Genomic DNA, 180724 nt, shown 5'->3' on the forward strand with positions numbered 1-180724 from the left:
CTGATGCCTGCGTTCAGGCTTTTGCCGAGCGCTGCAACCTGAATCTGCTCATAGACCGCAAACAGCCGTCCGAGCAGATAGCCCTTATTTTTGTTAGCCGGGTCGAACGCCACCGGTACCTCCCTGTTGAAATTACGGATAAGCAAACCCCTGAGCATGGATGCGCGCAGCGCATCGATCCGCCCGTCGGCACGGATACGTGTCAGCACCGCCGAAAGCAGCGTCAGCGGAAAACGGATGCCGGAGAGGATCGAGCGCATCCACTCGCCCGCCAGATTGGGCGGCACGTTCTCGCGCTTGCCCAGAACTGCCGTTTCCTGAAGGTAGCGCCAGACTGGCGGAAATCCGTCTCGCGGCGGCGGCTCTATGCGCATGGCCTCGACAAAGCTCTGGTAATTCTTCACCAGCACCCCGAAACTGTCCGCAAAGAAGAAGCGCACGGAAATGCGCGCCGCATTGGGCGCCAGCCCCAAGATGTAAAAGCGGACGTCTTCGCTCAGCGTCGGCTCGATCTCCGCCAAAGGCAGGCCCTGGCGGATGCGGGCCAGATACACGCCAAGACTTTCCCGGGCGGCTTTCTCCTCGGCCTGTTCCGCAGTTGCATCATCACCGCCGAAGAAGCTGAAAAACAGCGCTTCGGATAGCCGGGCTTTGGAAAGATCGGATGCGTCCGCCCAGAAAACGGTGGAGGCATCGCCGATCTGCAGGCGATGCCCACTGTCCTTTTCCAGAAAGCGGTTGAGGGCGGTGGTGTAGGCAAAGGCCGCCGCGGTCGAGACCGGCGCATTGTCGCCCTGTTCGTGCCCGTAGGAGGTGAAGGCGTCGAGATTGAAGGAGACCAGCGCGGCGCCGGAAGATTGTGCGCCCCACACCCCCTTGATCGAAGGGTGCAGGCGCGCAATTGCACCCTCATCGCCGCTGACGAGGCAAATCTGCCCGTCATCGTCGCTTCCAGCGTCGGCAAGGCGCGCCCACAGCGCCCGCGCGGCCGGGCGGTGGTGCAGGAAGGTGTCGCCACGACGTTCGCTTTCCAGCACGAAGACGACGTTCTGGTCCTTCATTTCGTCGGGCCAGAGAGGCGGCCCGAAGCTGTCCGGCTGCCAGTTTTCCAGAAATGCGCGAAGAGCGCGCAATCCCGCATCCCCGGTGTTGCCGATCGCTTCCAGATGCCGCTCTACGAAGGCGCGGTGTTCTTCGGCGGTGCGCTTGCCCTCGCCCGCGGTCACGCCCAGCACATAGGAGGTCTTGTCCCACATAAAGTTGGGTGAAATTCCCGCTGTGCGCTTCACCGCCTGCGGCACCGCCATCAACCGGGGCCGCGCCTTCCTGCCCTCGCCCTCGCGCCAGTCGATGACATGGGCGACGGAACCATCTTCGTTGAGGGAGATGACGAAACCGATCTTTTCCGAAGAATAGCCGAAGGGCGGCGCATCGGGCAGGCGCTCATAGGCGTTGACCAGCGAAGACAGGATGGTCATCGGCGCACCTCCGCCGAGGCTGGATGCGGCACCTTGACAACACCGTTCTCCATCATCGCCCTGAAGAACATGGAGGGCCGGCCAGGCGCCTGATGATCAATGTCAAACAACATGAAGCCGAGGTCGCGGCTCTCCGCAACGGCGGTGGGCGGAGGCAATGTGGGGTCGATGAGCTCGAAGCGGGCTGCGAATTCCCGGGCGCCGAGGCAGGGCTGGTGAAAACACTGCCCGCGTGCGGCACGCCGGTTGAAAATGTCGAGATGCTTGCCCTCTTTGTCGTCCGGACCGGCCCGGTCGGTCATCTCGAAATGCGCTTCTATGACATAGGCGGGCTTGACCAAAACGGTCGCGGCGCGCTGCTGGCGATCCTCATCGACCAGTTGCCCGAGGCCGCCCAGATCCCCGCGCTTCATGGCCGACCTGATCTTGCCCGCCGGCGCCTTGTGGCCAACCTCGTTGCGGCGGATCGACTGGTAACGGATCGGTTCCAGCACATGGATGGCGTCGATTACCCAGCGAATCGCAGGTTTCCAGTGGATCGCTTCCAGGATGCCCCGCGCAGCCGAGGGCGTCATCACGTCATAGGTGACACGCTCCACCTTCATTTCCGGCCGCGTGAACAGGCCGTAGTCACCAGAAACCTTCAGACGAATTCCGTAACTCAATGTATTTGCCCCCTCAGCCGCATCTCGACCCGCCCGACCTCGACATAGCCCGTCACCAGACAGACCCCTCAAGCGTCAGATACTCCGCGTTCTCCCAGATCAGCCCTGTATCGTGCCGGTAGAGGCTGTCATTCATCAGAACGGCGAACTGATCGCCGCGCAATTGCGGCTCTGCGAAGGCGACATGCCCGTTGCGCAAAAGCAGCTCGCGCGCCTTTGGCGGCGCCAGAACCACATAGGGTTGCAGTTCACGCGCCAGTCTGCCTGTCGAAATATCCTCGACGCCCAGTCTTCGGACGGACGCCTTCGCCTCTTCATCGATGGCGACGATCACCGGCTCGAGCCCACTCTCGATCATGCGGAAATCGCGGGCCACGCTGCGATAGCGGAAATCCGTTCCGGCGGGGCTGAGACCAAACCGCTCCAATATTCCTTTCCCGTCCAACCCTCTGGCGCCCACACGCCAGTAAACCTCGCCGAAATAGTCTTCGATCGCCGCCGGCGCGGTCAGGTCGTCATGCTTGCCGATAATGCGCTTCATGTCGCCGATCAGACTGGCGATCTCGCGCGGCGGCTCGTAATCGGCCGAATGGAACACGGTGACGACACTGTCGTCACGCGCACGCCTGCCCTCGCGGTTGACGCGGCCCGCCGCCTGAATGATCTGATCGAGTCCCGCCTCGGCGCGGAAGCCGACCGGGAAATCCACATCGACGCCGGCCTCGATCAGACTGGTGGCGATGAGACGGCACGGCTGCCCGCCGCTCAGCCGCGTCCGCACATCAGCCAGAATGCGCCGGCGATGCGCCGCATATTGCCGCGTCGTCAGGTGAACCAGCCCGTCGAGGCCGGCGGCCTGGGCCTGCGTAAACAGATCGAGCGCATGGCGGCGGCTGTTGACGATGACCAGCGCCTGTTCGTAGCGGCCCAGCGCCTCCACCAGCGCCTCATTGTCCATCTCCCCGCCATGGCGGATACGGGTCCGCGACAGGCGCGCCGCAAGACCCACGGGGTCAGGCGCCAGTTCACGCCCCTCCAGCGCGAGCCCGTCCGCGAACCCGGCGCGTTTGCCGAGCGCTGGCTGTGTCGCCGTGCACAACACGATCGTACAGCCATAGTTGCGCGCCAACTCGTCCAGAACCCGCATCACCGGCCGGAGATAGTGCCGCGGCAGAGTCTGCGCCTCATCCAGAATGAGGATCGAATTGGCAATGTTGTGCAGCTTGCGGGCGCGCGATGGCCGCGCGGCAAACAGGCTTTCGAAGAGTTGCACATTGGTGGTCACGACGACGGGCGCGGCCCAGTCTTCCATCGCGAGCTTGAGCTTGTCGCGCTGCTCCCGTCGCCCGTCCAGACGCTCCTCGTCGATCGAGGAATGGTGCTCCAACACATGCTCCGCACCCAGTACGTCTCGCAGCACCTGAGCCGTCTGTTCGATGATCGATGTGAAGGGGATCGCCATGATAATGCGGCGATGGCCGTAGCGCCTGGCGTGGTCGAGCGCGAAGCCGAGAGAGGCGAGCGTCTTGCCGCCGCCGGTCGGCACCGTCAGTGTGAACAGCCCCGGCTCCCGCTGCGCGCCATGCCGAACATGGGCAAGCACGCGCGCCCGCACTTGCCCGAGTTCGCCCGACGGTGCACCAAATCCGGCGATGTGGGCATCGAAGCCGGCCGCAAATTCATCGAGCAGGCCCCCCAGAGCTGGCCACTGCCGGTCCGCCTGCCGCTCTCCAAGCGACGCATAGAACTGTTCCGTGTCGCGAAAATCAGCATCCACCAGACACGAAAAGATCATGCGCCCCATGAAGGCGATGGCGAAAGCGCGCTCGACCGGATCGCGGGGCAGGCTGCGCATCATCTGCGGCACGAGGTCCGGCAACTCGCCGGGGATTTCACGCCGCCATGCGTCGTCAATCGCCAACGGTGCGCTCATGCGCAGATTGAAAGTTCCCTCGCCTTCTCCCTGGCGGTCCGGCAAACCCGCATGATGGCCGAGTATCGCATATCCGATGATCTCGGCCATCGCCGCATTGTCGCCGCGTGCCATGTCCTTCAGAATTTGGGCGCCCGCGGTCGAATGCTCGACCGTGGCAGCCGCCCCCTCCAGCCGCTGCTGGAAAGCCGGGGAATACTTCCCGAGATCGTGAAAAAGCCCGGCGACGAAGGCCGCGCGCCCCAGCCCGAACGACTGCGCCTTCCTCTCCGCAAGCGCCGCCACACCTTCAAGATGCGATTTCAGGCCCTGCCAGTCGCCCTTGCCCGGCTGGCTGCCACTATGCGCGTACCAGTCCATTCCATTCCCGCCCCCCTGCAAATATAAGTAGATCGGCCGAGGGAATGCAACCATTGACGCCACCTCCGGCGGTTCGAGGCCTGCCGATATGCCTTTCCGGGTGTTTGATGGTGGCAACCGCAATGGCTGTCCGCCCCGTGCTCGCGACTGGACCGAGGGCGGTGGGGTTGGCGCGAGGTCGGTTCAAACTCTAACGTATGGCGCACAGTCCTCTCTTGGCGCGGGACGGGACGCTTCAAACGATCAGGAGATCACCCGTCAGCGCGCAGCGCCGGCAACTGGTGGCGCGCGCTACACTTCTTGTGCGGCGGCTTGACTGGGTTCGCGATGAATCGAGCCGATCAGGGATATGAGAGCCCCAGTGAGGACTTCGTTCTAGGAAGTGTGGACTCTTGGGATTCCCCAGAGTGAGCAAATCAGATTCAAGGCTGTCTTTTGGAGGCAGTCATGGGAGCCTTGGATCGTCTGATCCTTCGGGATGATCAGTGGGAGCGGATGTCGCAGCACATCATCGGTGACGATCGTACGCGTGGCTCGTCCGGTCGCGACAACCGCATGTTCGTGGAAGCGGTCTTGTGGATCGTGCGAACCGGCTCGCCCTGGCGCGACCTGCCAGAGGTGTTCGGCGGTTGGAACAGTGTCTTCCGCCGCTTCAGCCGCTGGAGCCACAAAGGCATCTGGTGGCGCATCTTCGCGGCGATGTCCGACGATCCGGACTTTGAATACTTGATCATCGATTCGACTATCATCCGCGCCCACCAGCACGCCTCGGGCGCAAAAAGGGGGCTGAAGATCAGGCCCTTGGCCGTTCTCGAGGCGGCCTGAGCACCAAGATCCATATGGCCGTGCGCGGGCTGGGATGCCCGGTCCGCTTCACCCTTACGGCTGGCCAGAAAGGCGACGCTCCGCAGGCCGATGCTCTGATCGAAGGCTTGCCAGCCGAAATCGTGCCGGCCGATACAGCCTACGACAGCGACCGTCTGCGCAAGGCCATCGCTGACAAGGGCGCTGTCGCGGTCATCCCAAACAATCCTTCACGGGCTCGAAAACATCCCCTCGACAAGCATCTCTACGCACAGCGCCATCTGGTCGAGTGCTGTTTCTCAAAGCTCAAGCAGTTCCGCCGCGTCGCAACACGCTTCGAAAAAACGGCAAGCCACTATCTCGCCGTCGTAACCCTCGCCGCAACAATCCTATGGCTCAGATAACTGTCCACACTTCCTAATCCGCCTCGGCCATGAGCTGCCGCCCGCCCACCCAGTTGCGCCACTGCGCTTCGGTGCCGTTGAAGACGTTGAGGTCGATATTGCCCTTTACCCCGTGCGACAGGCCCGACCCCGAATATTGCCAGAATACCCATTTGCGGCCGGGATAGACCTTGGAGGGGTGCTGGGCCACGGCACGCAGCCAGAACGGATAGTCCGTGAAAGCGCCCTTGAGGTTATCGGCATAGAAATCGGGGGCGGTGTAGATGATGGGCCGCTGGCCATAATGGCGTTCCAGCCTGTCCATGAAGACCTGCATCTTCTCGCGCACCTGCGCCGGTGACGGACGCTTGCGGCAGCGCGACTCGCCGTTCCACTCCACATCGATGACGGGTGGCAACGCGCCGGCCACTTTCGGCACGTTGCGGATGAACCAGTCGGCCTGCTGGCTGGCCGGACGGCACCAGTAGAAGAAATGATAGGCGCCGCGCCTGATCCCTGCGGCGGCGGCTCCCGTCCAGTTCTTCATGAACATCGGATCGAGGTGGTCGCCGCCGTCCGTCGCCTTGATGAAGGCGAAATTGGCGCCCTGGCTGCGCAGCCTGGCCCAGTCGATCTCACCCTGCCAGCGCGACACGTCGACACCGTGAACCGCGTAGTGACGCGGCGTGACCTTGCCGAAATTGATGGGCTTGGCGTCTCGGAAGCGTTGCGGATGAATGACCGCATCGATCGCCTTTTGCGATCTGGTTGCGGGGCGCGGCGTCGGAACGAGGGCTGCTGTCTCCAGCGTCGGCATGGAGAATCCGGAATCGCTCTCGCCTCCGGTCAGCGCCGCGATCTGATCCTCCGGCTTTCCGGCAGGAGCCGCCGCGAGCGCCGGGGCGCCCCCGCCAACCTTGACGGAGGGCGTTACCGGCCGCTCGATCGAACTGGTCGTCTCCTGCGATGGGCGCGGGACGATGTCCTCGATGCCGACGCGTGAGCAGCCGGACGCACCGAGACCGAGAATGACAAGCGCTAGAAAAGCTGAAGAACGCATCCGGGACCTGTACGCAAGAACACATCGGCCGGCCGGCAGACACATGCCACTCCGGAACCCGGGGCAATTATGAAGGATGAATTACCAAGAAAGATTGAATCAATTTTTTAACGTCTGGCGCGAATCGCCCCCCGCTCCGGTTGCACCGGACAGGAGGCGCGGATCGATCATTCAGGAGCAAATCCCCTGCTCGCGGCATTCGCGCGCCACCATATAGGCGGGTGGCAACGATGGGTCATCGACACGGGCGCGGGCGCGCTCGAGCATCCAGCGTAACCCTTTCGGGTTTACGCGGTCGCGTTGCATGACGAGCTGAACCATCGGATCAGCCAGCAATTCGTCAAGCCTGCTCTTTTCCTCGCTCATGTCGCGCCTCTTTGTTCAGCCCCGCACCGATGCGGCATAGATAGGTACTGAATCTTGACGCGCCAATGGCACTGAGGCGACTAAGCTATGGCAAATGCGTGAATTTTTGCGACCAGTGTTCCGGTTCTGCCGGCCGCCTCCCGAGAGATCAATGTTTGCGGGCCTGCACGAGATAAGCGTCGATCATCTGCTCGCCCAGCCATTTCACGGCCTCCAGCCTGTGCAACCCTTCAACAAGCACGTAGCGCTTGCCGTCGTGGCGCACCTGTATCGGCGTCTTCATCCCGTTGTCGACGATATCCTCGGCAAGATGGCGCACCGTTTCTGGATGAAGCGTCTTGCGGCGCGCCGATGGCACGTAAATCTCGTCTATCGCGACTTTCTGCACTCTGAGCATGCGCGCCCCACCTGTTTCGCTGACCGCCAACCGGCCTGCCCTCGTCATATATAGCGTGTTTTTGCGAATGATCCCGGTTGTCGCGCCGGGTGCGGATGTCAGCGCCTGTTTTTGGCTCCGGCCGCTTCATCGATCAGCATGTTGGCGATCTGCATCCGGATCATGGCGCGCTGGCGCAGATGGGGCGGCACCCGGTCGGGATGATTGGTGAGGGCGAAGCGACGGCGCACGGCCCGCAGATCGACGCCCGGTCGCCCGAGGCCAAGCTCGGCGGCGATCGATTCGGCATCGACGGGCGCAAGTTCGGGCAGGATCGGCTGTCGGGCGCTCTCCGCATCTCCCAGCGCGGCCTTCGCCTGATCCAGCAAGGCGGCGAATTCAGAGCCAAGATCGACACCGCTATCGCGATATTGCGCGACCAGAGCCTCTTCAGACACCTTTATGCGCCCGGAATGCAACTCATCCACCACGGCGAGATAATCGAACGGCATGGTCGCCGTCGCCGGCATCGGCTGATCTTCGCCGGCCGAAACGAAAAGATCGTCCAGCAGGGACGCGAAATCCATTTTTGCGCCTCTGGCTATGTCCGCCTCCCCGCATTGAAACGCAAACAGCTTAAGCGCGGCCAGTTAAGATTGAGTGGCGTCGACAATTTAAATTCTCCGAAATGGTCGCTGCCCAAATTCATAACAGCCATGCCTATGTTGCAGCGCACAATCGTCACAAATGGGGTATAAGAAGCCAATGGGAGGACAATCAGGAGCCCGATCATGGGTTTTGTCACCGAACTGTTCGCTCGCCCCCGCCCCCAGGAAGAAGTGCGCTATCGTACGGCATTGGCTCTGCTCAACGCCATGAGCAATTCCGATCGCGCGGACATTGGCATCAAGCCGGCGGATTTTCCGCGCATCGCCCGTGAAATGTCGATGCGCTGACCGCCAGGTCCGATGTTCCGCATGTGGCGAATCACCGTCGCCTTACATAGTCTTCTCCTCCACTGTGCCGCATTCACGCGTTATGGCGCGGACATGGCAGGAGACGGACATATGAACAGAGCCTTGGCGCGGACCGTTGCGACGGTGGTTTCCGGCTGTCTTGTTGTCGCGGCTTCCACCTTTGCATACGCGGACACGGACGCCGTCTATATCGACGACAGGTCTGATCCGGCGGCGCTGGTCCGGTCGCTTTACAGCGCCATAAACCGCCACGAATATGCACGGGCCTGGGATTATTTCGGCGAGACGAAGCCGGCGGCGGACTTCGAAAGCTTCGCCAAAGGCTATGAAGGCACGACCTCGGTAGAAGTCGCAACCGGGGGCGTTTCGGAGGAGGGAGCCGCTGGCAGCATCTACTACACCATCCCCGTGGCGATCCGGGCCGGACAGCAGGATGGCGGCGAGAAGGTTTTTTCAGGCTGCTACACCCTTCGTCAGCTCAGCGCCCAGACACAGGAACCACCCTTCAAGCCGCTGCACATCGAAAAAGGCGAACTGAAGCCGGATACATCGGCCTTCGAGAACGCCTTGCCGGCAAGCTGCGGCGACGGCTCCATGCCGCCCCAGCGCGATACCACTCGGGAAAAAGCCAAGGCGGTTTTCGCCGCCAGCTATGGCGAGCGCTGCGACGCTTCCCTCTCCGAAGACGATGAGACGGCGGGCGTGGCCGACTACACGATCCGCCACCACACCAGAAACGACGACGCCGAAAAGGAAGCGCGGCTGTTCCGTTTCCCGTGCCGGCGTGGCGCCTATAATGAGACTTTCGTCTTCTTCCTGACGGATGACGACGGAGGTGTGCGCCAGCTTCAGTTCGCAGAACCGGAACTCGATATTCACTATGCGAATGACGACATCGAGGGCAAACTCGAGGCTGTCAATGTCGTCGGATACAAGGCCGCCGACGAACTGATGAACGCCGATTACGACGAGGCCACCTACTCGATTGTCGCGCATTCCAGATGGCGCGGTGTAGGAGATGCGTCCTCGACGGGCACCTGGCTTTTCCGCGATGGCCGGTTCTCGCTGGTGCAGTACGAGGTCGACGCCTCCTATGATGGCGAGATCAACCCCCAGACCGTGCTGGACTACAATACGGCGCCCTGACCTGCACGCTGGAGCATCGGACCGAAAAGTGGAATCCGGTTTTCGGAAAATCCGATGCCCAATCAAAATGTTAGAGCGCCCTTTAAGCGTCCGATTGGACGCATGAAGGGCGCTCTACCTGGCGACGGAAAGCATCCAGTTGAGCGTCTCGCGCCAGTCCGTCATGCGGATCGGCGTGCCGTGCGTGCCGGTTTCGAAGCGCACGAAGCGGGCCGGATAATTTTTGGATTTCGCCAGAATTGCGCGAAAGAAGGCTTCCTGCTTGTCCACAGCGAACACGGGATCCCTGCTGCCCTGCCCGAAGAAAACAGGAATCCGGCGTTTGAAGGCAGGGCTGGCCAGAAACCCGTCGTCCCACAGGGAGCCGAGCAGCAGAAGCCCATCGACCTGCGCAGCCGCATCCTTGCCGGCCGCCAGTTTCCAGCAGAGCGCGCCGCCCATGGACCCGCAGGCGACGAACACTTTCGCGCCCGGCGAGCGCTTTGCATAGTGGCTTATCAGAGCCGCGATCTCGGATGCGCCACGCTGGCCGAAATCGGAAAAATCCGGCGACAGATAAAGCCCGCCGTTCTGCGCCATCAGGTTCTTGATGCGGTTGAAGTTGCCGCCGAAGGTGAAATCGTCCACGCCCTGGCGGCGGCTGCCGCCCTGCCCGTGCAGGTAGAGCACGATGACGCTGGCGCCTTCCGTTCGCCCCACGGCAAAATGCCGTATGGCGCCGGCATCCGTCTTCAACGCCAGATCCTTCTGCGCCTTGCGCACGCCAGTCGACACGTAAGCGCCCTTCACCCGGCGCTCCGGAATCTGGTCGCGCTCGTTGATGTCGCGCATCTCGCGATAGTCCACCACCCGGTAGATGTCGCCGGGTTCAGCCGAGAGGACCCCGGGATAGGCGAACAGCTCGTCCTTGTAAGGCTTGAGTGCGGGCGATTGTGCGCTGGCCGGAGCGGCCAGCAACAGCATCGACATGAAAGCAATGAAACCGCGCATCCTGCGCGATTGCCCCGGGGCCGCCGCGCTTGTCAACAGTGGCCCCTGGCCAAAATGGCCTCCGCACTTTCCAGCGGCTCGCGGGGCTGGCTCATGTGGCAAGCGCTCTCACGCCTTTCGGTCAGAGATTCTCATAGCGGCGGTCATGGTACATCAGCGGCCGCTGGTCCGCGCCGACGCGAAGCCCTGTTACACGTCCAAAGAGCACGCGATGCGTGGCGATATCCTTGGTGTCGACGATCTCGCAATCGAATACCGCAACCGCATCGACAAGCGTCGGAGCACCTGTTTCGATCGTGTCCCATTCACCGGCGCTGAAGCGTTCCGCCATGGTCGGCAGGCCGGTCTGGCCGGAAATGGCCGCCGCCAGCGGTTGATGCCGCTCTCCCAACGTATTGAGCGCGAAATTGCCGTTGACGAGAAAGGCGTCGTTCTTGAGATTTTCACGGTTGAGGCACACCAGAATGATGGGCGGCGTGTCCGAAACGGAACAACTTGCGGTCACGGTCGCGCCGCGCAGGCCACCGGGTCCGTTGGTTGTCACGATATGGACGTGGCCGGCGAATTTGGCCATCGCATCGCGATAGGCCTGAGGTCCGATATCGTTTTTCTTGAGCACCGGCAGCGATCCATCTGCAATTTTACCGTTATATAAGACGGGCTTGCACGGGCCACAAGCAACACTTGCGGCAAAGGCAAGGCAGCTTCGGCGACGCCATCTGCCGTGTTGCGCAAGGCGTCGCCAGCCTCTACAGCAGGACGAACCGGCAATGAAGCCGAAGGATGAATTCACGCACCGATGCGCATCGCACAGGCCATAGCAGCAGCCCTCGTCGGCCACTTGCTCGCCTTCGGCGCCCACGCCGACCCGCTTGCAATCGGCGTCGCCGCGCCTCTTTCAGGCCCTGCGGAGTTGCTCGGACGCCAGATCGAGACCGGCGCTAAACTCGCCGCCAGCGCCGGGGAATCCGAACTTACCATTGCCGACGACGGCTGCACGGCTGCCGGCGGTGAAGCGGCGGCCACCCGTTTCGCGCAAGCCGGCGTACAGGCCGTCATCGGCTTTCTCTGCACAGAATCGCTGGAGGCGGCGGCGCCGATCCTGAAAGAGGCCGGCATTCCCGTCATCGCCGTTGGCGTGCGCACCGAGAGCCTGACCGACCGGCGCGACCGCACCGGCTGGCCGGTGTTCCGGCTCGGCCCGCGCGGCGATGACGAGCGCAATGCGGTGGCTTCCATCCTGACCCGGCTCTGGAAGGACGCGCATTTCGCGATCACCGACGATGGCACTATCTATGGACGCGAACTGGCGGAAACCTTCAGGGCGCAGGCTGGGCAGGCGGCGCTCAAACCGGTTTTCGTGGATACGTTCCGGCCCGGGCTCGACAACCAGATCGCATTGGCCGGACGTTTGAGGAGAGCTGGCGCGACGCATGTTTTCGTGGGCGGAGAGGCCGAGGACATCGCCGTCATGGGCCGCGATGCCGCGCAACTGGAATCCGGCATCACATTCGCAGGAGCTGAAGCGCTTCGTGCCGCCTCCGGCGATGTGGCGCTCGCGCCCGGCACGCTGATGATCGCCCTGCCGGAATGGGCCGAAGTGGCGGATCCGAAGGTGCTGGAGACGTTTCAGGCAAATGGCGCGCTCGCCGAAGGCTACGCCCTGCCCGCCTATGCAGCGGTTCAGGTGGTCGGGGCCGCGATGGAAAGCAACCAGCCATTGATGGAAGCGCTTTCCGGCCAGGACTTCGCCACCGCCATCGGGCCGATCCATTTCGACGCCAAGGGCGATCTCACGCAAAACCCCTATCGCCTGTTCCGTTTCGACGGGCAGCGCTTCATGCCGATTGAGGTGCAATGATGTTCCGGACAGGCCCGCGCAACCTCATCACCGATGTTTCCGGCCTCAGAGTCGGCAACGCGGCCGACGCCCGCATAAAATCCGGCGTCACCGCCGTGCTGTGCGACGAGCCGGCCGTCGCGGCGGTGCAGGTGCTGGGGGGCGCGCCCGGCACCCGCGAAACCGATCTTCTTGAACCGCACAACACGGTCGAGACTGTCAATGCCCTGGTGCTCGCCGGAGGTTCGGCCTTCGGGCTCGACGCCGCCGCCGGCGCGCAAGCCTGGCTGCGCGAACAGGGCATCGGCTTCGCCGTTCAGGACCAGATCGTGCCCATCGTGCCGGCCGCCATCCTGTTCGACCTCGCCAATGGCGGCGACAAGAACTGGGGACGGTACCCGCCTTATCGCGAACTCGGATATGAAGCCGCCGGCGTCGCAGCCGCGGATTTCGAAATCGGAACGCAAGGGGCCGGCTCTGGCGCACTGACCGCCGGCTTGAAAGGCGGCCTCGGTTCGGCCTCGACCGCGCTGGACAACGGCGTCACCGTGGGGGCTCTGGTCGCCGTCAATCCGCTGGGATCGGTCACGGTCGGCCGCAGCCGCCATTTCTGGGCTGCCCCCTTCGAGATTGGCGACGAATTCGGCGGACTTGGCCTGCCTGTCCCGATGCCCCACGACGCCCGCGAGATCAGGCTGAAATTCAGCGAGAAACCACAGGGGGCCAGCACCACCATCGCGGTTATCGCCACCGATGCGGTGCTGACCAAGGCTTCCGCCAAGCGGCTGGCCATCGCCGCCCATGACGGCTTCACCCGCGCCATATGGCCAAGCCACACGCCCTTTGACGGCGATCTCGTATTTGCGCTGGCAACCGGAGCAAGCGGCATCGAAGTCTCCCCCGAGCAGGCGATCACCCTTGGCGCCGCCGCCGGCGCGACAATGGCGCGCGCCATCGCACGCGGCGTCTTTGCGGCGACCGGGGCGCAGAACGATCCTTTTCCGAACTGGCGCATGACCACCGGCGGCTGACCACCTCAAAATTGCCGCCAATGGCTCTGATTGAAGAAAGCCGTCAAAGACAGGGGATTTCCTTGCGATTCGTCACACCCATCACCCTCGCATTTCTTTCCGGCCTCGCCGCCACGACCGCCAGCGCCGGCGATGTGGCCGAACTGAACATTCTGGGCTTCAGCCAGAACGGAGGCGTCTTCGCCTTCGAGGAATATGGCGTGCAGGACGGCTCCGGCTTCCCCTACGCCAACCGCTACTACGTCGATACGGCGAGCGACAGCTATGTGAAGGGAACGCCGGTCCGCGTGCGCATCGATGACGAGAGCGCCAGTTTGCAGGCCGCGCGCGACAAGGCGCGGGAACAGGGCGAGGCCTTCGTCAGCCAAGCCGAACTTGCCGCCAACCGCGGCTACACCGCAGGCCAGAACGCGGTCACCGAGCTTTCGGCCGATCCGTTGCGTATGGCGGTCAATCCGCGCCCCGTCTTCCCGGCCATCGACAAGCCGCTGGAGTTTCGCCTGGAAACCATCGCCCTTGGCGAGCTTGAGCAATGCCACGGCATGGGCGAGGCGGAAGGATTCCGTCTGCTGCGCATCGACGCCACCGATGGTGGCAAGACGCAGATCGTGCACGAGGACAAGTCCGTGCCGCAAAGCCGCGGCTGCCCGACGGGCTATTCGATCGGCGCGATCCAGACCTTCGCCGGCGGAGGCGGCGTCAGCCACTATGCGGTGCTGATCGCCGTTCGGAAGATCGGATTCGAGGGGCCGGATTATCGCTGGATGGCGGTGACCGGAAAGTTCTGACGCCGGCAGGCACGTCGATTTTGCGCAAGGCCGGGCATCTGCCCGGCCTTTTCCTTGAGTTAGCGGGCCATCCTGCGTTGAGCATCGGCGCTCACTCTGTTAGGAGGCGGGCGACTTCCCCCGAAAAACTGAGGGCCTCAAGATGATCCCGCGTTACTCCCGGCCGGAAATGGTCGCCATCTGGTCGCCTGAGACCCGCTTCCGCATCTGGTTCGAGATCGAGGCCCATGCCTGCGACGCGCTGGCCGAGCTCGGCGTCATCCCGAAGGACGCAGCAAAGACGATCTGGGAAAAGGGCGGAGCGGCCAAGTTCGATGTCGAGCGCATCGACGAGATCGAGCGCGTCACCAAGCATGACGTCATCGCCTTCCTTACCCATCTGGCGGAATTCGTCGGCCCCGATTCTCGTTTCATCCATCAGGGCATGACCTCGTCGGATGTGCTGGACACCTGCCTTGCCGTACAGCTCACCCGCGCCGCCGATCTGTTGCTGGCCGACATCGACGCGCTGCTTGCGGCTCTCAAGCGCCGCGCCTTGGAGCACAAGGACACCATAACCATCGGCCGCAGCCACGGCATCCATGCCGAGCCGACCACCTTCGGCGTGAAGCTGGCCGAAGCCTACGCCGAGTTCAGCCGTTGCCGCGAGCGTCTCGTCCATGCCCGCGAGGACATCGCCACCTGCGCCATTTCCGGCGCCGTCGGCACCTTCGCCAATATCGATCCCTATGTGGAAGAGCATGTGGCGAAGAAACTCGGCCTCAAGCCCGAGCCGGTGTCCACGCAGGTCATCCCGCGCGACCGTCACGCCATGTTCTTCGCGACGCTGGGTGTCATCGCCTCCTCCATCGAGCGGCTCGCCATCGAGATCCGGCATTTGCAGCGCACCGAGGTGCTTGAGGCGGAAGAATATTTCTCGCCCGGCCAGAAGGGTTCGTCGGCCATGCCGCACAAGCGCAACCCGGTGCTGACCGAGAACCTGACCGGCCTCGCCCGCATGGTGCGCTCCTACGCTTTCCCGGCCATGGAGAACGTGGCGTTGTGGCATGAGCGTGACATTTCGCACTCCTCGGTGGAGCGCATGATCGGCCCGGACGCCACCGTCACGCTGGACTTCGCGCTGGCCCGCCTCACCGGCGTTATCGACAAGCTGCTCATCTATCCCGAGAACATGGAGCGCAACCTCAACCGGTTCCGCGGCCTCGTGCATTCGCAGCGCGTGCTGCTGGCGCTGACGCAGGCCGGCGTCTCGCGCGAGGATTCCTACCGCCTCGTGCAGCGCAACGCCATGAAGGTGTGGGAACAAGGCAAGGATTTCCTTGAAGAACTGCTGGCCGACGCGGAAGTGACTGCGGCGCTTTCCGAGACCGAGATCCGCGAGAAATTCGACCTCGGCTACCACACCCGGCATGTCGACACGATCTTCAGGCGGGTGTTCGGGAAGAGCTGAGACAGCCCCATCTGCCCTTTTTGACGGGGCAGATGGGCATTGGCTCCTTCAGGCCGCAAACGGGTCCATCAGAATGACCGTCCCTTCACTGCGCCGATGCCGGTTTATCTGTGGCACAAGGCGCGTGAAGTGCTCGGCCCTGCAATGAGCATCCAGCGCGGCATGATCCGGCCACTGCTCGATGAAAACGAAATGGCCGGCATCCCTCTGGTCCACAAACAGATCGTAGGCGATGCAGAGCGGCTCAAGCCGTGTCTTTTCGACCAGTTCGGCATAAAGCGGAAGCACGATGCCGATGTGATCCGGGTTGATGAAGTCTTCGGCGATAACCTTGAGCATGCGCGTTCCTGTCATGACAGATGGAGACGGAGCGCTTTGTTCCGTCTCCATCTTGTTAGCAGGCGCCGACGCCGAAACCTGTCAGCAGGATGGCGTTCAGCCAGCCTTGCCGGGAACGGTGCGGATGACCGTGCCCCAAGGGTCTTCGCGGCTGGTGCTGGCGGAGGCGTCGGCGGAGCGCATCTCCACCCAGGACAAGCCACTGCGGCCGGGGTCGCGACGTTCCGCGCCGGGGCTCTGCCAGATATTGCCGGCGATGTGATGGTGGTAGCCGCCTGACGACATGAACACCGCCTTGTCGCCATATCGCGCCACAGTGTCGAAGCCGAACTCCTTGCGCCACCAGCTTTCCGCCTGTGCAGGGTCGCCCACGCGCAGATGAACATGGCCGACCACCGTGTTCTCCGGCGCGCCCGTCCAGCCGGCGTCACCGGCAGGAACTGAGCCGATGACGCTTTCCACATCCATGCGCGCCGTCGCCATCTCCACCTGCCCGTCATGCCACTTCCAGCTTTCGTGGGGACGGTCGATATAGATTTCGATGCCGTTGCCTTCGGGATCGGTGAGATAGGCCGCTTCCGAAACGATGTGGTCGGAAGCGCCATCGATCCTGATCTTGTCGGTGATCGCGTGGCCGATCCAGCGGCCGAGATCGGCGCGGGCCGGGAGCAGGAAAGCGGTGTGGAACAAGCCGGCCGACCGCGGGTCGTCGGGCTTCGCCGCCTTGTCCGATTCGATCACCAGCAAGGGCCTGCCACCAGCGCCCAGCGTGATGGTTTCGCCATCTCGCGACAATTCCTGCAAGCCTACTACGGTGCGGTAATATCCGGCCAAAGCCTCCGCATCACGAGCACGCAAGCCAACGCGCGAAACGCTGACCGGCGTCGTGGCGGCAAAGGGAAGTTCACTCATATTCATCTCCGTTCCGACTGGCTGCGCGCCCGCTTTCGCCATCACGAGAGGTAGCGCGCAGACTGCACCGGCAAAGCTCCGTCGCGTCAAATTCAAGGGTAGCCTCCGGCCATTCTTCTCCGCCAATATCGTCTTGCGCTCTCGTTCACACAATGCGCAAAATCAACAACATATCGTTCACTGAAATGAAACAATTCGCCATCCGTTGCAGGAGCGGCCTGTGATCGCTACATGCGGACCCATGAAGGTCAAAGACGCAGATATTCTCATCGTTCCCGGCTACACCAATTCGGGCCCCGACCACTGGCAGACGCGGTGGGAGACGAAGCTTTCCACCGCAAGGCGGGTCGAGCAGGCAGAATGGTCGAAGCCGGTGCGCGAAGACTGGACGAAAACGCTCGCCAAAGCGGTGAACGAGGCGCAAAAGCCGGTGGTTATCGTCGCCCACTCTCTCGGCGTGCCGACCGTCATCCAGGCTCTGCCGCAGTTCGGACGACCGGTGGCCGGCGCGTTCTTCGTCGCGGCTCCGGATGTCGCCAACCCCGACATCAAGCCGAAGCATTTGATGACGTTCGGGCCTTATCCGCGCGATCCCCTGCCGTTCCCGTCAGTGACCATCGCCAGCCGCAACGACCCTTACTGCGCCTTCGAGGTCGCCGAGGATTTCGCATCGGCATGGGGTTCGCTTTTCATCGACGCTGGCCAGTCGGGGCACATCAACGCGGCTTCCGGCCATGGACCGTGGCCGGAAGGGTCGATGACTTTCGCCCATTTCATGAGCCGTCTCTGAAGACGGCAGGCGGGCTATCTTTCGCCGACCGAGCTTTTCAGGCTTGAAAGAAGCCCCGCCGCTCCCTGCGCGATGAGCTGCTGCTCCGAGCCCGTGGCGAGCAGCCGATAGCCCATCTCCACAAAACGACCGGCAATGGCCGGGTCGGTAACATAGATGCCGGCATATTTGCCGGCCGTCCTCGCCCGCCCGGCAACGGAAGCGACCGTTTCCATCATATCCTCAAGCGTGGAATTGACCTTGCGGCCGTCGGTCCACGCGATCGACAGATCGCCCGGTCCAAGAAAGACGGCGTCGATGCCCGGTATCGCCAGAATATCGTCCAACACCGCCACCGCCTCGCGCGTCTCGATCATGGCGAACGACAATGTGCGCCCGTTGCTGGTGCGCAGCCATTCCTGATAGTCGCCATGGCCATGGCGGGGGAACGCGTAGGTCGGGCCCCATGAGCGCTGGCCAACGGGAGGATATTTCGTCGCCGCGGCGAAGGCCTGCGCGTCGGCGAGCGAATTGATCATCGGCGCGATGACCGCTTCCGCCCCGAAATCCAGCGCACGGCTCGCCATGTCGAACCGACCGACCGGCACGCGAACAAGCGCCGGTTTGCCAGTCGCAAGCACCGGCGTGAGACAGCGCAGAACGCTGTCCTCATTGTGGCCGCCGTGCTGCATGTCGAGCGTGACGGCATCAAACCCTTGCGCGGCGAGAACCTCCACCGTCAGCGCATCCGGCACGCAGGACCAGCTTGTCAGCACCACCTCATCGGCTTCAAGACGTTTCTTGAGCGACATGAGACCTCCTCAGACCTTGATTCCGGAAAATGTCCAAAACTCTTGTTTTGAAAAGGAAAAGCCGCCCGGTCGAGACGAGCGGCCTTTCAACGGTCAAAATATGCCTTGCGGCCAGCGTCAAGCGTTCTTGACCTGTTCGGCGGCGGTCGCCAGCAGCTCTTCCATGGTGCGGCGGATCTGATGATCGGACTGCTCCACCCCGGCCGTATCGAAATCCTTGCGGACCTTGCGGAACACGTCCTCGTCGCCCACTTCCTCGAAGTCGGCCTTGACCACTTCGGCGGCGTAGGCTTCGGCCTCGACGCCGCTCTTGCCGAGCTTCTCGGCGGCCCACAGGCCAAGCAGCTTGTTGCGGCGGACAATCGCCCGGAATTTCTGTTCTTCATCCAGCGCGAACTTGCGCTCGAAGCTCTCCTGCCGGTCCTTCATGTTGGTCATGGCGTTACCCTCCGGGTGCAAGCGATTCGAATTAACCTTGAATATGGAATGCGAATGCACAAACCAAAAGGCCGGCTTGCGGTCAATATGTGTTGTTGCCTGGCGCAATGCGGCGTCAACCTGCGGCATCGGGCATCTAAAGCAGTGCATGACCGCGATTCCAATTGAGGAAATGGTTCGTTTGCGCTAGAGACCCGGCTGAGCCCATGGTTGCCGCGACGAGCGGCCTGAAAGGGACGGTCACCGCGCCCCGTCCTTCGAGCCAGAGAAACACCGAGATGAAGTCACGCCGCCGAATCTATGAAGGCAAGGCCAAGATCCTCTATGAAGGACCGGAGCCTGGCACGCTGATCCAGTTTTTCAAGGACGACGCCACCGCCTTCAACGCCAAGAAGCACGAAGTGGTGGACGGCAAGGGCGTGCTCAACAACCGCATTTCCGAGCACATCTTCACCCATCTCAACCGCATGGGCATTCCCACCCATTTCATCCGCCGACTGAACATGCGCGAGCAGCTCATCAAGGAGGTGGAGATCATTCCGCTTGAGGTCGTGGTGCGCAACGTCGCCGCCGGATCGCTCGCCAAGCGCCTCGGCATCGAGGAAGGCACCGTGCTGCCGCGCTCGATCATCGAGTTCTACTACAAGGCCGACGCGCTGGACGACCCGATGGTGTCCGAAGAGCACATCACCGCCTTCGGCTGGGCGAGCCCGCAGGAAATCGACGACATCATGGCGCTGGCCATCCGCGTCAACGACTTCCTTTCCGGCCTGTTCCTCGGCGTCGGCATCCAGCTGGTCGACTTCAAGATGGAGTGCGGCCGCCTGTTCGAGGGCGACATGATGCGTATTGTCGTGGCCGACGAGATTTCGCCGGACTCCTGCCGCCTGTGGGACGTCGCCACCCAGGACAAGCTCGACAAGGATCGTTTCCGCCGCGACATGGGCGGCCTGGTCGAGGCCTATCAGGAAGTGGCGCGCCGGCTCGGCATCATGAACGAGAACGAGCCGCCGCGCCCGACCGGCCCGGTGCTCGTCGCCTCCGGCCTGCCCAAAGGCTCCAAGCCGCATTGACCTTTTCCGACAGGAGCAACCCAGCGTGATCAAGGCCCGCGTTATCGTAACCCTCAAGAACGGCGTGCTCGACCCGCAGGGCAAGGCCATCGAACATGCGCTTGGCGGGCTTGGCTTCGACGGCGTCGGCCAGGTGCGTCAGGGCAAGGTGTTCGATGTCGAACTCGGCCATGGCGACAAGGCGAAGGCCGAAGCCGATCTCAAGGCCATGTGCGACAAGCTGCTCGCCAACACGGTGATCGAGAACTACGCGGTGGAGATCGTCTGAGGTGAAATCAGCCGTCGTCCTCCTCCCCGGCCTCAATCGCGACCGCGACATGATCGCGGCGCTGACCAAAATTTCCGGCAAGCCGCCAGTGACCGTCTGGGAAACCGACACGACCATCCCCGATGTCGACCTCATCGTCATTCCCGGCGGCTTCTCTTATGGCGACTATCTGCGCTGCGGGGCCATCGCGGCCCGCATGCCGGCTCTTCGGGCCGTGGCGGAGAAGGCCGCGCAGGGGGTTATGGTCATCGGTGTGTGCAACGGCTTCCAGATTCTCGTGGAGGCCGGGCTGCTGCCGGGCGCGCTGATGCGCAACACCTCGTTGAAATTCGTTTGCCGCGAGGTGAAGCTTCAGGTGGCCAACGCCAATACATCCTTCACCCGCAACTATCTGCCCGGCCAGATCATCCGCTGCCCGGTCGCCCATCACGACGGCAACTATTTCGCCGACGCAGAAACGCTGGCGCGACTGGAAGGCCAGGGGCAGGTGGTGTTCCGCTATGCGGAAGGCGCCAATCCCAACGGCTCGATCAACGACATAGCCGGTATCGTCAACGAAACGGGCAATGTGCTCGGCATGATGCCCCATCCGGAAAACCTCATCGAAGCGGCGCATGGCGGCAGCGACGGGCGCGCGCTGTTCGAGAGCGCGCTGGGCATAGCGGCATGAAGCCGGATTGCCCCCATGTTCCCGGCGGGGCAAACACCAGAGCGCCATGCCTCTTTCCGGATATACAAAGGACGCTCTAACACTTTGATTGAGCATCGGAATAACCCGAAAACCAATTCTGCTTTCCGGTCCGATGCTCTCACATGGTTTGCAGCTTCGATACGGGCAGGCGAATGACAGCTACCTCCACGATCGTCAGATTTGCGGTCCTCGCGGCAGCTTCGCTCGCCCTCGTCTCCTGCCAGTCCAGCTCAAAAGCTCCATCCCAGCCCACCGGAAAAAGCGCCGCGTTGCGAACCATGGAACAAGTGGCCATGGCCGCGCATAAATGCTGGATCGCCAGCAAGGACCCTGCTTTCCGGTCTTATCAGATGGCCAATGAGCTCAACAATTTCGGCGGCACCCCGCGCTTTCTGCTGGTTCCGGCGAAACATTACGGCGGCAAGCCGCTGCTGGTGGTGCAGGCGACGGGCAATTCGAGCCGCGTCGACGTGTTCGGGCCATTGATGAGCGAGACCCTTGGCTCCCGCATCAGCGCCGACATCACGCGCTGGCAAGGCGGCAATCCATCCTGCTCCACAGCAGCGTAGCGCCGATCAGGCATTTTTTCGCAACGGCCCGGCAAACTTGGCGGCCTCCGGATACCGACAGGAACTACAGTGCAGCAGAGCGTCCGCTATCCTGACCCGGCAACATGGATCGTCTGGGGCGTCCTCCTGTCTCTCCTTGCGGTCGCGGCAGGATACTGGGCGGAATTCCATACCGATCTGGACGGCTTCCTGTTCATCGAAAACGGCCCGGTGGAGGGCAGCCAGACCGTGATCCTGTGCCTCACGGCTTTGGTGTTCGCCGCGCGGGCGTGGCGCAGCCGGGGTCCGGTGGCTTTCATCTGCATACCGGTGGCCTATATCCTCCTGCATGCCGCGATGCGCGAGACGCCGCGCTGCGACAGCGCCTTCTATCCCGGCGGCGCCTGCATGACCGCCCCCGCCAAGTACACGCTTTCCGCCATCATGACCGCGATCATGGCGGTGCTGCTCTTCCTCCGGCGCAAGGACTTCATGGAAGCGCTCAAACCGCGCTGGAGCTTCGTATTCTGGCCGCTCGGCGTGGCCTTCGTCATCATACTGGTGGGCGAGTTCGCCGAGCACCGGCGTTATGAAGGCGTTGAGGAAATGCTGGAAATGCTGGCCTATTGCTACTCGCTTGCCTGTTCGATCTGGATTTACCGCCGCACCTGACCTAATCCAGTGCCAAAGTTCAACTGAATGCCCGGATCGCCACCGCGCAGGCGATCCCGGCCCCGAAGCCGAGCCCAGAAACCGATGACCATTCCCAACACCGTGCAGATCACATCCGAGCTTATCGCCGCCCATGGCCTCAAACCGGACGAGTATCAGCGCATTCTCGACCTCATCGGACGCGAGCCCAGCTTTACCGAACTCGGCATCTTCTCGGCCATGTGGAACGAGCACTGCTCCTACAAATCGTCGAAGAAGTGGCTGCGCACGCTTCCAACCAAGGGCGATGTCGTCATCCAGGGCCCCGGCGAGAATGCAGGCGTGGTCGATATCGGCGACGGCGATTGCGTCGTCTTCAAGATGGAGAGCCATAACCACCCCTCCTATATCGAGCCCTATCAGGGCGCTGCGACCGGCGTCGGCGGGATATTGCGGGACGTATTCACCATGGGCGCGCGGCCCATCGCGGCCATGAACGCGCTGCGCTTCGGCGAACCCGACCATCCCAAGACCCGGCATCTGGTGGCCGGCGTTGTCTCCGGCGTCGGCGGTTACGGCAATTCCTTCGGCGTGCCGACCGTTGGCGGCGAAGTGAATTTCGACGCCCGCTACAATGGCAATATCCTGGTCAACGCCTTCGCAGCCGGCCTCGCCAGAACTGACGCGATCTTCTATTCGAAGGCGGAAGGTGTTGGCCTGCCGGTCGTCTATCTCGGAGCCAAGACCGGCCGCGACGGGGTTGGCGGCGCGACCATGGCCTCGGCCGAGTTCGACGATTCCATCGAGGAAAAGCGCCCTACCGTTCAGGTGGGCGACCCCTTCACCGAAAAGTGCCTGCTGGAAGCCTGCCTTGAACTGATGGCGTCCGGGGCGGTCATCGCCATTCAGGACATGGGGGCTGCCGGTCTCACCTGCTCCGCCGTCGAAATGGGAGCCAAGGGCGACCTCGGCATCGAACTCGACCTCGACAAGGTGCCGGTGCGCGAGGAGCGCATGTCGGCCTACGAGATGATGCTGTCCGAAAGTCAGGAGCGCATGCTCATGGTTCTTCGGCCCGAGAAGGAGAAGGAAGCCGAGGCGATCTTCACAAAATGGGGCCTCGACTTCGCCATCGTCGGCAGAACCACGGACGACCTGCGCTTCCGCATCCTCCATCAGGGTGAGGAAGTCGCCAACCTGCCGATCAAGGAACTGGGCGACGAGGCCCCGGAATATGACCGCCCGTGGGTCGAGCCGGTGAAGCCCGCGCCGCTCGCCGCCAGCGACGTGCCGCAGTCCGACGTCGCGGAGGCGCTTCTGAAGATGCTGGACGGTCCGGATCTCTCATCGCGGCGCTGGGTGTGGGAGCAATACGACACCATGATCCAGGGCAACTCGCTGCAACGGCCGGGCGGCGACGCCGGCGTCGTACGCGTCGAGGGTCACGAAACCAAGGCTCTCGCCTTCTCCTCGGACGTGACGCCGCGCTACTGCGAGGCCGACCCCTATGAGGGCGGCAAGCAGGCCGTGGCCGAATGCTGGCGCAACCTGACGGCGACCGGCGCATTGCCGCTGGCGGCCACCGACAATCTCAATTTCGGCAATCCGGAACGTCCCGAGATCATGGGCCAGCTCGTGCACGCCATCAAGGGCATCGGGGAAGCCTGCCGCGAACTGAACTTCCCCATCGTGTCCGGCAATGTCTCGCTTTATAACGAGACCAACGGTCAGGGCATCCTGCCCACACCGACCATTGGCGGTGTCGGTCTGCTTGGCGACTGGCGGAAAATGGCCCGCATCGGATTCGCGACCGAAGGTCAGCCGATCCTGCTGATAGGCGCACCGCAGAACTGGGGCGCGCATCTCGGGCAATCGATCTACCTGCGCGACGTGCATGGCCGCGCCGACGGACTGCCGCCGCCGGTCGACCTCGCTCATGAAAAGCGCGTCGGCGAGCATGTGCGCGATTTGATCGCATCCGGAATCGTCACCGCTTGCCATGACCTTTCCGATGGTGGCCTCGCCGTGGGTCTGGCCGAAATGGCGATGGTTTCCGGTATCGGCGCGAGCGTCGATGCACCTTCCGGCGATCCGGTCGCGGCCTTCTTCGGCGAAGATCAAGGCCGCTATCTGCTGACCTTGTCGATCCAGCCGGACAGCGCCGAATGGCAGGCGCTCCGTGCCCGGCAGGAAAAGCTTGGCGTCGCCGCTCACCTCATCGGCGTCACGGGCGGGGCCGAATTGAAACTTGGGCAGGCGCGTGCCATATCGGTTGATGAACTGGTGACCGCGCACGAATCGTGGTTCCCGCGCTTCATGGGTACCTGACAGGGAAAATGACATGGCAATGGATGCACGCGAGATCGAGAGGCTGATCAAGGAAGGAATTCCTGACGCTCAGGTCACGATCCGCGACCTTGCCGGCGATGGCGACCATTACGCAGCCGAAGTGGTGGCCGAGAGCTTCCGCGGCAAGAGCCGCGTCCAGCAGCATCAGATGGTCTACGACGCCCTCAAGGGCAACATGGGCGGCGCGCTGCACGCGCTTGCCCTGCAGACCAGCGCGCCGGATTGATATCTGACAGACAACCCCGGACTACCTTTTCTCGAAGACGGCCACGATAGGGCCGGCCGGGTGTTTGCCACCGACGATGATCTTGCCGGCGCTGGTCATCGTCGATATGGCCCCGTCCAGAAAAAGCGCATTGCGGCAACCCAGCTCGTCGCGGAAAAGCCGGGCGAAGCTGCCAAGGCTTACGGGTTTGCGTGAAACGGCGAGCACGATCCGGCCCTGGCCATCGATACCGACGCCGTTGCGGACGTGGCGCGATGCGCCGTCCGGCTCGAAACGCGGGTGGATGTTTCCATCAATGACGAGCATGGGGCCGGATTGCGTGGCGTAGAACGCATCCGGCGCTTGCTGCGCATAATCCGAGGCCTCCATCACCGCCCCGCGTCCATCACGGCCGATCATGAAGACGCCATTCTGCTTCATGAAGAAATTGCCTTCGCCATCATCGAGATTGAGCCGCGCCTTTTCGCGCCCCTCCTCCACAAGCAGCCCGACAGGCGACAAATCCTTGTGATACATGCCGGCGTTCATGGACAGCAGGGGCATCCGCCCCTGCCCGGCCATTTCAGCATCGAGCGCCGGGACCGAACCGAATGGAGCGCCGTTCACGCTTTCGTGCGCGATGCGGATATCGTAGGCGCCGGAATCGAGCACGCACACGATATGCCCGGCTCCTTCAAAGGACACATCACCGCAGGCGTCAGGCAGAGGCGCGGCGACCGATGACGGCGGGGGTGGCGCGACGGGGCGCATTCGCCAGACCACAACGAGGCCGATGACGATCAGCAAGGCGGAAAACAGGAAAAGCGACAATATTCTCATGCGTTCATGACGAAATTTGACAGTAGCCGTGCGCTGCGCCAGACCCCTTGCCTATACCGGACTTGTTTCGAAGCGCACTCGGGGCTATTTGAGTGGTGGATTTGCGGCCTGATTTCCTGCAGGCCTGAAAGGATTGGCCATGAGCGGAATCAGCGATTACATCGACAGCGAAGTCAAGAACAGCGACGTTGTCCTGTTCATGAAGGGCACCCCGGGTTTTCCTCAGTGCGGCTTCTCCGGGCAGGTCGTGCAAATTCTCGACTATGTCGGCGTGGACTACAAGGGCATCAACGTGCTCGACTCCAGCGAATTGCGTCAGGGCATCAAGGAATATTCCAACTGGCCCACCATTCCCCAGCTCTATGTAAAGGGCGAGTTCGTGGGAGGCTGCGACATTGTGCGCGAGATGTTCCAGGCTGGCGAGTTGCAGTCCTTCTTCGATGAAAAGGGCATCAAGGTCAAAGGCGCGGCCTGATCTGATTTTTGCGCTGCCACGGTAGCGCCGCATATTTCGGACAAAGGCGCTGGTGCCCCCGGCGCCTTTGCTGTTCTTTGGAATCCTGCGTTTCCCGGTGAGCTTTCACTCGCCTTCAAACCCGGAAGCGCCTGACAGATTTGAAGGTTATTTTATGGACGCGACCGCAAAAACGGCACCGCCCCGGCTGCTCGGTATGGGCAAAATGGAATTCATCGCCATGATGGCGATGCTTATGGCGCTCAATGCGCTGGCCATCGACATCATGCTTCCGGGGCTTCAGGAAATCGGCGCAACCCTCGGCGTCGAAAGCGAAAACCACCGGCAGTACGTCATATCGGCCTATTTGCTCGGCTTCGCGGTCGCGCAACTCGCCTATGGCCCGCTCGCAGATCGGTTCGGCAGACGCACGCCGATGCTGGTGGGGCTTGGCATCTACGTCGTCGCAGCCTTCGCCGGCGCGATTGCGCCAACTTTCGCCAGCCTGCTCCTGATGCGCTTTCTGCATGGCGTCGGCTCGGCCGCGACGCGCGTCATCACCATCTCCATCATCCGCGACGTGTTCGGCGGCCGCCAGATGGCCGAGGTCATGTCGCTGGTGATGATGGTGTTCATGATCGTGCCGGTCATTGCGCCGGGCACCGGCCAGATCATCATGCTGTTTGCCGAATGGCACATGATCTTCGTGTTCATGGGTCTGGCGGGCATTGCCGTCACGATATGGATGGCCATGCGCCTGCCCGAAACGCTCGATCCCGCCGACCAACGCCCCTTCAACCTGCGTTCGATATTCCAGGCTTTCCGCGTGGTGCTCACCAACCGCACCGCCCTGTGCTACACGCTCGCCAGCACGTTCATCTTCGGGTCGCTGTTTGGTTTCATCAACTCGGCCCAGCAGGTCTATGTCGGCATCTATGATCTCGGCACGATGTTCCCGGTCGTGTTCGCCGCCGTGGCGGCCTTCATGGCCCTGTCGTCCTATCTGAACTCGCGGCTTGTGGGGCGCTTTGGCATGCGTCGCCTGTCCCATGCGGCTCTGATCGGCTTCATGACCGTCAGCGCCATCTGGTTCGCGCTTTCATTGTTCGGCACGATCGCCTTCCCGCTCTTCCTTACGCTGTTTGCGCTGGCCATGTTCCAGTTCGGCCTCATCGGTTCGAACTTCAATTCGCTGGCCATGGAGCCGCTCGGTCATGTGGCCGGCACGGCTTCCTCCGTTCTGGGCTTCATGGGAACGGCCGGCGGCGGCGCAATCGGCGCGTTGATCGGACAGGCGTTCGACGGGACCACGACACCGCTGGCGCTGGGGTTCGTCAGCGTTTCGGTGGTCGGACTGGCGTTCGTTCTGATCGCGGAGCGCGGCAAGCTGTTTCAGCCTCACAACAAACCGGTCTGAGGCCGGTCAATGCGGGGTTTTGGCGTCGAGGCTGAGCCCCGCAAAGTCAAACAGGTTCCGGTCGAGCAAATGCGAGGGGCGCACGTTGGCGAGCGCCCGGATCATCGTATCCTTGCGCCCCGGCATCTTCTTTTCGATGTCGTCGAGCATCGCCTTCATCAGATTGCGCTGCAAACCATCCTGACTGCCGCACAGGTCGCACGGGATGATGGGAAAGCGCATTGCAGCGGCAAACTTCGTCAGATCCGCTTCCGCGCAGAAGCTCAGCGGCCGCAGGACCATCACATCGCCTTCATCATTGAGCAGCCTGGGCGGCATGGCCGCAAGGCGTCCCCCATGGAACAGGTTCATGAAGAAGGTTTCGAGGATATCCTCGCGATGATGGCCAAGAACCAGCGCCGAACAGCCCTCTTCTCGCGCCACGCGATAAAGATGACCGCGGCGCAGACGTGAACACAGCGAGCAATAGGTGCTCGATTCCGGCAGTTTGTCGGTGACGATCGAATAGGTGTCCTGATATTCGATACGGTGCGCGACGCCGTTGGCGTTGAGGTAGTCCGGCAGTATATGCTTGGGAAAATTCGGCTGGCCCTGGTCCAGATTGCAGGCGAGCAGTTCCACAGGCAGAAGCCCGCGCCATTTCAGATCGAGCAACAAGGCCAGCAGCCCGTAGGAATCCTTGCCGCCGGAAAGGGCCACCAGCCAGCGCTCGCCGGGCTTCGCCATAGCGAAATCCTCGATCGCCTGCCGCGCCTGCCGCAGCAGGCGCTTGCGCAGCTTGTTGAACTCCACGGAAGACGGAACGGACACGAACATGGGATGACAGCCGCTATCGGCGTCCGGTGCAGTGTCTTCGGTGAGCAGCGGCATTTGCATGACGAGCGTGCCTTCAATCTTTTTTTTGCAGACGCCCGCAATAGAGCATTTTGAAGTCAAGTGAAATCACCTGACGTCGCACAAATGAAGCGCCGCTCCGGAACATCGCGGCGAAGAATGAAATCAGGATTTTCCTGTTACCATTCAAAAATTCCAGCAAAAAGAAAGGCCGCCTCGAAGGCGGCCTTTCCAATCCAAAAATCGCAGTCTGATCAGCGCGAGTAGAACTCGACCACCAGGTTCGGCTCCATCTGGACAGCGTATGGCACGTCCGACAGGTTCGGAACGCGAGCGTAGGTGGCGACCATCTTGTTGTGGTCGGCTTCGATGTAATCCGGAACGTCGCGCTCGGCGAGACCGACAGCTTCCAGAACTATGGTGAGCTGCTTCGACTTCTCACGCACTTCGATCACATCGCCCGCCTTGCAACGATAGGAACCGATGTTCACGCGGCGGCCATTGACGTTGACATGGCCGTGGTTGACGAACTGACGAGCGGCGAAGATCGTCGGGACGAACTTGGCGCGGTAGACGATGGCGTCGAGGCGCGACTCCAGCAGGCCAATGAGGTTTTCCGGCGTATCGCCACGGCGGCGGGCTGCTTCCTCATAGGTCTTGCGGAACTGCTTCTCGGAAATGTCGCCGTAGTGACCCTTCAGCTTCTGCTTGGCGCGGAGCTGCAGGCCGAAGTCGGACAGCTTGCCCTTGCGGCGCTGGCCGTGCTGGCCCGGTCCGTATTCACGACGGTTGACCGGGGACTTCGGACGGCCCCAGATATTCTCGCCAAGACGGCGGTCAATTTTGTACTTTGCGGATTCGCGCTTGCTCATCGCATTCCCTTTCAGACAAAACACCCGCGGCCCCATGGCCATGGGCAAGGAAACGCGCCCTCCTCTGGCCTCCATTTTAGAGACCTGACAGGATCGTCCGCGCCAAGCGACGGACCATCCACGGGACACGTCAAACGAAACAACCGGGCTTGCGGCCCGGTGCTTCGCGGTTTCCACTAGAGGGATCGGCCAATCCTGTCAAGCGCCTGCGCCATTTGCGGCTATATCAAAAGCCGCGCGCGCGTCCCGCAACCGGCTGCGATTGTCCGCCGCCCAATCGCCCAGCGCGCCGATGGGCACGGCGATGGAGCGGCCAAGCGTGGTGAGCGCGTATTCCACTTCCGGTGGCGTCGTCGGCTTCACAGTGCGGCTCACCAGTCCGTCTCGCTCGAGAGACCGCAGCGTCACCGTCAACATGCGCTGCGAAATCCCCTCGATTGACCGGCGCAAAGCATTGAAACGCAGCGGGCGCGGCTGAAGGTTCATGATGACAAGCAGGCTCCATGTGTCGCCGACACGGTCGAGAACATCGCGAATCGGGCAGCCGCCGACCTCATCCCCAACAAACCCCGGCGAGGACCGGAGCAACGGCGCAGGCGCTTCCCGATCCACGTCGCCGGGAACGCGTTTCTCGACGATCACGCTCATGGTGGTTCCTTCCGTGTAACCTGGGCACGAAATCATGCGTTCTTACAAAGTCCGGCAGACCTCTCTAAGTTACCAATGGTAACCAGATTATGCAATGTGCCCTCATAAGATGGCATGCAGGAGAGACCATGACCCAAACCGCAGACCTTCTCGTCACCGGCGCTTCCGGACACCTTGGGAAAGCCGTGCTCGCCCACCTCATCGAAACGCTGAAGGTACCCGCCGCACGCATCGTCGCCACCAGCCGCAAACCCGGAGACCTCGGCGACTGGGCCGCACGCGGCGTCACCGTCCGCAAGGCGGACTATGACCATCCGTCGGAGCTTGCCGCCGCATTTACCGGCATCAAGCGCCTGTTACTCATCAGCACCGATGCGCTCGACGAGCCGGGCAAGCGTCTGCGCCAGCACAAGGCGGCCATCGAAGCCGCAGACAAGGCGGGCGTGGCGCATGTCGTCTACACCTCGCTTCCCGACGCACAAAACTCACTGGTGTCGTTCGCGCCGGACCATGCAGGCACCGAAGCAGCGATCAAGGCCAGCGGCATTGCCGGGCATACCCTGCTGCGCAATAGCTGGTATTCGGAAAACGTGCTGCATGCGCTTCCCCATGCGCTGGAGACGGGCAAGTGGTTCACAGCGGCCGGCAAGGGCGGCGTCTCATACATCGCCCGTGACGATCTGGGCCTCGCCGCAGCAGCCGCTCTGACTTCCAACTTTTCCGGCAAGCGCACGCTCAGCCTCTACGGCGAAAAAGCCTGGACTGTCGACGAGGTGGCGGAACTTGCCCGCAACGCGACCGGCAAGCCGCTTGCAGTCGTGCAGGTCTCTGTCGAGGATCTGGTGCAGGGCATGACAGGCGCCGGGACGCCTGAACCGGTGGCCCGTGTGTTCGCCTCCTTCGATGCGGCGACCGCCGCCGGCAACCTCGCCGGGTCGCCGGAAGATTTCGAGGCGCTGACCGGCCGTGTCCCACAGCCGTTCGCAGAATGGTTTGCAAACAACGCGGTCCCCGTCCTGACGGAAACGGCGTGACTTTCCAAGCGAGGGCGCGGTAGCCCCTCACTCACTCTTCTTATGCGCAGGCAGCCCCTTGCGTTTGGTTTCGGCGAATTCCTCGAGCTGTTTTTCGCTCATGGATTCGTACATTTCCTTTGAAGCGCCCCGGAGCTCGCTCTTGGGCGTTTCGCCGCGCTTGGCGGAAAGAGCCGCTCCGGCGGCTTGCTGCTGGGCCTTGGATTTTGCGGGCATGGCTTTCTCCTTGTGAGAAGAAAACGGCCATCAGCTCCGCATGTTCCCTTAATTCAATACAGTCAGCCCGAACCCCTGCATCAGCCGTCCTGTGGCGAAATCCGGCCTGCCTGAAGTGAATACGGCAATGTCCGGCTCTGCGCTGGCCGGGCTTTCCAGCGGGCGCGCGCTGCCGTCCAACAGCGAAAGTGCGCGCCGGGCGATGGCCTCGGCCGGATCGAGCCAGTCCACCGGCCATGGCGCGGTCTTGCGCATGCGGTTGGCCAGAAAGGGATAGTGCGTGCAGGCGAGCACGACGATGTCGGTGCGCAGGCCCTCCTGCTCCACGAAGCAAGGGGTGATTTCGGCCCTGACCTGCTCCTCATCGACAAAACCGTCGCGCATGTAGATTTCAGCCAGCGAAGCCAGACGCTCCGACCCCACAAGGCGGACATGGCATTTGCTTGCCCACTGGCGGATGAGGTCGCGCGTATACTGACGTTTCACCGTTCCCGGCGTCGCAAGAACCGACACCAGACCGGAACGGGTGCGTTCGGCGGCGGGCTTGATCGCAGGGACGGTGCCCACGAAAGGATGGCCGGGAAAGCGCCGGCGCAGATCGTCGATCACCAGCGTGGAGGCGGTGTTGCAGGCGATGACCGAGATTTCCGGGCGATAGCGTTCCAGCAGCGTGGCGAACAGGTCCAGCATATGGGTCCGAAGCGCAGGCTCCTCCCAAGCGCCATAGGGAAACGCGGCATCGTCGGCGACATAGACGAAACGACGGTCCGGCATCAATACCCGCGCTTCGCGCAGCACGGTAAGCCCGCCCACGCCGGAATCGAACATCAGGATCGGCCGTTCAGCCATTTTCCGGCGGCTCCCGGTCCGATCCGCGTCCGGCGCGCGCATCCGCGCTTCTGAGGGCGGCCCCACGGGGAGATTTGGGCGAATAGCGGTCCAGCGAAGTGATCACTCCCCGCAACACGCGCAGTTCCGGTCCGGCGAACCCCGCACGCGTCAGAACCGAGCGCAGATTGTCCACCATCTTCGCCTTTTTCTCGGGCGGACGGAAATAGCCGCGAACCTCAAGCGCCGCCTCAAGATGCGAAAACAGGCCAAGCAGTTCATCTCTGGTTGCCGGCGGCATGTCGGGGCCGCGAAAATTGGTCCGGGTCTCATCCTCGAAGCCGGATTTCATCCACTCATAGGACATCAGCAGCACTGCCTGCGCGATGTTGAGCGAGGCGAAGCCCGGGTCGACCGGAAAGGTCACGATCTCGTCCGCCAGGCCAACCTCGTCATTGTTGAGGCCGAAGCGCTCGCGCCCGAAGAAAATGCCGGTGCGCTGCCCCGCTTCACAACGGGCTCTCAGTGTCCTGCCCGCCTCCACCGGCCCTCGCACGGGTTTGAAGCCGTCACGCGCGCGCGCCGTGGTCGCGAAGATGAAATTCAGATCCGCAATCGCCGACGGCAGATCGTCGAACACGCGCACGGCATCGATGACATGATCGGCCTTGCTGGCCGCCGCCCTTGCCTTTTCGCTCGGCCAGCCATCGCGCGGATTGACCAGCCGCAGCTCCGTCAGCCCGAAATTGGCCATGGCGCGCGCCACCATGCCGATGTTCTCACCGAGCTGCGGCTCGACGAGAATGATGACCGGACCGGCCGGAGACGTCGCTTTGTCTGGGGTGTTCGCTGGGGGCATCGAGATCCGGCAATTGAATTCGTGGAAGGCAATAGCCGTCCCTGCCATATCCGCCCGGCAAAATGAAGGCATTTTGCGGTCGCAAGCACGACCAAAAAGGCAGGCTGGCGCACTGCTGAATTGAGCCCTGCATGATTTGCGCGCCACCACTTGCTTTGGTATAGGGGCGCATCCTTAACGCCCAGCCGTTCCGGCGAGGCCCTTTTCCAAGACGAGGCAGTTTTCATGGCGAAGATCAAGGTGGCGAACCCGGTCGTCGAGCTCGACGGCGACGAGATGACCCGCATCATCTGGCAGTTTATCAAAGACAAGCTGATTCACCCCTATCTCGACATCGATCTCGAATATTACGACCTGAGCGTCGAGCACCGCGACGCCACCGATGATCAGGTGACGATCGACGCCGCAAACGCCATCAGGAAGCACGGCGTCGGCGTGAAATGCGCCACCATCACGCCGGACGAGGCGCGCGTCGAGGAATTCAAGCTCAAGAAGATGTGGAAGTCGCCGAACGGCACCATCCGCAACATCCTCGGCGGCACCATCTTCCGCGAGCCGATCATCATGAAGAACGTGCCGCGTCTGGTGCCCGGCTGGACCCAGCCGATCATCGTCGGCCGCCACGCCTTCGGCGACCAATACCGCGCCACCGACTTCCGCTTCCCCGGCAAGGGCAAGCTGACCATCAAGTTCGTGGGCGAAGACGGCCAGACAATCGAACATGAAGTGTTCGACGCACCCGGCTCCGGCGTGGCCATGGCCATGTACAATCTCGACGAATCGATCCGCGAATTCGCCCGCGCCTCTTTGAACTACGGCCTGCTGCGCAACTATCCGGTCTACCTGTCGACCAAGAACACCATCCTCAAGGCCTATGACGGCCGCTTCAAGGATATCTTCCAGGAAGTTTACGAGAAGGAGTTCGAGGCGCAGTTCAAGGAGCGCAAGATCTGGTACGAACATCGCCTGATCGATGACATGGTGGCTTCCTCACTGAAGTGGTCGGGCGGCTATGTGTGGGCGTGCAAGAATTACGACGGCGACGTCCAGTCCGACACGGTGGCCCAGGGCTTCGGCTCGCTCGGCCTGATGACCTCGGTGCTGATGACGCCGGACGGCAAGACCGTCGAGGCGGAAGCCGCGCACGGCACCGTGACCCGACACTATCGCCAGCACCAGAAGGGCGAGCAGACCTCGACCAACTCCATCGCGTCCATCTTCGCCTGGACGCGCGGCCTCGCCCATCGCGCCAAGCTGGACGACAATGCCGCACTCAAGAGCTTCGCCGAGACGCTCGAGCGCGTCTGCATCCAGACGGTCGAGAGCGGCTTCATGACCAAGGACCTGTCGCTGCTGATCGGCCCCGACCAGCCCTGGCTGTCGACCACCGGCTTCCTCGACAAGGTGGACGAGAACCTGCAGAAGGCGATGGCCTGACACAACTGACAAGCAGGCTTGTCGCCTCCGGCAAGCCAGCAAACGGACAGGAAGGGCGGTTTCCGGAAACGGGAACCGCCCTTTTCCTTTGCCCGATCCTCTGCCGGGACAGGTGACTGCGCCCCTACAATCTTGCGATGTCCGCCTGCCGGAATGCCTTGCCTTAGGCGACGTTCGCCTCGCACGCCTTTCTCCCCGGCACGACTCACGGTAGTTTACTGCACGGTCGGGTTGTATCGTGGGGACGACGCATACAGCTTTGCCTTTTCAGTGTTCGTTCGAGCGTCGGCGCAGAACCGGAAATTTCGTCCGGCCGATGCTCTCAACCCCGAAAGAGAGGGACAATGCCTCAGAAACTCGCGGCCGAATTCTTCGGCACATTCTGGCTGGTTTTTTGCGGATGCGGCTCTGCCGTTCTTGCCGCTGCGTTTCCTGAAGTTGGCATTGGCCTGCTGGGAGTCGCGCTCGCCTTCGGCCTCACCGTCGTCACCATGGCCTATGCGGTCGGCAGGTTTTCAGGCGGCCATTTCAATCCGGCGGTTTCCGTCGGCATGGTCGTCGGCGGGCGTATGCCGGCGAGCGATCTTCCAGGCTACATCATCGCGCAGGTGGTCGGCGGCATCGTCGCGGGCGCGGTGCTCTATGTGATCGCCTCCGGGCAGCCGGGCTTCTCCGCCGGCGGCTTCGCCTCCAACGGCTATGGCGAGCTGTCGCCCGGCAAATACTCCCTGTTGTCCGGCCTGCTGATCGAGGCGGTGCTCACCGCATTCTTCATCTTCATCATCCTGGCGACGACCACAGCCAAGGCGTCGGCCGGCTTCGCGCCGCTGGCCATCGGTCTGACGCTGACGCTGATCCATCTGGTGTCGATCCCCGTCACCAACACTTCGGTCAATCCGGCCCGCTCCACCGGTGTCGCCCTCTTCGCGGAAACCGGCGCTCTAGGTCAGCTCTGGCTGTTCTGGCTCGCCCCAATCGCGGGCGCTGCGATCGGCGCGGTGATCTGGAAAGCAATCTACGCGGACGAATGAAATCTTCCGCGGCATATATGAAAAGGCGGCCTGCGGCCGCCTTTTTTCCCTTGAACGTAACCAGCAATCAAACAGATCAACTTTGCCCAAACACCGGGTTTCCGGCTCTGGTGCCCCGGCTGGCCCGCATCCGGCCGGCGGGGTACAGCACCGCAGGCTGCTCAGATAAGCGCATCGTTGCGGCCTTCTGCCTCGCCGACAACGGCCGGGCCCTGCATACCCGCACCCTCCGCGACCACCGAGCGTGGGACCTAACGCAAACATCCACGACACCACTGCAACGCGCTGACCGAGCCGGGATCGCCCTTCAAAACGGCAATACCCCGCACCTGACAGGCCGGGGCACTGACTCGTTTGGTAAAGGCGACCCTGGCGGGAGGGAGGAATCAGCCGATCAGGGACGCCTCGACCGCTGCAAGCGCCTGCCCGGCCCGGGTCCCGTCGGGACCACCGGCTTGCGCCATGTCGGGTCGGCCCCCACCGCCCTGCCCGCCAAGCGCGGCCGAAGCCTTGCGCACCAGATCAACCGCAGAAAAGCGTGCCGTGAGATCGTCGGTGACAGCCACCACGACGCTCGCCTTGCCGTCTTCGGCGACGCCAACAAAGACGACAACGCCCGAGCCGACGGACTTCTTGCCTTCATCGGCCAGCGACTTCAGATCGCGCGGAGAAACACCCTCGACCACCCTGCCGAGAAATTTCGTGCCGGCAACGTCCTTCACTTCGGAAGTGGCGTCGCCACCTGCCCCGCCGCCCAGCGCCAGCTTGCGCCGCGCCTCGGCAAGTTCACGTTCCAGCTTGCGGCGCTCCTCCATCAGAGCCTCGACGCGCGCCGGCGCCTCGGCGGGCGATACTTTCAGCATCGTCGCGACCGACTTGAGCCTCCGCTCCTGCTCATCCAGATACTGGCGCGCGGCATCTCCCGTCAGCGCCTCGATGCGGCGAACGCCGGCGGCAACCGGGCTATCGGATATGATGCGCACCAAGCCGATGTCGCCAGTGGCGCTGACATGGGTGCCGCCGCACAGTTCGATCGAATAAGGCCGGTTGGCTTTTTCGCCGTGCAGGGCCGTTCCCATCGAGACGACGCGCACCTCGTCGCCATATTTCTCGCCGAACAACGCCATGGCGCCTTCGGCGCGCGCATCGTCGACCGACATCAGCCGTGTCGTGACCGGGCCGTTCTGGACCACGATCTCGTTGGCCATGCGTTCCACCTGCTCAAGCTCCTCGGGGGCGATCGCCTTGTTGTGGGAGATGTCGAAGCGCAGGCGATCCGGAGCGACCAGAGAGCCCTTCTGGGCGACATGGGCGCCAAGCACCTCGCGCAGCGCCTCATGGATGAGGTGGGTGGCCGAGTGATTGGAGCGCAGTCTGCTGCGGCGTGCGTGGTCGACCTTCAGCTCGACCGCGGCGCCAAGCTTCACCGTGCCCGTCACAACCTGGCCGAGATGCACGAATACGCCATCGCCCTTCTTCTGCGTATCCTCGACTTCGATGGAGAGGCCCTCACCGGATATGACGCCGGTGTCGCCCATCTGACCACCGGATTCCCCGTAAAATGGCGTCTGGTTGACGACGAGCGCCACTTTCTGGCCGGCGGAGGCGCTTTCCACTTCCTTGCCCTCCTGCACCAGAGCCTGAACAATGCCTTCGGCCTGCTCCGTGTCATAGCCGAGGAACTCGGTAGCGCCGGTTTTCTCGCGCACGCCGAACCAGACCGTCTCGGTCGCCGCTTCACCCGATCCGGCCCAGTTGGCGCGGGCCTCGGCCTTCTGGCGTTCCATCGCCGCGTTGAATCCATCGAGATCGACGGCGATATTGCGCTGACGTAGCGCGTCCTGCGTCAGGTCGAGCGGGAAGCCGTAAGTGTCGTAGAGCCTGAAAGCGGTTTCCCCGTCGAGCCGGCCGCCACCACCCAGATTCTCGGTCGCCTCGTTGAGAAGGGTCAAGCCGCGCGCCAGCGTCTTGCGGAAGCGGCTTTCCTCCAGCCTCAGCGTTTCGGAAATCAGGTTCTCGGCCCTTACCAGTTCGGGATAGGCCTGCCCCATCTCGCGCACCAGCGCCGGGACCAGACGCCACATCAACGGGTCCCTTGCGCCCAGAAGCTGGGCATGGCGCATGGCGCGGCGCATGATGCGGCGCAGCACATAGCCGCGTCCCTCGTTGGAGGGCAGAACGCCATCGGCGATGAGGAAGGACGAGGCGCGCAAATGGTCGGCGATGACCCGATGGCTGGCACGGTTCGCCCCGATCGCGGGAACGCCGGTCGCTTCCTCGGAAGCGCGGATCAGCGCCTTGAAGAGGTCGATGTCATAGTTGTCATGCACGCCCTGCAGCACGGCGGCGACGCGCTCCAGCCCCATCCCGGTATCGATGGACGGGCGCGGCAGTTCGATGCGCTCCTCCTTCGCCACCTGCTCGTATTGCATGAAGACGAGGTTCCAGATTTCGATGAAGCGGTCACCATCTTCGTCGGGGCTGCCGGGGGGGCCACCGGGAATATGATCGCCGTGATCATAGAAAATTTCCGAGCAAGGACCGCAGGGACCAGTATCGCCCATCGCCCAGAAATTGTCACTGGTCGCAATGCGGATGATCTTCTCGTCTGGCAGGCCGGCTATCCGCTTCCACAGGTCGGCGGCCACCTCGTCGGTGTGATAGACGGTCACCAGCAACCTGTCCTTGGCCAGCCCGAACTCGCGGGTGATCAGGTTCCAGGCAAGCTCGATGGCCCGCTCCTTGAAATAGTCGCCGAAGGAGAAATTGCCCAGCATCTCGAAGAAGGTGTGGTGACGCGCAGTGTAGCCGACATTGTCGAGGTCGTTGTGCTTGCCCCCGGCGCGAACGCATTTCTGGGAGGTGGTTGCGCGGCTGTAGGCGCGCGTTTCGAGACCGGTAAACACGTTCTTGAACTGCACCATACCGGCATTGGTGAACATCAATGTCGGGTCGTTGCGCGGCACAAGCGGGCTGGAGGCCACAACCTCGTGACCTTCCTTGCGGAAGTAGTCGAGGAAGGTCGACCTGATCTCGTTCACACCACTCATGGAAGATGCCTTTTGGACAATAATTCGAAAAAGCGCCTCAACCAACCATGTGAGCGCCCGTGCAGAAACACAGCCTTTTAGCGGCCTGCCCGCACCCTGTCCAGAATGCCGCGCGCCGCTCCGGACTGTCGGAGATGCGATAGCGAACACCGGCGTTACACAACAAGCTGCAAAACCTTTTTTACCGTTCCGGAAAACCACAACGCCGGCCTGAAAAGACCGGCGTTTTGGTTACGATACACAGCGCGTGTCGCAGCGCCCGGATATCGAGGATTAACCCTCTCCCGCTTCCGCCTCGAAACCACCGTCTTCAAGGAACTTCTCCGCTATCAGGCCCGCACTCTGGCGAAGCGCCATTTCGATCTCGCGCGCCGTATCGGGATTGTCGCGCAGGAACTGCTTGGCGTTCTCGCGCCCCTGACCGAGACGCTGCGAATTGTAGGAGAACCACGCCCCGGACTTCTCCACCACTCCGGCCTTGACGCCGAGGTCGATGAGCTCGCCGGTCTTCGACACGCCTTCGCCATACATGATGTCGAACTCGACCACCTTGAAGGGCGGGGCAAGCTTGTTCTTGACCACCTTGACGCGGGTCTGGTTGCCGACCACCTCGTCACGATCCTTGACCGAGCCGATACGGCGAATATCGAGACGCACCGAGGCGTAGAACTTGAGCGCGTTGCCGCCGGTGGTCGTCTCCGGGGAGCCGAACATGACGCCGATCTTCATGCGGATCTGGTTGATGAAGATGACCATGGTGTTGGAGCGCGAGATCGACGCCGTCAGCTTGCGCAGCGCCTGGCTCATGAGGCGGGCCTGCAGGCCGGGCAGAGAATCGCCCATTTCGCCCTCGATTTCGGCGCGCGGGGTCAGCGCAGCCACCGAATCCACCACCAGAACATCGATCGCGCCGGAGCGCACCAGCGTGTCGCAAATCTCCAGCGCCTGCTCACCGGTGTCCGGCTGCGAGATCAGGAGGTTTTCGAGATCAACGCCAAGCTTGCGGGCATAGACGGGGTCAAGCGCATGTTCGGCGTCGACGAACGCGCAAATGCCGCCCTTCTTCTGGGCCTCGGCCACTGTATGAAGAGCCAGCGTCGTCTTGCCCGAGCTTTCGGGACCGTAAACCTCGATAATACGCCCGCGCGGCAGGCCGCCCACGCCCAGCGCAATGTCGAGGCCGAGCGATCCGGTCGAGACCGTCTCTATCTCCACCACCTGCTCGTTTGCGCCCAGACGCATAATCGAGCCTTTGCCGAAAGCCCGCTCGATCTGCGACAGGGCCGCGTCCAGAGCCTTTGATTTGTCCACCGAATTGTCCTCTACAAGCCGTAATGAATTCTGAGCCATGATACAGCACCCTTTGGTCGTCAATGATAGACGGACAATCGTTGACCGCTCACATTTTTGTACCTCTTTTGTTCCAATCTGGCAAGAGTTATTAACTATTTGTTTTTATTTGAAAAACCTAATATGTTCTCATTTTGTTTAAAGACCGGATGCGCCTTTGTGGAGATGTGAATATTGCAGGCGGGAACACACGGCCCCGAATCGAAGCCCCGCCTGACCCCATGCTAGGCGGCTCAGCGCGCCAGCCTCTCTTCCTGCGCCGCTGCCCGCAATCCGGCGTCATAAGCCTTGCGGGCCCACATCGTCATTTCATCGGGATCATCGAATGCGGCCTCGGGCACGGTCCAATAGGGCATGGCCACCTTCCTGCCTTTTCCGCGATAGGTCCATTGCCGGGAGCCGGCGGCCGCGAAGTCGGGACCGCTTTCGGCATCCGCCTTGAGCATCAGTTCGTCCTGCAGAACAATGGCTATGATGACGCCTCGATGGTAGACGCCCTTGCCGCCGAACAGACGGCGTATGGTAACCGCGCCGAGGCCTTCGAAAAGGTCGTCGATACGCGCATTGTCCATGGCGGGCAGTTCAGGCGTCGGCTGCGGCGCGAGCCTCGGCCAGAGCCTTCAGATCGGCGGGCTTGAGTTCCACGGATTCGCCGCAACCACACGCGGAAGACTGGTTGGGATTGCGGAATACGAAGCCGGTGCGCAACGTTCCAACCTCGAAATCCATTTCGGTGCCGAGCAGGAAAAGCGCGGCTTCCGGCGCGACGTAGACATGTGCGCCCCGATGCTCGACATGGTCGTCTTTCGGGTTCGGCTGAGTGACCAGATCGATGGTGTACTCCATGCCGGCGCAACCGCCTTTTTTCACTCCGATGCGAATGCCATGCGCGCCCTCGCGCGAGGAGGCGATCTCCTGCACGCGTTCGGCTGCCTTCTCGGTCAGCGTCATGACGGAAAAACGTGCCATGCCAGTCTTCTCCATGCCACGCGGGTTAAAGGCCCGCCGGAATGACCTTCTTTATCTCCCCCCAAGATGGGGGAATTCGGAACTCGCCGCAAGGGCGCGACCGGCGTTCAATACCAGCCGACGGCGATCTGCGCCTCTTCCGACATGCGATCCGGAGTCCATGGCGGATCGAAGGTCATGTTGACCTCGACGCCGGAAACCCCTTCCACCGCGCCCACCGCGTTCTGAACCCAGCCGGGCATCTCGCCGGCGACCGGACAGCCGGGCGCGGTCAGCGTCATGTCGATCATGACGGTGCGGTCGTCCTCGATATCGATGCGGTAAATCAGGCCAAGCTCATAGATATCGGCCGGGATTTCCGGGTCATAGACGGTCTTGAGCGCGGAAATGATATCGTCGGTCAGCCGCGCCAGTTCGTCCTCGGAAATGTTCGAAACCGGCGCGGTTGCGATGGCCTGTTCAGGCTGTCCGTCGGCTTCGGCGTTCGTGGTGGTCTCATCCATATCCGTCATCCGAAAAATTTCCGCGCCTTTTCCAGCGCCTCCGCCAGGGCGTCGATCTCGGCTTTGGTGTTGTACATGCCGAAGGATGCCCTGCATGTGGAGGTGACGCCGAAGCGTTTCAACAGCGGCTGGGCGCAATGGGTGCCGGCGCGCACTGCAACGCCCTGACGGTCGATCACCATCGAGACGTCATGCGCATGAATGCCCTGAAGCTCAAAGGAAACGATGGCTCCCTTGTCCGCAGCTTCTCCAAAAATGCGCAGCGAATTGATGGCGCGTAGCCGTTCATGCGCATAATCGGTCAGTTCGGCCTCATGCGCGGCGATGCGCTGGCGGCCGATGCTGTCCATGTAGTCCAGAGCTGCGCCCAGCCCTATCGCCTGAACGATGGGTGGTGTGCCGGCCTCGAAGCGGTGGGGCGGAGCGTTATAGGTGACCGTGTCCTCGGTCACCTCCTCGATCATCTCGCCGCCCCCCATGAAGGGCCGCATCGCCTCCAGCCGCTCCGTCTTGCCGTACAGAACGCCGATGCCAGAGGGGCCGTAAACCTTGTGGCCCGTAAAGACGAAGAAATCGCAATCGAGGTCCTGCACGTCGACCGGCATATGAACGGCGCTCTGGCTCCCATCGACCAGAACCGGAATGCCGCGCGCATGGGCGATACGGCAGATTTCCCGGATCGGCGTCACGGTGCCAAGCGCATTGGACATATGAGTGATGGCGACCAGCTTCGTGCGATCGGTCAGGCTCTTCTCGAAATCCTCGAGATGCAGCGCGCCAAGATCGTCCACCGGCACCCAGACCAGCTTCGCGCCCTGCCGTTCGCGGATAAAATGCCAGGGCACGATGTTGGAATGGTGCTCCAGGATCGACAGCACGATCTCGTCGCCCTCGCCGATGTTCGGCATGCCGAACCCGTAAGCCACGGTGTTGATCGCGGCGGTCGAGTTCGAGGTGAAGATGATGTTGTCGGTGGACGGCGCATTGAGGAAGCGGCGCACGCTCTCACGCGCCTTTTCATAGGCGTCGGTGGCGGCGTTGGAAAGGAAATGCAGGCCGCGATGGACGTTTGCGTATTCCAGGGAATAGGCATGCTGGATCACGTCCAGCACCACCTGAGGCTTTTGCGCCGACGCGCCGTTGTCGAGATAGACCAGCGGCTTGCCATGCACCTGCCGGGCAAGGATCGGGAAGTCGCGGCGAATAGCCTCGACATCATAAGGGGTCGTCTCGATCTTCTGGTCCATTGCTCGTTCTCTACACCGCGTTCCCGAATCCCCCACCCATACGGGAGGGGGACGCCGATCAGGCCCAAATGCTCAGCCGTGCGTGGCGAACCACTGGTCGAGCCGGATTTCGAGGGCCTCGACGATCTCCTCGTCTTCCAGTTCCTCGATCACCTCAGCGACGAAGGCCTTCACCAGGAGACCGCGCGCCGTCTTCTCGGTAACGCCGCGCGACATCAGGTAGAAAAGATGGTCGCCGTGGATTTCCGTCACCGTCGCGCCATGGCCGCAGGCCACGTCGTCAGCGAAGATCTCCAGCTCCGGCTTGGCCGAAAATTCGGCGTCGTCGGACAACAGAAGCGTGTTGCAGGCCATGCGCGCATCGGTCTTCTGCGCAACCTGATGGACATTGATGCGCCCCTGGAACACGCCATGGGCCTTGCCGGTCACCACATTGCGCACGATCTCCGTGGAGCCGGTATGCGGAACCGTATGGTCAAGCACCATAGTCAAGTCGGTGTGGCTGTCGCCCGCAAGCAGGTTGACGCCGCGCAACTGGAAATCCGAGCCCTCGCCCGCGACCTTGACCAGCACTTCCTGACGCACCAGCTTGCCGCCGGCGTTCATGACGAACAGCGTCAGCTTGGCGTCCTTTCCGATCACAGCCTTGAACTGCGCCAGATATTGCGCGGTTTCGGGCTGCTCCTGCACGATCAGCCAGGTCACCTCGGCGCCATCGCCAACCTGAAGCTGGCTGACGGACGTGGCAAGCCCCGCGCCTTCGCCTGTCTGACGCTCCACGATGACAGCACGGGAACCCGCGCCGACATTGACCGCCAGACGCACATGGCTCTGGCCGCCGGCCTGCAGGTTCTGAAGTTCGACCGGCTTTTCAAGTTTGACGCCTTCGGCGATGTCGAGCGCGACTCCATCCGCCACGAAGGCGGCATTGATCGCGCCGATCGCGTCGTCGGAACCATAAGTCTCCAGCGAAGCGGCAAAAGCGCCATCGGCCAGCCGCTCGGCAAGCGGAGCGAACGAAACGCCATTGTCGAGCACCGGCTTGCCGGAAACAGCGCCATTCACCAGCGTGACCAGTCCCGAACCTTCCAGAAGCGGGTCGAGCGCCTTGACGGATGCCGTGGTGTCGAACTCCGGCACCTTGTTCAGGAGCCGGCGCAGATCGGTATAGTGCCAGGTCTCGACGCGGCGCGTGGGCAGGCCCGCCTTGATCGCCTCGATGGCGCCGTCGCGCCTGACCGTCACCGCGCTGTCGCCCGGCAGTGCGCCCAGCCGCTCGCCGAAGGCCTCGATGAGGGCCGTCTCGGCGGGCGTAAGCTGCGGGGTTGCGTGTATGTTCATTGCATTCACCTCACGTTCCGCCGCCTCAGGCGGCTTCACCGATCACGCCGGCATAGCCATTGGCTTCAAGTTCGAGCGCCAGCGACTTGTCGCCGGACTTGATGACCTGTCCCTTGTAGAGGACATGCACGGAGTCGGGCACGATATGCTCCAGCAGGCGCTGGTAGTGGGTGATGACGAGGAAGGCGCGGTCGGGCGCACGCTGCGAATTCACACCCTCGGCCACGACCTTCAACGCATCGATGTCGAGGCCGGAATCGGTTTCGTCCAGCACGCACAGCTTCGGCTGCAGGAGCTTCATCTGCAGAATTTCGGCGCGCTTCTTCTCGCCGCCCGAGAAGCCGACATTGAGCGGGCGCTTGAGCATGGACATGTCCATGTTGAGCGTGCCGGCGACTTCCTTCACGCGGGCGATGAATTCGGAAATCTTCAGCGGCTCCTCACCGCGCGCCTTGCGCTGCTCGTTCATGGCCACCTTGAGGAATTCCATGGTGGCGACGCCCGGTATCTCCATCGGATATTGGAAGGCGAGGAAAATTCCGGTCGCGGCGCGCTCGGCAGGGTCCATCTCGAGGATGGACTCGCCATTGTAGAGGATGTCGCCTTCGGTCACTTCATAATCGTCGCGCCCGGCGAGGATATAGGACAGCGTGGACTTGCCGGAGCCGTTAGGGCCCATGATGGCGGCGACTTCGCCGGCCTTCACCGTAAGGTTCAGCCCGCGGATGATCTCGGCGCCGTCCTCGGCGATACGGGCGTGGAGGTTTCTGATCTCAAGCATTTGTTCTTCCTGAATATCTGTAAACGGTCAGCCGACCGAACCTTCGAGCGAGATACCGATGAGCTTCTGCGCCTCGACGGCGAATTCCATCGGCAGTTCCTGAATGACCTCCTTGACGAAGCCGTTGACGATGAGCGCGATGGCTTCCTCTTCGGGGATGCCGCGCTGCATGACGTAAAACTTCTGGTCATCGGAAATCTTCGAGGTGGTGGCTTCGTGCTCGAACTGGGCGGTGGAGTTCTTGGCCTCCATGTAAGGCACGGTGTGCGCGCCGCACTGGTCGCCGATCAGCAGCGAGTCGCAGTTGGTGAAGTTGCGCGCATTCGTGGCCTTGCGGTGGGCGGACACCTGACCGCGATAGGTGTTCTGCGAAAAGCCGGCGGCGATGCCCTTGGAGATGATGCGGCTCCTGGTGTTCTTGCCGAGATGAATCATCTTGGTGCCACTGTCGATCTGCTGATGGCCGTTGGAGACGGCGATCGAGTAGAATTCGCCCTGGCTGTCGTCGCCGCGCAGGATGCAGCTCGGATATTTCCAGGTGATGGCTGAACCCGTCTCCACCTGCGTCCAGGAAATTTTCGAGCGCGCACCGCGACAATCGCCACGTTTGGTGACGAAATTGTAGATGCCGCCCTTGCCTTCCTTGTCGCCCGGATACCAGTTCTGGACGGTCGAATATTTGATCTCGGCGTCATCGAGCGCGATCAGCTCGACAACGGCGGCGTGCAACTGGTTCTCGTCACGCTGCGGAGCGGTGCAGCCCTCCAGATAGGACACATACGAGCCTTCTTCGGCGATGATGAGGGTGCGCTCGAACTGGCCGGTGTCCTTTTCGTTGATGCGGAAGTAGGTCGACAGCTCCATCGGGCAACGCACGCCCTTCGGCACGTAGACGAACGACCCGTCGGTAAACACGGCCGAGTTGAGCGTCGCGTAGTAATTGTCGCTCACCGGCACGACGGAAGCGAGATATTTGCGCACGAGATCCGGGTGCTCTTGGATCGCCTCGGAGATCGAGCAGAAGATCACGCCGGCCTTGGCCAGCTCTTCCTTGAAGGTGGTGACGACGGAAATGGAATCGAACACCGCATCGACCGCGACACGGCCGGAAGCATAGACATTGTCGCTGGCCTCTCCATCTTCCGCCGCAGACTTCTGCACGCCGGCGAGGATTTCCTGCTCGCGAAGCGGAATGCCGAGCTTTTCATAGGTGCGCAGCAGTTCGGGATCGACCTCGTCGAGCGACCTCGGCCCGCTCTGGTTCTTCGGCGCGGCGTAATAGTGGATATCCTGAAAATCGATCTTCGGATACGAAACGCGCGCCCAAGACGGCTCCTCCATAGTCAGCCAGCGCCTATAGGCCTCCAGCCGCCACTCGAGCATCCACTCGGGTTCCTGTTTCTTGTTCGAGATGAAGCGAATAATGTCTTCGCTAAGACCCTTGGGGGCCTTTTCGGTCTCGATCTCAGTCTCGAAACCATATTTGTACTGATCGACGTCGATCTCGCGAACGGCATCAATCGTTTCCTGCACAGCAGCCACAGGCGTTCTCCATCCTTATCGGGGGCAAGGCCCGACAGTTTTCAAACTATGGCGCCCCCCCTTCCGGGCGGCGTAAGTTCCATATAGTGCGTCCATACCGGGATTTCACCCGGCCATAACCGCACAGCTTGACCGGGCCAGGCCCGTGCGGCCGCCCTCAGGCAGCCCTGTTCCCACCGGAGCGGCGGGACGCGATGCCCGCCAGCGCCGAACGGAACAGTTCAAGGTCCTGCGTATCCGTCGCCTGCCCGACGGACACACGCAGCGCACCCTGGAATTCATCGAAGCCCATCGCCGTCAGCACATGGCTCGCGCCAACCTTGCCCGACGAGCATGCGGAGCCGGCAGACAGCGCCACTCCGGCAAGGTCGAAGGCGATCTGGGCCGTCTCGGCCTTGAGGCCGGGAATGGCGAAGAAAATCGTATTGGCCAGACGCGGCGCAGCGCGTCCGAAGATGACGGCGTCGGGAACTAGCTCCAGAAGCGTCGCTTCGAAGCGGTCGCGCAACTCCCGTATATTTTCGATCGTCTGAAGCCCTTCAAGCGCGGCGAAGGCGGCCGCACCGAACCCGGCGATCCCGACGAGGTTTTCAGTTCCGCCGCGATGGCCCTTTTCCTGCCCGCCACCCGTAACCAGCGGCGTCGGCATCATGAGGTCGGCAGCGGCGATGATCGCGCCGATACCCTTGGGGCCGCCGATCTTGTGAGCGGAAAGAATCAGATAATCCGCGCAAGGCTTTGACATATCGAGTGGAACGCGCCCTGCGGCCTGGACCGCATCCAGCACAAGAACCCCGCCGGCGGCCTTGACGACAGCGGCGATTTGTTCGAGCGACTGCACAACGCCGGTTTCATTATTGGCGGCATGAACGGCGACAAGCGCCAGCCCCTGCTCCTTGTCGTGGGCGGCCAGCGCGGCGGCCAGTTCGTCCAGCTTTAACAGGCCGTCACGATCGACGCCGATCCGCGTAACCTGATCAGCCGGGAAGCGCCCGCCGCCGCGCAGACAGGGATGGTCGGCCGTGCAGACATAAAGATGACTGAAGCTCAGCGCCGCCTTGCCCATCCGCCACTGCGGCGTGAGCAGAGTCGTGGCGGCCTCGGTCGCCCCTGACGTGAACACGACGTGCTGCGGCTGGGCATGCGCCAGAGCGGCGACCTGGCGGCGCGCATCCTCGATCAGACGTCGCGCAGCACGACCTTCGCCATGGACGGATGACGGGTTGGCGGCCACGTCCAGCGCCGCGACCACAGCCTCGCGCGCCTGCCAAAGAAGCGGCGCGCTGGCGTTGTAGTCGAGATAGGCGCGAACGGCTGCCATTTTCCTGTCCGATTCTCCCTGCATGAAGCCTGACGCCAAGCTTCGGCGTTATTTCCTTGAAATCTTAAGGCCAGCCGTCCTATCTACGCATCAGCGGCGTGGGTGGGCCAACCACTCAGTTTTGAACAGTTCTAATCTAGCTTCTAAGAAGACCTTCGCCTCACGTCAAGGTCGAATCTTGTGGGTAGCGTTCAAGAATTGTTCTGACGCCGCCAGTCAGTCTGCAGTCGGAGTTATTGATGCCAGAGGTCATTTTCACGGGTCCGGCCGGTCGGCTGGAAGGTCGCTATCAACCTTCCAGGGAGAAGAACGCGCCTATTGCGATCGTGCTTCATCCGCATCCGCAGTTCGGCGGAACGATGAACAACAAGATCGTTTACGACCTCTTTTACATGTTCCAGAAGCGCGATTTCACCACGCTGCGCTTCAACTTCCGCGGTATCGGCCGCAGCCAGGGCGCGTTCGACCATGGCGTCGGCGAATTGTCGGACGCCGCCGCGGCGCTCGACTGGGTGCAATCCCTGCACCCCGATTCGAAGAGCTGTTGGGTCGCCGGGTATTCGTTCGGCGCCTGGATCGGGATGCAGTTGCTGATGCGCCGGCCGGAGATCGAGGGCTTCATGTCGATCGCTCCGCAGCCGAACACCTACGATTTCTCGTTCCTGGCGCCCTGCCCGTCGTCCGGCCTCATCATCCATGGCGATGCCGACAAGGTGGCTCCGCCGAAGGATGTTCAGGGTCTGGTCGACAAGCTGCACACGCAAAAGGGCATTACGATCACCCAGAAGACGTTGCCCGGAGCCAACCACTTCTTCACCAGCGATGCAGATCTTCTGCTTGAGGAGTGCGCCGACTATCTGGACCGCCGCCTTGCCGGCGAACTGGCCGATCCGCGCCCCAAGCGCCTAAGGTAACGGTTTCACCAGAACGCCGCCGCTCACCGGCTTTCCGCACCCCGTCGTGGTCGGAAAGGTGAGCGGCAGGCTTTTCAGCGACCGCGCCGCCAGATAGGCCCAGGCTTCCGCCTCGGTCGCGTCGCCGTCGAGATCGGCTTGCTCGGCGGAAATCACCTCTGCGCCCAGGGCTTCCGCTCCTGCCCTCAGCTCGTGCATGATGTGCGGGTTCTTGCGGCCCCCACCACAGACGATCCATAATGCCGGCGCTTGCGGCAGATGTTCAACGGCTTTCAGAATTGCGGCGGCCGTTACTGCCGCCAGCGTGCGCGCGCCGTCAGCCAGTTCCAGCCCATCGACTTCGGCCAGCGTGAAATCGCCTCGATCGAGCGATTTCGGACCCGGCTCGGCGAAAAACGGCTTGCCGAGATAGCGGCCGACAATCTGTTCGTTCACCACTCCTTTCGCGGCTATCGCACCATCGGCATCGAAGGAAACGCCGGCTTCCCGCGCCACCCATTGGTCGATCAGCCCGTTGCCGGGGCCCGTATCGAAGGCGACCGGATCGCCTTCCAGCGGCACATATGTAATGTTCGAGATGCCGCCTACATTGACAAAAACAACCGGGAATTTTCCCGTCAATCGTGGCAGCGAGCGTGCAAGCGCAGCATGATAGGCGGGAACCAGCGGGGCCCCCTGCCCGCCATGGCGCATATCCTCGGCCCGCATGTCGAACACCACAGGCAGGCCGGTGAGATCGGCCAGCAACCGCCCATCGCCAAGCTGCACGGTCAGTGCCTGCTGCGGCCGGTGCAGCACCGTCTGGCCATGGAAACCGATCAGTTCGGGTTTTCCCCATGCCCGCGCCTGTCCATTGAGGAAAGCTTTCACTGCCCCGGCGTGCCGGCGGGTGATTTCCCTTTCGAGCGCGGCAAGATCGCCGGGGCGATCGGTGCGGGTTTCAATCCGCTTCGCCACCTCCAGCCCTGCCGCGATGCGATCGCGAAAAGCGGCTTCATAAGGCACGGACAGACCTGGCCCACGCTCGACGATATCGACGCCGTCCGTACGCAGCATGGCGAGGTCGATGCCGTCCATTGAAGTGCCGCTCATCAGGCCGATTGCGCAGATTGTCGCCATTGGGCTCGCTGTCCTTGTGATTCCCCGCCCGCAGATGCTAAACGCGCGCGGTCACACTTGCCACGCCGGCATCTTTTCGCCGGCGCTTTCGGGAATAGAAAAATGACCGCCTTCAAGTCCGATTTTCTGCGCATCATGAGCGAGCGTGGTTTCATCCACCAAATTTCGGACGAAACCGGCCTCGACCAACTCTTCGCGACAGAGACGGTGACGGCCTATATCGGCTTCGACCCGACTGCGCCCAGTCTCCATGCAGGCGGGCTGATCCAGATCATGATGCTTCACTGGATGCAGCAGACCGGCCATCGGCCGATCGCGCTGATGGGTGGCGGCACCGGCATGGTCGGCGATCCTTCCTTCAAGGACGAGGCGCGCAAGCTGATGACGCCCGAAACGATCCAGTCCAACATGGACGGCATCAGGAAGGTGTTTTCCAACTACCTCACTTTCGGGGAAGGTCCGCGCGATGCGGTGATGGTCAACAACGCCGACTGGCTGCTGTCTCTGAACTACCTCGAATTCCTGCGCGACGTCGGCCGCCACTTCTCGGTCAACCGTATGCTGTCGTTCGATTCGGTGAAGCTCAGACTCGACCGCGACCAGTCGCTGTCGTTCCTCGAATTCAACTACATGATCCTGCAGGCCTACGACTATGTCGAATTGAACAGGCGCTATGGCGTACGCCTCCAGATGGGCGGCTCGGACCAGTGGGGCAACATCATCAATGGCATCGACCTGGGCCACCGCATGGGCACGCCGCAGCTCTATGCGCTGACCACGCCGCTGCTGACCACCGCTTCGGGCGCCAAGATGGGCAAATCGCTGGGCGGTGCGATCTGGCTCAATCCGGATATGCTCGGCCCTTATGATTTCTGGCAATACTGGCGCAACACCGAAGACGCCGACGTCGCGCGCTTCCTGAAGCTCTACACCACGCTGCCGCTCGACGAGGTGGCGCGCCTGGCGGCGCTCGGCGGCGCGGAGATCAACGAGGCCAAGAAAGTTCTGGCGACTGAAATCACCGCCCAGCTGCATGGCCGCGAGGCGGCGGATCAGGCGGCCGAGACGGCGCGCAAGACCTTCGAGGAAGGCGCGCTGGCCCAATCCCTGCCCACCGTCAAGGTGGCGCGCGCCACGCTGGAAAGCGGCGTCGGCATCCTGTCGCTGCTGGTGAGCGCCGGCCTCGCCTCCTCCAATGGCGAGGCCCGCCGGCATGTGCAGGGTGGGGCGGTGCGCCTTAACGACCAGCCGGTATCGGATGAGAAGCACCTCGTGACAGTTCAGGATCTGAATCCGGAAAATGTCGCAAAGCTTTCTCTCGGCAAGAAAAAACACATTCTCGTGCGGCCTGACTAAGAATTGCCGGCCGCCACCAGAGCGCCATGCGTCCGGATTCCACTTTTCGGTCCGATGCTCTGGCGGCCGACATTCATCTGTACTCGAAAATCGAACGGAAGATGCCGGGGGCGATCACCGATAGCGGGTTGATCTCCAGTTCCGGTTTCCTGAGGTTGCCGCGCAGACGATAGGTCACACCGATCAGGCCCCGGTCGCGGCCATTGCCCAGAATCGCGCCGACCAGTGGCAGTTCACCAAAAATGCGGTTCAGGCCATAGGCCGGCATGAAGGTGCCGGTCATGTCCATATTGTCGTTCTGGTCATAGAGAATGCCCTGAAAGGTGGTGCCGATCAGCGGTCCGCGCAAAACGCCGTTGGCCAGCCTTACATAGCCTACCCCCTTCTCCACCTCGGTGGAGCCGCGCTCGAACTGGACGCGCGACGTATCGATGTTGCCGCGCACGGCCTGATTGAGGCTGCGGCTGTCGCCGGCGGGCGCGGTCGAAACGATCGAAGCTAGCTTCGGCTCGTCCACGACAACGAAGTCACGCGCATCGATTTTCCCGCGCAAGGGGCCGTCGCCGGAACCCTGCATGGCGATCGATATGCCCCCGCCCCTCACATTTCGATAGATATCGAGAAAACGAAGGATCGCACCGGCGTCGGCCGATCGCATCGACAGGTTCCGCTGGGCGCCGCTCGTGCCGCCCTTGGCTGTGACCGATGCCCCCTCGCCTGCCGTGGCGCTGGCCTCAAGGCTGTCTATCCGCGACCCTGCCCCGTTGTAGCTGAGCTTGAGGCCCGTCAACATCTCGCTGTGGAAGCCGGTCAGCCTGCCGATATCGGCCGTCAGCGACACAGTGTCCGCCTTGCTGCTCGCCTTGCCCGCACCGCCCGGATCGGCGGTAAACTGTTTGATGATGGCGCGCGCGTCGAGCGCCGCTCCGGATACGTCGACCTTGTAGCCCGAACCCGTACGGCGAACCGAGACGGCCACGTCGTCATCCCGATTGAGCCGTACCTTGCCGAAGGTCGCCGAAGACAGAACCCCGCCTGAAAGAACCACATCGCCTTCCGCGGAGAAGCTTTTGCCATCCAGGCTGAAACCGGACAGCCGCGTGACGCCGCCGCCTTCGGTCTTCATCGTGAAAGCCGCCTGGGCGGGAACTCCCGCTCCCTTGCTCCAGCCCACCCATGGCAGGACCAGCTTCGCAGCCGTGAGATCCGTGGCGACCGAACGCGCGCCGTCGGCCCTGTTTTCCAACGCCACCTTTATCGTGCCCTCCAGCATGCTGGAGAGGCCCGGCATCATCCTGTCGCGCAGCTTGTCGTCGAGGATCAGCGTGACCTGGCGGCTGCGCGCGACATCCGATGCCTTCAAGGGTTCGACCAGACTCACTTCAGCTGGAATATCATTGAGCTTTGCGGTTGCGATGATTGTCGCCTTGCGAGGATCGACGATTATGGAGCCATCGGCGTCTGTCACCTTTTGGCCGTCGAACTCGTTCTCAAGCGCCAGCCCCTTGTAGTCGAGAGCGACCAGCCAGTTCAGCCTGCTCGTGTCGATACCGGAATGGAGGGGAATGTCCGCCTTCACATTGCCCGTCACCCGGCCTGAAAACTCTTCCGGCTTGAGGCCCACATAGCGCATGGCGTTGATCGGCTCGTAAGACGCGAGTTCCACAATGGCGTCCGCATCGCCTTCGACATCGATGTCCAGCTTGCCGATGACGGGGCGCTGATTTGCATCATCGACCGTCAGCGTGCCGTTGCTGGCCGCGGCGATACGGCCGCTCGGCATGTAGACCGTGCCGGAATCCAGCGAGATGCGGACCTGTGTTCCCTCGAACTCGACCCGGCCTATGGCGTCCCGCACGGGCGGAATATGGCCGGCCGTATCGAAGCGCGCGCCCTCTACATCGAACCGCCCCGAAACCTCCTGCGCGCTCAGCGGCACGCCGCTGCCCAGACGCCCCGGCTGCACGTCATAACGAAGGCTGGCTTGCGGAACCCGTCCGCCGAACAGGTTCTTCAGCACCCATTGCCGGGCGCTGCCGGCGGCCATCCATGGCCAGAGCTGCTTGACGTGGGAGACCGGCATGTCGTGGACGTTCAGCGCCAGGAAAAGGCCGGGCGTCCTGTCCTCGGCGAATTGCAGCGTCGCCATGCCCACGGCTTCCCCGCCCGCACCGGAGCGCACGGCGATGGTGTCGGCAATCAGCCTGCGGCTCTCCACATCATAGACGCCGGCGATACGGCTGAGGAAACGCAGCGCCGGTTCCGAAGAATCGTCCGGGGCAAGCGTCGAGCCGTCGCTTACGAAATCGTAACGATACGCCGGGCGCTCGTCCGACGAAACCTGGGGCGGGCGTGGTCCGATCGATCCCTGAAAGGCGAAATTCGAACGCCCCGTCTTGACCAGAAGACGCCCGACATCAACCTTGTTGACGCCCGACTCGAGCGTCGCCTGCATCGAGATTTCGGCCGCCAGCAGGCCACGCGGGCCGAAATCGAGCGCCGCGCCCTCCGCTTCCAGCGAAGCCTGCAGTTTCGAAGCCGTTTCGCCCACGCCTTCGCTTCCCGTCAGGCGCAGGGTTCCGGCGCCAAGCTCATGGCCGCCGCCCGGCCAGAAGGTTTCCAGCCTTGGGCCTGCAACCTCGACGGTTGCGTCGAGATCGACGATGCGTCGCGTCTGCGGATCGCGCGCAGCAACACCGGCAAGGGTGACGGCGCGCCCGTCGACCATGGCTTTCGTGGACAATTCCATGCGGTCGGAGCCAGCCTGCCGCACAACCGCATCGGCGATCTTCACGGAACGGATGCCGATATCGGCCGGCAAGGCCAATTCGACGTTGACCAGCCTTATGTCGCGCACCGACTCCATCTTGACGGCATCGAGAACCTCACGAACGGAATCGAAAACGGCGGCGAGCACCTTGTCCGGGTCGATCAGGCCCTGGGTGTCGCGCAGGGAAGCCACCCAGTCGCCCTTGCCGGACGGGAAAGCAGCCAGATCGATACGCGCATCTGAAAGTCTTGCGCTGGTCAGGCGGACCTCGCCGGTGACCAGCGGCAGCGCCCGCATACCGAAACGCACCGCGCCGGCCTCAAGCATCTTGCCGCCATCGGCTGTGGTCAGGCTTAGATCCCGGATCTGCAGTGCGAGGAAGCTTGATCCATCGAGCGTGACGCCAGCCGAGCCGCCGCTCACTTTCACATCGGTTTCCGCAAGCCTGCGGATGGCGCTTTCCGCTTCCTGACGCAGGCGATCCGTGCCCAATCCCGAAGCGCCGATGGCGTAGACAGCAGCAACAATCACAACCGCAAGCAGAGCCAAGCCCAGACCGGCACGCTTCAACCACCTGAATCTGCGCCTGAACACGGCACGCCCGAGAGGCGGAGCGCAGCCAGCGGAAGGCAGGGCACTCAGATCGGTGATCTCAGAACGCCGAAACCTGATCTTTTCGTGCTGTGGAAGTTCCTGACCCACACCAAATCCCAATGCCGCGCCAATGGCATGCGGCTGGCAGCTCCCCCATCGCTCGCCGCATTTCATGCGCCTCATGCGTCTCAGGGACGCACTCTGGAGCGAATCCCGATAGAACCATATATCGGGTGAAACTCCACGCGTAACCTCAAACAAGGCATAGCTATGACCGCTACCATGGAAATCGGGCTCAACATCGGTGACACGGCTCCATACTTCGAGCTGCCCGGCGACGGCGGCGGCAGTGTGCGGCTTTCGGATTTCGCCGACCAGGCGGTGGTGGTGTATTTTTACCCCAAGGACGACACGGCCGGATGCACCAGCGAGGCCATCGATTTTTCACGCCTGAAACCCGAGTTCGAAAAGGTCGGCGCCGTTGTGATCGGCATCTCGCCCGACAGCGCGAAGAAACACGACAAGTTCAAGGCCAAACACGAGTTGACCGTCGCACTTGCAGCGGACGAGGAACGCAAGGTGATCGAGGCCTACGGCGTGTGGGTGGAAAAGCAGATGTATGGACGCAGCTACATGGGTGTCGAGCGCGCGACCTTCCTCATCGGCCGCGACGGGCGTATTGCCGAAATCTGGCGCAAGGTGCGCGTCAAGGGTCATGCAGACGCGGTTCTTGAAGCGGTTCGCTCGCTCTGAGCGGAACCTTTCCTCTCCTGCATGCGTTGAAACGACGACCAGCGAAGGAGGACATAAATGCGCAGCATACTGCTATGGGTCATAGGCGTTCCGATCCCGATCATCATCCTGTGGTGGATATTTGGATGACCTGACCAACTTCCCCGCATTTTAGCCCAACCCCGCCCGCTGCCTTCCCTCCCCGGCAGCGGGTTTTTCATGTCCATCTCCATCGATATGTCTGCGGCACAAAGCTTTGTTAACCCTAACGCCGCATAAATCGAGGGACGGCATGGTTAACGGGGCGTATCGTGACAGCAGTCCAGCCAGCGGTGTTCGGCAAGCGCAGGGAACCCCATACGGTCATCATCGCGCATGGCGACGAAATCCGCCATTTCACCATTCGTCCGTGGGTGGCCGCCATCGTCGGCTCCGCCGTCATGGCGCTCTCCCTTGGATACCTCGGCGCGACCTCTTATCTCGTGCTGCGCGACAACATCATCAGCGCCTCGACAGCACGACAGGCACGCATCCAGCAAGCCTATGAAGACCGTATCTCGGCGCTGCGCGCGCAGGTGGACCGTATCACCAGCCGGCAACTGCTCGACCAGCAGCTCATGGAAACCAGGGTTACCGAGCTGATCGAACGCCAGAGTCGGCTGACCGATCGCCACGGCCGGCTCGGGCCTGTTCTCGACCGGGCAGGACGCGAGATCGGCGGCAATCTGCCATTGACCGCGCCTCTCCCGGCGGAGCGGCAGGCCATCACGCCCGAAATCACCGGATCAATCGAGCGCGTCGAAAAGCCAGTCAAGGCGGCGGCGGTGGACGGTTCCCCCTTCGCGAACTGGACGACCCGCACGGGAGATACGCCAGCGCCGGTCGCCATGGCCCATGCGCGTGCCGAACCATCTGGCTCCGAGGCCGACCGGGCCGACAAAGTTTTCGTGGCCATCAACCGATCGCTCAAGGCCATAGAAGACGACCAGCTTGCGCATATATCGCAGCTGGCCGATGCGGCTTCGGAAAGCGCGGATGCGATTTCCAACACGCTTGAAGCCGCCGGATTACCCGTCGATCTGGATTTCGCGCAGGACGGCGCGACCAGAAGCAACGTCGGCGGCCCGCTCATTCTCATGGACAACGCCACCATCTTCGACACCAGGCTCAAGGAACTGGACGAAGCGCTGCAGGCGCTGAGCCATGTCAAGCATGAGGCGCGGCGCCTGCCGCTGGCCAATCCCGCTCCCGGCCATGCGGTGACCAGCACCTTCGGGGTGCGCCGCGATCCGCTGATCGGCTCGGCCGCATTTCACTCAGGCATGGATTTCCGCGCTCCCGTCGGCATGGACGCAAAGGCCACCGCCCCCGGCACGGTGGTGAAGGCAGGCTGGAACGGCGGTTACGGGCGTATGGTGGAAGTCGACCATGGCCAGGGCTTCTCCACCCGCTATGCGCATCTCAGCCGCATCTCGGTGGCGGTCGGCCAGAAGGTCGAATCGGGCGACGTCATCGGGCGCTCCGGAAATACCGGCCGCTCGACCGGCCCCCATCTCCACTACGAAGTTCGCCATAATGGAACGGCCCTCAACCCGCTTCGCTTCCTGAAAGCAGGCAAGGCAATACAGCAGTATCTGTAAGGCTGCCCCGGCGGTCTGCTCCTGGCGCTTGCCGGCGAGCGCTCCATGTGATTTCCTTGCCACCCGGTGGGGGTCGCGCCAATATCTTGCGGGAGCTTTCCATGGCGAACCCAGGCGACACTTCGGGGCCAAAGCTCCTTTCCGGCGGCAATCCACAGATCGCCAAGGGCTATGGAGACGAGCCCGTGCAGGCATACATATCCGCCATGCCCGGATGGAAAAGCGAGATCGGCCGGCGCATCGACGAAATCGTCATGCAGACCGTTCCCGGCGTCCGAAAAGCGGTCAAGTGGAATTCACCCTTCTATGGAAACGAGGACGATTTGTGGTTCCTCAGCCTTCACTGCTTCACGAAATACGTGAAGGTGACGTTCTTCCGTGGCGACTCGCTTGATCCGGTGCCGCCGAGCAAGTCCAAACATCCCGAAGTGCGCTATCTCGATATCTGGGAAGGTCAGTTCGATGAAGCGCAATTCAGCGACTGGGTGAGGCAGGCGAGCAAGTTGCCAGGCGAAAAGCTGTAAGCCATTCAGGAATTTGGGCTCAAGGACGGGCATCGTTTCACCCCGCAATTGGTCCCGTCACAGTGGCCGTGCGCATCTCCTGCTGCGTCGCTCCGGACCCGAATAACACCCTGACGACGCATGGGGCAGAATCCGGCATGAAATTTCTGGGGCAGGTTTCCGCCGCCCTGCGGAAACAGTAGATATGGTGGAGGTGAGTGGAGCATCCGCGAACCGGAACAAGGCCGCGACCTCGGCCCGGGCTTTCGCCCGCCCCATCGGAGGCGTGCGCGAAGCAAACTGCCGTGAGATATGGAAAATGGTGGGCGATGACGGACTCGAACCGCCGACATCTTCGGTGTAAACGAAGCGCTCTACCAACTGAGCTAATCGCCCCCAGCGGGCCGGACCATTAAGCAGTTCCGGTCCAGTTCGCAAGCCCCAAGGCGCAATTCCACGGTTTGGCCTGTGGTGAAAGAGAGCCGGAACGAGGCTTTGGAGAAAAACATCCGAACTTTTCACACAACCGTCGTTGCGGCGCTTGACACCTGCATGGGAACCCCTTATCCACCCGCCAACGACGCACACATCAACGGTGTTCGTCAAAGCGCGGGTGTAGCTCAGTCGGTTAGAGTGCCGGCCTGTCACGCCGGAGGTCGCGGGTTCGAGCCCCGTCACTCGCGCCATTTTTCAACAAGTTAGCAATAACAGCTTGAAGAAGACTCTGAACACGAACGGCAGGTTTGTGTTTCAGATTCAATATCCCATTTTCCTTCGGAAAGATCCTGGCAGGCATGTGCGTTCGCCTGAATCCTGAAGCGGCGCAGCCCCCTTTCCCGGACAGACGATCCAATCGGTGAGTTGCAGCCGCAGTTGTGCAACGTCTGGTAATTTTTCTTGTGATTCCACCGGGCGGGAAATGCTCTAACCTGCGCTCATGACAGCCACGGACGAGATCCTGCGGCCGCTTACCCTGACAGTGCGGCTCTTGCGACGATTCTGGCCGCAACTATTGCTGATCGGCGCGCTCGGTTACATCGCCCGCGATCTTCTTCTCGACGCCGCTGTGACGACAGGATTGCGCTATCCACTCGGCGGGATGGTCGTGCTGTCGCTGGTGGTTCTGGCGAAGCTTCTCGTGGTGGTGGCGATGTTCACTCTGCTCCTGCCGGGGCTGCCCGCCCTTTCCCGTTTGCGTGAAGCGAATGCGTCGCCCGACGCCCGCTCAGGAGGAAAACAGGCCAACGGCAGGATGCTGGCGCTGACCGCGGCCGTGCTTCTGCCCTTCTTCGCCTATTATGCGGCATGGGGCTTTCTGGGAGACACAGTCCGGGAGTATTCGCGCCTGGCCTACGAGCGCCTGCTGCCGGGGGAGCGTATGCAGATATTCGAACTGCTTCGCTCCGGTGGTCTGATCGCATCGATCGTGCTGTGCTGGCTGGCCCGCTGGGCCGCCAAGCACATGGCGGCGCGCTCACAAGCCATTGGCTGGCGGATGCTTATGATTGCAGCCGATGCGAGCTGGATATTCATCGGTCTCTACGCTCTCGACCGATGGAAAAACGATTTCATAAGCTGGCTTGGGGCCGGTAGCCTTCTGGAGGAAGCTGCTGCGCTTATCGTGACGGCGGCGCAGGCGGCGGAAACTTTCGTGCCGGTGGAGTTTCGCCCGGCCCCACCGGCCGATCAGATGCAGGGCCTTTTCTTCTATGCTCTGCTGCCCTTCATATGGCTGGTGCTCGCTGCAATCGTCTACGGCTACGACCTCTCCGCCGCGCCCGCCGCCGGCGCACCTTCACCTTCGCGCTCGGGAAGCTGGCGCGGCTGGCTGCGTGATTTTCTCGCCCATTTCTTCGGAAGCTATCGTTCCCGCTACCGCCCCGTATGGACCTGCCTGAAACTGCTGCTCGGCGCTGGTCTGTGCACTCTGCTCACCTTCATCGTGGCTTACAGGGCAATCGGCTGGATCGGCGCGTGGGCCTGGTATGGCGCGACCCACTGGCTGCCGCCTTTCGAACCGGATACGTGGCAGGTCGTTTCACCAATGCTGGACATTTTCGTGGGAAGCCCCAGCGAACTGAACGGCGGAATCCTGCTTGACGCCGTTCGTATATCGCTTCTGGCTGGAGTTCTGGAATATGCGGTGGCCGACGCCCACCGTGAGACGCCGGTCACGGAAGCCCATGCTACCTGAAGCGCATCTCCTGATCCGCAACAGAGGATAGGCGCACCGTGAGCGTGGGATTTTCCACCGTATCCGGGACCAGAAAAACCTCCGCCATGGCAAGGTTCCGCCCCACAGCCATCGTTTCCAATGAGCCGCATCTGGGCTTCTCAGCCGCCGTCGCCAGAGCTTGACGCACTTTCCATTCCGGCAGGAACAGAGGGAACCAGCGACGGCCCGAACTGTCGCCAAGGTGAATCATACAATTCCCCTTTGCCGCCAGAAGTTCGGGGTTCTCCACCCGCGCCTCGAACTCCGCGACGACCAGAACGGTGCCGGGAAATTCGCCTTTCAGTCTGCTCAGGCCGGTCAGCCGCCATTGCGCACCATGAAACTGATGCGTTTCGCCGCGCTCGATCACCGTCGGGCTCAGCATTCTTCGTGCAACCCACGCAGGGATGCCGTCGCCCGAATGCAGCAGGATCGCCACAGGCAACGCGATTGCCAGCCCCGCAAGACCGAGCCATCGGGATCGCCGTTCCCCACCACCGGCCCCGGAGGCGGCCATCACTGCGCCTCCAGTCGCCACGGCAGCAGGCGGCTGCCCCGCCTGATGATGATGCGGCCATGCACGGGCTCCGGAATTTCGGTCAATGCGACATGCACCTCCTGAACCAGCGCCGTCGTGCGGATGGGCGATATGATGACGGTCGCACCCGCCAATTGCCTTTCAGGCACCTCGAACACCATCAGCAGCGGGCGCGGTATGCCTGGTTGCAATTGTTCGGTTCCCGGCTCCCCGCCAAGCGCGCCGGTGCGCGAGCTCATTGCATATCGTATGCCGTCGCGCGAAAGCCAGGTCGCAGAGGCAAGGGCGAGGCTTTGCTGCAAGGCCTCGGCAGCACCTTCGACAACCACCCAGATACCGGAGGACGAAGTGAGGGTCCTGTCCTCGGGAAAGCCGGGAATGACAAGCTCCCTCGCCAGTCGCACCCGCGCTATTGCGGCCGCGAAACTGTCCGCCTCCACTCTTTTGCCTTGCACCCCACGCACCGAAACCGGCGAGGTGATATCGCTGAAATAGGGAGTGGTCCGTTGCATGCCGTAGAGCAAGGCTGCGGCGATGGTGACGGCGAGGACGGCCCGCATGGCTGCTGGCGTCACCGGACCTGCCCGCTGCCGAGAACCGGCAAGTTCGCCACAGCGATAGGGTCACGATCAAGCCAGTTGGAGGCTCCATAGAAATTGTCACGGCGCTTGTAGATCTGGCTGCCGATCAGCAAGCGGACGGTTGCGGGCGGGGGTTGCGCCGCGGACAACTCCCATACGGCCATTATCCTTTCCGGCATGTCCGGATGCAGCCCGGCGATCATCCGTCGGTCCCTGGCGCTATAGAACTCCGGGCCGGCGGCTCCCTGGATCACAGAATCCAGCATGAGAAGGTTTGAAAAGGCGGCGCTGGTGGCGGCGGAGCGATTGTTGAGATCGAACCCAACGCTCAGGAATTTTTTCGGTTCTGCCGGCGTCCGGCCGTTCGGCGCGACATCATCGATCCGGGCTTCAAGAAGGGTGACGATCCACTGGCCGGTATCGACGGGTTCGTTTGCGCCGACCTCGCGCAACGGTTGCGGATGCGCCGCTTCATAAACGCTTAGCGCAAAAGAGACGGTAGCGGCCGCAGCCGCGCCAACACTGGCGACGACGACTGCCAGCAACCGCTGTCGCAACGATGCGCGCCGGTCAATGGCCAAAGGCTCCTCCTCAGCCTCGCCATCCGCCCGGCCCGCAAGATAACCCAAAACCGCCGCGACGAACCGCATCGGCAATCAAATTCAGTCACGCGGTGAAACAAAGAAAAACCCCGCCGGCATGCGGCGGGGTTTTGGAGATCGCGAACGAGGCAGGTGCTGCCTCTCTGCGGTGGCTTCGCCTAGTTGACGGCGTCCTTGAGGCCCTTGCCTGCCGTGAACTTCGGCACCGTACGGGCCGGGATCTTCACTTCGGCGCCGGTCTGCGGGTTGCGGCCGGTCGACTCGGCCCGCTGCGACACCGAGAAATTACCGAAACCGACAAGCCGGACGTCCCCACCCTTCTTCAGTTCGCCGGTGATGACGGAGAACACCGCATCGACCGCCGACTGCGCATCACCCTTGGAGAGTTTCGCGGCTTCGGCGACAGCGGACACCAGTTCGTTCTTGTTCATAAAATTTCCCTTCCATGAGAAAACCGGCACGAAAGACTCATCCGGCAGGAGCCGAACTTTAGAAAGAAGCGCAGCCGCAACCAAGCGAAAATCCAGATTGAAGCCCTTAAAATCCCCCGTTTTCCGGGCTTTTCGAGCAAAAAGGCCGGGTGGAGGCCCGGCCTTTTCAATTGGTGCGCTGCAATGTGAGCGAGCGCTAATGCGCGAGCGACTTTGCGGCGTCGTCAGAAGCGTCCACGGCGGCCGGCGTGTTCACCGGCTCCACCCACTCGATCGGCTCCGGCATGCGAACCAGCGCATGCCGCAGCACCTCGCCGGCACGGCTCACCGGAACAATCTCCAGACCGTTCTTCACGTTGTCCGGTATCTCGGCCAGATCCTTGGCGTTCTCTTCCGGGATCAGAACCTTCTTGATACCGCCGCGAAGCGCGGCCAGCAGCTTCTCCTTCAACCCGCCGATCGGCAGCACCCTGCCGCGCAGCGTGATCTCACCGGTCATCGCCACATCGGCCCGCACCGGAATGCCGCTAAGCACCGAAACGATAGCCGTGACCATGGCCACGCCGGCCGAAGGGCCGTCCTTGGGCGTCGCGCCTTCAGGAACGTGGACGTGAATGTCACGTTTGTCGAACAGCGGAGGTTCCACGCCGAAATCGATGGCCCGCGAACGGACATAGGACGCCGCCGCAGAGATGGACTCCTTCATGACATCCTTCAGGTTGCCGGTAACGGTCATGCGACCCTTGCCGGGCATCATGACGCCCTCGATCGTCAGCAGTTCGCCGCCGACCTCGGTCCATGCCAGACCGGTGACGACGCCCACCTGATCGTCGGTCTCGGCCATGCCGAAGCGGTAGCGCTCCACACCAAGATAGTCCGCAAGGTTGTCCTTGGTGATCTTAACCGACTTCTTCTTGGTCTTCAGGATCTCGGTCACGACCTTGCGGCCGAGCTTCATCAGCTCCCGCTCCAGAGAGCGTACGCCCGCCTCGCGGGTATAGGTCTGGATGATGGCGCGGATGGCGTCATCGGAAACCGAGAATTCCTTCGGCTGCAACGCGTGGTCGCGCACAACCTTGGCCAGAAGATGCCGCTTGGCGATCTCGACTTTCTCGTCCTCCGTGTAGCCGGCGATACGGATGATCTCCATGCGGTCCATGAGAGGCGCAGGGATGTTCAGCGTGTTCGCCGTCGTCACGAACATCACGCTCGACAGGTCGTATTCGACCTCGAGGTAATGGTCCATGAAGGAGGCGTTCTGCTCGGGATCAAGAACCTCCAGCAGAGCCGAGGACGGATCGCCGCGGAAGTCCTGGCCCATCTTGTCGATCTCGTCGAGCAGGAAGAGCGGATTGGACTTCTTCGCCTTCTTCATCGACTGGATGACCTTGCCGGGCATCGACCCGATATAGGTGCGCCGGTGGCCACGGATTTCGGCCTCGTCACGCACGCCGCCGAGCGCCATGCGCACGAATTCGCGCCCAGTCGCCTTGGCGATGGACTTGCCGAGCGAGGTCTTGCCGACGCCGGGAGGGCCGACGAGGCACAGGATCGGGCCTTTCAGCTTCTTCTGGCGGCTCTGCACAGCAAGATACTCGACGATGCGCTCCTTGACCTTGTCGAGGCCATAGTGATCGGAATCGAGCACGTCCTGCGCGAAGTTGAGGTCCTGCTTGACCTTAGAGTTGCGGCCCCACGGAATCGACAGCAGCCAGTCCAGATAGTTTCGGACCACGGTGGCCTCAGCCGACATGGGCGACATGGTGCGCAGCTTCTTCAGCTCCGCTTCCGCCTTCTCGCGCGCCTCCTTGGAAAGCCGGGTCTTCTTGATGCGCGCTTCCAGCTCGGCCGCCTCGTCGCGGCCGTCCTCGCCTTCGCCGAGCTCCTTCTGGATCGCCTTCATCTGTTCGTTCAGGTAGTATTCGCGCTGCGTCTTCTCCATCTGGCGCTTGACGCGCGAGCGGATGCGCTTTTCCACCTGAAGGACGGAAATCTCCGCCTCCATGAAGCCCATGGCGCGCTCCAGACGCTCCTTCACGGAAAGCGTGGAGAGCATTTCCTGCTTCTCGGGAATCTTGATGGCGAGATGCGAGGCAACCGTATCGGCGAGCTTGGAATAATCGTCGATCTGGCTGGCGGCGCCTACCACCTCGGGCGATATCTTCTTGTTCAGCTTCACATAGTTCTCGAAGTCCGCGATCACGGAACGGGCGAGCGCTTCGACCTCGACCTCATCCTCTTCCGGCTCCTCCAGCGCAGAAGCGTGCGCCTCATGGAAGTCCGTGCGATCGGTGAAACTGTCGACGCGCGCACGCGCGGTGCCCTCGACAAGCACCTTGACGGTGCCGTCGGGCAACTTCAGAAGCTGCAACACATTGGCGAGCGTGCCCACCTCGTAGATGGCGTCGGCTTCGGGATCGTCGTCAGCGGCGTTCATCTGGGTGGCGAGCAGGATCTGCTTTTCCTGACCCATCACCTCTTCCAGCGCCTTGATCGACTTTTCGCGGCCGACAAAGAGAGGCACGATCATATGCGGGAAGACCACGATGTCGCGCAGCGGGAGGACTGCGAACACACCGTTGCTTGCGGACCGGGCTGTTTTGGCCATTGTCAAACCTTTCCTTCGCGCACGCCTTAAGCCGAACGCGACTCCTATATTAACGACCGGGGATCGTTCCGCCTACCACCGATCGCGACGGAGGCTTACGCAGCGCGGACTTCAGCCCCGAACTCACCCGTTAGGTGGATGCCGGCAAAGCAAAGATCAAGTGGCGATATGCGCCATGAACCGGATGGAGGTGTGAAAGCGGCTTCTGGCGCGCCCCACTCAAGCCCGATGCCGCCGGGCCTGATCCTGAACTTGTCCGGTCTTTCTGCCTTGCGGATGAGCCCGTCATGACGCCTGCGACAAAGGAAGCCCGGAAACCGGTTGACGGTTTCCGGGCCCGATAGCGTCAGGCGCTGACGTTACCCTTCTTTTCCTTGGCGTCGGAGTAGATGTAGAGCGGACGCGCATTGCCCAACACCACCTCTTCCGAGATCACGACTTCGCGAACGCCTTCCAGCGCCGGCAGCTCGAACATGGAGTCCAGCAGGATCGCTTCCATGATGGAGCGCAGGCCGCGAGCGCCGGTCTTGCGCTCGATGGCGCGACGAGCGATGGCGGAGAGCGCGTTCTCGTGGAAGGTCAGCTCGACATTCTCCATCTCGAACAGGCGCTGATACTGCTTCACCAGCGCATTCTTCGGCTCGGTCAGGATCTGCACCAGCGCGGTCTCGTCGAGATCCTCAAGCGTGGCCAGAACCGGCAGGCGGCCGACGAACTCGGGGATCAGGCCGAACTTGAGCAGGTCTTCCGGCTCCACCATGCGGAACAGTTCGCCGGTGCGACGCTCCTCCGGCGAAGCCACGGAGGCGCCGAAGCCGATGGAGGTTTTGCGGCCGCGATCGGAGATGATCCTGTCGAGCCCGGCGAAGGCGCCGCCGCAGATGAACAGGATGTTGGCCGTGTCGACCTGCAGAAATTCCTGCTGCGGGTGCTTGCGGCCGCCCTGCGGCGGCACGGAGGCGACCGTGCCTTCCATGATCTTCAAGAGCGCCTGCTGCACGCCCTCGCCCGACACGTCGCGGGTGATCGAGGGGTTGTCCGACTTGCGGCTGATCTTGTCGATCTCATCGATATAGACGATGCCGCGCTGGGCGCGCTCGACATTGTAATCAGCGGACTGGAGCAGCTTCAGGATGATGTTCTCGACATCCTCGCCGACATAGCCCGCCTCGGTGAGCGTCGTGGCGTCGGCCATGGTGAAGGGCACGTCGATGATGCGGGCAAGCGTCTGCGCGAGCAGCGTCTTGCCGCAGCCGGTCGGGCCGATCAGCAGGATGTTGGACTTCGAAAGCTCGACGTCATTGCTCTTGCCGGCATGGGCGAGGCGCTTGTAGTGGTTATGCACCGCGACAGACAGCACGCGCTTCGCATAGGGCTGACCGATCACGTAATCATCGAGAACATTGATGATTTCCTGTGGTGTGGGCACGCCTTCGCGCGACTTCACCATCGAGGTCTTGTTCTCCTCGCGGATGATGTCCATGCAAAGTTCGACGCACTCGTCACAGATGAAGACGGTGGGACCGGCGATCAGCTTGCGCACTTCGTGCTGGCTCTTGCCGCAGAACGAGCAATAGAGCGTGTTCTTGGAATCTCCGCCGCCGCCGTTGCTGACCTTGCTCATCTTCCAGTCCTTTCATGACCGTCCGCCGGTGGTCTGGCCGGCAGACGCATTCCCGTGCGCCCGGGTTCCGCCGCCATCGGCTTCCCTTGGCACCCGCAACACATTCTGTACGAAACACCAACCAGAAAACGTGGCAATGATTCCCGCAGCTCTTGGTGAAGCTAAGCCGTCGAAAATCAACATTGCCTTAACGTAGGCAATCGCGTGGGCTGTGGGAACAGCAAATTGTGGCCGAAATGCCGCAAAGGGTCTCAAAAGCGCGACATTTCAGCCACCGCCGCCCGTCAGGCCGAAGCGGTGTCCGCCTCGGACGCCTCACGCGTGGAATGCACCTTGTCGATGAGCCCGAACGCCAGCGCTTCATCCGCAGTCATGAAATGGTCGCGGTCGAGCGTGTTTTCAATGGTTTCGTAGTCCTTGCCCGTGTGCTTGACGTAAACTTCGTTTAGGCGGCGCTTCAGCTTGATGATGTCCTGCGCATGGCGCTCGATGTCCGAAGCCTGGCCCTGGAAGCCGCCGGAGGGCTGGTGAACCATGATACGCGCATTGGGCGTGGCGAAGCGCATGCCCTTCTCGCCCGCGCACAGCAGCAGCGAACCCATGGAGGCGGCCTGGCCGATGCACAGCGTCGAAACGGCCGGCCTGATGAACTGCATGGTGTCGTAAATGGCCATGCCGCTCGTGACCACGCCGCCGGGCGAATTGATGTAGAGCGAGATTTCCTTCTTCGGATTCTCGGCCTCAAGGAACAGAAGCTGGGCGCAGACCAGCGTCGCCATGCCGTCCTCGACCGGCCCGGTGATGAAAATGATGCGTTCTTTCAGAAGACGCGAAAAGATATCATAGGCCCGCTCGCCGCGGTTGGTCTGCTCGACCACCATCGGAACGAGGTTCATGTAGGTTTCGATCGGGTCTTTCATGAAGTGTCCTTGTCGAGATGGACCGGCACGGAAGCGTGGCAAGGCCGGGATTGAATCATTCTGACTTCTCATCCCGTAAATAGGATGGCCGCTCACCCTTGCGCAAGGGTGAGACTGCGGCTGGTTACCGTTAAGGTCGCCACCGAAGCAATGAAGCCCGAATGAAGCGCGCCGGCCCGCATATGCGAGCCGGCGCCTGATTATCGACAAGGATACGGCGTCAGATCGCGAGCGTGCGGTTCTCCTCGCGGCCGACGCCGCGAACCTCGAGGCGATCGGCATAGACATCGACCACCGCGTAGGCCGTGGTGTCGGGCGTATCGACCATGCCCTTGAAGTTGAGGAAATGCTTGCCGTCGATCTCGCCATAATTGCCGGCATGGTTGTGGCCGTTGAAATAGGCGATGAAATTGTCGTAGCCGGTGAGCATCTTCACGATCCGCTCGGAATCCCACAGATTATGCTCATTGGCCGGATAGACCGGGTAGTGATTGAGGACGATCACCTTCTCGCCGGCGGCCTGCGCCTTCTTCATGGTTTCCTCGGCCCACGCGAATTGTTCGTCGCTCAGCGAGCCGTTCCAGCTCTGAGCGTTTTCCGCGCCCCCGGCCTTCAGCTCCTCCAGCCGCGCGGCTGCGATTTCACGGCGCGGATCGCCTTGCGGCGGCGCGAACGTGCTGACGTCGTTGCCGTCCAGCACGATGAAGCGGTAGCCGCCGCCGGTGAAATCGTAATAGGTCTTTTCCATGCCGACGGTGCGGGTCACCGAATCCAGATATTCCCCGGCGATGTCATAGTCATGGTTGCCCAGCACGAAGAAATGCTCGTGCTTCAGCTTCGAATAAAGCGGCAGGACATGGGAAAAGCTTTCCCAATGACGGTCGATAATATCGCCGAGCGTCGCCACGAACTGAAGGTCTTCCTTGTTGAAAGCCTCGATCGCCTCGGAGAGCTTCCACAGGCTGTTGGAGTAGTAGCGGTTGGATTTCAGGTTCGGCGCCACGGGCGCATATTGCGGATCGGCGACGATGCCGAAGCGGAACAGCGGGCCGCCCTGGGCGGCCGCGCTGGTGACGGCGAAACCGGCAAAAGGTGCGAAGAACACAGCCGCAGCTCCGGACTTTACGATTGTACGACGAGTGACCACGAAGGCCTCCTTGGCTTGTTGGAAGGACAAGCCGCAGCTACTCCGCGCCCATGACACAGAGGTGACGGAAAACGTCGTTTCGTCAGAGACGGATCACATATTCCTTGCGAGTCGTTTCAAGGACTTCCCAGCTTCCTTTGAAGCCGGGCCTCAGGACAAAGGAATCGCCGGCGCGCACTGTCCTTGCTGCACCGTCCTCCTGCGTGATCACCGAAACGCCGGACAGGATGTGACAGAACTCCCATTCGTCGTATTCGATGCGCCATTTGCCGGGCGTCGATTCCCATACGCCTGCGTAGAGGCTCCCGTCGCGCTCCTCGGCGTTCCATGTCCGGAATTGCGGATTTCCAGAAACGATACGCTCCGGCGCCGGTGCCCCGGCTTCCGGCACGATGCCGGAAATGTCGAGGGTGAGGAACTTCGGTTCGGACATGGCAAGGGCTCCGGTTTGATCCGGAGCCCTGCGTGCCATGAAGATCAGGCCTTGGCCAGAGCCTGTTCCAGATCGGCGATGATATCCTTCGCGTCCTCGATGCCGACGGACAGGCGAACCGTGTCCGGGCCGGCTCCGGCCAGCGTCTTCTGCTCGTCCGAGAGCTGGCGATGCGTGGTGGAAGCCGGGTGGATGACCAGCGACTTGGTGTCGCCGACATTGGCGAGATGCGAGAACAGTTCGAGACCCTCGACGAACTTCACGCCGGCGTCGTAACCGCCCTTAAGGCCAAAGGTGAACACAGCGCCTGCCCCCTGCGGAGAATACTTCTTCTGCAGCGCATTGTTCGGGTCGGAAGCGAGGCCCGGATAGGAAACCCACGACACCTTGGGATGCTTCGACAGCCATTCGGCCACAGCCAGCGCGTTGTCACAATGACGCTGCATGCGCAGCGGCAGGGTTTCAAGGCCGGTGAGGATCATGAAGGCGTTGAAGGGCGAGATAGCCGGACCGAAATCGCGCAGTCCCAGCACGCGCGTTGCAATGGCGAAAGCGAAGTTGCCGAAGGTCTCGTGCAGGACGACGCCGCCATATTCCGGACGCGGCTCCGACAGCATCGGATACTTGCCGGACTTCGACCAGTCGAAGGTGCCGCCGTCGACAATAATGCCGCCGATGGAATTGCCGTGACCGCCGATGAACTTGGTCAGCGAGTGGACGACGACGTCTGCGCCATGCTCGATCGGGCGCACCAGATAGGGCGAGGCCAGCGTGTTGTCGACGACCAGCGGCAGACCATGTCTGTGCGCCACATCGGCCAAGGCGGCGATATCCACGAACTCGCCGTTCGGGTTGGCAAGGCTTTCGACGAAGATGAACTTGGTCTTTTCGTCGATCTGGGCTTCGAAGGTCGAAACGTCCTGCGGGTCGCCCCAGCGTACTTCCCAGCCAAAATTCTTGAAGGCATGGCCGAACTGGTTGATCGTGCCGCCATAGAGACGGCGGGCGGCCACGAAGTTTTCACCCGGCCTGAGCAGCGTGTGCGCCACCAGAAGCTGCGCCGCATGGCCGGAGGCCACGGCAAGCGCGGCGGTGCCGCCTTCCAGCGCGGCCACGCGCTCTTCCAGAGCGGCCTGGGTCGGGTTCATGATGCGGGTGTAGATGTTGCCGAATGCCTGCAACCCGAACAGCGACGCGGCATGATCGGCATCGTTGAAGACGTAGGATGTGGTCTGATAAATTGGGACCGCACGCGCGCCGGTGGTCGGGTCCGGCTTGGCGCCTGCATGAACGGCGAGCGTGTTGAAGCCGGGGGCGTTCTGCGACATTTCATTCCTCCAGAAAGGGAAAATCGGAAACTCCTTGCTATCATTGAGATCAGCAAAGCAAGTTGCAAAGGGCAAAACACCACACTCGCGACTTCTTTGGAACAAAAATCCCGTCTGGCGGCGAAAGGTCGGAATATTATTTCAGCATTCGCTTCGGGGCCGCAGGCGGCCACCATCCATTGATGTGGGGGCGTCAATCTGCCCGCCCTTGTTGAAAATCACTGCGCGAATGTGCTTCTCATAGGCTCCATTCGACCGGAGCCAAGCCATGCCAGCCCAGACCACCCATCAGCCGACCCTTACCACCGAAGAAGTCAACGACCTGATGGGCTACGTCTATCCGCAACTGAACGAAGGCGGGCGCGCCTATGAGGCGATCGACGTCTTTCCCGGCGGCTGCACGGTGCGGCTGAACGCCGACGAGCGGCATTTGCGGCCGGGCGGAACGGTTTCCGGCCCCAATCTGTTCACGCTTGCCGATATCGGCGGCTATGTGCTGGTGCTGACCCATGCCGGAGCGGATGCACTTTCGGTGACGACCAATCTCAACATCAACTTCATGCGCAAGGCCGAAGCCGGCCCCGTCGACGCCCATTGCCGCATCCTCAAGCTTGGCAGGAGCCTCATGGTGTTCGACGCCGATATCGTGGCGGGCCCGGACAGGCACAGCGTCGCCCATGCAACCGGCACCTACTCGATTCCGCCCGCACACCGTGCGGAAAAATCGTGAGGTAAAATAACACCACACACGCAACATATTGTTTTCACTTTATATTTTTAATAATGGAGCCGCTCCGACCGCTTGACGCTGGCGGCCTCCTCCCCTATAAGCCGCGATGCAGACAGCGGCCTTCGGGCTGCGGTTTGTCATTGGCGACGAAAGCCGCCAATCCAAGCAACAAGAAACGCCATGTCGGCCGCAAGGCGGGCAGGTCTCAACCGGAAACAGAACCATGACAACCTTTTCGCAGAAGCCTGCGGACGTGGTGAAGAAGTGGGTGCTGATCGACGCCGAAGGTCTCGTCGTCGGCCGCCTCGCCTCTCTCGTCGCCAACCGTCTGCGCGGCAAGCACAAGCCCACCTTCACCCCCCATGTCGACGATGGCGACAATGTCATCATCATCAACGCCGACAAGGTGCTGTTCACGGGCAACAAGTATACCGACAAGAAATACTACTGGCATACCGGCCATCCCGGCGGGATCAAGGAGCGCACTGCGCGCCAGATCATAGAGGGCCGCTTCCCGGAGCGCGTTCTTGAGAAAGCCGTCGAGCGCATGATTCCGCGCGGCCCGCTCGGCCGCCGCCAGATGAAGAACCTGCGCGTCTATGCGGGCGCCGAACACCCCCACACGGCCCAGCAGCCCGAGACGCTCGACGTCGGCGCGCTGAACGCCAAGAACAAGAAGGTCAAGTAATGGCTGAGCAGCTCTCCTCGCTCGCGGAACTGGGCTCCGTCGCCCAGACCTCGCAGCCGGCCGCGCCGGTCCATGTCCAGAAGCTCGACAAGTCGGGCCGCGCCTACGCCACCGGCAAGCGCAAGGACGCCATCGCCCGCGTATGGGTCAAGCCCGGCTCCGGCAAGATCGTCATCAACGGCAAGGAACAGGACAAGTATTTCGCGCGTCCGGTCCTGCAGATGATCCTGAACCAGCCGATCGTCGCAGCCAACCGCGTCGGCCAGTACGACATCGTCGCCACCGTCGCCGGCGGCGGCCTTTCGGGTCAGGCCGGCGCCGTGCGCCACGGCATTTCCAAGGCTCTCACCTACTACGAGCCGGAACTGCGCGGCGTCCTCAAGAAGGGTGGTTTCCTCACCCGCGACAGCCGCGTGGTCGAGCGCAAGAAGTACGGCCGCGCCAAGGCCCGCCGTTCGTTCCAGTTCTCGAAGCGCTAAGCAAAACGCTTTTCCGTTTCATCGAAAAGGCCGCCTTTCGGGCGGCCTTTTTGCATTCGGGCAAGCCAGCCGGCGCAATCAGTTGATATTTGCGGCGTGTCCCGCCAGTTCAACGGCGTCGGCCTCGTAAGGAAGACGATAGCCGTTTGCGGCCAGCCATTCGATGGCCGCAAACGGCTCATCGGTCTGGATTATGGTCGCTCCGCGCTCGGCCCAGAATCCCCAGCTTTCCGCCGGCAGGCTGGCCAGCGTCGCCAGTTCGTCGCCACGTCCGCCTGACAGGAACCCGCCCGGCTTGTTCACGATGGCATAGGTGTTGGCCCAGATGTGCCAGTCGCCGCGCACCGCCAGCGCGCGCATCCTGCTGGAAAACAGCGGGCCGCCATTCGCGGTCAGGAGATCACTCCCCGCACGCCAGTTGATCAGTTCCATGGCATGGGACGCGAGAGCGACCTGCACGGTTTCGGCGAACTCCACCTCGCGAACCGCATCGTCCGCGATGATCGGCATGAAGTGAATGTCATCGCCGGTACGCCGCATCATTTCCTGCGCCCCGGAAAGGCGCTGCGCGTTCCACAGGTTCTCCTTGATCACCACCTGTCGCGCCATGCCGAGATCGCGGGCAACCGCGGCCATTGCCGGAAACTCGTTCCTGTCCAGCTTGTTGTCGATGTTGACGAGGATGCGTCCCCTGGCGGCCGACAGAAATTCGGCCAGCGTCGGCACGACCTCGTTCGTGACCTCGCCGGTCGCTTCCACGATCAGGTTGCATTCGCGCAATTGCGCCAGAGTGCGCGGAGCCACCTCGCCCTTGCAGGTGGTGGTGCGGTCGAGCCAACTGTCATGCATGACCACAAACGCGCCATCGGCGGAACGGCGCACATCGACCTCCACCATTTCCGCGCCATCCGCGATCGAGGCTTCCAGCGCCGCCAGAGAATTTTCAGGATAGAGCGCCTTGCCTTCGCGCAGGCCGCCTGCCCGGTGCGCCACGATCATGACATGGTCCCGCCAGCGGTTGGCCTGCCCGAACCGCTCCAGTATCTCGTCCACCCGGCTTTCGCCGGATATCGCGCTGGCGGGCGGCAGGCAGACGATGGCCAGCGCCAGGCGCATCCAGAACATTCGCATCAGAATCACTCCGTCGAACGTGTCGGGTGTGATCTATGCGGACGTCATGACGGACGCATGAATGAAGCCGGCTTGCATGGATATGAAAAAGGCCCCGCCGAGCGGGGCCTTTTTATAGAATTTCTGGAACCGACCGGGATCAGTTGCCCGAGGCCTTGGCCTTTTCCTGTTCTTCCTTGAGCTTCTTGGCGAAGTCCTCGTTGTTCTTGGAGACGAACTCCTGAAGCTTCTTCTGGCGCTCCTCCAGATCGGAGGCCTGCATCGCCGGTCCTTCGAAGGCGCCGGTGAAGCCCTCAAGCGAAATCTTGATCGGGTTCGGCTGGTTCTGGAAGTTGATCGAGGTCAGAACGATCTCGGAACCCTTCTTGAACGAGGCGACGAGCGGATCGGTCATCGGAACCTCGGCCACGCAGCGATCCGGGAAGCAGATGACATAATCGAGCTTCTGGGCCTTGCCGCCATCGACCTGGAGCGCGATGCCCGGAGGCACGAGACGGCCGCTGGGCACGGTCACCTGGAAGACCTTGCGGTTCACCTTCCCGCGCAGGTCGATCATGCTGACGCCGGTGACGAGCTGCCCGTTGCCGGCAGTGACGATGTTCTGCACATTGCAGATATCGACGTCTTCCTGCTTCGAACAGGCCTTGAACCAGCCTTGCGGAATCTGCTGGGCCGAAGCCTGCGGCAACCCGGCTGCGAGGAATCCGGCCACGCCAGCGGCCATGACCGACAGACGGTACGCTTTGGATTTCAGGCTGGACATCAGGTGCGCTTCCTCTCGACTTTTGTCCGCGGCGCTAGCCCGACGCCGCACCGCAACGCTACCTGTTGCGTAAATGAGGCAACAGGATGGCTCGCGCGGCGTGTTACACTGCCAGCGTCGCCGAATCCAGTCCGCGCCGTGCATTTCTTGAGTGTGACCAACGGATTTGCACGTCGCGTGGTAACTTGGCCACCGAATCACCATGCCGCGCCATCGAGACCGAGTAATGAGCCGAACCGCCCTATGGCTGACCGCCGCCCTTTCGCTGCTGTCGATCCTGCCCCATAACGCCGGAGCGGAGCCACGCCACGCCATCTCCATGCAGGGCGACCCGGCCCTGCCGAAGGATTTCACGCATTTCGGCTACGCCAATCCGGATGCGCCGAAGGGCGGCGAGATCACCTATTGCGTGGTCGGCACCTTCGACAATCTCAATCCCTTCATCCTGAAAAGCCTGCGCACCACCGCGCGGGGCGTCATCGACACCATCTTCGGCAACCTCGTCTTCGAGCCGCTGATGCAGCGCAACATGGACGAGGCCTTCAGTCTGTACGGGCTGCTGGCCGAAAGCGTGGAGATGGATGACGAGCGCAAATGGATCGAATTCCATCTCGACCCGGATGCAAAATGGTCCGACGGCCAGCCTGTGACGCCGGAAGACGTGCTGTTCACCTATGATGTGTTCACCGAAAAAGGCCGGCCGCCCTATTCCGACCGGATGAAGCGGGTGGAAAAGCTGGAGAAGACCGGCGATCATAGCGTGCGCTTCACCTTCAACGAACACGCCGACCGTGAATTTCCGCTGATCATTGCCGCCACCCCCATCGTGCCGAAGCATTTCTTCGACAAGGACAGCTTCGATCGGGGCACGCTGAAGCCGGTGATCGGCTCCGGACCCTACGTCATAGAGCAGGTGGTTCCGGGCCAGCGCATCGTGTTCCAGCGCAATCGGGAGTATTGGGGCAAAGATATTCCCACCAAGCGCGGCTTCGACAATTTCGACAAGATCACCATCGAATATTTCCTCAACGCCACCGCCCAGTTCGAGGCGTTCAAGAAGGGCATCTGCACCGCCTATGCCGGCCCGCTCTATACGGGCATGGGGCCGCTGCAGGTGGAACGCGAATTCGACTTTCCCGCCGCGAAAGACGGTCGCGTGGCCATCAAGTCCTACGATCTCGGCATTCCGCCGGTGGTGACAGGTTTCCTGTTCAATACGCGACTCTACAAATTCGCCGACCCGACCATACGGCGCGCGCTCGGCATGCTCTACGACTTCGAATGGGCCAACAAGAACATGTTTGGCGGCAAGCTGGCCCGCACCATCAGCTACTGGCAGGGCTCCGAGCTTTCCGCGCTGGGCCATCCCGCCAGCGAGAAGGAGAAGGCGCTGCTCGCCCCGTTCCCCGACCGTGTGGCGCCGGATGTCATGGACGGCACGTGGCGCCCTCCGGTGAATGACGGATCGGGGCAGGACCGCGCAGCGCTCAAGGCAGCCCTCGACCTGCTCAAAGGCGCCGGGTTCGGGATCGAGAACGGGGTCATGCTCGACCCTGACGGCCAGCCCTTCGGCTTCGAAATCCTCACCGCCTCACAGGAAGAGGAGCGGCTGGCCGCCCTCTACCAGCGCACACTGGCCAAGCTCGGCATTGCGGTGACGATCCGCGCCCTCGATGGCGACCAGATCCAGTCGCGCAAGCAGCGTTTCGATTTTGAGGTGCTGATCGGCTCCAGCGGCTTCAACAATTCGCTGTCGCCCGGCATAGAGCAGATCGGGCGCTGGGGCTCGGAGGCCGCCGACCGCGAGGGATCGTTCAATCTGTCCGGTGCTGCAGATCCCGCCATCGATGCGGCGATAGAGGCCATGCTCAACGCGCGCGAGAAGGACGATTTCGTCGCGGCGGTGCGCATGCTCGACCGGCTGCTGATCTCCGGCAATTACATGGTGCCGATGCAGCACAATCCGCAACAGCTGATCGCCTACTGGAATAAGCTGGAGCACCCCCAAAAGGACCCGCTTTTCGGCTTCCAGTTGCCGACATGGTGGGTGAAACCGAACTGACAGCCCGCAAAAGGAGCAGGCCATGACGGTATCCGCTTCAGTCACCATCGACGTCGTGTCCGATGTCGTATGCCCGTGGTGCTTCATCGGCTCCAGACGGCTCGACAAGGCGATCGCCGCTGCCGGTGATGTCGAGGTTCACGTCACCTGGCGTCCGTTCCAGCTCGATCCGACCATTCCGGCGCAGGGCGTCGACCGCCGCGACTACATGCTCGGCAAGTTTGGCGACGAGGGGCGAATCCGGGAAATCCACGCTCGCATCGAACCGCTGGGCGTTGCCGAGGGAATCGCCTTCGACTTCGACGCCATAACGGTTTCTCCCAACACGCTCGACGCCCATCGCGTTATCCGCTGGGCTGCGGCGAATGGCGAGGAGGTGCAAGGCAGGCTGATGCGCCGCCTGTTCAGCCTCTATTTCGAGCAGGGCCGAAATATCGGCGATCATGCCGTGCTGATCGCCGCGGCGCGGGAAGCCGGTATGGATGAAGCGGTGGTGGAGGCCCTGTTGCCCACGGACGCGGATGCGGAAGCCGTTCGCAACGAGATCGCCACCGCTTCGAAAATGGGCGTGACCGGTGTTCCCTGCTTCCTGCTGGAACGCCGCTACGCGGTGATGGGCGCGCAGGAGACCGATACGCTGGCCGACGCCATCAGGCAAGTGGCGGCCGCAAAGGCGAAAGGGGAGCTGGACAGCGCTGACTGAGCTTTCAGGAGGCTGGACAGAGCGTGGCGCGCCCGGATCAGGAACGATGACCGGAGCCGGGCGTGTCGTCGAGGCCGCCCGCACCCATGCCGCCACCCATGCCCATGCCGCCACCCATGCCGCCGCCGCCGCCGCCACGTCCGCCGCCGCCCTGCCCTTGCCTGCCTTCGCCCTTGCCGCGCCCACCCGAACCGGATGGCCGTGTCGGACCCTGCATGGGGATGGAGAGATCTGCGGGGATCGGCCCGATATCGAGCGCCGCACGGATGAAATCGCGCAACGAAACGACAAGTTCATGCGTATGGACCGGATGACTGGCGACCAGTTCGCGCGCGGCGCGCTCGGCCAGCCGCACCTGTTGTTCGGTACCGAGCAGGATGATGTCGGACAGCGCCGCCTCCACCGCATCGCGGATGCGCCGGGGCCGGTCCGATCCTGACTCCGCGTTCGGGACCACGACGCCGACAGTTTCGGCCTCTTCCGGATCGCCACCGTCCAGCGGATCGGCGACAGACGGGTCGTGCCGGCGCAGTTCGCGCATATGACGTGGATCGACCGCCAGATCGCCGGTGAACGAACCGCCCAGCACCTTGTAGGCGGCGATCAGCGTGCGCAGGCGCTCGTTGATCTGCCTGTTCATCCGCTCCCGGCGCTGCTGGATGGTGAACATCATGATCAGCCTGATACCCATGCTGATGAGCGTGAACAGCGCCAAGCCGATCACTGTGAACACGATGCTTTGCCAGGAGCTGAAATCGAAATTGCGCAGCACTTGGCCCTCCGCTCCCGAATTGCGCCACGTCCGGTGGCGTCAATTTCAAGACCTAGGACAATTGCGGCCGCCGATCCAGCGCCGCCTTACGCAGCGGCCAGTTTGGCCAGTTGCGTCATCACCACGGCGGAGCCAGCCAGTCGCTTGTCGGCATTCGGCCAGTCGCGGATGAAGACGACGCTCTGGTCCGGTCGGATCTTGGCCAGAATCCCCTGTTCGCCGATGAATTTGACCAATCCGGCCGGGTTGGCGAAGGTCTTGTTGCGAAACTGGATGACCACGCCCTTTGGCCCCGCATCCAGCTTCTCCACATTGGCCTTGCGGCACACCGCCTTGATGAAGACGATCTTGAGCAGATGTTTCACCTCGTCCGGCAGGGAGCCGAAACGGTCGATGAGCTCGGCCCCGAAGGCGTCGATTTCCTCCGGAGTCTCCAGATCGCCAAGGCGGCGATAGAGCGCCAGCCGCAATTGCAGGTCCGGCACATAGCTTTCGGGAATCATCACCGCCGTGCCCATGGCGATCTGCGGCGACCAGCCCGTGTCCGTCGCCTCGCCCGAATCCTTCACTTCGGCGACCGCTTCCTCAAGCATCTGCTGGTAAAGCTCGAAGCCCACTTCCTTGATATGGCCGGACTGCTCTTCGCCCAGAAGGTTGCCCGCGCCGCGAATATCGAGATCGTGGCTGGCGAGCTGGAAGCCGGCGCCCAGCGAATCCAGCGATTGCAGCACCTTGAGACGACGGTCGGCCGTATCGGTCAGCTTCTTCTTGGCCGGCAGCGTGAAAAGCGCATAGGCGCGCACCTTGGACCGTCCGACGCGACCGCGTAGCTGGTAGAGCTGCGCCAGACCAAACATGTCGGCGCGGTGCACGATCATGGTGTTGGCGGTCGGGATATCGAGCCCCGATTCCACGATGGTGGTGGACAAGAGCACATCGTACTGGCCTTCGTAGAAGGCGTTCATGATGTCGTCGAGCCGGCCCGGCGGCATCTGTCCGTGCGCCACGGCCACCTTGAGCTCGGGCACTTCCGCCTTCAGGAACTCCTCGGTTTCGGTGAGATCGCTGATGCGCGGCACGACGTAAAAACTCTGGCCGCCGCGATAGCGCTCGCGCAGCAGCGTCTCGCGGATGACCAGCGGATCGAAAGGCGAGATGAAGGTGCGCACCGCCATGCGGTCCACGGGCGGCGTGGCGATCAGCGACAGTTCGCGCACGCCGGTCAGCGCCAGTTGCAGCGTGCGCGGGATCGGCGTCGCCGAGAGCGTCAGCACATGCACGTCGCTCTTCAGCTCCTTCAGCCGCTCCTTGTGCTTGACGCCGAAATGCTGCTCCTCGTCCACGATCAGCAGGCCGAGGTTCCTGAACTTTACGGAAGAGCCGAGCAGCGCATGGGTGCCGACGACGATGTCGATGACGCCATCCTCCAGCCCCTTCTTGGTCTCGGCCAGCTCCTTCGCGCCGACCAGCCGCGAAGCCTGCCGCACCTTGACCGGAAGCCCGGCGAAACGCTGCGAGAAGGTCTTGAAATGCTGGCGCGACAGAAGCGTGGTCGGCACCACCACGGCGACCTGAAAGCCTTCCATGGCGGCGATGAAGGCCCCGCGCAACGCCACCTCGGTCTTGCCGAACCCGACATCGCCGCACACCAGACGGTCCATCGGCCGGCCGGCGGAAAGGTCTTCCATCACGGCGTCGATGGCCGTCTGCTGGTCGTCGGTCTCATCGTAGGGGAAGCGAGCGGCGAATTCACCATAGATGCCTTCAGCCGGGATCATGGTGGGGGCGGCGCGCATCTGGCGTTCGGCCGCGATGCGGATCAGGTCGCCCGCCATGTCGAGCAGACGCTTCTTCAGCCGCGCCTTGCGCGCCTGCCAGGCTCCGCCGCCGAGCTTGTCCAGCGTGGCTTCGGCCGAATCCGAACCGTAGCGCGACAGAAGCTCGATGTTCTCGACGGGAAGGAACAGCCGGTCATCGCCCGCGTAGCGGATTTCGAGGCAGTCATGCGGCGCGCCGGCTGCCTGAATGGTCTTCAGGCCCACAAAGCGGCCAATGCCGTGATCGGCATGGACGACGATGTCGCCAGCCGACAGCGAGGCGGCCTCGGAGATGAAATCGGCGGCGCGTTTGCGCTTTTTCGAACGGCGCACCAGCCGGTCGCCCAGAATGTCCTGCTCGGCGACGACGACCATGCCGTCGGTTTCGAAACCGGTTTCGAGTTGCAGAACGGCCAGCGCCGCCTGCCCCTTTTCCAGCTTTTCGACTTCGGAGAGCGTCGCGACACGCTTGAGGTTGCCGAGATGATGCTCGGCTAAAATCTGTCCCAGCCGGTCGAGCGATCCTTCGGTCCAGCCGGCTATGACAACCCGGCGGCCAGCGGCGCGCTGGTCGGAAATGTGCTTCACCGCCTCGGTGAAGAGGTTCGCGTTGGGGTCGGCGCGCACGTCGGCAAAGCTGTGCCCGGCACGCGCGCCGGCATGAAAGACCTTCCTGCCGCCCGCATCCGGCGCATCGAAAGGCGTGAATTCGATCGCCTCGCGCTCTGCCGTCGCGGCGTTCACCTCATCCGGCGAAAGATACATGAACTGCGGTGCAACCGGCTTGTAGGGCACGGCATCCTTCAGCGCGCCGTCTGCCTGCTGCTTGCGCGCCTCGTAATGGTCCAGGATCAGCACGTGCCGCTCGGAAAGCGCCTCATGCGCCAGATGGTCGAACACTATCGGCACATCCGGCAGGTAGTCGAAGATCGTCTCCAGCCGCTCATAGAAGAAGGGCAGCCAATGCTCCATGCCGGCGAAGCGGCGGCCTTCGCTCACCGCCGCATAGAGCGCATCGTCGCGCGAAGGCGCGCCGAAAGCCTCGATATAGGAGCGGCGGAAGCGGCTGATGGCGTCAGCCGTGAGCGCCACCTCGCTCATCGCCTGCATTGTCAGTTCGGTGCGCTGGCCGGTGGTGCGCTGGCTGGCGACATCGAAGGCGCGGATCGATTCCAGCGTGTCGCCGAAGAAATCGAGGCGCAACGCCTCCTCCGCTCCCGGCGCGTAAAGATCGAGGATTCCGCCGCGCACGGCGAACTCGCCCACTTCGCGCACGGTCGGCACGCGCTCGAAACCGGAATTCTCCAGCCGCTTGACCAGACTGTTCATGTCGACCTGATTGCCGGGCTTCGCCCGGAAGGTCTGCGCCTCGATCAGTTCGGCAGGCGGCGCCCGCTGCAACAGGGCATTGGCGGTGGTGAGCAGCACGGCGCGATGCGGCTTCGCGCGCAGGGTGACGATGGCCGCCAGCGCATCGAGGCGGCGGGCGGCCGCATCCGAACCCGGCGACACGCGGTCGTAAGGCAAACAATCCCATGCCGGCAGTTCCAGAACCGGCAGGCCGGGATCGGAAAAGGCCAACGCCTCGACGATGGCCGGCAGGCGCTGGCCGTCGCGGGCGACAAAGATCAGCGGACGATCCGGCGCGATCTCGCGCGCCGCTTGCGACAGCGCGAAGGCCTCATAGCCATCGGCCACCCCATCGATGACGAAGGAGCCGGTGCCGCCCTTCGGCAGGCCGATTTTCGGAATGAGGCTCATGAAACGGATTTCTTCGGAAATAAACGGATCAAAGTCTGGCGAAACTTCAGATAGTTCAGACGGCGAGCGACGCAACCTTGCTTCGCCATTCCAGAACGCGATGCAGGATCGGCAGGTCGAGCCCTGCGGGCACAGGGTTCTGGCCGGTGATCCACGGCAGCATTTCCGTATCGTTGATTTCAAGCAGACGCTCGTACTGATCGAGTTCGTCGGCGCTCAGGCCTTCGATCTCGGCATCGGCGAAGCTGCCGAGGATCAGGTCCATCTCACGCATGCCGCGATGCCAGGAGCGAAACAGCAGCTTGCGGCGGCGGACATCCAGCCCTTCGCTTGTTCTCGTCGTTCCGGTCATGACAGCCAACTCCGCTTGGGAGCCAGCTATGAAGCCCCCGATAATTTCTATCGGGGGCTCATATCGCAAACTCATACAAGACTCACAAGGTTTCGATCCACATGCTGGTGCCAAGCCCGGGCAAATAGCATGACCATTTAGATTTATTTTGTACTAGACTTACAAGGAAATAGCAATTTAAAATCATTGACTTATGGACATTTTTCAGTTGCCTTAAAGCCTGCGGCCGATAGACCTTGGCCATGCGCCCTTCCCTGCTCGATCCGCTGTTTGCGCCCATAACTTCGCTGGCTGGCGTTGGCCCCAAGGTGGCGACGCTGATCGAGCGCGTGCTGTCGGTCGACCTCGGCGACAGGGAAGCGCGGGCCGTCGATCTTCTGTTCGTGCTGCCGAACTCCGTGATCGACCGGCGCAGCCGTCCGGGCATCGCCAACGCCGCGCCCGGCGCCATCGTGACCCTCGACCTCACCATCGACAGCCACCAGCCACCGCCACGCGGCAATCGTTCCGTGCCGTACCGTATCTTCGCCCATGACGACACAGACGACATCACGTTGACCTTTTTCCATGCCCATGCCGCGTATCTGGAAAAACAGCTCCCGGAAGGCGCGCAGGTGATCGTCTCGGGACGCATGGAGTGGTTCAACGGTCGTCCCTCCATGGTCCACCCGGACCATATCGCGCTGGCCGAGGATGCGGCGAACCTGCCGCTGGTCGAGCCTGTCTATCCGCTTACCGCCGGCCTGTCAGGCAAGGTGCTGCGCCGGGCGATCGGGCAGGCGCTTTCGCGTGCGCCGGAATTTCCGGAATGGCAGGACGCCGCCTTCCTGCGCCGCCAGTCCTTCCCTGCCCTCGGCGCGGCGCTGGAGCGCATCCACAATCCCGAAACGCCGATCGATGCGGCCCCGGACAGCGCGTCGTGGCGCAGACTTGCATATGATGAATTCCTTGCGGGCCAGGTCTCGCTGGCGCTGGTGCGGGCGCGCGTTCGCAAGCTTTCGGGCCGGCCGCTGACTGGCGACGGACGCCTGGTCGAAGCATTGCGCGCCGCGCTCCCCTACGCGCTGACCGGCTCGCAGGACGCAGCACTTGCGGAAATCCACGCCGACCTTGCCGAACCGGAGCGCATGTTGCGCCTGCTGCAAGGCGATGTCGGCTCGGGCAAGACCGTGGTGGCGCTGCTTTCCATGGCGCGCGCGGTCGAAGCCGGCGGACAGGCGGCGCTGATGGCGCCGACCGAAATCCTCGCCCGCCAGCATTTTTCCACCATCGCGCCGCTGGCCGAGCGTGTGGGCCTCAGGACAGCGGTGCTCACCGGCCGCGAAAAGGGCCGCGAGCGCAGGGAGGTGCTGGAAGGCCTGGCGGACGGGTCGATCCATATCGTCATCGGCACGCACGCTCTGTTTCAGGAGAGCGTGACCTTCCGCAACCTCGTTCTGGCCGTGGTGGACGAGCAGCACCGCTTCGGCGTGCATCAGCGTCTGGCGATGACCGCCAAGGGCGATGCGCCCGACATGCTGGTGATGACCGCCACCCCCATTCCGCGCACGCTGGTGCTGACCGCTTTCGGCGACATGGACGTTTCGCGCCTTACCGAAAAGCCGGCCGGCCGCCAGCCTATCCGCACCGTGACCCTGCCGCTGGAGCGGCTGTCGGAACTGGTCGGGCGCATCCGCGATGCAGTGGCGGAAGGCCAGAAAGTCTACTGGATCTGTCCGCTGGTCGAGGAATCGGAAGAGGTCAGGCTGATGGCGGCCGAGGATCGATTCGCTTCGTTGCAGCCAGTGTTCGGTGACAGGATCGGGCTCGTCCATGGCCGCATGAAGGGCGCGGAGAAGGACGAGGCCATGCGCGCCTTCAAGGATGGCGAGACGAGGGTGCTGATCGCCACCACGGTGATCGAGGTGGGCGTGGATGTGCCCGATGCGACCATCATCGTCATCGAACATGCCGAGCGCTTCGGCCTCGCCCAGTTGCATCAGTTGCGGGGGCGGGTCGGGCGCGGCTCGAAGCCTTCTTCCTGCGTGCTGCTCTACAAGGACCCGCTGGGCGAAACCGCCAAACGGCGTCTTTCCGTCATGCGTGAAACCGAGGATGGTTTCCTCATCGCCGAGGAAGACCTGAAGCTGCGGGGTGAAGGCGAATTGCTGGGCACCCGCCAGTCGGGCACGCCAGGCTTCCAGATCGCCCGCATCGACACCCATGCCGATCTGCTCGAAGCAGCGCGCGACGACGCAAAGCTGATACTGGCCACCGATCCGGAGCTTCAGAGCGCGAGAGGCGAAGCGCTGCGGCTGTTGCTTTACCTGTTCGGCAAGGACGAAGCCGTGCGCTTGCTGCGCGCCGGCTGAACCTCTTCCAGCTTCGGATTGGAAATGGTCACGGCCTCCGCATCCGGGCCGCGCCTGCGCTTGACTTTCGGCGCAACAAGCCCGGCCGAGACGATCAGGCGGGCGCCCTCCTCTATCGTCATGTCGAGCAGAACGATCTCGGACTTGCGCACATACATCAGGAAACCCGTGGTCGGATTGGGCGTGCACGGCATGAACACGCCGATCAGCGGATCGCCCTCGACATCCAGCTTTTCGTTGATCTCGGTTTCCTTCTCACCGGACAGGAACACAAGCGACCACACATCCTTTCGCGGATATTCGACCATGCCGACATGTTTGAACATGTCGCCGTGATTGGACAGCACGGTCTCGAAAATCTGCTTCAGCGAGCGGTAGACGCCGCGCACCAGAGGCATGCGGCCAAGAAGCCGCTCACCGAAATTGACGATGGCACGTCCGACGATATTGGCGGCCAGAAAGCCGATCAGCGTGATCAGCAGCAGCGCCACTATGAGGCCGAAGCCCGGCACCGCGAAGGGCAGATAGGTGTCCGGGCTGTAACGCGCGGGAATATAAGGCTTCACCCACGAATCGACCCAGCCCACGAATGACCATGTCAGATAGGCGGTGATGGCCAGCGGCGCGCTGACGATGAAACCGGTCAGGAAATAGTTCCTGAGCCGTGTCATTGCCGAGGTTCTGATAATATCCGACATGCTCGCCCGCTTCGTTGCGCTGCAACATTAAGCGAGTGAAAGCCGCTTTGAAACACCGAAGTTTTCCCCCTGCCCTCCGGGGCGGACGCTACTCCACCGTCACCGACTTGGCGAGGTTGCGCGGCTGGTCGACATCGGTGCCCATGAACACGGCCGTGTAATAGGCCAGAAGCTGGATCGGCAGCGCATAGACGATGGGCGAGATGATCTCCGGCACGTCCGGCAGAACGATGGTGTCCATCGTCTCGACCGTGGCGTTGGCCGCCCCCTTCTCGTCGGTGATGAGGATGATCCTGCCACCGCGCGCCGCCACTTCCTGCATGTTGGAGACGGTCTTTTCAAAGATGCGGTCGTGCGGGGCGATCACCACCACCGGCATCTTTTCGTCGATCAGCGCGATGGGGCCGTGTTTCAACTCGCCAGCCGCATAGCCCTCGGCGTGGATATAGGAGATTTCCTTGAGCTTCAGCGCCCCTTCCATGGCCAGCGGGTAGTTGGTGTCGCGGCCCAGATAGAGCACATGCTTGTAGTGCGACAGCTCGCGCGCCAGCTTCTCGATCTGACGCTCCACCTTCTGCAAAGCCTGATTGGCGTAGCGCGGAGTTTCGGAAAGGGCCCGCACCAGCGCCTTCTCCTGCTCGGCGGAAATCTTGCCGCGCTCGGCGGCAGCCCTGACCGCCAGCGAGGCCAGAACCGATAGCTGGCAGGTGAAGGCCTTTGTGGAGGCGACGCCGATCTCGGGCCCGGCCAGCGTCGGCAGCACCACGTCCGATTCGCGCGCAATGGTCGATTCGCGCACATTGACCACCGCGCCGATGGTCATGCCTGCGCTGCGGCAGTAGCGCAGGGAGGCCAGCGTGTCGGCCGTCTCGCCCGACTGCGATATGAACAGCGCCGCGTCGCGCGCCGAAAGCGGCATCTCGCGATAGCGGAATTCCGAGGCGATATCGATATCCACCGGAAGGCGCGCGTAGCGCTCGAACCAGTATTTGCCGATCAGGCCGGCAAGATAGGCCGTGCCACAGGCGGAAATCGCCAGACGATCGATGGAGTTGAAATCGAAAGGCAGGTCGATCTTCCGGGTCGCGCCGTTGGCGAAGTCGAGATAATTGGCCAGCGTGTGCGAGATCACCTCCGGCTGCTCATGGATTTCCTTTTCCATGAAGTGCCGGTGGTTGCCCTTGTCGACCAGATAGGAAGCGCCCAGAGATTGCTGGCGACGGCGCTCGACCGCATTGCCGTCAATGTCGAAGATCGACACCCCGGCATGACGCACGACGACCCAGTCGCCGTCCTCCAGATAGGTGATGGAGTTGGTGAAAGGCGCCAGCGCAATGGCGTCGGAGCCAAGGAACATTTCACCTTCGCCGTGGCCGACCGCCAGCGGCGGGCCGTTGCGCGCGCCCACCACCAGATCGTCATCGCCCTTGAACATGATGGCCAATGCGAAAGCGCCCTGAAGGCGCTTCAACGCGGCATGGGCCGCCTCGACCGGAGCCGCCCCCCGCTTCAGCTCGCGCGCGACCAGATGCGCGACGACCTCGGTGTCGGTCTGCGAGGTGAACTGATAGCCATCGGCGGCGAGTTCGTCGCGCAGCTCGGCGAAATTCTCGATGATGCCGTTATGGACAACCGCGACGCCGCCCGAAAAATGCGGATGGGCGTTCGTTTCGTTCGGCACGCCGTGGGTCGCCCAGCGGGTGTGACCGATGCCGATCGTGCCGAACAGCGGCTCATCCTTCAGGCGGTTTTCCAGATTGACCAGCTTTCCTTCGGCACGGCGACGGGCAAGCTCGCCCCGCTCGATGGTGGCGACGCCCGCCGAATCATAGCCGCGATATTCCAGACGCTTGAGGGCATCGACAATAAGGGGCGCAACCTGCGTCTTGCCCACGATTGCTACGATTCCGCACATTCCTGTCCAACCCCTGATCCTGAAGAGCGCCGCCGCTGTGTAGATAGGGCGACGCCTATGAGAAAATCAAATTGCGTTTCGCCGCGTAGCACGCCGCCTCCGGCAATTACTTCTTTGCTGCATCCGCCCGGCGTGCGCGCAGCACGCGGGCCTTTTCCGGCAGCGTTTTCTGGCGGGCGCGGCCAAAGGCGAGCGCATCGTCCGGCACGCTTTCGGTGATGACCGACCCGGACGCCACATAGGCGCCGTTGCCGATCGAAACCGGCGCAACCAGCGACGAGTTGGAGCCGATGAAGGCGCCTTCCCCGATCTCTGTGAGGAATTTGGAATAGCCGTCATAGTTGCAGGTGATGGTTCCCGCCCCGATATTGGCGCCTGCGCCTATATGGGCGTCGCCGATATAGGTGAGATGATTGACCTTGGCGCCCGTCTCCACCACGGCCTTCTTGACCTCGCAGAAATTGCCGACCTTGGCCTTTTCCTTCAGCTCCGTGCCGGGGCGCAGGCGCGCGAAGGGGCCGACTTCGGCGCCCGAGGCCACTTTCGCGCCTTCCAGATGGCTGAAGGCGCGGATGGTTGCGCCGGAAGCCACATGCACGCCCGGTCCGAACCAGACATTAGGCTCGACCAGCGCGTCGGCCTCGATCAGGGTGTCGTGCGAGAAGAACACGGTATCGGGGGCGATCAGCGTGACCCCCGCCATCATGAAATCGCGGCGGCGGCGCTTCTGCCAGATGGCTTCGGCTTCAGCCAGTTCAGCGCGATTGTTGATGCCCAGCGCATTCTCGAAGCTCGCCTCGGTCGCGACGACATCGAGCCCCTTGCCGCCGGCGATCTCGATGATGTCGGTGAGGTAATACTCGCCCTTGGCGTTGGCGTTGCCCACGGCATCCAGCAGGTCCAGCACGTGCTTGCCGGCGATCGCCATCAGGCCGCTGTTGCAGAAGGTGATGCGGCGCTCCTCCTCGGTGGCGTCCCTGTCCTCGCGAATGGCGACCAGCCGGCCATCGTTTTCGATGAGGCGTCCATAGCCGGACGGATTGTGCGTCCGGAAGCCCAGCACCACCACGGCTGCGCCTTGCGCCAACCGTTCACGCGCGGCGGCGAGTGCGGCGGCGTCGATCAGCGGCGTATCGCCGAACATCACCAGCACGTCGTCGTGGCCACGTTCGAGCGCCTTGCGCGCGGCGAGCACGGCATGCGCAGTGCCGAGGCGCTCCTTTTGCTCGAAGATTTCGGCCTCCGGCGCGAAGCTTTCGGCAGCCGAGCGCACCTTCCCGCCGCCATGGCCGACAACCAGCGCCACATCGCCCGCGCCGGCGTTCTGCGCGGCATTCGCCACATGCGCGACCAGCGGCAGGCCGGCAATCTTATGAAGCACCTTTGGCAAGGCGCTCTTCATGCGCGTGCCCTCGCCGGCGGCGAGAATGATCGAAAGGCAGGTTCGCTGGCTCATCAGGGAAAACCGCATTCTGGTTGCAAAAGGACGTGGCTGTTTAGCACCGCCTTCCTGTTGAACCAATGCGGTTAAATTCAGGTGAGGACGCGAACTATCCCAAACGTCCCAGAACCGGGAACGTCTCCAGAAGCCAGAAAGCCACGGTCTGCACGCCGCCGGTAAGGAAAAAGACGCCCGCCACCACAAGGAGGCCGCCGATGACTTTCTCGACCCGGCCCAGATGCACCCGGAAACGGCCGAGAAAACGCATGAACGCGCCCGAAAACAGCGCAGCAATCAGAAATGGGATGCCGAGACCGAGCGAATAGGCGGCCAGCAACAGGGCCCCTTCCCCTACCGTCTCGCGCCCGCCCGCAAGCGTCAGGATCGGTCCCAGAACAGGGCCGATACATGGTGTCCAGCCAAAGGCGAAAGCCAGCCCCATGACATAGGCCGCGATCGCGCTCGCCGGCCTGCCATCGCTCTGGAACCGCGCTTCGCGCGACAGGAGCGGAATGCGGATCAGCCCAAGGAAATTGAGGCCCATGATGATGATAAGGACACCTGCGCCGAAGGCCAGCGGCTCCTGCCACACCCTCAGAAGGCGGCCGATCGTCGATGCGCCAGCCCCCAGCGCCACGAACACGGTGGTGAAGCCGAGCACGAAGGCGAGAGAGGCTGCAAGCAACGGCGCACGCGCGCCTGTCCGGGCGGCCACAGCCGTGTCGCCGCGGAAATCATCAACCGAAACGCCGGCCATATAGCACAGATAAGGCGGCACCAGCGGCAGCACGCAGGGAGACAGGAAGGACAGCGCCCCGGCCCCGACCGCACTTACATATCCGATATCCAACGCCATGCCCGCTTTCCTGCCTGATTTCGCGCCCTATAGCTGCTGCCCGCCGGGCTCTCCAATCACCATTTCGTGGTTCAGGCGCGCGGCCCGAACAAAGCAGTTTACCTGCATGTTGGTAAAGACGGGTGCGACCCAATCCCGCAGCCGCTTCTGTTCCACAGCGAGACTTCGGTTCAGGCACGTTTTACGATGAACGGCAGCCGCGGGCCGTCTTCGTGAGGGGAGCAGAAGGCCGGTGACATGAGCGGTGAGAGCGTGAATGACGTTTGGCTCGTCGCAAAGGCAGATTGAAGCGCCGAATGGGCCGAACGACTGAACCGGCGCGATCAGTTCCTCATGGGAAGATTGCACCCTGGCCCCGAAGGCCATGCTGGTGGCGCTTCGGACCGCGCCTGTCCCTCAGGCCCGCTCCCGCCTTGGCGCACGGATTTACACGGCGTCCGTGCGTCTGGTCTGATGGGTGTTTGCGGGGCGCTCGCCACGTATGATGTCGCTTGCCTCCAAATAGGCCATCTCGATCAGATAGGTGAGCATATCGCAACGTTCCGCTTCCGCCATGGCGCGCAACTGGCCAAGCATGGATTGCAGATAATCGAGGGTTTCGGTCCGCCGCCTGCTGTACTTATAGGGCATCGAAAATCATACTCCCCCCCAGCCAACGGACCAGACGGTACGTTGGCTGGCCCATAAATCAGCCGGCGCTAGTCCGGGTTGCCAAGATGTTCCAACCTTATGCCATCTCTATTAAAAAGTGCAATGTAAATTTATAGTCGCGCATAGGTTGCATGCAGTTAAAGCCGCGGTTTAAGCGCTGCCTCTTGACCGGACGCGAAAGCACGGCCATTTGACGGTACCTGATTATTTTTTTGTCGCGGATCCGGGAGGCTTCTCCCGCCGAAGACCCAGCATACACGGTAAATATGGACGTCGTCGTCGTCGAATCGCCCGCAAAGGCGAAGACAATCAACAAGTATCTCGGGCGCAACTACAAGGTTCTGGCCTCGTTCGGCCATGTCCGCGATCTTCCCGCCAAGGACGGATCGGTGCGCCCCGACGAGGACTTCGCCATGTCCTGGTCGGTGGACGGCGCTTCCGCCAAGCGCCTCGCCGACATCATCAAGGCGGTCAAGGACGCCGACGGGCTGATCCTGGCAACCGACCCCGATCGCGAGGGGGAAGCGATTTCCTGGCATGTGCTGGAAGTCCTGCGCGCCAAGAAAGCGCTGAAGGACAAGGCCGTCAGTCGTGTCGTCTTCAACGCCATCACCAAGCAGTCCGTGCTCGAGGCCATGGCCAATCCGCGCCAGATCGACACGCCGCTGGTGGACGCCTATCTGGCGCGGCGGGCGCTCGACTATCTCGTCGGTTTCACGCTGTCGCCGGTGCTGTGGCGCAAACTGCCCGGCGCGCGTTCCGCCGGTCGTGTGCAGTCGGTGGCGCTGCGCCTCGTCTGCGACCGCGAGGCCGAGATCGAGCGCTTCGTGCGCGAGGAATACTGGAACATCGCCGCCATCCTCGGCACTCCGCGCAACGAAAGCTTCGAAGCCCGGCTGACGGCCTATGAAGGCAAGAAGCTGCAGAAGCTCGACATCAAGAACAAGGAACAGGCCGACGGCATCAAGGCGATGCTGGAAGGCGCCAGCTTTCGGGCGCTTTCGGTGGAGGCCAAGCCCACCCGTCGCAACCCTGCCCCGCCCTTCACCACATCGACTTTGCAGCAGGCGGCGTCCTCGCGGCTCGGCTTTTCCGCCAACCGCACCATGCAGGTCGCGCAGCGCCTCTATGAAGGCATGGATATAGGCGGCGAAGCGGCCGGCCTCATCACCTACATGAGAACGGATGGCGTGCAGATGGCCCCCGAGGCGATCTCGGCCGCCCGCGCCGCCATCGGCAAGGAATTCGGCGACAAGTATCTGCCGGAAAAGCCGCGCTTCTACACGACCAAGGCCAAGAACGCGCAGGAAGCCCACGAGGCGATCCGCCCGACCGATTTCTTCCGCACGCCGGCCTCTGTGCGGCAATATCTGGATGCGGACCAGGCGCGCCTCTACGAACTGATCTGGAAGCGCGCCATCGCCAGCCAGATGAACGCCGCCGAGATCGAACGCACCACCGCCGAGATCGAGGCCGTCAACGGTGCGAAGACCGCCGCCTTGCGCGCCGTCGGCTCCGTCATCCGCTTCGACGGTTTCATCGCCGCCTATACGGACCAGAAAGAGGAAGATTCGGAAGACGAGGACAACCGCCGCCTGCCCGAAATCCGCTCTGGAGAGCAGCTTGGCCGCGAGACCGTCAACGCCACGCAGCATTCGACGGAACCGCCGCCGCGCTATTCCGAAGCCACGCTCATCAAGAAGCTGGAAGAGCTCGGCATCGGCCGCCCCTCCACCTATGCGGCGACGCTGAAGACGCTGGAAGACCGCGATTATGTCACCATCGACAAGCGCCGCCTGATCCCGCATTCCAAGGGCCGGATCGTGACGGCCTTCCTCGAAAGTTTCTTCGACAAATATGTCGAATACGACTTCACCGCCTCCCTGGAAGAAAAGCTGGACGAGATTTCCGACGGAAAGCTCGACTGGAAGGACGTTCTGCGCGATTTCTGGGCCGATTTTTCGGCCTCTGTGGACGACATCAAGGAACTGCGTGTTTCCGATGTCATCGATGCGCTGAACGACGACCTCGCCCCGCTGCTGTTTCCGGCGCGCGAAGACGGATCGGACCCGCGCATCTGCCCCAAATGCGGCACTGGCAATCTCTCGCTGAAGCTCGGCAGATACGGCGCTTTCGTCGGCTGCTCGAATTATCCTGAATGCAGCTATACGCGCCAGTTCGGAGAAAACGGCGAAGGCGACGCCGAAGCCGGCGGCATGGAAAACGGCAACAAGGTTCTCGGCAACGACCCTGCCACCGAGGAAGAGGTCACCCTGCGCACCGGGCGCTTCGGCCCCTATGTACAGCGTGGCGAAGGCAAGGAAGCCAAGCGCTCCAGCCTGCCGAAAGGCTGGTCGGCGGCTACGCTCGATCTTGAGAAGGCGCTGGCGCTGCTCTCCCTGCCCCGCGATGTCGGGATGCACCCCGAGACCGGAAAGATGATCTCGGCGGGGCTTGGCCGCTACGGACCGTTCGTCCTGCATGACGGCGCTTACGCCAATGTGGAGACGATCGAGGACGTGTTCACAATCGGCCTCAACCGCGCCGTGACGGTGCTGGCCGAAAAGCAGTCCAAGGGTCGCGGCGCGCGCAACGGCGCTGCCGCCGCAGCGCTCAAGGAGCTTGGCGATCATCCCGACGGCGGCGGCAAGATCACCGTTCGCGACGGCCGCTACGGCCCTTACGTGAATTTCGGCAAGATCAATGCGACGCTGCCGAAGGGCAAGGATCCGCAGTCGGTCACCATGGAAGAGGCTCTTGGCCTGATCGCCGAGAAGGAAGCCAAGGGTGGCGGCGCGAAGAAGCCGGCGCGCAAGGCGGCGAGCGGCAAGACTTCGGCGACCAAGAAAACGGCGGCGAAGAAAACCGCCGCAAAGAAGGAATAGGCCCTTGGCGCGCGGGATCTCCGGACGGCACCACGGCGATCCCCGCGCTGGCGACACAAGGCGGGGGACACGGGACGAATATCGCCCTTCGCGCGATGAAATTCTGCGCTACATCGCAGAAAATCCCGATCACTCCGGCACACGCGAGATCGCAAGGGCCTTCGGGCTGCGCGGCGAGGATCGGGTCTGGCTGAAGAACCTGTTGCGCGATCTGCAGGATGAGGGCCTGCTGGAAAAGAAGCGCAAGAGACTGCTGCGCCCCGGCAATCTGCCGACCATCGCCGTGCTCGATATCTTTGGCCGCGACGACGATGGCGGGCTGCTGGCCCGTCCGGCCGAGGAAAGCGAAAACGAAACGCCGCCCACCGTTTTCATACGCCCGGCGCGCGGCGGTCCCGCTCCCGGCATAGGCGACCGCGTTCTGGCAAAGACATTCGCCACAGGCAAGGACGAGGGGCCGGCCTATACGGCGCGCGTCATCAAGATATTCGAGAAGCGCGCGCAAGCGGTGCTCGGCATCTTCCGCACGCTCACGGACGGCACTTTCCGTATCGAGCCCGTGGAGCGGCGGCAACCCGAGCTCATCGTCGACAAGGAATTCAGGAACGGCGCCAGCAATGGCGATCTGGTCGAGGTCGAGCCTTCGCGCGCGCCGCGCTACGGCCTGCCCAAGGCCAAGGTGATTTCGGTTCTGGGTTCGCCGCTCAACGAAAAGGCGGTCTCCATGATCGCCATCCACGCCCACGCCATCCCTCATATCTTCCCGCAGGAAGTTCTGGCCGAGACGCAGGCGCTCAAGCAGGTGAGCGGGGAAGGACGGGAGGATTGGCGCGATCTGCCGCTGGTCACCATCGACCCGGCCGACGCCAAGGACCATGACGATGCAGTGTTCGCGACGCCGGACCCCGACGAGAAGAACCCCGGTGGGGTAATCGTCACGGTGGCTATCGCCGATGTCGCGGCCTATGTGCGGCCGGGCACGGCGCTTAATCGCGAGGCGCTGAAGCGTGGCAATTCGGTCTACTTCCCGGACCGGGTGGTGCCGATGCTGCCGGAACGAATCTCCAACGACCTCTGCTCGCTGCGCGAGGGTGAGGACCGCCCGGCCATGGCGGTTCGCATGACGTTTTCGGCCGAAGGCCGCAAGGTGCGTCATTCCTTCCATCGTGTGATGATGAAGTCGGCGGCGAAGCTCGCCTACCCGCAGGCGCAGGCAGCCATCGACGGATCGCCGGACGACAAGACCGCACCGCTGCTCGATACCGTGCTGAAGCCGCTTTGGCAGGCTTATGCGGTGCTGAAGCGCGGCAGAGGGAGCCGCGAACCGCTGGAACTCGACCTGCCGGAGCGCAAGATCATCCTCAAGGAGGATGGCACCGTCGATCGCGTGATCGTGCCGGACCGCCTCGACGCCCACAAGCTGATCGAAGAATTCATGATCCAGGCCAATGTGGCCGCGGCCGAGACGCTGGAAGGCAAAAAGCAGCCTCTGGTCTACCGCATCCATGACGGACCGACGCTGGCCAAGCAGGAGGCCCTGCGCGAATTCCTGCAAAGCATCGGATTGTCGCTGGCGCGCGGCGCTCAGATGCGCCCCTCACAGTTCAACAGCCTGCTGGAGCGTGTGCGTGGCACCGACAATGACGCGCTGGTCAACGAGGTGATTCTGCGCACCCAGAGCCAGGCTGAGTACGCGCCGGACAATATCGGCCATTTCGGCCTCAATCTGAAGCGCTATGCGCATTTCACCTCGCCGATCCGCCGGTTTGCGGATTTGATCGTGCATCGCGCGCTGGTCGCTGCGCTGGGGCTTGGACAGGGCGGGCTGACCCGTGACGAGGAGTCGCAGCTCGCCGAGACCGCCGCCCTCATCTCGACAGCGGAGCGGCGCGCCATGGCGGCGGAGCGCGAAACCGTGGATCGCCTGATTGCGGCGCATCTGGCGGAGCACGTCAACGAGAGTTTCCAGGCCAGAATTTCCGGCGTGACCAAGGCAGGACTTTTTGTCCAGTTGCCACAATTTGGCGCAGATGGTTTCATCCCCGTGTCGTCCCTGGGAGGGGATTACTATATATATGACGAAACGGCGCGTTCGCTGTTTGGAGAACGGAGCGGAAAAGGCTATCAGCTCGCGGACAATGTTGAAGTCCGTCTCATCGAAGTGGCTCCCATGGCCGGAGCAATGCGCTTCGAGATGCTGAGCGAGCCGAAGCCCCTTCCAGGCTCCACGCGCTCGTACCACAAGGCGAAGGGCCGTGTCCGCGCCTTGAAAAATCGACCAGGCCCGCGCGGCAGGAGACGATGACATGAGCACAGGCAGCACCGAACCGCAGGTTTTCGGCGGCGACCAGCAATCTCCCAGGTCGGCGAGGCCGATGGGCGAAGCCATAAAGCGCGGGCTTCTGTGCCGCTGCCCGAATTGCGGCGAAGGCAAGCTGTTTCGCGCATTCGTGAAATCGGTCGACAAGTGTTCGGTCTGCGGCGAGGAGATCAACCATCACCGGGCCGACGATCTGCCGGCCTATCTCGATATCGTCGTGGTCGGCCACATCGTCATCGCCGGGTTCATGGCGATCGAGATGAGCTACATCTGGCCGATGTGGCTTCACTTCGCCGTCTGGGTGCCCCTGACCCTCATTCTCGCCCTGCTCATGCTTCAGCCGATCAAAGGCGGAGTCATCGGCCTGCAATGGGCTCTCTACATGCACGGCTTCGGCGGCGAGATCGACCACATCGAGGCCCACCCCGAAGCATAAGGTTGCGGCTTCCCGGTGGCGCGGCGGCAAATCCGAAAACGGTGCTTCCGTCCGGGGCAGCTTTCGGCTAGGTCGGTTGCCATGCAAGGAATGACCAAAGCCGAAGTCGACAAGGTGGAAGGCGCCTCGATGGAAACGAAGGCCCCGCCGCTGCGGCCGCGCGACGCCGCGACGCTTCTGTTGCTGGACCGGCAGGGCGGCGCGTTTCGCGTGCTCATGGGCCGGCGCCATTCCAGCCACGTCTTCATGCCCGGCAAGTTCGTTTTCCCCGGTGGGCGCACCGACCCCGGCGATGGACGTGTGAAGGTCGCCGATGAGCTCCACCCCGCCGAAGAAGCCAAGCTGACGGTGCGCGCAAACCGCACATCGGCCACACGCGCCCGCGCCATCGCCCTGTCCGCGATCCGCGAAACCTACGAAGAGGCCGGTCTTCTGATCGGCAACAGGGGTGCATTCTCGACCTCCCGGCCGGACTGGCAGGGCTTTGCCGAATATGGCGTCATGCCTTCGCTGCAAGGCCTGCGCTTCGTCGCACGCGCCATCACACCGCCGGGCCGGGTTCGCCGCTTCGATACACGCTTCCTCGCCGCCTTCCGCGACGATGTTGCGGTTGAGCTGCCGCAGGGCGGCCCCACCAACGAACTGGAAGAGCTTGTGTGGCTGCCGCTCGACGAGGCGCGGCAGACCGATGTTCCCGCCATCACCCGCACCATTCTGGAAGAAGTGCAGAAGCGGCTCGCCGAGGACCCTCGCCTCAACCCCGGCGGGCCGGTGCCGTTCTATCGCATGCTCAACAACCGCTTCGTGCGCGATCTTCTCTGATCGGGATTACTGCGTTGCTGTCTAAGAAACCTCTTCCGCGGGCAGTCCGCCGGACACTCTCCCGATGCCGGACAAGCGCACAATGACCAGCGACGCCGAGGTCTGCGAGGCCGGACGCGTGCAATGGCTTCCGATGATCGCCGCCATCGCGGCGATCAGCGTCGTCGGCATCGCCATCGGCCTCGGCATGCCGCTTCTTTCCATCATTCTGGAAACGCGCGGGCATTCGGCCTCGATGATCGGGCTGAACACCGCGATCGCAGGTGTTGCGTCCATCGCCGCCGCACCGATGGCCACCCCGCTCGCCATGCGATTCGGCGTGGCATGGACCATGCTCGCCATGATCGTGGCGGGAGCGTTGGCCTTCGTGGGCTTTTACTTTGCGCCGGCGTTCTGGATGTGGTTTCCGCTGCGCGCGGTGCTGCATCTGTCGCTGACCGTACTCTTCATCCTGTCGGAATTCTGGATCAGCACATCCGCGCCCCCGCATCGGCGCGGCCTGGTTCTGGGCATCTACGCCACGGTGCTGTCGCTCGGCTTCGCGGCCGGCCCCTGGCTGTTCTCCAAGCTTGGAAGCTCGGGCTTCCTGCCATTCGGGACCACCGTCGCGCTCGTCGCGATCGCTGCCATCCCGATCATTGCCGCCCGCAAGGAAAGCCCGCCGATCCATGTCGACGGAGAAACGAAAACCGGCTTTTTGCGCTATATCTGGCTGGTGCCGACGGCCACCGCCGCCGTGCTCGTGTTCGGCGCGGTGGAGACCGGCGGTTTCGCGCTGTTTCCGGTCTATGGCAACAGGATCGGCTATTCGGAAACCGACGCGGCGCTGCTTCTTACCATGATCGGCCTCGGCAACGTCATGATGCAGATTCCCATCGGCATGATCAGCGACAAGGTTTCCGACCGCCGCTATCTGCTGCTCCTTTGCGCAAGCGTCGGGCTGGTTGGTACGGCATTCATGCCCCTGTTCGCCCAGAACTGGCACCTGATGGCCGGCCTGTTGTTCCTGTGGGGCGGCGTGGTGGCGGCGCTCTACACCGTGGGCCTCGCCCATCTGGGCTCCCAGCTTTCCGGTCATGAACTGGCCTCCGCCAACGCCGCATTCGTGCTGTGCTACGGCATCGGCATGGTTATGGGCCCGCAGGCCATAGGCATAGGCATGGACCTGTTCGGCCCGCCGGGCTTCGGCTGGTCGCTGGCTGTGTTCTTCGGCGCCTATATGGCGCTCTCCATCGGCCGGCTACTGTTCAGGGGCCGGAAAGGCTGAGCCGACACGCCGCCGAGGGGTTGCGTTCCGGCCATTTTCCTATATAGACGCCCCCAATCTGCCGGTCCCGATTGGGGGCTGAACGGAGGGCCGTGGGCTTGTCAAAGCCTTCGACAGGAAGCCTTAAGCGCTTCTGCCTCCCGTGTCTCCGCTCTCGACCGTCTCGTCCATGCTCCTTTCTTCCCCGTTTTCGGGTCAAGAGAAGTTGCAGAGGCTCTAGCCGTCGGGAACCGGGAGAGAAACGAAGAAAGGCAAAGACAATGGCTCTTTATGAACATGTGTTTCTTGCCCGGCAGGATCTGTCGCAGCAGCAGGTCGATGAGCTCGTTGAACGTTTCAAGGGCATCATCTCCGAAGGCGGCGGCTCGATTGGCCGGGTCGAGAACTGGGGACTGAAGTCCCTCACCTACCGGGTCAAGAAGAACCGGAAGGCTTACTACACGCTGATGGACCTCACCTGCCCGCCCGCAGCTCTCAATGAGATGGAGCGCCAGATGGGGCTGTCGGAGGACATCCTGCGCTTCATGACCATCAAGGTCGAGCAGCACGAGGAAGGCGCCTCCGCCATGATGCAGAAGCGCGAGGAGCGTTCCGAGCGTGGCAATTTCGGCGACCGTCCGCGCTTCGGCGACCGTGATCGCGGTGACCGTGGCGGCGATCGCGATCGTGGTCCGCGCCGTCCGCGCGAAGGCGAAGGAGAGTAATCGATGGTCGATATCAACCAGATCCCGACCCGGCGTCCGTTCCATCGCCGCCGCAAGACCTGCCCGTTCTCCGGCGCCAACGCTCCGAAGATCGACTACAAGGACGTGCGTCTCCTGCAGCGCTACATTTCCGAGCGCGGCAAGATCGTGCCCTCGCGCATCACCGCCGTCAGCCAGAAGAAGCAACGCGAGCTCGCCAAGGCGATCAAGCGCGCCCGCTTCCTCGGCCTGCTGCCGTATCTGGTGCGTTAAAAATCGTTGGAGCGGACGCTTCGCCGTCCGCTCCGCTCAACCGTGACGGGCGCGGTTGAAGACTATTAAATCCCGGGTTGGGACCATCTTCGGTCCCTAACTGCCTCGGACTGGCAGGACAGCGAACAGGGCGCACCGCGCCGCCGGCTTTTCCTGCCTGTCCCTTTCACATTGGCCTCCGGGCCGAACCAGGGTCTGAAAGGACAAGAACATGCAAGTCATCCTTCTCGAACGCATCGCGCGCCTCGGCCAGATGGGCGACACCGTCAAGGTCAAGGACGGTTTCGCGCGCAATTTCCTCCTGCCCAAGGGCAAGGCGCTGCGCGCCAACGAAGCCAACAAGAAGAAGTTCGAAGGCCAGCGCGCTCAGCTCGAAGCCCGCAACCTCGAGCGTAAGTCGGAAGCCGAGGCTGTTGCCGGGAAGCTCGACGGCGCGACCTTCATCGTCGTGCGCTCCGCCGGCGAGACCGGCCAGCTCTACGGTTCGGTTTCAACCCGCGACATCGCCGATATCCTTGCCGACGAAGGCTTCAATGTCGCCCGCAACCAGGTCGAGCTGAACCATCCGATCAAGACCATCGGCCTCACCAACATCGCGATCGCGCTGCATCCCGAAGTGGAAGTCACGATCACGCTGAACATCGCCCGCTCCACCGATGAGGCCGAGCGTCAGTCTCGTGGCGAGATGCTCACCACCGCCGAGGCGATCTATGGCGAGGACATCAACGAAAACGCCCGTCCGGACAATTTCTTCGATCCGAACGAAGAGTTCGAAGAGGGCGAGGAAGAGGCGTAAGTTTCGCCTCTCCAGCTCAAACTGGACCAAGAACCCGGGCTCTGCCCGGGTTTTTTTATGCCAACATGGAACTTTTCAAACCGGTCGCATTTCTGCAAGATTGCATATCAGTGCTGTCCTGGACCGTTTCACCGTTCCACGTTAGCGATGAAGCTGTCCAACTCTTTGGCACAGAGCGCCCCGGGCTTTTCCGGCATCCGGGGTTTGCGCAGGAAGAGGTTGGCGATGAACATTTTGCTGCAACGTATTATCGACAAAGTCGTCCACACCGGCACTTTCACGGTGACGGGACCGAATGGTTCTACACGCACTTTCGGCGACGGAACCGGCGACAAGGTTCATATGGTGATCCATACCAGACGGGCGGAGCGCGCCATCGCGCTGCATCCCTCCCTGGCTATTCCGGAAGCCTACATGGAACAGGAACTCGACTTCGTCGAAGGCGACGTGTTGAGCTTTCTGCATCTGGTCTACCGGAACACGGGTATTTCTTGGACCGATTCGAACTGGGGCAAATTGCTCAACACGGCACGTCTGGCCTTCCGGCCGTTGCAACAACTCAACACACACTATCGCTCGAAGAAGAATGTCGAGCATCACTACGATCTGTCGGGCGAACTCTACAAGCTCTTCCTCGACAAGGACATGCAGTATTCATGCGCCTATTTCGAGCGCCCCGACATGACGCTGGAAGAGGCTCAACTCGCCAAGAAGCGGCATATCGCAGCCAAGCTGCGCATCAAGCCCGGCCAGACCGTGCTCGACATCGGCTGCGGCTGGGGCGGCCTCAGCCTCTATATCGCCAAGACTTTCGAGGCGGATATGCTGGGCGTCACCCTTTCCAATGAGCAGCACCAGGTCGCGACCGAGCGGGCGCAAGCGGAAGGGCTCGAACAGCATGTGCATTTCGAGATCCGCGACTATCGCGACCTGTCGGAGCGGTTCGATCGCATCGTTTCGGTCGGCATGTTCGAGCATGTCGGGATCACCCAGTACCAGACCTTCTTCGACAAATGCGCCACGCTGCTGAAGCCGGATGGCGTGATGTTGCTGCACACGATTGGCCGCACCGCTCCACCGACCACCACCAACGCCTTCATCCGCAAACATATCTTTCCCGGCGGCTATATTCCCGCACTGTCCGAGATCATGCCGGCCATCGAGAAATCCGGGCTCGCGATCACAGACGTCGAAATCCTGCGGCTGCATTATGCGGAGACGCTCAAGCACTGGCGCGAGCGTTTCCTGGCCAACCGAGACAAGGTGAAGGAAATCTACGACGAGCGCTTCTGCCGCATGTGGGAGTTCTACCTGTCCGGCTCCGAGGCGTCGTTCCGCTGGCAGGACCTGGTGAATTTCCAGATCCAGTTCACGCGCAAGAACGATGCGCTGCCGATCACCCGCGACTACATCTCCAAATGCGAGAAGGCGCTTCAGATGCATGAAAATGCGCACGGCAAGGAGGTGGCGGAAGACCAGCCAGCGCGGACCAAAACTCCCCAGCAGCGGAAGCGGAAGATCACCGGGCGATCGTAGGACGCCTGTTTGAAGATCGGGCTTGCCAATCCCGAGCCTCACGGTGAATAAGGCCCTTTCCAGCCTTCAGGAAACGGAAATGGTCTATTTGATCTACGCAGCCGCCGCGCTTGCTGAAATAGCGGGCTGCTTCGCCTTCTGGGCATGGTGGCGGCTCGGCAAATCGGCGCTGTGGCTGGCGCCGGGCGTGGTTTCGCTCATTCTGTTCGCATGGCTTCTGGCGCAGGTGGACAGCGCCGCCGCCGGGCGCACCTATGCGGCTTATGGCGGCATCTACATTGCCGCCTCCCTCGGCTGGCTGTGGTTCGCCGAGGGCCTGCGCCCCGACAAATGGGATGTCACGGGAGCGGCGATCTGCCTTGCCGGCGCCTCACTCATCCTGCTCGGGCCGCGAGGGGCCTGACGATGCAACTGCCCTCAGCCTTGCGGGCGGCGGTCGACACGCTGCTTGAGGAAATGCCGGTTTCGGCGCTGAAGCAGGCGGCGCGAACGCTTTCCGAGCGCTACCGTGCGGAACTGCGTGACGGACGCCTGCATATGTCCGGGGAACTGGCGGTGAAGGCCTATCTCGCCACACGCCTGCCGGCAACTTTTGCGGCGGTGCGCGCAAGCCTCGACGCAATCGTCGGGGCAAGGCCGGACTGGTCGCCGCAAACACTGCTCGACATCGGCGCTGGCCCCGGGACCGTATTGTGGGCGGCAGCCGATGCGTGGCCTGAACTTGCGCACGCGACCCTTCTGGAAGCCAGCGCGCCGGCGCGCCACGCAGGCCAGTATCTTGCCCGTCAACTCCCTCTCGAAAGCGACTGGATAAGCGGCGACGCCACGAGAGACCTCCCCGGCCTGCCCCAGGCCGACCTTGTCACCTGCGCCTATGTGCTGGACGAACTGGAACCTGCCGCCCTTTCAACCCTTGTGGAACGGTTATGGGCTTTGACCTCCGATACGCTCCTGATCGTCGAGCCCGGCACGCCTGCCGGCTGGCGACGCATCCTCGATTGCCGCTCGCGGCTGGTCGCGGCCGGGGCGCATGTCATCGCGCCCTGCCCTCACCATTCGCCCTGCCCGCTCGCGCCGCCGGACTGGTGCCACTTTTCGCGCCGCGTGGCGCGCTCGCGCATCCATCGTCTCGCCAAGGACGCCGACGTGCCGTGGGAGGACGAGAAATTCACCTATCTCGCCGTGTCACGCCACAAACCCGAAGACGGGCGGCCGGCAATGCGTGTGCTGGCCCCGGCGCGGGGCGGTTCCGGCAAGGTCGAGCTGAAATTGTGCCGCCCGGATGGAACCGCCGCAACGCGGCTTTTCACCAAGCGCGACGGCGAGATGTTCAAAAGAGCAAGGCGTACGGACTGGGGTGACACTCTCGCGGAATGAACCGTGGTATGTTCTTGATATGTTCAAGGGCTGTCGTTAAGATTCGGCCGCGTTCGCGAGTCAACCCGCGTTTGCCGGAAATCGACCCCTTGCCGGCATCCTTCTGTGGATGGTGTGGATTGGCTGTGGATCATGTGCGCAGCAGGTAGATTGTGGGGAACAGATCGACTCAGGCGATCCTTCGTCTGCTAACCACAGGCATCGGCAACCCGAGGGAATCATGGCAGAGGCAGCACGCAAACTGGCGACGGCGGAAACGCCGCTCTACCGCGAGGCGCCCAACAACATCGAGGCCGAGCAGGCGCTGTTGGGCGCCATGCTCGTCAACAACGATTCGTTCTACCGCATCTCCGACTTCCTCAAGCCCAGTCACTTCTACGAGCCTCTGCACCGCAAGATCTTCGAGGTCGCCTCGGAACTCATCCGCATGGGCAAGATGGCCAACCCGGTCACCATGAAAACCTTCCTGCCCGCCGACGAAAAGGTGGGCGACATGACCGTGGTGCAGTACCTCGCCCGGCTGGCGGCTGAGGCGGTCACCGTCATCAACGCCGCCGACTATGGCCGCGCGATCTACGACCTCGCCACGCGCCGCGCGCTGATCACGGTCGGCGAGGACATGGTCAACATCGCCTATGACGCGCCGGTGGACATGTCGCCGGCCGAGCAGATCGAGGATGCGGAGCGGCGGCTGTTCGAACTGGCCGAGACCGGCCGCTACGACGGCGGCTTCGAGAGCTTCTCCGACGCCATCAAGACCGCCGTCGACATGGCCAACGCGGCCTATATGCGCGACGGGGGCCTTTCCGGCATCGCCACGGGTCTGCGCGACCTCGACAAGCGCATGGGCGGGTTGCAGGCATCGGACCTTATCGTGCTGGCGGGTCGCCCCGGCATGGGCAAAACCTCGCTCGCGACCAACATCGCCTTCAACATCGCCGAAACCTATCAGCCCGCCCAGCAGGCGGACGGCTCGTTCAAGGCCGCGAATGGCGGCGTGGTCGGCTTCTTCTCGCTCGAAATGTCGTCCGAGCAGCTCGCCACCCGCATCATTTCGGAGCAGACGGAAATCTCCTCCTCCAAGATCCGGCGCGGTGAAATTTCCGAGATCGACTTCGAAAAGCTGGTGGCCTGCTCGCAGACCATGCAGAAGATTCCGCTGTTCATCGACCAGACCGGCGGCATCTCCATCGCCCAGCTCGCCGCGCGCGCGCGGCGACTGAAGCGCCAACGCGGCCTCGACGTCATCGTCATCGACTATATCCAGCTCATGCAGGGCTCTTCCGCCAAGGCCAGCCAGGGCCGCGTGCAGGAAGTGACCGAAATCACCACCGGCCTGAAAGCTCTGGCCAAGGAACTCAGCGTGCCGATCATCGCGCTGTCCCAGCTCTCGCGCCAAGTGGAAAGCCGCGACGACAAGCGCCCGCAACTCTCCGACCTGCGCGAATCGGGTTCGATCGAGCAGGACGCCGACGTGGTCATATTCGTCTATCGCGAGGAATATTACCTCAAGAACAAGGAGCCCAAGCTCGGCACCGAAGACCACATCAAGTGGGAAAACGATATGAACGAAGCGCGTGGCAAGGCCGAGGTGATCGTCGCCAAGCAGCGTCACGGACCCACGGGCACGGTGCAGCTCGGATTCCAGGGCGAGTTCACGCGCTTCTTCGATCTGGCCGAGGACAGCCACCTGCCTGAGAGGCTCGAGTAAGGCTTTTGCTGCATCCCCCGAACCGTCACGGCGAGCGCCATCAGTTCCTGAATCCGGGAGCATAAAATGGCCAAAGCGCCCCGCACCCAGTTCATCTGCCAGAATTGCGGCGCAGTGCATCAGCGCTGGGCGGGAAAGTGCGATTCCTGCGGCGAGTGGAACACGCTGATCGAGGAAGGCACAGCCGGCGGCATCGGCGCCGGGCCCGCGTCGCTTCGCAGCGTGCGCAAGGGTCGCGCCGTCGCACTCACCTCGCTGGCCGGCGACATCGAGGATGCGCCGCGCATCATCTCCGGCATCGGCGAACTCGACCGCGCCACCGGCGGCGGTTTCGTACGCGGTTCCGCCCTGCTGGTGGGCGGCGATCCCGGCATCGGCAAATCCACGCTGCTCACACAGGCTGCCGCCGCGCTTGCGAGACAGGGACATCGCATCGTCTACGTATCCGGCGAGGAGGCGGTGGCGCAGATCAGGCTGCGCGCGCAGCGGCTCGGCGTCGCCCATACGCCTGTCGAACTCGCCGCCGAGACCAATGTCGAAGATATTCTCGCCACCATCGCCGACGGAAAGCGGCCGGACCTCGTCATCCTGGATTCGATCCAGACCTTGTGGACGGATCTCGCCGATTCCGCCCCCGGCACGGTCACCCAGGTGCGCGCCTCCGCGCAGGCGATGATCCGCTATGCGAAATCCACAGGCGCGGCCGTGGTTCTGGTCGGCCATGTCACCAAGGAAGGCCAGATCGCCGGCCCCCGCGTGGTCGAGCACATGGTCGACGGCGTTCTTTATTTCGAAGGCGAAGGCGGACACCATTATCGCATCCTGCGCACGGTGAAGAACCGTTTCGGGCCCACCGACGAGATCGGCGTGTTCGAGATGTCCGACAAGGGGTTGCGCGAGGTCGACAATCCTTCCGAACTGTTCCTTGGCGAGCGTCACGCCAAATCGCCGGGCGCCGCCGTGTTCGCCGGCATGGAGGGCACGCGGCCGGTACTGGTCGAGATACAGGCGCTCGTCGCCCCCTCGCCGCTTGGCACGCCGCGCCGCGCCGTGGTCGGCTGGGACAATGCGCGGCTCTCCATGGTTCTGGCGGTGCTGGAAGCGCATTGCGGCGTCCGCTTCTCGCAACATGACGTCTATCTCAATGTCGCCGGCGGCTATCGCATTTCGGAACCGGCCGCGGATCTCGCCGTGGCGGCGGCGCTGGTTTCCTCCCTCACCGGTCTTGCCCTGCCGGCCGATTGCGTCTATTTCGGCGAAATCAGTCTCTCGGGGGCCATCAGGCCGGTTGCGCATGCGCAGCAGCGCCTCAAGGAAGCCGAAAAGCTGGGGTTCGCGAAAGCGGTTCTGCCGCTGGCGGGAGCCAGAAGCGGCGAAGAGATTTCCGGCGACACGGGAGCCGGTCATTTCCGGCCGGCCGAACTTGCCGACCTCGTGGCGCGCATAGCCGGCTCACGCCGCAGCCGTGCCCCGGACGACGAATGATACGGCTCATGAAGTGGGGCGAAGACCATGCCGATTACGCTGCTTGACGGAATACTCGTCGGCTTCACCCTTGTTTCGGCGATGCTCGCCATGGTGCGGGGCTTCTCGCGCGAGGTTCTGTCGATCGCCTCATGGGCGGCTTCGGCGGCGGCCGCCTATTTCTTCTACAAGCCGGTGCTGCCCTATGTGCAGCCCTATATCGAGAATGAGAAGATCGCCATGGCCGCGGCTGCGGCCATCGTGTTCGTCATCGCCCTGATCGTCGTCACCGTGATCACCATGAAGATCGCGGATTTCATCATCGATTCCCGCATCGGCGCGCTCGACCGCACGCTGGGCTTCCTGTATGGCGCGGCGCGCGGCATCCTCGTTGTGGCTGTGGGCCTGCTGTTCTTCAACTGGCTGGCCGGAGATCGCGCGCCGACATGGATTGCCGACGCAAAGTCGCGTCCGCTGCTGGAGTCGGTCGGGGCGAAGCTGGAAAGCCTGCTGCCCAAAGACCCGGAAAACGCCATTCTGAAGCGCCTGCAACGGGACAGCCAGTCGCCCGAGGGCGCAGCGCCGGCGACGCCGGAAGCGCCCGTCGCCCCAGATGCGGGCCAGGATGAAGGGGCCGGCGCACCGCCCGCAGATGACGCCAACTGACAAAACCGCCGAACCGCGACGAACTTCCACGTTGCCCCGGAACGGCCAAGGTTCTATATACCGGCTTTAGCGGAGCTTGAGCTTATGGCGAATGAACTTGGCGCGCTCGCAGCCGAAGTTGACGATCATTTGCATGAAGAATGCGGCGTGTTCGGCATTCTGGGCCATGAGGACGCCGCCGCGCTGACCGCGCTTGGCCTGCACGCGCTCCAGCATCGGGGGCAGGAGGCGGCCGGAATCGTTTCCTATCACGACCGGCGCTTTCATTCCGAGCGGCACATGGGCCTCGTCGGCGACCATTTCACCGACGCCGCCACATTGCATCGGCTTCCCGGCGACCGCGCTATCGGCCATGTGCGCTATTCCACCACAGGCGAGACGATCCTGCGCAACGTGCAGCCGCTCTTCGCGGAACTCGAAGTGGGCGGCATCGCCATCGCGCATAACGGCAATTTCACCAACGGCATTACGCTGCGCAAACAGTTGATCGCCTCGGGCGCTATCTTTCAGGCGACGTCCGACACCGAAGTCGTGCTGCACATGATCGCGCGCTCGCGCCATCCTTCCTCCTCCGACCGCTTCGTGGACGCCATCCGGCAGGTCGAGGGCGGCTACGCCATGCTCGCCATGACACGCACCAAGCTCATCGCCGCACGCGATGCGATCGGCATCCGCCCGCTGGTGATGGGTGAACTCGACGGAAAGCCGATCTTCTGCTCGGAGACCTGCGCGCTCGACATCATCGGCGCGAAATATGTGCGCGACATCGAGAACGGCGAAGTGGTGATCTGCGAGATCCAGAAAGACGGCTCCATCACCACCGAGGCGATCAAGCCGGAAAAACCCCAGCCTGAGAGGCTGTGCCTGTTTGAATATGTCTATTTCGCGCGGCCCGATTCAGTGGTCGGCGGGCGCAGCGTCTATGTGGCGCGCAAGAATATGGGCAAGAATCTCGCTGAAGAAGCACCGGTCGAGGCCGACGTGGTGGTGCCAGTGCCGGACGGCGGCACGCCGGCGGCGCTCGGTTTCGCGCAGGCGAGCGGCATTCCTTTCGAATACGGCATCATCCGCAACCATTATGTCGGCCGTACCTTCATCGAGCCGACACAACACATCCGGGCGCTCGGCGTAAAGCTGAAGCATTCCGCCAACCGCGCCATGATCGAGGGCAAGCGCGTGGTGCTTGTGGACGATTCCATCGTGCGCGGCACGACCTCGGTCAAGATCGTGCAGATGATCCGCGACGCTGGCGCGACGGAAGTGCATCTGCGCGTGGCCAGCCCGATGATCTACCACCCGGATTTCTACGGCATCGATACGCCTGAAGCCAACAAGCTGCTCGCCAACCAGCATGCAGACCTCGACTCCATGTGCCGCTATATCGGTGCGGATTCGCTGGCTTTCCTTTCCATTGACGGGCTTTACAACGCGGTCGGCGGCAAGCCTCGCGACCCGCAAGCTCCCGCTTTCACAGATCATTATTTCACGGGCGAGTATCCAACCCGCCTTGTCGATCGGGATTGCGAGAGCAACGTACATACGCTGTCGCTGCTGGCCAGCAACGGCTGATCCTTGCAGATATTCAGAGGACAGGCATGAGCATCGACCTAACCGGCCGCACGGCTGTGGTTACTGGCGCTTCCCGGGGCATCGGCTATTTCCTTGCGAAGCACCTGGCCGCCGCGGGCGCGCATGTGATCGCCGTGGCGCGCACGGTGGGCGGCCTTGAGGAACTGGACGACGAGATCAAGGCCGAAAACGCTCGCAGCGGCAAGGGCGAAGCGACGCTGGTGCCGCTGGACCTCACCGACATGGAAGGCATTGACCGCCTCGGCGGCGCCATCCATGAGCGCTGGGGCAAGCTCGACATTCTGGTCGCCAATGCCGGCGTTCTGGGTGTGATCGCGCCGATCGGCCATGTCGAAGCCAAGGTCTTCGACAAGGTGATGAATATCAACGTGACCTCCACATGGCGGCTGATCCGCTCTGTCGATCCGCTGCTGCGCCAGTCGGACGCAGGCCGCGCCATCGTGCTGTCGTCGGGCGCCGCGCATTCAGCCCGCGCCTTCTGGGGTCCTTACGCCGCCTCCAAGGCCGCCGTTGAGGCTCTGACGCGCTCCTGGGCGGACGAGACGCGCAACTACCCGCTTCGCGTCAATGCCGTCGATCCCGGCGCAACCCGCACAGCCATGCGCGCGCTCGCCGTTCCCGGAGAGGATCCGAACACGCTGCCGCATCCTTCGGAGATCGCCGCCCGCATCATGGGGCTGGCCAGCCCGGAACTGACGCGGACCGGCGAGATTTATCAGGCCCGGCACGATCGCTGGGTGTCTTACCGCATGCCGGAATAATTTTTGGGCCGGAAGGCGCTTCCTTTCAGGAAAAAGCCGGGCTCCAATCCGGCCTTTCCACCTTGACGGGCTTTCACTCATGAAAGCCGCACCCGCGATAAAGTCCACGCGGAAATGTTGACGGGGGCAGGCGTTCCGCTAACTTCCGGGGGTTATCGGCCGCGAACCTTCTTCAAGAAAACAACGGCGGGAGCACTACCGCATGGTCCTGATCCTCGCGTTACTGGCCGCCACCGCCTTTGTCTGGTGCCTGACAGCGATCGTCGAGAAAGTACGGCTGGGTCTGAGCCCGGCGCAGGCGGTCCTCTATGCGCCCTTCAAGCTGATCTATCGCATTTCCGACTCCCGCATCGACATCGCCCGCGGAGCTCAGGCTCCCGTCGTCTATGTGGTCACGCACCAGTCGCGGATTGACCCGGCGCTGATGCTCTCGCTTCTGCCGGATGAAACGCTGCATATTCTGGATCAGGCGTCCGCAAAATCAGTATGGATGGAACCGTGGCGGGAACTCGCCCGCACGATCGCCTTCAACGCCGAACACGTCTTCGTGTCACGGCGGTTGGTGCGCGTCCTCAAGGGCAAGGGACGGCTGGCGGTCTATATCCCGGCGGCTGTCGAACCCGACCTCCGCTCGTTCCGGCTCTATCGCGCCGTCATCCGCATCGCCATGCAGGCGGACGCCCGCATCGTGCCGATCTTTATCGGCGGCGCACAGGCGCTCCCCTTCCACGCATCCGGACGCACCCCTGCCCTGCGGCGCTGGTTCCCGCGTCTCGACATCTCGGTTCTCGAACCGATGACTGCGCCGGAACTGGTGGCGCGCAATGGCAGCCCCGCCACCAGAAACGCCTATGCATTGTTTGACCGCATGGCGGAGGCCCGGCTGGCGTCAACCAACCCCAACCTCACGCTGTTCCAGGCGGTGCGTGACGCCGCCGAGCATTTCGGGCCTGGCCGCATCGCGCTCGAAGACGCCACCGGCAACAGGCTGAGCTATCGCAGGCTGCTGGCCGGCGCCAGCATTCTCGGCAAGCATTTCACCAAATTCACGACCCCCGGCGAAGCGGTGGGCGTGATGCTGCCAAACGCGAACGCGACCGTGCTCGCCCTGCTTGGCCTTGCCTCTGCCGGGCGCGTTTCGGCGCTGGTCAACTACACGGCCGGCCCGGCAAATGTGGAAGCGGCGGTGCGCACCGCCGTCATCCGAATCGTCCTGTCGTCCCGCGCGTTCGTGGAAAAGGCGAAGCTCGACGATGTCGTTCAGGCGGTCGAAGCCGGCGGCGCAAAGCTGGTGTGGCTGGAGGATTTGCAACCCGGCGTGACCGGGTTCGGCAAATTCTGCGCAGCGCTCCTGTGGCGCTATCCGATTTACCGGCAAAAGGCGGAAAATCCTGCCGTCATCCTGTTCACCTCAGGCTCCGAGGGCGCGCCGAAAGCGGTGGTTCTGTCGCATCGCAACCTGATCGCCAACGCCATGCAGGGTGAAGCGCGCGTCACCGTTTCCTGTCGCGATGTCGCGCTCAACGTGCTGCCAATGTTCCATTCCTTCGGCCTGACGGCCGGAACGCTGCTGCCGCTGATCAACGGAGTGAAGCTGTTTCTCTATCCCTCCCCTCTCCATTACAAGCTGATCCCCGAGGTTGCGCGCCGCCTGAAGCCGAGCGTTATGTTCGGCGCCGACACTTTCCTTGCGCAATATGCGCGCGCGGCGGCCGATGGCGATTTTTCAAGCCTGCGCTTCTTGGTGGCCGGCGCGGAAGCCGTGAAGACGCAGACCCGCCGCGTGTGGCGCGAACGTTTCGACACCGAGATCCTCGAAGGCTACGGGCTTACCGAGGCGGCCCCGGTGGCGGCGGTCAACACCGCCACCCACAATCGCGAAGGCACTGTGGGTCGGCTTCTGCCCGGCATGCGAATGCGTATCGAGCCGGTCGAGGGCGTTGCGGAAGGCGGACGCCTGTTCCTTGCCGGCCCCAATGTCATGATGGGCTACATGACTGCGGATCGCCCCGGAGAACTCCAGCCACTGGCAGATGGCTGGCAGGACACCGGCGATATCGTGAAGGTCGACAATGAGGGCTTCGTCACCATTACCGGACGCGCGGCGCGTTTCGCCAAGATCGCCGGCGAGATGATCTCTCTGGGCGGCGTGGAGATGCTCGTGCAATCTCTATGGCCCGAAGAGCGCCACGCGATCGTCTCCGTGCCGGATCGCAAACGCGGCGAACGCATCGTGCTCGTCACCACCGCGACGCAGGCGGACGCGCAAAGCCTGCGAAAGCTCGGCAAGCAGGCCGGCATTGCGGAACTCGCAGTGCCCGGCGATATCATCAAGGTAGCGGAAATCCCGGTGCTCGGCTCGGGCAAGACGGATTACGGCGCAACCCGCGCTCTGGCCATAGAGCGCCTCAATGCCGGAAGTGCGGCCTAGAACAGTCTGGTTTTCATCGAACCGGAAGAACCGCTCTATCTTATCGTGTTAACCGCATTTCCCGGCGCAAAACCGTTTCGCACTTTGCTGGAAATGCTCCAATCATTCGCCGCGGGCGTCCACATCGGGCGGAAGTTCCGCCTCGCCCTCCAGCTTGGCGCGCCGCGAATAGGCAAGCACGCTGAACGGCAGGAACGTCAGATAACCGATGACGGAAGCCGTAAGCGTATACCAAGGATAGCTTACAAGCAGCAGGAAGTAGAGCACGATGGCCAGAATGACCAGCAGCATGCGGTCTCCCGGCACTTTCAGGTTTTTGCCCGAATAAACCGGCAGCCGGCTGACCAGCAGGAAGGCTACGACCACTGTAAATCCGGTGGCGAGAAAAGCGCCATAGCGACTCGGCTCGAAGCCGATGAATGACAGATAAAGCGGCAGCATGACCACCGCCGCGCCCGCCGGCGCGGGCACGCCGACGAAATATTCGCCCTGCCATGAAGGCCGATCATGAACTTCCTCAAGCACGTTGAAGCGCGCAAGCCGCATGCCGCAGGCGATGGTGAAAAGCAGCGCCGCGATCCAGCCCGGCGAGCCGGCCTGATCGAGCAGAAAGGCATAGAGGACAAGCGCCGGAGCGACACCGAAATTGACGATGTCGGCGATGGAATCCATCTGTGCGCCGAATTTGGAGGTGGCCTTTAAAAGGCGCGCCACTCGCCCGTCGAGGCCATCGAGGAAGGCGGCGATCAGCACCATGACCACCGCCGTCTCGAAACGCCCCTCGAAGGCGAAGCGGATGCCCGACAGGCCAGCGCAGATGGCCAGAACCGTGAGCAGGTTCGGAAACACCATGCGCAACGGAATTTCGCGGATACGCGGGCCGGCCGCCCCATGCGATTCGAATTTCTTGAAGGGCGGGTTCATCGGCCCGGACTTCAGGAAACGCGCACTACAGGTGCGCTCGCCTGCCCGCCGAATTCGGCCAGCACCGTCTCGCCGCCGACTGCAATCTGGCCAACCGCGACGCGCGGCGTGGCGCCTTCCGGCAGGTAGACGTCGACGCGCGAGCCGAAGCGGATCAGGCCGAAACGCTCGCCGGCCGCAATGTCCGAACCTGCCTCGGTCCAGCACACGATACGGCGCGCCACCAGACCGGCGATCTGAACGGCTGCAACGACGCCGTTGGGGCTGTCGATGACCAGCCCGTTGCGCTCGTTCTCGCTGCTGGCCTTGTCGAGATCGGCATTGAGGAACTTGCCGGGGCGATGCTCGATATAGGTGATGCGGCCGCGCACGGGAGAGCGGTTCACATGGCAGGAAAACACGTTCATGAACACGGAAATGCGGGTCATCTCGACGCCGCCGAGGCCCAGTTCGGCCGGCGGCGCAGCCGGGCCGACAGCCGAGACGACACCATCCGCAGGGCTGATCACCAGCTTGTCGTCAACCGGGGTGACGCGCTCGGGATCGCGGAAAAAATAGATGCACCACACCGTGAGGAGCGCGCCGACCCAGAGCAGGAAGCTTGAAAAATAGCCGACCACCAGCGTCACCACCGCAAAAATGGCGATGAAGGGATAGCCTTCCCGGTGGATCGGCACGAATGTTTTCCTGATCGTGTCGATGAATTGCATCGTGCTGGACCGGCTCCGTTTCAGTCGGTGCCTCTCTAACTGAAAGCCCGCCTAGCCGCAATGCAACAATGCGTCAGCGTGCGGTCAGGACAAACGCCGCGCCTTCAGATGACCTCCGGCGTTCGCTGCCGGACGACCACCCCCATCTCGTCGGTTTCACGGGCAATACGCAACCGCTCCTCGGCTTCCGTCGCCTCCCGCTGGCGGTCCCACATGGAAGCATAGAGCCCGCCGCTGGCCAGCAGCGCCGCATGCGTGCCACGTTCCTCTATCCGTCCGTTCTTCAGCACGATGATTTCATCAGCCGAAATGACGGTGGAAAGCCTGTGCGCAATGACGATGGTGGTGCGGTCCCGGCTCACCAGATCGAGCGCCGACTGGATTTCCTGCTCCGTATGGCTGTCGAGAGCCGATGTCGCTTCATCCAGAATAAGAATAGGCGGCGCCTTCAGGATGGTGCGGGCAATGGCCACGCGCTGCTTTTCACCGCCAGAGAGCTTCAGCCCGCGCTCGCCCACCATTGTGGCATAGCCTTCTGGCAGGCCTTCGATGAAGGAACCGATCTGCGCCAGTTCGGCGGCGCGGCGCACCTCCTCCTCGGAGGCGTCGATACGCCCATAGCGGACATTGTAGGCTATGGTGTCGTTGAACAGCACCGTGTCCTGCGGGACCATGCCGATGGCGGCGCGCAGACTTTCCTGCGTCACGTCGCGCACATCCTGTCCGTCAATGAGGATCGCGCCGGACTGCACATCGTAGAAGCGGAACAGCAGGCGCGAAATGGTCGACTTGCCTGCTCCCGAAGGCCCGACGATGGCGACCGTCTTGCCCGCCGGCACTTCGAAGCTGACCCCCTTCAGGATCTGGCGATTCGGCTCATAGGCGAACTGGACATCGCGGAACTCCACTTTTCCCGCCCCAATGCCAAGCGGGACGGCGTCCGGCTTGTCGACGACTTCCGCCTTCACGTCGAGCAGGTCGAACATCTGTTCGATATCGGTCAGCCCCTGCCTGATCTCGCGGTAGATGAACCCGATGAAATTGAGCGGTACGGAAAGCTGCATCAGCATGGCGTTGACGAAGACGAAATCGCCGACCGTCTGCGTGCCGGCCTGCACCTCGATCGCGGACATGGCCATGATCACTGTCATGCCGATTCCGAAGATCACGCCCTGGCCGAAGTTGAGCCAGCCGAGCGATGTCCAGATGCGGGTGGCGGCGGTTTCGTATCGCGCCATGGAGCGGTCGAAGCGCTCGGCTTCCATCGCTTCGTTGCCGAAATACTTGACCGTTTCGAAATTGAGCAGCGAATCGATCGCCTTGGTGTTGGCGTCGGTGTCGCTGTCGTTCATGTCGCGGCGAATGTCGATGCGCCAGTCGCTCGCCTTCACCGTGAACCAGGTGTAGAGCCCAACGGTGATGGCCACCACAGCCACATATTTCCAGCCATAGGCGACCGCGAAGATGATCGCCGTCAGCGCGAATTCCAGCACCGTCGGCACGCTGTTCAGAACGGTGAAGCGCACGATGGTCTCGATGCCCTTCGTGCCGCGCTCGATGATGCGCGACAGGCCGCCGGTGCGCCGCTCCAGATGGAAGCGCAGGGAAAGACGGTGCATGTGGACGAAGGTGCGATAGGCGAGCTGGCGCACCGCATGTTGCCCGACGCGGGCGAACAGCGCATCCCGCAACTGGTTGAAAGCGACCTGAATGACGCGGATGAGGTTGTAGGCCACCACCAGCATGACGGGCGCGGCGAGGATGGCCGGCAGCGGTGGCGGGGAGTGCACGTCGCCGGCGAGCGCGTCGGTTGCCCATTTGAAGAAATAGGGAACCGCAATCAGCGTCAGCTTGGCCGCCACCAGAAGCACGGTCGCCCACACCACGCGCGCCTTGAGGTCGGCACGGTCCGAAGGCCACATATAGGGCCAGAGATTGACCAGCGTCCCGAAGGTGGAGCCGGAGTCGGCGGAAACAGTTTTTTCACTCACGAATTCAATGCCTTGAAATTCTGGGGCGGGCTAAAAGAGCGAGCCGCACTTGTCAGCAATCGACGCAACAGGCGGAAGCGAAGCAGGCCAGTTCTTCCGCCACCGTCCGCAGCGCGTGGCGGTCAATTGCGTAACGGGAGCGCGGGCCGTCTGCCTCGAAACGCACCAGACCGGCCGTGACCAGCACCTTGAGATGCTGCGAAACGGTCGATTGCGCCAGATCGAGCTTCCCCACCACTTCACCGCAGCAACTGGAATGCGCCGTCGCAAGATGACGCAGTATCTCGATGCGCGCTGGATGCGAAAGCGCAGCCAGCCGCGCCGCAAGCTCGGCGTCGGCCAGCCCCTTGCGATTAACCGTACAGTTCAGGGAATTCTCCATCGTTAATCGACGATAGACGATGGAAGTTGTTCACGCAACCATACAAAGAACGAATGCGGCGCCATGACGCCGCATTCATTGGCAAACGGTTTCGCGGCCCAGAATGTTTACTGCGGCTGCACGGTGATGCGATCGCCCATCGCATCAAAATCGGCCTGCTCACCCTGCTCCGACTTTTCCGGCACCTTGAACAACTGTCCGGGCCAGATGCGGTTGGGGTCTGCAATCTGATCCTGATTGGCCAGATAGATGGTCGAATAGCGCACGCCATGACCATAAACACGGCGCGAGATGTGCCACAACGTATCACCGCGCCGGATAATGACGGAACCGTCCGCATGCTCCAGCTTCGGCGCAACGGTGGTGGCCGGCTGGCTTGCGTCGGAGCCGGTCGCGCCCTCGGCGGATGCGACGCCTTCATCAGCAGCCTGCACGCTTCCGCCATCCTGAACCTGTGGAGCCACGGCTGCGATCGTTTCGCCCGGTTCACGCTGGAATGGCACGGTGGCGCGGGCCACGACCTTGTCGCTGTCGCCGGCATCCAGACCATCCACGCGGATGGTGTACTCGCCAACCGCAAGGTCACGCGTGGCCTCGACGAGGAAATGGCCGTCCGGCGAGGCGACGGCTTCGCCGAGCAGGATTTCATTGGCATAGACACGAACCTTGCGCCCTGCATCGGCGCGGCCGGCGACGAAGATCTTGCCGCCATCGATCTCGACCGCTTCGACGGCGATCGCCGGCCCGGTCGCATCGTCAGCGGGCTTCTGCTCGCCCTCCTGCTGCTGCGAGGTGACTGCTCCTGCGCCGGCTTGCCCGGCTTCGGAAGCGTCCGGCTGCGCAGCGGCTGTGGCTTCACCTTCCTGTTCGGTCAGAGGCGCAGCGGCCTCGCCCAAGACCTCCTCACCGCCTGACGGAGCCTGCGGCATAGTCAGAAGCTGGGCGGGCTTGCCGGGTTCCTCGACCATGGCCAGAACCTGTCCGTCCGGCTTTTCAGGCACCGACACGACAGCCGTCTGCATGGAGGTGGCGACATCGCTGTCCGGCCCCGTCGCACGCAGCACGATCTGGTGATCGCCGGCTTTCAGCGGATTGTCGAGGACGATGGCGAAAGCGCCGTCCGGACCGGCGACGGCCTTGCCAAGCACGGAGGAGCCGTCAAAAAGCTCGACCGTGGAGCCGGGAGCGGCCTTTCCGGCCACGACAGCGGAACCATCACCCTCGACGCGCAGCACATCGAAGCTGGGCGCTGTGGCTGCGTCTTCTGCGGCCTGCTCGGGAGGCACCTGTTCCGCGGAAAGCTCGGCGGGCTCCTGCGCTTCGGCGTTCGCCTCGGCGGAACCGGCGCTCTCCCCCTCGCCTTGCGCGCCGGCGGCAGATTCGGACGCGGCGTCCGTGGCGGATGGGGCATCGTTTGCAGGCTGGGAAATTTCGGCAGGTTCACGGCCAAGATAAGGGTCGAGGGCGCCCGACAGATAGCCGATAAACGCCGCGACAGCGGCGGCCGCCGCTGCGAACAGGAATGCCTTGACCCCGTTATTCTTCATTGCCCTGCCTTGCCCCCGGTTTTGTGCAGCGTGACCAATTTTCGTGGAAATGTCATCACGCTTTATCTTATTGCAGAAGCACGATCTTTCTTCTGAAGCGCGGCTTGCGGATTGCAGGATCGTGTTCCGGCGCGATCTAGCCTGTTTCAGCCAAGCCGGCAAGAAAAACACCACAGCGGACTTGACCGAGACGGAAACCCCTAGCACCAATCCGATATGAACACGATTCGATCCGTCTGCGTATATTGCGGCTCTTCGCCGGGTCACGATACGGCCTATATCGAAGCTGGCCGAACCCTTGGCCGCGCCCTTGCTCATTCGAGCCTTCGCCTCGTCTACGGCGGCGGCACAAAGGGCATCATGGGAGCCGTATCCGAAGGCGCCATGCGCGCCGGCGGCAAGGTGATCGGCGTCATTCCGCGCTTCCTCATGAACAAGGAGGCGACCGAAACCGGCCTTGACCGGCTCGACCAGGTCGTCATTACCGACAACATGCACCAGCGCAAGCAGCGCATGTTCGAGGAATCAGATGCTTTCGTCGCCCTGCCCGGCGGCATCGGCACGGTTGAGGAGATCGTGGAAATGATGACCTGGGCCCAACTCGGACATCACCGCAAGCCCATGGTTTTCGCCAATATAGGCGGCTTCTGGGACCCGATGCTGGCGTTGCTCGACCATATGCGCGACGAAGGCTTCATCCACACCGCACATCAGGTGCGGCCGCTGGTGGTCAACGAGGTGGAGGCTATTGTGCCTGCCATCCTGTCGGCCGCTTCGGCCACCGGAACGCCCGCCGAAGGCGTACCTTCAATCATCGAGAAGATGTGAAGGCCTCGAGAATTTCCAAGGGATTTTATTTTTCCCGCAGGCTCGACCAAGTATAGATCGCAAGCGCAATCCAGATAAGGATAAACGCGACCAGTTGCACCTTGCCGAACGGTTCGTTGAAAACGAACACGGCGATCAGGAACACCATGGTCGGGGCGATGTACTGCATCAAGCCAAGCGTCGACAGGCGCAATGCCTTTGCGCCAAACGCGAACATGAGAAGCGGTATGGCCGTGATCGGCCCGCAACCTATGAGCAGCGCCGTGTCGATCCAATTGCCGGGGACGAGATGGTCGGTACCGGTGGAAACGAGCCATGCGATATAGGCGCAGGCCGGAACCGACAGGATCATGACCTCAAGTAGGAAGCCCTGGCTCGGCCCTACGGGGAGCGTCTTGCGGAAATAGCCATAGGCGGCGAAGGAAAACGCGAGCGCAAGCGAGATCCACGGCAATTTACCGTTTTCATAAGTCAGTATGGCGACCGCGACCGTCGCCAGCACGACGGCCAGCGTCTGAACCCGGTTCAGCCGCTCTCCCAGCAACAGCGCGCCGATCATCACGGTGACGAGCGGATTGATATAATAGCCGAGCGCCGTCTCGATGGCGCGATCGGCAGCAATCGCCCAGATGTAGATCGACCAGTTGAAAGTTATGATGCTGGCGGTCAGAGCCGCCATCGCCAGCGTGCGTGGCGAGCGCAGAGCCGCCTTGAAATCCGCCGTGCGGCCAAGCCAGACCAGCACCAGCGCGGCGATCGGCACAGACCACACCACGCGGTGGACAACGACCTCCAGCAAGGGAAGATGCGCCACCCACTTCATATAGAAGGGCAACAGCCCCCAGAGGAAATAAGCGCTGAACCCCAAGGCGAAGCCGCGTCGGGCCGCAGCTTCGCTCTCGCCCTGCTTTTGGATCACATCGGTATTCATGTCGCCCATATGGACCCGCCGGCCAAATAGAACCATTTCAAACTTCTCATGGTTCAATCGTCTTTCGTTGATGGATCAACCGGACAGGAATGGCTTTCCGATGACTACCCGGCGGCAGCCAGCCCCGCCAGTTCGCGGTTCTTCATCAGCTTGAAGACGATGGAATCCATCAGCGCCTGAAACGATGCGTCTATGACGTTGTCGGATACTCCCACGGTCCACCAGCGAGCGCCGCTGCGATCCTGCGATTCGATCAGGACGCGCGTGATGGCTTCGGTGCCGCCATTGAGGATGCGCACCTTGTAGTCCACCAGTTCCAGATCCTCGATCTCGCCCTGATAGCGGCCAAGATCCTTGCGAAGCGCGATGTCGAGCGCATTGACCGGGCCATGGCCCTCGGCCACGGACATGCGCACTTCTCCCTCCACCATCACCTTGACGATGGCCTCCGACACCGTCTTGATCTGGCCGTTGGCGTCGAAACGGCGCTCGACCATGCAGCGGAAACTTTCGACGCTGAAGAAATCCGGCACCGTGCCAAGCGTACGGCGGGCCAGAAGCTCGAAGCTGGCATCCGCGCCCTCATAGGCATAGCCTTCCGCCTCCCGCTCCTTGACCATGGCGACCAGCGTGTCCAGACGCGGATCGTCGCGCGCGACATCTATGCCGCGCCGTTTCAGTTCGGCGATGAAGTTGGCCTTGCCGCCCTGATCCGAAACCATCACCTTGCGGCGGTTGCCGACGCTTTCAGGCTCCACATGCTCATAGGTGCTGGGCTCCTTGGCCAGCGCAGAGGCATGGATGCCGGCCTTCGTGGCGAAAGCCGACGCACCGACATAGGGAGCCTGCGCATTGGGCGCACGGTTCAGCAGTTCGTCGAATGATCGGGAAAGATGCGCTATCGTGGAAAGACGATCCCGCGCGATACCGGTCTCGAAACGGTCGGCATAGGCGGGTTTCAGCGCCAGTGTTGGGATCAGGGTGACGAGGTTGGCGTTGCCGCAACGCTCGCCGATTCCGTTCAGGGTGCCCTGAATCTGGCGGGCCCCAGCTTCCACCGCCGCCAGTGAATTGGCGACCGCCTGTCCTGTATCGTCATGAGCATGGATGCCGAGATGGCTGCCGGGAATGCCGGCTTCGATCACCTCGCGCACGATCCGGCGGATTTCCGCCGGCTGGGTTCCACCATTGGTGTCGCACAGCACCACCCAGCGCGCGCCCGCCTCATAGGCCGCGCGGGCGCAGGCGAGCGTGTAGTCCGCATTGGCCTTGAACCCGTCGAAGAAGTGCTCGCAATCGACCATCGCCTCCTTGCCGGCGGCGATGGCCGCCTCGACCGAGGCCCGGATCGCGTCCAGGTTTTCCTCATCGGTGCAACCCAGCGCCACACGCACCTGATATTGCGAGCTTTTGGCGACATAGCAGACCACCTCCGAATGCGATCGGAGCAGCAGGGCGAGACCCGGATCGTTAGAAGCCGAGACGCCGACGCGCTTGGTCATGCCGAAAGCGACGAAGCGCGAACGCTGTGTGCGCTTCTCGCTGAAGAACGCCGTGTCCGTGGGGTTGGCGCCCGGATAGCCGCCTTCCACATAATCGAGACCGAATTCGTCCAGCATGCGGGTAATGGCGATCTTGTCTTCTACAGAAAAATCGACGCCGGGCGTCTGCTGGCCGTCACGCAGCGTCGTGTCGTAGAGATAGATGCGCTCTTTCATTGCACTGTCCATTGCCTGCTTCCGGCTTCAACGGGCCGGAAGTTGGTAGAAATTCCGGTGTCAGGCCTTGCCTGCATATTTATCGGTGGCGCGGATCAACCGGTCGAGGATGCCGGGTTCCGAATAGGCGTGTCCCGCACCCTCGATCAGGTGAAACTCCGCCTTCGGCCATGCCTTGTGCAGCGCCCATGCATAATGCGCCGGGCACGGCATGTCATAGCGGCCGTGGACGATAACGCCGGGAATGTCCTTCAACCTGCCGGCGTCGCGCAGCAACTGCCCTTCCTCCAGCCAGCCGGCATGGACGAAGTAATGGTTTTCGATGCGCGCGAAGGCCACCGCGTAGTCATCCACGCCGAAAGGATCGCTGGTCTCCGGCTCGGGCAGGAGCGTGATGGTTTCGCCCTCCCAGATGCTCCAGGCCCGCGCGGCCTCGATCTGCGCGTCGCGGTCGTCGCCCACCAGCCGCCTGCGATATGCCGCGATCAGGTCGCCGCGCTCTTCTTCCGGGATGGGAGCCACGAACCGCTCCCACTTGTCGGGAAACATCTGCGAAACGCCGAACTGATAATACCATTCGAGTTCGGCCCGCGTGAGCGTGTAGACCCCGCGCACCACGAGTTCGCTGACCCGCTCGGGATGTGTTTCGGCATAGGCGAGGGCCAGCGTGGACCCCCATGACCCGCCGAAAACCAGCCACTGTTCGAAGCCGCACATCTCGCGCAGGCGTTCGATATCGGCCACCAGATGCCAGGTCGTGTTGGCGTCCAGCGAGGCATTGGGCAGGGATTTTCCGCAGCCCCGCTGGTCGAACAGGATGACGTCGTAAAGCGCCGGATCGAACAGCCGCCGATGCTGTGGCGAAATTGTTCCGCCCGGACCGCCATGCAGGAAGACGGCGGGTTTCCCACCCCTCGTCCCCACCCGCTCCCAATGGATGGTGTGGCCTTCGCCCACATCGAGCATACCGGTCTCGAATGGTTCGATTTCGGGATAAAGCCCGCGCAGTTCGCTGCTCATGATGTGCGGTCCTTCAACGGCCATGTGCCCGTGTCATGGTCGGGATGCTGATATGAAACGAGTTGGGCAAGGAAGTCGGCCGCCTCCTCATCCGCCATGGTATCCATGCCCGGCAATGTATGGAGTGTATCGACATAAGGCAGCCTCGCCTCGACACCCCACTGGATGACGGGCGCGATCTCGGCCGGGTTGTCGAAAGCCCCGATGGCGAGCGCGATCCCGTCCGGCGCTTCATAGGTCAGCGGCGTGCCGCAATCGCCGCAGAATCCCCGCTGGACGATGTTTGAGGAACGAAACGTCTTGCGCTCGCCGCGCGTCCATTCGAGCCGCGCGCCACGAACCGAGACCAGAGGCGCGTAAAAACCGCCAAACGCCTTCTGGCACATGCGGCAGTGGCAGATGGAAGCGTCTCCCAGCGCGCCCTCGACACGGAAGCGCACCGCGCCGCACTGGCAGCCACCGGAATAAACGGGCCTGTTGTCGAGGCTCATCGGCCTTCACTCCGGATGATGACAGACGGCCTCGATATTGTTGCCGTCGGGATCGAGGACAAAGGCCCCGTAGTAATTCGGATGGTAGTGCTCGCGGATACCCGGCGCACCATTGTCCTTGCCGCCTGCGGCCAGCGCCGCCTCATGGAAGGCGTCGACCTCCGCGCGCTTGTCAGCGGTGAAGGCATAGTGCCGGCCCGGACCCGCCTCCTTCGCCTCGTGCAGCCAGAACTGCGGACGGTCATAGCCATAGCCGCCGACCCTCACCCCGCCGGTGTGCTCTTCCGGCACCATCATCACCAGCGAAGCGCCGAGCGGACCGAGGGCCGCGTCATAGAACTTCTTCGACGCCTCGAAATCGGTCACTGCTATTCCGGTATGGTCAATCATCGCTTCACCTCCCATGTCGTGATGCGTTCGCCGGTGGCCGTGTCCTTGCCGTCCTTCAACTGTATGCCCTTCACCAGCAATTCGTCGCGGATGCGATCGGCCTCGGCCCAGTTCCGGTCGCGGATGAAGGCAAGCCGGGCGGCGATGGCTTCATCGACCCCGGCCTCGTCCACCTCGGCGCTGACATCGAAGCCGAGGAATTCCAGCGCCGCCCGCAGCGAAGCGGCTGCCTGCATGTCGCCTTCAAGCGCCTCGCCGGCGAGATGCGTCAGCACCTGAAAGGCGGAATAGGTGGCGAGATCGTCGCAGAGTTCCGCGATGACCTCGGCCGGTATATCCGCCGCGGCCATATCGGCCAGATCAGCGGCGCGCTTCCATTTGCGCAGCGTGTTCTCAGCCTCTTCCAGCTTGCGCACGGCGAAATCGATCGGCTCGCGGTAATGGGTCATCAGCATGGCCAGCCGCAGCACTTCGCCCGGCCATTCGCGACCGCCGAAATTCTCCGTTTCCAGCAATTCGTGAATGGTGAAGAAGTTGCCGAGGCTTTTCGACATCTTCTGGCCTTCCACCTGAAGGAAGCCGTTGTGCAGCCAGTAATTGGCCATGACCGAGGTGCCGTGCGCGCAGCGCGACTGGGCAATCTCGTTTTCATGATGCGGGAAGATCAGGTCCAGCCCGCCGCCATGAATGTCGAAGACCTCGCCCAGATAGGCGGCCGACATGGCCGAGCACTCGATGTGCCAGCCCGGCCGGCCCTTTGGTTTCCCCGTCCAGCCTGCGGCCGTCCACGCCTCCTGGCCCCACGGGCTCTCCCAGCCCGGTTCCTCCGGTGAAGAAAGCTTCCACAGCACGAAATCCTGCGGGTTCTTCTTGTGCGTATCGACGGCGATGCGCGCGCCCGCCTGCTGCTCGTCCAGCGGGCGTTTCGAGAGTTGCCCGTAGTCCGGCATGGAGGCGGTGTCGAACAGGACTTCCCCCGCCGCTTCATAGGCATGGCCGCGTTCGATGAGAGATTGAATCAGGCCGATCATGTCGGTGCGCCCGTCATCGCGCGGCTGCACGAACTCCGTAGCGCGCGGCTCGAAAGTCGGCGGCAGGCAGCCGAGCGCCTTCACATCCTTGTGAAACTGGTCGGCGGTCTTTTCCGTAACCCGGCGGATGGCGTCATTGAGGGTCAGCCGGCCGGCGGCGATATCGTCGCCAAAATCACGCAACGCGCGCGCGTTGATCTTGTCGTCCACGTCAGTGATGTTGCGCACATAGGTGACGTGATCCGCACCATGGAGATGGCGCAGCAGCCGGTAGAGCACGTCGAAGACGATGACCGGGCGCGCATTGCCGATATGGGCGAAGTCGTAGACGGTCGGGCCGCACACATACATGCGCACGTTCGACGGATCGATGGGGGAAAAATCCTCCTTCGTGCGAGTAAGCGTATTGGTGAGGCGCAGGCCCTTCGTTTCCCTGGTCATTCATCCCCTTCCCGGCGTCAGCCGGCTCAAACAGACGCATAAAGCGCCGTGCGTCCTTTCGAACGCACAAAGGACGCTCCAACACTTTGAATGAGCATCGGAATAAACCGAAAACCGCATGCACTTTCCGGTCCGATGCTCAATCGCCCTTCAGCCTGCTGGCCGGGTCGTTTGTCCGATCTGAAAGGAAGATGGGCGAAAACGTCCGGGCCAGCGCGCGGCTAGCCAATAATCGAAATGCCACAAATGGCGAAGGACATCTTCATGCCGGGCTTTATCGCCTTCGTCGCTGTTGCCGTCAAGCCGCTATCGGCGGCGAAAATGGCGCTTCGCCACGCGCATGCGCCGAAAGGAAAGATTTTATTAAACATGTAATCAGAGCCTGAATGAAGTCAAAAAGACCGCACCTTCACGTCACGATTTCGACGGAATCGAGTATCACTTTGGGATCACAAGTTGATCTGGACCTTGGGGAAGAAAAATGTCCAAAAAGAAACAGGAAAAACGGCCTGAAAAACCGGTTCTGGCAAATCAGTATCGCGCCATCGGCCCCGCAGCCGTTGCGGCGGCGTTGCTGCATGTGAACAAGAAGAAGAAGCCGGTTCAGAAGTTCATCGCGCCGCGTCACGCCTGAGGCTGACGGCATCGCCCGCCGTCCGGCCGGCCGTTTGCGAAGCCGGCTGCAGACTGTTTTGGGCATGGATCAGAACAGCGACATCTGCGTGTCACCGGGCGTCTTTTCAGAAGACGCCTTTTGTTTTGTCTCCTGTAGGGCAGACACCTCGACCCTTTTCTGCACCTCCGGCGCTGTGTTCGCCACCTTGTTGACCAGGCTGGACACAGGGATCGCCTCGAAGAAATCCGGCTCCGCCGGTTTCAACAACTCCGCCACATCGCGCGGCTCCTGTGTCCGGCAGTCCAGCCAGCGCGCGAAATCCTTTTCCTCGATCACCACCGGCATCCGATGATGAATATGAGCGATCGCCGGATTGGCGGCGGTGGTGAGAAGCGCGCCCGTGTCCATTTCCGAGCCGCCGGGCTCGGACCAGGTTTCCATCAGACCGGCGAAGGCGACGAGCCCGCCATGGCGGGGCCTGATCCAGTAAGCCTGCCCTTTCGCCGGGCCGCTCTGCCGCCATTCATAAAAGCCGGAGGCGGGCACAAGCGCACGCCTGTGGCGCATGGCTGTGCGGAAGGAGGGCTTGGCGGCAGCCTCTTCCGAGCGGGCGTTGAACAGAAGCGGAAAGCCGCGCATATCCTTCACCCAACCGGGGATAAGCCCCCAGCGCACGAGCAGCGCCTCGCGATCCGGCAGGTTGGAGCCGGGCGGACGCGAAGGCGCGGACACGGCCATCAGGATCGGCTGGGTGGGCGCGATGTTGTAGCGCGCGGGAAACTCCTCCAGTTCGCCGACGCCGAGGAAGGCTGCGGTCTGGTCCGCCGTGGCGGTGAGTGCGAAACGCCCGCACATGGATGCATCCTTTTTCCGGTACGAGGCGAAGGTGGGCATGGATCAGGCCGCATGCAACCGCTAAAGCTGTCGCAAGACTTCAATCCACAAGCGGGCCATACACCATGACGACATTGCCCGAGATACCTGCCGTTTCGGTGGCGCTGGTGCGCGGCGGCCGGGTGCTTCTGGTCGAGCGAGGCCGCGCCCCGTCACAGGGGCTCTACGCTTTCCCCGGCGGCAAGGTGGAACCGGGCGAGACGTTGGAGGAAGCCGCCCGCCGCGAACTGGCCGAGGAAACCACGCTCCACGCGCGGGTCTACCGGCGGGTGCGCACCATTCTCATAGAAGGCGCGCATACCAGTCATCCCGTCGACTACAGGCTGACGGTATTCGCCGCAGACTATATCGGCGGCGAAGCCGTGGCCGGCGACGATGCGGCAAGCGCCGCGTTCTATTCGCTCGAACAAATGCGCGGCATGCCGCTTGCCGATTCGGTTTTCGAAGTGGCGGAAGAACTGCTTGGCGACGACCGCCCTGCACGCGACAAATTGTCCGGCGAGAAGATTTCATGAAACGCGCACCGTTCATTCTCGCCCTTCTCATTGCATTGTCTGTCGCGCCGGTGCGGGCCGCAGAGGCCCCTTTCGAGCCCGGACTGATGCGGCTTGCCGAAATCCTCGGCTCGCTGCATTTCCTGCGCAACCTGTGCGGCGAGAGCGGTCCGGAATGGCGTAACCAGATGGAAAGACTGCTTGAATCGGAGAATCCCGATCCGGAAAGGCGCGCCCGCTTCATCGCCTCCTTCAATCGGGGATACCGCTCCTTCGGCGAGGCCTACAAAAGCTGTACGCCCTCTGCCGTGGCGGCGATCAATCGCTATATGAAGGAAGGCGAGGCGTTGACCCGCGACATCGCCTCGCGCTACGGCAATTAGGGGACCATTAACTTTTCCGGCAAACTGCACGCACAGAGTGCGGGCAAGCGTGGTAGAGTCTTAATGGGACATTAAAGGGACGCCTCAACTTTGATCCGAATTGTATGGATCGATGTTTGAACAGGGTGAGTGTTGCGTATGGAACACAGTATCAGCGACATCGACGCCATGGTCAGGGAAGAAAAGCGCCTGACCGCCGTCGAGAGTCACAATGAAGCGTGGGCCGAAGGTCTCTCGGCCGGGATCGAGCCCGAGATCATCGCCGAGGCTGCTCTCGAGACCGCATTCTGCGAAATGCTGCGCAACAACGGCGAGACGGCGGCGCTCGCCATGCTCGATCGCATGCGCGAAAAGGTCGTCGGCGGCGTTTTCGAGCCGCATCGCCTGCGCCATTAGCCCGTCTCCGGCCGGGCTTTGACGCGATCACCCGGGTGGGGCATCATCCGGGTTCGATGGAGATGCGGATAGTGAACTTTCGAACTTCCGGTGGAGCAGGCCTGCTCAGGTCTTGTTTTTGCGCCCTGGCCCTATCGGGCGCAACGGCAACGGCGCTTGTGGCGATGGCGGCGCCTGCGTCCGCACTGAGCGAAATCAAGCGCGAGGAACTGCCCTCGCCAGTCGCGCCGGCGACAATTACGGACGACGCCTCTCCCGGCGCGGTGCCGCTGCCAGATCCCATCCACACATCGCAGCCGCCTTCCGGCGGCGCCGAATCGCCGGAAGACGAGCAGCCGGCGGAACAGCTCGACCCGGATGCCGCGCCCGCGGACGATTCAGCGGAGCGCCCTCACCTGACGCCCAATGGCGAACTGCCCGAGGTGATCTACGACCTCGGCCGCCTGCCGGAACCGGTCAGCCGCATGCATGGCCTTATTCTGGAAGCCTGCAAGAGCGGGGACATCAACCGCCTGAAGCCGCTGGTCGGCACAGGCGACAGCGGCACGCAGCTTTCGCTGACCGAGATCGAGGGTGATCCGATCGAGTTCCTCAAAGGCCTTTCGGGCGACACCGAAGGACAGGAAATCCTCGCCATCATGGAAGAGGTGCTGTCTGCGGGCTTCGTCCATCTCGACGCCGGCACGCCGCAGGAACTCTATGTGTGGCCCTATTTCTTCGCCGTCCCGCTCGACAAGCTCGACCCCCGCCAGCGGGTTGAACTGTTCAAGATCGTCACGGCCGGCGACTACGAGGACATGCAGCAGTTCGGAGCCTACATCTTCTACCGGCTCGGCATCTCGCCGGAAGGACGCTGGGCCTTCTTCGTGGCGGGCGACTGAACCAGGCGGAAATGGCGGCAGGTAATGCCCGCACCGCTTGCGAGGCGGCCACGGGGGGACTACCTAAGACGGATCATTCGCAGATTCAGGCCCCTTTCCGCCCATGCCCTTCGCCCTTCTTCAAGACCGTGCGGTCATCGTCGTTTCCGGCCCCGAAGCCGAGCATTTCCTTCAGAACATCGTGACCGTCGATCTCGATGCGCTTAAGGATAGTGAGGTGAAGCCCGGCGCGCTGCTCGCGCCACAGGGCAAGATTCTTTTCGACTTCCTGATTTCACGCATCGGGCCGGATGCATTCAGGCTCGAATGCCCGGCGGAAGTTGCGGAGGGTTTCCACCGCCGGCTGCTGCTCTACAAACTGCGCACCAAAGCAGAGATTACCAAACCGGAACAGAAGGTTGTGACTGTTGCCTGGCAGGATGATTCATCTGCTTCAGGAACTGATTCAACCACACTTACCGATACGCGTTTCGCGGTCGGCAATGTGAAGCGCAGCTATGGCGCGACAAACACCGACGAGAGCGGCGACCCAGACGCATGGCATGCCTTCCGCATCGCCAATGGCGTGGCTGAAAGCGGTCTTGACTATCAGCTCGGCGACGCCTTCCCGCATGACGTGCTGCTCGACCAGACCGGAGGCGTCGGTTTCGCCAAGGGCTGCTATGTCGGGCAGGAAGTGGTGTCGCGCATGCAGCATCGCGGAACAGCACGGCGACGGGTCCTGATCGCATCAGCGGAAACCGCCCTGCCCGCAGCCGGCACGGAACTGACGGTCGAAGGGCGTCCGGTTGGCACGCTGGGCTCGGTGTCGGGTAAACAGGGCCTCGCCATCGCCCGGATCGACCGGGTGAAAAACGCCGTCGATGCAGGCAAGACAATTCTCGCCGGCGATGTGCCCGTCACGCTCGCCATACCCGGTTGGGCGAAATTCACCTTTCCCGAGGACGCGACATCTTCGGGGAGCAGTTGATGGCCGACCGCGCCGGCGCACCGCCACGCGCCTGGCAGCGCATGCTGTCCGGCCGCAGGCTGGACCTGCTCGATCCCTCTCCGCTCGACGTCGAGATATCCGACATCGCCCATGGCCTTGCCCGCGTCGCGCGCTGGAACGGGCAAACTGTCGGCCCTCACGCCTTTTCCGTGGCCCAGCATTCGCTTCTGGTGGAAGCGATCTTCTGCGCACAGGCCAAGGCACCCTCGCCCGAGGCGCGACTGGCGGCGCTGCTGCACGATGCGCCGGAATATGTCATCGGCGACATGATCTCGCCGTTCAAATCCGTGGTCGGCGGCGGCTACAAGGAGTGCGAGAAGCGATTGCAACAAGCCATCCACCTGCGGTTCTCGCTGCCGGCGGAGCTTCCGGCCAGCCTTCTCAGGGACATCAAGCGCGCCGATCAGATCGCCGCCTATTTCGAGGCGACGCACCTCGCCGGCTTTTCCACGCAGGAGGCCGCCCGGCTCTTCGGCCGGCCACGCGGCATCAGCGCCGACCGATTCGACATGACGCCGCGCTCGGTGACTTTCGCACAGGAAGCCTTCCTGAAACGCTTCACCACCCTGGAGAAGCTGCGGGGCAACGGTTCAGTCGCGGTCAGGCGCGCCTAGCGGGAAAAACGAACGGTAGGGCCGAGCCTCGTCTATCGCGCGGGCGAAAGACGGTCTGCCGTTCAAGCGCTGACGATAGGCGCGCGCATTGGCGAACCGCTCCGGGATCGGATGCGACCAGTCCGCGTAGAACAGCGAGGGCGCCGCCGCGCAGTCTGCCAGGCTGAAACCGTCACCGGCAGCCCATTCGCGCCCGGCCATGTGGACGTCCAGCCAGTGATAGGCTTTTTCCAGCATCCGCTTCGCGTCCTCCACGCCTTTTGGATCACGCTCGCCGGGCTGGCGCAACACGTCGAAGACCAGCTTCTGCTGCGGGGTGGAAATGTAATTGTCGAAGAAGCGATCCATGAAACGCACCTCGACCGCCAGCTTCGGGTCATCGGGGATCAGACGCACCGGCCCCGAATGGAACGCCTGCAAATGCTCGATGATGATGGTGGCTTCGTGGATGGGTCTCCCCTCATCCATAAGCATCGGAAATTTCGCCATCGGCCACAGCGATTGCAGCTTCTCCATCGCCGACGGATTTTCCGGCGAGAGCGTCACATATTCGAACGGAGTGCCGTTTTCGTACAGCGCAATCAGCGCCTTCTGGCAGAAGGACGAGAACGGGTGGGCGTAGAGTTGCAGAGCCATTGCGTTAAACCTCGCTGCGCTCCCCTGCCGCAGTATGCGTCAGCAGCCGCTGATAGAACAGGCCGATGCCGATCAGCACCCCGCCCAGCCCGATGAAGGAGAATGCTCGCAGCACACCTTCAAGTTCGGACATGTCGAACAGGAACACCTTGAGCACGGCTATGGAGATCAGCGCGGCGGAAGCCACGCGCAGCACCTGCGAGCCAAATCGCACGCCGACGACCAGCAGGGCCACACCCATGACCAGCCAGAGCGCCGAATAGCTGTAGGTCTCCACCTGCTCCATGCCGCTCCACCAGGCGATATATTCGCCCTTGAACAGGCGGCGTACGGAGAGTGTCGCATAGGCGAAGGCAAGCAGCGCGCCCAGCACCGCCAGCATGGAGGAGTACCATTTCGGCCGCTTGCCGCGCGCATACCAGGCCAGGGCGAAGGCGGCGACCGCCGGCAGCAGATAGGCGAGGAACAGCAGGTTGAAGAACGGGATGCGGCCGGTCGACTCGTCGGTGACGAGCGGATTCAGCGCCATGAAATGCTGGATGCAGATCAGGAGCGCGGAGATCACGCCCGCAGCCAGCGAACCGATGCGCAGCACAGGGCTTGGCGAGCGCATGTCGAGGGCGACAAGGATCGCGCCGGCGCCCAGCGCTATCAGCGTATAAATCGCCTGTTCGGCGAGCGTCGGCGCACCAGAGTCGATCACCCCGCCGTGCATGGCATGGCGCACCAGCATGGCCAGCGTCAGCAGCGCGAACAGCGCAGCGCCCGCCTCCATGATGAGACGCGGACGCCCGTTGGTGGTGCGGGCAAGCCGCCATGCAGCAAAGCCGAAGGCGAGAGCCGGCACGCCGTAGCCCGGCAGCAGCCAGTTGAAGAGCGGTGTGCGAGACAAGAACTCCGCGCCGACAATGGTCGGATCGAATGCGACGCGGGCAAGTACGGCGATAACAGCCGCCGCCGACAGCCAGCCAAGCACCGGCCATGAACGGTGGCGGGTGGCGAGCGCCGGCGCGATGGCGGATGCGCCGAGCAGAACCGTGGTCATGCCCGAGCCGAAAGCCATATGCAGGAACAGCAGCCACGCCATGGCCGAACCAGCCAGCATGCAGGAGATGGCCGCACCTCCCACCAGTGGCGGCTGCTCTGCCCGCGAGAGCCATTCGCCGGCCGCCACGAAGCCAAGGCAGAGCAGGACAGCCACAGCCGCGTGAGTAAGATCGCGATCGATATTGCCGAAGGCCGCCCATGTGGAAAGCAGGATGACAAGCGGCGCAGCTACAGCCCAGAAGGCCCAGACCGCAGAAAACCACCATCGCTCAGCAATGTGACGCCGGGCGGCCCAAAGCCCTGCACCCATGAACAGCAGTCCCAGAACCACACCGATCGGGATGGCGCCAGCCCGGCTGACGGCAAGGGTCACGCCATCCAGCCGCAGCGCGCCCGGCGACAGCTCAGCGTGCAGATCGAGGATCGGCATCATCTGGATATAGGCCAGCGCCGTCACGATTCCGGCGGCATGCAGCACGGGCTCGGCGGGCGGACGCCAGAAGGCCGCAGCGACCATCATGACGATGATGATCGCCGCCCATTTCGGTCCGCCGTCGGTGGCGATGTCGGGGATGACGAACAACGCCAGCGCCGTGAACCCGACGAAGACGGCGGGAACGATCGAAACTAGATCAACCTTGCGCTCCTCCATCGTTCCGGACAGCCAGACAAAGCCCAGAACCGCAAGCGTGACGGCGCTGAACACCATCATCACCGCGAAATCCGGTATCGTTACACCGGCCATGTAGATCAGCGTCCATAGGCCCGTACCGAAGAAGCTGGCTGCCATCAGGAAGCGCCAGCGACGTATGCGGGCGATGACGCCAGCCGCCGCCAGCACCATGGCCAGATAGCCGAACAGGCCCCAGGCGCTGGGAGCCTGGCTGGCGACCAGCGCCGGCGTCGCCAGCGCACCCAGAAGGCCGATGCCGGCGAGAGCCTGACCATGGACGAGCGCCGCGGCAATGGTGAGTATGGCGATCAGCCCGAGCAGGAAAAACGCGAAACCTGCACCGATAAAGCCGTAAACGCCGTGCGCGGCGTAAATCGCACCGAACAGCGTGAAGACGCCCGCCGCCGTCAGGATTGCAGGGATATAGGCGCCCGCCGCCCCTGCAACGGGCACGCGCCAATCTGTGCGGCGCACGAACTCGCCTGCTGCGACAAGCAGCAACCCGAACAATCCCGCCATGGAAAGACGTGCCCCGGGGCCGAATATGCCGGCCTCGATTGTGTAGCGCACGAGGAACAGGCCACCCAGCGCCAGAGCGACGCCGCCCACCCACACCGCCCAGCGGGTGCCGAGCGCGGTTTCGATGTCGCGCTTGCCGGCCTTTTCGGGCGTCCGGACGGGTTCGGCTTCAGACGGCTGCTCGTTTGTGGCGTCACCCGCCTCGACACGCGCCGCCGCCACAGGCCTGCTCCACGGGCCAGCCTCCTGCTGCTCCTGATCGGCGGTATCCGATTGGCCCTGCGACAGTTCAGGCGAAAGATCGGCGGTCTGCTCCCGTTGAACGGCTGCCGCGGCCAATGCATGCGAGGCCGGAACGGCGGAGCCGGCCATTGCCTTCCGCAAAGCCTTCAGTTCAGCTTCAACGCTGTTCAATCTCTTTTGCTGCTTCGTTGTGATGACGAAAAGAACGATGATAGCGATGATAGCGATCTCGGACATGAACGCCCCTTAACTGGAGGATTTGCCGCTACGGACGGTCAAAGCATCGGACCGAAAAATGGACTCCGGGTTTCGGAAAATCCGATGTTCAATCAACATATTAGAGCGTTCTTTATGCGTCCGATTGGACGCATGGCGCTCCAGTGCGGCGCGCCTCATGCGGCTGTGCCTCCGCTCAGGCGCGGGCCGGCAGCGAAATGCCGCCGCAGCGCCATCAGGAAGCCGGCGCGGGCGTCGGGGGGCTCTATCCCGCGCGGCTCATAGACATGGCGGTTGAGGAAATAGAAGGACAGATGGAAGGCTTCTTCAAGCGCGGGCGCATCGGCATGGAAGCCCTGCCCCTGTTCCAAAAAGGCAGGCAGGGGAAGCATCCGGTCGTGCCAGGGGAGGCCTGCCTCTCGCGACACCGCCCGGCCGGATTTCGGAGATACATAGGCAAGATCGGTGCGTTGGCCGGTGGCCGCGCACTGGCCAAGGTCGAGGCCGTAGCCCAGTTCTTCCAGCACCAGAAGCTCGAAGCGTGCGACCAGTTCGCCGGCCGATTCCGGATCGTCGAGATGATCGATCATCACCCGCAGCGTCTCGTAGAGCGCGCCATGGGCGTCCCGCTCCGGCAGCAGGCGCAGATGGGCGGCCAGAAGCTGAAGGCCATAGACGGCGACCGCGCTGTCCATCAGCCGCGCCGCGTTCATTTCCAGCGCTTCGGCCTGAAAGGTTCCGAGATGCTCGTCCAGGCGCGCGCGCCAGACCAGATCCACCCGGTTGCCGGCCTGAAGAACAGGCTGGAGGCGACGCGAACGCCCGCCACGCACAAGACCGAGATGCCGGCCATGGGCGCGCGTCATCACCTCAAGGATGGCGCTGGTTTCGCCATGCCTGCGGGTTCCGAGAATGATTCCCTCGTCTCGCCACTCCATGGCGCGACCTTTTCACCGCTTCGGCGTCGAAATCAAGGGCAACCGGCCTCAGCCCGGGCGCGAAAGATCGTAACCTGCATCGATCTCCCGCCCGACGATCAGCGCCTTCTTCAGCCCGGGATCGATCTCGTGATACGCGCCATCCGGCTGCACACCCAGCGCGTCCAGCGTCTTGCTCAAGAAGCAGCGCACGGCGGCCGCCGTGACGATGTCGAAAATCTCGCCGTCGGAAAGACCATGGCGGCGCAAGCCGTCCAGATCCGCGGCTTCGACGGAGGTGGCGTCTCGCACCACCTTGGCCGCGAAGCGCATGATGGCGCGATCCGTCTCGCTGAGCGGTGAAGCGTCGCTGCCCTCGACAATGGCCTGCAATTCGGCCGGGGTGAAGTGGCCGTGCAGCAGCACATTGCCATGGGCGAGCATGCAATAGGAACTACGCAGTTCCCGGGCCGCAGCCAGCGTCACCAGCTCATAGCGGCGCAAATCCATGTTCGCCCTGATATTGGAGAGGAGGCCGTTCCACGCCTCCATAACTTCCGGGCGATGGCTGAACGCCTTCACCATATTGGGCAGATATCCGTAGCCTGCCTGCGCCCTGGCGAACATTTGCGCCGTTCTGGACGAGGGATCGTTTTCGGTCACGGTACTGATGTAAGACATCGTGCGCCTCCCGAGCTGAAACCCGAGTATAGCGCAAATCCTTACGCAGCGGAATTGAGCAGTCCCGTTTTCCGGCGTCAGTGCGGAAAATCGAGCCCCATTTCCCGATAGCGCTCAGGGTCGTCGCCCCAGTTCTCGCGCACCTTGACGAACAGGAAGAGATGCACCTTCTGATCGAGGATTTCGCCAATCTCCATGCGGGAGGCCTCGCCAATGGCGCGGATCGTCTCGCCCTTGTGGCCAAGCACGATCTTCTTCTGGCTGTCGCGCTCGACGTAGATGACCTGCTCGATGCGCACCGAGCCATCCTTGCGTTCCTCCCATCTCTCCGTCTCGACATGGGAGGAGTAGGGGAGTTCCTGATGCAGGCGCAGATAGAGCTTTTCCCGCGTGATCTCGGCGGCGAGCTGGCGCATCGGAAGGTCCGAAATCTGGTCTTCCGGATAGTACCATGGCCCTGCGGGCAATTTTTCGGCCAGATAGTCGAGCAGATCCTCGCAACCGGAGCCGGTCAGCGCCGAAACCATGAAGGTGCGCTCAAAGGCGACGCGCTCATTGGCGATGGAGGCCAGCGCCAGCAAGTTCTCACGCTTCACGCGATCGACCTTGTTCAGCACCAGCACCTTGGGCTGGCGCACATCGGCGAGGCGCTCCAGAATCGTATCGGCATCGCCCTTGATGCCGCGTTCGGCGTCGATCAGCACCAGCACGACGTCGGCATCCCTGGCCCCGCCCCAGGCGGTGGTGACCATGGCCGTATCCAGCCGCCGGCGCGGCTTGAAGATGCCGGGCGTGTCCACAAACACGACCTGCGCCGGCCCGTGGGTGGCGATGCCGCGCACCAGCGCGCGCGTCGTCTGCACCTTGTGGGTGACGATCGACACCTTGGCGCCGACGAGCTGGTTGAGCAGCGTGGACTTGCCGGCATTGGGGGCGCCGATGAGCGCCACGAAACCGGAACGGGTGGAGGGCGTTGCTTCAGCTTCGCTCATGCTGCATTCCTTCATCGGCCCACACACCTTCCCGCACCAACATGGTGGCGGCGGCGGCCTGCTCGGCCTCGCGCTTGGAACGGCCCCGCCCCTGCGCCGGCGCCAATGCGCCTACCGTGACACTGACAGTGAACACCGGATCATGATCCGGTCCCTCGCGGCCGTCTATCCCGTAGGACGGCGTGGCCGACGCCGCCTGATGGGCCCATTCCTGCAATTCGGTCTTCGGATCCCGCTTCGCCTTCGCCATAGCCCGCGAGCGCGGTATCCAGTAGCGGTGGATGAAGGTGCGCGCGGCCTCCAGACCGCCGTCAAGGTACAGCACTGCGATCAGCGATTCCAGCGCATCGGCGCGCAGATTGACGCGCTTGCGCTCGGCGAGTTTACGTACGTCTGAACCGGCGCGGATCAGTTCGGCAAGACCGATTTCCTCGGCGATTTCCGACAGCGCCTCGGCGTTGACGAGCGCATTCAGCCGCAGAGAAAGCTCGCCTTCCACGGCGTCGGGATAGGCGGCAAGCAGCATATCGGCCACCACCAGCCCCAGCACACGGTCGCCAAGGAACTCGAACCGCTCGTAGTCGAGACCGGCATGGGCGCTGCGCGCGCTGGCGTGCGTGAGGGCACGTTGCAGGCGCTGCTGGTCGCGGAACATATGGCCGGTGCGCTCGTGGAGCGCTGCGGCAAGCTGCTCCGCAGTCAATCGCTTGGACGCGGCCATGACCTAGCGGATAAAGTCGAACAGACGACCGAAACGCACATCGCTCGGCCACTTCCAGAGTTCCAGCGGGCTGGCGCCGCCGGCGATCGAGAAGAAGATGATGTTGGCGCGGCCTACCAGATGATCATAAGGCACGAAACCGACGCTGAAGCGGCTGTCGGCGGAGTTGTCGCGATTGTCGCCCAGCATGAAGTAGTGGCCTTCCGGCACGATGAACTCACGCGTGTCGTCGCCGATGCCGTTCGGCGTCAGGTCGAGCGTCTCGTAGCTGACGCCGTTCGGCAGCGTCTCGCGGTAAACATCGACGGGACGCGAAACCTCGGTGATGTCGGGATTGTCGATCTGGCCGATCCGCTCGCGCGGAACCGCCACGTCGTTGAGGAAAAGCTGGCCGCCGCGCACCTGCACCTTGTCGCCGGGCAGGCCCACCACGCGCTTGATGTAGTCGATGGAAGGGTTCGGCGGGAACTTGAACACCGCGACGTCGCCGCGCTGCGGCTCGCCGCCCCAGATGCGGCCCGAGAACAGGTTGGGCGAGAACGGCAGCGAATAACGCGAATAGCCATACGACCATTTGGTGACGAACAGATAATCACCTTCCAGAAGGGTCGGCCGCATCGATCCCGACGGAATGGAAAAAGGCTGGAACAGCAGGGTGCGGATAACCAGCGCCAGCAGCAGCGCCTGGACGATGACGCTGACGGTTTCGCCAAGTCCGCCTGATTTCTTCCGGGATTTGTCGGCCACGCTCATGTCGTCCTCGTTCATGCGTTGGTTCTATAAGGGCTGAACGCGCCGCGGGCAACGCCCGGAAACAAAGCATGCCAGCGGTGAGGCCCGATCAATGTGGCGTTATGGCGGCGGATCGCCCGCGCGGTTTTGCAACTTTTCGCCCGCCGGAAGCGCCTCGATGATGACAAATGCCTGCGCGAGCGGGAAGTCGTCGGTGATGGTGAGATGCACGGCCGCCTCATGGCCGGCGGGAAGAATCCTGGCAAGCTGCGCGGCCGCGCCACCCGTCAGCGCCATGGTCGGCTTGCCGCCGGGCAGGTTCACCACGCCCATGTCGCGCCAGAACACGCCATGGGAAATGCCTGTGCCCAGCGCCTTGGCGCAAGCCTCCTTGGCGGCGAAGCGCTTGGCATAGGAGGCTGCGCGCTCCCGCCGCGCCTCGGAGCGGGCCTGCTCGATGTCTGTATAAACGCGCTGGATGAAACGCCGCCCGAATCGTTCGAGCGACTTTTCCACGCGGCGGATATCGATGAGGTCGCTGCCGATGCCGATGATCATGGCGGATCAGATGTTGCGGCTGCCCGGCTTCACGGCCGGAATGGCGGCAAGCTCGGGCGGCAGCGCATCGGCCGGATAGGCCGGCACCTCATATTCCGCCAGCGCGATCAGCGGCACGCCGACATCGGTCTTGCCGGCGGAACGGTCTATGATGCAGGCCGCCGCCGCCACCTCCGCGCCCAGATCGCGCAGGCAGGCGATGGTCTCACGGATCGACAGGCCCGTGGTGACGATGTCCTCCACGATGACGACGCGCGCGCCCTTTTCCATCTCGAAACGGCGGAGCCTGAACTCGCCCTGCTCCCGCTCCACCCAGACCGCCGGCACGCCGAGATGGCGCGAGGTCTCGTAGGCCGGGATCAGCCCGCCGATGGCCGGGCCGACGACATAATCGATCTTGCCGTCAACCTCGGCGCGAATGCGCTGCGCCAGCGCCTTGCACAGCTTTTCGGTCTTGTCGGCATGCATGAAGACGCGCGCCTTCTGCAGGAAAACCGGGCTCCTGAGACCGGAGGTAAGAATGAAATGCCCCTCCAGCACAGCGCCGGCGGAACGGAAGACATCAAGCACTTCAGCGGTGTTCATCTTTTTGCAAATTCCACTTCAATACGCGGCCTGCGGTCAGCCATTGACCCGGCGCGCGGTGCTCACGCTCGGGTTTTCCTTGAGCTGCGACAGCAGCCGGTTCAGGTGCTTCACGTCCCACACCTCGATGTCGATCAGCATTTCGGTGAAGTCGGGCGCGGTGCGCACCATGGACAGGGTATGGATGTTGGCGTCGTTCGATGCAACCACCTGTGTAATATCGGCCAGCGAGCCCGGCGCATTGATGGCCGTGACCGAAATCCGGGCCGGAAAGCGTTCGCGATTGTTCTCGTCGATATCCCAGCGCACGTCGATCCAGCGCTCCGGCTGGTCGTCGAAGGCGGTCAGCGACGGCGACTGGATGGGGTAGATGGTGATGCCGGAACCCGGCTGGATGATGCCCACGATGCGATCGCCCGGCACCGCGCCTTCCGGCGCGAAGGTGACAGGCAGGTCCCCGCGTACACCGCGAATCGGCACCGCGCCGTCCCTGGGCTGGCTCTTGTCCTTGCGCGACGAGCGGCCCGGAAGCTGGAACAGCATGCCCGCAGCATTACGGATGCGCGACCAGCCCTCCTCCCGCTGCTTCGGCACCGGCGCCGTGACGCGCTCGTCCTTGTAGTCCGGGAACACGGCCTTGATGACGTCGGCCGACGACAGTTCGCCACGCCCCACTGCCGACAGCACGTCCTTAACGTCCTTGCGCGCCAAACGCGGCAGCACCAGCTTGAGGCTGTCCTTCGAGAAAGGCTTGCCCGTGCGTTCGAAGGCGCGCTCCAGAATGCGCATGCCCAGGCCGGAATACTGCTTGCGGATGGCGTTCTTGGTCGCTCGGCGAATGGCGGAGCGGGCCTTGCCGGTGACGACGATCGATTCCCACGCAGCCGGCGGCACCTGCGCCTTGGAACGGATGATCTCCACCTCGTCGCCGTTCTTCAACTCGGTCATCAGCGGCATGATGCGGCCATTGACCTTGGCGCCGACGCAACTGTCGCCGACATCGGTGTGAACCGCATAGGCGAAGTCGATGGGCGTCGCTCCGCGCGGCAGAGCAATCACCATGCCCTTGGGCGTGAAGCAGAACACCTGATCCTGGAACAGTTCCAGCTTGGTGTTTTCGAGGAAGTCTTCCGGATTGTCGCCCTCGGCAAGCTGCTCGATGGTGCGGCGCAGCCAGGCATAGGCGCTGGTTTCGCTGGAAACCTCCCTGGCCGCGCCATTCTTGGAAACGCCATCCTTGTAGATGGAATGGGCGGCGACGCCATATTCCGCCACCTCGTTCATGTCACGCGTGCGGATCTGGAGCTCCACGCGCTGGCGCGACGGTCCCACGATCGTGGTGTGGATCGAACGATAGCCGTTCTGCTTCGGCGTCGAGATGTAGTCCTTGAAGCGGCCCGGCACCATCGACCATGTGGTGTGGATCGCGCCCAGAGCGAGGTAGCAGTCCTCGATCTTCCCGACCACGACGCGGAAGCCGAATATGTCGGAGAGCTGCTCGAAGGACAGCGCCTTGCTCTCCATCTTGCGGAAAACCGACCACGGTTTTTTCTGGCGGCTGGTGACTTCCGCCCCGATGTCGTACTTCTCGAACAGTTCCGACAACGCTTTCTCGATGTCGGTGAGCACGTCCCTGGCCCGCTCCGATATCTCGGCCAGCCGCTGCGTCACCATGCGGTGCGCTTCAGGATTGATGTAACGGAAGGCGAGCTCCTCAAGCTCCTCGCGCATGCCCTGCATGCCCATGCGCCCAGCCAGAGGCGCATAAATCTCCATCGTCTCCTCGGCGATCCGCAGACGCTTGTCCTCGCGCATATGGTCGAGAGTGCGCATGTTGTGGAGGCGATCCGCCAGCTTGACCAGGAGAACGCGCACATCCTCCGAAATCGCCAGCAGAAGCTTGCGCAAATTTTCAGCCTGCTCCGCCTTCCTGGAGACGAGATCGAGCTTCTTGAGCTTGGTCAGCCCCTCCACCAGCTTTCCCATTTCCGGGCCGAACAACTCGTCAATCTCGGCCCGGGTGGCGCTGGTGTCCTCGATCGTATCATGCAAAAGCGCGACCGCGATCGTCGCTTCGTCAAGGCGCATGTCGGTGAGGATCGCCGCCACTTCCAGCGGATGCGAGAAATAGGGGTCGCCGGACGCCCGCTTCTGGTGGCCATGCTTTTGCATGGCATAGACATAGGCCTTGTTGAGCAGCGCCTCGTTGACGTCCGGCTTGTAGCGCTGGACGCGCTCGACAAGCTCATACTGACGCATCATGGGCGGGCTCTCGCAGCAGAAAACAAAACATGCGCCACTGGCAAGCGGCGCATGTCATAGATAACTGCGATTGAGCGCCGGCGAAAGGGCCGGAACTCCCCTTAAAGGTCAGAAATCGTCGCTTTTTTCCGGCGCCACGAGGCCTTCGATGCCGGCCAGAAGGTCCTCTTCCGACATGCGGTCGAATGCGATGCTCTCTTCAGGCTCGTCGACCTCGTCGGCAAGGACCGCGCCCGGTTGAGCGGGGATGGCCTCCGCCTCCGGCTCGTCGACCTCGACGTGCTTCTGGAGCGAATGGATGAGATCTTCCTTGAGGTCGCCCGGCGACAGGGTCTCGTCGGCGATCTCACGCAGCGCCACGACGGGGTTCTTGTCGTTGTCGCGCGGAACGGTGATCGGTGCGCCCTGGCTGATCAGGCGGGCGCGATGTCCGGCCAGAAGAACCAGTTCGAAACGGTTCTCGACCTTGTCGATGCAATCTTCAACGGTGACGCGGGCCATAGGATGCCCCTTTCATGCGAAGGATTTGACGGAAAACAGGCGCGCTCTTTAACCCGTATGCCGGAAAAACACAAGCGACACGCTTGCTCGCGGGTGGACAGCCTCGCATAATAATCTGAGCATATTCTCCAAAAGCAGGATTTGACTGCCACGAAGCTGACGCTATTTGGGGCAATAGCTCGATTTCGGCGGGATGGGCTTCCGGTTTGCTCCGGAACGCTCACCGTCACTGGTTATTTCACCGCCACTTTATTTGCCACAAGGATATTTCCGAATGTTCGACCCGCGGGAGAAGATTGCTCTCTTCATCGACGGTGCAAATCTTTACGCCACCTCACGTTCACTCGGTTTCGACATCGATTATCGCAAGCTGCTCGCCTGCTTCCAGAAACGCGGCTATCTTCTGCGCGCCTATTACTACACGGCGCTGGTCGAAGATCAGGAATACTCATCCATCCGTCCGTTGATCGACTGGCTGGACTACAATGGCTACAAGGTCGTGACCAAGCCCGCCAAGGAGTTCACCGACGCGACGGGCCGCCGCAAGATCAAGGGCAATATGGACATCGAGCTTACCGTCGATGCGCTCGAGCTTGCCGACATCGTCGACCACTACGTCATATTCTCCGGCGACGGCGACTTCCGCACACTTGTTGAGGCGTTGCAGCGGCGCGGCCGCAAGGTTTCCATCGTCTCCACCATGGCCTCGCAGCCGTCGATGATTTCGGACGATCTTCGCCGCCAGGCGGATCATTTCATCGACCTGATGACGCTCAAGAGCGAAGTTGGACGCGAACAGACGGCGCGCCGCACGGAACCCGTGCATACGGACGACGACGGAGAGGACGAGGACTGAGGGCTGAATGATGCTGGCCCCGACCGATCCCGACCGCGACTGTCCTCTCTGCCCGCGGCTTCATGACTTCATCGCCGACTGGCGGGCCAGGGAGCCGCAGTGGTTCAATGCGCCCGTACCACCGTTCCTGCCGCCCGAGGGTCGGGAAGCCGTGCGCCTGCTCATCGTGGGGCTGGCGCCCGGCCTGCGCGGCGCCAACCGAACCGGGCGTCCCTTCACCGGCGACTATGCGGGCGACCTGCTATACTCGACGCTCATCCGTTTCCGGCTGGCGCGCGGCCGTTTTGAAGCACGCCCGGACGACAGCCTCGAACTGATGGGAACCGCGATCGTCAATGCGGTGCGCTGCGTGCCGCCACAGAACAAGCCGACCGGACCCGAAATATCGACCTGCCGGTCGTTCCTCATCCCGACCATCGAAAGCTTCCCCAATCTCACCGCCGTACTGGCGCTGGGAGCCATCGCGCATCAGTCCATGGTGCGCACGCTGGGCGGCCGTGTGGCGGCGCATCCGTTCCGGCATGGAGGCCGCCACCGGATCGGCAAGCTCGCCCTGTTCTCAAGCTATCATTGCTCGCGCTACAATACGAACACCGGCGTGTTGACGGAGGAGATGTTCGTCAACGTGTTCAAGGAGATAGCAGAGTTCCTGGAGCAGTAGGAAAAAGCGCCGGCGCGGTTCGCTTTTGCATCGCCGCCCCGCCGCCCCGTTCCCGTGGCCAAGAGCATGTCGCCCGAAAGTGGGAACCGGTTTCGGGGCAACGACATGCGTAAAAACAAGAACTTAAAGCGCAGGGAGCGAATCTGAAAGATCGCAATGCACTTTCGAGCAATTCCGGTTCTCACAGAATCGGCGCAACCGCTCTATCTCTTGTTTCAGCTCTATCTCTTGTTTCAGCTCTATCTCTTGTTTCAGCTCTATCTCTTGTTTCAGCCGCATTTCCATACGCAAAACCGCTTCACACTTTTGCTGGAAATGCTCTATCCCCTCTCCTTCAGCAGCCGCCCCTTCTCGCGGTTCCAGTCGCGCTGCTTTTCGGTCTCGCGCTTGTCATGCAGCTTCTTGCCGCGCGCCACGGCGAGCAGAAGCTTGGCGCGGCCGCGATCGTTGAAATAGATTTTCAACGGCACAAGCGTCATGCCCTCGCGCTCGACGCTCTGTGCAATTCGCGCCAGTTCTCGCTTCGACACCAGCAGCTTGCGGCGACGGCGCGGCTCGTGGTTGAAGCGATTGGCCTGCAGATATTCGGGCAGGTAGGAATTGATCAGCCACAGTTCGCCTCCCTCCACGGAAGCGTAGGATTCCTGGATATTGGCCTGACCGCCGCGCAGCGACTTCACCTCGGTGCCGGTCAGCACCAGCCCGGTCTCGAGAGTATCGAGGACCTCATAGGAGAAGCGCGCCTTGCGGTTTTCCGCGGCGACCTTGTTGTTGGGATCGGCTTTCCGGTTCTGGCTCATCATGCGCACAGATGGCGCATCGGCCTCAGTTTATCAAGCCGGCGCTTTTCATCGCCGCTTCGATCTTCGCCTCTGTCTCCGGCTCTGCGGTCACCAGCGGCGAGCGCACCACGTTCCCGACCCGGCCAAGCCGTGAAAGCGCATACTTGGCTCCAGCCACGCCCGGATCGAGGAAGATCGCCTTGTGCAACGGCAGAAGCCTGTCCTGCAATTCCAGCGCGCGCGCGCGGTTGCCCGAAAGTGTCGCCTGCTGGAACTCGGCGCAAAGCCGCGGCGCGACATTGGCCGTTACCGAGATGCAGCCGACGCCGCCATGGGCGTTGAAGCCCAGCGCCGAGGCGTCCTCACCCGAAAGCTGGACGAAATCCTTGCCGCAGGTTGCGCGCTGTTCCGAAACGCGTTCGACCTTGCCGGTCGCGTCCTTCACACCGGCGATATTCTTGAAGTCATGCGCCAGCCGACCCATGGTTTCCGGCGTCATGTCGATCACCGAACGCGGCGGGATATTGTAGATGATGATGGGCAGCGAAGTGGCTTGCGCAACCGCCGCGAAATGCTCGTAGAGACCGCGCTGGGTCGGCTTGTTGTAATAGGGGGTCACCACCAGAACGGCGTCGGCGCCAACGCTTTCTGCATGTCTGACCAGCCCGATAGCTTCTTTCGTATTGTTCGAGCCCGCGCCCGCGACAACGGGGACGCGCCCCTTGGCCACTTCGACGCAGACTTCAATCACACGGCGATGTTCTTCATGCGACAAAGTGGGGGATTCGCCGGTGGTGCCGACAGGAACGAGACCGGTCGTGCCTTCCTCTATCTGCCACTCCACAAGGGCGCGAAAGGCTTTCTCGTCGAAACGCCCGTCCTGTTCGAACGGCGTAACGAGCGCGGTAAGCGAGCCTCTCAGCATTATGTCCAACTCCCTGGAGGCCCTGTTGGGAGCCTTGTTTGAGCGAAATGCCGGCTTCTAGCGCAAACGCAGTCGGCGCACCATAGGACAAGTTCAGGAAATTGACGACGCCATGAGAAATCCGGTGACGCACCCAGTTGGGCAAGCAACGCGCCCCTCACCGCTCAGCTTCCACCTCCTTGATATGTTCGCGCGATCTTGTATCCCCTCCCCGTCTTTCGGTTTCTCACTGCTTCGAGGAACCGTCTCCCGGCATCAGGAAGGATGATCACGAACATGACAGACCCCATCCGCGTGGCCATCGCCGGCCATGGCAATCTTGGAAGAGGCGTCGAGGCGGCCATCCTGCACAATCCCGATATGCGGCTCGTCGGAATCTACACGCGACGTCCCGCGGAACAGATTAGCCCCCGGCGTCCCGATACGCCTGTATTCGCCATTGCCGAACTCGCCGGACATGCCGATCGCATCGACGTGCTGATCCTGTGCGGAGGCTCCAAGGAGGATCTGCCGCAACAAGGCCCCGAATATGCAGCGCTCTTCAACACCGTCGACAGCTTCGACACACATGCGCGCATCCCCGACTATTTCGCCGCCGTGGACGCCCCGGCACGGGCAAATCGCAAGACCGCGCTGATTTCCGCCGGGTGGGACCCAGGCATGTTCTCCATCAACCGCGCCCTTGGCGAAGCGCTGCTGCCCGACGGAGAGACACACACATTCTGGGGCGATGGTCTGAGCCAGGGCCATTCCGATGCGGTGCGCCGCATCCCCGGCGTCGCTGGTGCGGTGCAGTACACGCGGCCGGTTCCGGCCGCCATGGAGCAGGCCCGCAGCGGCTCTCGGCGGATGCTGACCACCCGTGAAAAACATCAGCGCGAATGCTTCGTGGTGCTGCAGGAGGGCGCGGACGCCGAACAGGTGCGCGATACGATCGTTCGCATGCCACACTATTTCGCCGACTACGATACGACGGTGAACTTCATCAGCGCAGAGGAACTGGCACGCGATCACGCGGCGATGGTGCATGGCGGCTTCGTCATCCGCAGCGGCAACACGACGGCGGGGACCGCGCAAACGATCGAATACAGCCTGAAACTCGAGAGCAACCCCGAATTCACGGCCAGCGTTCTGGTGGCTTATGCTCGCGCGGCGTACCGACTGCATTGCATGGGCCAATATGGGGCCAAAACGGTGTTCGACGTGCCACCGGGCCTGCTTTCGCCCAAAAGCGCCGAACAATTGCGTGCTGAACAGCTTTAGGCATTGGCTGCGATCACGTTCGTGCGGCTGGCTTTGTGCCTCGGCATGGTTTTGCCTACATTATTTCGGCATTTCCGCCCAAGGGGCTTGAACATGCTTGTCTTTGCGTCTAATCGCGGCGCTGTGGAGAGGTGGCCGAGTGGTCGAAGGCGCTCCCCTGCTAAGGGAGTAGAGGTCAAAAGCTTCTCGTGGGTTCGAATCCCATCCTCTCCGCCACTTCGGTATAAAACCGGGAACGCCGATTCCCGCCGATTTCCCTCCCTTAGTGGCTACCAGCGTCCTCAACAGGATGTTTTTGTTTCCTTTGATGTAGATCGCGTCGTCTGCGACCTCGACGTGCTGGGCGAAGGCCCGGACGTGTTCCCGCCGATAGCCGCCCTTTCCAAGCCGGAGTCGCGTGCGTGCTTCGCTCGCCAGTTCCCGCACTGCTGCCCCTGTGAGGCGCTGGTGGGTTGAGCTTGCGAGCATGGCTTCGATCCGCACGGCATCGGCACGAGCCTGATCCCGAAGCGCCGTTAGGTCCGCAATGCGCTCGCCAAGGGAGGATTCGGCCGGGTCGAGCGAACCGGCTTCAATGGCGTCGTAAAGGCGCTTGAGGCGGTTGTCGGCCTCGGCCGCGCGATGGTTCAACTCGGCGATATGCTGGCTGCGCCGTTCGACGCCTTCCTGCCGGCGATCCAGAAGCGAGGCGAGAATGTCTTCGATCCGCTCGGGGTCCAGCAGCCTTTCCTCGATATGCGTCACCACCATGCGGTCGAGCTTATCCATCGGGATCGCGCGGCCCTTGCAGCCGGTTTCGCCCTGCCGCGCCCGGATCGAGCAAGCATAATAGCGATAGCGGCCGTTCTTGCCGGTGCGCAGCGTCATGGCCCCGCCGCAATTGCCGCAATAGCAAATGCCGGTCAGCAGGTTCGGGCCGCTGACCACGCGAGGCGGCGTCACCTTCGGATTGTTGACCTTCAAGCGATTCTGCACTGCCTCGAAAATCTCAAGGTCGATTAGCGGCGGCACCGGGACGGTGACGATTTCTTCCTCGGGCTTCACCACCCCCTTGTTGGAGCGGCGATTGAAGCGATGCTCGCCGATATAGGTGCGGCGGGTCAGCACACGGTGAAGCTGGCCGATACCCCAACGCCCGCCGTTGCGGGTGAACATGCGGTGCTTGTTCAGATAGTTGACGATGTTCTTGACGCCCATGGGGCCGGACATGCCGTCGCCTTCCGATGCGAGACGGAAGATCAGCCGCACTGTGTCGGCATGGAGCGGGTCGATCTCCAGCTTCTTCTTCATCTTCGCGCCGCGCTGCTCGGCATCGACGACACGGTAGCCGATGGGAGGAAGGGAGCCGTTCCAGAAGCCTTGCCGCGCATTCTCCTTCAAGGCCCGCATGACGTGCTTGCCGTTCTCCTTCGACTGATACTCATCGAATAGCGCCATGATCTGCCGCATCATGACGTGCATGGGGTCGTCGCCCATTTCCTGCGTGATGGACAACAGCTTGACGCCGTTCTTGGCGAGCTTCCTGACGTTGAACTCCAGCTCGAAGTGATCGCGGAAGAAACGGCTGAATGAGTGGACCACGACAACATCAAAAGGCGCGGGCTTGGACGTGCCGGCCTCGATCATCCGTTGAAACTCGGGGCGGCGGTCATTGGTGGCGGACGCGCCGGCTTCTACGAAGGTTTCGACAAGCTGATAGCCGCGCGACGCGCAATAGGCTTCGCCCTGCTTGCGCTGGTCGGGGATCGACACGTCATGCTCTGCCTGCCGAGTGGTGGAGACGCGCAGGTAGAGTGCAGCGCGCAGCGCAACATGGGGACTTTGCATATTCATAGTGCGCCTCCTTTCGCGGCCGGGCGCTGGATCAGCGGCAGTTCCAGCGACACGCGATCATGCAACACCTTCGGCATCAGCTTTCGACCCTCGCCGGGGTCCATGCGGATCAGGCCGTAGCTCGCCATCGTCTTGAGGGTTCGGGACAGGCTCGGTTTGGTCCGCCCGGTGATTTGCGACAGTTCCTCCAGCGAGCCGGGAGACTGCTCGTCGATGACGCGCAGCAACTCGCGGTTCCCGCTGGACAGGATTTGCGCGAAGGATTCCGTTGACGTGAACCACACCTTCGGATCGTCCGCCGCTGGCTTTTCCTCGCCGCGCGCGATCCGCACGGTACGGGCCTTCATTTCTTCATAGTCGGCAATCCCGACTTTCAATGTGGTCATAGGGCACCTCGCTCCTTCAAAACCGCGTCTGCCGCCTGCCAGAAGTCGGCCAACAGCGTGGCCGCATCCTCGTAGGCGTAGGGCTTCACGGTCTGGAGACGATGCCTATGGTCCATCGGCTCGCCCCTCCTGCCTCGGCCGACCGGATGGGCATTGTCGAAACCAACCAGCCGTTCGCCCGAAGGCCCGTGAAGCGTGAGCGAGTAATCGAGGCCGTGCGGCTTTTCCGGCGAGGCCGGAACGCGGGTGACAACGAATTTCACCCAATGGCCGCCCTCGGGATCGACAACGAGCACCTGACCGTCGAGGTGAAGAAGCGTGTCGAGGCTCGGGTCACGATCCTCGCTCATGGCTTTTTGTTACCATCAGATGGTAACTTATACAAGCCTTCATTGTCAGGATCGTCGATTGGCCCGAACAGCCGGTCGAGCACGTCCCCGAAATACCGCTCGAAGATTTGCAGTTCCTCCTCGGTGATCGGCACCTTCTCGGGCCAGTCGTCGACGACGGGCAACGACTCCACATCGACGATGCGAAGCGGCGACCTGCGGCGCTCCCGGCCGTCCGGCGTGGGTTCGTCAGCATAGTCGAAAAGATCGTCGGGAAGTGTCTCGGGGACCGACTGTCGCGGTCGTCCCTTGCGGGCGCGGCGGCGCTCTGCGCACATGGAATCCTCCTTGGTTCTGGTGGATTCTGGGGTGCTCCAGACCCCGGAATTAGGCGAACCATGGAGGGCAGTCGGCGGGCTGTAGCGTGCCGCATTTGCGTGTATGCGCTGGCGGCACCCCTTTCATTGAGGCGACGCACGATGCGTCTTGTCTCAACGCTCGTCGCAATCCATATATTACGTGTGAGTGTTTAGCCTGACAGGTCTGGTGGGTTGGGGTTCGATTCCCCTTCATGTTCTCTGTCTCGGTGGCCTTCTAACCTTCATTACCCTTTGGGTAATGGCTTATGCCGTTGAACTGCTGTCAGCGTCGAATGGAAAGGAGAACCGCATGGAAACAGAAACTGCCTTTAAGACTGAGAAACCCAAACTAAAACTGGCTTCGGCCATCAATACAATTTGGGCCATCGGGACAGGCGCATGGTCTGGTGCGGCCCTGTCAGGCTAAACACTCACTTTCCTATCAGCTGCCGAGAAACCGCCTATACCGTTGTTCGCCGTGCCTTTGCGAACCCGCGATCCGTAGCGATGAAGCGCTCCAGCATGGGCACGATCAGCCTGACGGGATCGGCGGCAGGCTGGCCGCTCTCGCGGGCCAGCACCTCGGCATAGGCGACTAGGTCGCGGTGAAGCGGCGCAGGCAGCTCTAGCGTGATCTTCACGGGCTTGTCGTCGGGCAACGGGCCAAGTTTCAGCTTGGTCATGGTCAACCTCCTGTCGGCTCGAACACAAGGTCGCGCGTGACGATGATGCGAACCGGGAACCCCGGCCGAATGGTCAGCGTGGGCGCGACCTGCAACTGACGCTGCACGATCTGCAGGCCCGCCTGGTTGACGGTATCCTGCGCCCCGTCGCGGATGGCACTGATGAGGCGGTCCTCGTCGCTGGTGGCAAGTTCGGTTCCGACCGCGAGCAGCGTGGATAGCCCTGCGGCCTTCATCAGATCCCACCAATGATAATCGACGCCATCCTCAAGCCCGGCATAGCCGCTGGCATCCGCGCCCGGCAGGCGCTCCAGAACGATGGAACGGCCGCCGGGCAGGATCAGGCGATTCCACACCAGCAACACGCGGCGCTGGCCGAAGGTCACGCCATCATCATACTGGCCGATGATGCGCGTTCCCTGCGGGATCAGGAGCAGGCTGCCGGTCGGGCTGTCATAGACGTTCTCCGTCACCTGCGCGGTGATCTGGCCCGGTAGGTCCGAACGGATGCCGGTGATGAGCGCGGCCGGGATCACGGCCCCGGCCTGAAGGATGTAGGGCGATGCCGGGGGCGTAACGCGATCCGGGGCGACGGTCTGCCTGTCCACCGGGCCGTTGAGAAACACCCCGTGGCGATCCTGTGTCGCGGGCTGTCCACCAAGGCCAAGGCCGGCGAGGCCGGGCATGGCCGTCCCAGCCGGCGCTCCTGTGCGCGGGCCTGACTGAAAGAACACGTTGCTCAAGCGCGCGGCTTCTTCCTCGGCGCGGCGGCGTTCTTCTGCGGGATCGACGGCGGGCGTCGTCATGACGGGCGGCGTGACCGGCTGTCCTCTGTTCTGCGCGTCGAGGATCGGACGGCCGAGGTCGCCCGGCAATGCCGGCCCCAGGACAGGGCCGGTATAGTCGCGCGGCAAGCCGGACAGGCCGTCCGCCGTGGGCCGGTTCTCGGTCGAATAGAGTTCGTCCCCTCCCGGCTCTGCATCGCGGGTCTGGAGTGCGTAGATCAGCGCGCCGCCGATGCCGAGCAAGGCGACAGCGCCGACGCCTGCCAACATCTTGCGGGACAGGCGCGTGACACGGGGCGTTTCGGCGCGCAGGCGCATGGGGGCGGCGGTGTCGGTGCTTGTGGTGTCTGTCATGACGGGGTGTCTCCGGTCGCGCTGGCGGGCTGCGCGGCGGCGGCCTGCGTCGGGTTGATGCGGACGATCCTGACGACCTGCTGGCGATTGCCGCTGCCAAGGCGCAACTCCGCCGCGCCGAACAGGCGATCCACGATCAGGACGTTCTGATGGACGCGGCTGTTGACGATCTGCGGTTCGCCGTCTGTGCCAAGCACGAAGATCGGCGGCATCTCGCCCTGCACGATCCCGGCCGGGAAGACAACATAGACGCGGCGGCCATCGTCGAAGACCGAGACGGGCCGCCACGGCGGGCTGTCGCCCTGCACCTGCAACCCATAGCGATAGTTCCGCGCCGCCTCGGTCGGGATGATCGGCGCGGCCGGGACGGTTTGGCGCTGGCCGGGCGGTGGCGCGGGATAGGCCCATGTGACGGCGGGCATGTAGAGCGATTCCCGCGCGCGCAGCTCGATCATGTAGGTGCGCCGGTCTGTGGTGACGACAAGGTTGGTGGAAATGTCCGGTCGTGTCGGCTTCACGAGGATATGGATACGGCGGTTCGCACCGCTGCCGCTCTCCGTGTCGCCGATGATCCAGCGGGCGGTGTCGCCCGCCGCAATCGGCCCCGCGCCGGTCAGGCTTTCGCCCGGCTCCAGCGCGATCGTCGTGATCTGCCCGACTGCGGCATAGACCTGATAGAGCGCGCCTTCGCTCCACGGGAAAACCTGTATGGCGTTGTAGTAGCCTTCGCGGCGGGGTTCGACGCGGGCGGCGGCGTTGGCGTTCTCGACGCGGCCGGTCGGCGTGCCTGCGGCGGTGCCGCCGCGCGCCACCGTCCATGCCGGGGGCACATGCAACGGCCGGGGCGTGTCGTTGGTGACGGCCGCCTGCACGGTCGGCAGCGGCGGCACGCTGGCGTCGTAGCTGAATTGCGGTGTCCGGTTGGTGGCGCAGCCTGCGAGCATGGTCGCCGAAAGCAGCATGGCCGCAATTGTGGGGGTGCGGATGATTGTCCTCATTGGCTCATCTCCCGCGACCACGAAATTGCATTGACGTAGATGCCGAGCGGGTTGGCGCGCAGCCGTTCGGCGTCGCGCGGGGTCTGGATCACGATGGTCAGGATGGCGGTCCATCGCTCCGTGGTAGAGAGCTGGCCGTTCTCGAAATGGCGTTCGGTCCACGCTACCCGGAAGCTGTTCGGGGATGCGCGGATGACGCTCGAGACCTCGACGGCCACCTGCTGGCGGCCAACCTTGGCGAAGGGATCATTGGCGCGGGCGTAATCGTTGAGCGCCGCCGCACCGCGATCCGTGGTCCATTCATAAGCCCGAAGCCAGTTCTGGCGGACAATGATGGCGTCGGCCGGGATCGCGCGGACCTGCTCGATGAAGCGGCCGAGATGGAAAGCAATTTGCGGATCGGTCGGGCGATAGTCGGCAGCAGCCGGCGCGACGGTTTGCGCCTGACCGAGATTGTCCACTTGCACCACCCACGGCACCACGGTCCCGCGCGCAGACTGCCAGACCAGCGCCGAGGCGAAGCCCGCCGACAGGATCAGGGAGCCGAAGGCCATGAGCCGCCAGTTTTTCGCTTGCACACGGGCCGAGCCGATGCGCTCGTCCCATGCCTGCGCGGCCTTCTGATAGGGCGTCTCGGGTTCTGGCGATTTGCCGTAATGGGTGGCTGGTCGTTTGAAGATGCTCATGAGCGGTCACTTTCGGAAAGGTTGATGGAAGAACCGGAGCCGTGGCTGTCGCCGGAGCGCACCGCATGGGCGGCCATGGTCGTGCCGTGGTTCATGGCCTGTGAGCGGCGCATCTGCTGCGCCCAAGCGGGAGGGCTGCCGGCCGGGCCGGATGGTGCTGCGACAGGATCGGCGCTAGCGCCGCCGACCGTGCCTGCGGTGGATGAGCCGCCCGTCACACCGAAGGCCGCGCGTGCGCCATCGGCGAAGCTGGATTTGACGCTTTCGCTGGCGCGGGTGGCGGCGCGTTTGAGGGGCGAGCTAGCCGCCGATCCTGCTGCGCGCGCGACACCGCCAAGGCCGGACGCGACACCGGCCGCGCCGGACTGACCGAGCGAGCCGACGCTGTAGGCTGCCGTTGCCGCGCCCGCGGTGGCCGCACCGCCGCGAACGGCCGCGGCCCCGCCGGACAGGGCAGCAGCGCCGCCCTTCGCGGCAAGCATGGCCCCGCCACCGGCCGCCGCGCCACCGGCAAGCATCATGCCGCCAGCAGCGAGGCCCGTGCCAATGGCCGCGCCTGCGCCGAGCTGCGGCCCGCCCGATACGATGCCGTTGGCGATTCCGGGGCCGAAAATGCCGAGGCCGAGCAGCGACAGTGCGGCGAGCACAATCGCCATCGCGTCGTCGATGCTCGGGGTTGCCCCGCCGAAACCGGCCGTGAACTGCGAAAACAGGGTGCTGCCGATGCCGATGATGACGGCAAGCACCAGAACCTTGATGCCGGACGACACCACGTTGCCCAAGACCTTCTCGGCCATGAAGGCGGTCTTGCCGAACAGGCCGAAGGGGATCAGCACGAAGCCGGCGAGCGTCACCAATTTGAACTCTATCAGCGTCACGAAAAGCTGGATGGCGAGGATGAAGAAAGCGAGCACGACCAGCGCCCATGCGAACAGCAGGCAAGCGATCTGGATGAAGTTTTCAAAGAAGGCGATCCAGCCCATCAGGTCGGAAATGGAATCGAGCAGCGGGCGGCCGGCGTCGAGGCCGGTCTGCGCGACGCGGCCCGGCCGCATCAGATCGGTGACGGAAAAGCCGGTGCCCGACGCCATGAGGCCGAGGCCGGCGAAGCTCTCGAAGACGATGCGGGCGAGGTTGTTCCAATTGCCGATGATGTAGGCGAAGACGCCGACAAACAGGGTCTTTTTCACCAGCCGCGCGATAATGTCGTCATCCGCGCCCCATGCCCAAAAGAGCGCGGCGAGCGTCACGTCGATGACGATCAGCGTCGTGGCGATGAAGGCGACCTCGCCGCCGAGCAGACCGAAACCGCTGTCGATGTAGGAGGTGAATACGCCGAGGAAATTGTCGATGACGCCCGTGTTGCCCATGGTCAGCGCGCCTCGCTGCGATCACGGCCGAGGAAGCGGTCGCGGGATTGCGCCCATGCGGCGAGGCAGCCGGCGTCGCTCGCCGCCGCCTCGCCGAGTTGCTGGCAACGGCGCAGGGTTTCGCGCAGGGGATCGGCTGGCGGCTGGAGGGCCGGCGCGGCGGGCGGCGCGGAAGGTTCGTCCTTCCGCGCCATGTCGATTGCGGTCACTGTCAAGGCAATCGCAACGAACACCACGGCCCCGAGCCGGGCCAGCATCTTGCCGTCCATGGCGAACCTCCGGGTCAGTTGTTGCCGTTGTTGAACATCTGCGCGTTGCCCGGCTGGTAGCCGGTGCCGGGCGTCAGGAACCGCTCACGCTGGATGCGGCCCTGTTCGGCGGCGGTCGCGCGCTCGGCCTCGGTCAGCGCGTCGGCGCGGCCGGTTGCCGCGATGACCGCGATCAGGTCGGAAAGCTGTTGCGACTGGAGCGCGAGAAGCTGGTTCCCCGCCTGCGTCGCCTGCAATGCCCCGGTCGCGCCCTGACTCTGGCCGACAAGTGCGGCCATCTCGGCGCGGTTGCTGTCGATATTGCCAACGGCCCCTGCCTGCACGCGCATGGCGTCCTGCAAGCCGCCGACCGTGTTCTCCCAGCGGCTGCGCGCATCGGCGACAAGCTGGGCATCGGTCGCCGAAAGCGAGACATTGCCATATTGCTGCTGGAACGCTTGGTCGATCTGCCCGACCTCGAACGCGATGTTCTGGGCTTGGCCCAAAAGCTGCTGCGTCCGCTGGACGTTCTGCTGGAGCTGCTGGAGAGAGCTATGCGGCAGGCTCGCAAGGTTGCGGGCCTGATTGACGAGCATCTGCGCCTCGTTCTGGAGACTCTGAATCTGGTTATTGATTTGCTCCAGAGTCCGCGCTGCCGTGAGGACGTTCTGCGCGTAGTTGCTCGGGTCATAGACGATGCGGCCGAAGCCGAATTGCGCATGGGCCGGGCTTGCCAGCATGGGCGAAAGCGCGCTCGCGCCGGCGAGCGCCAGCGCGAGGGCCGAGGCCCCGACGATCTTGGAATAGGTCATGGAAGAATCTCCTGTGTGGGGTGGGTATCGGGCGCGGCCCGCACGGTGGATTCCGGCGGGTCGGCAAGATTGGTGAGGTTGGGGATCAGCTCGGCCGCCCAATCGACGCCGCGCGCCCGTAGCCATGCGGCGAGGAAACCGTCGCGGCCGTGTTCCGCGACGATCTGCGCAATGAGCGTCTGGTCGGATTTGGCGGATGCGGCGCAGAGCGCGAGGCCGACTTCGGACAGGCCCAACTCGAACAGCCGGTTGCCCCTGCGGCTTTGGCAGTAGTAATCCCGCTTGGGCGTGGCCCGTGCCAGAATCTCGATCTGCCGGTCATTGAGGCCGAAGCGGCGATAGATGGCCGTGATCTGCGGCTCGATGGCGCGCTCGTTCGGCAGCAAGAGCCGCGTCGGGCAGCTTTCGATGATGGCGGGCGCGATGTTGCTGCCGTCGATGTCGGACAGGCTTTGCGTGGCGAAGATGACGCTGGCGTTCTTCTTGCGCAGCGTCTTCAGCCATTCGCGGAGCTGGCCGGCAAACCCCTCGTCGTCCAGCGCAAGCCAACCCTCGTCGATGATGAGCAGCGTCGGCCGCCCGTCGAGCCGGTCGCCGATGCGATGAAACAGATAGGCGAGCACGGCCGGGGCCGCGCCGGTCCCGACCAGCCCCTCGATCTCGAACGCCTGCACGTCCGCCGAGCCAAGATGTTCGGCTTCGGCGTCGAGCAGCCGGCCATAGGCACCGCCGATGCAAAACGGGCGCAATGCTTGCTTCAAGTCGTTCGACTGGAGCAGCACGGTAAGGCCGGTGATGGTGCGCTCCTCGACCGGCGCGGACGCAAGCGAAGTCAGCGCCGTCCAAAGATGCTCCTTCACCTCCGGCGTGATGGCGACGCCCTCGCGCATAAGGATGGCGGCAATCCAGTCGCCGGCCCATGCCCGTTCATAGGTGTCGTGGATGCGGGCGAGCGGCTGGAGCGAAACGGACGCCTCGGCTCCTTCTGTCAGCCCGCCGCCGAGGTCGTGCCAGTCGCCGCCCATGGCGAGCGCGGCCGCCCTGATGCTGCCGCCGAAATCGAAGGCAAACACTTGCGATCCCGCATAGCGGCGGAACTGGAGCGCCATGAGCGCCAGCAGCACGGATTTACCCGCGCCCGTGGGGCCGACGACGAGGGTGTGGCCTACGTCGCCGACATGGAGGGAAAACCGGAACGGGGTTGAGCCTTCGGTCTTTCCAAAGAGCAAAGGGGGCGCACCGAAATGCTCGTCCCGTTCCGGCCCCGCCCACACCGCTGAAAGCGGGATCATGTGGGCGAGATTCAAAGTGCTGATGGGTGGCTGCCGTACGTTGGCGTAGGCGTGTCCGGGCAGACTGCCGAGCCATGCGTCAACCGCGTTCACGGTCTCGGCCATGACGGTGAAGTCGCGGCCCTGAACGATCTTCTCGACCAGGCGCAGCTTCTCGTCGGCAATGCGCGGGTCGGCATCCCATACCGTCACCGTGGCGGTGACGTAGGCCATGCCTGCCACGTCCGCGCCGAGTTCCTGCAAGGCCATGTCGGCGTCGAGCGCCTTGTTCGCCGCGTCGGTGTCCACAAGCGCGGATGCCTCGTTGGTCATCACTTCTTTGAGAATCGCGGCGATGGACTTGCGCTTGGCGAACCATTGCCGCCTGATCTTCGTAAGCAGCCGGGTCGCATCGGCCTTGTCGAGCAGGATCGCGCGGGTGCTCCACCTGTAGGGGAACGGCAGCCGGTTCATCTCGTCGAGCAGGCCCGGCGTCGTCGCGGTCGGAAATCCCACGATGGTCAGCACGCGCAGATGTGCGTCGCCAAGGCGCGGCTCCAGCCCGCCGGTCAACGGCTGGTCGGCGAGCAGCGCGTCGAGGTGCATCGGCACCTCGGGAACGCGCACGCGATGCCGGTTGGTCGAGACAGTGGAATGGAGATAGGTCAGCGTGCCCGTGTCATCGAGCCAGCGACATTCCGGCATGAAACCGTCGAGCAGCGCCAGCACGCGGTCGGTGCGGTCCACGAAGCCGCGCAGCAGTTCACACGAGTCCACGCCCGTTTTCTCTCGGCCCTCGTAGAGCCATGCCTCAGTTCGGGCGGCTTCCTCGGCCGGGGGCAGCCATAGGAAGGTGAGGAAATAGCCGGACACGAAATGCGCGTCCGCTTCCTCGAAACCGGCTTTGCGCTCGGCATCGACCAGCGCGGATGCGGCATCGGGAAAGGCGCTGTCGGGATAGGTCGCGGCTTCGCTGCGCTGTGCCTCCACGAAGATGCTCCAGCCGGAGCCGAGACGGCGCACGGCATTGCTGATGCGGCCGGCGACGGCGACCAGCTCGGCGGCGACGGCGGAATCCAGATCGGGACCGCGAAACTTCGCCGTCCTCTGAAAACTCCCGTCCTTGTTCAAGACGACGCCGGAGCCGACCAGCGCCGCCCATGGCAGATAGTCGGCGAGCCGGGTGGCGGTGCGGCGGTATTCTGCAAGGTTCATCATGGCCGCACCCTCACACCGACAGAAAAGCCGGGATGCGGATATGCCGCCGCCCGACCTCGACGAATTGAGGATCGCGTTTCGCCGCCCATACCGCCGCGAAATGGCCGATTGCCCAAATGGCGATGCCGACCAGCCAGAGGCGCAGACCGAGACCCAAGGCCCCGGCCAGCGTGCCGTTCAGAATCGCGATGGAGCGCGGTGCGCCGCCGAGCAGGATATGCTCGGTCAGCGCCCGGTGGACGGGGATTGAAAATCCCGGCACCGCGTCGAGTTGTTCAAGGCCGCCCGCCATCAGATGAGCGCCCCGCCGCCGAACGAGAAGAACGACAGGAAGAAGCTCGACGCTGCGAACGCGATGGACAGGCCGAACACGATCTGGATCAGCTTGCGAAAGCCGCCGCCCGTATCGCCGAAGGCCAAAGTCAGGCCGGTCACGATGATGATGATGACGGCGATGATCTTGGCGACCGGCCCTTCGATGGACTGGAGGATGCTCTGGAGCGGCGCTTCCCACGGCATCGACGAACCGGACGCATGTGCGGCCGGGGTGAGCACGAAGCTGATTGCAAGGGTGGATGCGGCAGTCGCGGCGAAGCGATAGCCGCGCGAAAACGTGCGGATCATGAAGATTCTCCTGTGTTGGGGGTGGCTTGGATGATGCGGTAGTCGCCGTCCGGTCCCAGCCCCTCGACGCGGGCGAGTTCGGCCACCCGGCGCGCGGAACCGCGCCCGGAAAGGACGGCAACAAGGTTGATTGTCTCGGCGATCAGCGCGCGCGGGACTGTGACGACAGCCTCTTGGATGAGCTGTTCAAGGCGACGCAGCGCGCCGATGCCGGTGCCCGCATGGATGGTGCCGATCCCGCCCGGATGGCCTGTGCCCCATGCTTTGAGCAAGTCGAGGGCTTCCGATCCGCGCACCTCGCCGATGGGGATGCGGTCGGGGCGCAGGCGCAGCGAGGAACGAACCAGATCGGAAAGCGTCGCTACGCCGTCTTTCGTCCGCATGGCGACAAGGTTGGGCGCGGCGCATTGCAGCTCGCGCGTGTCCTCGATAATGACGACGCGATCCGCCGTCTTCGCCACCTCGGCGAGCAGCGCGTTGGTCAGCGTGGTCTTGCCGGTCGAGGTGCCGCCCGCCACCAAGATATTGGCGCGGGACTGGACAGCGGCGCGTAGCGTATCCGCCTGATCGGCGGACATGATGCCCGCCGCCACATAGTCGTCGAGCGTGAACACCGCGACGGCGGGCTTGCGAATGGCGAAGGTCGGCGCGGCGACCACGGGCGGCAGCAGGCCCTCGAACCGCTCCCCGCTCTCGGGCAGCTCGGCCGAGACGCGCGGGCTGCGGGCATGAACCTCTGCACCGACATGATGCGCGACCAGCCGGACGATGCGTTCGCCATCGACGGCGGACAGCCGCTCGCCCGTATCGGAAAGCCCTTCGGACAGGCGGTCGATCCACAACCGCCCGTCCGGGTTCAACATCACCTCGACCACGGCCGGGTCTTCGAGCAGCCGGGCGATGGCGGGGCCAAGCGCGGTGCGCAACATGCGTGCGCCGCGCGCAATGGCTTCCGGTTTTTGATGGTTGGTGGTCATGTCGGCCCCGGCTTCTGGTGGGGACGCGACAGGCAATCCCCGGATCGGGGTCGATTAAGAGAGGCCCAAATCGGGCCGGTTCAACAAGTATCTAGCTGCGTGCGGTGATCGGCGGCGAACGGCGGTAAATAGGATGGGTCCGAATACTTACTCTTGATCGCCGCTGTTCCCGGCCTCGTCTCGCACCGGGTCATCGGGAAGTGAGTCGATGTCGCGCGACAGCTCTTTGAGGAACCTGTCGCCCGTCGCCAGACGCCGGCCGAGACTCTGCACGAAGCCCTCGAACCGCTCCGCGCCTTTCGCGCGGGCGGCGGATTGTGCGGCTCCTGAAAGCGGCGGCGTGAGGGTCATCCAGAAATGGATGAACTGCGCGACCGTCTCGCCGAGAACGGCGAGATCTAGGTCGAGCGTGTCGATCTGGCGGCCGAGCTTGTCCAAGCGGCGCGACATGGCCGCTTCGAGCTGGTCGGCGGAATCGCCGGACAGGTAGGACATGACGGCCGCCTCCACGATGGCGGATTTCGAGACCTTGCGGCGCAGCGCCATCGCCTCGATCTGCGGAATAAGCACGGGGTCGAAATAGAGATTCAGGCGGCTTCTGGTAGCCATGGGCGTGTCCTCAAAGGTCAATTCCGTCATCGGGATTCAATGCCACCTGCCGCGCGACCATCCTCATGCGCTGGCGCATGGCGCGGGCCTTGGCCGCGTCAACGTCCGGCTCGTCGTCCAGAAACTCGAACTCCTGTTCGGGGGATGGCGGCGGGGCGACGATTTCTTCATGCTCGGGCAATTCCGGCTCGCGGCGGATGCCGCCATTGGCCGGATCGCCGTCGTTCCCGTCTGCGGCGGCCGTCGCGGAACGGCTTTCCGCCGCGACCACGCGGCCGGACCAATCATCGGCAGATGGGCTGGGCGCCAGCGGAGCGGCGATCAGATCGGGCGGGGTCAGGATGCGTTCCTGCAACCGTGCGTCCTCGAAATAGCGGGCTTTGGTGGCGCGAATCGGCGGTGTGCCCGCGACCATCACGATTTCATCGGTGGGCGGAAGCTGCATGATTTCGCCGGGCGTGAGCAGCGGCCGGGCCGTCTCCTGCCGCGACACCATGAGATGCCCCAACCAAGGGGCCAGTCTATGTCCCGCGTAGTTGGTGGAATCGCGCAACTCGGTTGCGGTGCCCAGCGCGTCACTCACCCTTTTGGCGGTGCGTTCGTCGTTCGTGGCGAAGCTGACGCGCACATGGCAATTGTCGAGAATGGCGTTATTCGGCCCATAAGCGCGCTCGATCTGGTTGAGGCTCTGCGCGATCAGGAAACCTTTGATTCCGTAGCCCGCCATGAAGGCCAAGGCGGACTCGAAAAAATCCAATCTGCCGAGCGCCGGAAACTCGTCGAGCATCAATAGCAGTCGATGGCGCTTGCCGGAGCTGGTCAGTTCCTCGGTCAACCGCCTGCCGATCTGGTTGAGGATCAGGCGGATGAGCGGCTTGGTGCGGTTTATGTCGGACGGCGGCACGACCAGATAGAGCGTGACGGGCTGGCGGCTGCCGACCAGATCGGCAATGCGCCAGTCGCATCGCGCCGTCACGCGCGCCACCACGGGATCGCGGTAGAGGCCGAGAAACGACATGGCGGTGGAGAGCACGCCCGACCGTTCGTTCTCGGATTTGTTCAACAGCTCGCGGGCCGACGACGCGATAACGGGATGAACGCCCGCCTCGCCGAGATGCGGCGTGTCCATCATCGCGCGCAAGGTCGCTTCGACGGGGCGGCGGGGATCGGACAGGAAATTGGCGACGCCCGCCAAGGTCTTGTCCTTCTCCGCATAGAGAACATGCAGGATCGCGCCGACCAGCAGCGAATGGCTGGTCTTTTCCCAATGGTTCCTTTTGTCCAAGCTGCCTTCGGGATCGACCAGAATATCCGCAATGTTCTGCACGTCGCGGACTTCCCATTCCCCTTGCCGGACCTCCAGCAGCGGGTTGTAGGCCGACGATCTGGCGTTGGTCGGATCGAACAGCAGCACCCGGCCGTGCTTCGCGCGGAAACCGGCTGTCAGCGTCCAGTTTTCGCCTTTTATGTCGTGGACAATGGCTGATGCAGGCCATGTCAGCAGCGTCGGCACCACCAGCCCGACACCTTTGCCGCTGCGCGTCGGGGCAAAGCATAGGACATGCTCGGGACCATCATGGCGCAGATAGTCCCGGTCGTAGCGGCCGAGCAGGACGCCATCGGGGCCGAGTAATCCGGCCGAGCGGATTTCCTGATCCTCGGCCCATCGCGCCGATCCGTAGGTGGCGACGTTGCGCGCCTCCCGTGCCCGGATGATCGACATGAGGATGGCGGCGGCGATAGCGAGGAAACCGCCCGATACGGCGATGATGCCGCCCTCTACGAAGATCGCGGGCGCATAGGCGTCGAACGAAAACCACCACCAGAAGAAAGCGGGCGGATAATAGATCGGCAGGCCCGCCAACTCGAACCATGGATTGCCAAGCTGGGGCTGGAAGCCGAGGCGGAACGCTACCCATTGCGTCGCTGCCCACGTCATCACCAGAACAATGGTGAAAACGACAGCGATCTGACCCCAAAGGATTCGGCCTCCGCGCAATGCAGGCTCCAGTCGGCAGAAGAGACGGAGCCGATCAGAGAGTAGGCAAAATCCGGGCGGGCAATAGGAAAGAGGATGCCGGAGGGCGGCCGGATACTATCGGCGGCAAATAGGACGGGTTGCCTCGGGGCGTCGGCTATGTTGCCAGCCTATGATGGCTGGCGGAAACGAATCGCCGCGATAGTCAGTCGGTGCGAACCTTTCGTCCCATGTCGTTTGCGAGTGTCAGCAGGTTGCGCAGCGCGGCGTTACGGTTGGACGGCGACCAGACGGCCGAGAAGGCGACCGGCTCCGGCTCGTCGGCGAAGGGCCGGAACACAATGCCAGACGTGGGCAGCAGCGCCGTCGCCGCTCCGACGATGGTGAGGCCGAAACCCTGTCCCACCATGGACAGCAGCGCGCCGCGCCCAACGTCGAAGCGAAGGATCGACGGCGCGGGCCAGCGTCCGGCATGACGTAGCACGATATGGCTGTGAACTTGCGGGCCGGTGCCGCCATGGCGGACAAGGAATGTCTCGCCCGCCAGATCGACCCACGTGACGGACGCCTGCTCGGCGAGCGGATGCCGCTCTGGTAGCACCGCCAAGAGCGGTTCAGTCCATATGCGCCGGCAATGGCAATCGGGCAGTTCTGGCACACCTGCGACGAACGCTACGTCCAGCCGGTCGGCGCGAAGCTTCATCACCGCATCGCGGGCCGTGCCTTCGGTCATCTCGACTTCGACGCCGGGGTGGTCTTCGCGGTATTGGCCGATCAGCTTTGAGAGGAAGCTGCGGGGGATCAGGGCATGGATGCCGATGCGCAGGCGGCCGCTTTCTCCGGCTGCCGCCATGCCGGCCGTCTTCACCGCATGATCGAGTTGATCGACGCCCGCCGCTATCCGCTCGACGAAGTGGCGTCCGGCCTCGGTCAACCGGACGCCCCGCGCATGGCGCTCGAACAGGAGGATGCCAAGGTCTTCTTCCAACGCCTTCACGCGGGCGCTGACGCTGGATTGCGCCACGCCTAGCGCATTGGCGGCGTGGCGGAAGTTCAGATATTCGGCGACGGCGAGAGTCTGGATCAATGATGCGAGGGGAATGCGCGATCCGAGAGCGGTCGGCACTCGCCATTGACGATCAATTATTGGTGCCGAGCGCCGCCGCATCGCTGCTGTCCGCTTTACGGGGCCAGAAGAAGGCTTCCGGTGGTCCGGCCTGCTTCAAGATCGGCCTGTGCCTGCGGGGCATTGGTCAGGGAATACTCGCCACCGATCTCCGCCGTGATGCCTTTTTGCATAACTTCCAGCAAAGCGGCTGCGGCTTGGGGATAGATAGCTGTATCGGCCGCATAGGCCATGACACTTGGCCTTGCGAGGGAGATCGAGCGGATTGGGCCGATCTCTTCAACCGCCAACGCCGGAATAGGTCCGGCGGCTTGGCCGATGCTTGCAACCGTTCCAAAGCGGCGAGTGCAGGCAAGGCTTTTCATCAACATATCACCGCCGATGCCGTCGATGGTGTAATCCACACCGAGGCCATCGGTCAGGGACGCCACTTCGGAAACCAGATCAGCGTTCCGGCCAATGACGATGTGATCCGCACCATAGCCGAGCGCGATTTCTGCTTTCTCCCGCGATCCTGCCGTTCCGATAACGGTTGCTCCGAGATGCTTCGCCCATCGCACCAGCATTGATCCCAACCCGCCGGCAGCGCCATGCACAAGCAAAGTATCTCCGGCCTTTACAGGCCGGGTGCGCGTGAGCAGCATGTGGGCGGTCAACCCTTTCAGCATCGAGGCGGCAGCGTCCCGAAACGTGATGTCATCAGGAAGCCGGATGAGACGGGCGGCGGGAATAATACGGGTCTGCGCATACGCCCCGACAGGAGCGCCAGCGTAAGCGACCCGATCCCCGATGGCGAAGCCCGTCACGTTTTCGCCGATGGCCTCGACCACGCCCGCGCCTTCGACACCCGGCACCGCCGGAAGCGGCAAAGGGTAAAGCCCGATGCGGTGATAGATGTCGATGAAGTTCACTCCGATGGCGTGGTGCCGGACGCGAACCGTGCCGGGTTTAGGTGGCTCCGATGGGCGATGCCCAACTTCAAGGTTCTCGACGCCGCCCACGCCGGTCATCTGCACGACAGTATTCAAGGTCATGCGTTGACGCCTTTCATACCTTCGGCGGTATAACGCTCACCCGAAACCGGCAGGTTGGACAGGGCCTGCTCAAGCACGGCGGACTCATTCACGCTCAATGCGATGGAAGCAGCCTCCGCGTTTTCTTCGAGATACTTGATCCGCTTGGTGCCGGGGATCGGCACAATGTCGTCGCTCTTGCCGAGTAGCCATGCCAGCGCCACCTGCGCCGGGGTGCAGTCCTTTTGGGCTGCGATGCCGCGCACCACATCGACCAGCGCCGCGTTGGTCGCGGCATTGTCCGGCGCGAAACGCGGCAGGCTCGCACGAAAGTCGCCATCCTCGAACTGCGAGCCAGCCTGAAAACGGCCCGTCAGGAAACCGCGCCCGAGCGGTGAATAGGCGACGAAGCCAATGCCCAACTCGCGGCATGTGGGCAGGATTTCGGCTTCTACATCACGGGTCCAGAGGGAGTATTCGGTCTGAACCGCCGTGACAGGGTGGACGGCATGGGCGCGGCGCAGCGTCTCGGCGTTGACCTCGCAAAGCCCGATATGGCCAATTTTGCCTTCGCGGTGCAGGGCAGCCAGCCCCTCCATCGTTTCTTCGATGGGGCGTTCGCGGTCGATGCGATGGACGTAGTAGAGGTCGATCCGCTCGATCCCCAGCCGCTTGAGCGATCCTTCGCAGGCGCGACGCATGTAGCCGGCGCTGTTGTCGATGCTGCGCGCGTATTCGCCGGGTTTGCGCACGATGCCGAACTTGGTGGCGATCTTCACCTTGGCACGGCTTTCGGCGAGGAAGCGCCCTATCAATTCTTCATTGTGGTGCGGCCCATACATGTCGGCGGTGTCGAGGAAGTCGATGCCGAGATCGACCGCCCGTCGTAGAACCGCCAACGATTCCTCGTCGTCGCGTGGGCCATAGAACTCGCTCATCCCCATACAGCCAAGCCCGATGGCGGAAACCGATAGGTCGGGACCAAGTGTTCGCTGTTGCATTGCTTTGCTCCTTGTTCTTCGGAGACAAAGATGGTTTTCTGTTTCGATGAAGAAAACCGCTAAAAGTCGTAAGCTGGTTTCCGACAATGGAAAGCAAGAGGCTGGCCGCCTGCGCTGGGACGACGCGCGGGTGTTCCTAGCCATTGCGCGCGCTGGGTCGTTGAGCGGAGCAGCGGCCAGTCTCGGCATCGGACTTGCCACCGTGTCGCGCCAGATCGAGCGGCTGGAAGCGGCACTCGGACTTACCCTCTTTACTCGTCACCAGAATGGATACCGCCTAACGGACGATGGCGATGCCCTGCTGGAGCGCGCGGAAACACTTGAACAGGCGGCGGAAGCCTTTTCGGAGGGTTCGGCGGCTCAGACCGGCGTTACAGGCCGTGTGCGGCTGGCGACGGCGGAAACGCTCGCCAGTCATTTTATTATTCCGGCACTACCGAACCTGATGACGCGCTATCCCGATCTGACGTTGGAACTGGTGACGGATGTTCAAACGGTCAATCTGCATCGACGCGATGCCGATCTCGCGGTCAGGATGGTCAAGCCGGAACGCGGTAATCTCACCATGCAACGGCTAGGAACACTTGGCTTCGGCCTCTATGGCTCACGGGATTATGTCGAGGCACACCCGTTGACCCCGGACGACATGCGGTTCGACGGAGACCGCTTCATAGCTTGGCGCGATCCCTACAGCCATTTGTCCACCGCACAATGGATCGAACGAACCTTGCGGGGGCGCGCTCCGGTGTTGGCGACCACGACCCTAACCGCCCAGCTCCATGCCACCATGGCGGGACTTGGGTTGGCGGTGCTACCCCACTTCTTGGCTCGGCGGCACGACCTGATTTGTCTGCAAGCCGATCTTGGTATCGACCAGCACATATGGATGGCCGTCCATTCCGACCTTGCACAATCGCGCAGGGTTCGAGTGGTCATCGACTTCTTGACGGAGTTAATTCGCGCGTCGCAAGCTGAACTAGCGTTGGTCGACCATTCATAATCCCAACGCCCGCTGCCTTCCCAACTGCCACGAGACCGACCCGCCCTGCACAACGCCCATGACCTCGCGGCCAAGCTGGCGGTCGATGACCGGCCGCCACGGGACAAGGGTGAACTCATGCGATTTCTCGACCACGGTAAACTTGCCGCTCGATAGCTGCACGGTGCCGGTGAATTTGCCGCTGATGCTCTCGCCGTCCGTGGCGGCGCGGAACGGCAGCCCTTTGCTCTGCGCCATCTCCGCGCCGACGCGCGCAACCTCGCGCTCTCGCAGCGTGGCGAGCAGGTTGCGGCGGTAGAAGATGCGGCCGTCCCGCGCTCGACTGGCGTCGCCCTGCTCGATGTGATGCTCGCGGCGCTGGTTCAGCGCCTCCCGCACCTGTTGGCCGAAGCCGGTCGGCGCAAGGTCGGCGGTCTCGCCATGGATCAGCCGCCGGTCAAGCCAGGTCGCGCCGTCCGATCCGATCTGCCTGTCCAGATTGACGCGAGAAAGGACGCGAACGCTGGCCTGCCGGTCTCGGCCGGCGTCGTATTCGGCCGCACCGCTAGCCAGATCGTCAGGGATACGCCATTGATCTGCGTCGATCCGCTCGACGATCCCGGCGCGACGCAATGCCTCCAGCCGGCGGACATGGGCATCGACATAGCCCTCATAGTCACCGCCGGGAACTCGGCCCTCGAACTTCGCCTGCTCCAGATGACGGCTCGGCCGATAGATGCCATGCTCGGCGATGGCGGTGATGGTGCGGTCGGACGGCCGGGCCGTCGCCTCCACCGGGCCGATTTGGACGACGCTGCCGATGTGGGCATCCTCCAGCCGCTCGGGAGCGATGCCGGCGATGTGGTGCGTCCTCCCGTCGATCCCGTCCACCACGATTGTCAGGTTCTCGTCCAACTCGTCGGACAGGTGCTTGTCCACGACGCAGCCGACGATGGGTGTCTCGGGCGCTCCGTCATGGATTTGAAAGCTCATGGGATCGCGTTCGCCGCCCTGCGGGCCGAGCGCCTTCTGCATAGTGCGGATAATGTCGCCGCGCTCGCCAAGCTTGCGCAGGGCAGGCTCCATGTCCTTGCTCAATTCCCAAACGCCGGGCGCGTGCTCGGTCGCCAGCCCCATCTTCTCCAGCTTGGCGAGGCGGCGCAGGCGCAGCGTCCGCTCGAACTGTCGCCTCGGCGCTGCCGGTTCATGGCGCAGGTCGAGGAAACGGGCGTCGGCTTCCTCGGCCATGGCGCTGTCGATCCGGGTGAAACGGTCTTGGTCAATTTCGGCGGACAGCTTGCGGGTCTGCTCGATCTCGGTCACGGGGCCGAGTTCCAGACTGGCAAGCTCGCTCGCCCGTTCGCGCAGGCCGGCGGAAAGATAATCGCCGTTGATGACCAGATCCCCGCCCATATCGTCACGGCCGTTGACGATGACATGCACATGGGGATGGCCGGTGTTGTAGTGATTGACGGCGACCCAATCGAGTTTCGTGCCGAGGTCGGCTTCCACCTGTTGCATGAAATCGCGGGTGTAGGCCGTGAGGTCCGACAGCTCCGCGCCGTCTTCGGGTGAGACGATGAACCTGAATTGGTGGCGGTCGTCCTTGCCGCGATCAAGGAAGGCGTCGCCATCGGCGCGGTCCTCATGCGCTGAATAGAGCCGGCCCCGCTCGCCGTCGCGCGAGGTTCCGTCACGCTGGACATAGCGCAGATGCGCGCGGGCACGGCCGCCCTTCCATGCGGCCCTGACGCTGCGCTGCTTGACGATCACGCGGCGGCTACCCGGCTGGCGATGATGCCAATGGCCGGAGATATTGCGGGCGCGCACGAAGCTCGCGCCCCGACCGCGCTTCACCCCCTTGCCGCTGGCGACCAAGTCACGGGACCGGCCCGGCGATGACGGGCGGGCGGATGACGGCATGGAAGGGTCGCGGGAGGCTGCCGCCTGATGCTGGCGGGTGATCTTCTTGACCTGAGTGAAAAAGCTCTTGGGTCTCCCGGCCTTGGGCGCGTCGGATCGGATGCGGCCGGGCTTCGGCCGGAAGCGGTTTTCGTCGTCGGCGCTCAAGGGCGCGACTCCTGCCAAAACCGCCGGAAAACGGCCGATCTGCGCCTATGGTGCCGCTCTAAACCCAGCAAAGCCAATGCTTTGCGCGAAATCGCGGCACGCGGCCCCTCAAAACCATGGTGCCGGAATCGGTCGCCTAACCCGTGTGCAGACAACAACAATTTTCGGAAGCGGCCCGACATGGTGCCGTCTTCTTTAATCTTGCCCTCCGCCCTTTCTGCCTTTTCTGCCCCTCCTGCCGGGAATCCTGCCGGGCGAAAACCTGCCCGACCGGATGCTGAAACCGGCGTCGCCGAGCGTGGGAACGCCACCTTCATGGCGTTCCTCTGTCGCTCGCGCTCGCCACGAAAATGCTGCCGTCCTGCGGCTCCGTAAGGGTGGGATCGCCTGCCGGAACGGCAGCGCGGCCGTCGCCTGTTTGCACCTCGGACGGCGGCGCGGCGGCAGCTCGCGCGTCGGCCGGGCGCATGACGAACAGCGGTGCCTCGCGCCAATCGGGCGGTGGTGGCGGTTGCCGGGACGGCGCATCCGATGAAGCCGCGCCGCCAAGGATCGGGGCGAGTGCGGCGACATAGGCACGTGTCTCGGCGGGAAGCGGTCGGCCCGTCGCGCGGTGCTTGTCGTAGCGGCCGGGACCGGCATTGTAGGCCGCAAGCATCGCGCCGACATTGCCGTAGCGGTCGAACATCTCGCGCAGATAGGCCGTGCCTGCGAGGATGTTGTCGCGCGGGTCGTAGGGATCGCGGCCGAGGCCATGGCGGACGCGCAGGCCCGCCCATGTGTCGGGCATCACCTGCATCAATCCCATCGCCCCGGCCGACGAAATCGCCCGCACGTCGCCCGCGCTTTCGGCGCGCAGCACGGCACGAATCCAGTGCTCGGGGATGCCGAACCGCTGCGACGCCTCGGCGATGTGATCGGCATGAAGATCGACGGTGGCGGGGCGCACGATAGGCGCGGGTTGCGCGACCGCAACGCCCGATCCGGCGCAGATAGAAATCGCGGCGGACAGTATCAGGACGGCACGATGCCATACTGCCCTGTCTCCGCTTTGCCGCCAGCCTGCCAACGTGCTCGCTGCGGTCAAGGGCAAGGCGCGAGCGCCGGCCGATGGCCGCCCCTGACCTTCGCTGCGCGCGCCGGCCGTCTTGCGCCCGAGCGGGACGGAGGGATGAGACGGCTTTTCCGCGAACAAGGGGATGCTGGTATTGGACCCGATGACGGCTCGGACGCGCGCGGCCGTCATTCCTCATCCTCGATCTTCCGGGCGTGCTTCCAACGCAGGGTCCAGACCGAAGGATCGTCGTTGGACTGGAACAGTTTGGCGCGGATCGGGAACGGGAAGATTGGCCCCTCCAATCGCATCGATACGAACTCGCCAGCGTTCTTGCTGGAGTCTTTCCATGCGGGGCCGGCGTCCGGGCCGTCCTCGCTATCGAGGCGCACGCGATAATCGGGCGCGTTTTTCACGTCGCTCGGCTTGGCCGGGACGATGAACAGCTTTTCGTGGAGGCCGAACGAAAGAAGCTCTCCCGCATAGCCGGTTTCGGTGCGGGTGAAGGTGCCTATTTCTGCCATGGGAAATCTCCTGCGGTTGATTTTCGGGGGGTGGTTTCAGTGCGTCGGCGCGCGCCACTCGTAGCGGCCGACGCCTTCCTTATCGGTCCAGAGCGGGACCGCTCGACCGATGACGGAAGCTGCGGGGGTGAGTCCGAAATACCGGCCGTCGAGGCTGTCGCGGACTTCCCAATTCATGAGGAAAAGCTGGCCGTCGCCGATGACGCGACAGCCCTGCCAGACGGGCAGATCGCGGCCGAGGCTGTCGCGTTCCAGCGCCTCGCCCATCTCGATCCCATCAACCGTGATCGTGCGGCCGGCGCGGCAAACCCGCTGTCCGGGCAGGCCCAAGACGCGCTTCAAGAGCGGGACGCCGCGCGCGATATAGCCGCGTTCGACCATGAAGCCGGCGAGCGGTTCGGGCAGCATGACGGCGACCAGCTCGGGCACGTCGATCCGGTCGGCCGGCTCGACGGTGTAGAAGCCGAGGGGGGCGCTTGCGGTGGCGTTCCAGATGAGCCTCAAAGGCCAATCTACGGCGCTGGTGGCGGCGATGCCGATGACGGCGAGCGCCGTCACTGCGAGGGTGCGGCGGCGCGTCATGACTCGATCCTTCGGCGGTGAAGCCACGCGGCATGTCGCTCGGGGGTGTAGGCGTGCGGCTCTAGATTGGCGCTCAAACGGTTGTGGACGTGCCGCCAGTGCTCCGGCGAGGCGTCGGCCGGATCGAGGCCGAGCGCATCCACGGCGTCGATGGCGGCAAGCGCACGCTGCACCTTGGGCCAACCATCGAGACGTAACAGGATTTCGCCGCCGGGTCGGACGAAGGGCAATGTCTGGAACGGCTCGCCTCGGCCGATGGCCCGCACAACGTCGATGCGGGAAACGACAGTGCCATGCTCGCCGCTCGCCCATCGGACGAAGGCGAAGACGCTGCCGGGCGCGAAGCCGACGACGCTGCGGCGGCGGTCGATGATCTGCTCGTAGCTCTTGCGGCCGAAGCGTATCCAGTGCTCGATGCGGCGTTTCTCGAAGGTCAGCTCGACCAATGTGGTGAAGGGCGCAGGCCCGTCCGGCAGCGGACGGTCGTGCGCGCTACGATGGGCGCGACGGGTCATTGTGCGTCTCCGGCGATGTGCTGGTGGGGATTGCGCGCGTGCGCTGCGTCAACGGCGGGCGTCATGGCTCGCGGTTCCCGGCAGAACCGGCACCACGCTTCGCCTGCGCGCGCGTCAAAGAAAAAGAGTTAGATTCTCTGTTAGATAAGTTAGCGGTCGGATTCCGCTTTTCAGGCCAAAGCGTTAGCTGCGGTTCGTGCGCCTGATCTGCCGATAGTCGTGCGCCTGATGTGCCGATACCCCGTGCGCCTGATCTGCCGATGGCATTAACAGGGTTATCAACAGTGCCTGTTGACGAATTATCGGGGCGGATGCGCAGCAGCTCGCGGCCGTCTTCCCGCTCGATCTGGAGGTGGTAGCCGGGGAGCGGCTGGCGGGCCGCGATCCGGCGCAGGTCGAGCGCGAAGTCGGACGGCCGGGCGAGGCTGCCGGATTTCTGATGAAGGTGCGCGACCTCGAAAATCCAGCCATGGCGCTGGTGCCCGGCGTGCTTTCGGGCGACGCGGTAAAGCCACCGCTCGATGCCGCCTGTCAGGCGGAAATAGGCCGGGTCGATGGTCAGGATCAGCGAACGGTCAATGACGCTGTTGTAGAACCATTCGGGCAGCACGAACTCCATGCCCTCGACGCGGCCGGCGCGCGTCGTCATTTCTTCCCATTCGTTGATCCAAGAGAATTGCCGGCGACGCCAATGCGGGCCGTTGCGAATGGTGGTGGCGATGACGGTCGATTGCAGCCGCGCCAGCGCGGCTTTCAGAAGCCGGTATTGGTGATTGCCGGTCGGCCGCCCGATGGCGCGCAACAGATGGTAAGGCGTAAACCGGACAAAGCGCGACGTGGTGAGGCCGTTGTTCTCGGCCGCAACGATCTGCGAGGCCGCCCATATCAGCACATCGGCGTCCCATATGGTCGCCATGCCGTGCTCGGGCATCCCGAACACCTGCACCTCTATGTCGGCGGACTTGTAAAGAATCGGCTTGGTGCGCGGGGTCTTCGCCAGCGAGAAGAACGGCCGTTCCATCAAGTCGCGCTGGTCGCGCGGCGGCGCGGCGCCGGTTACGACCACGAAGGGGTCTAGGCGGCTGCGCTCGCTGTCCTCGGTCGGCTGTGCGGGGTCGTGGTCGTCCTCGCGCAGCATCTAGCAGTCGCCCCGTTCTTCGCGCGTAAGCGGACGCGCGGGAAAGACGGTGCCGGCGGTCTTGTCGCGCGTGGATTTGCGCTCGCCCGCCGCGCTCCAGTCTTCCAGATCGCGGACGGTGTAGAGGACGCGACCGCCAACTTTGCGATAGGTCGGCCCGGTGCCATAGGTGCGATGTTTCTCAAGGGTGCGGATGGATATGCCGAGGAAGCGCGCGGCTTCCTTGGTGCGCAACAGGCGGGGCGGCAGGCCCGCAAGCGGGTTGGCCATGGATCACCTCCAGTCGGGATTGGGCTGCCAGGGGCGGCAGCGGACTGTGGCGAACCATGGCGAGGGATCGGCGGAGCGTAGCGTGCCGCATTTGCGCCTATGCGCTGGCGGCACCCCCTTGGGGGGCGGTGCTCGGCCAATAGATGAGGGATTTCAGTGGTTCGTCGTCTGCCGCGCTGAATAGGCAAAGACATTCGCGCGCGGTTCGGCTAGAAATGTAGCCGGAACAGACGCGCTGTTCCGGGGCTTAGTAACCCCTGACTAGCGGTTGGTGCCGGCCGTGACGGCACCATGATCCTCGAACCTATGGTCGGGGAGCCTATGGCGTATGTCCAAGGCTTCTCGCCCAAAGGTCATAGGGCCGTCTAGTCACGGTTACTAACTCCCCGATCACCAGGTTGAGGGGCTATTTGCGGGGGCGCACCGCAAGCAAGGCCCTTTCCAGATGAAGGGAAAGGCGATGCGGGTTCCCGTCGAACTCGATCCCGATGTGGACGACGAAGCGCCAACCGGCGACGCCATCACCGTCTATGACGAACGGCATTTCGTGACCTATCTGCGTTTGCTGGATGCGAAGGCCGAGGGCGCGGACTGGAAGGAAGTCGCGCGGATCGTACTCCACCGCGATCCGTTCTCCGATGAACTTCGCACCCGTCGTTGCTGGCAAAGCCATCTCGAACGCGCGCAATGGCTATCGCGTGAGGGCTATCGAAGGATTCTGGAGCAGGCGGCAGCCAACAAGGCGTGAGGTCAAAGACCGAGAACGATCAATGCTTGTCGGGCTTGATCGGATAATGGAGCAGCAGGCGATAGCCGCCACGCATCATTTTGATGCCGTGCGCCACCATTCGGCGGGCTTTGTTCTTGCGCGGGTCGGTCTCGAAATCCTCTTTGGTGCCAAGAAAGCCGAGCAGCACTTCGGCGATGGTGCGATAGCTTTCGCCGCGCAGCCGGGCGTCAAGCGCGCGCAGGGAGAGGACATGCCATTGCCGGAGCTGGGCAGGAACGGCCCGGAAGTCGGGACCGGGCGCACGACCGTTAAGGGACCGCCAAAGACGGCGGGCGGCATGGGCGCGCAGCTCCATAAATGAATCCATGGGCAGCGTGACGGCGTAAAACGCGGCGGCGTCCGGCACGGCCTCGGGCAGCCAGAATTGATGTTTGACGCTATCCACCTGCCAAATACCGTGCCAGCCATCTGCGGCGCGGCGCAGGACGAGACCTTCAAGATGCGCCAACATCAATATCGGCTCGGTGTCGTCGTTTTTGCGAACGACCGGCGACAACATCACGGCTTGCGGTTGAAGGCGCGGACTCCAGATCGGCGATTGCCGGTCATGCGGCGCATCGGGATCGCACGGGAAATCGCAAACCCCAGCGATGCGCGAACTCTTCGAGGTCGCGAGCAGCCGTCCCTCCGGTCAATGCGATGGTCTGGCAGTCCCGACGATATTCGTCGTTGCGGCGCAGGTATTCCCAAGCGAAACCAGCGGCAGGGATGTGTTTTGTGTGCCCGTATGCCGCCGGTGATCGCCAATCGATGCTGAGCATGGCGTCACCTCCCCAAGCCGGGATGCTGGGCAGCGCCCGGCAAAAAGAGGTTCAAGGATCACCGAAAATATAGAACCCGCTCAAAGCAGATACCTTGAGCGGCTAACCCGATCATTCTTTGGTGCTTTTAGCTTGCGGCAGCCGGTGCTTTCGAGATGCCTGCCCGTATGAGCACGGACAGGCAGTCATGTTTTCACCTGTTGGAAAACACATGCACCTCGCCGCGCGCGGTCTCGATGGTGAACAGGTCGCCGCCGATCTCAGCGTCGCGCGCCATCGCGTCCCAATCGACATAGTAGCGCAGCGCCTCGGGGACCGTGACGCTTTCGGTGGTCAGCTCCTCCATGTAGTCGGCGAGGCTGGCGAACTGACCATGATAGCAGTCCTCCAAGGTGGATTCGGCCTGGTCCATGTCGCCGCCGAACTGCTCCAGCAGGCCCGCACCGAGTGCGCCATGCTCCGCGATGAAAGCGGCCATCCGCGCCAAGCTGTCGATGCCGGTATATTCGGAGATGCTGACGCCCTCGAAGCCCTCATAGTCGTGAATGGCGTATTCCTCCGCGTCCTCAACGGGCGAACGGGCAAGCATCGCGGCGATCTCGTCCCTGATCTGGTCCGCGTCCTGGTCCGCGTCGATCCAAGCTCCATGCAGAAAACCGTTATTGTAAGCTGCAAGGCAGGCAACGTAGATGCGGGGGCTGCTGTCGGATACGTTGGTCATGTCTCTGATCCTCGGGTCTGAAGGTCAGCGAAGCGGAACGCCGCGCCTGACCTTCTGGCCGTCGCCGAGACTGGGGTAGCAACGAGCAAGGGCGGCCGGGGTGGAGGGGGATCACCCGGCCTGCACAAGCCCTTCGGGGCGCGGAAGGCTGGGGATGCCGCCCCGGACGGTTCCACTTACCTTGCTGGCGCGAGGGCAAGGCCCTTAGTTAATTTTCACAACCTAAAAGCATCTTTCGCGCTGAGCCTTCAGTGTCTTGTCTGGAAACTCTACCAAGGCGGAGGTATGGTAACATTTGGCGAGTATGTGAGGGGGGATGCCGAGTGACAGTCATAGGGTTTGTGAGTGAAAAAGGGGGCGTCGGAAAGACGACGGCCTGCTACCATATCGCCGTTGGGTTGCGGCGTTTTCACAAGAAGTCTGTTCTTGTGATTGATGCTGACTATCAGCGCGGGGGTATCACCGGGCGTCTTTTTCCCGAACTCATAGAACAATTTCGCCATGGAACATTGCCTGATGTCACATTGTTCGCCAAGTTCCAGCAGCTATATAGCGCCACCACATTTGATCCAACCGTAACAGTCCGAACCGCCTCGGTCGGTGTGGACGCAATAGTTGCGGACACTCGTCTTGCGAACGTTACCACAGACAAGCTCCCCTCGACTAACAATATAGTTGAGAATAATTTATCACTACTTCGACACTTGAAGGTTATAAGGGAAGTCATAGACAATTTAGAAAAGTCATATGATTATGTATTAATTGATTCTCATCCCGAGATATCAGATGTTCTTAGGTCTATTATATACGCATCAGACCATTGCGTATCTCCAGTTAAATTAGATTTGCAGTCATCCGTTGGCGTCCCAACGGTTGTTGCGGAAATTGGCACCGTAAACAACGATGTGGCTTTGATGAAGGCAACCATCGACAAATCGTTGGCCTACAACCCTACAGCGTTTGCAGGAGCGATGGGTATGATGGCAAGGGAATATGCTGGCGTTCCAAAGCAGACAGAGGCCGACGAAATCCGTCGTTTGCGTCGGGCAGGGACTGTATTCAACGAGTACGTTACTGAGGGCGACGGTATTCGTCGCGCGGCTCAAGAGCGACTACCAGTATATGATATTAGCGGCGCTAACGCAGTAAAACAATCGGGCCAGTTCCAACGCCTGACATCGGAGTTCATCACAAAATGCCCCTAAGTCGTGAGCAAATCCGCACAATGATCGAATGGCTCGGGGAAGAAGGAGCGAAGGCTGGGTTAGAGCGAAGCCGTTATACGGTCAAGGAACTACGTATGATTGCGGGCGAACTAAACGCCAACGCGCCAACGAAGGCTGCTCGAAAGGATATCGTTTCTGCGATTATCTCAAAGGTAGACCAACGCATTGATAAATCGGTGCAGGAACTTCTAACGATGTCGTCGGGCGATTTACTCTTATATTTTGAACAGGTTCGCCCAAATAAGGCCGAATTGCTCACCATTCTTGGCGACTTGGACTTTCATCCCGGAAGTGAGGCGCAGAAAAGTCTCTATAAATATGCTGCCCGTCAGATAGCGGAGACAGGAATGTTCCAGCGGGTGGCGTCAGGGAGTTGATTCGCGCACTGTAAATGCTGCGACCCGCCACACGAATAGGTGATGAGCCGTACTGACCCCCTCAGACTTCTCGCATGGAAAGCCTTGCATCGTAGGGCTTCGTTTGTCAGCCAGATAATAGGGGCAGTATGATGATAACCGTCGGGTTCGGTTTTTCCCAGAATCTACATCTTAAAAACAGTTCTTAGGGCCTCAGGGGTCAGACCTTGTCGCGCCACCTCCTTTGCTAAAAACGGGTAGCGCCTTTGGAGGAACCCCATCGTTATATCCTCGCTAGCATAGTCCATAAGAATGTTGCAGCGTTCCTGAACATAGTGATCGTCCTGATTGAGACGCAATGAATTAATTGTGCCCGATATTTGATTTCGAAGGTTTCGTTCTAGCGCGGGATTCGCCTTGAGAAGGCACGCCGGGATGTCCATGTAGAACCAGTCATTTTCGATCTGGAACGGGTCAAGAACATTGGCGCTGCCTTTTGAGTTGTTCACTCGCCCGCTGGCCAGCCGGAAGTTCGACCATTCATAAGCTAGGTGTGGGTGGCTGTTTTTGGGCAGAAAGTGATCTACTGAACCCTGTTCCGGGAGATACATAGCGGTATAAGCGCAAATTCCCGAATAGGCAGATTGTAAATGTCTGGCCGCTTTACTCCAAAAGTTCTTCTTTCTGAATTGCTCAGATGTAGGAGTTGGACATGTGGCAAGAAACGCAGCCCCTGGACTGCGAACGTCAGCATCGAAATCTGCATACTCGGGCTGCAATGCGACACGGATCATATTTTGACCCCATGCTGCTCAGCAAAAAACAACCAACGTGGCCAGAATTTATCGTCTCCCGAAAGGTGCAGTCGAAGCCTGTCTGAAACGACCTGAACCTCATGGATTGAAGCTTCGTCCGAAAGCTGCAAACGCTTTGCATCTTCGATTGCGGCTTCAGCTTCTTTTGAACGGGCGTGACGCAGCCCGAACAATGGTGAAGTGAGCCAACCAGATGCATCGCCATATTTCACAAACGGTGTCTCTTCCAACCTAACAGTCGGTCCAACGCCGTAGAGGTGGTAGAGCACGTCCGTAGAAGAGTCGAAGACCGACTCCATGGAGGCAAGGATCATCGGGGAATGAGATGCAGCGATCATCTGTATGGTCAGGTCACTACTAAGAAGGTCACCCACACCCATCAGCGCGGGCAAGACGATCCGTTGCCACTTCGGATGCAAGTGAGCTTCCAGTTCATCGACAATAACCATCATTCGATGCAAGGGAGACTTGTCTAGCCGCTCCGCAGCCAATTCATGCTCCTGCCAAGACCAAATGATGAGATACGCAAGCAGTAAAACTCGCTGAACGCCTGCGGAAGCATGAGTAACTGGCACAACTCCATACCGATGCTGAATAGTAGGAATTTCACGAGGGTCCCCCGGCAATCGGACAGGCTTTCCGGGAATCAATGTGCCTAAGTCTTCTGGGGACAATCTCTTCAAAACAGATGCGAATTGATCGAAGGTCTTCCGATCCGATGCTGCTTGCCATTTTATCCAATCGCGGATCAGACCCTCAATCAATCCCGGCCGACCATTCCACACTTCATAGGCAGTTAGACTGCCAATCATTGGCGTGCTGTGGTTAAATTTCGCACGAATTGGATCCGCCACAGCAAAGGAGCCGTCGGCCCGTGAAAAAACCGCGAGAGCTTCAACCGTCATTGCTCCCCGCTGCCGGGACCATGAATGATTCTTGAAATCAAACTTCGCACTGTACGTAGAAAGCCGCCCTCCGTTTCCGCTGAGAGTGTATGTGACTTCCGGTACAATCTTTGTATCGTTTCCTTGCGGAAGAGCTTCGCGATCAGCCCACAGGCCAGTTGCCGCCCACCAGGCAAAATCCAGCAAGAAAGATTTACCCAGGCCATTATCGCCTGTGACAATTGTCAAGCGTTGGCCAAAATCAATCGCCATCGCTTTCGCAGGCCCAGAGTTAGCAAGATGGAGGGAGACAATCGTGCGCCCGCCTTCTGCTTTGGCGTCGGTGGGCTCCGGCAGTGCACGAGCGACGGAGTTCATTTCAAGTGGTTCAGAAACGAAAACAGGGACGGCCGCCGAAGTTCGGCCTAGAGGCTTCAATGAAAATATTCTATCTTTTTCTTCTTCTGTGATCTTATATTCTAAGAAAAATCTTTCTACTAATTCATCATAGCTTGAGATGCTTCCTAGATCAGCATCCTTGAACAGCCATACCGCTAGTGCATCAACCGGAATTTGGGAAGAGAAGTTTCGCTCCTGCAAAATCTCTTCCATTCTGTCGAGATAGTTTGAACTGAAGCCCCATTTCCGTGAGGCGCGGGTGTGCATAAATACCGCCCCAAACGTCTGAGTATTAATCGTCTGAAGACCACTCGACGGATATTTCTCTGCAACCCAACTCGCCGAACTCTTAAATGGCTGAAAGTATAAGGAACTACGCCGATCAATTCGGTGATGCGTATCCATGTGCGCGCGCGTCAGCGCATCGATACTTACATCGTCCATTGAGCCGATGCTGAGCCCATAGTGCTTGCAGGCTATAAACGTTATCCCCACGAAGGGGTGAACATCAGCTCGTAGGATGGCTACGGCTTGAAGGACAGCGTCTGCCGAAAGATACATAAACAGCCCCCGCCGTTATTCTTGCTCTTGATCTTCCTCTTCAGCAACCCTTTTGAGCTGCTCAACCATTAAGTCACAATATTCTTTATTAGCATCTATGCCAATTACTCGAAATCCGTGCTTCCGCGCGAATACTAAAGAAGTTCCGCTACCGGCGAAGGGGTCAAGAACAACTCCTCTCGGGGGCGTCGTAGTAAGCACTGGAATGCGAACCAACTCTTCGGAAAAACGGGCCTTATGCCGTCCCGGTTGACCCCGAACAGGCTGAATTTCCCAAGTGTCCAGCGGAGGAAGTACGGTACCGCTATCGGTAGTGCGCCCCACCGAGTTCTTGTCAAAATAGTACCAGCGCTCTTTAACGAAATGAAACACGTACTCATGAGACATCGAGCATCTATCTCTGACCTGATCGGGAGTAGGGTTTGGTTTAACCCAAACGTTGTCATTACGGACCAGCCAGCCGCGATCTTGTAGCGCAATCGCAAAGCGATGCGGAATAAGCAGCAATTGCTTTGGCACGCACCACTTTCCGTCTCCCTTCTTATCCTGGGGGCGGATTCCGAAACGTCTAGCTGACTGTTTCGCCTCACCGCTGCGATGCTCACCCTTTCCGCTCCAATACGTGTCACCAATATTAACCCAGAGGCTGCCGTTGTCGGCGAGCACATTGCCCGCTGCGTCAAAAACATCGGCCAAGCTTGCTATAAATTGGGAAGGATGCTCTTCAAGGCCAATTTGGCGCTCCACCTCGTAGTCCCGTTGACCATAAAATGGCGGAGAGGTAACAATGCAGTTCACTTTGACACCGGCATCGGCGAGCAGCTTTAAGCCATCGCGAACGTCCATATGCAGTACCAATGCGGTATCGTCCGAGTAGTAGGCCGCATCAGTCAGCATCTTTGCGGTGAAGCCCGCTTCCGACATGACCTTTGGATGCATGGCTTCGTTGGCTTTTGTCATTGGTCGATTCGGTTCTGTGTGGGCTTCGACCACGCGTAAAACAGGCTCGTTAGCAGTGCTCATCAATCTCTCATACTCATGGCTTTATTCGACCTTAGCCGTATCCCGACGGGGAAGCGAGCGGAGTACGCCCAGAAGGGCGCCCGCAGGGAGAAAATAGCTACAACAGTTGAGCCCACTCAACATTCGCCCGTCTGCCTTCCATCCTACTTTGGAGAGCTATGGAGGGCTATAGCGTAGGTGTAGTTCTCTGTTTCGTCGGCTTCGGCCCGCCATTTCACCGCCGATTGCGCGATATTACCGCCCATGGCCGCCGATTACCGCACAATACTTTGGGCGTTTCGATAAGGCGTCCCGCCGATAGCCCTCTATAGCGCGATAAAAGGAAGGTTCTCACATGCCCGACCAAGCAGCATAATCCACGCCGAAACCGCCGCGATTACACGCTGTAAATTGCGCTCGAATACCTGATGCCTGCCCAGTTCATGATTACCGCTTGGCGCCAAAACCAGCCATCGGGCCATCACCAGTAAGCAGACGTCGAAGGCGCAGTCACGTTCGTGGTTGAGGACTTCGCATCCTTCGCCGACTGCTCTGCGTCGCGATCAGTCGAGCCAGTCGCAACCTGACCCTGGTGGCGTCGCGCTCCAACGCCAGTTGGGCCGATGCCGGTACGGACTTACGCGCAATGACGCGTCCTCCTCAAGATATTCGCGTCCCAGCCGCCTGGCCGCAGAGCGGATCGCGTCCAGGTTATGTCCTTCACGTACCTGGTTATGACTGAATCGCTGCGGCCACATCTTGCGATCGGGAGATAGCACGCATAGGTAGGTAAAGGCTCCGCTTGGTAAGCGGAAACTCAACTCAAAAGGGGGGCTTTTGATTGATTAAGGTATTCATTTCGCATCAGCAGGCAGATTCCACAAAGGCTGCGGCTATCGCGTACAGGCTAAAAAGCCAGCACCAGATCGACTATTACTTGGATGTCATTGACCCGCATATGGGCAAGGGCGAGGATCTCGCCGCACACATTCAAGCGGAAATGTCGAGCTGCACGCAGCTTCTTGCTGTTGTTTCGGATGCGACGCGCAATTCCTCATGGGTGCCTTGGGAAATCGGTGTCGCAACCGAAAAAGACTTTCCGCTTGCTACTTTCCTTGATGGGACCGCTGCGGCGCCGGAGTTTCTGCGGAAGTGGCCCTATCTGAGGACCACTGCTGACATCGACTTGTACGCCCAGACCTCAAAGGCAGCTGAACGGTCGTATGTCGCTAAACGTGCGACCTTGAACGAAGGCGTTGCGCGCGTGAGATCGACTGCTGAATTCTTTGCCACCCTGCGCAAAGGCCTGGGGCAATAATCTTGAACATGGGGGAAATACACGATGGCTGATACCAAAGTTGTCTTTGTCGCGTTCGCGATCGAGGATCAGAGACAGCGCGATTTTCTCAAAGGGCAGTCGCTTCACCCTCGCCAGCCGTTTGAATTCATCGATATGTCGGTGAAAGAGGCGTATGACTCTGGCTGGAAAGACAAGGTCCGGACGCGCATCCGCCGCTCGCACGGGGTGATTGTTCTGGTTAGCAGCAGTTCGTTCAACTCGTCTGGACAGAAGTGGGAAATTGCTTGCGCCAAAGAGGAGCGCAAGCCGATCCGAGGCATTTGGGCCTATTCGAACGACCGGACGCAGGTTCCTGGCGTGACCACTTATGAGTGGAGTGACAAGAACATCAGCGACTTCATCAACCTGCTCTGAGGCCCCGGCAATGAGAAAAGCTCTTGTTGTTGGCATTGACCACTACGATAACATCAGTCCTCTTAGTGGCTGCGTGAATGATGCCTACGCGGTGAAGGGCATGCTTGAGCGCGATGCTGACGGGTCGGTCAATTTTCAAACTCCTCGTCTCATGGTGGGCACTGGGCCAGGCCATGGTGTGGCACGGCGCGACCTCCGGGAAGCTGTCCGGGAGCTGTTCCAGGACCGGTCCGACGTCGCTCTCTTCTACTTTGCTGGGCACGGTTACATCGACGAAACCGGAGGTTTTCTTTGTTCCTCCGACAATACAGATGGCAACGACGGCTTTCCACTCTCCGAGCTGATGACGTTCGCCAATAATTCTCATGCTACGAATAAAGTGATTATTCTGGATAGCTGCCATAGTGGCGCTGTGGGTGGCTCACATATCCATAACGCCTTCTCTGAGATCAAAGACGGCACAACGATCCTCACGGCATCCAACAAAGATCAGTATGCGATGGAGGTAGTTGGGGGCGGCGCGGGTGTTTTTACGACGCTACTTGTGGACGCGCTCAATGGCTCGGCAGCGAACCTGCTCGGCGAGGTGACGCCCGGAAGTGTCTATGCACACATCGACCAATCGCTGGGCACTTGGGGGCAGCGGCCGGTTTTCAAAACCAACGTGCAAAAGTTCATTTCGCTGCGCAAAGCCGACCCACCGATTCCACTGCAGGATCTCCACGCCTTGACCATGCACTTCCCGGCGCCAGGCTTTCAGCTGCAGCTGGATCCCGCATATGAGCCGGAGCGCAATGAAGAACAGAAAAATGACCCCGCAATTCCGCCTCCGGACCCTGCCAAAACAGCAGTATTCGCAATGTTGCAAAGGTACGTTCGGGTTAATCTCCTGAAGCCCGTTGATGCCCCGCATATGTGGCACGCCGCAATGGAGAGCAAAGCCTGCGAGCTAACGGTCCTCGGAGAGCATTATCGTAGGCTGGTTGAGCAAGGCCTCATCTGATTGGGCATGGCAGCAAACTCGTATTCTGAGGCGTTCAATGAGCTATTGGAAGAACTGGCTTCCATCGAGCACGAGCGCTGGTCGCATTGGCAGAGCTATATGCACAGCAAGGCGGTTCGACAGCCTGACGGATCGCTTCTGCTACCGGCCGACCTGGTCGAGAAATGGGAGCGTCAGATCGCGACTGATTACGCCAATCTTAGCGAGAAAGAGAAGGAAAGCGACCGCGAGCAGGTTCGTAAGTACTTGCCGTCTATTGCTAGACATATGGATAAATCAAAACTATAGAATAACTTAACGACCTGAGGCAGCATTATGAGCTGTCGCTGATCAACGCCTGGTCGGCGTAGAACGAGACGCTGCGCGAAAAGGCGATCGAATGAATTGAGCAGCGAGTTGCCAAGCCGGCTGAAAGCGCCTTCGCAAGACCTTTTAGAAGCTTGCTGCATCCTCGATTTTTTGCCCATAAGTAATGCGTCGGCTGTCGCGCGGCGACGCGGCCAAAGGGGGAGCGGATTGTCGAGCATGCGTGCGGGAGCACACGCCACAGTCATAGTGCCAGTACGGCAAACGCGAGCGACTGCAGGAGTATGCGTCGTTGGCTGATGCTTTGCTAGCGCAGGACATCCTTGATGGAGCGACTGTTCGCGACCGACCGAACCTGTTTGTCATCGGTAGTTTCGACCGGCGCATCACTTTCTATTCCCAGCAGGTCAGGGCACTTTCGCTGATCCACGCGCTCAAGGAACTCGGCTACCTCCATGCCAATCCGAGGATCGCCGTCGTCGGAGGGGGGGCGGCCGGTGTCACCGCAGCCGCAGCAGCGGCGCTGGTCACCGGGTCGCAGGTTGTATTGTTCGAATCTGCCGATGCGCTTCTACCTCTTCAGTCGACGACCGATCGACGGCGGCTCGATCCACACATCTACGATTGGCCGGCCCACTACACGACCGATCCCATAGCCGACCTGCCCATCCTCGACTGGGAATCGGGGCCTTGCCGCACCGTTCGCGACGACGTCCTGCTCGGGTTCGAGGACATCGTCGTTAGGCTCGCGCCGCGGCTCGAGCGACGGCTGCGCCATCAGGTTACCGCGCTGACATGGACGGCGGACGGGTATCAGCTCGATATCACTGATCTGAATGCGCCTCCACCGCCGCCAGGCGTGGAGCTGCGCGAACAGTTTCACATGGTGCTTCTCGCGGTCGGGTTCGGGCTCGAGCCGGGCGAACCGGTGCCGTCGATACAAAGCGCCAGTTATTGGACCGATGCAGGCGTTCCGGTTGCCGAGTTCGCAGGTCGACCAACTCCGCGGTTCTTCATCAGCGGCGCGGGCGATGGCGGACTGATCGATTTCGTGGCCGCCGGAGCCCGTGATTTCGATCATGCCGGCATGATCCGGCTGATTTCCGAACATCCTGGCATCGCGGCATTGAAGCCGGCCCTTGCCGCAATCGATGTGCGCGCCCGCGCCGAGGATGCCAGGGGAGCCCGCTTCGACTTCATGGCGGCCTATGACGCCGAGCTGCTCCAGCCCTTCACTGACATCGGCCTCGTTGCTGCGGTCGCGCAGCAACTCCGTCCCGGCGTGCAGCTGATGTTTCAGACCCAACATGCCGAGCTGTTCGACGTCTCGACGGCAATGAGGTGGACCCGTCTGGTGAGACAGCTTGGCGGCTTGGCTAAGGTGGATCGGGTTGGTTTCTACGCCGCCAATTGCTCCGTCATTTGTGCCGTA

At 62.5% G+C, this 180724-nt stretch carries 179 protein-coding genes, 3 tRNA genes and 2 pseudogenes (1 of these 184 running past the window's edge); 72 read left to right on the forward strand and 112 right to left on the reverse strand.

All coding sequences use genetic code 11. The annotated features are described in order from the left end of the window. The 3 genes in view from cas8c to cas3 are tightly spaced (at most 52 nt apart) and all read right to left on the reverse strand, a layout consistent with a single transcriptional unit that may run on beyond the window. Window positions 1-1478, reverse strand: the 5' portion of a protein-coding gene (gene cas8c, locus ABID44_RS07565) for a type I-C CRISPR-associated protein Cas8c/Csd1 (RefSeq protein WP_354151090.1). 289 nt of this gene lie to the left of the window's left edge; 1478 of the gene's 1767 nt are visible here — the first part of the coding sequence; the start codon lies at window positions 1476-1478; its stop codon lies off the left edge, out of view. Beyond that, a complete protein-coding gene (gene cas5c / locus ABID44_RS07570; protein WP_354151091.1) occupies window positions 1475-2143 on the reverse strand; it encodes a type I-C CRISPR-associated protein Cas5c in 669 nt (222 codons plus the stop codon). The genes cas8c and cas5c overlap by 4 nt, the downstream gene beginning before the upstream one ends. Before the next feature lie 52 nt (window positions 2144-2195). Continuing rightward, the gene (gene cas3 / locus ABID44_RS07575; RefSeq protein WP_354151092.1) at window positions 2196-4436 is read right to left on the reverse strand and encodes a CRISPR-associated helicase Cas3'; all 2241 of its coding nucleotides are present in this window, start codon (window positions 4434-4436) and stop codon (window positions 2196-2198) included. Between the two features lie 447 nt (window positions 4437-4883). Between cas3 and ABID44_RS07580 the strand changes: the two genes are divergently transcribed. Further along, window positions 4884-5644 (forward strand): IS5 family transposase gene (locus tag ABID44_RS07580; RefSeq protein ID WP_354151261.1). Its coding sequence is split into 2 segments (ribosomal slippage): window positions 4884-5211 and window positions 5211-5644, totalling 762 coding nucleotides; the frame shifts between segments, so codons are not numbered across the junction. 13 nt (window positions 5645-5657) lie between these two features. Here ABID44_RS07580 and ABID44_RS07585 read toward each other — a convergent pair. From ABID44_RS07585 to ABID44_RS07600, 4 genes are all read right to left on the reverse strand, one after another. Then, complete coding sequence (locus tag ABID44_RS07585) at window positions 5658-6683, reverse strand: glycoside hydrolase family 25 protein (protein ID WP_354151093.1); 1026 nt, start codon at window positions 6681-6683, stop codon at window positions 5658-5660. A 171-nt stretch (window positions 6684-6854) separates the two neighbouring features. Beyond that, a complete protein-coding gene (locus tag ABID44_RS07590) occupies window positions 6855-7049 on the reverse strand; it encodes a hypothetical protein (RefSeq protein ID WP_354151094.1) in 195 nt (64 codons plus the stop codon). Between the two features lie 148 nt (window positions 7050-7197). Next, window positions 7198-7446 (reverse strand): ParB N-terminal domain-containing protein, encoded by a 249-nt coding sequence (locus ABID44_RS07595; protein WP_354151095.1) that lies wholly within the window; start codon window positions 7444-7446, stop codon window positions 7198-7200. A gap of 98 nt (window positions 7447-7544) precedes the next feature. Then, complete coding sequence (locus tag ABID44_RS07600) at window positions 7545-8012, reverse strand: hypothetical protein (RefSeq protein ID WP_354151096.1); 468 nt, start codon at window positions 8010-8012, stop codon at window positions 7545-7547. Between the two features lie 204 nt (window positions 8013-8216). Here ABID44_RS07600 and ABID44_RS07605 point away from each other — a divergent pair, with 204 nt between their 5' ends. Both ABID44_RS07605 and ABID44_RS07610 read left to right on the forward strand, forming a co-directional pair. Further along, window positions 8217-8381: a DUF1127 domain-containing protein gene (locus ABID44_RS07605; protein ID WP_133675307.1), complete on the forward strand. Its 165-nt coding sequence runs from the start codon at window positions 8217-8219 to the stop codon at window positions 8379-8381. 111 nt (window positions 8382-8492) lie between these two features. Continuing rightward, entirely contained in the window at window positions 8493-9548 is a 1056-nt protein-coding gene (locus ABID44_RS07610; protein ID WP_354151097.1) for a DUF1176 domain-containing protein, read from the forward strand. 114 nt (window positions 9549-9662) lie between these two features. On the opposite strand, the gene ABID44_RS07615 is transcribed toward ABID44_RS07610, so the two are convergent. Together ABID44_RS07615 and ABID44_RS07620 are read right to left on the reverse strand one after the other, a co-directional pair. Continuing rightward, on the reverse strand, window positions 9663-10517 hold the full coding sequence (locus ABID44_RS07615) for an alpha/beta hydrolase (RefSeq protein ID WP_378226343.1): 855 nt from the start codon (window positions 10515-10517) through the stop codon (window positions 9663-9665). A gap of 142 nt (window positions 10518-10659) precedes the next feature. Next, entirely contained in the window at window positions 10660-11157 is a 498-nt protein-coding gene (locus ABID44_RS07620) for a flavin reductase (protein ID WP_354151099.1), read from the reverse strand. 180 nt (window positions 11158-11337) lie between these two features. Between ABID44_RS07620 and ABID44_RS07625 the strand changes: the two genes are divergently transcribed. The 4 genes from ABID44_RS07625 to purB all read left to right on the forward strand — a co-directional run bounded on the left by ABID44_RS07625 (window position 11338) and on the right by purB (window position 15647). Continuing rightward, entirely contained in the window at window positions 11338-12399 is a 1062-nt protein-coding gene (locus tag ABID44_RS07625) for a branched-chain amino acid ABC transporter substrate-binding protein (RefSeq protein WP_354151100.1), read from the forward strand. Continuing rightward, window positions 12399-13409 carry a P1 family peptidase gene (locus ABID44_RS07630; protein WP_354151262.1) on the forward strand — a complete coding sequence of 337 codons (1011 nt, stop codon included), beginning with the start codon at window positions 12399-12401 and terminating at the stop codon, window positions 13407-13409. The genes ABID44_RS07625 and ABID44_RS07630 overlap by 1 nt, the downstream gene beginning before the upstream one ends. A 62-nt stretch (window positions 13410-13471) precedes the next feature. Further along, window positions 13472-14197, forward strand: coding sequence for a DUF2259 domain-containing protein (locus ABID44_RS07635; protein WP_354151101.1), 726 nt, complete (start codon window positions 13472-13474; stop codon window positions 14195-14197). A 142-nt stretch (window positions 14198-14339) separates the two neighbouring features. Then, window positions 14340-15647, forward strand: a complete 1308-nt coding sequence (gene purB / locus ABID44_RS07640; protein ID WP_354151102.1) for an adenylosuccinate lyase — start codon at window positions 14340-14342, stop codon at window positions 15645-15647. 48 nt (window positions 15648-15695) lie between these two features. On the opposite strand, the gene ABID44_RS07645 is transcribed toward purB, so the two are convergent. Both ABID44_RS07645 and ABID44_RS07650 read right to left on the reverse strand, forming a co-directional pair. Then, entirely contained in the window at window positions 15696-15986 is a 291-nt protein-coding gene (locus ABID44_RS07645; protein WP_354151103.1) for a putative quinol monooxygenase, read from the reverse strand. A gap of 96 nt (window positions 15987-16082) precedes the next feature. After that, window positions 16083-16898: a VOC family protein gene (locus ABID44_RS07650; RefSeq protein ID WP_354151104.1), complete on the reverse strand. Its 816-nt coding sequence runs from the start codon at window positions 16896-16898 to the stop codon at window positions 16083-16085. A 241-nt stretch (window positions 16899-17139) separates the two neighbouring features. Here ABID44_RS07650 and ABID44_RS07655 point away from each other — a divergent pair, with 241 nt between their 5' ends. Beyond that, on the forward strand, window positions 17140-17688 hold the full coding sequence (locus ABID44_RS07655) for an RBBP9/YdeN family alpha/beta hydrolase (RefSeq protein ID WP_354151105.1): 549 nt from the start codon (window positions 17140-17142) through the stop codon (window positions 17686-17688). A 14-nt stretch (window positions 17689-17702) separates the two neighbouring features. Here ABID44_RS07655 and ABID44_RS07660 read toward each other — a convergent pair whose 3' ends face one another. Together ABID44_RS07660 and ABID44_RS07665 are read right to left on the reverse strand one after the other, a co-directional pair. Then, window positions 17703-18479 (reverse strand): HpcH/HpaI aldolase family protein, encoded by a 777-nt coding sequence (locus ABID44_RS07660; protein ID WP_354151106.1) that lies wholly within the window; start codon window positions 18477-18479, stop codon window positions 17703-17705. Between the two features lie 117 nt (window positions 18480-18596). Continuing rightward, window positions 18597-18917, reverse strand: a complete 321-nt coding sequence (locus tag ABID44_RS07665) for a DUF1476 domain-containing protein (RefSeq protein ID WP_354151107.1) — start codon at window positions 18915-18917, stop codon at window positions 18597-18599. A 278-nt stretch (window positions 18918-19195) separates the two neighbouring features. Between ABID44_RS07665 and purC the strand changes: the two genes are divergently transcribed. The 7 genes from purC to ABID44_RS07700 all read left to right on the forward strand — a co-directional run bounded on the left by purC (window position 19196) and on the right by ABID44_RS07700 (window position 24723). Continuing rightward, a complete protein-coding gene (gene purC, locus ABID44_RS07670) occupies window positions 19196-19990 on the forward strand; it encodes a phosphoribosylaminoimidazolesuccinocarboxamide synthase (RefSeq protein WP_035025532.1) in 795 nt (264 codons plus the stop codon). Window positions 19991-20015: 25 nt separating this feature from the next. Continuing rightward, window positions 20016-20258, forward strand: a complete 243-nt coding sequence (gene purS / locus ABID44_RS07675) for a phosphoribosylformylglycinamidine synthase subunit PurS (protein WP_354151108.1) — start codon at window positions 20016-20018, stop codon at window positions 20256-20258. Between the two features lies 1 nt (window position 20259). Next, window positions 20260-20928, forward strand: a complete 669-nt coding sequence (gene purQ, locus ABID44_RS07680; protein ID WP_354151109.1) for a phosphoribosylformylglycinamidine synthase subunit PurQ — start codon at window positions 20260-20262, stop codon at window positions 20926-20928. Between the two features lie 173 nt (window positions 20929-21101). Beyond that, the gene (locus tag ABID44_RS07685) at window positions 21102-21518 is read left to right on the forward strand and encodes a hypothetical protein (protein ID WP_354151110.1); all 417 of its coding nucleotides are present in this window, start codon (window positions 21102-21104) and stop codon (window positions 21516-21518) included. 69 nt (window positions 21519-21587) lie between these two features. After that, window positions 21588-22169, forward strand: a complete 582-nt coding sequence (locus tag ABID44_RS07690; protein ID WP_354151111.1) for a hypothetical protein — start codon at window positions 21588-21590, stop codon at window positions 22167-22169. A gap of 84 nt (window positions 22170-22253) precedes the next feature. Beyond that, entirely contained in the window at window positions 22254-24476 is a 2223-nt protein-coding gene (gene purL, locus ABID44_RS07695; protein ID WP_354151112.1) for a phosphoribosylformylglycinamidine synthase subunit PurL, read from the forward strand. A gap of 13 nt (window positions 24477-24489) precedes the next feature. Continuing rightward, window positions 24490-24723: a BolA family protein gene (locus ABID44_RS07700; RefSeq protein WP_035025537.1), complete on the forward strand. Its 234-nt coding sequence runs from the start codon at window positions 24490-24492 to the stop codon at window positions 24721-24723. Window positions 24724-24744: 21 nt separating this feature from the next. Here the strand turns inward: ABID44_RS07700 and ABID44_RS07705 are convergent, their stop codons facing one another. Beyond that, a complete protein-coding gene (locus ABID44_RS07705; protein ID WP_354151113.1) occupies window positions 24745-25542 on the reverse strand; it encodes a phosphodiester glycosidase family protein in 798 nt (265 codons plus the stop codon). Window positions 25543-25681: 139 nt separating this feature from the next. On the opposite strand from ABID44_RS07705, the gene grxD reads away from it, so the two are divergent. Both grxD and ABID44_RS07715 read left to right on the forward strand, forming a co-directional pair. Beyond that, complete coding sequence (grxD, locus tag ABID44_RS07710; RefSeq protein ID WP_354151114.1) at window positions 25682-26017, forward strand: Grx4 family monothiol glutaredoxin; 336 nt, start codon at window positions 25682-25684, stop codon at window positions 26015-26017. 196 nt (window positions 26018-26213) lie between these two features. After that, the gene (locus ABID44_RS07715; RefSeq protein WP_354151115.1) at window positions 26214-27413 is read left to right on the forward strand and encodes a multidrug effflux MFS transporter; all 1200 of its coding nucleotides are present in this window, start codon (window positions 26214-26216) and stop codon (window positions 27411-27413) included. 6 nt (window positions 27414-27419) lie between these two features. Here the strand turns inward: ABID44_RS07715 and ttcA are convergent, their stop codons facing one another. From ttcA to ABID44_RS07730, 3 genes are all read right to left on the reverse strand, one after another. Then, a complete protein-coding gene (gene ttcA / locus ABID44_RS07720; RefSeq protein WP_354151116.1) occupies window positions 27420-28289 on the reverse strand; it encodes a tRNA 2-thiocytidine(32) synthetase TtcA in 870 nt (289 codons plus the stop codon). Window positions 28290-28501: 212 nt separating this feature from the next. Next, entirely contained in the window at window positions 28502-29119 is a 618-nt protein-coding gene (rpsD, locus tag ABID44_RS07725; RefSeq protein ID WP_354151117.1) for a 30S ribosomal protein S4, read from the reverse strand. Window positions 29120-29317: 198 nt separating this feature from the next. After that, window positions 29318-29767: a winged helix-turn-helix transcriptional regulator gene (locus tag ABID44_RS07730; RefSeq protein ID WP_354151118.1), complete on the reverse strand. Its 450-nt coding sequence runs from the start codon at window positions 29765-29767 to the stop codon at window positions 29318-29320. Between the two features lie 128 nt (window positions 29768-29895). Between ABID44_RS07730 and ABID44_RS07735 the strand changes: the two genes are divergently transcribed. After that, entirely contained in the window at window positions 29896-30801 is a 906-nt protein-coding gene (locus ABID44_RS07735) for an SDR family oxidoreductase (RefSeq protein ID WP_354151119.1), read from the forward strand. A 27-nt stretch (window positions 30802-30828) separates the two neighbouring features. Here ABID44_RS07735 and ABID44_RS07740 read toward each other — a convergent pair whose 3' ends face one another. From ABID44_RS07740 to ABID44_RS07750, 3 genes are read right to left on the reverse strand one after another with little or no spacing between them, the layout of a single operon-like run. Beyond that, the gene (locus ABID44_RS07740; protein ID WP_354151120.1) at window positions 30829-31017 is read right to left on the reverse strand and encodes a DUF3008 family protein; all 189 of its coding nucleotides are present in this window, start codon (window positions 31015-31017) and stop codon (window positions 30829-30831) included. A gap of 48 nt (window positions 31018-31065) precedes the next feature. Next, window positions 31066-31866 carry a glutamate racemase gene (gene murI / locus ABID44_RS07745; protein ID WP_354151121.1) on the reverse strand — a complete coding sequence of 267 codons (801 nt, stop codon included), beginning with the start codon at window positions 31864-31866 and terminating at the stop codon, window positions 31066-31068. Next, window positions 31859-32704, reverse strand: a complete 846-nt coding sequence (locus ABID44_RS07750; RefSeq protein ID WP_354151122.1) for an RNA methyltransferase — start codon at window positions 32702-32704, stop codon at window positions 31859-31861. The genes murI and ABID44_RS07750 overlap by 8 nt, the downstream gene beginning before the upstream one ends. A gap of 225 nt (window positions 32705-32929) precedes the next feature. On the opposite strand from ABID44_RS07750, the gene ABID44_RS07755 reads away from it, so the two are divergent. Both ABID44_RS07755 and aqpZ read left to right on the forward strand, forming a co-directional pair. After that, window positions 32930-34141: an NADP-dependent isocitrate dehydrogenase gene (locus ABID44_RS07755; protein WP_354151123.1), complete on the forward strand. Its 1212-nt coding sequence runs from the start codon at window positions 32930-32932 to the stop codon at window positions 34139-34141. A 344-nt stretch (window positions 34142-34485) separates the two neighbouring features. Then, entirely contained in the window at window positions 34486-35172 is a 687-nt protein-coding gene (aqpZ, locus tag ABID44_RS07760; protein WP_354151124.1) for an aquaporin Z, read from the forward strand. A 386-nt stretch (window positions 35173-35558) separates the two neighbouring features. Here aqpZ and alaS read toward each other — a convergent pair whose 3' ends face one another. The 10 genes from alaS to ABID44_RS07810 form a co-directional block, all read right to left on the reverse strand. Next, window positions 35559-38222 carry an alanine--tRNA ligase gene (gene alaS, locus ABID44_RS07765; protein WP_354151125.1) on the reverse strand — a complete coding sequence of 888 codons (2664 nt, stop codon included), beginning with the start codon at window positions 38220-38222 and terminating at the stop codon, window positions 35559-35561. 273 nt (window positions 38223-38495) lie between these two features. Further along, a complete protein-coding gene (recA, locus tag ABID44_RS07770) occupies window positions 38496-39572 on the reverse strand; it encodes a recombinase RecA (RefSeq protein WP_354151126.1) in 1077 nt (358 codons plus the stop codon). Window positions 39573-39805: 233 nt separating this feature from the next. Beyond that, window positions 39806-40144: a TfoX/Sxy family protein gene (locus ABID44_RS07775; RefSeq protein WP_354151127.1), complete on the reverse strand. Its 339-nt coding sequence runs from the start codon at window positions 40142-40144 to the stop codon at window positions 39806-39808. Window positions 40145-40154: 10 nt separating this feature from the next. Then, on the reverse strand, window positions 40155-40541 hold the full coding sequence (gene sufA / locus ABID44_RS07780) for a Fe-S cluster assembly scaffold SufA (RefSeq protein WP_354151128.1): 387 nt from the start codon (window positions 40539-40541) through the stop codon (window positions 40155-40157). 107 nt (window positions 40542-40648) lie between these two features. Beyond that, entirely contained in the window at window positions 40649-41053 is a 405-nt protein-coding gene (locus ABID44_RS07785) for an SUF system Fe-S cluster assembly protein (protein WP_378226312.1), read from the reverse strand. After that, window positions 41050-42291, reverse strand: coding sequence for a cysteine desulfurase (locus ABID44_RS07790; protein ID WP_354151129.1), 1242 nt, complete (start codon window positions 42289-42291; stop codon window positions 41050-41052). Before ABID44_RS07790 ends, ABID44_RS07785 begins: the two co-directional genes overlap by 4 nt. Before the next feature lie 72 nt (window positions 42292-42363). Beyond that, on the reverse strand, window positions 42364-43632 hold the full coding sequence (gene sufD / locus ABID44_RS07795; protein ID WP_354151130.1) for a Fe-S cluster assembly protein SufD: 1269 nt from the start codon (window positions 43630-43632) through the stop codon (window positions 42364-42366). A gap of 25 nt (window positions 43633-43657) precedes the next feature. After that, complete coding sequence (gene sufC, locus ABID44_RS07800; protein ID WP_354151131.1) at window positions 43658-44413, reverse strand: Fe-S cluster assembly ATPase SufC; 756 nt, start codon at window positions 44411-44413, stop codon at window positions 43658-43660. A 27-nt stretch (window positions 44414-44440) separates the two neighbouring features. Beyond that, on the reverse strand, window positions 44441-45955 hold the full coding sequence (sufB, locus tag ABID44_RS07805) for a Fe-S cluster assembly protein SufB (protein WP_354151132.1): 1515 nt from the start codon (window positions 45953-45955) through the stop codon (window positions 44441-44443). Between the two features lie 157 nt (window positions 45956-46112). Continuing rightward, window positions 46113-47276 (reverse strand): cysteine desulfurase family protein, encoded by a 1164-nt coding sequence (locus ABID44_RS07810; protein ID WP_354151133.1) that lies wholly within the window; start codon window positions 47274-47276, stop codon window positions 46113-46115. Between the two features lie 239 nt (window positions 47277-47515). Here ABID44_RS07810 and ABID44_RS07815 point away from each other — a divergent pair, with 239 nt between their 5' ends. Further along, window positions 47516-48190, forward strand: coding sequence for an alpha/beta hydrolase (locus ABID44_RS07815; RefSeq protein WP_354151134.1), 675 nt, complete (start codon window positions 47516-47518; stop codon window positions 48188-48190). Here the strand turns inward: ABID44_RS07815 and ABID44_RS07820 are convergent. Beyond that, window positions 48182-49309, reverse strand: coding sequence for an anhydro-N-acetylmuramic acid kinase (locus tag ABID44_RS07820; RefSeq protein ID WP_354151135.1), 1128 nt, complete (start codon window positions 49307-49309; stop codon window positions 48182-48184). The genes ABID44_RS07815 and ABID44_RS07820 overlap by 9 nt on opposite strands. Before the next feature lie 102 nt (window positions 49310-49411). Here ABID44_RS07820 and tyrS point away from each other — a divergent pair, with 102 nt between their 5' ends. Beyond that, complete coding sequence (tyrS, locus tag ABID44_RS07825; RefSeq protein WP_354151136.1) at window positions 49412-50665, forward strand: tyrosine--tRNA ligase; 1254 nt, start codon at window positions 49412-49414, stop codon at window positions 50663-50665. Between the two features lie 73 nt (window positions 50666-50738). Here the strand turns inward: tyrS and ABID44_RS07830 are convergent, their stop codons facing one another. Further along, window positions 50739-54137: a YhdP family protein gene (locus ABID44_RS07830; protein ID WP_354151137.1), complete on the reverse strand. Its 3399-nt coding sequence runs from the start codon at window positions 54135-54137 to the stop codon at window positions 50739-50741. A gap of 162 nt (window positions 54138-54299) precedes the next feature. On the opposite strand from ABID44_RS07830, the gene bcp reads away from it, so the two are divergent. From bcp to ABID44_RS07845, 3 genes are all read left to right on the forward strand, one after another. Beyond that, complete coding sequence (bcp, locus tag ABID44_RS07835; RefSeq protein WP_354151138.1) at window positions 54300-54782, forward strand: thioredoxin-dependent thiol peroxidase; 483 nt, start codon at window positions 54300-54302, stop codon at window positions 54780-54782. Between the two features lie 290 nt (window positions 54783-55072). Next, window positions 55073-56401 (forward strand): M23 family metallopeptidase, encoded by a 1329-nt coding sequence (locus ABID44_RS07840; RefSeq protein ID WP_378226316.1) that lies wholly within the window; start codon window positions 55073-55075, stop codon window positions 56399-56401. Window positions 56402-56502: 101 nt separating this feature from the next. After that, entirely contained in the window at window positions 56503-56925 is a 423-nt protein-coding gene (locus tag ABID44_RS07845) for a DUF1801 domain-containing protein (protein ID WP_354151139.1), read from the forward strand. 299 nt (window positions 56926-57224) lie between these two features. On the opposite strand, the gene ABID44_RS07850 is transcribed toward ABID44_RS07845, so the two are convergent. Further along, a tRNA-Val gene (locus tag ABID44_RS07850) sits at window positions 57225-57300 on the reverse strand. A gap of 213 nt (window positions 57301-57513) precedes the next feature. On the opposite strand from ABID44_RS07850, the gene ABID44_RS07855 reads away from it, so the two are divergent. Together ABID44_RS07855 and ABID44_RS07860 are read left to right on the forward strand one after the other, a co-directional pair. Next, window positions 57514-57590 (forward strand) — tRNA-Asp (locus ABID44_RS07855). A 251-nt stretch (window positions 57591-57841) separates the two neighbouring features. After that, window positions 57842-59098: a hypothetical protein gene (locus ABID44_RS07860; protein ID WP_354151140.1), complete on the forward strand. Its 1257-nt coding sequence runs from the start codon at window positions 57842-57844 to the stop codon at window positions 59096-59098. Here the strand turns inward: ABID44_RS07860 and ABID44_RS07865 are convergent. The 10 genes from ABID44_RS07865 to ABID44_RS07910 form a co-directional block, all read right to left on the reverse strand. Next, window positions 59091-59636: a hypothetical protein gene (locus ABID44_RS07865; protein ID WP_354151141.1), complete on the reverse strand. Its 546-nt coding sequence runs from the start codon at window positions 59634-59636 to the stop codon at window positions 59091-59093. The genes ABID44_RS07860 and ABID44_RS07865 overlap by 8 nt on opposite strands. Beyond that, window positions 59636-60232 carry a hypothetical protein gene (locus ABID44_RS07870; protein ID WP_354151142.1) on the reverse strand — a complete coding sequence of 199 codons (597 nt, stop codon included), beginning with the start codon at window positions 60230-60232 and terminating at the stop codon, window positions 59636-59638. The genes ABID44_RS07865 and ABID44_RS07870 overlap by 1 nt, the downstream gene beginning before the upstream one ends. After that, the gene (locus ABID44_RS07875; RefSeq protein ID WP_354151143.1) at window positions 60229-60888 is read right to left on the reverse strand and encodes a hypothetical protein; all 660 of its coding nucleotides are present in this window, start codon (window positions 60886-60888) and stop codon (window positions 60229-60231) included. The genes ABID44_RS07870 and ABID44_RS07875 overlap by 4 nt, the downstream gene beginning before the upstream one ends. Window positions 60889-60998: 110 nt before the next feature. Then, window positions 60999-61271 (reverse strand): DNA-binding protein HupB, encoded by a 273-nt coding sequence (gene hupB / locus ABID44_RS07880; RefSeq protein WP_354151144.1) that lies wholly within the window; start codon window positions 61269-61271, stop codon window positions 60999-61001. Window positions 61272-61467: 196 nt separating this feature from the next. Further along, window positions 61468-63879, reverse strand: coding sequence for an endopeptidase La (gene lon, locus ABID44_RS07885; RefSeq protein WP_354151145.1), 2412 nt, complete (start codon window positions 63877-63879; stop codon window positions 61468-61470). 346 nt (window positions 63880-64225) lie between these two features. After that, entirely contained in the window at window positions 64226-65503 is a 1278-nt protein-coding gene (gene clpX / locus ABID44_RS07890; protein WP_354151146.1) for an ATP-dependent Clp protease ATP-binding subunit ClpX, read from the reverse strand. 284 nt (window positions 65504-65787) lie between these two features. After that, window positions 65788-66423 (reverse strand): ATP-dependent Clp protease proteolytic subunit, encoded by a 636-nt coding sequence (locus ABID44_RS07895; protein WP_354151147.1) that lies wholly within the window; start codon window positions 66421-66423, stop codon window positions 65788-65790. A gap of 220 nt (window positions 66424-66643) precedes the next feature. Then, on the reverse strand, window positions 66644-67570 hold the full coding sequence (locus tag ABID44_RS07900) for a metallophosphoesterase (RefSeq protein WP_378226320.1): 927 nt from the start codon (window positions 67568-67570) through the stop codon (window positions 66644-66646). Window positions 67571-67652: 82 nt separating this feature from the next. Next, the gene (locus ABID44_RS07905) at window positions 67653-68003 is read right to left on the reverse strand and encodes a cupin domain-containing protein (RefSeq protein WP_354151148.1); all 351 of its coding nucleotides are present in this window, start codon (window positions 68001-68003) and stop codon (window positions 67653-67655) included. Between the two features lie 44 nt (window positions 68004-68047). Beyond that, on the reverse strand, window positions 68048-69331 hold the full coding sequence (locus ABID44_RS07910; RefSeq protein ID WP_354151149.1) for an O-acetylhomoserine aminocarboxypropyltransferase: 1284 nt from the start codon (window positions 69329-69331) through the stop codon (window positions 68048-68050). A gap of 268 nt (window positions 69332-69599) precedes the next feature. On the opposite strand from ABID44_RS07910, the gene ABID44_RS07915 reads away from it, so the two are divergent. From ABID44_RS07915 to rpsI, 3 genes are all read left to right on the forward strand, one after another. Continuing rightward, window positions 69600-70061, forward strand: coding sequence for a PaaI family thioesterase (locus ABID44_RS07915; protein WP_354151150.1), 462 nt, complete (start codon window positions 69600-69602; stop codon window positions 70059-70061). A 223-nt stretch (window positions 70062-70284) separates the two neighbouring features. Then, window positions 70285-70749, forward strand: a complete 465-nt coding sequence (gene rplM, locus ABID44_RS07920; protein ID WP_354151151.1) for a 50S ribosomal protein L13 — start codon at window positions 70285-70287, stop codon at window positions 70747-70749. Further along, window positions 70749-71228, forward strand: coding sequence for a 30S ribosomal protein S9 (gene rpsI, locus ABID44_RS07925; RefSeq protein ID WP_354151152.1), 480 nt, complete (start codon window positions 70749-70751; stop codon window positions 71226-71228). The genes rplM and rpsI overlap by 1 nt, the downstream gene beginning before the upstream one ends. Before the next feature lie 78 nt (window positions 71229-71306). On the opposite strand, the gene ABID44_RS07930 is transcribed toward rpsI, so the two are convergent. Continuing rightward, on the reverse strand, window positions 71307-72359 hold the full coding sequence (locus ABID44_RS07930) for a glycerophosphodiester phosphodiesterase family protein (RefSeq protein WP_354151153.1): 1053 nt from the start codon (window positions 72357-72359) through the stop codon (window positions 71307-71309). Between the two features lie 139 nt (window positions 72360-72498). Beyond that, complete coding sequence (locus tag ABID44_RS07935) at window positions 72499-73122, reverse strand: invasion associated locus B family protein (RefSeq protein ID WP_354151154.1); 624 nt, start codon at window positions 73120-73122, stop codon at window positions 72499-72501. 226 nt (window positions 73123-73348) lie between these two features. Between ABID44_RS07935 and ABID44_RS07940 the strand changes: the two genes are divergently transcribed. Then, window positions 73349-75184: an extracellular solute-binding protein gene (locus tag ABID44_RS07940; protein ID WP_354151155.1), complete on the forward strand. Its 1836-nt coding sequence runs from the start codon at window positions 73349-73351 to the stop codon at window positions 75182-75184. Between the two features lie 22 nt (window positions 75185-75206). Next, entirely contained in the window at window positions 75207-75887 is a 681-nt protein-coding gene (locus ABID44_RS07945) for a DsbA family oxidoreductase (protein WP_354151156.1), read from the forward strand. 37 nt (window positions 75888-75924) lie between these two features. Here ABID44_RS07945 and ABID44_RS07950 read toward each other — a convergent pair whose 3' ends face one another. From ABID44_RS07950 to ABID44_RS07960, 3 genes are all read right to left on the reverse strand, one after another. Further along, window positions 75925-76659, reverse strand: coding sequence for a hypothetical protein (locus tag ABID44_RS07950; protein WP_354151157.1), 735 nt, complete (start codon window positions 76657-76659; stop codon window positions 75925-75927). An 86-nt stretch (window positions 76660-76745) separates the two neighbouring features. Beyond that, on the reverse strand, window positions 76746-80237 hold the full coding sequence (gene mfd, locus ABID44_RS07955) for a transcription-repair coupling factor (protein ID WP_354151158.1): 3492 nt from the start codon (window positions 80235-80237) through the stop codon (window positions 76746-76748). A 55-nt stretch (window positions 80238-80292) separates the two neighbouring features. Beyond that, on the reverse strand, window positions 80293-80589 hold the full coding sequence (locus tag ABID44_RS07960; protein ID WP_354151159.1) for an FAD assembly factor SdhE: 297 nt from the start codon (window positions 80587-80589) through the stop codon (window positions 80293-80295). 242 nt (window positions 80590-80831) lie between these two features. Between ABID44_RS07960 and recG the strand changes: the two genes are divergently transcribed. After that, on the forward strand, window positions 80832-82940 hold the full coding sequence (recG, locus tag ABID44_RS07965; RefSeq protein WP_354151266.1) for an ATP-dependent DNA helicase RecG: 2109 nt from the start codon (window positions 80832-80834) through the stop codon (window positions 82938-82940). On the opposite strand, the gene ABID44_RS07970 is transcribed toward recG, so the two are convergent. From ABID44_RS07970 to ABID44_RS07990, 5 genes are all read right to left on the reverse strand, one after another. Beyond that, the gene (locus ABID44_RS07970; RefSeq protein WP_354151160.1) at window positions 82892-83638 is read right to left on the reverse strand and encodes a DUF502 domain-containing protein; all 747 of its coding nucleotides are present in this window, start codon (window positions 83636-83638) and stop codon (window positions 82892-82894) included. The two genes, recG and ABID44_RS07970, sit on opposite strands and share 49 nt — an antisense overlap. Before the next feature lie 88 nt (window positions 83639-83726). After that, a complete protein-coding gene (gene glmS / locus ABID44_RS07975; protein ID WP_354151161.1) occupies window positions 83727-85553 on the reverse strand; it encodes a glutamine--fructose-6-phosphate transaminase (isomerizing) in 1827 nt (608 codons plus the stop codon). Between the two features lie 106 nt (window positions 85554-85659). Next, window positions 85660-87009: a bifunctional UDP-N-acetylglucosamine diphosphorylase/glucosamine-1-phosphate N-acetyltransferase GlmU gene (gene glmU, locus ABID44_RS07980; RefSeq protein ID WP_354151162.1), complete on the reverse strand. Its 1350-nt coding sequence runs from the start codon at window positions 87007-87009 to the stop codon at window positions 85660-85662. A gap of 94 nt (window positions 87010-87103) precedes the next feature. Further along, a complete protein-coding gene (locus tag ABID44_RS07985; protein WP_354151163.1) occupies window positions 87104-87850 on the reverse strand; it encodes a cytochrome c biogenesis CcdA family protein in 747 nt (248 codons plus the stop codon). Window positions 87851-88276: 426 nt separating this feature from the next. Continuing rightward, window positions 88277-88480: a hypothetical protein gene (locus tag ABID44_RS07990; RefSeq protein WP_354151164.1), complete on the reverse strand. Its 204-nt coding sequence runs from the start codon at window positions 88478-88480 to the stop codon at window positions 88277-88279. A gap of 287 nt (window positions 88481-88767) precedes the next feature. Between ABID44_RS07990 and topA the strand changes: the two genes are divergently transcribed. The 17 genes from topA to ABID44_RS08075 all read left to right on the forward strand — a co-directional run bounded on the left by topA (window position 88768) and on the right by ABID44_RS08075 (window position 109519). After that, on the forward strand, window positions 88768-91386 hold the full coding sequence (topA, locus tag ABID44_RS07995) for a type I DNA topoisomerase (protein WP_354151165.1): 2619 nt from the start codon (window positions 88768-88770) through the stop codon (window positions 91384-91386). 4 nt (window positions 91387-91390) lie between these two features. Next, window positions 91391-93691 (forward strand): ribonuclease R, encoded by a 2301-nt coding sequence (rnr, locus tag ABID44_RS08000; RefSeq protein ID WP_354151166.1) that lies wholly within the window; start codon window positions 91391-91393, stop codon window positions 93689-93691. Between the two features lies 1 nt (window position 93692). Beyond that, complete coding sequence (locus ABID44_RS08005; protein ID WP_354151167.1) at window positions 93693-94142, forward strand: DUF983 domain-containing protein; 450 nt, start codon at window positions 93693-93695, stop codon at window positions 94140-94142. A gap of 81 nt (window positions 94143-94223) precedes the next feature. Beyond that, on the forward strand, window positions 94224-94964 hold the full coding sequence (locus ABID44_RS08010; RefSeq protein WP_354151168.1) for an NUDIX hydrolase: 741 nt from the start codon (window positions 94224-94226) through the stop codon (window positions 94962-94964). A gap of 82 nt (window positions 94965-95046) precedes the next feature. Then, window positions 95047-96231 (forward strand): MFS transporter, encoded by a 1185-nt coding sequence (locus tag ABID44_RS08015; RefSeq protein WP_354151169.1) that lies wholly within the window; start codon window positions 95047-95049, stop codon window positions 96229-96231. A gap of 260 nt (window positions 96232-96491) precedes the next feature. Beyond that, on the forward strand, window positions 96492-96935 hold the full coding sequence (gene rpsF, locus ABID44_RS08020; RefSeq protein ID WP_354151170.1) for a 30S ribosomal protein S6: 444 nt from the start codon (window positions 96492-96494) through the stop codon (window positions 96933-96935). 3 nt (window positions 96936-96938) lie between these two features. After that, a complete protein-coding gene (gene rpsR, locus ABID44_RS08025) occupies window positions 96939-97187 on the forward strand; it encodes a 30S ribosomal protein S18 (RefSeq protein WP_035025637.1) in 249 nt (82 codons plus the stop codon). A 211-nt stretch (window positions 97188-97398) separates the two neighbouring features. After that, window positions 97399-97983 (forward strand): 50S ribosomal protein L9, encoded by a 585-nt coding sequence (rplI, locus tag ABID44_RS08030; RefSeq protein ID WP_354151171.1) that lies wholly within the window; start codon window positions 97399-97401, stop codon window positions 97981-97983. Between the two features lie 225 nt (window positions 97984-98208). Beyond that, window positions 98209-99519: a cyclopropane fatty acid synthase gene (locus ABID44_RS08035; protein WP_354151172.1), complete on the forward strand. Its 1311-nt coding sequence runs from the start codon at window positions 98209-98211 to the stop codon at window positions 99517-99519. 79 nt (window positions 99520-99598) lie between these two features. Next, on the forward strand, window positions 99599-99922 hold the full coding sequence (locus ABID44_RS08040) for a YnfA family protein (RefSeq protein WP_354151173.1): 324 nt from the start codon (window positions 99599-99601) through the stop codon (window positions 99920-99922). A 2-nt stretch (window positions 99923-99924) separates the two neighbouring features. Beyond that, entirely contained in the window at window positions 99925-100896 is a 972-nt protein-coding gene (locus ABID44_RS08045; RefSeq protein WP_354151174.1) for a small ribosomal subunit Rsm22 family protein, read from the forward strand. A gap of 220 nt (window positions 100897-101116) precedes the next feature. Then, window positions 101117-102607: a replicative DNA helicase gene (locus ABID44_RS08050; RefSeq protein WP_354151175.1), complete on the forward strand. Its 1491-nt coding sequence runs from the start codon at window positions 101117-101119 to the stop codon at window positions 102605-102607. 66 nt (window positions 102608-102673) lie between these two features. Beyond that, the gene (radA, locus tag ABID44_RS08055; RefSeq protein WP_354151176.1) at window positions 102674-104092 is read left to right on the forward strand and encodes a DNA repair protein RadA; all 1419 of its coding nucleotides are present in this window, start codon (window positions 102674-102676) and stop codon (window positions 104090-104092) included. Between the two features lie 27 nt (window positions 104093-104119). Next, window positions 104120-104737, forward strand: coding sequence for a CvpA family protein (locus ABID44_RS08060; RefSeq protein ID WP_354151177.1), 618 nt, complete (start codon window positions 104120-104122; stop codon window positions 104735-104737). An 84-nt stretch (window positions 104738-104821) separates the two neighbouring features. Next, entirely contained in the window at window positions 104822-106306 is a 1485-nt protein-coding gene (purF, locus tag ABID44_RS08065; protein WP_354151178.1) for an amidophosphoribosyltransferase, read from the forward strand. A gap of 26 nt (window positions 106307-106332) precedes the next feature. Further along, the gene (locus ABID44_RS08070; RefSeq protein WP_354151179.1) at window positions 106333-107088 is read left to right on the forward strand and encodes an SDR family NAD(P)-dependent oxidoreductase; all 756 of its coding nucleotides are present in this window, start codon (window positions 106333-106335) and stop codon (window positions 107086-107088) included. 202 nt (window positions 107089-107290) lie between these two features. Next, window positions 107291-109519, forward strand: coding sequence for an AMP-binding protein (locus ABID44_RS08075; RefSeq protein WP_354151180.1), 2229 nt, complete (start codon window positions 107291-107293; stop codon window positions 109517-109519). A gap of 102 nt (window positions 109520-109621) precedes the next feature. Here the strand turns inward: ABID44_RS08075 and pssA are convergent, their stop codons facing one another. The 5 genes from pssA to ABID44_RS08100 all read right to left on the reverse strand — a co-directional run bounded on the left by pssA (window position 109622) and on the right by ABID44_RS08100 (window position 115073). Further along, a complete protein-coding gene (gene pssA, locus ABID44_RS08080; protein WP_354151181.1) occupies window positions 109622-110443 on the reverse strand; it encodes a CDP-diacylglycerol--serine O-phosphatidyltransferase in 822 nt (273 codons plus the stop codon). A gap of 11 nt (window positions 110444-110454) precedes the next feature. After that, window positions 110455-111177 carry a phosphatidylserine decarboxylase gene (locus tag ABID44_RS08085; RefSeq protein WP_354151267.1) on the reverse strand — a complete coding sequence of 241 codons (723 nt, stop codon included), beginning with the start codon at window positions 111175-111177 and terminating at the stop codon, window positions 110455-110457. 80 nt (window positions 111178-111257) lie between these two features. Then, window positions 111258-113144, reverse strand: coding sequence for an ABCB family ABC transporter ATP-binding protein/permease (locus ABID44_RS08090; RefSeq protein ID WP_354151182.1), 1887 nt, complete (start codon window positions 113142-113144; stop codon window positions 111258-111260). Window positions 113145-113196: 52 nt separating this feature from the next. Further along, entirely contained in the window at window positions 113197-113526 is a 330-nt protein-coding gene (locus ABID44_RS08095) for an ArsR/SmtB family transcription factor (protein WP_354151183.1), read from the reverse strand. A gap of 107 nt (window positions 113527-113633) precedes the next feature. After that, window positions 113634-115073 (reverse strand): LysM peptidoglycan-binding domain-containing protein, encoded by a 1440-nt coding sequence (locus ABID44_RS08100; protein WP_354151184.1) that lies wholly within the window; start codon window positions 115071-115073, stop codon window positions 113634-113636. A 216-nt stretch (window positions 115074-115289) separates the two neighbouring features. Between ABID44_RS08100 and ABID44_RS08105 the strand changes: the two genes are divergently transcribed. Beyond that, on the forward strand, window positions 115290-115901 hold the full coding sequence (locus ABID44_RS08105; protein WP_354151185.1) for an LOG family protein: 612 nt from the start codon (window positions 115290-115292) through the stop codon (window positions 115899-115901). A gap of 25 nt (window positions 115902-115926) precedes the next feature. On the opposite strand, the gene rarD is transcribed toward ABID44_RS08105, so the two are convergent. The 6 genes from rarD to cysS all read right to left on the reverse strand — a co-directional run bounded on the left by rarD (window position 115927) and on the right by cysS (window position 121923). Further along, entirely contained in the window at window positions 115927-116832 is a 906-nt protein-coding gene (gene rarD, locus ABID44_RS08110) for an EamA family transporter RarD (protein WP_354151268.1), read from the reverse strand. Window positions 116833-116936: 104 nt separating this feature from the next. After that, window positions 116937-118562, reverse strand: a complete 1626-nt coding sequence (cimA, locus tag ABID44_RS08115; protein WP_354151186.1) for a citramalate synthase — start codon at window positions 118560-118562, stop codon at window positions 116937-116939. Window positions 118563-118610: 48 nt separating this feature from the next. Then, a complete protein-coding gene (gene pip, locus ABID44_RS08120; RefSeq protein WP_354151187.1) occupies window positions 118611-119570 on the reverse strand; it encodes a prolyl aminopeptidase in 960 nt (319 codons plus the stop codon). Beyond that, entirely contained in the window at window positions 119567-120061 is a 495-nt protein-coding gene (locus ABID44_RS08125) for a GFA family protein (RefSeq protein WP_354151188.1), read from the reverse strand. The genes pip and ABID44_RS08125 overlap by 4 nt, the downstream gene beginning before the upstream one ends. 6 nt (window positions 120062-120067) lie before the next feature. Continuing rightward, window positions 120068-120451, reverse strand: coding sequence for a VOC family protein (locus ABID44_RS08130; protein ID WP_354151189.1), 384 nt, complete (start codon window positions 120449-120451; stop codon window positions 120068-120070). Further along, the gene (gene cysS, locus ABID44_RS08135) at window positions 120448-121923 is read right to left on the reverse strand and encodes a cysteine--tRNA ligase (RefSeq protein ID WP_354151190.1); all 1476 of its coding nucleotides are present in this window, start codon (window positions 121921-121923) and stop codon (window positions 120448-120450) included. The genes ABID44_RS08130 and cysS overlap by 4 nt, the downstream gene beginning before the upstream one ends. Before the next feature lie 246 nt (window positions 121924-122169). Here cysS and ABID44_RS08140 point away from each other — a divergent pair, with 246 nt between their 5' ends. After that, window positions 122170-122298 (forward strand): hypothetical protein, encoded by a 129-nt coding sequence (locus tag ABID44_RS08140; RefSeq protein ID WP_354151191.1) that lies wholly within the window; start codon window positions 122170-122172, stop codon window positions 122296-122298. A gap of 106 nt (window positions 122299-122404) precedes the next feature. Beyond that, the gene (locus ABID44_RS08145) at window positions 122405-122557 is read left to right on the forward strand and encodes a hypothetical protein (RefSeq protein ID WP_354151192.1); all 153 of its coding nucleotides are present in this window, start codon (window positions 122405-122407) and stop codon (window positions 122555-122557) included. Between the two features lie 69 nt (window positions 122558-122626). Here the strand turns inward: ABID44_RS08145 and ABID44_RS08150 are convergent, their stop codons facing one another. Then, entirely contained in the window at window positions 122627-123394 is a 768-nt protein-coding gene (locus ABID44_RS08150; protein WP_354151193.1) for an SOS response-associated peptidase, read from the reverse strand. A 104-nt stretch (window positions 123395-123498) separates the two neighbouring features. Between ABID44_RS08150 and ABID44_RS08155 the strand changes: the two genes are divergently transcribed. From ABID44_RS08155 to ABID44_RS08180, 6 genes are all read left to right on the forward strand, one after another. Then, window positions 123499-123948, forward strand: a complete 450-nt coding sequence (locus ABID44_RS08155) for an NUDIX hydrolase (protein ID WP_354151194.1) — start codon at window positions 123499-123501, stop codon at window positions 123946-123948. Then, entirely contained in the window at window positions 123945-124310 is a 366-nt protein-coding gene (locus ABID44_RS08160; protein ID WP_354151195.1) for a TIGR02301 family protein, read from the forward strand. Before ABID44_RS08155 ends, ABID44_RS08160 begins: the two co-directional genes overlap by 4 nt. A 138-nt stretch (window positions 124311-124448) precedes the next feature. After that, complete coding sequence (locus ABID44_RS08165; RefSeq protein WP_354151196.1) at window positions 124449-124706, forward strand: hypothetical protein; 258 nt, start codon at window positions 124449-124451, stop codon at window positions 124704-124706. Between the two features lie 71 nt (window positions 124707-124777). Continuing rightward, complete coding sequence (locus ABID44_RS08170; RefSeq protein WP_378226330.1) at window positions 124778-125587, forward strand: hypothetical protein; 810 nt, start codon at window positions 124778-124780, stop codon at window positions 125585-125587. Window positions 125588-125690: 103 nt separating this feature from the next. Then, window positions 125691-126557: a CAF17-like 4Fe-4S cluster assembly/insertion protein YgfZ gene (ygfZ, locus tag ABID44_RS08175; protein ID WP_354151198.1), complete on the forward strand. Its 867-nt coding sequence runs from the start codon at window positions 125691-125693 to the stop codon at window positions 126555-126557. Beyond that, on the forward strand, window positions 126554-127192 hold the full coding sequence (locus ABID44_RS08180; RefSeq protein WP_354151199.1) for a YfbR-like 5'-deoxynucleotidase: 639 nt from the start codon (window positions 126554-126556) through the stop codon (window positions 127190-127192). Before ygfZ ends, ABID44_RS08180 begins: the two co-directional genes overlap by 4 nt. Here ABID44_RS08180 and ABID44_RS08185 read toward each other — a convergent pair. The 11 genes from ABID44_RS08185 to rpoZ all read right to left on the reverse strand — a co-directional run bounded on the left by ABID44_RS08185 (window position 127169) and on the right by rpoZ (window position 138475). After that, a complete protein-coding gene (locus tag ABID44_RS08185) occupies window positions 127169-127828 on the reverse strand; it encodes a glutathione S-transferase family protein (RefSeq protein ID WP_354151200.1) in 660 nt (219 codons plus the stop codon). The genes ABID44_RS08180 and ABID44_RS08185 overlap by 24 nt on opposite strands. A gap of 4 nt (window positions 127829-127832) precedes the next feature. Then, window positions 127833-130547, reverse strand: a complete 2715-nt coding sequence (locus ABID44_RS08190) for a DUF2339 domain-containing protein (protein WP_354151201.1) — start codon at window positions 130545-130547, stop codon at window positions 127833-127835. Window positions 130548-130702: 155 nt separating this feature from the next. Further along, window positions 130703-131464 carry a DNA repair protein RecO gene (recO, locus tag ABID44_RS08195; protein ID WP_354151202.1) on the reverse strand — a complete coding sequence of 254 codons (762 nt, stop codon included), beginning with the start codon at window positions 131462-131464 and terminating at the stop codon, window positions 130703-130705. 48 nt (window positions 131465-131512) lie between these two features. Further along, window positions 131513-132124, reverse strand: a complete 612-nt coding sequence (locus tag ABID44_RS08200; protein WP_354151203.1) for a carboxymuconolactone decarboxylase family protein — start codon at window positions 132122-132124, stop codon at window positions 131513-131515. 77 nt (window positions 132125-132201) lie between these two features. Beyond that, a complete protein-coding gene (era, locus tag ABID44_RS08205; protein ID WP_354151204.1) occupies window positions 132202-133116 on the reverse strand; it encodes a GTPase Era in 915 nt (304 codons plus the stop codon). Next, on the reverse strand, window positions 133103-133837 hold the full coding sequence (rnc, locus tag ABID44_RS08210) for a ribonuclease III (protein ID WP_354151205.1): 735 nt from the start codon (window positions 133835-133837) through the stop codon (window positions 133103-133105). The genes era and rnc overlap by 14 nt, the downstream gene beginning before the upstream one ends. Before the next feature lie 3 nt (window positions 133838-133840). After that, entirely contained in the window at window positions 133841-134590 is a 750-nt protein-coding gene (lepB, locus tag ABID44_RS08215; RefSeq protein ID WP_354151269.1) for a signal peptidase I, read from the reverse strand. A gap of 99 nt (window positions 134591-134689) precedes the next feature. Continuing rightward, complete coding sequence (gene acpS / locus ABID44_RS08220; protein ID WP_354151206.1) at window positions 134690-135127, reverse strand: holo-ACP synthase; 438 nt, start codon at window positions 135125-135127, stop codon at window positions 134690-134692. A gap of 6 nt (window positions 135128-135133) precedes the next feature. Further along, a complete protein-coding gene (pyrE, locus tag ABID44_RS08225; protein ID WP_354151207.1) occupies window positions 135134-135712 on the reverse strand; it encodes an orotate phosphoribosyltransferase in 579 nt (192 codons plus the stop codon). A gap of 36 nt (window positions 135713-135748) precedes the next feature. Beyond that, window positions 135749-137974: a RelA/SpoT family protein gene (locus ABID44_RS08230; protein WP_354151208.1), complete on the reverse strand. Its 2226-nt coding sequence runs from the start codon at window positions 137972-137974 to the stop codon at window positions 135749-135751. Between the two features lie 108 nt (window positions 137975-138082). Then, window positions 138083-138475 (reverse strand): DNA-directed RNA polymerase subunit omega, encoded by a 393-nt coding sequence (gene rpoZ, locus ABID44_RS08235; RefSeq protein WP_354151209.1) that lies wholly within the window; start codon window positions 138473-138475, stop codon window positions 138083-138085. 274 nt (window positions 138476-138749) lie between these two features. Between rpoZ and ABID44_RS08240 the strand changes: the two genes are divergently transcribed. Together ABID44_RS08240 and ABID44_RS08245 are read left to right on the forward strand one after the other, a co-directional pair. Next, window positions 138750-139331 (forward strand): LabA-like NYN domain-containing protein, encoded by a 582-nt coding sequence (locus ABID44_RS08240; RefSeq protein WP_354151210.1) that lies wholly within the window; start codon window positions 138750-138752, stop codon window positions 139329-139331. 7 nt (window positions 139332-139338) lie between these two features. Further along, on the forward strand, window positions 139339-139992 hold the full coding sequence (locus tag ABID44_RS08245; RefSeq protein ID WP_354151211.1) for a uracil-DNA glycosylase: 654 nt from the start codon (window positions 139339-139341) through the stop codon (window positions 139990-139992). A 320-nt stretch (window positions 139993-140312) separates the two neighbouring features. Here the strand turns inward: ABID44_RS08245 and smpB are convergent, their stop codons facing one another. Together smpB and dapA are read right to left on the reverse strand one after the other, a co-directional pair. Next, window positions 140313-140792: an SsrA-binding protein SmpB gene (smpB, locus tag ABID44_RS08250; RefSeq protein ID WP_354151270.1), complete on the reverse strand. Its 480-nt coding sequence runs from the start codon at window positions 140790-140792 to the stop codon at window positions 140313-140315. Window positions 140793-140817: 25 nt separating this feature from the next. Next, entirely contained in the window at window positions 140818-141699 is an 882-nt protein-coding gene (gene dapA, locus ABID44_RS08255; RefSeq protein ID WP_354151212.1) for a 4-hydroxy-tetrahydrodipicolinate synthase, read from the reverse strand. Between the two features lie 276 nt (window positions 141700-141975). Here dapA and ABID44_RS08260 point away from each other — a divergent pair, with 276 nt between their 5' ends. After that, on the forward strand, window positions 141976-142962 hold the full coding sequence (locus tag ABID44_RS08260; protein WP_354151213.1) for a diaminopimelate dehydrogenase: 987 nt from the start codon (window positions 141976-141978) through the stop codon (window positions 142960-142962). Between the two features lie 125 nt (window positions 142963-143087). Next, window positions 143088-143178: transfer RNA gene (locus tag ABID44_RS08265), tRNA-Ser, on the forward strand. Between the two features lie 576 nt (window positions 143179-143754). On the opposite strand, the pseudogene ABID44_RS08270 reads toward ABID44_RS08265, so the two are convergent. The 20 genes and pseudogenes from ABID44_RS08270 to ABID44_RS08365 form a co-directional block, all read right to left on the reverse strand. After that, window positions 143755-144795: pseudogene (locus tag ABID44_RS08270) on the reverse strand (recombinase family protein); the annotation flags it as partial. Further along, complete coding sequence (locus ABID44_RS08275; RefSeq protein ID WP_354151214.1) at window positions 144792-145181, reverse strand: HVO_A0114 family putative DNA-binding protein; 390 nt, start codon at window positions 145179-145181, stop codon at window positions 144792-144794. The pseudogene ABID44_RS08270 and the gene ABID44_RS08275, both read right to left, overlap by 4 nt. Next, a complete protein-coding gene (locus tag ABID44_RS08280) occupies window positions 145178-145531 on the reverse strand; it encodes a toxin-antitoxin system TumE family protein (RefSeq protein WP_354151215.1) in 354 nt (117 codons plus the stop codon). The genes ABID44_RS08275 and ABID44_RS08280 overlap by 4 nt, the downstream gene beginning before the upstream one ends. After that, window positions 145528-145848 (reverse strand): hypothetical protein, encoded by a 321-nt coding sequence (locus ABID44_RS08285; protein ID WP_354151216.1) that lies wholly within the window; start codon window positions 145846-145848, stop codon window positions 145528-145530. The genes ABID44_RS08280 and ABID44_RS08285 overlap by 4 nt, the downstream gene beginning before the upstream one ends. A 482-nt stretch (window positions 145849-146330) precedes the next feature. Then, complete coding sequence (locus ABID44_RS08290; protein ID WP_354151217.1) at window positions 146331-146552, reverse strand: DUF2274 domain-containing protein; 222 nt, start codon at window positions 146550-146552, stop codon at window positions 146331-146333. 2 nt (window positions 146553-146554) lie between these two features. Next, entirely contained in the window at window positions 146555-147691 is a 1137-nt protein-coding gene (locus ABID44_RS08295) for a TraB/TrbI/VirB10 family type IV secretion system protein (protein ID WP_354151218.1), read from the reverse strand. Further along, window positions 147688-148689 carry a P-type conjugative transfer protein TrbG gene (gene trbG / locus ABID44_RS08300; RefSeq protein WP_354151219.1) on the reverse strand — a complete coding sequence of 334 codons (1002 nt, stop codon included), beginning with the start codon at window positions 148687-148689 and terminating at the stop codon, window positions 147688-147690. The genes ABID44_RS08295 and trbG overlap by 4 nt, the downstream gene beginning before the upstream one ends. Beyond that, window positions 148686-149375, reverse strand: a complete 690-nt coding sequence (trbF, locus tag ABID44_RS08305) for a conjugal transfer protein TrbF (protein ID WP_354151220.1) — start codon at window positions 149373-149375, stop codon at window positions 148686-148688. The genes trbG and trbF overlap by 4 nt, the downstream gene beginning before the upstream one ends. Further along, window positions 149372-150745 (reverse strand): P-type conjugative transfer protein TrbL, encoded by a 1374-nt coding sequence (trbL, locus tag ABID44_RS08310; protein ID WP_354151221.1) that lies wholly within the window; start codon window positions 150743-150745, stop codon window positions 149372-149374. The genes trbF and trbL overlap by 4 nt, the downstream gene beginning before the upstream one ends. Before the next feature lie 2 nt (window positions 150746-150747). Beyond that, entirely contained in the window at window positions 150748-151014 is a 267-nt protein-coding gene (trbK-alt, locus tag ABID44_RS08315; RefSeq protein WP_354151222.1) for a putative entry exclusion protein TrbK-alt, read from the reverse strand. Between the two features lie 14 nt (window positions 151015-151028). Further along, window positions 151029-151805 (reverse strand): P-type conjugative transfer protein TrbJ, encoded by a 777-nt coding sequence (trbJ, locus tag ABID44_RS08320; RefSeq protein ID WP_354151223.1) that lies wholly within the window; start codon window positions 151803-151805, stop codon window positions 151029-151031. Then, a complete protein-coding gene (gene trbE, locus ABID44_RS08325) occupies window positions 151802-154294 on the reverse strand; it encodes a conjugal transfer protein TrbE (RefSeq protein ID WP_354151224.1) in 2493 nt (830 codons plus the stop codon). The genes trbJ and trbE overlap by 4 nt, the downstream gene beginning before the upstream one ends. 10 nt (window positions 154295-154304) lie before the next feature. Further along, window positions 154305-154586 (reverse strand): VirB3 family type IV secretion system protein, encoded by a 282-nt coding sequence (locus ABID44_RS08330; RefSeq protein WP_354151225.1) that lies wholly within the window; start codon window positions 154584-154586, stop codon window positions 154305-154307. Next, window positions 154586-154918, reverse strand: a complete 333-nt coding sequence (locus ABID44_RS08335; RefSeq protein ID WP_354151226.1) for a TrbC/VirB2 family type IV secretion system protein — start codon at window positions 154916-154918, stop codon at window positions 154586-154588. The genes ABID44_RS08330 and ABID44_RS08335 overlap by 1 nt, the downstream gene beginning before the upstream one ends. Further along, entirely contained in the window at window positions 154915-155895 is a 981-nt protein-coding gene (gene trbB, locus ABID44_RS08340) for a P-type conjugative transfer ATPase TrbB (RefSeq protein ID WP_354151227.1), read from the reverse strand. The genes ABID44_RS08335 and trbB overlap by 4 nt, the downstream gene beginning before the upstream one ends. 147 nt (window positions 155896-156042) lie before the next feature. After that, window positions 156043-156504, reverse strand: a complete 462-nt coding sequence (locus ABID44_RS08345) for a ribbon-helix-helix domain-containing protein (RefSeq protein WP_354151228.1) — start codon at window positions 156502-156504, stop codon at window positions 156043-156045. A gap of 10 nt (window positions 156505-156514) precedes the next feature. Then, entirely contained in the window at window positions 156515-158503 is a 1989-nt protein-coding gene (locus tag ABID44_RS08350) for a conjugal transfer protein TraG (protein ID WP_354151229.1), read from the reverse strand. A 184-nt stretch (window positions 158504-158687) separates the two neighbouring features. Then, window positions 158688-159608: a LysR family transcriptional regulator gene (locus ABID44_RS08355; protein WP_354151230.1), complete on the reverse strand. Its 921-nt coding sequence runs from the start codon at window positions 159606-159608 to the stop codon at window positions 158688-158690. 56 nt (window positions 159609-159664) lie between these two features. Then, window positions 159665-160636: a quinone oxidoreductase family protein gene (locus ABID44_RS08360; protein WP_354151271.1), complete on the reverse strand. Its 972-nt coding sequence runs from the start codon at window positions 160634-160636 to the stop codon at window positions 159665-159667. A 2-nt stretch (window positions 160637-160638) separates the two neighbouring features. Beyond that, window positions 160639-161622, reverse strand: a complete 984-nt coding sequence (locus ABID44_RS08365; protein ID WP_354151231.1) for an aldo/keto reductase — start codon at window positions 161620-161622, stop codon at window positions 160639-160641. 46 nt (window positions 161623-161668) lie between these two features. On the opposite strand from ABID44_RS08365, the gene ABID44_RS08370 reads away from it, so the two are divergent. Beyond that, window positions 161669-162622 carry a LysR family transcriptional regulator gene (locus ABID44_RS08370; protein ID WP_354151232.1) on the forward strand — a complete coding sequence of 318 codons (954 nt, stop codon included), beginning with the start codon at window positions 161669-161671 and terminating at the stop codon, window positions 162620-162622. Here the strand turns inward: ABID44_RS08370 and ABID44_RS08375 are convergent. From ABID44_RS08375 to ABID44_RS08405, 8 genes and pseudogenes are all read right to left on the reverse strand, one after another. Beyond that, on the reverse strand, window positions 162617-164014 hold the full coding sequence (locus ABID44_RS08375) for a DUF3363 domain-containing protein (RefSeq protein WP_378226345.1): 1398 nt from the start codon (window positions 164012-164014) through the stop codon (window positions 162617-162619). The genes ABID44_RS08370 and ABID44_RS08375 overlap by 6 nt on opposite strands. 9 nt (window positions 164015-164023) lie before the next feature. Then, window positions 164024-164524: pseudogene (locus tag ABID44_RS18680) on the reverse strand (relaxase/mobilization nuclease domain-containing protein); the annotation flags it as partial. Between the two features lie 460 nt (window positions 164525-164984). Further along, entirely contained in the window at window positions 164985-165917 is a 933-nt protein-coding gene (locus tag ABID44_RS08380; protein ID WP_354151233.1) for a lytic transglycosylase domain-containing protein, read from the reverse strand. After that, a complete protein-coding gene (locus ABID44_RS08385) occupies window positions 165914-166249 on the reverse strand; it encodes a DUF736 domain-containing protein (RefSeq protein ID WP_354151234.1) in 336 nt (111 codons plus the stop codon). The genes ABID44_RS08380 and ABID44_RS08385 overlap by 4 nt, the downstream gene beginning before the upstream one ends. 36 nt (window positions 166250-166285) lie before the next feature. After that, window positions 166286-166831 (reverse strand): S26 family signal peptidase, encoded by a 546-nt coding sequence (locus tag ABID44_RS08390; protein ID WP_354151235.1) that lies wholly within the window; start codon window positions 166829-166831, stop codon window positions 166286-166288. Continuing rightward, the gene (locus ABID44_RS08395) at window positions 166828-167346 is read right to left on the reverse strand and encodes a DUF2840 domain-containing protein (protein ID WP_354151236.1); all 519 of its coding nucleotides are present in this window, start codon (window positions 167344-167346) and stop codon (window positions 166828-166830) included. Before ABID44_RS08395 ends, ABID44_RS08390 begins: the two co-directional genes overlap by 4 nt. A 61-nt stretch (window positions 167347-167407) precedes the next feature. After that, window positions 167408-168484: a replication initiator protein A gene (locus tag ABID44_RS08400; RefSeq protein WP_354151237.1), complete on the reverse strand. Its 1077-nt coding sequence runs from the start codon at window positions 168482-168484 to the stop codon at window positions 167408-167410. Beyond that, entirely contained in the window at window positions 168485-168754 is a 270-nt protein-coding gene (locus ABID44_RS08405) for a helix-turn-helix transcriptional regulator (RefSeq protein WP_354151238.1), read from the reverse strand. A gap of 460 nt (window positions 168755-169214) precedes the next feature. Here ABID44_RS08405 and ABID44_RS08410 point away from each other — a divergent pair, with 460 nt between their 5' ends. After that, on the forward strand, window positions 169215-169502 hold the full coding sequence (locus ABID44_RS08410; protein WP_354151239.1) for a DNA -binding domain-containing protein: 288 nt from the start codon (window positions 169215-169217) through the stop codon (window positions 169500-169502). A 19-nt stretch (window positions 169503-169521) separates the two neighbouring features. Here ABID44_RS08410 and ABID44_RS08415 read toward each other — a convergent pair whose 3' ends face one another. The 3 genes from ABID44_RS08415 to ABID44_RS08425 form a co-directional block, all read right to left on the reverse strand. Beyond that, complete coding sequence (locus ABID44_RS08415; RefSeq protein ID WP_354151240.1) at window positions 169522-170043, reverse strand: DUF2285 domain-containing protein; 522 nt, start codon at window positions 170041-170043, stop codon at window positions 169522-169524. Between the two features lie 46 nt (window positions 170044-170089). After that, window positions 170090-170305 carry a transcriptional regulator domain-containing protein gene (locus ABID44_RS08420; protein ID WP_354151241.1) on the reverse strand — a complete coding sequence of 72 codons (216 nt, stop codon included), beginning with the start codon at window positions 170303-170305 and terminating at the stop codon, window positions 170090-170092. Between the two features lie 193 nt (window positions 170306-170498). Continuing rightward, the gene (locus ABID44_RS08425; RefSeq protein WP_354151242.1) at window positions 170499-171026 is read right to left on the reverse strand and encodes an antirestriction protein ArdA; all 528 of its coding nucleotides are present in this window, start codon (window positions 171024-171026) and stop codon (window positions 170499-170501) included. Between the two features lie 323 nt (window positions 171027-171349). Between ABID44_RS08425 and ABID44_RS08430 the strand changes: the two genes are divergently transcribed. Beyond that, window positions 171350-172231, forward strand: coding sequence for a ParA family protein (locus ABID44_RS08430; RefSeq protein ID WP_354151243.1), 882 nt, complete (start codon window positions 171350-171352; stop codon window positions 172229-172231). A gap of 20 nt (window positions 172232-172251) precedes the next feature. Then, on the forward strand, window positions 172252-172629 hold the full coding sequence (locus ABID44_RS08435; RefSeq protein WP_354151244.1) for a hypothetical protein: 378 nt from the start codon (window positions 172252-172254) through the stop codon (window positions 172627-172629). A 164-nt stretch (window positions 172630-172793) separates the two neighbouring features. Here ABID44_RS08435 and ABID44_RS08440 read toward each other — a convergent pair whose 3' ends face one another. The 3 genes from ABID44_RS08440 to ABID44_RS08450 form a co-directional block, all read right to left on the reverse strand. Next, window positions 172794-173402 carry an HNH endonuclease family protein gene (locus ABID44_RS08440; protein ID WP_354151245.1) on the reverse strand — a complete coding sequence of 203 codons (609 nt, stop codon included), beginning with the start codon at window positions 173400-173402 and terminating at the stop codon, window positions 172794-172796. Continuing rightward, window positions 173399-175150: an AAA family ATPase gene (locus ABID44_RS08445; protein ID WP_354151246.1), complete on the reverse strand. Its 1752-nt coding sequence runs from the start codon at window positions 175148-175150 to the stop codon at window positions 173399-173401. Before ABID44_RS08445 ends, ABID44_RS08440 begins: the two co-directional genes overlap by 4 nt. A gap of 132 nt (window positions 175151-175282) precedes the next feature. Then, the gene (locus ABID44_RS08450; protein ID WP_354151247.1) at window positions 175283-176290 is read right to left on the reverse strand and encodes a DNA-methyltransferase; all 1008 of its coding nucleotides are present in this window, start codon (window positions 176288-176290) and stop codon (window positions 175283-175285) included. An 820-nt stretch (window positions 176291-177110) separates the two neighbouring features. On the opposite strand from ABID44_RS08450, the gene ABID44_RS08455 reads away from it, so the two are divergent. From ABID44_RS08455 to ABID44_RS08475, 5 genes are all read left to right on the forward strand, one after another. Then, window positions 177111-177587 (forward strand): toll/interleukin-1 receptor domain-containing protein, encoded by a 477-nt coding sequence (locus ABID44_RS08455; RefSeq protein ID WP_354151248.1) that lies wholly within the window; start codon window positions 177111-177113, stop codon window positions 177585-177587. A gap of 24 nt (window positions 177588-177611) precedes the next feature. Then, a complete protein-coding gene (locus tag ABID44_RS08460; protein ID WP_354151249.1) occupies window positions 177612-177983 on the forward strand; it encodes a TIR domain-containing protein in 372 nt (123 codons plus the stop codon). Between the two features lie 10 nt (window positions 177984-177993). Then, window positions 177994-178986, forward strand: a complete 993-nt coding sequence (locus tag ABID44_RS08465) for a caspase family protein (RefSeq protein WP_354151250.1) — start codon at window positions 177994-177996, stop codon at window positions 178984-178986. A 6-nt stretch (window positions 178987-178992) separates the two neighbouring features. Beyond that, complete coding sequence (locus tag ABID44_RS08470) at window positions 178993-179274, forward strand: hypothetical protein (protein ID WP_354151251.1); 282 nt, start codon at window positions 178993-178995, stop codon at window positions 179272-179274. Between the two features lie 310 nt (window positions 179275-179584). Continuing rightward, a partial coding sequence (locus ABID44_RS08475) for an NAD(P)-binding protein (RefSeq protein WP_354151252.1) occupies window positions 179585-180724 on the forward strand: 1140 nt, incomplete at its 3' end.

This window comes from Aquamicrobium ahrensii (genome assembly GCF_040545755.1).
Lineage (GTDB): Bacteria > Pseudomonadota > Alphaproteobacteria > Rhizobiales > Rhizobiaceae > Mesorhizobium > Mesorhizobium ahrensii.

Coding starts and splice junctions, on each gene's coding strand:
- cas3 (WP_354151092.1), bottom strand. CDS start 4,436: ATGGACTGGTACGCGCATAGTGGCAGCCAGCCGGGCAAGGGCGACTGG.
- ABID44_RS07585 (WP_354151093.1), bottom strand. CDS start 6,683: ATGCGTTCTTCAGCTTTTCTAGCGCTTGTCATTCTCGGTCTCGGTGCG.
- ABID44_RS07590 (WP_354151094.1), bottom strand. CDS start 7,049: ATGAGCGAGGAAAAGAGCAGGCTTGACGAATTGCTGGCTGATCCGATG.
- ABID44_RS07595 (WP_354151095.1), bottom strand. CDS start 7,446: ATGCTCAGAGTGCAGAAAGTCGCGATAGACGAGATTTACGTGCCATCG.
- ABID44_RS07600 (WP_354151096.1), bottom strand. CDS start 8,012: ATGGATTTCGCGTCCCTGCTGGACGATCTTTTCGTTTCGGCCGGCGAA.
- ABID44_RS07605 (WP_133675307.1), top strand. CDS start 8,217: ATGGGTTTTGTCACCGAACTGTTCGCTCGCCCCCGCCCCCAGGAAGAA.
- ABID44_RS07610 (WP_354151097.1), top strand. CDS start 8,493: ATGAACAGAGCCTTGGCGCGGACCGTTGCGACGGTGGTTTCCGGCTGT.
- ABID44_RS07615 (WP_378226343.1), bottom strand. CDS start 10,517: ATGTCGATGCTGTTGCTGGCCGCTCCGGCCAGCGCACAATCGCCCGCA.
- ABID44_RS07625 (WP_354151100.1), top strand. CDS start 11,338: ATGCGCATCGCACAGGCCATAGCAGCAGCCCTCGTCGGCCACTTGCTC.
- ABID44_RS07630 (WP_354151262.1), top strand. CDS start 12,399: ATGTTCCGGACAGGCCCGCGCAACCTCATCACCGATGTTTCCGGCCTC.
- purB (WP_354151102.1), top strand. CDS start 14,340: ATGATCCCGCGTTACTCCCGGCCGGAAATGGTCGCCATCTGGTCGCCT.
- ABID44_RS07645 (WP_354151103.1), bottom strand. CDS start 15,986: ATGCTCAAGGTTATCGCCGAAGACTTCATCAACCCGGATCACATCGGC.
- ABID44_RS07650 (WP_354151104.1), bottom strand. CDS start 16,898: ATGAGTGAACTTCCCTTTGCCGCCACGACGCCGGTCAGCGTTTCGCGC.
- ABID44_RS07655 (WP_354151105.1), top strand. CDS start 17,140: ATGAAGGTCAAAGACGCAGATATTCTCATCGTTCCCGGCTACACCAAT.
- ABID44_RS07660 (WP_354151106.1), bottom strand. CDS start 18,479: ATGTCGCTCAAGAAACGTCTTGAAGCCGATGAGGTGGTGCTGACAAGC.
- ABID44_RS07665 (WP_354151107.1), bottom strand. CDS start 18,917: ATGACCAACATGAAGGACCGGCAGGAGAGCTTCGAGCGCAAGTTCGCG.
- purC (WP_035025532.1), top strand. CDS start 19,196: ATGAAGTCACGCCGCCGAATCTATGAAGGCAAGGCCAAGATCCTCTAT.
- ABID44_RS07685 (WP_354151110.1), top strand. CDS start 21,102: ATGACAGCTACCTCCACGATCGTCAGATTTGCGGTCCTCGCGGCAGCT.
- purL (WP_354151112.1), top strand. CDS start 22,254: ATGACCATTCCCAACACCGTGCAGATCACATCCGAGCTTATCGCCGCC.
- ABID44_RS07700 (WP_035025537.1), top strand. CDS start 24,490: ATGGCAATGGATGCACGCGAGATCGAGAGGCTGATCAAGGAAGGAATT.
- ABID44_RS07705 (WP_354151113.1), bottom strand. CDS start 25,542: ATGAGAATATTGTCGCTTTTCCTGTTTTCCGCCTTGCTGATCGTCATC.
- grxD (WP_354151114.1), top strand. CDS start 25,682: ATGAGCGGAATCAGCGATTACATCGACAGCGAAGTCAAGAACAGCGAC.
- ABID44_RS07715 (WP_354151115.1), top strand. CDS start 26,214: ATGGGCAAAATGGAATTCATCGCCATGATGGCGATGCTTATGGCGCTC.
- ttcA (WP_354151116.1), bottom strand. CDS start 28,289: ATGCAAATGCCGCTGCTCACCGAAGACACTGCACCGGACGCCGATAGC.
- rpsD (WP_354151117.1), bottom strand. CDS start 29,119: ATGAGCAAGCGCGAATCCGCAAAGTACAAAATTGACCGCCGTCTTGGC.
- ABID44_RS07730 (WP_354151118.1), bottom strand. CDS start 29,767: ATGAGCGTGATCGTCGAGAAACGCGTTCCCGGCGACGTGGATCGGGAA.
- ABID44_RS07735 (WP_354151119.1), top strand. CDS start 29,896: ATGACCCAAACCGCAGACCTTCTCGTCACCGGCGCTTCCGGACACCTT.
- ABID44_RS07740 (WP_354151120.1), bottom strand. CDS start 31,017: ATGCCCGCAAAATCCAAGGCCCAGCAGCAAGCCGCCGGAGCGGCTCTT.
- murI (WP_354151121.1), bottom strand. CDS start 31,866: ATGGCTGAACGGCCGATCCTGATGTTCGATTCCGGCGTGGGCGGGCTT.
- ABID44_RS07750 (WP_354151122.1), bottom strand. CDS start 32,704: ATGCCCCCAGCGAACACCCCAGACAAAGCGACGTCTCCGGCCGGTCCG.
- ABID44_RS07755 (WP_354151123.1), top strand. CDS start 32,930: ATGGCGAAGATCAAGGTGGCGAACCCGGTCGTCGAGCTCGACGGCGAC.
- aqpZ (WP_354151124.1), top strand. CDS start 34,486: ATGCCTCAGAAACTCGCGGCCGAATTCTTCGGCACATTCTGGCTGGTT.
- alaS (WP_354151125.1), bottom strand. CDS start 38,222: ATGAGTGGTGTGAACGAGATCAGGTCGACCTTCCTCGACTACTTCCGC.
- recA (WP_354151126.1), bottom strand. CDS start 39,572: ATGGCTCAGAATTCATTACGGCTTGTAGAGGACAATTCGGTGGACAAA.
- ABID44_RS07775 (WP_354151127.1), bottom strand. CDS start 40,144: ATGGACAATGCGCGTATCGACGACCTTTTCGAAGGCCTCGGCGCGGTT.
- sufA (WP_354151128.1), bottom strand. CDS start 40,541: ATGGCACGTTTTTCCGTCATGACGCTGACCGAGAAGGCAGCCGAACGC.
- ABID44_RS07785 (WP_378226312.1), bottom strand. CDS start 41,053: ATGACGGATATGGATGAGACCACCACGAACGCCGAAGCCGACGGACAG.
- ABID44_RS07790 (WP_354151129.1), bottom strand. CDS start 42,291: ATGGACCAGAAGATCGAGACGACCCCTTATGATGTCGAGGCTATTCGC.
- sufD (WP_354151130.1), bottom strand. CDS start 43,632: ATGAACATACACGCAACCCCGCAGCTTACGCCCGCCGAGACGGCCCTC.
- sufC (WP_354151131.1), bottom strand. CDS start 44,413: ATGCTTGAGATCAGAAACCTCCACGCCCGTATCGCCGAGGACGGCGCC.
- ABID44_RS07810 (WP_354151133.1), bottom strand. CDS start 47,276: ATGGCAGCCGTTCGCGCCTATCTCGACTACAACGCCAGCGCGCCGCTT.
- ABID44_RS07815 (WP_354151134.1), top strand. CDS start 47,516: ATGCCAGAGGTCATTTTCACGGGTCCGGCCGGTCGGCTGGAAGGTCGC.
- ABID44_RS07820 (WP_354151135.1), bottom strand. CDS start 49,309: ATGGCGACAATCTGCGCAATCGGCCTGATGAGCGGCACTTCAATGGAC.
- tyrS (WP_354151136.1), top strand. CDS start 49,412: ATGACCGCCTTCAAGTCCGATTTTCTGCGCATCATGAGCGAGCGTGGT.
- bcp (WP_354151138.1), top strand. CDS start 54,300: ATGACCGCTACCATGGAAATCGGGCTCAACATCGGTGACACGGCTCCA.
- ABID44_RS07845 (WP_354151139.1), top strand. CDS start 56,503: ATGGCGAACCCAGGCGACACTTCGGGGCCAAAGCTCCTTTCCGGCGGC.
- ABID44_RS07860 (WP_354151140.1), top strand. CDS start 57,842: ATGACAGCCACGGACGAGATCCTGCGGCCGCTTACCCTGACAGTGCGG.
- ABID44_RS07865 (WP_354151141.1), bottom strand. CDS start 59,636: ATGGCCGCCTCCGGGGCCGGTGGTGGGGAACGGCGATCCCGATGGCTC.
- ABID44_RS07875 (WP_354151143.1), bottom strand. CDS start 60,888: ATGCGGTTCGTCGCGGCGGTTTTGGGTTATCTTGCGGGCCGGGCGGAT.
- hupB (WP_354151144.1), bottom strand. CDS start 61,271: ATGAACAAGAACGAACTGGTGTCCGCTGTCGCCGAAGCCGCGAAACTC.
- lon (WP_354151145.1), bottom strand. CDS start 63,879: ATGGCCAAAACAGCCCGGTCCGCAAGCAACGGTGTGTTCGCAGTCCTC.
- clpX (WP_354151146.1), bottom strand. CDS start 65,503: ATGAGCAAGGTCAGCAACGGCGGCGGCGGAGATTCCAAGAACACGCTC.
- ABID44_RS07895 (WP_354151147.1), bottom strand. CDS start 66,423: ATGAAAGACCCGATCGAAACCTACATGAACCTCGTTCCGATGGTGGTC.
- ABID44_RS07905 (WP_354151148.1), bottom strand. CDS start 68,003: ATGTCCGAACCGAAGTTCCTCACCCTCGACATTTCCGGCATCGTGCCG.
- ABID44_RS07910 (WP_354151149.1), bottom strand. CDS start 69,331: ATGTCGCAGAACGCCCCCGGCTTCAACACGCTCGCCGTTCATGCAGGC.
- ABID44_RS07915 (WP_354151150.1), top strand. CDS start 69,600: ATGCCAGCCCAGACCACCCATCAGCCGACCCTTACCACCGAAGAAGTC.
- rplM (WP_354151151.1), top strand. CDS start 70,285: ATGACAACCTTTTCGCAGAAGCCTGCGGACGTGGTGAAGAAGTGGGTG.
- rpsI (WP_354151152.1), top strand. CDS start 70,749: ATGGCTGAGCAGCTCTCCTCGCTCGCGGAACTGGGCTCCGTCGCCCAG.
- ABID44_RS07930 (WP_354151153.1), bottom strand. CDS start 72,359: ATGCGAATGTTCTGGATGCGCCTGGCGCTGGCCATCGTCTGCCTGCCG.
- ABID44_RS07935 (WP_354151154.1), bottom strand. CDS start 73,122: ATGTCCAGCCTGAAATCCAAAGCGTACCGTCTGTCGGTCATGGCCGCT.
- ABID44_RS07940 (WP_354151155.1), top strand. CDS start 73,349: ATGAGCCGAACCGCCCTATGGCTGACCGCCGCCCTTTCGCTGCTGTCG.
- ABID44_RS07945 (WP_354151156.1), top strand. CDS start 75,207: ATGACGGTATCCGCTTCAGTCACCATCGACGTCGTGTCCGATGTCGTA.
- mfd (WP_354151158.1), bottom strand. CDS start 80,237: ATGAGCCTCATTCCGAAAATCGGCCTGCCGAAGGGCGGCACCGGCTCC.
- ABID44_RS07960 (WP_354151159.1), bottom strand. CDS start 80,589: ATGACCGGAACGACGAGAACAAGCGAAGGGCTGGATGTCCGCCGCCGC.
- recG (WP_354151266.1), top strand. CDS start 80,832: ATGCGCCCTTCCCTGCTCGATCCGCTGTTTGCGCCCATAACTTCGCTG.
- ABID44_RS07970 (WP_354151160.1), bottom strand. CDS start 83,638: ATGTCGGATATTATCAGAACCTCGGCAATGACACGGCTCAGGAACTAT.
- glmS (WP_354151161.1), bottom strand. CDS start 85,553: ATGTGCGGAATCGTAGCAATCGTGGGCAAGACGCAGGTTGCGCCCCTT.
- glmU (WP_354151162.1), bottom strand. CDS start 87,009: ATGAGCCAGCGAACCTGCCTTTCGATCATTCTCGCCGCCGGCGAGGGC.
- ABID44_RS07985 (WP_354151163.1), bottom strand. CDS start 87,850: ATGGCGTTGGATATCGGATATGTAAGTGCGGTCGGGGCCGGGGCGCTG.
- ABID44_RS07990 (WP_354151164.1), bottom strand. CDS start 88,480: ATGCCCTATAAGTACAGCAGGCGGCGGACCGAAACCCTCGATTATCTG.
- topA (WP_354151165.1), top strand. CDS start 88,768: ATGGACGTCGTCGTCGTCGAATCGCCCGCAAAGGCGAAGACAATCAAC.
- ABID44_RS08005 (WP_354151167.1), top strand. CDS start 93,693: ATGAGCACAGGCAGCACCGAACCGCAGGTTTTCGGCGGCGACCAGCAA.
- ABID44_RS08010 (WP_354151168.1), top strand. CDS start 94,224: ATGCAAGGAATGACCAAAGCCGAAGTCGACAAGGTGGAAGGCGCCTCG.
- ABID44_RS08015 (WP_354151169.1), top strand. CDS start 95,047: ATGACCAGCGACGCCGAGGTCTGCGAGGCCGGACGCGTGCAATGGCTT.
- rpsF (WP_354151170.1), top strand. CDS start 96,492: ATGGCTCTTTATGAACATGTGTTTCTTGCCCGGCAGGATCTGTCGCAG.
- rpsR (WP_035025637.1), top strand. CDS start 96,939: ATGGTCGATATCAACCAGATCCCGACCCGGCGTCCGTTCCATCGCCGC.
- rplI (WP_354151171.1), top strand. CDS start 97,399: ATGCAAGTCATCCTTCTCGAACGCATCGCGCGCCTCGGCCAGATGGGC.
- ABID44_RS08035 (WP_354151172.1), top strand. CDS start 98,209: ATGAACATTTTGCTGCAACGTATTATCGACAAAGTCGTCCACACCGGC.
- ABID44_RS08040 (WP_354151173.1), top strand. CDS start 99,599: ATGGTCTATTTGATCTACGCAGCCGCCGCGCTTGCTGAAATAGCGGGC.
- ABID44_RS08045 (WP_354151174.1), top strand. CDS start 99,925: ATGCAACTGCCCTCAGCCTTGCGGGCGGCGGTCGACACGCTGCTTGAG.
- ABID44_RS08050 (WP_354151175.1), top strand. CDS start 101,117: ATGGCAGAGGCAGCACGCAAACTGGCGACGGCGGAAACGCCGCTCTAC.
- radA (WP_354151176.1), top strand. CDS start 102,674: ATGGCCAAAGCGCCCCGCACCCAGTTCATCTGCCAGAATTGCGGCGCA.
- ABID44_RS08060 (WP_354151177.1), top strand. CDS start 104,120: ATGCCGATTACGCTGCTTGACGGAATACTCGTCGGCTTCACCCTTGTT.
- purF (WP_354151178.1), top strand. CDS start 104,822: ATGGCGAATGAACTTGGCGCGCTCGCAGCCGAAGTTGACGATCATTTG.
- ABID44_RS08070 (WP_354151179.1), top strand. CDS start 106,333: ATGAGCATCGACCTAACCGGCCGCACGGCTGTGGTTACTGGCGCTTCC.
- ABID44_RS08075 (WP_354151180.1), top strand. CDS start 107,291: ATGGTCCTGATCCTCGCGTTACTGGCCGCCACCGCCTTTGTCTGGTGC.
- pssA (WP_354151181.1), bottom strand. CDS start 110,443: ATGAACCCGCCCTTCAAGAAATTCGAATCGCATGGGGCGGCCGGCCCG.
- ABID44_RS08095 (WP_354151183.1), bottom strand. CDS start 113,526: ATGGAGAATTCCCTGAACTGTACGGTTAATCGCAAGGGGCTGGCCGAC.
- ABID44_RS08100 (WP_354151184.1), bottom strand. CDS start 115,073: ATGAAGAATAACGGGGTCAAGGCATTCCTGTTCGCAGCGGCGGCCGCC.
- ABID44_RS08105 (WP_354151185.1), top strand. CDS start 115,290: ATGAACACGATTCGATCCGTCTGCGTATATTGCGGCTCTTCGCCGGGT.
- rarD (WP_354151268.1), bottom strand. CDS start 116,832: ATGAATACCGATGTGATCCAAAAGCAGGGCGAGAGCGAAGCTGCGGCC.
- cimA (WP_354151186.1), bottom strand. CDS start 118,562: ATGGACAGTGCAATGAAAGAGCGCATCTATCTCTACGACACGACGCTG.
- pip (WP_354151187.1), bottom strand. CDS start 119,570: ATGAGCAGCGAACTGCGCGGGCTTTATCCCGAAATCGAACCATTCGAG.
- ABID44_RS08125 (WP_354151188.1), bottom strand. CDS start 120,061: ATGAGCCTCGACAACAGGCCCGTTTATTCCGGTGGCTGCCAGTGCGGC.
- ABID44_RS08130 (WP_354151189.1), bottom strand. CDS start 120,451: ATGATTGACCATACCGGAATAGCAGTGACCGATTTCGAGGCGTCGAAG.
- cysS (WP_354151190.1), bottom strand. CDS start 121,923: ATGACCAGGGAAACGAAGGGCCTGCGCCTCACCAATACGCTTACTCGC.
- ABID44_RS08140 (WP_354151191.1), top strand. CDS start 122,170: ATGGCGAAGGACATCTTCATGCCGGGCTTTATCGCCTTCGTCGCTGTT.
- ABID44_RS08145 (WP_354151192.1), top strand. CDS start 122,405: ATGTCCAAAAAGAAACAGGAAAAACGGCCTGAAAAACCGGTTCTGGCA.
- ABID44_RS08150 (WP_354151193.1), bottom strand. CDS start 123,394: ATGTGCGGGCGTTTCGCACTCACCGCCACGGCGGACCAGACCGCAGCC.
- ABID44_RS08155 (WP_354151194.1), top strand. CDS start 123,499: ATGACGACATTGCCCGAGATACCTGCCGTTTCGGTGGCGCTGGTGCGC.
- ABID44_RS08160 (WP_354151195.1), top strand. CDS start 123,945: ATGAAACGCGCACCGTTCATTCTCGCCCTTCTCATTGCATTGTCTGTC.
- ABID44_RS08165 (WP_354151196.1), top strand. CDS start 124,449: ATGGAACACAGTATCAGCGACATCGACGCCATGGTCAGGGAAGAAAAG.
- ygfZ (WP_354151198.1), top strand. CDS start 125,691: ATGCCCTTCGCCCTTCTTCAAGACCGTGCGGTCATCGTCGTTTCCGGC.
- ABID44_RS08185 (WP_354151200.1), bottom strand. CDS start 127,828: ATGGCTCTGCAACTCTACGCCCACCCGTTCTCGTCCTTCTGCCAGAAG.
- ABID44_RS08190 (WP_354151201.1), bottom strand. CDS start 130,547: ATGTCCGAGATCGCTATCATCGCTATCATCGTTCTTTTCGTCATCACA.
- recO (WP_354151202.1), bottom strand. CDS start 131,464: ATGGAGTGGCGAGACGAGGGAATCATTCTCGGAACCCGCAGGCATGGC.
- ABID44_RS08200 (WP_354151203.1), bottom strand. CDS start 132,124: ATGTCTTACATCAGTACCGTGACCGAAAACGATCCCTCGTCCAGAACG.
- era (WP_354151204.1), bottom strand. CDS start 133,116: ATGAGCGAAGCTGAAGCAACGCCCTCCACCCGTTCCGGTTTCGTGGCG.
- rnc (WP_354151205.1), bottom strand. CDS start 133,837: ATGGCCGCGTCCAAGCGATTGACTGCGGAGCAGCTTGCCGCAGCGCTC.
- lepB (WP_354151269.1), bottom strand. CDS start 134,590: ATGAGCGTGGCCGACAAATCCCGGAAGAAATCAGGCGGACTTGGCGAA.
- acpS (WP_354151206.1), bottom strand. CDS start 135,127: ATGATCATCGGCATCGGCAGCGACCTCATCGATATCCGCCGCGTGGAA.
- pyrE (WP_354151207.1), bottom strand. CDS start 135,712: ATGAACACCGCTGAAGTGCTTGATGTCTTCCGTTCCGCCGGCGCTGTG.
- ABID44_RS08230 (WP_354151208.1), bottom strand. CDS start 137,974: ATGATGCGTCAGTATGAGCTTGTCGAGCGCGTCCAGCGCTACAAGCCG.
- rpoZ (WP_354151209.1), bottom strand. CDS start 138,475: ATGGCCCGCGTCACCGTTGAAGATTGCATCGACAAGGTCGAGAACCGT.
- ABID44_RS08240 (WP_354151210.1), top strand. CDS start 138,750: ATGTTCGACCCGCGGGAGAAGATTGCTCTCTTCATCGACGGTGCAAAT.
- ABID44_RS08245 (WP_354151211.1), top strand. CDS start 139,339: ATGATGCTGGCCCCGACCGATCCCGACCGCGACTGTCCTCTCTGCCCG.
- smpB (WP_354151270.1), bottom strand. CDS start 140,792: ATGAGCCAGAACCGGAAAGCCGATCCCAACAACAAGGTCGCCGCGGAA.
- dapA (WP_354151212.1), bottom strand. CDS start 141,699: ATGCTGAGAGGCTCGCTTACCGCGCTCGTTACGCCGTTCGAACAGGAC.
- ABID44_RS08260 (WP_354151213.1), top strand. CDS start 141,976: ATGACAGACCCCATCCGCGTGGCCATCGCCGGCCATGGCAATCTTGGA.
- ABID44_RS08275 (WP_354151214.1), bottom strand. CDS start 145,181: ATGACCACATTGAAAGTCGGGATTGCCGACTATGAAGAAATGAAGGCC.
- ABID44_RS08280 (WP_354151215.1), bottom strand. CDS start 145,531: ATGAGCGAGGATCGTGACCCGAGCCTCGACACGCTTCTTCACCTCGAC.
- ABID44_RS08285 (WP_354151216.1), bottom strand. CDS start 145,848: ATGTGCGCAGAGCGCCGCCGCGCCCGCAAGGGACGACCGCGACAGTCG.
- ABID44_RS08290 (WP_354151217.1), bottom strand. CDS start 146,552: ATGACCAAGCTGAAACTTGGCCCGTTGCCCGACGACAAGCCCGTGAAG.
- ABID44_RS08295 (WP_354151218.1), bottom strand. CDS start 147,691: ATGACAGACACCACAAGCACCGACACCGCCGCCCCCATGCGCCTGCGC.
- trbG (WP_354151219.1), bottom strand. CDS start 148,689: ATGAGGACAATCATCCGCACCCCCACAATTGCGGCCATGCTGCTTTCG.
- trbF (WP_354151220.1), bottom strand. CDS start 149,375: ATGAGCATCTTCAAACGACCAGCCACCCATTACGGCAAATCGCCAGAA.
- trbL (WP_354151221.1), bottom strand. CDS start 150,745: ATGGGCAACACGGGCGTCATCGACAATTTCCTCGGCGTATTCACCTCC.
- trbK-alt (WP_354151222.1), bottom strand. CDS start 151,014: ATGGACGGCAAGATGCTGGCCCGGCTCGGGGCCGTGGTGTTCGTTGCG.
- trbJ (WP_354151223.1), bottom strand. CDS start 151,805: ATGACCTATTCCAAGATCGTCGGGGCCTCGGCCCTCGCGCTGGCGCTC.
- trbE (WP_354151224.1), bottom strand. CDS start 154,294: ATGATGAACCTTGCAGAATACCGCCGCACCGCCACCCGGCTCGCCGAC.
- ABID44_RS08330 (WP_354151225.1), bottom strand. CDS start 154,586: ATGGCGGGCGGCCTTGAACAACTCGACGCGGTGCCGGGATTTTCAATC.
- ABID44_RS08335 (WP_354151226.1), bottom strand. CDS start 154,918: ATGATCCGCACGTTTTCGCGCGGCTATCGCTTCGCCGCGACTGCCGCA.
- trbB (WP_354151227.1), bottom strand. CDS start 155,895: ATGACCACCAACCATCAAAAACCGGAAGCCATTGCGCGCGGCGCACGC.
- ABID44_RS08345 (WP_354151228.1), bottom strand. CDS start 156,504: ATGGCTACCAGAAGCCGCCTGAATCTCTATTTCGACCCCGTGCTTATT.
- ABID44_RS08365 (WP_354151231.1), bottom strand. CDS start 161,622: ATGCAACAGCGAACACTTGGTCCCGACCTATCGGTTTCCGCCATCGGG.
- ABID44_RS08370 (WP_354151232.1), top strand. CDS start 161,669: ATGAAGAAAACCGCTAAAAGTCGTAAGCTGGTTTCCGACAATGGAAAG.
- ABID44_RS08375 (WP_378226345.1), bottom strand. CDS start 164,014: ATGGGCGGGGATCTGGTCATCAACGGCGATTATCTTTCCGCCGGCCTG.
- ABID44_RS08380 (WP_354151233.1), bottom strand. CDS start 165,917: ATGACGGCCGCGCGCGTCCGAGCCGTCATCGGGTCCAATACCAGCATC.
- ABID44_RS08385 (WP_354151234.1), bottom strand. CDS start 166,249: ATGGCAGAAATAGGCACCTTCACCCGCACCGAAACCGGCTATGCGGGA.
- ABID44_RS08390 (WP_354151235.1), bottom strand. CDS start 166,831: ATGACGCGCCGCCGCACCCTCGCAGTGACGGCGCTCGCCGTCATCGGC.
- ABID44_RS08395 (WP_354151236.1), bottom strand. CDS start 167,346: ATGACCCGTCGCGCCCATCGTAGCGCGCACGACCGTCCGCTGCCGGAC.
- ABID44_RS08400 (WP_354151237.1), bottom strand. CDS start 168,484: ATGCTGCGCGAGGACGACCACGACCCCGCACAGCCGACCGAGGACAGC.
- ABID44_RS08405 (WP_354151238.1), bottom strand. CDS start 168,754: ATGGCCAACCCGCTTGCGGGCCTGCCGCCCCGCCTGTTGCGCACCAAG.
- ABID44_RS08410 (WP_354151239.1), top strand. CDS start 169,215: ATGCGGGTTCCCGTCGAACTCGATCCCGATGTGGACGACGAAGCGCCA.
- ABID44_RS08415 (WP_354151240.1), bottom strand. CDS start 170,043: ATGTTGTCGCCGGTCGTTCGCAAAAACGACGACACCGAGCCGATATTG.
- ABID44_RS08420 (WP_354151241.1), bottom strand. CDS start 170,305: ATGCTCAGCATCGATTGGCGATCACCGGCGGCATACGGGCACACAAAA.
- ABID44_RS08425 (WP_354151242.1), bottom strand. CDS start 171,026: ATGACCAACGTATCCGACAGCAGCCCCCGCATCTACGTTGCCTGCCTT.
- ABID44_RS08435 (WP_354151244.1), top strand. CDS start 172,252: ATGATCGAATGGCTCGGGGAAGAAGGAGCGAAGGCTGGGTTAGAGCGA.
- ABID44_RS08440 (WP_354151245.1), bottom strand. CDS start 173,402: ATGATCCGTGTCGCATTGCAGCCCGAGTATGCAGATTTCGATGCTGAC.
- ABID44_RS08445 (WP_354151246.1), bottom strand. CDS start 175,150: ATGGACGATGTAAGTATCGATGCGCTGACGCGCGCGCACATGGATACG.
- ABID44_RS08450 (WP_354151247.1), bottom strand. CDS start 176,290: ATGAGCACTGCTAACGAGCCTGTTTTACGCGTGGTCGAAGCCCACACA.
- ABID44_RS08460 (WP_354151249.1), top strand. CDS start 177,612: ATGGCTGATACCAAAGTTGTCTTTGTCGCGTTCGCGATCGAGGATCAG.
- ABID44_RS08465 (WP_354151250.1), top strand. CDS start 177,994: ATGAGAAAAGCTCTTGTTGTTGGCATTGACCACTACGATAACATCAGT.
- ABID44_RS08470 (WP_354151251.1), top strand. CDS start 178,993: ATGGCAGCAAACTCGTATTCTGAGGCGTTCAATGAGCTATTGGAAGAA.